Below are 230,686 nucleotides of genomic sequence, written 5' to 3' on the forward strand. Positions count from 1 at the left end.
TGCGGTAGGCATATTCCACCAGCGCCCTGACGGACAGGGCGATTTCCGTATACTCCATAGGGGTCACCTCCAACAATTACCGGGCCATTTTATTGCGCTGACCCGATATTCATCCTTTACCAGCGGTATTCCCCTGCCTGAGGGAAATAGCTGCAGCGCAGTCCGTTAATATAGTGTTTTACGCGCGCTTCATAGCGAATACGGCAGGTTCTGATTTTTGACATTCCCTGCCTGACATTGCATAATAAATTTTATTGATAATGGAATTTTTATGTCCTCTTTAGAAAGAAGGCGAAGCTGTGTCATCCGTAACATTGAAGCGATGGTTGCTTAAGCCATTTGTATTCTTTTCCATTCTGTTTCTGTTCAAGAGCCTGTTGGCCTGGGGTGTCATCTTTGATGATCTGCAATTCTGGAAATCGATTCTGACGGAGCTGCCGTTTGTCTGGGCGCTGTTCTTCCTGATTGAGCGCTTTGCATCAAGACGGAAGCTCGGATATTACATGACCGTGAACCTGCTGGTTACGGCGATCTTTTTTGCCGCGATTATGTACTTCAAGTATTACGGGGTTATTGTCACTTACCATGCCGCAGAGCAGGTGAACCAGGTCACCGCCGTCAAGAACAGCGTATTCTCCCTGATGGACCCTTATTATCTGCTGATCTTCACCGATATTATCGTCCTGGGCTTCTATTTCTTCATTAACAAGAAGGGGCGCAATTACAAAAAGGATCAGATCAACCGGCCGAACGGCCGGGGGCTGCATGTCGTGCTGTTCGCGGTATCGCTCGGGCTCTGCCTGTTCAATATTCTGCCGAATAAAGCCAGCATGAACGAGATCAAGAAGGCCCAGGAGATGGGCATCCTTAATTATGAAGCATATACGATCTTTGCTCAAGACCGGACAGAGCTGGTGCAGGCCAGCGAGATTACCCAGGACAGCATTAACCAGCTCAAAGGCATCGATCCTGCGGCAGTCTCGCCCTATGCCGGTGCCGCGAAGAACAAGAATCTGATTGTGATCCAGCTGGAGTCGTTCCAGAACTTCCTGCTCGGCCTGAAGCTTGACGGCCAGGAGGTGACCCCTAACCTGAACCGCCTGATGGAGAACAGCCTGTACTTCAATAACTTCTATCAGATGGTCGGCCAGGGCAATACCTCTGACGCGGAATTCGTAGTCAACTCGTCGTTCTATATTCCTCCGCAGGGCGCAGCGACCATGTCCTATATCGACAAGGAGCTGCCGAGCCTGCCCCGTCTCTTGCAGGCCAGCGGCTATCAGACTGCCACCTTCCATACGAATGTGGTGGAATTCTGGAACCGCGGGGAACTGTACAGCGCCCTGGGCTGGGAGAAGTATTATGACCATGAGTTCTTCGGAGACGAGGATGCCTTCTTCTTCGGCGCTTCCGATGAGGTGCTCTACCGCAAAACCGCCGGGAAGCTGAAGGAGATGGGCGCAGCCGGCCAGCCGTTCTACGCGCAGGTGATCTCCATGTCTGCACATCATCCGTTCACCATTCCTGCAGAGAAGTACAAGATGAAGCTGCCCGAGCGGTATGAAGGTACGTTCGTGGGGGATTATATCCGCTCGCAGAACTATGCGGACTATGCCTTCGGCCAATTCGTGGATGAACTGAAGGCGGATGGTCTGTGGGACAACAGCCTGATTATGGTCTATGGCGACCATATGGGGCTGCCGATCTACTCACTTGACCATGATGACAAGGAATTAATGAAGGAAATCTACGGTCATGACTACAGCTACGCCAATATGCTCAATATTCCGCTGCTGATCCATAGCGAGGGCGCACTTGCTCCGCAGAAGCTGGAGCAGGTGGGCGGAGAGGTCGATATTCTGCCGACTGCCGCCAGTCTGCTGGGTGTGCCGGTGGATCACCAGATCCATTTCGGCCAGGATCTGCTCAGCCAGACCTACAATCTGCTGCCGCAGCGGTACTACCTGCCGACCGGCTCCTTCATTGCCAGCTCGGCGCTGCTGATTCCCGGCAACAGCTTCGAGGATAATACCCAATATCCGCTGGCTGCCGGAGGGCATGCTCCTGCCGGTACCGAGGATGAATACAGCCGCGCGCTGCGGCTGCGCCAGTTGTCGGACAGCTACATCATGCAGCTGCCGGACAAAGCTCCGGCCGCAGAATAGCCGGTCGCCGGCCCGGCGCTCTGCATAATTAATACGGATATGCCAACGCCGCTGAAATAAGCCAGCCCCCGAGGGGGCTGGCTTATTGTTATTATGACAAGGCTTAGCGCTCCTGGTTCTCAAGGATCAGGAAGTAGCGCGCGAAGTTCTCCAGCTCTGCCGGCTCCAGTATCGACAGATGCTCCTGCAGCAGCAGCATGGAACGGTACTGCGCTTCCTCCAGAACATCCTGCCCCTTATCGGTTATGGTGACCAGCACCGCCCTGCGGTCATTCTCGTCCGGCACCCGGGTAATCAGCTCCAGCAGCTCCAGGCGGTCGAGCATGACGGTGACTGCACTGGATTTGACCTCCATTTTCTCAGCCAGCTGAATGACTCTCGCCTGCTTCTCCTGAGAGATCATCTGCAGCAGCCCAAACTGCGGCACAGTCAGCCCCAGCTCCTTATGCAGCGACATCTGTGACATGATTCTGCGCTGTACCCTCCACATGGACAATCCCACACGTTCGATCAGCGGATTGATTTCTTGTGACATTCCTTTCAGCTCCCGGCCTGTTCATTCTGTTTCAAGCGTACCATTATCCAAGCTGCACATTCAATAGAATTGTATTTCATTAATGCCAAAGGGCCCGTTTTTGCAATGATATTTCATACATTATTCATCTTTTTTCGACAGAAAAATTCTTTTTTCGCTCTATGCTCAAAACGCAGCGGATGCGCTATAATCGTAGCAGTGATAGCTAGAATCACTGAATATACTTAGAGTCAGGGCTGGTGATGCGTGTTATGAAATTGGCAACAAAATTAACCTGGATGATGCTGGTTGTATTGCTTCTGGTGGGCTCATCCATAGGCTTCTTCGGATATCGTGCTGCCTACAAGCAGATTGATGAAGCCGCGGGCATTGAATTGGTAGGCTGTGCGAACATTACCACCGGCCTGATCGATCCTGCCGACATTACCGCTCTGGCTGCCGGTGACACCAGCAAGCTAAGTACCGTCGAAGACCGTATAGGCTGGATTACGGACCATAAGCCGATTTTCAAAGAGGCCTTCATTCTCTCCCTGGACGGCAAGGTTCTGGCCGCAGACAAACGCTTCAAGTCAAGAGGATACAAGGCAGGGGACAGCTTCTACTTCTCTGATACAGATAAACAGATAATCACCAGCATGAAGCATTCTACCTACTCCAAGGTCTACACCTACGAAGGCACCTCGCTCAAAACCGGCTACGGCCCCATCTATCAGGATCACGACCCTACCAAACCCATCATTGCGCTCATGGCCATTAACTTCGACGGCCCGCTGATTCAGACCCGGACAATGGACATTATCACCCGCCCCTTCATCATCGGCAGCTCCATTCTGATTATTGCCATTCTCGCCGCTTATCTGCTGATCCGCCGGATGGTTCACCCGCTCTCCAAGCTGTCAGCTTCTGTTAACACGGTGGCCAAAGGCGACCTTACCCGCGAACCGCTGCTCTTCACCAGCAAGGACGAGATCGGCCAGCTGGCCCGTGACTTCAATGCCATGACCCTGAATCTGCGCAACCTGATTACCCAGGTCAATGATACCTCCATGCTGGTCGCCTCCTCCTCGCAGGAGCTCTCTGCCAGCGCCCAGGAGACCAACCGTGCCGGGGAACACAGCGTGAATGTCACTCTGGAGCTGGCTGACGGGGCACACGCCCAGCTGCAGAATCTGGAGGGAAGCTTCAAGGCTGTGCAGGATATGTCGCATTTCATTACCGAAATCGCCGGCAATGCGGACAGTGCGATGAACCAGGCGGCCGTCAACTCCCGGAAAGCGCGGATCGGCCGGGAATCTATGGATTCCACCACCGCCCAGATGGGCATTGTCGGCGCCAGCATCTCGGATCTGTCCGGCATTATTGAAGCGCTGGGCAGCCATTCCAAAGAGATAGAGAATATTGTCGGTACTATAGCCAGTATAGCCGAGGAGACCAACCTGTTATCCCTCAATGCGGCGATTGAGGCGGCGCGGGCCGGAGAAGAGGGCCGGGGCTTCGCGGTTGTAGCCGGGTCTGTGCGCAAGCTCGCTGAACGCTCCGCCGCATCGGCCCGCCAGATCGGCGAGCTGGTCAGCCTGATCGTGGACCAGATGGACAAGGCCGGAGAGACAATGCGGCGCTCCACGGAAGAGATGCTGCACGGTAAGGAGATGATTATAGCGGCTGGGCATTCCTTCTCCGAGATTGAAGTCTCCGTCTCCGATATGTCTGTCCAGAGCCAGCAGATTTCAGCCACCGTCCGCGAGCTGTCCCAGCTCTCCGAAGGGCTGGTAACAGCGATCCAGAAGATTGTCGCCGTCTCCAACCAGACCGCAGAAGGCGCAGAGACCTTATCCGCCTCCTCCCAGGAACAGCTTGCCGCCATGGAAGAGGTCGAATCCTCCGCTGCCTTTCTGTCCTCGCTCGCCGAGAAGCTGCAGGTGCTGGTGGAGAACTTCAAGGTCTAGTTTTGTGCCCATTGTGATCGGTTTTTCGATTACATTTGGCCTACATACCATCCCTGTCCCCAATGTGTCCGGCCATTCCCCGGAATGTTCAAAAAAGGCTGTACTAACGCGGAGCAACTGTTCCGCATCAGTACAGCCTTTGCCATGCCATTGTATCCTTATAGCCTCACAGACCCATCAAGCCGTATTCTCAATAAACCACTGGCCTAATTCCTTCACCGGCATGGGACGCCCGTAGTAGAAGCCCTGCATGACCCGGCAGCCCAGCGATTGCAGCAGCTCGATCTGCTCGGTCGTCTCGACACCCTCGGCAACAACCTCCATGTTCAGGTTGCTGGCAATGGCAATGATGTTGCTGATGATCGCCTTCTTGGAGTGCATCTTGCTTTTGCGGATGAACACCTGATCGATCTTCAGCGTGTTGACCGGAATCTCGTCCAGGTTGCCGAGCGAAGAGAAACCGGTTCCGAAGTCATCCAGCGAGACCCTGACCCCCAGCTCCCGCAGCTTGGAGAGCTGGGCCACCGTCTCCTCCATATTGTTCATTGCAATCGATTCGGTAATCTCCAGTTCCAGGAAATGCGGGGCCAGGCCGGAGCACGCCAGTGCTTCCTCCACCACATCACACAGGCTTCCGCCTTCGAACATCCTTGCCGACATATTGATCGAAACCGCCACATTCGCTACATTGGCCTTGTGCCAGAGCATATTCTGCCCGCAGACCTCATGCAGCATCCAATATGTAATCGGGACGATCAGGCCCGTCTCCTCGGCGATCGGAATGAACTCGGCCGGTGAGACAATGCCGTGATCCGGATGTCTCCAGCGCAGGAGCGCTTCCAGCCCCACCGTCACATTCAGGAGGGAATCCCACTTCGGCTGGTAGACCACCATGAACTCTGAACGGGCCAGCGCCTTGCGCAGATCCTTCTCCAGAGACATCCGCCGCACCTGATGGCGGTTCATCTCCAGATCGAACACGCTGAATTTGTTCTTGCCCGAATCCTTGGAGGTATAGAGCGCCGTATCGGCAGCCTTCATCAGCGCGGAGCGGTCGGTGCCGTGTGCAGGGGTCAGGCTGATGCCCACGCTCGCCGTCACATACAGCTCATTGTCTTCAATGCTATAGGACTTCTTAAGCTCCTGCAAAATATGCTGGGCCTTCGCTTCCGCCGCCCCGACACAGCAATCCGGCAGGGCGATCAGGAACTCATCCCCGCCAAGCCGGAAGACCTTGCCCTGTGTCCCGACACAGGCAGTCAGCCTGGCGGATACCTCGCACAGCAGCAGATCGCCAATATCGTGCCCAAGCGTATCATTGATCGACTTGAAGCGGTCCAGGTCCACAAAGAACACGGCCCCCGGCGTGTCACGGAAGAACTCCTCCCGGAAATAACGCTCCAGGCCGTGCCGGTTCGGCAGCTCCGTGAGCGGATCATGGTAGGCCATGCGCTCCAGGACATTCCTGTCCAGGAATACCGCGCCGCCGGAGACCGCCAGCACGAACAGGGTAACCATCGAGATGCCGGTCAGCAGAATCACATCTGTCTCCATCAGCAGCGGCGCAGCCCCCTGCGGTCCTTGCGGGTGCAGGATGCTTGTTCTCAGACTGGTATAATGCATTCCGGTAACCGCCAGAGCGATGAAGAGGGCCGAGGACAGCTTCCAGCGGCTGAAGCCGGTAATATCCTTGAATCTGCGGAGCAGGAGCAATCCGATATAGGAAGAGATCAGGGCGATTAGTACCGATACCGCCTGATCGCTCAGCCTGTAATGAACCTGCATCTCCAGCTTCATGGCGGACATCCCGGTATAGTGCATGATTGTAATGCCGCTGCCCAGAATCATACCGCCGGCGGGGAACCGCCAGCTTCTCTGGCGGGAAGCCGTCACAATCTGGAGCGATGCGTAACAAGCCGACATGATTAGGAGCAGAGACAGAACCGCTGTGCCGGGATGATAGCTGACCTTGAAGGGCAGGCGGCTGGCCATAATGCCTACGAAATGCATGGCCCATATTCCGCTGCCGAGCACGCAGGCACCCGAGAGCAGCCATAGACGCCGGACCCGGCCCGCAGAATGGGAGACCTGGGAGATCAGATTAAGCGCAGAGTACGATGCTGCCGCTACAAGCGCGAAGGATAGCAATACAATCCAGATATTATAGTGGATTCCCATTTGATCCATAGTTGACCTCTTCACCGGTTTTATTATCAGCGTCTACCTCAAGCTAAGAATCATTATACGAATAACAGATAAGTGGAAGAGTATATAAAGATTATGGCTATCCCTGAGACCTAACTTTAGCTGTATTTTACCTTTTATTTGGCAGACTGTCTAAGTAAATACTGGAACTTGGACCCTAATTTGAATGTCGGCAAAGAATGTCCATATTTGCCGTCAGCCCCCTGTCCGCGGGGTTTCCAGCCTGCCCTTCCGCAGGCCGCCGGGCAGGAAGGCCTGATGCCAGATCCAGGCATTGGCCGCTGCCAGAATTACCAGATAGATGTATATTCCCGCAGGAATTAAGGTGAAGACATAATGGATTCCGGCCAGCCCTGCCAGAATGAACAGCTGCAGAAACGCACTGCCGGTATATTCCTTCCGCTGAGCGGCCTCATATTTCTCCGAGAAGGGCAGCGCCCTGGGAAAAGTAAGCAGGCAGATGACAGAGTACAGCAGCAGAGCCAGCAGAACGACCACCAGATCCGCGATGATCCACCGGCCCAGCAGGAGGATGAAGACGGCTGCCTCTAGGGCAAACAGCGGGAGCAGCAGCTTCAGGACAATGGCCTTCAGCATTCCACGGTGCACCATGCCTGTCCCCTGCAGCGGGATAACCTGATAGATCCAGGCGCCTTTGTAACTGGAGGAATAGCGGACCATCTGTACGACAGTCATCATGAGCAGGGCGCAGTAGTAGATGAACAGGAAGGACTTCGAGCTGCGGATGCCCGCCAGATCGCCGCTCCATACCTGATTGAACATGAAGATAAACGGAAAGATCAGCGAGAAGCCGATGGTCGGATAGACCCGCAGCTTGAACTCGCGCTCATTCTTCATCATCGACCAGGTGAAGCGGAAGAACATGGCTTCCACCCTGTCCCGGCACACCGTCTCAGACAACAGGCGGGGCAGTCTGCCGCTGTCCTTCCCCGCCGCCCCCTGCTCGGCCAGCTTCTGGAGACTGCGTTCAAACAGCGGCATCAGCCGGATGTAGGCGGCGAATAATACGACAGGAACGGCCAGGGACAGCGCCGACAGGATAACGACAGCCCGCTCCTGTGTCCCGCTGACCAGCAGCTCAAACGGCGCTCCGAACCAGATGGGCGGCACCAGGTAATGCCACCACGCCGGAGTGAAATTCAGGCCCAGCTCTGAAATATTGAACAGCCGGGTAACGACCTGAGAGCCCACAGTGACCGCCAGGGACAGAATAATCTGCACATAATTGATGATGTCCTTCAGCTTTTCCCCGTCGAAGAACCTCAGGATCAGCAGATAGACCAGAGCAGTGAACACCAGAATGAAGCCGTCCATCAGCAGAATCTCCGCAGCATACAGGAAGAAGAAGCCAGGCCCGTGCCGGAAGAGAGAGAACACCAGCGAAGGACCGGTGAAGGTGAAGGTTATCGTCATCAGATAGATGAGAATATGCAGACTTTTGGCCATATTAAGCGTCCGGCGGTCCACCGGCTTGGTGAAAAGAATATTCTTGTCCCGCAGATCAAGCATCACGGACGAGAAATCAGAGATCAGCGTCGTCGTAATCATGAACATAACGATACTGAACAGCAGACTCATCATCAGGATATGATGCTCCCGCGGCGCCACCAGAGCGATCAGAATCAGCCCCAGCAGCAGGTAGAACCATTGCACCCGCAGCGGCGAGCCATCCTTGTCCACCTTGGCATCCTGCGTTCCCGAGAAAATGGTGGGGGTCCGCCTGCCGTCCATCGTCAGCTTCACCTGAAGAATACGGCGCATCACAGCATAATCGGCTCCGAGCCCCTTAAAGATCCACTGGAACCGGTCAAGCAGCTTCAGCACCCGGAAATCATTCATACGCTGCACCTTCGCCGATCACCGCAACGAACTCGCTGGCGATGTCCCTATACTTGTCGAAGCCGGTCAGCTGGTTAAAGATTTCCTCCAGCGACCCCTCCCGGCTCTGCTCCCGCAGCTCCGTGAACGTGCCGTCCGCTACAATATCGCCCCCGTCCAGCAGGATGATCCGGCTGCTGATCTTCTCGACCACATCCATAATATGCGACGAATAAAAAATCGTCTTGCCCCTGGCGGCAAGGGTGGCAAAAATCTCCTTCACCACCATCACACTGTTGGCATCCAGACCGCTGAGCGGCTCGTCCAGGAACAGAATGTCCGGGTCATGCAGCAGGCTGGCAATCAGCAGCACCTTCTGCTTCATTCCTTTGGAATAAGAGGCAATCCGCATGTCGTAGGCTTTATCCAGATTAAGCAGCCCCATCAGCTTCTGCGCCTTGGCATCGGCATCCGCGTGCTGCAAGCCGTACAGCTCACCGGTGAAGGTAAGATACTCCCTGGCTGTCAGGCTGTCATACAGCTCCGCTACTTCCGGCACGTAGCCGATTCTTCTTTTATATGCAGTATCGCCGTCCGCAATATCCCGGCCAAAGATCCGTATAGTTCCGTTATAGCCCTCCACCAGCCCGAGCATGATCTTGACGGTGGTGCTTTTGCCTGCGCCATTGGGTCCGATATATCCGATAATCTGTCCACGGTAGACCTGAAGATCAATACCCCGCAGAACCAATCGGTCGCTGTACCTCATCCATAGTCCCTCAATTGAAATAACCGGTTCCTCGGTGAAGCTCATTGCTGTCTCCCCTCTCCTATCCTGATCCTGATGCTGCACCTGCCTCTGCAGCAGGATTAATCTTGTCCCTATTCTAGCAAATTTTAACACAGAACACCTGTGATTTATCGCAGAAATAGATGAGGAAACCGGCAGAAATATAAAAGAGCAGCCCGTAGGCCGCTCCGCTCCCCGCCAAGATATTGGCTGATGACATTATGATTATTACGTCATGCTGATCCGCTCCCGCCTGCGGGCCGATTCCAGGCAGCTCTCAATCAGCCGCATATTCAGGACCGGGTCCTCAGCCGCGATCCAGGGCTTGCCCGTGAAGACCGCCGTGGCGAAATGATCCGCCTGCTGGACGTAGGGGTTGGCGCCGAAGGCTTCGACACGCCGCGGCTCGCCGCTGCCGTACACGAAGAACTCGGCATCATCGAATCTGGCATTGAACGGCATCGGCACCTCGATCCGCCCCTCCGTGCCCAGCACCTCCAGCAATTGGCGGTTGTAGGCCCACATCCCGCAGTCGAAGATAAGCCCTCTCCCGCCGGGGAACTCGACCAGCCCGGAGGCCATCATGTCGACATTGTCATGCTCCGGGGAGAACATCGCCTGAACGGTAACCGCCTCCGGCTCAGCACCGAACAGCAGCCGGGCAGCGGTGAGCGGGTAGCAGCCGATATCGTACAGCGAGCCGCCGCCCCAGGCCGACTTGAAGCGGATATTCGTAGTGTCCTCCGCATCGTTATAAGTGAATGTGCCGCGGATCGAGCGCAGCTCGCCGATCCCGCCGCTGGCGATAATCTCCTGCAGCTCGGCGATGCGCGGATGATGGCGGTACATATACGCCTCCGCCAAGTGGACGCCCGCCTTCCGGCAGGCCTCCACCATCTCGGCGGCCTCGCGGCTGTTCAGGGCTATCGGCTTCTCACACAGCACATGCTTGCCCGCCCCGGCCGCCCGGATCACCCACTCGCAGTGCAGGTGATTGGGCAGCGGGATATAGACCGCATCAACCTCCGGGTCTGCCAGCAGCTCTTCGTAGCTGCCGTAAGCCTGCTCAATGCCGAATTCGGCGGCGATGCTGCTGCTCTTCGCAAGCCCGCGGCTGGCCACCGCCCGGATCACCCCGGTCTCGGACTCCTGGATGGCCGGCATCACGGAGCCTGTAGCGATCTGCGCGCAGCCCATAATTCCCCAGCGAAGCTTCTGTGTCATAGTCCCACACCTTCCTTATTCTAATTCTTCCGCGTAGATCTCTATGCAGGCCATACGGCGGCCCATATAACAGCTATACCCAGCACGAGGATTCTTGCCGCGCTCATCAGGATGAAATTCCTGACAGACAGAATGAAAGTAGTGCCTTTATGCTGTTCCTGGCAGAACCGCGCGATGTTGCGGCGCAGCGGAATCAGGATCAGCAGAAGCAGCAGCACCAGAGCCGGGTGCACCCCGAGCAGCACCAGCACCACCATATCTGCGAAAGAGACATAATACAGCAGCCTGTACAGCAGCAGTGCGTTCTCCCGTCCGATATATACCGGCAGCGTATATCTGCGGTTCTCCATATCATCCTCGATGTCGCAGATGTTGTTCGCCAGCATAATCCCGGCGATGCCAAGAATGGCCGGCACCGAGAACCAGAACAGATACAGCACCTCCAGCAGATTGACATGCAGGCTGACCCACTCCCCCTGGAGCAGCAGGGTAACTACCGTCTGGTCCGAATGGATATAGGCAGAGATGAAAATAATGACGAACCCCATGAAGAGGCCGGAGAACAGCTCGCCGAGCGGCATCCGCGAGATGGGAATCGGCCCGAACGAATAGAGTATGCCGATCAGGAAGGACAGCCCGCCGAGCAGAAAGACCAGCAGTCCGGTCTGGGCGACCAGGGCCAGCCCCCCGCCGGCTGCAAGCCCGAGCAGAATGACGATGACCGCCACCACCGTGCTCTCCTTCAGCCGGTAATACACAATCGGATTATGGGTCTCGTAGCCGTAGCCGTGGGTTTTGGCCGCTTTTTTGAAATCATAATAGTTATTGATCGCCGTGGTTGCCATATCGAAGCTCAGCAGCGACACCAGCATCAGCGCGAAGCGCAGGGGATAGAAGTGCTCGAACCGGTAGAGGGCATAGAGCGTACCCAGCAGCAGCGGCAGCATACTGGCCACCTTGGTCGGCAGCTCTACAAACTTGAAGAACGTTCTTACATTCACATGGATTCATCCTTATCCGTCATATTCACATTTCTGATAATCATTATCATCTAATAATTATACATCAAATTTCGACACTTCGGGCAGAAAGACGCTGCAAAATATTCCCTAATCATGGTACACTATTAAAGATGGTACTTATTTCCTATTAAGTCTGACATCCTAAAGGGGAACACCATGAGACTCCGCCAAAAAATAATCATCTTCATTAGTCTGGCTGTCGGACTCGGAATGGGCACGACTTATCTGCTGCTCCATACGTTTCTGTTGAACCGCTTCGTCCAGCTGGATGAAGCAGAGCTGCGGCGCAGCCTGGAGCAGACCATGACCGCTTATAACCAGGAGCTGGATAACATGAGAACCCGGCTGCTGAATTTCAGCGTTCGGGATGAGACCTACACGTTCATGTCCTCCCCGGCGGCTCCCGGCTCCGCCGCCACCCGCCCTGCGGATACGGCCTTCATTACCCGCAGCCTTGATCCGGCTGTCTATCCCGGGAACCGCTTTGATCTGATTGCCCTGCTCGATGATAACGGCCAGCCCCGTTCCGGCGGCTCCTATGACAAGGCCGCCGGAACGGTTACGCCTCTATCCCGGGAGCAGCTGACACTGCTCCGGCTGATCCATAACCGCCTGCCCGTCCCCAAGACCGCCGGCGAGAGCAGAACCGGCCTGGTGAATCTGGACAATGGCCTTATGCTGGTTACCCTGGCGCCTGTTCTGAACAGCAGCGGGGACAAGCCGGCCCCGGGAACGGCCGTTGCCGGGCGGATGCTGAATAAGGATGAGCTTGCCAAGCTCCGGGATGATCCGGAGTCGGGCATCCAGATCGGCAGCCTGACTCCGCCGCTGCTTGAAGACAGTGGCGGCAGCCGCATCTGGACCAGCCCCCCGGCAGGCGGACGGATGTCCATTCACGCCGTGATGAACGACCTGTTCGGCAGGCCCATAGTGCTCTCTCTGCAGAAGCCCCGCGAGCTGTATGACAGCGGTGTGAAGGCGCTCAGCGCCTTCCGCCCGTACTATCTCACCTTCATTCTGCTGCTGATTGCCTCAAGCGTCCTGTTTGTCAACCGGTCTATTCTGCGCCGTATCTCTTCCCTGGTAGGGAATATCCGGGCCATCGGCAGCAGCAAGGATCTGTCGATCCGCATCCCTCCCTCCGCCCGGGATGAGTTCAGTGCGGTAGAGGAGGAATTCAACCGGATGATTGACTCGCTGGAGCAGACGCAGGATGAGCTGCGCCGTCAGTCGATGCTGGACCCGCTGACCCGGCTGCCGAACCGCTCGCTTTTTTTTGACAAGCTGAATGAAGCGATAGCTGCCCTCAAGGGCAGCGGCAGGCAACTGGTCCTCGTCTTCATTGATCTGGATCATTTCAAGACGGTGAACGATATGCTGGGGCATGATTTCGGTGATGCCATCCTGAAGGAGACTGCCTTCCGGCTCACCCGCATCGTCGGCAAGCATGATGTGGTCTCCCGGCTCGGCGGGGATGAATTCACCATTCTGCTCTATGATGTGCCCGATGCCGCCAGCATGGTCCGCCAGCTCTCCCGCATTCAGGAGACGCTCTCCATGCCGCACCGGATCAAGGGCCATTTGCTGTACAGCACCGCCAGCATCGGGACCAGCACCTATCCGAGGAACGGGGAGGATGCCGATGATCTGGTCAAGCAGGCGGACCTAGCCATGTTCCATGTCAAAGAGAGCGGGCGCAATAACATCTTCCATTATTCCGAAGAGCTGGAAGCAGGCATCCGCCGCAGGAAGGTGCTCGCCCAGCAGCTGCTCCACGCGGCGGCCGCGAACGAGTTCGAGCTGCATTATCAGCCGATCCTCGGCGCCGGCTCGCTGCAGGTCACCAAGGTAGAGGCCCTGCTGCGCTGGAACAACCCGGACCACGGCAGCATCTCGCCGGCCGAATTCATTCCGCTGGCCGAGAGCAGCGGCTCGATTATAGGCATCGGCACCTGGGTGCTGCGCCAGGTCTGCTCCGATATGCGCGAGTTCCGCAGCCGGGGCCTGGAGCTTACCGCCGCAGTGAATATCTCGGCGCTGCAGCTGATGCAGCCGGGCCTCTTGGAGCTGCTGCTGGAGCTGCTGGACACCTACGGGCTGCCTGCATCGAGCCTGGAGCTGGAGATCACCGAGAGCGTCCTCGTCTCGGGGGACGGCATCTTCCTGTCGCTGCAGCAGCTCAGGGCCCACGGCTTCCGGATCTCGCTCGATGACTTCGGCACCGGCTTCTCCTCCCTGAGCTATCTGCGCCGCTTCCCGGTGGATGTCATCAAGATCGACCGCTCCTTCGTCTCAGAGATGTCACTGGACGCCCGGGGCGACGTGCTGGTCAAGGCGATTATCGGGCTGAGCCATAATCTGGGGTTGCGGGTCGTCTCCGAAGGCATTGAGCAGAAGGAGCAGTTCGACAGGCTGCGCACACTCGGCAGCGATGAGCTTCAGGGGTACTATATCAGCCGGCCGCTGCGGGCGGACGCGCTGTATTCGTTTTTGGAAGAGGAGCAGTATTACAGCAGACCCAAATGAGTACTTATTTTATAGGCAAGCTACGGGCGATATGATATGATAGGCAAGCTGATAACAGCACCCGCTTCAGGGTGCTGTTATCCTATGCGAACACTTATGAAAATTGGAGGCTTTCTTCGTTATGTCAGCGCAACCGCAACCCGCCCAATCCGTCAAAATCATCACCGCCGATCCCAGCGCCATCGGCCTGTTCGGACTGGCTATCGTCACCCTGGTCGCTTCTTCGCAAAAGCTCGAAATCACAACAGGCCTGAGCTACTGTATCCCGTGGGCTATCTTCCTCGGTGCCTTCGCCCAGCTGTTCGCATCCATTCAGGATGCCAAGCACAACAACACCTTCGGCATGACGGCCTTCGGCGCCTACGCGTTCTTCTGGTTCGGCATGGGCGCAAGCTGGCTGATCAAGCTCGGTGTGTTCGGCACAGTGCTGGCGGAGGGCGTTGATCCCAAGCAGCTCGGCTTTGTTTTTGCCGGATATCTGGTCTTCACTCTCTTCATGACCCTGGGGGCTGTCGAGGCGAACCGCGTGCTGCTGATTATCTTCATTCTGATAGACTTCCTGTTCCTGGGCCTCTCGCTGAATGCCTTCGATGTCGCTGCAGAGTTCTTCCACAAGCTGGCCGCTGTATCGGAGCTGGCTATCGGAATCGTCTCTCTATACGGCTGCGGCGCTTCCGTGCTGAATGCCCATTTCGGACGCACCTTCCTGCCGGTTGGCGCACCGCTGCGCATCTTCAAGAAGTAGTCCCTGGCCGGCCTTATTCTCGTTACCCACACGCTAACACTCCAGCGGATAAATACACACTGCCCCGGCAGACCGTATTTATCCGTTTTTGATTCCGGGGGACTTTTGTTAGGATTTCCCTTGCGCAAACACGATAAAAATGACATGCTATAGAAACACCTGCGACATATATCGACATTTCCCCGCTATGCAGGCACGGTTTCAACCCGCTTAGACAACAACTGCTTAATTTTTCGGGTATCGGAGGCAATCCATGGCTTTCCTCAGTAAAAAGCCTTTAACGATCATCATCAGCTTCATCGTAGTGCTGCAGCTCTCTCTCTTCTACTATTATTCCGTCTCCCTTAACCGGGAATACAGGGCCGAGAAGGCGGATCTGTCCTCTCAGGCGGTCATGCTAACCTCGAATATTGAAGAGCGGGTAGCGATTGTTAAGGGTGTCAGCTCCTTTATTCAAACGGTTGGCTTCGATGCTGATCCGGAGGTCATCCGGAATTACCTCGCGACAGCCCATGCGAACAATACAAGTAATGTCACGAACATTGTGATTGCTCCTGACGGTCTGATCCGTTACCTCTATCCGCTGGAAGGCAATACCGAGCTTGTCGGCAAAAGCCTGCTGCTGGATTCCTCCCTGGCCTCTCCCGGCATGGTACAAGAGACATTGCGCTCCCGCAGCATCACGATCGACGGTCCGCGTACTCTGGCCCAGGGCGGCTATGGTATGGTGATCCGGCAAGCCATATACAAGGATAACGCCTTCGAGGGCGTTGTCTCGGTAACCGTCAAGATGGATAATATCATCAACCAGCTGGCCTTCAAGGACAGCCATATCTATGTGACCACCAAAGACCATACCTTCCTGTTCGGGGATAAATCCCGTACGCAAGACCGGAAACTGGCCGTTCCTGTGACCGCCTATAATCAGCAATGGCTGATGGGCATTTCCTTACCTTCCCACAAAAAATGGCAGGTGCTCCTGAGCGTCCTGTGGATCGACATCGCCTTCCTGCTGGTGATTGCCTTTATTCTGTATATTTTCTGGTATCAACGCCGCTTCAACCGTGAGCTGGAGCGGGTGGTCAGCATCCGTACCCGCGATCTGCGGATCTCCAAGCGTCTCTATGAGAAGCTGGCGCATTACGACAGCCTGACAGAGATTCCGAACCGGCGCTTCTTCATGGACGAGTTCAAGCGCCTTCTGCAGAGCTCCGAGCCGGGGCAGACCTACAGCCTGTTCTTTTTTGACCTCAACCGGTTCAAGGAGATTAATGATACCCTCGGCCACTCCACCGGCGATCAGGTCATCAAGGCCCTGGCCGGACGGCTGAAGGCGGGAAATCTGCCCTTCAAGCTGTTCGCCCGCACCGGCGGAGATGAGTTCGTCATGGTCTTCCCCGATCTGCCGCGCGCGGGGATTCCTGCCGTGGCTGCGCAGATCAGCGCGCTAATCTCAGAGACTCTGCTGATTGCCGGCGCCCATCTCAGCCTGTCCACGAGCATCGGCATCTCCCTGTACCCTGAGCACTCTCAGAATACGGAGGATCTGCTGAAATTCGCCGATATGTCGATGTACCGGGCCAAGTCGCTGGAGGACGCCAATTACTTCATCTTCGACTGGGGACTGCGCGAGAAGCTGGAGCAGAAGACGATGATCGCCAAGTACCTGCACTCCGCTCTGGAACGCGAGGAATTCGTGCTGCATTACCAGCCCCAGATCAACGCTGTCACCGGCCAGATGATCGGCATTGAAGCCCTCATCCGCTGGAACCACCCCGAGAAAGGGCTGATCGGCCCGGGAACGTTCATTACGGAAGTGGAAGAAGCCGGACTGATGATCCAGCTGACCGACTGGGTGCTGCGCGAGGTGTGCCGCCAGCTGTGCGAGTGGCGCAGTCTGGGAATGCCGCTGCTGCGGACCTCGATCAATATCTCCAACAGCTGGTTCTACAACCGCAATCTGATCGAGAATCTGTTCGCTGTGCTGGACCAATACGGGCTGGATACGGGCGTGCTGGAATTTGAGATTACCGAGAGCACCGCACTGCTTGAAGAGCATTATCCGCTGCTGCAGCAGATGCGCGACCACGGAATCATCGTCTCCATCGATGACTTCGGCACGAAGTATTCATCCCTGAATTACCTGAAGCATTTTCCCGTGAACAAAATCAAGATTGACCGCACCTTCATCACCGGGATCGGCGTCAGCTCGATTGATGAGACCATTATCAAATCCATAGTCTATGTCGCTTCCCAGCTCGGATACGATCTGATTGCCGAGGGGGTCGAGACGGAGGAGCAGCTCGCCTTCCTGGTGGAGCACAACTGCCCGTATATTCAAGGCTTCCTTTTCCATCCTCCGCTGCCTGCCGATGAGATCCGCAAGCTGGCTTCGTAAATCATTCATGAATCTTTCGTGACCCGGCCCCTTTCACGGGGCCTTTATTGCGTGCTTCGGCCGGGCGTCAGGCATACTTTTCCTCCGGGTATCCATACTAAGACAATTCTATGGATACCAATGGAGGGCTAAGGAATGGGCAAAAAGTTGAATCTGCTGATGTTCAGCGGAGAGTATGACAAAGCGATGGCGGGGCTGATTCTGGCCAATGCGGCCAGGGATATTGAGGTCGAGGTAACGATGTTCTTCTCGTTCTGGGGGCTGTTCCTGGTCCGCGATCCTGAAACGATGACGCTGGAAGACAAGAGCATCTACGAGAAGCTGATGGATGTCATTACACCCAAGGGGCCGGAGCAGCTGCCGCTCTCGCGTATGAACTTCAGCGGGCTTGGCAAGCTGATGCTGGAGGAGATGATGGAGGATCAGCATGCCCCCAAGCTGATTCATTTCCTGAAGGGCGCGCGCAAAAAGAACATCAAGTTCTACGCCTGCAAGCTGTCGGTGGAGATTATGGGCTTCAAGCCGGAGGAGCTGCTGCCGGAGGTGGAGATTATCGATGCCGCCGCTTATCTGAAGGACGCCCTGGAGAGCGATATTCAGCTCTTCATCTGAGGAGCTTCGCCTGGGCATTAACCTATTACCCTCCGGGGGCATATACTGGGGCAGATCAAGACTTAAGCAATACGCCTGGAGGGATTGCCCGTGCTCAGTATCCAACGCCCCGCTGCGGCAGAGGTGCCTTCTTCACTGCAAGAGCATTTCGCGCCATTCCGTGAGCATACGGTCGGCAGCCGCCATCTGATCGCCACCCCGTACGGACGGCAGCCGCTGCTCTATGCCGACTGGACGGCCAGCGGCCGCCTGTATGAGCCGATTGAGCGCAAAATGCAGGAGACCTTCGGCCCCTACGTCAGCAATCCGCATACCGACTCCAACACCACCGGACTGACAATGACCCTGGCTTACAATGAAGCGCGCAGCATCATCCGCCGGCATGTGCATGCCGGTCCCGCAGACGCCCTGCTCTTCTGCGGCAACGGCACCACCGGGGCAGTGAACAAACTGCAACGCCTGATGGGCCTGAAGCTGCCGGAATGGCTGAACCCGGAAGCCGTCTGCCCGCCGGAGGACCGGCCGGTCATCTTCGTCAGCCATATGGAGCATCACTCCAACCTCCTGCCCTGGCAGGAGGGTATCGGCGATGTGGTGACTGTTCCGTCCGGGGCGGGGGGACGGGTCGACCTGAACCGGCTGGAGGAATTGCTCCTGCGTTACCGGAGCCGCCGCTTCAAGATCGGCTCCTTCACCGCCTGCTCGAATGTCACCGGCATCCAGACCCCCTACCATCAGCTTGCGGCGCTGATGCACCGGCATGGCGGGGTCTGCTTCGTGGACTTCGCCGCCAGCGCCCCTTACACAGAGATCAACATGCATCCGGCTTCCCCGCTGGAGAAGCTGGATGCCGTCTTCTTCTCTCCGCACAAATTCCTCGGCGGACCGGGGACCGGCGGCGTGCTGCTGTTCGACACCGCCCTCTGCACCGGCCGACTGCCGGATGAGCCCGGCGGCGGGACTGTAGTCTGGGTGAACCGCTGGGGCGGCCGCCGCTATATCGATGATATCGAGGTCCGCGAGGACGGGGGAACGCCCGGATTCCTGCAGGCCATCCGCACCGCGCTGTGCATCCGGCTGAAGGAGCAGATGAACGGGCCCGGCCAATATATGGCCCTCCGGGAGCAGGAGCTGTGCCGCAGGCTGCTCTCCGGGCTTGCGCAGGTCCCCGGCTGCTCCGTTCTGGAGGAGGCACAGACTGAGCGCCACGGCATCGTCTCCTTCACCCTGAAGGAGGTTCATTACAATCTGGCCGTGCGGCTGCTGAATGACCGCTTCGGTATTCAGGCCCGCGGAGGCTGCTCCTGCGCCGGGCCTTACGGCCATCAGCTGCTCGGGCTGGGCCCCGCTGAGTCGCAGGCATTCATCCAGGCGATCCACGCCGGGGACCAGTCGCTGAAGCCGGGCTGGGTCCGCCTGTCCCTGCACCCGATCATGACCGACCGGGAGGTGGAGCATATGCTCTACGCCGTAAGGTCCATCGCAGACCATCACAGAGAATGGGCTGGCGACTACAGCTACAACGCTGCCGCGAACAGCTGGCTTCATTCCGCAGAACGGGGCGGGACTGCGGAGGAGATCAGCGGTCTATTCGTTCTGTAGCGGCTTGCTGTGCAGCTCCCTCTCCCGTGCCCGCCGGGCGAACCCGGCCTCAATCGCTTTTACCCCCCACAGTGACAATCCGATGAACAGCAGCACATAGATCAGCTCCCACGGATGGCGGATGAACCGCTCCACATCGTTGCCGATGTAAGATACGGCAAGCACCATAATCGCCTTGCCTGCGCATAGCGCAATCAGGAAGGAGCGCAGCTTCATCCCCGCGAGGCCGGCGGCCATGTTGATGACTACAAACGGCCCTACCGGAAACAGGCTGAGCAGGAACACATAGCTGAACCCGCTCTGGCGGACCCAGGTCATGGCCTTGGCCACCTTGGGCCGCCGGGCCCATTTGGCCAGATAGGGGTGGCTGGCGATGGCGCGGATGATCAGGAAGGTGACGGTACATCCGGCCACAAGGCCGATCCAGGAATACAGGAACCCCAGCCACAGCCCGTATACCGCCGCATTAAGCCCCACAATGGCAATCGTCGGCAGCGGCGGCACAAAGGACTTCATGAAGGTAAGCCCCACACCCGGCAGCGGCCCAAGCGAACGGTATTGCTCCAGCAGCATCCGCAGCCGGTCCTCAGTCAGCCATGACATTACATCTATTGCATACATTTTCTTCAGCGCTCCCTATTACAGACAGAATTCTTCGCTATTCCCTAGAGATACAGCAAGTGAGCTTCAATTATACAATACTTTCAGCTTCTCTGAGACCAAGAGTCGAGCAACGCAGAGGACTATTCCCGTTCTTTCAGGGCACGTACAGGCTGGACAAGCGCAAGCTGCCGGAGATATGATGAATTCAAAGGTTAACCGGACGGCGTGAACCCGGAAATATCTCTGTATGAACGGAAATCTTGACTGAATCTGCAGCCAGCCCGAAGTGAGGTCTTCATGAGAACATTTGATTATAGCCTGCTGGCCCAAAGAGTGCTGGCCCTGCTGTGCATCGGCCTGCTTACCGGGGCCGCTTTATTCCCGCTGTTCCGCAATGCGTCATCAGCCTGCTATACTCCCCGGTCCGGCTTTGCGGATCTGTCGTCCTGCACCTTCGATGCGGCTTCCGTCTATCCGCTGGACGGGGAATGGGAGTTCTATTGGCAGCAGCACCTGGACCCGCAGAGTACCGGCTCCCCTCCGCAGACGCCGGCTTATATGCCTGTGCCCGGACCTTGGACTCCCTGGACAGATGCCACAGGCTTCTCCCGCTACGGATATGCGACCTACCGCCTGCTGGTCCAGCTTCCGCCGGATATTCCCGCCTTCGCCCTTAAGATGACCAACATCCGGAATGCCAGTGAGGTATACGTAAACGGCGAGCGCCTGGGAGGAAGCGGGACTGCGGGCGAATCCCGGCAGGCCACGGAGCCGCGCAACCAGCCATATACCCTAACCTTCAGCAGCAAGAACCAGACCGCAGAGATTCTGATCTATGTCTCTGACTTCAACTATGCCGGCGGAGGCATTGCCGAACCGGTCCGCATCGGAACTCCCGCCGCCATCCAGGCGCTCACCGAGAGGAACAGCACCTATGATATCCTGCTGGTGGCCGGCTTTGCTTGTATCGGCGTCTACTTCTTCGGACAGGGATTCCAGCGCAAGGAGGACAAGTCCTCGCTTCACCTGGCCGTCTATTGCTTCATGATCGTCCTCTATATGCTGACACACAGCGAGAAGCTGCTGTTCGATTATGTCCCGAACATGTCTTATGAGTGGTTCAGCAAGCTGCAGGCCATCTCCGGGATGGTAGGGTTCTACTGTGTATCCAGCTATACGTATTCCCTGTTTCCCGCGCTCTATTCCCGGTTCTTCGAGCGGTTCTGTCGGCTGTATGCCCTGATCTTCTGCTGCATCGTATTGCTGACGTCAACACTGGTCTACTCCAGAATTACCGGATTTCTGCTGGCGGTCAGCTTCATCTCTGTCTGTTACACCTTCTATATCATGATAAAGGCGATCTACCTGCGGGAGACCGGCTCCTATTATCTGCTCATCGGGGTTGTTGCCGCCGTCATGTTCACCTGCTCCTTAACCAGCAATCTGTTCCTCGGCACGGAGCTTTATGTTGTCCCGCCGCTGCCGGGACCTGTGTTCATTCTGGCTGAAGGGCTGTTCCTGTCCGCGCGCCATGCCCATGCGTATCAGATGATCAAGCAATTGTCCCTGCAATTGGAGCGCAAGGACAGGGATAAGGACGAATTCCTGCTCAAAACTTCGACCCAGCTGCGCACCCCGCTGAATGCCATTATTAATATTGCCCAGTCGATGCATGAGGGAGCAGGCGGTCAGCTCAGCCTGTCCCAGCGGGAGGACATGCGGCTGATTCTCGGGACCGGAAGGCGGCTGGCCTTCCTGGTCCGGGACATTCTGGATTATGAACAGATCAAGCACCAGCGGATCACCCTGCAATGGGGCACTGTTGATGTTCAGGGGGTGGCTGCGATTGTCATTGAGGTCTTCCAGTTCCTGAACAAGAAGGGCAGCATCCGCATCAAGAATCATATTCCGCCGGGCGTCTACCTGGTCCAGGCGGACGAGCAGCGGCTGATGCAGGTTCTCTACACCTTGCTGGACAATGCACTGAAGTTCACGGACCGCGGCAGCGTGGTAATTGAGGCAGCCTGGCAGGAGGCCTTCGTGTCTGTTGCGGTGACCGATACCGGACGGGGCATTCCCGAGGATCAATTCGAGAGTATCTTCCGCGACTACGAGCAGATCAGCGAGGCCGATTCGCTGGAGACCGGAGGGCTGGGGCTGGGCCTTGCGATCAGCCGCAAGCTGGTAGAGCTGCACGGCGGAAGCATCTCCGTGTCGTCCAGAGTGGGCTACGGCAGCACCTTCACCTTCACCCTTCCCGGCACCCCGGCGGAGGCCGCCTGTGCCCGGAAATCTGAGGAGCTGCCGCTCTTCCCGCCGGAGAGGCTGCCTCCAGAGATGCTGCCGCCGGAGATGCTGGACGACAGCTGGAAATACCGCTCGGCAGCTCCGCCGCATTCAGATGAGCCGGCAGAGCGGCATGCCCCGCGCATTCTGATTGTCGATGATGACTACGCCAATCTGAAGGCGCTGACCAATCTGCTGTCGCTGGAGCATTACAGCATCTCCACCCGAAGCAGCGGCAGGGAAGCGCTCGCGCTGCTCGCCAGCGACCGCAGCTTCGATCTCTGTATTATCGATGTCATGATGCCGGAGATGTCGGGCCTTGAGCTGTGCAGGCTGATCCGCCAGACGTATACTCCGCTGGACCTGCCGGTCCTGATGGCCACGGCCGGACAGCAGCTCCACTTCAATGAGGCAGCCTTCCGTGCCGGAGCTAATGACTTTATCCATAAGCCGTACGCCTGGAGCGATCTCAAGGGCCGCGTCAATACGCTGGTCCAGCTCAGGCGGTCGGTCTCCGAGCGGCTCAGCTCAGAGATCGCCATGCTGCGTGCGCAGATCAAGCCGCATTTCCTCTACAATGCGATCAACACCATCATCTGGATGAGCACCCGCGATACCGAGAAGACCCAGCAGCTCCTCTATGATCTGAGCAACTTCCTCCGCGGCAGCTTCGACTTCAGCAACCAGGAGACGGCCATTCCGTTCGAGAAGGAGCTGGAGCTGATCGAAGCCTATCTGTCGCTGGAGCAGGCCCGCTTCGGCAAACGGCTGAAGGCCCGGTATCAGATCGGGGTCAGCGATTTCTCTCTGCCGCCGCTAATCGTGCAGCCGATTGTAGAGAATGCTGTCCGCCACGGCCTGATGGAGAAGATCGGCGGCGGAACGGTGGTGATCTCCACCCGGCAGGAAGGCGGCGATATCCTGATCACCGTCTCGGACAACGGGAAGGGCATGAGCGATGAGCAGCTCTCCTCCTGGATGAAGGAGGATTACCGTTCTCCGCATGGAAAAGGCACCGGCATCGGCCTGCGGAACATTAACCGGCGGCTGCTGACCCAGTTCGGCCGCCCGCTGGTCCTGACCCGTGGAGCCGGCGGGGGCATAGATGTACTTATAACAATCCCAATGGAAGGATGAGTTCTCCTGAGTATCTCAGTAATGGTCATTGATGATGAACAGCCGGCACTGGAGCAGATGCAGGAGCTGCTGCTCCAGTGTGAGGGCATATCCTCTGTTCTGGCTTACGATAATCCGCATGAAGCCTTCACGGCCGCCGCTGAGCTGAAGCCGGATATTCTGTTCCTGGACATCCAGATGCCGGAGCTGTCCGGGCTTGCTTTTGCCGAGAAGCTGCTGCCGTTATCACCGGACACCGACATCGTATTCGTAACCGCCTACCGGAATTATGCCGTTGAAGCCTTCGACCTGTCTGCGGTGGATTATCTGCTGAAGCCGGTGGACCCCTCGCGCCTGCTGAGGACCTGGAACAAGCTGCTCAGCAAGCGTAAGATCTCCGTAACCGACGGGACAGGGAATGGACAGACGTCCTTCCGTCTGCTCGGGAACTATGAATTGACCAGTCCTCAGGGCACCGTGAAATGGAGAACGCACAAGGCGCAGGAGCTGTTCGCTTATCTGTGGATTCACCGGCTGGGCAGTGTCAGCCTGATTCTGAACGATGTGTTCCCCCAGTGGAATTATGAGAAGGGCAAGCAGTATCTGCACACCACCGTCTATCAGATCCGCAAAACGCTGAAAAAGGCGGGACTGGAGGACAGCATTGAGCTGAGCTTCAACAGGGAGAACTACCGGCTGGAATCCCGCGGCATTGAGGGTGACACCGAGCAGTTCCATGAGGCCGCCACACTGGCGCTGCAGAGTAATCAGCCCGAAGACATGCGCAGGGCCGCTGCCCTGTATACAGGCGATCTGCTGCAATCGCTGGACAGTCTATGGGTATATGCCACACGCGATAAATACCGCCGTCTGTATCTCAAGCTGCTGGAGCAGCTGACCATCGAATTAATTCAGGCTGGCCGGCCCTATGAGGCCGAGGATTATGCGGTGCGGCTGACCGAGCTGGAGCCGCTGGAGGAGAGCTATACCCTGCGGCTGATCTCCATCTATTACGAGATCGGCAAGCCGCTGCGTGCCCAGCGCAGATACACCCAATTCCGCAATTCCTACATTGCGGAGACAGGCGATGATTTGCCGGACTGGTTCACCGAGGAATATGAACGGCTGGGCAGATAAGCGGACCGGGACAGCCAGGCTGTCCGTGTGCTGCTGTCAGGCACGCCGCCGACCGGCGGAAGCCCGAAGAGACACCCCCTCATTTGCCGGGAAGGTGTCTCTTGGCGTGCAATTTTTCGATATTTTATGGCAATGTTCGACGTTTATCAGCGTTTTATCAGTGATTTATCAGTGACAATTGTTACCATTGCTCATATACACTAGCATTTGTGCACAAGAATGCAAACAATTAGGGCAATGGGGGATGTAACATGAATAGAAGATTCCGCTTCAAACAGGCTGTCAGACGCATCAAGATACTTCCGCTGATGTTATCCATGATCCGCGAGGTAACCGTGGATAATACCTCTCCTGCAATGCGCGTTGAGGTCACCACCGACAAAGAGGCTTATTCACCCGGCGAAGAGGTCACTGTGCAGGTACATTTGCGGGATTTCGCTGCCAATGACTGCGGCTACAGCTATTTCAACTTCATTGTTCAATATGACAGCGATGTCTTCAGCAACCTAGAGTATACGCGGCATTCAATCTATAAGGAAGGCAGCTATACCGCCGGTGACGAAGTGAATAACCGGGCCGGGTTCAATTTCCAGAGCCCCGTTGACGGCAGCATCTATCTCGGAATGAATACAAGCATACGCGGAATCGATATCCAGGTCGAAGCGGACGGAGGACAACATTCCATCCCGGCAGTGAACCAGACTCTGGTTACCTTCAAGCTGCGGGTCAAAGAGCACACCCTGGCCTCCTCCTCATTGATCAGCCTGGCCAATGAATTCACCCGCATCCGCACCTCTGAGGCCGGCAACAGCTTCTACCTCTACTCCCCCGATGTGACGGTCAGCGCTCCGGCACGGGTGGATATCACTGTGTCCCCTTCCGTCTCCGTCTTCTCGGCACGAACACCTGACAACCATCTGTTGTAGCAGATATTCTACATAACCAGATCCGCTTACTTCCTCCCTCCGGTTGGCAGCCGTCTATACTTCCTGTACTATATGGCTGTATACATACTCAGAAAGCAGGTGGATGCAATGCTGCATTCAGACATTATAAAGTTACGGGCAACGGCACTGGAAGATCTCGACTTTGTCCTGTCTGCCGAAGGGAACGAGCTAAACCGCAGGTTCGTTGGACAGTGGAGCAGGGAGCAGCACGCTGCAGCCTTGGCGGACGAAGATATCAGGCATCTCATTGTCGAGGGTCCGGCGCAGGAACGGGTGGGGTACGTAATCCTCACGGGAATTCAGGACCCGAACCTCACAGTCTGCATCCAACGCCTTGTCATTCAGACCAAGGGCTGCGGCTATGGAACATTAACACTGAAGCTGCTGATCCATTGGGCATTCGCCCATACGGACACTCACCGGCTGTGGCTAGACGTTAAAGACCACAATGTCAGAGCACAACATGTCTACGCCAAAGCCGGCTTCGAGCTGGAAGGTACCCTGCGCGAATGCCTGCGGACGGAGGAGGGATTCGAGTCCATCCAGATCATGTCCATCCTGCGCCATGAATTACGTACGGATGACTCTCTCTGCCAGCCTGACAGATAGATAGGGGGATGCAGCTCGAGCCATGAGGGGCAAATGTGTTCGGTTTTCCGCATACATTGGCCCTACGCGCCGTCCCTGGTTCCATTGTGTTCGGTTTTCCGCATACATTGGCCCTACGCCCCGTCCCTGGTTCCATTGTGTTCGGTTTTCCGCATACATTTGGACCACTAGCCCACTTAGCTGTGAATGTGTTCGGTTTTTCGCACACATCTGGACCACTCGCCCACGTAGCTGCCAATGTGTTCGGTTTTTCGCACACATCTGGACCACTCGCCCACGTAGCTGCCAATGTGTTCGGTTTTTTGCATACATTTGGCCCACGCGCCGCTCCTGCCCCATTGTGTTCGGTTTTCCGCATACATTCGCCCCAGTTACCTGCCTGCCGCCCATTCGTAAGCGCACTTTTCCACGGGTAGACGTAACTCACAATTCCCTGCACACACAAAAAGACCAAGCCCACGTCAGAGCCGTTCGGGGCTTGATCTCCGTTATTCCATTTTACGTTTAAGCGTGGGCTTCAATCGGCTTCACCAGCCGGCTGCGGTCAAAAATCACTGCCGTCACATGCTTGCGCGCATCCGCTGTGAGCAGCAGCAGCTCCACCGGCTCTCCAGCCGGCTCACTGCGGATGAAGATAACTCTGGCACCGTCCAGATCCTCATATATTCCGGCAACAGTATAACCCTGCCCGAACAGACTGTCGATCTGCCGGCGCTCCTCCTCGAACTCTGCGAATGCTGACATCTCAGACCACTCCTCCGCTTATTTCTGCTGCGGCCGGCGCGGCCTGCCCCGCCCCGAAGCGCTTGCGGTGCAGATACTTGCCCCGGCCTGCGGCTCCGACGAACACCTTGTCGCGGATCACGAATTCCCCCCGGCTCAGCACAGACACCGGCTCCCCCTTAACCTTCATGCCCTCAAACGCATTGTAATCCACATTCATATGATGGGTCTCCGCCGACAGAACCCGCTCTGCCGCCGGATCGAAGATCACGATATCCGCATCGCTGCCGACAGCGATGGTCCCCTTCTGCGGGAACAGGCCGAACAGCCTGGCGCTTGAAGTAGAGATGATATCCACGAACCGGTTCAGTGTAATCCGCCCCTGCTCCACCCCCTCGGAGTAGAGCAGGCTGAACCGGTCTTCGATCGTCGGCCCTCCGTTCGGAATCTTCGAGAAATCGCCCCGCCCCAGCTCCTTCTGGCCCTTGAAGTTGAATGAGCACTGGTCGGAGCCGATGGTCTGCAGCGTGCCGCTCCAGAGCGCATCCCACAGCACCTCCTGGTTCCATGCCTCGCGCAGCGGAGGCGACCAGACATACTTGGCCCCTTCAAAGTCAGGCTGCTCAAGCGCCGTCACATCAAGCGACAGATACTGCGGGCAGGTCTCGCCGTAGACGCGCAGCCCTTTTTTGCGGGCTTCGCCAATCTTCCACACCGCCTCGGCGCAGGTGACATGCACCACATAGAGCTGCGAATCGGTCAGCCCGGTCAGATAGGCCGCCCGGCCCGTTGCTTCGCCTTCCAGCTCAGGGGGACGGGTCAGGGCATGATACACCGGATCAGTGTTCCCTGCGGCGAGCGCCTGGTCGACCAGATACTCAATCACATCGCCGTTCTCGGCGTGGACCATCACCAGCGCCCCTTCGCGCTTCGCCGCCAGCAGCGTCTTGTACAGTACGCCGTCATCGGCCTGGAATGTATTTTTGTAGGCCATAAATACCTTCAGTGAGGTGATGCCCTCCTGCTCAATAATCTGCGGCAGCTCACCCAGCACCTGGTCATTCAGCTCCGAGACCATCAGGTGGAAGCTGTAGTCGATCACCGCTTTGTCCTGCGACTTGTTATGCCAAGTGTCTACGGCCTGCTGAAGCGGCTGGCCCTTCTGGGTCAGGCAGAAGTCGATCACCGTGGTCGTCCCGCCATAGGCAGCGGCGATGGTGCCGGTCTCGAAGTCGTCTGCTGTCACCGTCCCGCCAAAGGGCATATCCAGATGGGTGTGCGGGTCAATCCCGCCAGGGAACACATAACAGCCGGAAGCATCGATTATCTCCGCCCCGGCTGTATCCAGCTGAAGACCCAGCCCCGTAATGATACCATCCTCAATCAGGACATCCCCGCTGTACGTATCGGCCGCTGTAACAATAATCCCGTTCTTGATAAGCTTCTTCATCTTATCCCACCTCCACTTCCGAATAGGAGCTGCTTAGTCCGCTGATTACCTGATTGCGCTGATTCCAGCTCATCGGGGCCGCCCCGCTGTCCACAGCAACCATATCAATGGCACCGTCTGCCGGGCAGACAATGGAACACAGGTTACAGCCTACACAATCCTCTTCGCGTACCTGCAGAATGGCCTTACCCGCTGCATCCGTCAGCATATCGATGCATTGATGTGAGGCGTCCTCACAGGCGATATGGCATTTATTGCAGTTGATGCAGTTCTCCTCGTTGATCCGTGCAACCACTTTGTAATTCAGGTCAAGATCGCCCCAGTTGGAATATCTGGGCACCGATTTGCCAATTAGCTCCGTTACCGACGCCAGCCCCTTCTCATCCAGGTAATGGTTCAGGCCGTCGATCATCTCTTCAACAATCCGGAAGCCGTGATGCATCACCGCCGTGCAGACCTGAATTCCAGTGGAGCCCATCAGCATGAACTCCACGACATCCTGCCAGGTGGAGATGCCGCCGATGCCGGAGATCGGTACGCCGACTTCACGGTCACGGGCACATTCCGCCACCATGCTGAGGGCAATCGGCTTGACCGCCGGACCGCAGTAGCCGCCGTGCGCCCCCTGTCCGCCGACATGCGGAATCGTGTTCCAGGTATGGATATCCACCCCGGCCAGACTGTTGATCGTATTGATCAGGCTGATCGCATCGGCTCCGCCCTTGACCGCATGACGGGCAACAACGGTAATGTCGGTGATATTCGGCGTCAGCTTCACGATGACCGGCGTCTCTGCCACCTCCTTGACCCAGGCTGTCTGCGCCTGCACCAGATCCGGCTGCTGGCCGGACGCCGCGCCCATCCCACGCTCAGCCATGCCATGCGGACAGCCGAAGTTCAGCTCCAGGCCGTCTACGCCGACAGCCTCGACACGTTTGACGATCTCGTGCCACTTCTCCCGCTTCGGCTCCACCATCAGGGAAGCGATGATTGTCCGGTCCGGGAATCTTTTCTTCGTCTCGGCGATTTCCTTCAGGTTGACTTCCAGCGGCCGGTCAGTGATCAGCTCAATATTATTGAAGCCTGCAACACGCTGCCCGTTAAAATGAACGGCGGCGAACCGGGAGGAGGTGTTGATTACCGGCTCGCCGAGCGTCTTCCACACCGCGCCTCCCCAGCCCGCCTCGAAGGCGCGCTGCACCTGATAGCCTGTATTCGTAGGCGGCGCCGAGGCCAGCCAGAACGGGTTCGGTGACTGAATGCCTGCAAAATCAATACGGAGATCTGCCATTGCCATTCCCTCCCTTTTCTATGAAGTCAAGTTATACAGCCGAATCAGCTACATGCCGGAGACGCCCGGACAATTGCTCTGCAATGGCATAGGCGGCAGCCTTGCCCTGCTGTGCGGCGGAGACGACCATCGCCTCCCCCGCGCCTGCGCCGAATACAATATCTCCGGCAGCATAGATCTGCGGATCAGAGGTGCGGCCGGTCTTCGCGTCAATCTCCACCACACCCCGGCGGTGGGCCAGTCCCAGCGCCTCTATCAGCTCCAGCCGCCGCTGCTGGCCGATGGCGATCACCACGGCATCCACCGGCAGCAGGAATTCCGAGCCCTCCACCGGCACCGGAGCCGGGCGTCCGTCCGGCCCGGCTGCGCCGCTCAGCCTCATCTGCACGCACTCCAGGGCTGCGACCTTGCCCTGCTCATCGCCAATAATGCGCTTCGGCAAAGTCAGCCAGCTGAATTCTACGCCCTCCTGCTTGGCGAATTCATATTCAAAATCATACGCCGTCATCTCGGCGCGGGTCCGGCGGTAAACCATCTTCACGTTCGCTGCGCCAAGCCGCACCGAGCAGGTAGCCGCATCGATCGCTGTATTACCTGCCCCGATGACTGCCACCCGCCGGCCGGACAGCTCCGGCGCTACTTGTCCCGGCTTGGTGGACCCGACCAGCTCGATCGCATCGTAGACACCGGACAGGCTCTCGCCCTCAATGCCCAGCGGAGGCACGCTCCCCATCCCCGCAGCGAGCACAATGGCATCATATTCCTCCTTCAGCTCGGCTATAGAGATATCCGTGCCGACCTTCACGCCCGTGCGGATCTCTACGCCCAGCTTCTCCACCTGCTCCACCTCCCAGAGGGAGATGGACTGCGGCAGCCGGAACGAGACAATGCCGTGTGTATTCAGCCCTCCGGCCAGCGGCTTCGCTTCATAGATTACTGTCTTGAAGCCTGCGCGCGCCAGCTCCCTTGCCGCCGACAGGCCAGCCGGACCGCCGCCGATCACCGCAACCTTCCTCCCGTTAGGCTCGCCGGCCTGGAACAGCTGAATGCCGCTGCGGACCGCCCAGTCGGTGGCATACCGCTGCAGCAGGCCGATCTGAATCGGCGCGGAAGCCTCGTTCAGGACACAGGCCCCCTCGCAGAGCTCCTCTGTCGGGCAGACCCGGGCGCAGCTCGCGCCTACAGGATTGGAGTCCATAATCGTCTGCGCCGAGCCTCTCAGATTGTCGGTAGCGATTCTTCGGATGAAGGAAGGAATATTGATGCCGGTCGGGCAGGCCTTGATGCAGGGCGCATCATAACAGTACAGGCAGCGGTTGGATTCCTCGATAGCCCCTTTGCGGGTAAGTCCCGGTTCGGCTTCGGCGAAATTGTGCAGGATCAAATCGGGTGTATCTGTCATTGCCGGTGAGGTCAGCTCCATGGGTGTACCCTCCTTCTGGATGAACGTTTTCCGCTCTCGATTAGCCATAGTGTAATATAACATAACATTATTCTTGAGATTTCCTGAATATTTCACTTACTTCCAACGATTATTGTAGTAAAATAAACACCAAAGCCAACAAAAGCGCTAATCACACTCCAGTTAAAGTTAAGTTTCCTGACATTTTATATTCAAAACTATAGTCAATTCGTCTTGGGGTTACATTAGACAGATTGTCTAATTTCAAAAGTCTATTTTTTACCCGGTGCGCCAGGAGCGTCCGGGACCGACTATAAATGGGGGGAAGCTTATGGACTGGGAGCTAGTATTAACGATCCGCGATGCGCTGAAACGGCCGCTCTTCGCAGAAGCTGAGCTGATTGGGGGCCGCAGCGGCCTGAACCGGGCGGTCCGCTGGGTACATGTGCTGGAGAGCCCGAGCCTGGAGAGTCTGATTCACGGGGAGGAGATGATTCTGACCACCGGCATGGGCGCAAGCCGGGATACAGCCGCCGCCTGCTCCTTCATGCAGAATCTGATCGACCGGAACGCCGCCTGCCTGTGCATTGAGCTGGGGACCTATTTCAGCGAGATTCCGCAGGAGATGATCAGCCTGGCCAACCGGCATGACTTTCCTCTGATCCAGTTCACCCGTACGGTGCGTTTTGTCGATATTACCCTCGATCTGCATTCCCTGATTATCAACCGCCATCACCGGATGCTGCAGGAGCTGGAGAGCATCTCCCGTGAATTCCACCGGCTGACTCTGACCTCGCAGGGAACCCTTAAGGTTCTGCAATTATTATGCAAAAGCACCCGCACCCAGATCGTCTATGTGCAGCCCCAGAGCAAGCCCCTCTTCTTCCCGGCCTTGCCGCCCGGTGAGCAGCAGCCGCTGCTGGAGGCCTTCGCAGCCTTCCGCGAAGAGATGGAAGGAGTGCAGCCTGAGGCTGCCCCCCAGCTCCGCGAATATGGCCATCGAACCATGGCGGTGAAGCCGGTGGGCGCTCTGGACCAGACCTGGGCTTATATCCTGATGGTCTGCCCGCACAAGCCGCAGGAATTCGATTGCCTGCTGCTGGATTCCGCCTCCCTGTCGATCGCGCAGGAGCTGCTGCGGACACGGTATATGGAGGAGCGGAAGCTTTTCTCGGAGAATCTGTGGGTGGAGGAGCTGGTCGGAGGGCGCAGCCAGGATGACAACCGGCTCAAGGGGCTGATCGGACCCGACTTCAATCTGGTCAATGAGCTGCCCTACCGTGTATGCCTGATCGAGATTGAGAATCCCCCTGAAGTGAAGTGGAACAGCCCGGAGAACGACTGGGAATCGATTACCTTCCACCTCTCGCTTCTGCTGCGCTCAATCTTCGAGAAGCACTCGCTCCGCCCGCTCATTACCCTGAAGAACAACCGCCTGACCGTCATTGCGCTGGACATCCAGTCACGGGTGCCCGGCAAGCTGCGCCTGCAGCAGGCGCTGGACGCCCTGCAGCATATCCGTGCCGACGAGAAGCTGAAGGATCTGCAGCTCGTTACCGGCGTCAGCAAGGCCCACCGGGGGCTGAAGCACGCCCATGCCGCATACCAGGAGGCAGTCCAGGCGCTGTCGCTCTACTCTTGTTACCAGAAGCCGATTCTCATGTATGAGGAGCTGGGCGTCTTCCAGCTGCTGCTGAGCCTGAATGACGGCCGGACGCTGGAGAGCTTCATCCGCAGCTACCTCGGCCCGCTGATTGACCACGACGAGGCGAAGGGCAGCGAGCTGCTGCTGACACTGCGCGTGTATCTGGACCATGACGGCTCCAAGCAGATTGCCGCGCGCAGCCTGTTCATCGTGCGGCAATCGCTCTACTACCGGCTGGACAAAATCACCGAGCTGCTGGGCGAGGACTTCATGCTGCCGGAGAACCGGATCTCCATCCAGGTCGCCCTGCGGGCCTACCAGCTTCTCTACCCGGAGAAGCTCACTCTGCCCAGCGCCCGTTCAGCACAGCTGTGAGGGTATCAATAATGAACTGGATATCCTCATCGGTGGAGGATAACGGCGGGGCGAGGGTGAGCACATTATTGTAGCCCGCCACCGTATCCCCGTTCTTGCCGATGATCAGCCCCTTGGCCCGGCAATCGGCAATAATGCCCTTGATGATGCTGAGCGGGGCGGGCTGCCGGGAGGCCCGGTCCGCCACCAGCTCAATGCCCAGCACCAGCCCGAAGCTGCGGATGTCGCCTACCAGCTTGTGGCTGAGGAGACCGGCGAGGGCATCTGTCAGCCGCCTGCCCAGCACAGCGGCCCGTTCAACCAGCTTCTCCTGCTCCATAATCTCCAGGTTGCAGAGGGCGAGCGCACAAGCGGCCGGGTTGCCGCCGAAGGTATTCACATGGCGGAAGTGGCCGTAGTCATCGCTGTTATCCTTGAATGCCTCGTAGATCTCCCTCCGCACGGCAGTAGCCGACAGGGGCAGATAAGCGCTGGTCAACCCTTTGGCCATCGTGACAATATCGGGCTTCACTCCGAAATTGTGGTGCCCGAAGCGGCGGCCGGACCGCCCGAAGCCGCAGATAACCTCGTCGATGATCAGCAGCACGCCGTGGGTACGGCAGATCTCCTGGACCCGGTCCATATAGACCTGATGCGGGACAATGACGCCGCCGCCGGTAATCACCGGCTCCATAATGACCGCCGCCACCGACTCGGCCCCTTCCCAGATGATCATATCCTCAATTGCCTGCGCACACTGCAGGTTGAAGGCCTCCTCCGGCATCCCCTCCGGACGGCGGTAGCTGTCGGGGGGCGCCACATGCAGGAACCCGCTGCCCAGCGGCTCATACCGGTATTTGCGCTGCGGCTGTCCGGTCGCGGACAGCGCGCCCAGCGAGCTTCCGTGATACCCCCGGTAGCGGGCAATGAACTTATGGCGGTCCGGCTGCCCGGTCTGGCGGTGGTACTGGCGGGCGATTTTGAAGGCTGCTTCATTGGCCTCCGAGCCGCTGTTGGAGAAGAAGATCACATAGTCGCCCTCCAGCCATTCATTCAGCTTCGCGGCTAGAGCAATGGCTGGCATGTGGCTCTGGGTCAGCGGGAAATACGGCAGGGTCAGGAGCTGCTGATATGCTGCCTCTGCCAGCTCCTTGCGGCCGTAGCCGACATTCACACACCACAGGCCGGACATCCCGTCCAAAAACCGGTTGCCGTCTATATCCGTTACCCATGATCCGCTGGCTGCAGCGGCAATCATCGGCGGGTTCTTCTCGCTATAAGGGGTCATGTTATGCCACAAATACTGCTGGTCCTGCTTAAGCGCCAGCTCGCTGTCTTGGCCCAGGCTCTGCACAGCCCTCGCTCCTCTCGGCACTCGCCTCATATTTAGTAACGCGCGGTAATCATTTTCTTGCGGGTATAGAACTCCACGCCGTCGCGGCCATTCGCATGAAGATCGCCATAGAACGACTTCTTGTAGCCAGAGAAAGGGAAAAACGCCATCGGGGCAGGCACGCCCAGATTCACTCCCAGCATCCCGGCATCCACCTCCTCGCGGAACTGGCGGATCGCACTGGCACTGTCGGTATAGATACAGGCTCCATTGGCAAAAGACGACCGGTTCGTCACTTCAATCGCCTCCGCCAGATTCTTCACCCGCACCACCGACAGCAGCGGTGCGAAGATCTCGTCGCGCCAGATCGCCATTCCCGTGTGTACGCGGTCGAAGATCGTAGGCCCGAGGAAGAATCCGCCGCCCGCCGCCGCTGCGGCCTTCCGGCCGTCCAGCACCAGCTCCGCGTTCTCGGCCAGTCCCGACTCAATATAGGCAATCGTCCGGTCCTTGCTCGCCTGGCGGATGACCGGCCCCAGGAAGACGCCGTCTTCCCTGCCGTCCCCGATCTTCAGCCCGCGGGCCGCCTCGGCCAGCCGGCCCACCAGCTCATCCGCCACCGCCTCATGCACCACTACGACAGCGCAGGCCATGCAGCGCTCCCCGGCCGAGCCGAAGGCGGCGGAGATAATGTTCTTCACCGCATTGTCCAGATCGGCATCCGGCAATACAATGGAATGATTCTTCGCTCCGGCCAGCGCCTGAACCCGCTTGCCGTGCGCCGTTCCCTGCTTATACACATATTCCGCCACCGGCTGCGATCCGACGAAGGAGACCGCCTTCACCGCTTCGTGGGCCAGCAGGCCGTCCACCACCTCATGCGCCCCATGGACCACATTCAACACCCCCGGGGGGAAGCCCGCCTCCGCGAACAGCCCGGCCAGCCGGTTCGCCAGCAGCGGCGTCCGCTCGGAGGGCTTCAGCACGAAGGTGTTGCCGCAGGCAATGGCCAACGGGAACATCCAGCAGGGCACCATCATCGGGAAGTTGAACGGGGCGATCCCGCCCACCACCCCCAGCGGATAGCGGTACATGCCGGACTCAACGCCTGTGGCGATATCCGGCAATTGGCTGCCCATCATCAGCGAAGGAATGCCGGCGGCGAACTCCACGCATTCGATGCCGCGCTGCACCTCGCCCAGCGCTTCCTCCAGGCTCTTGCCGTTCTCCAGCGTAATCAGCTCCGCCAGCTCCCTCCAGTGCTGCACCAGCAGCTGCTGGTACTGGAAGAAGTAGCGGGCCCGGCGGGGAACCGCCACTTTGGACCATAAGGGATAAGCCCCGGCAGCCGCCAGAGCCGCTGCATCCAGCTCCTCCCGGCTGGAGAGCGGCACATGGGCAATCACCTCACCCGTCGCCGGGTTGAACACCTCCTCCTGCCGGCCGGAGCGGGACTCCACCCAGGCCCCGTTCACATAATTCTTCACTTGCATAGCCTGCCCGGTGAGCAGTGGCATCGCCTGCACCCCTTTCCCTCGTCTGGCCGCCTCTTAACAGAGATGACCGCCTTACCCTGGCGGCCATCTCTGTCAATTATGAAGCAACGCCGTTATTTCGCCGCCATCTCCACAATCTCATTCGTATACGCCTCATCCACCTTGGCGGCGGTCTTGATCACACCGAACTTCAGCGCGATGTCCGCCGTCTGCTGGAAGGCTGCCGCATCGGTATAACCCAGCTTGGAAGCATCGAAGCCCTCCGGCTGAATCAGCTTGGCGACCTCCTTCATCATGGTCAGCTGGTGCTCTCTCGTTGTACTTCCCGCTTCGGCAAGCTTCATCACACTGTCCACCGCCGCTTCCGGGTCAGCAATCGCATCCGCCCAGCCCTTCAGGGAAGCGCGGACGAACTTGGCGGCCGTCTCCTTATTGCCCTCCAGCCACTCCTTGTTCGCGAACAGATTGTCTTCGAGCATCGCCACTCCCTCATCATTCATATCAATGACGCTCAGCTCCTCCGGCTTGACGCCCGACTCCAGCACGACCTGATATTCGTTATAGGTCATAGCCGAAGCTGCATCCAGCTCGCCGCCGAGGAACTGGTCCATCGTGAAGCCCTGCTTGGTGAAGTTCAGATCCTTGCCCGAATCCAGCTTGTATTTGTCAAACAGCGCCAGCAGCTCGAATTCATTGCCGCCCATCCAGTTGCCGACCTTCTTGCCCTTCAGGTCCGCCGGGGTAGTGATGCCCGCCTCCTTCTTGGATACCAGCACCAGCCCGCTCTTCTGGAAAATCTGGGCGATCTGCACCAGCGGCATCTCCTGCTCCTGGCTGGTCAAGAGGCTCGCCACCCAGTCTACGCCGATGTCTGCCGTTCCGCCCGCCACCTGCTGCTCAGGCACGATATCCGGCCCGCCGGGCAGAATCTCGACCTTCAGCCCTTCGTCGGCATAATATCCTTTGTCCTGCGCCAGGAAGTAGCCGGCGAATTGCGCCTGCGGCACCCATTTCAGCTGCAGCTTCACCGTCACCGGCTCAGCTGCCGGTTCACTGGTTGCCGCCGCTTCCGGCGAGGCTGTGGCCGCATTGCCCCCACCCGCCTCTGCCGCCGGGCTGCCTGCGTTATTATTGCCGCCGCAGCCTGCAAGCAGCGGGAGCAGCATCAGCACCGCCGCCACCCATAGCCTGATGCGCACCTTGCCCTGTCTACCTTGTCTCATCGCAACTCCCCCTGCCACTCTAGTTTTGGTAATCGGCCCTGCACAGCATGGTTATTGATGCTCTTCTATGCATAACTCCCGGCATTACGCACGCCGGGAAGGATGCCACTTGATAAATACCTTCTCCAGCCGTTCAACGGCCAGGTAGAAGATCACTCCCGCAATGGCCGCAAGCACGATGCAGGACCAGCCGAGCGGCATCTTCGCCACCTTGATGGAGTTCGAGAGCAGATAGCCTAGCCCCCGCGAGGAGAAGAAGAATTCCCCGACAATCGCTCCGATCATACTGGCAGTGGCGTTGATCTTCAGGGCAGTGAACACATAAGGCAGGCTGTTCTGTATCCGCAGATAGCGGAAGACCGCCGGCTTGCCTGCCGCATAGGAATGCATCAGGTCAAGCGCCAGCGGATCAACGGCAGACATGCCCTTGTAGGCATTGATCGCCATCGCCGCCATCGTGGTCGCGGTCACAATCGCGGCCCGCGAGCCGATGCCGTCCCCGAACCACAGGTTCATGATGGGGGCCAGTGCAACAATCGGCACGGCATTCAGCGCCGCCACCAGACTCAGGCTGCTTCCGCCCCAGCGGGGCCAGGCGGTAGCGGCCAGAGCGATAAGGAAGCCGCAGGCTGAGCCGATCAGCATCCCGATCACCGCTTCAGCGAGAGTATAGCCGGTGTAGGAGAGCAGCAGGCTGATGTTGTCACGCATCGCTTCAGCAATGGCAGACGGCAGAGGAAGCTGATATTTCTTCAGCCCGAAGATGCCATGGAAGACCTGCTTCTCCCACAGGAGCAGGAAGAGGATCCCCGCCAGCAGAGGCAGAGCGACTCCGCGGTTTAACCATTTCAGAGATATGCCCAAGCTACCGTTACGCTCATTTTCTGGTGCAACAATGTTGTTAGAGGATGTCTTTGACAGGGAATCCGCCTCTTTGCCGCCGGAAGCAGCATACGGAATCTCCCGGGCAGGATGGCTCTCCATCAGCGCTCGCCTCCTTGGGAGCGGAATTCCGGCTGCCATGGGGCGGCCAGCCGTTCCAGCAGACTCATCAGTCCATAGCTGGCGATCCCGAGCAGAGCGCCGACCAGAACCGTAGACCAGAACATATACGCATGGGAGGGACCGTAGTAGAGATTGCGCAGCATGATGACGCCGATCCCCCGCTGCGCGCCCATCAGCTCAACGAGGATGGCACCGGTAACCGCCAGCGGTGCAGCGATCTTCAGCCCGCTGAACAGTGCCGGAAGCGAGGCCGGAAGCCGCAGCTTCCAGTATACCGTCCACGGCCTTGCGGCGTAGGAATGCATCAGCTCCAGAGCAGAGGGGTCCACACTGCGCAGACCGCGCAGCATATTCAGTGCTACAGGGAAGAAGGTAATATAGCCGGAGATGATAATTCTCGATACCTGCTCATCGCGCACAATACCGTAAATAATCGGCGCAAGCCCCAGAATGGGAATCATCTGCGAAGCTACCGCATAAGGGAAGGCGAGCTGCTCTATCGTACGCGACAGGCTCATCAGCACCGCCAGAAGCACCCCGGCGAAGGCACCGATCAGGAAGCCGGCCCCGGCATTGCCGAAGGTTGCTCCCCCTTCCCGGAAGAGCGTGCCGCTGTACATCCAGAGCGTGGCGGCTACCTCATGGACATAAGGCAGCTTGGACTGGGCCAGCGGCGTCCGGGCCACATGCAGCAGCCACCAGGAGGCCGCCTCCCACAGGATCAGCAGACCGGAGACCCAGACGAACAGCGGCAGCGCACGCCTGAGCATCACCGCACGGTTCAGCTTCATGGCTACACCCCTTCGAAGCTGCCGCGAATCCGGGCAACCAGCTCGAAGAACTCCGGGCTGTTCCTCATCTGCGGCGTACGCGGGCGCGGCAGCGGAATATCCACGACCGCCGAGAGCCGTCCCGGGTGCGGAGACAAGACGAAGACTCTGTCCGACAGGAAGATCGATTCAGGAATGCTGTGGGTCACGAACACAATCGTGCTCTGCACCTTGCTCCAGACGGACAGCAGCTCTTCATTCAGCCGTTCGCGCGTGAATTCATCCAGCGCCGAGAACGGCTCATCCATGAGCAGGATTTCCGGCTCCATCGAGAGCGCTCTGGCAATAGCGACACGCTGCTGCATTCCCCCGCTGAGCTGCCAGGGATACTTGTCGGCGAAGCCCTGCAGACCGACCAGCTCCAGCAGCTCCAGCGCTTTATCCTCGCGGACGGACCGCTTGACGCCCAGCAGCTCCAGCGGCAGCGTGATATTATGCTTCACCTTCCGCCAGTCGTACAACACAGGACTTTGGAAGACGATACCGTATTTCTGGGCCAGCCGGGCCTCCTTGGCACTTTTGCCGGCTACTGTAATATTGCCCGCTGTTGGTGTGATAAGATCTGCCATCAGTCTCAGCAGAGTCGTCTTGCCGCAGCCCGAAGGTCCCAGCAGAGAGACGAATTCGCCCTTGGCAATATTCAGGCTTACCTGATGCAGCGCCAGCACATCCGCCGATTCGGTCCGGTAGCGCATCTCGACGCTGTCGAGTTGGATTTCAGGAATCTTTTTTGCGGCTAATGACATCCGGCACTCCTCCATTCCTGAGTCAATTTAACGTTAATTAATATAACACATTATTCCTTACAAAAGCATTTATTCGTTTTCCATGTAGGATTAATTAACATGTTACACTTTGCACTCTGCTCCCACATTAGACAAAGCGTAAAAGGGACACGATGAAATTCCGTCATTTTGTCCAGGCAGCCGTTTATATTGTTAATATCGGGAGCGTTATGCCGATAAAAATAGTAAGCATTACGCCCTCCGCCAGTCCGAACCCGTCCTCCCATGTCATCTATGCGGTTGTGTGCTATCATTGAATTCATCTCAACACCTGGAGGCACTCCCATGGAAGCCATGATTTCAAATTATATTATTATCGTCTCCATTTCCGGCGTGCTGAGCGCATTGCTGGCTTTGTTTGCTTTTTACCGTAAAACGGACTTCACCGGGCTTAACGCCTTCATCGTCAGCTCAGCCGCCTCGGCGGTGTACACCTTCGCCTTCGCACTCGAGCTCTCCGGAAGCTCCATGCAGGAGATCAAATTCTGGATCAAGCTGGAGTACCTCGGCATGCCTTATATCGCCCCTTCCAGCCTGCTGATGATTATGCACTTCGTCGGCCTGGAGCGGCTGATTACCCGCAAATTGCTGACTTTTCTATATTCGGTTCCCCTGATCTCCACCGTGCTGGTATGGACCAACGACCTCCATCACCTGTTCTATCAATCCATCTATTTCCGGGCAGGTGCGCCAACACCGCTGGTGGATATCGTCATGGGTCCCTGGTACATCGTGCAGGGCAGTATGACCTTCGGCTGCATGCTGGCCGGGATGTGTCTGATTCTGTGGCGCTGGGGCCGGATGAGACGGGCATACCTGCGGCAGATGCTGATCATTTTCGTCGGGCAGTTCCTTCCGGCGCTGGGCGCTTTTCTGTACCTGATGGATCTGACCCCTTACGGCATAGACCCCGTACCGGTGGTGATGAGCGTCACCTCCTCCCTGTATATCTGGGCCATTCTCTCGCGCGGAATGCTGACCGCTGCACCTATTGCCCGGGAGAATCTGTTCGAGAGCATGCGTGACGGCGTGCTGGTAATGGACCTCTCGGATAAGCTGGTGGATTATAACCGCGCTGCCGCAGAGATGCTGGAGGGTCTGGACGCCGCCGCCATCGGCCGCCCCCTCGCCCAGCTGTTCCTCCCGGCCGGCCCGGAGGCTGCCGATTATGTCATGAATTCCAATCCGCAGGACAGCGAAGAGCATGAGCTGGTGTGGCATTCAGGCGGAGAAGTCCGCTACTACCAGATCCGCTCCTCTCCCGTACTGAAGCATGACGGACTGCTGGCCGGACGGATGATTATGCTGATCGATGTGACCGAACGCACGCTGCTTCAGGAGAAGCTGCTGCAGCTCGCCACCATCGACAGCCTCACCGGGATATACAACCGCACCCATTACATGGAGCTGAGCCGGCAGAAGCTGGAGGAAGCCGCTGCGGCGGACAACCCCTTCTCCATCATTCTGATGGATGTGGACTTCTTCAAAAGCATCAATGACCGGTTCGGCCACCAGTACGGAGATATGGCGCTCCAGCATGTAGTCAGCATCTGCCGCCGGCATCTGCGGCCAGATGACATCTTCGGCCGGTATGGCGGCGAGGAATTCGTCCTGAGCCTGCCGGGAGCGGCACTTCCGGAAGCTGCCGGGACCGCCGAGCGTATCCGCGCGGATCTGGAGCAGAGCATCTTCTCTACGCTGTCCGGCCCCATCAGCCTGACGGCCAGCTTCGGCGCAGCAGAAGCGGCCCGCGGCCGGCACTCGCTTGAAGAGCTGCTCTCCGAGGCCGACCACGCCCTCTACTCCTCCAAGCGGAACGGCCGCAATACCGTCCATCTGTCCAGCGGCTCCTCTATTACCCGCTATATGCCCGGGTGACGAGGGCAGCCGCTGCCCTGCGGAACCGCCTCCCTGGAAGCACTTCCCGCCCCCCGTTTCGCCCATTCCTGTGTTGCGCTTGTTTGCCTTGATGGGTTTTCAGTTTAATAAGTAGGTAGCCAGTACTGCTACCGGTGAGATCAGACCGACAAGGAGGCCTCTCTATGATTAAGATCGGGCTTACCGGCTTCGGCGACCATGAGGAGCTGTACGGCAGAATCAAGCCCGCTGAGCGGCTTCCTGCCTACAGCGCTTATTTCTCCATCGTTGAGATCGACAGCTCCTTCTACGCTGTACAGCCGGTGAAGAACTATGAGAAGTGGGTGAACCAGACCCCGGAATCCTTCAAGTTCATTGTGAAGGCGTACCAGGGGATGACCGGACATCTGCGCAGCAAAAAGAATTACTACGACACCCCCGAGGAAATGTACCGGGCATTCCATACCTCTATCGCCCCTGTGCGCTCCGCCGGCAAGCTGGCCATGACCCTGTTCCAATTCCCGCCGTGGTTCGACTGCACCAGAGACAATGTGGAATTTCTGCGGGAGATTAAGGAGAGAATGCTTGATGTGCCCTCTGCGGTCGAATTCCGCAACGAGTCCTGGTACAGTGCGGAGATGCGTGAACGGACGCTCCGGTTCCTGGAGCAGGAAGGCTGGATTCATACTATAGCCGATGAGCCGCAGGCCGGTTCTGGCTCCATCCCGATTGTCCCGGTGGCGACCACGCCGGATATTACCTACGTGCGGCTGCACGGCCGCAATGCCGGAGGCTGGAACCAGAGCAGCCACCCCGACTGGCGCAAGCTGCGCTACCTGTACCGTTACAGCACGGAAGAGCTGACAGAGTGGCGGGGCCGGCTGCTTACGCTCGAGCGGACCTGCAAGGACATCTATGTAGTGTTCAATAATAACTCCGCCGGGGATGCTACCCCCAATGCGCTGGAGCTGCAGTCGCTGCTCGGAATCGACGGCGGACTCGCCCCGCGCCAGCTAGATTTATTCACCTGATGTACAGAGAGTTACATATATTACTTTCACACCCTGCTGTAGGCATAGATATATAGATCTGTTGCCCACTTGAAGTCGTCACATCAATGTAAAGGAGGCCACAAGCGTATGAAGAGAAACCATACCATGATGCAGTTTTTTGAATGGCATGTTGCGGCGGATGGAGAGCACTGGAAGCGCCTTGCCCAGATGGCCCCGGAGCTGAAGGCGGCGGGCATTGATGCCGTGTGGGTTCCCCCGGTGACCAAAGCGGTCTCCCCGGAGGATACCGGATACGGGGTCTACGACCTCTACGACCTGGGTGAATTCGATCAAAAAGGCGCCGTGCGGACGAAATACGGGACCAAGCAGGAGCTGGTGGACGCCATTGCCGAGTGCCTGAAGAACGGCATTGCCGTCTACGTGGACCTGGTGATGAACCATAAGGCCGGAGCCGATGAGACCGAGGTCTTCGAGGTGATTGAGGTTGACCCTAACGACCGCAACAAGGATATTTCCCAGCCGTTTGAGATTGAGGGATGGACGAAGTTTGATTTTCCGGGACGGGGGAATGAGTACTCCAGCTTCAAATGGAACCATACCCACTTCAACGGTACCGATTTCGATGCCCGGGAGGGCCGCACCGGCGTGTTCCGCATTGACGGGACGAACCGGAGCTGGAATCAGAATGTGGATGATGAATTCGGCAATTACGACTACCTGATGTTCGCCAACATCGATTATCTTAACGATGAAGTGAAGCAGGAGATGCTGAACTGGGGCAAATGGCTGGTCGATACGCTGCAATGCAGCGGGTACCGTCTGGATGCGATCAAGCACATCAACCATGAGTTCATCAAGGAATTTGCCATGGAGATGAAAAAGAAACGCGGCGAGGACTTCTACATTGTCGGCGAATTCTGGAACTCCAACCTGGAGGCCTGCCGCGAATTCCTGAACACCGTCGATTACCAGATCGATCTGTTCGATGTCTCGCTGCATTATAAGTTCTACTCCGCTGCGCTGGCCGGCCGGGATTTCGACTTAAGGCATATTCTGGACGATACGCTGGTCCAGACCCATCCGGCCAATGCCGTCACCTTCGTGGACAATCATGATTCCCAGCCGCATGAGGCGCTGGAATCCTGGGTCGGCGACTGGTTCAAGCAGAGTGCCTACGCTCTGATTCTGCTGCGGCGCGACGGCTACCCCGTGGTCTTCTACGGGGATTATTACGGCATCGGCGGCCCTGCCCCGATGGAGGGCAAGAAGCAGGCCATTGACCCGCTGCTCTGCGCCCGGTACACCAAAGCCTACGGGGATCAGGACGATTACTTCGACCATCCCAATACCATCGGCTGGGTGCGCCGCGGCGTGCCGGAGATCGAAGGCTCCGGCTGCGCCGTGGTGATCTCGAACGGGGACAACGGCGAGAAGCGCATGTTCGTCGGTGAACAGCGCGGCGGCGAGGTGTGGGAGGACTTCACCCGCAACCGCGGGGAGACCGTCACCATTGGGGAAGACGGCTGGGCCGTGTTCCCCGTGAACGGCGGGAGCGTCTCTGTCTGGGCGCTGCCGGAGCCGAAGCCGGCGGACGCCTGTGCGGCAGAGGAGAACTAATCTGCCGGGGAGCGGGCAATGCAGCGGGACAGCGGCTGCATTGCCCGCTTTTTGGTGCATTTGTGCTTCTGATTTCCGCCTCATAGCCACTTGCGGCAGAATCAGGTTCACTTGTGCTCCTGATTATCTCCAAACTAACTTATCACCAACTAATAACTGAATCAAGAAATTCCCATTGGAGCATTATCCGCAACCGTCCACACTTTATCCACAATTTATACACAAATCCCGTGTCTTATCCACAACACTAATATTACTTTTCCACAAGCGGAAACCTCTTACTTTAACTTTACTTGCGATAGACATAAGAAATGGGTCAGTCTCAGCAGCATTCGTCCCGCTTTCCTGTCACTATCGGACTGATGAGAGGGATTTATCCCCAGACTTATGCACATATTACCCACAATACATCCGCCGCAAAGCTAATTTTTTCAAACCCGGTTAGTTGAACAACGCAAATAAGGCGCTGCTTAGCCGCAGTGGCTAAGCAGCGCCTATTCCGGTTGCTTGAATCAGGAGTACAGGTGACAGATTATGACGCTAACCATGGGGATACAGTCAAATGGCAAACGGACAAGTTGTCCCCATATATCTGTCCATATCCCCGGCCGGCCATCCACCGCTCAATTACCGGCTTATCGTCGGCTGGTCCCCGTCCGCCCAGGTGCCGGTGTTGCTGCTGTTCAGAATGCGTTCAATCGGGTACACTCTCCAGACTGCGGTCACAACGGCCGAGCATAATACTGCTTTGAGCAGGTCACCCGGGATGAACGGCCACATACCGGCCGTTAAGGCCTTGGCAAATGAATCCATACCTGTGGAATATGCCAGCCAAGCTACACCTGCGGGATAGACGAGCAGCGCACCGCAGATAAAGTTGACGGCCAGCAGCTTCACGAAGGTATATCTGTCCTGCTTAATACGTTCAGCGAAGAAGCCGATCAGCCAGGCCACGAACGGCCAGGAGAAAATATAACCTGCAGTAGGCCCTGTCAACACCGCAAGTCCGCCGCTTCCGCCCATGACCTGGAATCCGGCAGCGGCCAGTCCGATGACGATCAGCACAGCGAGCGCACCGTAACGGGCACCCAGTATAGAACCGGCGAGCATAACCGCGAGGGTCTGCATCGTAATGGGAACCGTGGAGAAAGGCAGCGAGATTTTGAGATAGCTCAGGGCGATCATAACTGCCGCAAATAACGCGCTGAAGATCAGGCCGCGGGTGGTCCATTTCTTCATGGACGAAGCCCCCCTTTTTTTAGGATCACTATACCATCCCCCCTCGGATACATCAATCCTGGAATGTTTGTTATAATGGGTAGCAATTGTTGACTATAAGCTTGATGGAAAGCAGGCATGAGGATGATCAGGGCGCACAATCTAACCTTGTCCGTACAGGAGGGCCAGCACAGCCGTACAGTACTGCAAGGGATTACTATTCATATCGGGGCGGGAGAATGGGTGGCGCTCACCGGAGCCAACGGCTGCGGCAAAACCTCGCTCATCCGCACCTTCAACGGACTGAGCCTCCCCTCCGGCGGCAGCCTGTCCGTGGCCGGGCTTGATCTGCGCCTGCCCCGCAGCCGCACGGAGGTGAAGCAACACGTTCAACTGGTGTTTCAGAATCCTGAAGCACAGACAGTCGGCTCTACCCCGCTTGAGGATATCGCCTTCGGTCTGGAAAACAGAGGACTCAGCCGGGACCGGATGCTTGTGCGAATCGGCGAGATCCTGGAGCAGGTCGGACTGGCCCATAAAGCCGAAGCGGATGTCTCCACCCTGTCCGGCGGAGAACGCCAGCGGCTGGCCGTAGGCTGCTGCCTGGCGCTGGAAGCCAAGGTGATGATCTTCGATGAAGCCACCTCCATGCTTGACCCGGCGGGAAGACAGGACATCCTGGAGCTGGCCCGGGGACTGTGGCAGGCGGGGACAACCATCCTCTGGGTAACCCAGCGGATGGAGGAGCTGGCAGAGAGTCCGCGCATCGCCGTGCTGGGCGGAGGGCAGCTGCTCTATGACGGGAGCCCGCGCAGCCTGTTCTATGCTTCCGGGCTGCCGGATGCACTCGGCTGGGTTCCCGCTCCGGCCGTCCGGGTCGGCAGGCTGCTGCAGCAGCAGGGCTGGCCGCTGCACCTGCTGCCGCTGACCGGCCGGGAGCTGGAGGCGCTGCTATGAGCATCCGGGCAGAGCAGCTCTCCTTCCGGTACGGGGACGGCGGGCAGGCGATACAGGATGTCTCCCTGGATATCCGTCCGGGGACGCTGACCGTCCTCTGCGGTGTGAACGGGAGCGGCAAGTCCACGCTGCTCCGCCTGCTGGCGGGATTAGCAGAGCCTTCAGCCGGGCAGATTCGCTATGATGCCGGGAAGCAGGCCTTATCGATGGTCTTCCAGCAGCCGGAGACCCAGCTGTTCGCAGGCACGGTGCATAAGGACATCGAATATGGCTTGGCTGAGCGCGGTGTACCCAAGGCGCAGCGGCCGGAGATCATCGCAGATGTGCTGAAGCAGACCGGGCTGGCTTATGATGAATTCGCCTCCCGCTCGCCCTTTCTGCTGAGCGGAGGCGAGAAGCGCCGGGTCTGCATTGCCGGTGCCCTGGCCGTTCAGCCGGGTCTGCTGATTCTCGATGAGCCGACGGCCGGGCTGGACCCGCAGGCGGCACAGGCGCTGCTGGATCTGGTGCAGGAGCTGCGCGGAAGAGGCCTGACGCTCATTGTCGGCACCCATGACCTGGACAGCTTCCTGCCGGCTGCCGACAAGGTCATCGTGATGAAGCAGGGCACCATCCATTATGACGGGCCTGCATCCAGGCTGACCGCTGATCCCGGCCTGCTGGAGGACGCCGGCCTGACCCCGCCCGCGTATGCCTCCATAGGGCGAAGAGCGGTGGAACGCGGCCTGCTCGAAGCCGTGCCGCACAGCCTGGAGGAGCTGCTGGCTGAGCTTGCGCAGCACCCGCTGCCCCTGCCGCCGCAGGAGGCTGACAGCTCGCCCGCAAGCCCCGGCACCGCAGCCGCCATGGCCGGAGCCGGGGCAGACAGTCCGCCCGGCCCTTGCCCGAAGCCGGAACAGCCCCGGGCACGGGCCGGCTGGCAGCATCTGGACCCCAGGGTCAAATGGCTGGGAATGCTGCTCGGCTCGCTGGTCCTGCTCGCGGCGGATTCTCTGCTTCCGCTGCTGCTTACCGCAGGTCTGCTGGTCGGGCTGGCCCTATCGGCGCATCTCTCCCGGCGCAGAGCCGTACGCTTCTTCCGGCCGTTCATCGTGATGTTCCTGTTCCTGTGGCTGCTGTCCGCCTTAAGCTGGAGCAGCTCCCCCGACTTCGCCATCGGGCCGGTCGGGTTCAGTAATGAAGGAACGGTGCGCGGCGGAATCAGCGTGCTGCGCTTCCTGCTGCTGCTTGCCCTCGGCTTCCTGTTCACCGAGACCACAACCGGCGCACCCCTGCGGGAGGGGCTGGAATGGGCGATTGCCCCGCTGCGCGCCTTGGGCATCCGTACCCGCAACTGGTCGCTGGCCGTCTCGGTAACCCTGCAGTTTGTGCCGTGGATTCTCGGCAAGCTGGCCCAGCTTCAGCTCGCCCTGCGTTCACGCGGGCAGCGCTCCCGCGGACTCGGACGCTGGTCGCCCAGGCAGATTGTGCTGATGATCGTTCCCCTGCTGATCCTTGTGCTGGGCATGGGCGATGAGCTGGCAACCGCCGTGGAATCACGGGGGTATGATCCCGCCCGGCAGCGGACGCCGGTCTACCAGCTATCCTGGAGCAGGCGTGATACAGCGGCTGCCCTCTGCATCGTGACGGTTGCGGCCTTGTTGTGGTGGGTGGCCCGGATAAACTGACGACAGCCAAAGCAGAACTTATCCGGCAGCTCCCCCAACAACCCGGCCTGGCTCCTCCCCCGAATCACTAGCCATAGACATGAAGAGACGGCTGCATTGTCCTATTCTAAGGTCTGCAGCCGTCTTCATTTTTGCAGGATTTCTTAAAAAGAACTCACCTTGCATTCCCGCTTCCTGCTATGTCGCAGTGTTCCCGCCCTGATCCGCCAGCGTCTCCTCCGCCCGCCGTGAGACCAGCCGCACCAGATCCAGGGTCAGCAGCGGAAGGGTGACGGAAGCGGGATACGCCAGATACCGCGGCTCCCAGACCGGACTGAACTTCTCCTTGTAGCGCCGCAGGCCGGAGAAGCCGTACCAGTGGCCGCCGCGCTCGAAGACGAGCCGGGCCAGCTTCTCCTCCCGCAGCGCCCCGGGATTGCGCCCGACACTGGACAGCGGGGCATGGCCCAGATTGAACCGGCTGTAGCCGCGTGACTTCGACCACTCCAGCAGCTTCAGGAACAGGTAATCCATCGTACCGTTTGGCGTATCCTTACGGTGGCGCATCAGGTCAATGGAGACCGTCTTCTGACCGTCATATCCCGGAGCCAGCGAGGCAAAAGCCAGCAGACTGCCCTCCGGTGAACGCAGCAGCGCCACCGGGGCAAGCTGCAGGTACGGCTCGCTGAACCAGCCCAGCGAATAGCCTTTCTCCATCCGTCCGGCCAGCCATTCCTCCGACACCAGGCGCAGCTCCTGCAGCAGTTCAGCAGAGTGCTGCGGGGCGGTAATCTCAAACACATACCCTTCCCGTTCAAACCGGTTCCTTACACTGCGCAGGCTGCCGCTTCGCGGCCCGCTGGTCGTGAAGCTCTCCAGCGGCACAAGCGCCTCCTCCCCCAGCTTGAAGAACCGGTAGCCCTGCTCATGATACACCGGAAGCTGGGCCGGCGTCGCCTGATAGAACACCACAGAGAGGCCGTACAGATCAGCCGCCTGCCTGAACTCGCTGATCGCGTTGTTGAACAGGCCCGCAGGGCCCAGCGGGTCGCCGAGCACCACCAGCTTGTCGCGGACTCTGGAGAAGGCGAACAGCACCTTGCCTTCCTGCGCCCAGAAGAAGCTTTTGTCGCCCAGGAACAGCATATGGCTCAGCGCATTGCCCCAGCCTTCAGAGAGGAAGCGCTCCAGCCGGGCCATATCCTGATCCCCCAGGATGGCGTCCGCCTTGCGCTGCGGCCTCAGCGCGACCATCATCGTCAGCAGCAGCCAGGAGAAGATCAGCCCTCCGACCGCCGTAACCGCCGCATTGCCGTACCTCCGCAGCCATTCCGCCTGGACGCCCGCCGGGAGATGCTTCAGGAAGCCGTGGTGGGTATAGCTGCCCAGCCAATAATAGCAGAGGGCAATCACCGAGGTCAGAGCAAGCCACCATAGCGTGCTTCTCATGCTGAGCGGAACGCTGATGCGGTAGAACCGGGTGCGGGAGATCCAGAGGATCAGGGCGACCAGCAGCAGGAACAGCGCCTCCTCATAGTCAAACCCCTTCGTGAACGCAAACACCGCCCCGCCAAAAAGCAGCACGCTCGTCCACACATACGCCCGGTGCACCCGCAGAGAGATGCCCCGCGACAGCAGAATCAGCATGAAGCCGATCAGCACCGACAGATGATGCGAGATCTGCATCACGGGCAGGGACAGCAGCTCCTCCGTCACCTTCAGCCGGTAGAGCAGCTCGGGTGTAGCTGCGGACAGCAGCAAGAGCAGACCGCTGGCCAGCACCAGCTTACCAAGCGCCCACACACCCAGATCACTCAGAAAGGTATACTGGCCGGGCCAGCCCCATATTTTCTGCCAGAGCGTCAGCGGTGCTTCCATGCTGTCCCCGCTGCGCTCAGCCCCCTTCGTGCCCGGCAATCCGAACTCCAGCGCGGCCAGCACCAGCCCGAGCAGCCAGGGGATGATGTAATAGAACAATCTGTAGATGACCAGCACCGCCATGGCATGGTCAGTTTTGAAGCCAAGCTGGGTCAGCCCCAGCAGCGCAATGAGGTCGAAGGCCCCGATACCGCCGGGAGCCATGCTCAGAATGCCGGCGATGGCCGCAACGACATAGATGCTGAAAATAATAAGCAGCGGAGCCTCCCCGAGCAGCTTGGCGGCAATCACCCAGAAGGTCAGACCGGCGAACACCCACTCCAGCAGAGACGCTCCCACCGATGCGCCCACAGTCAGCCAGGCGGTTCTTCCCTCGCCCCGGTTGATCCATTTGGCGAAGAGCGAGGAGCGCTGCAGCAGCACGAACCCCGGCAGATACAGCGCCATCCCCCAGACTGCGAAGATCAGCCAGTGATGCGCCCCAAGCAGCGGAGCCGCCGGCAGCAGCCCGGTGAGCGTGCCCCAGGCGAGCAGCGAGAGCCCCGTAATCATCAGCGGCGACAGGAAAACAATAGCCGGCGCCAGCACGGCTGCGGGCACATGGCTTCTTTTGTAGAGCAGCGTCCGCAGGCCCGCCCCGGCGAGTCCGGCAAAGCCGATCATATTGTTGAACGTATTCGCAATCCAGGCATACCGGAACGTCCGCCAGAGGCCTGTCTGCAGGCGGAAATGCCTGCGGATCAGATAATCGTAAGCACTCATCACCGCCACCGAGAGCAGCGAAATCCCCAGCATCTGCGCAATGGCCGGCACGGGGACGGACTTCAGATCATGGATGATTTTGCCCATATGAATCTGCTTCAGCTCATGCTGCCCTTCCCAGTACACCAGCCCGATAATCAGCAGCGGAAAAAGCGCCCGCACCGCCTTAATCCGGTAAATGGAGATCAGCAGGCGGACGAGCTTGAAGCGTTGAAGTTTATTTTTGATCACATTATGCATGAATTCACCTGTCCTCACTGCCGAACACGCTTATTGCATAAGCCGTATTCCGCATTACACCTCACCATTATAACAAGATCGTCCGGGGAAGGCCCATATAATGGTCACATGTTCTATAGAGTTAGACAGTCATCCGTATGTATATCCCTGCAAAAAAAATTTAAGGATCAGGCCGCTCTGCTAGTCCTTCCGTGTCCTCCGGTTCACCAGCATGACGCTCAGCAGAATGATGACCAGTCCGGCAATGGTGTTGGCGTAGACTTGCTCGTGCAGGAACAGCACGCCCCACATCAGACCGAAGACAGGTACGAGAAAGGTGACGCTGACCGTCTTGACCGGACCGATGCTGGCGATGAGCCGGAAATAGAGCAGATAAGCTACCGAGGTGCAGAGCAGCGACAGGCCGAGTACGGAATACACGGCGGCAGAGGATGGCAGATGATCGGGGGCAAAAAGCACGGCCAGCGGCAGCAGCACCACGCTTGCTCCCAGCTGTTGCCCGGCCGCGAGCGCAAGCGGTGAGAGGCCTGAGCCTACACGCGAAGCGTACAGCCCTCCGAACGCATAACAGAGCGCAGCACCGAGCGAATAGCCTACAGATAACAGAACGGTGCCTGTCAGCGGAAGCGGGCTCCAGCCGACCAGCACCACTACACCAGCCAGGCCCATAACCAGTCCGGCTGATTTGGCCGCTCCCGGCTTCTCCTTCCGGGTCCCCCAGGCGGCCAGCGCCGCGAACATTGGAGTCGTGGCATTGAGAATCGCCGCCAGCGAGGCGCTTAAGTGCAGCTCAGCCATACAGATCAGCGTGAACGGCAGCGCCGCATTGATTCCGCCCAGCAGCAGGAACGGCTTCCAGTGCTTCAGGATACCCAGCCTGCGCCGGGTCAGCAGCGCATAGAGCACCAGAGCGGCCCCGGCAATAGTAACACGCAGCTCTGTCGTGAAGACCGGACCGAGTTCAGGTGAGGCGATCCGCATGAACAGAAAGGAGGCGCCCCAGGTACAGGCCAGCAGCAGCAGCACACCGAAGTCCTTGCGGCTCATGGCCGGGACTCCCCTCGGCAGAGCAGCACATAGGACAGCACAGACAGGAGACCGGCTCCGGCGATAACCAGCGCCATCGGCATGGCTGAGCCGCTGCCGCCAAGTCCGACCAGCGGTGCTGCGCAGCTTCCGAGCAGCAGAGGAAGCAGGCCCAGCAGCGCAGAGGCGCTGCCTGCGGTCTCGCCCTGGTCCTGCATCGCCAGCGAGAAGCTGGTGGTGCCCACCAGACCTACACTTGCGACCACGGCGAACAGACAAGGCAGAATCAGCGGCAGCCCGCCTCCGGCCAGGAGGGTAACCAGCAGCAGGATGCCGCCTGCGGTGCTGAGCAGAAGGCCGCAGATCAGCAGCTTGCGCTCGCCTACTCTTGCCGAGAGCCGTCCGGCCACCTGTCCCGTCAGGATAATGCCGAGACCATTCACCGCGAAGATCAGGCTATACATTTGCGGGGATACCCCGTAGATAATCTGCAGGACAAAAGAAGATCCCGAGATATAAGCGAACATCCCTGCGGTAACAAAGCCCTGGGAGAGCGCATAGCCCATGAACCGGGCATTGCCGAGCAGGGTGCGGAAGGTGCGCAGCGTCCCGGTTAGCCCGCTTTGGATTCGCTTATCTTTGGGCAGCGTCTCCGGCAGGCGCAGCAGAATAACCGCCGCGAAGAGCAGGCCGCAGACGAACAGGACGATAAACACACCTTGCCAGTCCGTCACCCGCAGCAGCTGCCCGCCGAGGACCGGAGCGACGATCGGGCCCAGCCCGTTGACTATCATCAGCAGCGAGAAGAACCGCGTCAGCTCTGAGCCGCTGTACATATCGCGGACCGCCGCGCGGGAGATCACGACACCTACGGAGCCGGCCAGCCCCTGGATGAACCGCAGGACCACCAGCAGGCCGATCGACGGGCTGAATGCGCATAACAGCGAGGATACGGCATAGATAATCATGCCGATCAGCAGCGGGGTGCGGCGTCCGTGCACATCGCTAAGCGGGCCGGCCACCAGCTGGCCTGAAGCCAGCCCCAACAGGAAGAAGGTTAAGCTAAGCTGAACCATCGCCGGGCTGGTGCCGAAATAAGTGCTAAGCTCAGGCAAGGCCGGCAAATACATATCAATCGACAGCGGGCCGATGGTGGCAATCGCCCCCAGAATGACTGCAAGCTGCAGCCGCTGGCTTCTGGATGGCCCGCCCTCGGCCAGGCTTGTCACCGAATTGTGCTTCATCATGAACAGGATACTTCCTTTCTTGCCGGTAACCTTCAGTAAGACGGCAGAGCCATTTATGTTCAGGTCCGTTAATATATTTCTCCATACTACCCGATGACCGCCGGATTGTTCAATGAATTTCTGGTTTGGCGCGGCAGAGGGGCTGCGGGTGAGGGCGACCTGTGCGCATATCCTGCAGAAAATGCAACAATGTTGCTCATGAGAAGCCCTCTGCGCGGAAATCCTGCACGTATTGCAACATTCTCAGCCCTAACCAGCCCCCAAGCGCCGGAATTCCTGCAAAAGATGCAACAATGTCCCATAGCGAGCAACAAATTTAGAAAATTGCTGCAAATAGTGCAATATTGCTGCCCGGGAGGAACGTATTGGGCGCATAATTTGAACAACAAACAACCGCCTGCCGTACCCGCCAATCCTCTGTGATCGGCAGGCCCGCAGGCGGTTGTTCCGAGATGCTGTTGTTACTTCGCAGAATCCGTCAGAGCAGCCAGCCAATCTCTGGCCGCCTCTGCTTCGGCCGCGCTCAGGCGGTGTCCGTGATTGCCCCAGTGGGAGGTAACCTCGGCTCCGGCTCCGCTGAGCAGAGCTTCCAGCTCCTTGGTCTCGGGAGTGGGGATAATCGGATCGTTCGTGCCTGCCCCGATGAAGACCGGGACCCCTTCAAGTGAAGGAAGCGTCAGGCCGCGCAGCGGAACCATCGGATGCAGCAGCACCGCCGCCCGGAAGATGTTCCCGTAGTGGAACAGCAGGCTGCCCGCAATGTTCGCGCCGTTGGAATAGCCGACTGCCACTAAGTTGCCGGCATCGAAGCCGTATTTTGCCGCCGCCTCATCCAGGAACTGCTTCACCTCATGGGTGCGGAAGATCAGATCCTCCTCGTCGAAGATCCCCTCCGCCAGCCGCCGGAAGAAGCGGGGCATCCCGTTCTCCAGCACGTTGCCGCGGATACCCAGCACGGAAGCGCCGGGAGCCAGCAGCTCGGCCAGCGGCAGCAGGTCACGCTCGTTGCCGCCTGTGCCGTGGAATAATATTAGTGTCGGCTGAGTTGCATCAGTACCTTGCTGGAATACATGAATCATCCTTGCTTCACTCCATTCTCGCGGATTTCAAACGGGCTCAAGTTCGCTTCAATCGCCTCACGCTGCGGCTCGAACCATGGCGGGAGCATCAGCTTCTGTCCAAGCGCCTCCGGCGCTTCATCCCGGGCGAAGCCTGGAGGATCAGTCGCAATCTCGAACAGGATGCCGCCTTCTTCCCGGAAGTAGATGGCATTGAAGTACTGGCGGTCCTGCACCGGCGTCGGCCGGTAACCATGACTCTGTACGCGGCGGCCCCATTCGAGCTGCTCGCTGTCATCCTTGGCGCGCCAAGCAATATGGTGAACCGTTCCTGTACCGCCGCCCCCCTGCGGAACCGGAGATGCTTTCAGATCAATAATATTGCCGATGTCTCCAGTCGCTCTATACCGGATATAGCCGTCCCCCTCAGCAATCCGCTCCATCCCCAGCGTACGGGAGAGGGTATCTGCGGTCCGGTCAGGGGCTGAGCTGTAGAGCACAGCTCCCCCGAAGCCTTTGATGGCGTGCTCTACAGGCACTCCAGCGAAGGACCAGGTGCTCAGCGCACCTGCTTCACGCTCCACCAGTTCGATCCGCAAGCCGTCATAATCCGCGAATGAGAGGTAAGATTCACCGATCCGGCTGACAGAGGTCACTGGAATCTGATAAGCGGCCAGCCGCTTTTCCCAGAATCCCAGGGAGCCGGACGGTACAGCATAGGTGGTCACTCCCACCTGTCCGCCGCCGATTCTGCCCTTACGTCCGTGGGCCCAGGGGAAGAAGGTGATAATGGTGCCCGGTGCGCCCTGCTCATTGCCGAAGTAGAGGTGGTAGACCTCGGGGGCGTCGAAGTTGATGGTTTTTTTGACCAGGCGCAGACCTAGAACACCGGCATAGAAATCAGCGTTACGCTGGGCGTCCTGAACAAAAGCAGTAATATGATGAATCCCGGCAGTATGCATAGTCATGAGTATACCCTCCTGATAGTTGGTGTGGAGCTATTCATTATTAGTTGAAGAAAAGAGCATCCAGCGAAACCGCACCCGGGCCCGTCAGTGCTACACCCACTGCAACCACCAGCACGATCAGCGGGAATTCGATTCCGTTCGCTGTGGACCAGAAGCCGTTAGGGGCATGGACCTTAGCAATCGCGCCGAGCATCGTTGCAGCAATCAGCACCGCAGCCACCGGAGTCAGCAGGCCAAGAGTGAACAGCAGCCCGCCCACCAGTTCCATCAGACCGGCCAGCACCGCCATGCGCACACCGGGCTTAATGCCAATCGACTCCATCCAGCCGCCCGTTCCCTTAGGCCCGTAGCCGCCGAACCAGCCGAACAGCTTCTGCGCGCCATGCCCGATAAACGCAACACCTATCACCAATCTCATCAACAATAAACCTACACTAACCATTTTAAAAACACTCCATTCTCTGAATTTTGATTATCTTAACATTAAGATATTGATTAAAAAAAATTTGCACTACTGCTCTATCTATAATAAAGGGCCTTAGCATATGGACAAAGCACACATAACCTGGCAGAATTTGCAGCTTATCTGTATACCGCTTCTACACGCCTTTGCCCAGCTTCTTCAGCAGCAGCATCGCCTGAGCCTTCTCCTCGCTGTCCAGTCCGCCCATCAGACTGTGTATGAAATCAACATGCTGCGGAAAAATATCATCAAACAGCTCACGCCCCGCCTCCGTAATCTCGGCATATGTCACACGGCGGTCGTCCTCGCAGGGAACGCGCCTCAGCAGTCCGCGCTTCTCCAGCTTGTCGATATTGTAGGTGATGCTGCCGCTGGTAACCAGAATCTTCTCGCCGATCTGCTGCAGCGGAATCCGTGTTCTATGGTACAGAACCTCCAGCACCATGAACTCTGCAGAAGCCAGCCCGTGCTTCTTCATATCCTTCACAGCCAGATCCATCAGACTCTTGTACGCCTTCGACAGGACAACGAACAGCTTCAGCGATGCCGCCTGATCCAGCTCCGTCTGTCCGTCAGCCGCTGTAGCTGCTGTCTTATTCTTGCTGCTCATGTGGGGCACCTCCTATCCGTGTATGTTTATCTTCAACTTAATTATCTTTAAGTTAAGATAAATATACGCTACTGGGAACAATCTGTCAAGCGTAAGAGGTGATTTAATTTTCAAGGATTATTTTAGACAGGAGATCCTTTCTACTCACTGATTTGCTTCTGAAGAAATATATTCAGCTTATTTCTAAACAATGTAGAGTTACTCTGCGATAACGGAAGGATATCTCCATTTGAAATATAGATATTATAGCCTTTCACATAACTGACATGGTTTAGATTGATAACAAAGCTCTTGTGTGGAACTACAAAATCATACAGGCTCATCTTTTTTGAAATATTAGATATCTTTTCTTTATGGATTATGTACTGCTTACCTTTTGTGGTCTGTAAATATATATCACGGTTCATGTATTCAAAGTATAGTATTTCCTGGCTTTGAAGAGATCTCACACCTTCTTTGAACAAAAATTTAACCTGCTGCACCTCTTTCTTGTGAGGAGGAGTATACCGAACTGTATCTACAAGCAATGAGAAAAGGATATCGCGATTGACCGGCTTTACCAGATAACCAAAAGCATGAACGGAGAACGCATAATCTTTATTTATCGAATAGTTAGATATAAATACGATTTTCACCTCTGTATCCAGCTTACGGATTTCCCGTGCCAACTCGTAGCCGTTAATGCCCGACATATCCAGATCCAGAATTAACAGATCAAAAACTTCCCTGTCCTTTAATATAGTCGTGCCAAAAACATATTCCTTAATGCTGTATTCGATTTGGTTGTTCAATGCTTCTTGAATGTAACCGCTAATTTGATTAAGGACATGGAGTTCGTCCTCACATACTCCTATCTTCAGCATTCAGGTCATCTCCATACATGTTTACTATGCGATTCACAACCTAATTGTGATCTTCAGGTGATCTTCCAGCAATTCAGCATTGATCGATCCGCCTAGCTTATCAATCAGGATTTTGACAATGGACAATCCCAGTCCGGTGCTCCCTGCACTTCGTGATAGATCCGATGTATAGAAGCGGTCGAACAGCCTTTCCAGATTCACTTCATTCGGGCTCGAGATCCTATTGGTTATGATTAATTCTGTTGTGCTGCCCTGCATCAGGGTAATCTTGATATCACCTGTGGCATACTTAGCTGCGTTATCCAGCAGGTTCTGCAAAATACGCCGCAGCATATCCTCATCAGCCCAGACAAATACGGTATCTTCCGGGAGGATAATTTCAGGATGCAGGTTCCGTTCCTCGAACATAGCAGCGCTCTCCACCACGCTATCCATAATTACATTCGAGTAATTTACATTTTTGAGGTTCGGCTGAATCTCTTCGGAATCCAGTACAGCCAGTTCATAGAATAATTTGATCAACATCTGCAGATGGGCAGCTTTGCGGAAGACTATTCCTATTTGCTCACGCTGCTCCGGATGAACTGCCCCTTTGCTCAGCAACTGAAGGTAGCCAATCATTGAGGTTAAGGGTGTGCGCAGATCATGTGAGATGTTGGCTATGGACTCTTTCAAGTGATTGCCGCTGCGTATCATCTGAATGCGGAGCTCACGCTGCTTCGTCAGATTCTTATTGATCTCTGCAGTAAGTGAATTCAAATCCTTATCGATCAAAGAAATATTCAGTTTCTTGTCAACCGTTCCCGAAGACAATTCAACCAACTGTCTTGTTATATTGCGAATTTGCCTTTTCAGTGAAAAGAGGCGGAACATAAGTGCTCCAAGTATTACCGAGAGCAGAGCAGTAATATATATCATTGATTGCAGCGCCTCTTTTCACTCTTATTTAAGTTCAGAAGTATTGAACCGTTGAAATGAAAGTACGATGAACAGCAGCAGAAATAGCCCTCCTGAAAGTATGATCTCCGACACCTGAACCGTAGAGAGCGAGTAGGCTAAGGAGACTCTGATCTGATTCATGGGCAGGAACCGCAGCCACGGCACCACTTCATACCAGCCCAGCGGCCCGGCATAGGCAATACACATTGCACTGATAAAAAGAACAACCATCGATACAGACACTGTTCTGGCTGAGTCCTTGAATAAAAAAGCCATAAAGATACAGACTGAGAATACTGCACTATTGAGCAGCACCGAAAACAGAATTACTCTGAGGATATACAAAATATCATGATTCCACGAGCTCCCCCAGCCCAATTGAAAGGACATTCTTATGCTCCCCACTACCGGCCCCAGCAGCATCAACAGGTTGAATACAGTTAAGTAGATAAAACATTTACTGAAGAATATTTCCAATCTCGAATGGCCCGCTGCGACCTCCAGATGAATCGTGCGGTTCGAAAAGTCCTGGCCCATCAGCAAAGCCACGATAGCAGAGAATAACACCAGCCAGACCGTTGAATCGTAAACCATTGCATAAAATATTCCTATAGCATCCTTGTGTGTTGTCAGATCGGCAATATAGCTCTTGCTGGCAAGAAGCCCGTAAAGGATACTAAGCAGGGCACTGCCGATAAAAAGCCGGTTGTATTTCATGCGGTACCATTCCATTTGTATAAGATTATTCATGGCTTCCCCCCCTTTAATATAATTCTGACTGATTGAAGATTCTAACTGCCGCCAGGCAGAAACACATCAAAAAAATGATTCCGACCAGCAGCGCTGCACCAGCCGATGAAGAGTCCTCAAGTAATAACCTCAGCTGCCCCAATGGAATAAAGCGTGCAATAGCCTGTGCGTTCGGACCATTAAGCAGGAAGATGTTCAGAAAATAAACCAGTGCTGGAATCGATAGGGTTCTACCGATGTCTCTACAGATAAAGGCCGTCAGCAGCGAAATTCCGCACATAGCTGCGTTTAGTATTGCTGTTGTAAGGAATAGGGCAGTTACTCTGCCAAAATCAGACCCGAAAGAATGACCACCCCATCCGTGAATTCCGGTGTTATATGCAATGCAAAGGATGGGCTGCAATAGCAGGATAACGTTTGACCCCACTATAAATACAATTGCTTTGCTAAAGAACACATGATTACGTGAATGTCCTGCGCTAATCATGTGGTACAGCGTGTGGTCTGCGAAGTCCTTACCCAGGTAGAGTGTTCCAAATACACAAGTGAGCAGCATTAATATAGGTGCGTTATACAAGGCTGCCGATACACTGTCATATCCCTTGAGCTGCCCCTGATCCAGCATAAGGAAGCTGCCAAGCATTACAGACAGGGCAGACAGGATGAAAAAACTCTTGTCATGCACCAGCTTATACAGCTCTGCCTTAATGAGACAATACATGCTTCTCTCCTCCAATACGCTCAAGAAAGTACCCTTCCAGCGTATCCCCGGCGATTGTCATTCCTGTGATCAGCACACCTTCTTTCATTAGGGTGGCCGAAATCCCCTCCATGTCATCTAAGTGATCATATAGCTTAATGGTGCCATCAGGCATAACCTGATAATCTTTGATATTCATCCGGCTCTCCAGAGCATGCAGGGCATTCTCGACATGATTCGTCTGAAGGGCAATATGGCGTTTGCATTTCTCATTTAACTGACTCTGCGTTAACTCCTCAATCAGAACACCTTGATTAATAAGGATGTATTGCGACACTGTCTGATACAGCTCGTTGAGAATATGGCTGGATATCAATATCGTTGTCCCGCGTTCCTCATTCAAGCGTTTCAGCAAGATCCGCATTTCAGCGATGCCCATCGGGTCAAGCCCGTTAATAGGTTCATCTAGAATCAGCAGCTCGGGATCATGCAGCAAAGCAATCGCAATACCCAGCCGCTGGCGCATTCCGAGCGAAAAGTTACGCACCGTCTTTCTGCCAGTGAGATGATCCTCCAGACCCACCAGCTTCAGTGTTTCCCTGATGATCTGCGGATCGGGTATCCCCCGCTGAAGCCGTTGCACCTCCAGGTTCTGTACAGCAGTCATGTTAGGGTACAAGGCAGGCGTTTCAACCATGCAGCCGATCCGTTTGCGCTGTTCCTGCAAGGCCTGCTTCCCTGTCTTTCCGAACAGGTACAGCTCACCGCTCGTGGGAAAGGACAACCCTACAATAAGACGGATCAGCGTTGTTTTTCCCGCCCCGTTCTGCCCGATGAAGCCATAGATCTTCCCCCGTTCAATGGTTAGATTAATATTATCCAAGGCCAAAGTATGATTATATTTCTTGGTGAGATTTTTGGTCATAAGGATGATGTCACTCATATCTGCCACGCTCCTTATCTACAGTTAAGCTGAATTGCATAACCTTACTGACAATATTAAGCGGTAACCTTAAAGAAATTCTTAATTCTGCCCGAGTCACTTTTAAAGAATTCGTAAAGTTATGACCCTAACGTTCTTTGTACACAACAGGAAGAGCCGCTTGCGCCATGAGCAAACGGTATCTACTAGGTGAACCTATGATATCTTAATTTATCTGATCTGGGACTAGTCAAGTTTATACAAGCGGTAGCCTATTCCCCAAACCGTTTCTATGTAATGTTTATCCGGACTTACTGCCTTCAGCTTATTGCGTATATTGCTGATATGAACATTCAGCGTGTTGTCTTCACTCATGTACTCTTCATTCCAGATACTCTGAAACAAATTGGATTTAGAGTATATTTTCTCTGGATGTCTCATAAGCAGTTCAAGAATGCCGTATTCTTTGGCCGTAAGCGCAAGCTCATGCCCCGCAACCTCCACAATATGATTCAGCTCATTAAGTTGAATATCCTGATAGGTTAAAATCCGGGGGCCTTCAGAATCCCGGTTCATTCGATTGCGCCTTACATTGCTTTCTATTCGTGCGAGGGTCTCATCAAGATCAAACGGTTTGGTGATGTAGTCATCCGCCCCGATCCGCAGAAGCTCAATCTTGGCCTGTATCGTATCCTTGGCTGAGATTATGATTACCGGAACGGCAGAATATTGCCGCAATTCATTAAGCAGCTGATCTCCGCTCTTATAGGGCAGCATCAGGTCTAGGAGGACTAGATCATAACAGTCTTTTTGAATGAGCTGCAAAGCCTCCAACCCATTATAAGCTGAAGTAGTCAAATACCCGTGTTCCGTCAAAAACTGGCGGAGCAGACTGTTTATCTCTTTCTCATCCTCAACAATAAGTATATGCTCCAACTAACCACATCCTTATATATCGCTTTCCTAATCACCATACGCTGCATCTCAGCTATTCTGCCTGACTCACAGATTCTTCCGGGTATATTTTTTCCTTTTATCCTTTATTCTAGCACTTATTCTCGAAAAAACGATGATTAACATTACCTTGCGATCATCTTAATGTGGTCCTTATTCTAAGCTTCCCATAACCCTATTGCGCATTTGACCTGCCCTCCAAAACGGCGTACACTTTCAAAAGGTGAGTATGAAATGGAGGAATAAAACTTTTTTCTATAGATAGAAGGAGGCTGATTATGGAATCGAAGGATCATCATCATTCCGGGGCCGCCGCGCACAGAGCTGCGGCGGAAAAACCCCCCGCGCCGCGCGTGCTGATCGTCACCGCCGTCGCAGCTGAGCGCGACGCGGTGCTGCGCGGCCTGGCTGGCAGCCGCCGCTTCGATGTTATCGCGGCGGGTGGCCGGCACCGCTGCGGCAGCGGCGGGTACCGCCGCTGCCCTGGCAGCCGGCTCCTACGGCTGCGCCGTCAGCGCCGGGATCGGCGGCGGCTTCGCGGGACGCGCGCCCGTAGGCTCGCTGGTCGTCGCCAGCGAGATGCGGGACGCGGCCCTCGGCGCTGAGACGCCGGAGGGCTTCCGCAGCGCTGCCGAGCTTGGCTTCGGCAGCGTGTCCGTGCCTGCCCCGGGCGCCGCGGTGCAGGCTCTTGTGGCCGCGCTGGCAGCGGCCGGCCTTACGGTAAGCACAGGCACTGTGCTTACCGTGTCTACCGCGACCGGCACCGCCGGGACGGCCGCGGCTCTGGCCGCACGCCACCCGGAGGCGGCGGCGGAGGCGATGGAAGGCCACGGGGTTGCCGTGGCCGCCCAGGCGCTGGGGATCGCGGCGCTGGAGGTGCGCGCGATCTCGAACCCGGTCGGCCCGCGCGACCGGGCTGCGTGGAAGATCAATGAAGCGCTGGACGCTCTGGCAGCGGCGGCGGCTATTTTACGGGAGGTGCTGTAATGACACAAGAGCTTCATATTGCTTATTCCCCTTGTCCGAACGATACCTTTGTCTTTCATGCCTGGGCGCATGACCTGATTCCCGGCGCACCCAAGCTGGATGTGACTTTTGCCGATATTGATATTACGAACGGGCTGGCAGCAGACGGCGCAGGACCTGAGGTGCTCAAAATCTCCTACGCCGCCCTGCCCTGGGTGCTGGACAAGTACAAGCTGCTGCCCTGCGGCGGTGCGCTGGGACGGGGCTGCGGCCCGCTGGTGCTGACCCGCAAAGGCCCCGGTGCGATCAAGCACCCGCGTGAGCTGTCCGGCCGCCGTATTGCTGTGCCAAGCGAACGCTCCACCGCCTATCTGCTCTTCCGCCTCTGGGCGGCGCAGCAGGTGCCGGGCGGACCGGCCGAAATCGTCGTCCTTCCTTTTGACGAGATCATGCCCGCTGTACAACAGGGGAAAATCGATGCCGGACTTGTCATCCATGAAGCCCGCTTCACCTATCCGTCCTATAATCTCAACCTGCTGACTGACCTGGGAAGCTGGTGGGAGAGCGACACCGGTCTGCCGATCCCGCTCGGAGCAATTATTGCCCGCCGCGATCTGGACCATGAAGCCATCAGCGGCTGGATTCGCAGCTCGCTCCAGTATGCGTGGGATCACCCGCTGGACTGTCAGGAGTACGTGCTGAGTCATGCCCAGGAGCTCTCGCCGGAAGTCGCCAAGTCGCATATTGACCTCTATGTCAACGGGTTCACGATGAACCTGGGCGAGGATGGCTATGCGGCTATCTCTGCACTGCTGACCCGAGCCGCTGCGGAGGGACTCGTTCCCGCCGTTGACCCGGTGCAGCTGCGTTAGAAAGAATACGGTGTCCGGGTAGCCGGGTGTTGACCTCCCCGGTGTTCAAGCTGAAATTCCACTCTCTCGCATAGGAGGCTGTTCTTATGATTCCTTCAGACAACAGCAAGGCGAACATCGACCGGTTCCTGGGATACCAGGATGAATATGACCGGTACCGGCCTGAAGCACCGCAGCTGGTTATCACATTGCTCAGCAATTACCTGGGCCGCCGTCCTTCCCGCGTTGCTGATATTGGCTGCGGCACCGGCCTGTCCACCTTTCTCTGGAAGGACGCTGCCGATGCCGTCACCGGCGTAGAGCCTAATCCCGATATGCTGGGCAAGGCGCAGGAGAAGCTGCGTCTTCTCGGCGGCGGAGCAGATAATCTGACCTTTGTCCCCGGTTATTCGAATCAGTTGCCCTTCGATCCGGAGAGTGTGGACATTATCACCTGCTCGCAGTCGTTCCACTGGATGGACCCGGCCAGCACGCTTCAGGAGATTGCCCGCTGCCTGCGGCCCGGCGGAGTGTTCGCCGCCTATGACTGCGACTGGCCCTTGGTGCTGGAGCCTTCCATCGAAGCCCGGTATAACCGGATGATTGCCGCTTCAGACGCCCGGCTAACCGAGCTTCAGCCTGCTGCCGACCAGGCCCGCAAGTGGGACAAGGAAGGACATCTGGGCCGCATCCAGGCCAGCGGACGGTTCACCTATGCCAGAGAAATTGTGTTCCATAACTTCGAGTCGTGCGATGCTGAGCGTTATATCGGTCTGGCTCTCAGCCAGGGCGGCATGCAGTCACTCCTGAAGCTCAGCCCGGGTGCCCTTACGCAGGACATTGCCTTATTCTCGGCAGAGGTCGAGGCGTTCTTCCAGGGCCGCACCTTGCAGGTGCCCATCAGCTACCGGATGCGGGTTGGAGTGAAGTAACTCTTTTTAAAATACACCCTGGCTCCCTCTTAGGGGCTGCCGGGGTCTTTTTTAGCCCCAAATGCGCTCTGCTCCCGGCATTCTTACAGTCTTCCCCTCCGCTTGTTCACCGTATCTACTAATCCATTCTATTGACCATTGGAATATTATCACATATTATTACATCAATGAAGCAATAATGTATTTACTGGAAAACGGTCAGGTGGTGATTCTATGAAGTCTGCAACCACGATTCGCGATCAAATAACCGCTTATTTGTCTGAACAAGGTCTGTCCATTAATCAGTTCGCCATAGCTTCAGGAATCAATTCCGGCACACTCAGCCGTGTAATCAAAGACCAGCAGCCGATTGCCATGGATCATCTGGAGCGGATCACCCGTGGAATGAACCTGCCGGAGGATTACTTCTACAGCTTATATGTGGACGAGTGCTTTCACCGTTCTCCCCCTACCTGGCGGCGTCTGCGGCCGTTCATTGAACGTTCTGCAGCGCTTGGCCGGCTTGACTGCGTGGAGCAGGTCGTTCAGAGTCTGCTGGATAATCTGGTCTATGCCCCCATGCTGTTTGAGGTTGCTGAGGGGTTATTTGAGCAGGGACTCTGGCAAGCAGCGGGACTGCTGTATAAGAATGTGAGTCTCAGTGAGAAGTATCAGAACTCCGAGCGGCTGGCCATCTGCCAGTACCGCCTGTTCAAGATTGGGCTGGGTGACGATCAGAGCGTGAATCTGCGGGAGGCCATCCTGTTCGAATGTTACATCGACCGCCTGAATGAGGCTGACCAGCTGGATGGATTGAAGGACCTGCTCGATGTCTATTACTCCCTGCAAAAGTGGGCCAAGGTGAACGAGCTTGCCGAGAAGCTGCTCCTTTTAGCGACTCTCCGTTACAATTTACACCACCGGTCGAAACGAAAAGAAGAGCATGAAAGAAATCCGCGAAGCCCGCTATATGTATATATTCTACGTTCTCATCTCTTCCTCTCCAGTGTCTGTATGGAGTACGGAGACTATAAGGCTGCAATTGAACATGTACCTCAATATACCGAAGTCAACTGGATACAAGAAAAGGATGATGAAGCGAAGAGAATTATAGCCCAGTTTAGGGAGTGGGGTACTGCCAATATCTATTTATACCGATTACTTGATGGACAATTCGAGGTTCTGGCTGATTATGTCGAATATATCTCCACCAAGCCGGACGAGATTTTCACGGCGATGTACAATATTGTAAAATCAGCGAATCGGTACGGATGGAATATTGACCCCATTCTGGAGAGGTTCTCTGACCATATTCCTTACAGAACTTATACATCCGAATTCGGTGAGTACAACCAGCAGGTGATGGTTGATAAACATACCCGGTTTCTTGCTGAATTAGCTGCCTATTATCTGCATAGTAATAGAACTGAAGGGATTACTTTTATCCTGCAATGTTTGGAATCCTCTGCTAAAATTAACAACGAGAGTGTAGTCATCACCTGTGTCGATCTGTTTGAGCAATTCAGGTATATAGCAGGAGATGACGAAATCGAGAGATACAAACTTCTAATCAGAGAGGTGCACAAATCTAATGAGAAAAAGACTTTTCAAGCTTCTAGTTCTGTGTAGTTTGGCCGCAGTAATTAGTTCCACCGCAGGAGCTTTTGAGATTATAGCAAGCAGTAATACACAATACTCACTTCAAACCATGTCTCATGGTATTGGAAGTTAAATGACCCTTTCGCCCTTAACTACATATTAGCATCCCCAATGCCTGGCCCCAATCCGGAACGCGATAAAAGGGTCAGTGACGCTATTGCCAAGTTGAAAAAGGAACGTTCGTCTGCCCGGGTTCGCCAATAAAAAGGCGGGCCTTTTTTATATAGCAATATACATTCCGGCCTACTTCCCAAGAGTTCTCTGAACTTTGTCCTTAAACTGCTGTTCATTGACTACTTGAACATCTTTGGAATTCATCTTCTTCTCATTGTCTTTCAGGAAATCGGCGGTTAATTCCTTGTCTTCGATATCTTCAAGCTGTTTATCATAGTACGATAGCTTCAGCAGCTGGCCTGTACCGGAGTCCTTATACATTCCCGTTTCTTCTCCCAGAATCCAATAGGTATTGGGTTCATCGATGCCAACCGCCTTCTTCAGGAATAGGACATAACGTTCTTTTTCTGAAAACAAATCATTGTCGTTAAACCTCCACTCGCTGTTACCTTGTTGAAGGATATGAATTTGATCCGTATTTAGCGCTGGATCGGGTTTAAGCTGCTCAAGAATTTTGGCCTGAAAAAGGGTTTTCGGTGACGGCTCAGATAATTCTCTTGCCTTATTCTCAACTTCGATCTTGACCACCAAATCAGAGTTGTCGAGAGCCTCTTCAAAATCATACACTTGAAGTGTCGATTGCATTGTTTTTTGAACAGGTTGTTCTGGTTCTGCTTTCTCTTTTTTATTTACGGCGACACTCAATATGATAGACAGAGCTACGACACACCGCACGCCAATTAATACATACTTACGCTTCATGCTAGTCGTCCTCCTTAGAAATTCCGCTTAAGCTCTCACCTAAACATAGGTTACCATAAAAATACCAAAACCCCCGCCTGCGCACACGCACATAACGGGGGTTTCACTGCCGGCCTACAACTTGCCGGTTACTTCTTATTCATCTTGAACATCAGGAACAGTTCATTATAGTGGGCGAGCATCCGCTTGCCGAGGTTATCGTAGACCTCCAGGCGGTCGGTGAGCCCGGCGGGCGGGTAGAAGCGTTCGTCGCCGGAGATGTCCTCCGGCAGGAGCTTCAGCGCGGGCACATTCGGCGTGGAGTAGCCGACGTATTCCGCGTTCTGGGCCGCGACCTCGGGGCGGAGCATGAAGTTGATGAACTTGTGCGCGCCTTCGACATTGCCGGCGGTACGCGGAATGACCATGTTATCGAACCATTTGTTCGAGCCTTCCTCCGGCACGATGTAATCGAGCTTGTCGTTATCGTCCATAATCTCCGAAGCATCGCCGGACCAGACGATACCGACTGCCGCTTCTTCGTTGGCGAGCAGCATTTTGACCTCGTCACCGACAATCGCCTTCACGTTCGGAGACAGCTTGTTCAGCTTGGCCAGCGCCTCCTGCAGATGCGCCTCATTCGTGTCGTTGACCGAGTAGTGCAGGCTGTTCAGCGCCATGCCCATGACCTCACGGGCACCGTCCACCAGGAAGATGTTATTCTTCAGCCGCTTATCCCACAGGGAATCCCAGCTGCTGAAGTCGATGCCCTTCGTCATCTCCGGGTTGAAGATGATCCCCACCGTTCCCCAGAAATAAGGGACCGAATACTTATTGCCGGGATCGAAGGACAGATCCATGAACTTGGCATCGATGTTGGCGAGATTCGGCAGCTTGCTGTGATCCAGCGGCAGCAGCAGATTCTCCTCCCGCATCTTAGCGATAGCATAATCGGAGGGGACTACGACATCGAAGATCGTACCGCCCTGCTCCACCTTGGTCAGCATCGCTTCATTGGAATCGAACGTCTGATAAATGACCGTAATTCCGGTCTCCTCCTGGAATTGCTTCAGCAGGTCGGGGTCCACGTAGTCACCCCAGTTGTAGATCGTCAGCGTATTGCCGCCTGAATAACCCTGGGCTGAGTTCAGCCGGGAGGCCAGAAACATCAGCCCGAAGGCGACGATCAGAATGGCCAGAAATGTATTCACTAACTGCTTCATCTAGGCACCCCCGCTTCGGCCACCGGCTCGGCAATTTGCATCGGCGGACGGCTCTTGCGCTGGTTCAGATAGTAATACCCGATAACCAGCAGAATGGTGAAAAGGAAGATCAGCGTGGACAGCGCATTAATTGACAGCGAGACCCCTTGCCGGGCGCGGGAATAGATCTCCACCGACAGGGTCGAATAGCCGTTGCCCGTGACAAAGAAGGTGACCGCGAAATCGTCCAGGGAATAGGTCAGAGCCATGAAAAATCCGCTGAAGATACCCGGCTTGATAATCGGCAGAATGACCTTCGTCAGCACATCGCGGCGCGTAGCGCCAAGATCGCGGGCGGCATCCGTCAGGGTCGGACTCATCTCCTGCAGATGAGGCAGGATCATAATGACGGCAATCGGGATGCTGAACGCCACATGCGAGAGCAGCACGGAGGTGAAGCCCAGCTTGATCCCGACAATGGTGAACAGAATCAGGAACGAGGCTCCGATAATGACGTCTGGACTGACGATCAGCACATTGTTCAGCGAGAGCAGCGTGTTCTTCGCCCGGCGGCTGCGGACATGATGAATCGCCAGCGCGCCGATCACCGCGATCACTGTCGCAATGGCTGAGGACAACAGCGCGATAACCAGCGTGTTAATGACGATGATCATCAGCCGGGTATCCGCCACCACCTCACGGTAATAATCCAGCGTAAAGCCCTCGAACTTATGCATCGTCCCGCCGCTGTTGAACGAGTAATACATCAGGTAGAAGATCGGCGCGTACAGCACCACGAAGACCAGCACCAGATAAAGATTGGCGATGCCGTTTTTATTTTTGACCCTACGTGTGTTCCTCATCCGCGCACCCCTTTCCGCGAGCCGCCCGTCAGAATCATGAACAGCGCCATAATAGCGATCAGGAATACCGCAACGGTAGAGCCCATGCCCCAGTCCTGCGTAACCAGGAAGTGCTGCTCAATGGCCGTACCGAGCGTAATGACCCGGTTCCCGGCAATCAGCCGCGTAATCATGAACAGCGACAGCGCCGGAATGAATACCGCCATGCAGCCGGAGCGCACACCCGAGATCGTCAGCGGGAAGACCACCCGCCGGAACGTCGTCCAGCCCGAGGCGCCCAGATCGCGCGCCGCATCGACCAGCGACAGGTTCATTTCCTCCAGTGCGCTGAAGATCGGCAGAATCATGAACGGAATGAAAATATACACCGACACGAACACAAAACTAAAGCCTGTGAACAGGATCTGCTGTTCGCCCAGCCCGAGCAGGTCCAGGAAGTTGTTGACCGGGCCGAAGGTGCCGAAGATGCCGATGAAGGCATACGTCTTCAGCAGCAGATTGATCCAGGTCGGCAAAATAATCAGCAGCAGCCAGAGCTGCTTGTGCTTGGTGCGCGTCAGCAGATAAGCGGCCGGATACGCCACCAGCAGCGAGAACAGCGTGATCAGAAAAGCATACCAGAACGAATTCAGCATCATCCGCATATACACCGGCGTGAAGAAGTTAACGTAATTGTCCAGCGTCAGCTTCCCGTCCAGATCGAACAGGGAATAATAGACCACCAGCAGCACCGGGGCAATGACAAACAGCGCGATCCACAGATAGTAGGGGATGAGGTAATACGATTTGCCCTTACTGTTCATGGCTCTCCACCTCGCCGTAGGCCTCCAGACGCTTGTCGAACTCTTCCTCCGTTTCACCGAAGCGCATGACATGAATGGCCTCCGGGTCAAAATACAGGCCGATCTCAGAGCCCACCTCCGCCTTGCGGGTAGAATGAACGAGCCATTCATGGCCCGAGCCGTCATAACAGCTGATCTCGTAATGCACGCCGCGGAACAGCTGCGAGTCCACACGGACCTTCAGCTTGCCCGCCTCAACAGTAGCAATCTCCAGATCCTCGGGACGGATGACAATCTCCACCGCTTCATTCGGCCGCAGGCCGGCATCGACACACTCGAAGCGGTGGCCGTTGAATTCAACTACGTAGTCCTCAATCATCACACCCGGCACAATGTTCGACTCTCCGATGAAGTCAGCCACGAACCGGTTGATCGGCTCATCATAGATATCGTTCGGCGTGCCGCTCTGCTCAATCCGTCCGCCGTTCATAACGAAGATCCAGTCGGACATCGCCAGCGCCTCTTCCTGGTCATGGGTGACGAAGATGAAGGTAATGCCCAGCCGCTGCTGCATCTCCCGCAAAATATACTGCATCTCGGTGCGCAGCTTCAGGTCCAGTGCAGAGAGCGGCTCATCCAGCAGCAGCACCTGCGGCTCGTTGACTATGGCGCGAGCAATAGCCACACGCTGTCTCTGCCCGCCGGACATTTCATTAATGGCCCGCTGCTCATAGCCGACCAGGTTGACGAAGCGCAGCGCTTCCTGAACCTTTTGCCGGATGACATCCTTCTTAAGCTTCTTAATGCGCAGTCCGAAGGCCACATTCTCGAATACATTCAGGTGCGGAAACAGCGCATAATCCTGAAACACCGTATTGACCTGCCGCTCGTTGGCGGGAATGTGGTTGATGATCTTGCCGTTTAGATAGATCGAACCCTCCGTTGGTTCCGCGAAGCCGGCGATCAGCCGCAGGATGGTCGTTTTACCGCAGCCCGAGGGGCCCAGCAGAGTGTAGAATTTACCGCGTTCAATTTCAAAGCTGACGCCTTTGAGTACAGGCTCTTCATCGTCATATTGCTTAATGACCTGATCAAAAGAAATAATAGTGCCTTCCGGGGTAGCTATAGCTAACAACCTCCCTTACCTTATGTAGGTACAACCTATTTTACCCGCTTCCTGCGGGAGACAATCCGGCCGGAACCAGCCCGGGTGCCACATAAGCGACATTTCCTCCCTCGGTTCGACAGACTTCCATAATATATAGCATAAAGGAATCGTGCAACATATGCGATAGCTTACATTGTGAAACCGCGCACAAAAACTTAACAAGTTCGTAAAATCTTGCCCGCCTCCAGCCTGTTTTGAGGTGCTATAATGAAAACGGATGAAAACCATAAAATTTTTCCTATTTACATGAAAGAAGATGACAAACATGAACGAGGGCCTGCAGGAGCGCCTTGAAAAGTTCGGATTATCCCTATATATGATACGGATTACGCTCGCCGCTTCGCTCTCGTGGCTGGCCGTGCACATCATCTACGGAGACCATTACCTCTACTTCGCGCCGCTGGCGGCGATTCTGATTACCCAGAGCAGTGTCAAGGCCTCCCTGGAGAAAGGTGTCTACCGCATGACCGGCGTGGTCCTTGGCGGCATCGTCAGCCTGATCGTGGGCAAGTTCTTCGATGTGGGCGCACTGTCGATCCTGCTGATGCTGCTGATCGGTATCGGTGTAGCCACCGCCTGCCGGATCAATATCCAGGCTGTCTCGCAGGTCGGCGTCACTTCAGTCCTTGCACTCACCTTCTATCATGACCAATATATCGTCTGGAGAGTCGCCGAGACGCTGATCGGCGTGCTGATTGCCTTGATTATCAATATGATTATCGTGCCGCCCAAGAGCTTCGTCAAGGTGAAGGACCTGGCGCTGAAGGGCAGCCTGACGTTATCCGATGCCTTGACCGGACTCGCCGCAAGCGGGCGGGATGCCGCACAGGCCAAGAAGGCCCTTGAAGCTTCGGGCGAGCTGCTGAAGAAGAGCGAACGGCTACAGAAGGAGATCCATTATACTTTATCTCATTACCAGTGCCGCAAGGACATCGGTAAGCTGTCACAATCAACCTCGCATCTGATCAAGGTTCATGCCTATGTCAAAGGCATTGCCGAAGAGATCGCCCTGCTGCCGGCCCATTATGCCGCAGCCGACTGGATGCTGGAGGTCCTGAGCGCAACCTCAGACTGCATCGCCCTGTACGGCACCCGGACATTGTCAGATGCTGAAACCGGCGGACGTTCACTCCCTGAGAGCCTGAGACGGGCCCGCGATCTGCAGCTGGCCTGGTATGCGGAGCTGCAGGACCAATGCCCGCTGGCCGCCTTCCGCGACCTCGGTGCAGTGTTCTCCCACCTGAACCGGATTCTTGAAGAGATTGAACGGGCAGATTACGCGGCACTCTCGGCCGCACCGCAGCCCGTCAAGGCCCATCCTGCACGGGCTATACAATTCATACAAAAGGGACTCTTCCACAAGCTTTAAGCCTGGAAGCGTCCCTTTTTTCTGCCTTATGCTATTTTACCCCATTCACAATCAGGCAGGCACATATCTCCAGCCCCCGTAACCCGTAATGTTCTCCGCTCCGGCTTCTGCCCCGGCATAGCCTTCACAGATGAAGCCGGTTACCTCCCGGCCGTCCGCCAGCAGCACCCGCCCCAGGCCCAGCGGGGCCGGAATAAGCTGCGCGAACGATCCCAGCGATTCCACCGGCATCCGCCACAGCTCCAGCTCCACCGCGCCGCCTCCTTGCGCCTGCCTCAGCAGACCCGGCTTGGCCGGCTTCGTGGGAAGCTTGACCAGTTCGTAGCAGGCGGCGGTCTGCGCCGTCTGCCAGAACCGGGCGCCATGCGCCAGCATCTGCGGCTCCAACGGGAAGCCGCGCATATGCAGCCCGCAGACGGCCAGCGTCATCATGCCGGCCTCCTCGTCCGGTGCCAGGCGCTCCACCAGAAGCTGCGCCCCGGCTCCGGCCAGCAGATGCTCGCTGTCGGCCAGCGCGAACAGAGTAAGGCCGAACGGCAGATCCTCGGCAGCATCCCCGGCCGGAACTGCCAGCGCAGACAGATCGAGCAGGTTGCAATGATTCGTATAGCGCCCCATCGCCGAGTTGGCTCCTGCCGGATCAGCAGCAACCTGCTCCCGGGTCCAGGTCCCACCGCAGGTCGGGAGCACCAGCACCGCCTCGCGCAGCAGCAGCTCCGCTGCCCGCTTGTAGCCCTGCAGCCGGTGCATCGCCCCGAACAGGCTCGCAGCGGTATGCTGCTCCGCCGCCCCGGACGACAGGATAGACGCCGTCACTGGCAGCACAGCTTCGCGGTGGCTCTCCACGAACGCGCCCAGCCCGGCCCAGCGTTCTGCAACCCACGGCCCTTCGTACAGAATGGCTGCCGCTTCGTAGAACAGCGTGCAGTCCACCCGTTCCACCGGCAGGCCCATCGCCTGGACTGCCGCTTCTGCCCGCTCCCAGGCCTGGCGGTATTCGTCCGCATGGGGGCCATAGAACCCAGGCGGGTCCGCCGGAAGCAGCAGCTTCGCGGGGAGTGCGGCGGACCGCCGCTTCACGGCACGCGACCAGGGATCAGCCGCGTCGAAGCCCCGGGCCACGCGGTCCACCGCGAGGGCCCCGTCCAGATTGTGTGCAAATACGGTCACACAATCCAGGCTGGCACAGGCCGGTACAACGCCGCGTACCGGCCAGGCGCCCAGGCTGGGCTTGTAGCCGACCAGCCCGTTCAGTGCGGCAGGCACGCGGCCCGAGCCTGCTGTATCGGTGCCCAGGCTGAATACGGCCTGGCCCCGGGCCACAGCTACAGCGGAGCCGGCACTGGAGCCGCCGCTGATGTATTCGGGACGCAGGGCATTATGCGTCTCGCCGTACGGGCTGCGCACACCGACCAGGCCGGTGGCGAACTGGTCGAGGTTGGTTTTGCCGACCGGGATGGCCCCTGCCGCAACAAGCCTCGCTACAACGGCAGCATCCGCCTCCGGCTGATAAGCATATTCAGGACAGGCCGCCGTTGTCGGCAGCCCCTGCACATCGATATTGTCCTTAACCGCGAACGGGAGGCCCCATAACGGATAGCGCTCCAGATCCATCCCGCCAAGCGCCTCAAGGTAAGGACGGATATGCGCCTCTGCCGGTGGTTCAATCCAGATATTCATCGCCTGGTCGCGCTCCGCACGGCGGATGATCTCATGGATGACCTCCTCCGGGCTTAACATACCGCTTGCATATTGCCCATGCAGCCACTCAGCGGTCAGCTTGGCGGGAAATGTATTGTTAACCGTCATAATACTCAGCTCCTTCTCTGGGAATCCGAACGTCTGCTGCGGCCCTGACCCATCTCAAACAGCTTGAGCGCCAGCTGCAGCTCCAGCATATCGTTCCCGTCATCCTGGTTCAGCCCGAGCAGCTCGCAGGCCCGGTCAATCCGGTAGGTGACGGTATTATAATGCGTGAACAGCTCGCCGGAAGTCCGCTTGATGTTGCGGTTGCACTTGAAATAGAGCTGGAGGGTATGCAGCAGCGAGGCATTATGCCTGCTGTCATACTCCAGCAGCGGAACCACGTACTGGTCCCTGTACGCATTGATCTCCTCCAGCTCAGGCAGATGATACAGCAGCCGGAACACCCCCAGCTTGCGGTAGTCCACATAGGTTCCGCTGTAGCCGCTGATCTCGCGGATACGGGCGATCTTGCGGGCCGACTCGTAGCTGAAGCGCACCTGGTCGGGACCTTCCGCGAGGTCGCCGATGCAGAAGGCGCACTCCCCCTTGGGGAATGCCCGGTTCAGCTCGGCAAGCAGGAGCGCCAGCGTCTCCTCCGGCGGCAGCTCCGGCTCCCCGGGCACCGTCAGGACCAGCTCCCCCTCCATGATGGTGATCTTCATCTGCTGAAGATCCCCCCTGGCCCGCACCCGTCTCACCACCTGTTGGAGCTGCTTCAGCTCCGGCTTCGCATCCAGCCAGCCTACGGCTACAGCGCGCAGCGGCCTCTCCGGAAGCGGACAGCCGCAGGCCTCGCCCCGCAGCTTGAGGTCTCCGGGAGCGGTAATCCGCCCGCTGATCCAGTCCTGCAGGAACTGGTCCACGTACTTCAATTCTACCTCCCGGCGTGCACCGGCATTGATCAGCTCCAGCCCGACCAGCACACCTACCCGGTCAATGGTCAGCTGGTCGACTACCGACAGCTCGCTGTTCCATTCAAGCAGCACCAGCAGGCACTGGTCCGGCCCCTTGTCATTGACGGCCGAGACATAGGCACGGATGCGCCGCTCCCCGACCGTCAGGAAGGTGATGCCGAGACTGCCCTCCTGGCGCAGCTGCATCCAGGCCGGAAGCTGCTCCTCCAGCTCCAGTGCCTCCGCCTGCGGAGAACAGAAGACCTGGTCGGTCTCATCCAGCAGCACAACCGGATTATGCAGCATCCCGTCCAGCGTCTGCAGGAAATCCTCGATGCCGTCGCCGTGGAGAAGCTGTCTGGACAGCTTTTGGAAGCGGCTCTGTAACTGCGACAGCTCCCGGGCCTCCTGGACCAGCACCCGCTCCATGATGTCGCGCACGACATCCGAGAAGGAGGTCGCAGCCGGCAGCTCGAACACCGGAAAGTCCAGCTGGTCCGCCAGCTCCAGCGCCCGGGCCGGAACCTGATCGATATAACGCTTGGTCTTGATCCCCAGTGCCGATACCCCCTTCTGATTAAGCTGGGGAATAATCGCAGTCAGAAGGTCCGGCTGGCCCTGGAAGGGGAAGCCGCTCGTAATCAGGAATTCTCCGGGCCGGACCCAGTCAATGACATCGGGAACCTCCATAACATTGACCCGGTTAATGTAACGGCCCAGCCCTCCCGCTCCCGCGAGGACCACCGCCTCCTTCAGATCGGGGATCAGCAGTAGGTCGCTGCAGGTCAATCCGTTGATGACTTGAGTACCCATGGCTCCGCCGCCTTTACTTTAGCTTGCTAGAATAGACATCCTCAATCAGTGTTGTGCCAAAAAAGCTGTTCCCCGGCACATCCGCCTCCGCCGGTACAAAAATGCTGATCTGCTCCGACGGTGTATCGCCAACATTCGCAACGGAATGGACAACGCCCGCAGGCACATGGAACGTATCTCCGGCCCGGTAGCTGTACCACTCCCCGCCTGACAGCAGCTTGACCTCGCCCGCTGTGATATGAATAATCTCAACGACATCATGATAGTGCGGCACGACCTGCCCGCCGACGCCCAGCTTCTCCCACAGAATGGAGCTCATGCGGATGCCCAGGCGGTCCGCCTGCTCGGCCGAGACGATCTCCCGGTGGTACAGTTCAATGTGGTTGGGCATAAGCTCCCATGTCATGTCCGCCGCGCTCAGCACTTCGGTAACCTGTGTCTGTGTATGCATCATTCATTCCTCCAGAATGGATAAGTTATAGTTCGTTCTGCCTGCGGAATACCGCCGCCACCGGCCCCCCGCCCTTCGGGCCCTGATGCTCGCCCCCGCCGGAGACGTAGATCATCGGATCGCCGCCGACATAGGCCAGCACCCCGCCGACCACCGCCCGGGCATGGCGGGTATGATTGATATCGGAATCATCCAGCATGATATGCCGCCGTCCGCGGATGACACCATCCGGGTCCGCTTCGGCCTTGGCCAGCACCTGGACCAGCTCATCGCCGGGATACCGGTCCAGCAGACCTTGCAGCGCCGCGCCGTCGACCGCATCCTTCATCACAGCGTGATCGATATGATACGGACCGCCCGCAGCCGCCGAATTGCCGAAGACAATGACCTCACAGCAGGACAGCTCGCTGCCCGCCGAGGTAGAGGCGACTGTGCTGTATTTGCCCCAGTTCACGCAGATGTCTTCTTCATTCAAGGAAGAGCGCTCCACTTCGCCCAGCGCAACAGCGGTCCCCAGGGCGGAAGCGCCTCTGGAATATCCCATCGATTTGTACGTATCCTCTGTCACCAGGGACGCCTGACGGCTATGCGCCTCGTAGATCTGCTCTGCGGTGAGCAGCGGGCATTTGATCTGCACGAAATGCACATCCGCAGGCGATACGATTCCGGCATCCAGAACCGCCCGGGCTACCGCATCGGCCACTTCGTCCACCTGAGTGAGCCGCCCCAGCTCCTCCGGCCGGAAGTCCCTTGTTCTGGCTACGCCTACCGCCAGCGATTTCTGCCCGCCGCCAGAGCCTGAAGGCTCCGCCTGGCCGCTGCGGCTGATCACTGTGAAGTGCGGGCTAAGCACGCCTTCGGTTCCGCCGGACATCACATAGGAGATATCAGCAGCTCCTCCCTTGGCGGATGCTGCGAAGAACCCCTTCAGCGCCATGACCGCGTAACCGCGGGTGAAGTCGTTGACACAGCCGTTCCCCTCGGTCTTGCCCAATACGGCGACCACCTCTTCCGGCCGGAGCCGTCCGTCTTCAATTAACAACTGCAGGCCGGACATATCGTGCGGCGCACCTGCAGGGATTTTGAATACTGAGCATTTCATCATAGATCATCACTCCTGGTCCAGAAAATAACCTTCTTCTCCAGCAGCCCGATACCCCAGAACAGCAGCAGGCCGCACAGCGCGGAGGCAATAATCGCCGAGAACATCACCGGGGTGTCCATATGATAGGAAGAGACCAGCACCACATAACCCAGCCCCTTGTTAGCCCCGACGAATTCACCGACAATCGCTCCGACAATGGCCAGCGAGGTCGAGATTTTCAGGGCAGAGAAGATGTAAGGCAGGCTGGTCGGCAGCCGCAGCTTCCAGAAGATCTCGCGCTTGGTGCCCTTATAGGTCGAGAACAGCTCCCAGGCTTCATATTCAATGGCCTTCAGGCCCTTGACACTGTTCACCAGGATCGGGAAAAAGCAAATCAGCATCGAAGCAATCACCTTCGAGGAATATCCGGTCCCCAGCCACACGACCAGGAGCGGCGCCAGCGCCACCAGCGGAGTCGTCTTCAGGGCGATAGCAAGCGGGAACATTCCCTTCTCAATCGGCTTGGAATGCACGAATATAATGGCGGTCACCAGGCCGAGGATGTTGGCCAGAATGAATCCGGCCAGGGCTTCGCCCAGCGTAACCAGCGTATGCGACCACAGGGAGCCGGTGAGGGCCGAGACCACTGCGGTCGGCGCCGGCAGCAGGTAGACCGGTACGGACAGGAGCCGTACAGCCAGCTCCCATAGAATCAGGAAGCCGAGAGCAAAAGTAACGGGGTACAGACTGTCTTTGATTCTGGCGGTCATAGATGCTTCACCTGCTTCCTTAGTGCTTTGACGGTCCGGTGGAATTCCGGCAGCTCCTCCATCCCGGCTTCACGCGGAGACGGGAGCGGGACCGGAATAATATCTGTGACTCCGGCCGGGCGGGGTGACATCATCACAACCCGGTCCGACAGCAGCACCGATTCCTGAATCGAATGGGTCACCATGACAATGCTACTGAGACTGGTCTCGGGACTCTCCCACAGCCGGAGCAGCTCGAAGTTCAGCTTCTCGCGGGTCAGCTCGTCGAGTGCACCGAACGGCTCATCCATCAGCAGCACGGTCGGATCGGCAGCCAGCGCGCGGGCAATCGCCGCCCGCTGCTGCATCCCGCCGCTGAGCTGATGCGGGTAATGGTTCAGGTAATCCTGCAGGCCGACCAGCCGCAGGGCGCTTTCCGCCTTCTCCCGTGCTTCGCTCTTACTAAATTTCTTCTTCTCGCCCAGCTCCAGCGGCAGCATGACATTCTGCAGCGCACTGAGCCACGGCATCAGGACCGGCTTCTGAAAAACCATGCCCAGCGACAGATCAGGCGAGGAATAAGCAACCTCCCCGCCCGCTTCCGGGCTTAACAGCCGCAGCATCAGCCGCAGTGTCGTAGATTTCCCGCAGCCGCTTGGCCCGAGAATGGAGATGAACTCATTCCGGTACACATCGAGGCTGACATTATTGAGAACCGGTACATCTCCGAAGGATAGGGAGCAATTGCGCAGAGAGAGCATGACCTCGCGGGCATCGGGATTCTGCACGGGGGCAGAATCCGTCTTACGTTGGATCGCTGTTGTCATCTTCGGTCCCTCCTTAGTTCAGATACTCGTTGGTGAATAATGCGCCCAGATCCTGTTCTTTTTTGACAAACTTCAGGTCGATCAGATTCTCCTGCAGTGTCTTCCAGGCGTCCTCATCCATCGAGCCCAGCGGCAGCTTCTCCGGCTCCAGCAGCGGAATGCTGGCCTTCATCATACTGACCTCATGCTTCAGATCGAGCTTCTCCCCGTATTTCAGGCCGAACTCTGCCGCTTCCTCCGGATGCTGCACCGCGTAGTCCCAGCCCTTCATCGAGGCCTGAACGAATCCCCGCACCATCTCAGGGTCCTTCTTGATCACCGATTCGGTGGTAAACAGCGTGTCTGCATAGAAGTTGATGCCGTAGTCGTTCGGATCAATAATATTGACTTCCTTACCTTGCTCCTCTACCGCCAGCACCTCATTAATTACATAGCCGGGCCAAGCCTTGACCTGTCCGGTCAGCAGCGGACTGAGGTCATATTTGATCGGCATCTCTTCAATCTGCGACGTTTCGATGCCTGCGCTTTTCTCCATGGCCCGGAAGGTCAGCTCTTCATTGCCGCCCAGCTTGATGCCCACCTTCTGGCCGACCAGGTCGTCCATCGTCTTAATGCCGGACTCCTTGAGCGCGAACATTACGAACGGGGTTTTGCGGTAGATGGCCGATAATGCGGTGACCGGCACGCCCTTTTCTCTGGCGATAATGATCTGGTCCGCTCCGGTCACTCCGAATTCCTCACTGCCGGAAGCGACCATCTGCACCGCCGGGAAATCCGAGCCCCCCGGGCGGATCTCGACATCAAGCCCTGCTTCCTTATAGAAACCCTTCTCTACCGCGGTATAAAAACCGGCGAACTGTGCCTGATGAATCCACTTCAGCCGGAGCACCACCTTTTTCAGCTCACCGGAGCCTTCCGCTCCCTGGCCTTCGGCCTTCTCTGTCCCTGCATTATTGCCGCAGGCTGTCAGGAGCAGCAGCAGTGAAGTTAACAGCATAAACGCTTTGGTTCTGGACTTGTTCCACATGATGATTCCCCCAATTTATGAAGTAGTTTAGTATTGCTCCAGTGCCCGAAGCACTGCCTGCGAATCGCTCACACTGCCGAAGACGCCGCCCTGCATTTGAACCATATTCAGTGCCGCCAGATGATTCGCTTCATCCGTAGCACCCGTGCAATCCGACAGAATCAGGCACTCGTACCCGCGGTCATTGGCTTCCCGCATCGTGGTGTGCACGCAGACATCGGTGGTGATTCCGGTCAGAATCAGATGGGTAATGCCTTTATTTTTCAGGATCAGGTCCAGGTCTGTGGCATAAAAGCTGCCTTTGCCCGGCTTGTCCACAATGTACTCTCCTTCGGCAGGGGCCAGCTCATCGATGATCTGCCAGCCGCGTTCGCCCCGCACCAGGATACGTCCCGCCGGTCCCTCCGAGCCGATCTCGGCGCCGATCTGTTTACTCCGCCACCGTTTGTTCGCCGGAAGATCGGACAGATCGGGCTTGTGGCCCTCCCGGGTATGAATCACGGTGAAGCCTTCAATCTCCCGGATGCGGGCCAGCAGCCGCTGAATCGGCGGGATTGCTCTTGCCGTCAGCGAGAGGTCATAGCCCATTCTGTCCACGTAACCGCCTTTGCCGCAGAAATCCGTCTGCATGTCGATAATCATCAGTGCCGTCTTCGCCGGGTCAAGCGTACCGTCATACGGCCAAGTGTAGGGTGCTGCTGCAATCTGCATGGTTCATGCTCCTCTCCTGTTGCCCTGTCTCTATTAATGTTAACTTTATTAACATTTATTTATGTTTCTTTGGTATGAGTTAGATTATATTACAAAGAATTTAGAGTGTCTTCGTTTTTATTACGAAATATTAAGATAAAAATTTGTGTTTATTAACATAGTTAACACATAAGTGACATTTAAAAGGTGTGAATCACCCCGTTTACGGTCGCTTTCTACCTTTCGCGCGCATCCGTTACCTCACACCCATATCTGCCCCTCGTATCCCGCGTCTGCCCAATGTGATCGGTTTTTCGATTACATTCCGCTCCATAGCCCCGCGTTTGCCCAATGTGATCGGTTTTTCAACTATATTCCGCCCACACACCCTCTTGCCCTCCAATGTGATCGGTTTTTCGACTACATTCCGCCCACACACCCCGCGCCAGCCAATTGTGATCGGTTTTTCGACTACATCCGGTCTGCACGCCCCCATCGCCGCCCCGCCGTCTTCCATAAGCTGTAAACGCTGGGAAACCAGTTTTTCTGAAAAATTAGTGTTGCAGATATTACGAAACTTGATAAATAGGCATAATATAGTTGAAAAATAGCTCTTTAAGTACTAGAATTAAGCTTGTTTGCAGAAGTTAATATAACGAAGGAACCAGTTTCAGCTCTTTTTGTCGATTACAGTCGATCCATAAACTCCCTCATACAGTGTGTATATCATTGATCTATTTCTAAAAGGCAAACTTCCCGAAAGGGCAGGACGCAAAGCAATGGGCCTAACAACGCAGTCGTAACCGCGTTCATGGTCGCCAGGCCGCCAATAGAGACCACGTAAGCCGGCTGTCTTACGGGAGTGTGCTCCCGCTTCCAGGCTTTATGATGTTCTTGTCTGTACGAATGCCATTGATTATACGAAAAAGTGAGGTAACTATAATGCCGCAGCAGTTCATCGAACCAAAACGATATGAATTCGTGGAGTCCCTGATGCTTGAGCGGGGCGGTCTGCTGGATTCATTCTCTGTAGAGGGCCGAGCTTCTGACGGGACTAATGGAGATAAGAATGGAATCATCCTCGTGCAGAACAACCAGATTTTCATCACTCCCCCGCTGGCTGGCGGTATACCCGCCAGAATCTCTGCTGTTCACCCTGTTGTCCTGAAAATTAACGGCAAGACCGTCACAGAACCGACCGAGGTAACCGCAGCAGATGATATTACCTGGGAGATCTGCGAGAAGCCGCAGTATCAGATCACTGCCTCCCCGGACAAGCTCAAAGTCTATTTCACCCTATACCGCGCAGAAAAGTACGCCTGGAATCTGGTCAACTCCCCCGCTGCCTGCGAGGCGGTCGTCCGCGCCCGGCCCAATCCGGCGGCACTGTTGTCCACACTTACTATAGAACAGATTATCGCTTCCCTGGATAACCGTTATATCCTGCGCAACCTGAACATCCCGGCCCTGTACGCAGAGCTTGAGAACCCTACCTATCTTCCGGTCTGCATCGCCGAAGGGCGGGCCCCGCGGCCCGGCAAGGAATCGCGGCTGGAGTTCACGCTGCCGGAGCATACGCTGGCGGGCAACGGAATGCTCCAGGCGAATCACGGGGAGGAAGCGGCAGACCCGCTGGAGTATCTCCGCTTCCCCGGAGCCCCCTTCGCCTGGGAGGGCGAGGTCTTCGCCCGCAAGCTGCCGGCCGAAGACGGCATTCCCGGCTTCGATACAGACGGAGGCGTTCTGCCTCCGCCTCCGCCGCAGGATATCACCGTTACCGCAGGAAAGGATGTCCGTCTCCTGCCCTGCGGCAGCATTATGGCACTGCATTCCGGCCGTCCCCGGATCTGCGGAACAGGCGGCAGCGTCCGGACCTGCGATTTCCCGCCGGTCCGGCTTATGGCCCCGGAGATGATTGAGGAAGCCGGGGACTTCCTGTTCGCAGGCGATATCATTGTAAATGGAGATTTGGAAGGGCCAGCATGTATTGAGGCGCTGGGGAACGTGTATATCTATGGCTGCGTAAGCAAGTCTACCATTATAGCAACCGGGAGCATCTATATAAGCGGCCACGTTACCGGCAGCAGCCTGTACGCCGGACTGGCCGGAGTGCAGCAGCACCGCCTGCACCGCCTCTCCAGTCTGCTGCTGGCCGAAGCGGAAGGGCTGCGGGAAGCTGCGGGGCAGTTGGCCCGGAATGTAGAGGCCCGTCAGCAATCCGTAAAATACGGGCTGGTGGTTATGCTGCTGCTGGAGGACAAATACTGCCACTTTGGAGGCATGATTGATGGACTTCAATCCGCACTGGCTGTGATGAAAGGGGAGTCTGCGCCGGATACGGCCCAGCTCCGGCAGATGCTGGAGATCTTCGCCCATCCGGGCCAGTTCACTGAACATATTACAGATAGCCTGCTGGGCAGTCTCACCAAGCTGCTGCGCAGACTGGCCGGAGCTGTCGAGCAGCTTCAGGAGGAGCATGCGATGATCAGTCTGGCCGGCTCGCAGGACAGCCGTCTGGAGCCGGACGGAGCGCTGCTTCTGCGCGGGTGACAGCGGGCAGTAATGATCTGAGTCTGCTACAGCCTATCTATTCTCTGAACCAAGAAACGGCTGCCCCCTTCTCCAGGGAGCAGCCGTTTCTTAGTCCTTGCCTGTTTCTGTTACCGGGGACTGCACAGCTTGCCTTGCGCTCCGGCCTATTCTGGCATTCACCAGGATAATACTGCCTACAATCAGCAACATGCCGATAACCAGATTCACCGTAATCTGCTCATGCATAAGAATTACACTTGAGCCGATCGATACCAGTGGAATCAGGAAGGTGAACGAACCCACCTTGCCCGCTTCCCCTTCATTGATGAGCTTGAAATAGACCATCCACCCAAGCGCGATCACAAACACCGCAATGAACAGTGTATTCGCTACAAAGGTTCCGCTCCAGTTAATATCACTCCAGCTCTCCGAGACGGAGCCTGCCGCCAGCAGGATAACTCCGCCGATCATGATCTGCATCGCTGTCATCCACAGCATATCGACCCGGACCGCATTGCGTTTGGTGTAGACCGTCGCCAGCGCCCAACTGACCGCACTGGCTAAGGCCAGCAGTACACCGACCGCCGAGATACTGCCAGTCAATCCCCCAATACTTAATGAACCGACCCCAAGGAATCCGATGACAAGCCCGGCAATCTTAAGCCCGTACATCCGCTCACCCAGCCAGAGCCAGGCAAAGATCCCCAGCAGCACCGGCTGCAGGAATACAATCGCCGAGAATAGCCCTGACGGCACATACTGCAGGCCAACCGTCTGAAAGCCATAGTAGAAGACTATACTTAGGAAAGCAGACGTCAGATAGACTGGCCAGAGCTGCCGGAAATGCAGCCGCCTCCAATTCGGCATGGCGGCAAGAATCAGCAGAATACCGGCAATGACCGTACGGATGCCGGCAAACAGCAAGGGCGGAGCGTAGGTTAAGGCTATTTTGGAGAGCGGCCAGTTAATTCCCCAGACCAGAACCAGGAAGATTAACAAGCCTATCGTTTGGTTTCGCTTCTGCATTCCTTCACCCCTTGCCTTGTTTTCTTATCAAATGATACAATAGTTCTAGTCATAATTGAAATGAATAATAATCATGAGGGGCATAACAAATAAGATATGAACAACACTCAGATTCGTCTGTTTGTCTTAATCGCCGAGAGCCGCAGCTTCACCAGAGCCGGCGAGGAGCTGAATATGACCCAGCCTGCGGTCAGCCGGGCCATCTCCGCCCTTGAAGCGGAGCTGGATGTGAAGCTGCTGGTGCGTGACCGGCGCAACGGGCTGATGCTGACCGGTATCGGCAAGCGGATTCTGGTCATCTGTCGCAGCATTCTCAGCGGCCTCGACAAGATTGACCAGGAGATCGCCGCCGAGAAGGGGCTGGAGAAGGGCCACATCCGCATTGGCGCTTTTCCGGTTGCCGCCGCTTATTTTGTCCCGAAGATCATACGCACCCTCTCAGCCCGGTACCCCGGCATCGGGATCAGCCTGCATGAAGGCTCGGTTGCCGAGGTGAAGGAATGGCTGGCCTCACGCTACATTGACATAGGTCTGGTGATTTCTCCAGGGGAAGAGTTCGATGCCGTGCCCCTGTTCCGGGAGAAGCTCTACGCCGTGCTTCCCCGTGAGCACAGGCTTGCGCAGCACCCGGTTATTAGTGTGAAGGAGTTGGAAGACGAGCCTATGCTGCTCTGCAGGTCAGGCTATGAGCCTCCTGTTGTAGAGGTATTCCGCAGAGCCGGCAGCACAATGAACGTGAAATTTGAAGTGAGCAGCTACCCTACCTCGTTGAATATGATTAAGGAGGGACTTGCTGTCGGCGTCATGTCCCAGCTCTCCCTCCTGTCACTGCCGCCGGATGTCGTCGTCCGGGAGCTTGCTGAGGGGGCTTACCGTGATATTCACCTGGCTGTCCCTTCCCTGCAGGAGGCCTCGATTGCCGTACAGGTTGCGATAGATACCGCAACGCAGCTATTCTCCGGTACAGAGGCTCCATTGCCGTCCCCGGCCGGAGGTGCAGGACACACTACTATGACCTGAGGAGTGATTATTATGCAATATAACCGTCTGGGACACAGCGGGCTGCAGGTATCCGCCCTGGGCCTGGGAACCAACTCGTTCGGTAAACGGGCTGACCAGGAGACCTCAATCCGCATCATCCACACCGCCATGGATCAGGGAATTAACTTCATCGATACGGCCAATATCTATGCCGGCTCCGAATCGGAGCGGATCATCGGCCTTGCGCTCGAAGGCAGGCGCCAGGAGGCCGTGCTGACGACCAAGGCCGGTCTTCCGAAGCATGACGGCCCCGGCGGCAGCGGCTCCTCCCGCCGCCATCTGATGCAGGAGCTGGAGGGCAGCCTGCGCCGCCTGAAGACCGACTATGTGGATCTGTATCAGATCCATACCTTCGATCCCTATACCCCGCTGGAGGAGACGCTCCGCACGCTCGATGATATGATCACAGCGGGCAAAGTGCGCTATATCGGCGCCTCCAACTATGCCGCCTGGGAGCTGATGAAGGCGCTCGGCATCAGCGAAGCCCGGCACTGGGCCAAGTATATATCCATCCAGTGCAGCTACTCGCTGGCTGACCGCACCCCGGAGACCGAACTGCTGCCATTGTGCCTGGATCAGGGCCTTGGGATCATCCCTTACTTCCCGCTGGCCGGAGGCATTCTCACCGGCAAATACGCTTCCGGCGGCAGCGCTCCTGCTGCTTCCAGAGCAGTCACCGATCCGAACTTCCGCCGCTTCCTGACCCCGGAGCGAATCTCGCTTGGGGAGCAGGTTCAAGCAATAGCGGAGGAGCTGGGCACAACACCTGCGGCACTGTCCCTGGCCTGGCTGATGAACCGGCCCGCCGTCTCCACGGTGATTGTCGGTGCCACCCGCGCGGAGCAGGTGCAGGAGAATCTGCTCAGCCTCTCCGTCCAGCCGGACGCAGCGGCGCTGGAGCGGCTGGAGCAGGCCAGCGCCGCCTTCCGCACCGGCGAGCCGTTCGCCTTCTACCGGCTGCCGTAACCGCCGGCCGGTATCCATCCTCTGAGTCATTAACTGCTCATGGATAACTTTTCCTCAGCCTTCTTATGCTTTATAGAAAAACAGATTGTAGTGTGCTATACTTGGCACACAGGAAATTTAATTTTGTTTTCGGTAATAATAAAAAATAGCCGTGATGTTGACGCATCACGACTATCCAGACAATTTGCCAGTGGGCGACCACGGCGAGAGTTTCATTCTTACGCGAAAAACCACCGGATCAAGGGCCCAACCTATCGCCGGTGGTTTTTCTTGTCTTTACGTGGTTTCTGTTTCCGGTTGCACAAAGTCTTTAAGCCAGCAAAAATACCGACCATCTTCAGCAACACGTCCAGAAGCTTCACGAGCAGATCAAGTGACACAGCGTCACCCCCTCTCGGGTAGCTTCGCCGTGTCATAAATCCCACCGGTTACTTGTCTATTTCCCATTATATCAGGTTTGAACTATGGTCGATAGCTGGTCCGGTTAAGAAACCCCAATAGGTTACAGCCTGTTTCAAGCAGCTTATTTCTTCAATTGGATTCATGTAACTCAGGACTTTCTAATCTACACCGCAGCAATAAACCGCTCCATATCCTCCTGCACCGTTGTTATTCCGCCGATGCCGAAGTTATCCACCAGTACCTTGGCCACATTAGGCGACAGGAACGCCGGAAGAGTCGGGCCAAGGTGAATGTTCTTCACGCCCAGATGGAGCAGCGCGAGCAGCACGATGACCGCCTTTTGCTCGTACCAGGCAATGTTGTAGGAGATCGGCAGATCGTTGATGTCTGCAAGGCCGAAGACCTCCTTCAGCTTCAGGGCAATGACGACCAGCGAGTAGGAATCATTGCACTGGCCGGCGTCAAGCACACGCGGAATCCCGCCGATGTCGCCAAGCGGCAGCTTGTTGTATTTGTATTTGGCGCAGCCGGCGGTAAGAATGACCGTATCCTGCGGCAGCTCTGACGCAAAGTCCGTATAATAGTTCCGGCTCTTCATCCGTCCGTCGCAGCCGGCCATAACGAAGAATTGCTTGATTGCGCCGCTCTCCACTGCTCCGACTACCTGATCCGCCACGTTCATTACAGCCGCATGGGCGAAGCCGCCGACAATCTCGCCTGTCTCAATCTCCACCGGAGCGTCGCAGCTCTTCGCCTGCTCAATAATGGCCGAGAAATCCTTCACGCCGTCTGCTCCTGCCGCGACATGAGGAACGCCCGGATAACCCGTGTTGCCTGTGGTGTACAGCCGGTGCTTGTAGCTGTCCTTCGGCGGTACGATGCAGTTCGTTGTCATCAGAATCGGGCCGTTGAAGCTGGCGAACTCTTCATTCTGCTTCCACCAGGCATTGCCGTAGTTGCCCACGAAGTGGCTGTACTTCTTGAAGGCCGGATAATAGTGGGCCGGCAGCATCTCGCTGTGTGTATACACGTCAACTCCGGTTCCCTCTGTCTGCTTCAGCAGCTCCTCCATATCCTTCAGATCATGTCCGCTGATTAGAATACCGGGATTCGTACCAACTCCGATATTTACTTTGGTAATCTCCGGGTTGCCGTAAGCCGCCGTATTCGCACGGTCAAGCAGCGCCATCACATCCACGCCGAACTTGCCGCATTCCAGCACAAGAGCCGTCAGCTCACCGCCGCTCAGGCTGTCATCCAGCGTTGCCGTCAAGCCTTTTTCCATAAAAGCATGTGCACCCGCTTCATAGAAGCCCAGCACCGCCGCATGCTCCATGTAGGCTGCCATGCCCTTCAGGCCATAGGTCAGCACCTCACGCAGGGAGCGGATATCCTCATGCTCTGTAGCAAGTACACCGACGGTTGCCGCCTTGTCCATCAGCTCTTCATCCGTACCCGCATTCCACTTCGCCGCGTCTTGATCAGACAGATACGCCGCCACTCCGGCATCCGCGACCCTGCTGCGCCATGTATCCCGCAGGGCCAGCCCCTCGCGGATCTTCGCGGTGAAATATTCCGGGACAAAATTGGCATTGGTAATGGTAGCGAACAAGCTCTCTATTATAAATTTCTCCGTCACCGGGTCGGTGATCCCCAGCTCGCGGCCGCTGCGCGCAAAAATGGCAATGCCTTTGAGTGTATATACCAGCAGGTCCTGCAGGTTGGCTACTTCACTGGTCTTGCCGCATACTCCCTGAATCGTACAACCCGTTCCCTTCGCCGCCTCCTGGCACTGAAAACAAAACATCTCGCTCACTACCTTCACTCCTTCTCATATATGGGTGTACTGACCGGGACTACGCTACAGCCCCGCCTTTACAGTTACCAATAATTGTAGTAGACTTTCGTCTATCAATCGGTAACGGATGTTACCGATTACCATGAATGTGGAGGAAAGTTATGAGACCGGAGCCTGCCGCACTGCAAGCCTGCCTGCTCTTCCGGGGGAAGTCCGCCGAGGAGATCAGCTTGCTGCTGGACACGCTGGCCTATTCCGTCAGCACTTACCGCAAGAATGCCATCATCCTTGCCGAAGGCGACCCGGCGGACCGGCTGGGCATTCTGCTCTCCGGCCGTGTGGAGGTGCAGAAGACGCATTCCACCGGCAGCAGCGTGACCATCGCCCATCTGAAGGAAGGGCAGACGATCTGCGAAGCCGTGTTATTCCGCAAAATAAATGTAGTACCCGCCACCGTAACTGCCACCGGCCCTTGTAGGGTCATGTTCATCAGCAAGCAGGAGCTGCTGCGGTTATTTGCGGCAGATGCGGATATCCTTACCCGCTTCATTGAGAATCTCTCCGAGCGGCTGGTGCTGGTCAACCGGAAGATTGAGAATCTGTCCGCCGGCCCGCTGCGCCGCCGGATTATCGACTTCCTGCTGGAGCAGGGTGAGCAGCAGGGCACGGACCAGCTGAAGCTGCCCTTCAGCCGGAAGGAATGGGCCGGGCATATGAATACCGCCCGCCCTTCGCTGTCCCGCGAGCTTGGATTCCTGCGCGACCAGGGCTGGATCGCCTTCAAGGGCAATGAAATCACGCTGCTGGACCGGGGGCGGATGAATGATTACATTCAGAGCCTGCCTTCTTCTTCAGGCAACCTGTAGGCCTCCTGAAGCCAGCGCCGAGACACACCCGCCCTTCCATTCCCATTGACATTACCGAGGAGGATGCAAGCATATGACGCTGCCACTCACAGACGAACAACTGATCCATTTGCTGGCTGAGCATAGAGAGTATTTCAACACCGGCATCACAAGAACGCTTCGTTTCCGGCTGGAGCAGCTGCAGAAGCTGAAGACAGCTATCAAGCGCAGCGAAGCAAGAATTATAGCTGCACTGAACCAGGACCTGCACAAGAGCGAATTCGAGGCTTACGCCACCGAGATCGGCTTCACACTGGACAGCATCGGTTATATGATGAAGCATCTGCGGCGTTGGATGAAGCCGGTGAAAGTCGGCTCACCGCTGCATCTCTTCCCGGCCAGAAGCAGAATTCTGTCCGAGCCTTACGGCACCGTACTCATTATCGGACCGTTCAACTATCCCTTCCAGCTGTTAATCGAGCCCCTGATCGGGGCCATTGCCGCAGGCAACTGTGCGGTACTGAAGCCTTCGGAGAGCACACCGGCCACCTCCGCTGTCATCAGGGAGATGATCCGGGAGACCTTCGACCCGGGTTATATCCGGGTGGTGGAGGGTGAGAAGGAGACGACAAGTCTTTTGATCCACGCTGCATTCGACTATATTTTCTTCACCGGGAGCGTACCGGTAGGGAGGCTGGTGATGGAGGCGGCCGCGAAGAAGCTGGTTCCAGTCACCCTGGAGCTGGGCGGCAAAAGCCCGGTCATCGTCGACCGGACCGCCGACCTGGAGGCAGCGGCGAAACGGATTGTATGGGGCAAGCTGATCAATGCCGGGCAGACCTGCATTGCACCGGACTATCTGCTGGTTCACAGCGGGGTGGCGGCAGAGCTGATTGAGCGGATGAAGCGCTGCATTACCCGCTTCTATGGGGCTGATGCCCGGCTCAGCGCAGATTATGGGCGGATCGTAAATGAACGCCAGCTGCGGCGGATTGAGGACATGCTGGTGCGGGACCGCGGGAAGCTGATCCTTGGCGGGGCAGTTGTAGCGGAGGAGCTGTACATTGAGCCGTCCCTGATCTATCCGGCCGACTGGAGTGACGCCTCGATGGAGGAAGAGATCTTCGGTCCGGTGCTGCCCATTATCGAATACCAGCGGCTGGAGGATGCCATCCAGAGCATCAATGCCCGCCCCAAGCCGCTCGCCTTATATCTGTTCACTGAAGACAAGCAGGTGGAGCAGCAGGTGCTGAGCCAGGTGTCCTTCGGGGGCGGCTGCATCAACGATACGATCTCCCATGTCGCCAGCACCCGCCTGCCGTTCGGCGGGGTCGGCAGCTCGGGAATCGGCAGCTATCACGGCAAGCACAGCTTCGATCTGTTCTCCCATCGCAAAAGCATTGTTAAACGAAGCACACGATTCGATACCGGGATCGTCTATCCGCCTTACGGCAGCAAGGTCAAGCTGGCGCGGAAGCTGCTGAAGTAGTTGAGGTGGGGGCAGGCCCGAAGAGGGGAAGCCCCCTCAACCTGCTCTGCGCTCCGCCACCCAGCCCGCCACCTCTTTCTCGGGAATCGGCTTACTGATATAGTACCCCTGGATTTTGTCGCAGCGGGTGCGCTCCAGAAAAGCAAGCTGCTCCGGCGTCTCCACGCCCTCCGCAGTCACATTCAGCCCCATATCGTGGCCGATGGTTACAATGGAGCTGGCCAGTGACCTGTGGTTCGGGGTGTCAATATTGTCAATGAAGGATTTGTCGATCTTCAGGGTCGTAATCGGCAGCTGCTTCAGGTAGCTGAGCGAGGAGTAGCCGGTTCCGAAGTCATCCAGGGCGATGCCAATGCCCATTCTTTTCAGCGCTTCCAGCTTGGAGCTGATCGCCTCGAAGGAGCCCATGAAGATCGATTCCGTAATCTCCAGCTCCAGATATTCCGGCGCAAGCCCGGTATCCCGCAGCACCGCAAGCACCATGTCCGTGAAGTCCTCCTGCATCAGCTGAATCACCGAGATATTGACCGAGATATGATAGCCTTCGTTCCCCTGATTGTGCAGGTCCCGGGTGAACCGGCAGGCGGCGCGCAGCACCCACTCCCCGACGGGAACAATCAGCCGGCAGTCCTCGGCAATCCGGATGAAGGATAACGGCGACACGAAGCCCAGTACTGGACTGTTCCAGCGGATCAGCGCCTCGAAGCCCCAGATTTCACCCGATCCGGTGTCCACCAGCGGCTGATAATGCAGGGACAGCTCGTTATTCGAGATGGCGCTGCGCAGATGCTTTTCAATAATCATCCGCTCGTCGAAATGCCGCTGCATCTCCTGCCCATAGATTACATAACCGCCCTTGCCCGCCTGCTTCGCCTTGTACATGGCAATGTCAGCATTCTTCAGCAGCTCCTCTGCGTTCACGCCATTCTCCGGGTACTCCGCAATTCCAATGCTGGCCGAGATATGCACCACGCTCGCGTTCAGCTGGAACGGCTCCTTGAAGCCCTGAACCAGCGCCTCCGCATAGCGGATCACCTCATCTGTCCCGCCTGCATCCTTGAACAGAATCACGAACTCGTCACCGCCGAAGCGGAAATGCCTGCTGCGTCCATCCGAGCGGCCCAGCAGCCGTTCCCCCACCTTCACCAGCAGCTCATCGCCGAACGTGTGGCCCATGGTATCGTTAATGTATTTGAAATTATCAATATCGAGAAAAAAGAGCGCCGCATGCCCGCCCGCATGCTCTTCGATGAATTGCTTCAGCGCCTCGGACAGCGACAGCCGGTTCGGCAGGCCGCTCAGCACATCATTGTACGCCAGCAGCCGGTACTTCTCCTCACTGACTTGAAGCAGCGCCTGATTCTCCACTACCTTGTTATACTGCTCCAGCAGTTCGTCCTGCAGTGCCGTCAATTCCTCATACGTGGACTCCAGCTCCTGGTAGCTCAACTGCAGCTTGCTCTCAACCCCCTTCCGGTCGGTCACATCCACCATAGACCCGGCGAACCGGATGTATCCGCCGCCGGCGCTGCGCAGCACCTTGCCGCGTGCCTGAAACCACTTGTATTCCCCCGACTTGCACCGCATCCGGTATTCAGCATAATAATAGGACGACCGGCCCTCCAGGTGCTGGGTCCGCAGCCGGTCCTCCTCCCCGGCATCCTCCGGATGGACAAGCTCCCGCCAGCCGCCGCGGCTCTCATTGATCTCCCCCCGCTCATAGCCCAGCAGCTCATACCAGCTATCCGAGAAATAGTAGAGCATCGTAGTCATGTCCACATCCCAGATGACGGCATCCGAGCCGTAGGTCGCGAGGCTGAAGCGCTCATTGCTTTTTTCCAGATTGCTTCTGATCCGCTTGACGAGCTGCACGTAGAACAATAATACGAGGATGAAGGTGACCAGCATGATAAAAGCAGCCACCACGCTAAGCACCAGTACCTTGTACGTCTGATAAAAGGAAAACGGTCTGTTGATAATCTCACTGCCCTCCGGCAGCCTGTCCGGCGCGATATTGAACCGCTTCAGCTCATTGTAATCAAATACACTACGCAAGGTGCTGTCCGTTACCACCGGAATCCTCCCAGCGTCTTCCCCCTGAAGAACACGCTGAGCCAGCGCGGCCGCAGTCTGGCCCTGGATTCTGCCGCTGATCAGACTGCCCCCGAAGGCGCCGTGATTCAGCCCGAAATCATAGATATGGTACACCGGGACACTGCTGCTCCTGCCAAGCTCGCTGGCGAACTTGTCGAATTCGACAATTCTTCCGGTGGCATCACTGTAATATGTAGTCATTAACACAATGCTGTCCGGGGTGAGGGACGATGCCGTGGCTTTGATCTGCTCAAGGGATAAGCGGTCCATGGGGATGACCTCCAGCCCTTGATGCATAGCATCAATCTGCTCCTTGACCATAGAACCGGTGGACACACCGCTCTCCGACCGGTCATAGAGCACATAGACCTTTTTAATGGAAGGATTGAGCTCCAGTGCCATACGGAGGGTCGGGGCCGCATCGATCTTCTCAATCACTCCGGTGATATGATTAAGATCCGGGAGACTGCCGAAGCCCCGTTCATTGACACCGCTGAAGATAATGGGAGCATCGTTCAGAAGCTCATGGCGGTATTTCATTGCGAAGGTTAAGGCCGCATCATCGGTTGTGAGCACAGCGCTGATCTGGACCTTCTGATACTTGAATTTGATCGTTTCGTAGAAATGTTCGAGGTTCTCCTGACTGGGATACCGTTTCCAGTCCATGTACTCCGTGTAGATCACTGGTGAATCGGGGGTGTTCTTCAGGCCTGCTTCGATTCCGGCACTCTGCTCATCCGTCCAATCGAAGCCCTTCTGATAGGAGTGCAGCACCAGCACATTGCGGACAGGCGGCTCCCCGGCAGCAGCAGCGGAATCCGCAGCACCGGTTATGTACAGCAAGATAAACAGAGGCAAGAGCAAGCTTCTTAACAACCTGAGATGAATATGATCTACACTCATTCGCACACTCCCGTTCATCTGTCCCGAAGTCAGTTTCTGAGGACTTGCTTTGATACCAATTATAGGGGGAAACTGTGTTTTTAGAAACAACAAATAGCGACAGCAGGCGGCCTGGTTCGAGGAAGCTCCGGAACATAAAAAAAGACCCAGGACAACATCCGCCCGGGTCTGTATTCACATTCACATCAGCTTCTTAATCTCATCAAGCGGCAGCTCCACAGCTTTGGATACCGCCTCGGGAGAAAATCCGTGGAGCAGCAGTTTACGGATCGTCTCCGCCTGGCCTTCTTCTTTGCCTTCCGCTTTGCCTTTCTCAATGCCTTCTGCAATACCTTTCTCAATACCTTTCTCAATGCCTTCCGCAATACCCTCTTCATAACCCCAACGCTTCCAGGCTGGCATAAGCTCCATAATTGCTTCTCCCTCCTCCGGGTAATGATTGATTAATTCTTTTAGAATCTCTTCGTCCTGTGCCCGGTCCGGCTTGAAGTACAGATCCGCTACTGACATAATCAATGCCAACCGGCCCTGATCCAGCCGCGCTCTCAGCTTCATGAACATCCGCAGGAATTCCCGGCGCACTTCTCTCGCTTCTCTTGTAGTATACCCCATCTTTGCCAATAACGCAGCAGCCACCGCATTATCCGAATCGATGAACCGCCGCCAGTTCTGCTTGCGCAGCTCCACCTTAAGAAACTGGAAGCGCAGAATGTTGTGTTCCGGGATGGACATCTCCAGCGTGTCCTGTTCCTCCCTTACCTCATCCGAGGTAAAAATCGCAATCGGGATAATCAGCTTATGGTCTTTGCGGTAGCGCTCAAACAGGCGACTGAAATAGATAAACATTCTTTCGCGAAATTCATGATCCTTGTACGATTGCGGCTCCAGGTGAATCAGAATATAGCCATCCAGCCCTTTGTAGCGGGTCTCCAGCAGCAGATCCAGCTCCCGCGCCTCTTCGCCGACAATATCCACCAGCAATTCCTGCATCAGAAACCGGGTCTCACTATAGTCCAACATAGCATCCAGCTCAGGAAAGAACAGCTCAATGAATTCCTGAAAAAACGTCTCCAGCAGCTTCTTAAAAGCTTCATCATGCGGTATAGAGATCTTTGTCGCCTCCCGATTCAAGCTAAATACAAAACGTCCGCCCTCCATATTCCATGAATTCCAAATAAAAGAGAATCTTTTAAATCATTATCCAATATTGTAATTACGCAAGTAAGTGACTAAAGTCACGTTTTTACGACATTATCTGCAAGAATCACAACCATCTAACTTTCACTTAACCCCCTCCAGACCACCTTCAATTTGCATGATGCTTACTTAAAGTGTGTAAATTATAATAATTCATGGTATAATTGCGGGTACACCTTTACACTGCTGCAAATACTGCTTACAGATAGGCAAGGCATTTTGATACAGGAGGGATTTAAGTGAAAAGACTTCAGGATATACCATTCTCCGTGCTGGACCTGGCCCCCATCCGGGAGGGCGGAACAGCGGCAGATTCTTTCCATAACACCCTTGATCTGGCGCGTCATGCCGAGGAATGGGGCTATCACCGGTACTGGCTGGCGGAGCATCATAATATGCCCGGCATCGCCAGCTCCGCCACCTCGGTGGTCATTGGTCATGTGGCTGCCGGGACCAAAAGCATCCGCGTAGGCTCAGGAGGCATCATGCTCTCCAACCACGCCCCGCTGGTGATTGCCGAGCAATTCGGCACGCTGGAATCCTTGTATCCGGGACGGATTGATCTCGGTCTGGGCCGGGCGCCCGGCTCCGACCAGGCGGCATCCAGAGCGCTGCGCCGCGGCCTCGGCAGCGACGGCAGCGAATTCCCCGAGCAGCTTGCTGAGCTGCGGGCATACTTCGATCCGGACGGGTCGGGTTCCCGTCCGGCCGGTGTACGCGCCTTCCCCGGCGAGGGGCTGAACATCCCGATCTGGCTGCTCGGCTCCAGCGGCTTCAGCGCCCAGCTTGCGGGCCAGCTTGGGCTGCCGTTTGCTTTTGCCAGCCACTTCGCACCGGATTATCTGCTGCCCGCGCTGCATCTGTACCGCACCAGCTTCCGCCCGTCTGCGGTACTCGATAAGCCGCATGTCATGGTCGGCCTGGGCGTTACAGCAGCAGATACGGCGGAGCAGGCCCGCAGGCTGGCCACCTCCCAGCAGCTTCAATTCCTGAATATTATCCGCGGCCGCACAGGCAAGCTCCAGCCGCCTATCGCCAGTCTGGACGGAATCTGGACATCCCAGGAGAAGGCACTGCTGATGAGCAAACAGCAATATTCTATTGCCGGCGATCCGCCACTAATTAAGGAACGGCTGCTGCAGATTCTCGAAGAGACGGATGCAGATGAGTTCATTGTCGCCTCGCAGGTGTATGACCACTCCGCCCGGCTTCATTCCTATGAGCTTGTTGCTGATTTGCTGAAGGAGAACTAATCCCAAAGCACCCGTATCCAATATCGCCGCACAGCCACACAGCCTATTGAACCGCCTATGGAGAAAGACCATAGCAGCCGTCCAATGGGCTGTTTGGTATGCCGCAAAATGTCCCCCGCAAGAATAAATTGTTCTTAATAAAATACAATTCGCCGACAAAAACAAGAGTAAAAACGAGATAAGCAGACTAAATTAACGATAATAATCATTTCCAACGAATAATAATTAAAATACGGCTATTTTAAACCAAATTTCATATTTCCAATTCAATCAATTATTGATTATACTGAATATTATTCGTTATAACGAACGACAAGCGTATATCCCTGCATACATTCGTCCTGCACAGTACTATCACCCTAATTCTTCGTGGTTCTTCATAGAACTACTTTATTCGACAGGTTGCGGGATAGAATTTCGAAACAACGCGGAATATGGCGGGAAACGCCGGATGGTTATGAGAAGAAAGGAGCGGTGGAGCATTGAAGAAGCGGCATACAGCCATAATAGGGGCTTACATTCTGGTTGTCCTGGCAGGTGTGATCTGGCATAGCGGAGGAGCCAGCGCAGAGGATACGATTAAGCTCACCGTGAATTCGCATAAGACCGCCGGCGCCGCGATGAACAACATGCAGCCTGGAGATACGGTATCGACCGATTATACAGTCATTAATGGCGGTAATGAGCCGTTTGATTACTCTGTAGCCGTCCGGCTGCTTGCCGGAGATGAAGAATTATTCAATATTCTGCAGCTGACCCTGCAAAAAGAGGGAGTAATCCTCTATTCCGGGGGGATGAACGGGGCGTCAGGCGCGTTAACCCTTGGCTCGCTTGCAGGTGAAGCTGAAGCTACGGTCCAGATGAAGGTGCTGTTCCCGCCGGAAGCGGGGAACGAGTTCCAGCAGAAGGCGGTAAGCATCGCCTTGGATTTCACGGCAACGGGCACCGGTCCTGAGCCGACACCCGGGCCGGGCAGCACTCCAGAGCCGACGCCGGGCCCGACAGCGGAGCCAACGGCAGGACCATCGGCCGGGGCATCGCCAGGGCCGACCGCGGGACCGTCCGCCGAGGCATCGCCGGAGCCGACCGGCAGCCCGGGGAGCACTCCGGGAGCAACAGCCGGACCGGGCAGCAGCACACCGCCTGTGCTGACACCGGCGCCTTCACCGGCTGCGCCAGCGTTACCGCAGGAGGAGGAAGTCACCGTAAGCGAGGCTCCTGTTCCGCTGGGCGGGGGCAGTGACCCAGTTAGTGGTGGTCCATCCGCCACGCCGGGCTCTGGAGCTGTCGCACCGGGCAGCACTCCGGCACCTTCACCAGGCGGGGAAGTGACACTTGCCGATGATGAGCTTCCGCTGGGCGCACCCGATGGCAGCGGCAGGCTGCCGGATACCGCCAGTCCCTGGTACAATCTGCTTGCGGCCAGCCTGGCTGCGGCCGTGATCTGCGTCCTGGCGATCCGCAGACTGGGCCAGAAGAAATAAGATTCCGCACAAGTCTGGAGGAGAGAGTATGAGGATACGTTCCGGTCTATCACTTGCCGCGAAGCTGATCCTCCTGCTCTCTTTGTGCGTTATGCTGTATTCCGCCTTCCAGATTGTCAGAGCGCCCGCCGAAGCCCGGCAGGCGCTGCACATCTGGGACAAAAAGAGGGAGGAAGCCCGGCTGTCCCAAGTCTCTGAAGAGGAAATCCCGCTGCCCGAAGGAATGATGAGCCGCCCTGCAGAGATGACAGACCTGGCGGAAGCCCGCCCGGCTTCTTACAAGGAGGGCGAGGTGATTGGCGAGCTCTATTTCCCGAAGCTGGATCAGCGGATGGCCATTCTGGAGGGAACCGGCCGCGCTGAGCTGAGACAGGGCGCAGGTCATGATGCCGCCAGCGCCGCACCGGGCAGCTCCGGCAACAGTGTGCTGGCCGGCCACCGCGATACTGTTTTCCGCAGCCTCGGCAAGCTGGAGCCCGGCGATACACTCACGCTGGAGACGGCGGACGGGGTATTTACCTATGAAGTAACAGGGAGCAGAATTGTGGACAAGGAGATAAGGGGAGCGATTAAGCCCGGCAGCGAGCCTGTTCTTACCTTAATCACCTGTTACCCTTTCGCTTACACCGGTCCGGCACCGGACCGCTACCTGCTCTCAGCCAAGCTTGTCTCCCGTGAAAAGCCCCGGCCGCACCGCCCGTAACCAGACCGCTCTCCTCCCTAAGCGGCCCGCCTCCCTTATATTACCTGCTAGAGTATGAGACCTTGTTCAGATCGTGATAATATAGACATACGCAAGCTGAAGAGGAGATGACTTGGTTTTGAGAGAAGAGCTGATTAGACGTTTTGTATCGTATGCTCAGATGGATACCCAATCGAATGAGGACAGTGAGACCTGCCCTTCCACCCCAGGCCAGATGGAGCTGGCCCGCAAGCTGGCGGGAGAGCTCCAGGAGCTGGGACTGACAGAGATCACAGTGGACGAGAATGGCTATGTTATGGCTTCGCTGCCGGCTAACACAGATAAGGATGTTCCTGTCATCGGCTTCCTGGCTCATCTGGATACTGCAACAGAACTCACCGGCGCGAATGTGAAGCCGCAGATTGTCGAGAACTATGACGGGAAGGATCTGGTGCTGAACCAGGAGCAGAATGTTGTACTCTCCACAGAGAGCTTCCCGGAGCTGAGCGGCTACAAGGGGCATACCCTGATTACAACAGACGGCACCACCCTGCTGGGGGCGGACAACAAGGCAGGAATTGCGGAGATCATGACCGCCATGGCGTATCTGCTGGAACACCCGGAGATCCGGCACGGGAAGATCCGGGTTGCTTTTACCCCCGATGAAGAAATCGGACGCGGCCCGCATAAGTTCGACGTTGCCGCCTTCGGCGCTTCCTATGCCTATACCGTGGACGGAGGTCCGCTCGGGGAGCTGGAATATGAGAGCTTCAATGCTGCCGCCGCCAAAATCACCTTCCGCGGAGTCAACGTGCATCCCGGTACAGCCAAGGGCAAGATGATCCATTCGTCCAAAATCGCCATGGCCTTCCATCTCCGGCTGCCCGCCGGTGAAGCCCCGGAATTCACAGACGGCTACGAGGGCTTCTACCACCTGCTCTCCATACAGGGCAATGCCGAAGAGAGCAAGCTGCACTATATCATCCGCGACTTCGACCGCACGGGCTTCGAGAACCGTAAATCCACCATCGCCGCCATTGTAGAGGAATTCAAGAGCACCTACGGAGCAGACAGCATCGTGCTGGACATGAAGGACCAATACTACAACATGCGCGAGAAAATCGAGCCGGTAAGCCATATCGTCGACATCGCCCGGGAAGCAATGGAGAATCTCGGCATCACGCCGCTGATCCACCCGATCCGCGGAGGCACCGACGGTTCACAGCTGTCCTATATGGGACTGCCTACCCCGAACATATTCACCGGCGGTGAGAATTACCACGGTAAATACGAATACATCTCTGTGGACGTTATGGAGAAGGCCGTACAGGTTATCGTGGAGATCGTCAGTCTGGCGGAGCAGCGCGCTTAAGCGTCTGCCGGAGCAGCACAAGAACCCCCGCAAAAAGCACAATCCGCTCATTCGGGGTTCTTCGTGTTGTCCGGAACTTCTGCCGGGGAACCCCCTGTACCTTCGCGGCTGCTAATTGTATTCGCTTTTTCGCATACATCTACCCGCAATCCTCCACACCAGCACATTGTATTCGGTTTTTCACATACATTCAGCCCACCAACTCTCACGCCTACCCATTGTGTTCGGTTTTTCGAATACATCTGCCCGCAACCTTCCACGCCAGCCCATTATATTCGCTTTTTCGCATACATTCAGTCCACGCGCCTCGCCCTCGCCCAATGTATTCGCTTTCCTACACACCCCCCCCTGCACAGTAACATTATTCCCCAATCAAAAACCCCGGACCACCCAACTACAGGCGATCCGGGGTTCCAATGGTTATTGCTTCAGCGGCAGCCAGCCCGGCGTATGAACCAATGCTCTCCAGAGCGGGTCCGGGATCACAAGCTCAGCCTGCGCTTCCGTATCCAGCTCCGTCTTAATCTCATTGGCCCGGCCCTCAGCCAATTTCTGCACCCAGTCCGGATCGATCAGGAGCGGACGGCCCAGCGCAACCAGGCTGATGCCGCTGTCCAGAGCCTTCAGGGCATCGGCAGCGGTATAGAGCGAGCCAACTCCGATCACAGGAGCCTTACCGGCCGCGCGGTCTACAATTTGATCGATCCGCGGACGGCTGTCCTCCGTTCCCCGGCGCGGCAGCGACCATAGCTCCATGAGGGAGACATGGAGATAATCCAGCCCTTCGGCGGTCAGGGCATCGACCAGCGCGAAGGTCTCTGCCATCGTAATCCCCGGCGTCTCCGGCTCTTCAGGCGAGAAGCGGTAGCCTACAATGAAGGCCTCCCGGGCATGCTCCCGCACCGCTTCCTTCACGCTGCGCAGCACGGCCAGCGGGAAGGCCAGGCGCTTCTGCAGATCTCCGCCCCAGCGGTCGTCGCGGCGGTTCGAGTGCGGCGAGAAGAACTGCTGCACCAGATAGCCGTTCGCGCCGTGAATCTCCACGCCATCGAAGCCGGCTTCGATGGCCCGGCGGGTGGCTTCCCCGAAGTCCGCGATGATTCCAGTAATCTCTTCGTCCGTCAGCGGACGGGGCACCGGACCGGTTCCTCCGCCCGGCAGCTCAGACGGCACAGCGCTTGCGCTGACCGGCTGGCCGTCCGGAAGCTGCTCCGGCGGGCATTGGCGTCCGCCGTGGAAAATCTGCAGGATGGCCTTCGCCCCCTGCCCCTTGATCGCATCCGCCAGCTCGCGCAGGCTGGGAATCAGCCCGTCATGGTCGGCTCCGAATTCACCCGGGAAGCCTTTGCCGCCGCGGTTCACATAGACACACGCGGTAATGACCATCCCCGCTCCCCCGGAGCGGCGGATGTAATAATCCAGCTCCTCGCGGGAGACCGCTCCATCCTCATGTGAGGAGAAATTCGTCATCGGTGCCATCACCAGCCGGTTCTTCAGCTCCACTCCATTCGCGAAGCGGAACGTTTCCAGCAGCGGGCTATACTCTGTTTTCAGCATGGTTATCCATCCCTTCATTAATATCATTCAGAATCACTAATTTACCCGGTATACAGGCCGGGCCTCTCCCGGCTATTATCATACTACAATGGATGGACAATCGCACATTTGTGAAATGCCGCTGCATTTTTACATAGGCTGTGCTACCATACATGTGGTCTCCGAAAATTCTGAATAACAAGAAGGTGTATGATGGACACAAGCAAGCCCGCAGAAATGAAGTTAATGAAGCTGACCTGGCCGATTTTTCTGGAGCTGTTCCTGTTCATGCTCATGGGAACCATGGATACGTTCATGATCAGCTCCGTCTCCGATGATGCCGTCTCCGGCGTCGGGGCGGCCAATCAGATTATTGCCATAGCTATCCTGGCGCTCAGCGTCATCGGGAACGGCGCGGCGATTGTCGTGTCGCAGTATCTCGGCTCCAAGCAGCCACGGGAGGCCGCAAGGGTCATCGGCAATGCCGTTACCCTCAATCTCGCGGTCGGTCTAATTCTAAGCACCGTCATGCTGCTGTTCGGAAGCCATCTGCTGCAGGCGCTTAATGTAAAAGGTGATATTCTCGCCTACGGCCGTTCCTATATCAATATTGTCGGAGGCGCCATTTTCCTGCAGGCACTGATTAATGCCCTGGCTGCCGCCATCCGCTCCCACGGCTTCACCAGGCAGTCGATGATGGTATCGCTGCTGATGAATATCATCCATGTCGGGGGCAACTATCTGCTGATCTTCGGGCATCTCGGATTGCCTGTACTTGGAGTGGAAGGAGCGGCCATCTCAACAATTACCAGCCGTTTCATCGCTCTTATTATGTTCTTCATCATGCTCTACCGGATTATGGAGGTGAAGGTGAAATGGAGCTATTACATTCATCTCTCCCGGAAGTACGTGCTGCAGATTCTGAAGATCGGGATTCCGTCCGCTTTTGAATCGGTGATTTATCAGTGCTGCCAGCTGGTCTTCACCCTGTACATTACCTATCTCGGCGCCGAAGCGATGGCTACCCGCCAGTACGCGGTGAATATCTCGAGCTACATCTTCCTGTTCAGCGTGGCGGTGGCGATGGGCACTTCAATCATTGTCGGTCATCTCGTCGGTGCCAGAAGAATGCAGGAGGCCTACTCGCGGGTATTCACCAGTGTAAAGTGGGCGCTGCTGGTTACCGTTCTTATGGATGCGCTGGTCATCCTGTTCCGCAAGCCGCTGCTGGGCCTGTTCACAGACAATGAGATGATCATCGCCATGGGGGCACAGGTAATCCTGCTCAGCTTCTTCCTGGAGACCGGACGGACCTGCAATCTGGTCATCATCAACTCGCTGCGCGCGTCCGGCGATGCCCGCTTCCCGGTCTACATGGGCCTGATCTCGATGGTGTGCATGAGCCTGCCGCTCGGCTACTTCCTCGTATTCACGCTTGACCTGGGCCTGGCCGGGGTCTGGCTGGCAACCGCCTTCGACGAATGGGTGCGGGCGGTCATTATGTACTTCCGCTGGAAGAGCAGAGCGTGGGAGAAGCATGGCCTGATCCAGCATGAGCCGGCTGAGCCGGCGGGCGCTGCACCGGCAGCCCCAGCTCATTAACCAGCAACGAACAAGGGATGCCCCAGCCGCAACGATCCGGCTGATGGCATCCCTTATATGTTCCCGGCTCAGCTTCCCTTGGCGAATGCTTCCTTGTGCCTCTCGGCGAACTGCTCCGGCGTAACCGCCTTGCCGAACAGCGCCTGGATCATGTCCAGATGAACCTGTGCTGCACTCGGCTTCATCTGGACATCGGCGAACAGCGCAATGCTGCTGGCATGGTACAATTCATTCAGCAGATCTACATAGAGCTGCGGCAGCGCCTCATCCGTGGTATCCACCCGGGTCGCCGGGATGACCCCGGCACTGGTTACCGATGTTTCCCCCCATTTGTCAACGAAGTATTCCACAAAAGCCTTGGCCTCCTCCTTCACCTTGGAGGACTCCGCCACAAACAGTCCAACCCCAGGTCCTCCCATCCAGCTGCGGATATTGCCCTTCCCGCCTTCTATAGTGGGGAACTTGAAGAACCCGACCTTGTCCTTGAACTCCTGCGTGATTTCCGGGTTCGTGGTGAAGTTCGGCAGCTCCCAGGTTCCGGTCAGGTACATAGCAGCTTGCTCATCCATGAATTCCGATTTGCCCTCATCATAAGACAGCCCGTTGAAGCCGCGGTTGAAGGCGTTCATATCCACCAGCGTCTGCACCTCAGCCGCCGCCCGGACCAGGCCGGGATCATCGAAATAGCTGGTCCCCTTCGTTGCCCGCTTCAGCGTCTCGCTGCCGGCAATGCGGTCGGCAAGATACATATACCACAGCGAACCGGTCCAGCGGTCCTTGTTCCCCAGTGCCACCGGAGCTACACCATGGCTGGAGAGCGCTCTCACAACATCTTTGAATTCCTCATAGGTAGTGGGAACCTCAAGATTATATTTGGCAAAAATGGCCTTGTTATAGAAGATCGGCGAGATATTCATCTCAATCGGCAGCGCATAGGTCTTATCATCGACCACATAGGCCTCCGTAGCGCCGTTCACGAATTTGCCCTTAAGCCGCGCACCTTGCAGAATATCATCCAGCGGCGCGAACAATCCCCCTCTGGCATAAGGCTCAATGAAGCCCGCCGCCCAGGTAATGCCCACATCAGGGAGATCGTTGGAGGCGGAGAGCACCTTCAATTTATTTTTATACTGCTCGTTCTCCAGCACGTCCTGCTTAATATTAATATTGGGATGGTCCTGCTCATATTCGCTGATAATCTGGCTAACCAGCTTGTACTGCTGGGCGGAGAGTCCGGCGGGCCACAGGTGCATCATATGAATTGTAATTTTCCTGGCCGATGCATCAGTGAATGCTGCCCCGCTGTTATCGCTTGTGAAGCTGCAGCCTGACAGGGCAAGCACCAGAGCAAGCACCACGGCAAAGACCGTGAACAAACTTCCCGCTGTGTGATTCCTTCGCATTGCTTAGCCTCCCATTTCACGTTACAAGGCCCTTTGAAATCGCTATCAATCAAATTCTAGCATCGTCCCCGGAGGCAGATAAGACTACACTTATTGGGTATAACTCCACATTTATTGGATTTCCTGCGGTCCGCCCTTCATCTGCTGCCGGTACCGGCTTGGGCTTACCGCTTCAAGTGACTTGAATACTTTGATAAAATATTTATCCGTCCGGTAGCCGACACGCTCCGCAATCTCCCCGATGGTCAGCCCGGTCTGCAGCAGCATCTCCTTGGCCCGCTGAATGCGCAGACGCGCCAGATACTCCGTGAAGGACACGCCCACCTGCTCTTTGAACAATACGCTGAAGTAACTGGCGTTCAGATGGATCAGCCCCGCTACCTCGGCCATCGTCAGCTGTTCATGCAGGTGCTGCTCCACGTATGTGATCGCCTCCTTGACCGGCTGCCCCATCCCTGCCTTGTCGGTGTCAATCTCCAGCAGCTTGTGATCCACCAGCTTCTCCAGCTTCACATGGCGCTGGCGCTCCTCCTCGCGCTTCAGCGCGTCCTCCACCACGGACAGCAGCTCGGACTTGTCCAGCGGCTTCAGAAGATAATTAACAGCCCCCAGCCGCATGGCCTGTTGTACATAATCGAATTCGGCATAACCGGAGATGACAATAATCACCGGCTTCCAGGCTGCGTCCTGAAGCGAGTTGATCAGATCCAGCCCGCTGACCTCCGGCATCCGCACATCCGTAATGAGCAGATGCACCCGCTCCTGCCGCAGCCGCTCGCGCGCCTCCACCCCGTTGTCGCAGGTCTCCACAGTATACCGCCCGGCCGCCCATACCTCCAGCGTCTGCCGGATGCCCTGCCGGGTTCTCGGTTCATCATCTACGATCAATATGGTCCTGTTGCCCAGACTCATAGGAATATCCTCCATTGCTCGGAATTTCAAACATAATTACAGTGCCTTCTGTCAGCCGGCTCTCAATGATCAGGCCCTCCGACTTGAGGCCGTCCTCCATGTAATAGAGCCTCAGCCTCCGCTGCACATTCACCAGGCCGACGCCGCTGCCCTTGGACGAGATAGACGGCCCGCCCTCCAGCGCATGACGCAGCGCCGCAAGAGTCTCCTCATCCATGCCAGGCCCGTTGTCCGACACCTTCACCAGCGTCCAGCCCTCCCGGGAGGACGGGCCGATGTCCACTTCGATTCTCCCGCACCCTACCCGGCTCTCCACGCCATGGTTGATAGCGTTCTCCACAATCGGCTGAATCAGCAGCTTGGGCACCGGCACCGCGGCCTCATGCGGGTCAAGCCGGATGTCCCAGGTCAGGCGTTCCCCCATCCGCATCTCCATAATCCGCAGATACCGCCTGATCTGCTCGACTTCTTCACTAAGCGTGACCCATTCATCCTTATTGTCAGGACTGCCCATAATATAGCGGAACAGCCTGGACATGATGACCATCAGACTGGCCAGCTCCTCCTCACCCTTCTCCTCCAGCGACCAGTTGAAGGCCTCCAGCGTGTTGAACAGGAAATGGGGATTGATCTGGGCCTGCAGAGCCTTAAGCTCGGTGCGGCTCTGCAGAACCTCCTTCTCGTAGACAACACGGATCAGATCATTGATATTGGCAACCATTCCATTGTAGGTATAATTCAGCTCCCGCAGCTCCATCGTCGATACCTTCTGCGAATTGGGGGTCAGCACCCCCAGGCGGGATTTGCGCATCGCCCGGATCAGATGGATAATCGGCCTGGTAATCATCGTGGACAGCAGGAAGGACATAATCAGGAACAGCAGGGTGCCTATCCCGCCCGACACCAGCAGCACCGTCCGCAGCACAGACAGCCCCTTGGTCACATAGCTGACCGGAGTCAGCACCAGCAGCGTCCACTGGGTCTTGTCCGACCGCAGCTTGACCTGGACATACTCCTTGTCCAGATAGGTCACCGTCTGATCCCCGCTCTCCAGAAGCGGGAGCAGATCGGCCTTCGGCGTCTCGCTGCTGCCCAGGAGCTGGCCCGCATCGTTCACCAGCAGCACCGACTCGCCGCCGTCACTGCCGGAGAGCGGATCATCCAGCTGGAAATAGCTACGCTGGATGCGGGCCATCAGATACCCGCCCCGCGAGAACCAGCGGTCCATCAGGCTGACCTGGCGGATCGCCAGCAGGCTCTGGTCATCGTCCGGGTCCACACCGATCCAGACCAGCCGCCCCTTCTGGTCATTCGCCTCAGTGATGTCCGGCTCGCTGATCCGGGCCGTCAGGCTGCCGTCCTTAATCGGGAAGAGCAGCCGGTAATCGGCGGTGTACAGCTCCAGCGAGCCCACGCTCGGCATGTACGCCTGGTAGCTGGAGACAATCTGCAGCAGCGACTGGCGCTGATTGAAGGACACTTCATTGCCGTTCAATTCCTCCAGCAGAAGCTGCTGGACTGTAGGATGATTGGCCACCTGCTCCATCAGGCTGTCAATCTGGCCGATCAGCGCATCCAGCCGCCCGTTGGCCTGAACCGCCGTCTGCTGGATATGCCGCTCGGCGTTATCTTTGAGCAGAACCGATACCCGGTCGTATACAAACACCCCGGATACCAAAATAATAATCAGCATAACGAGCAAAAAACCGATGAATATCTGATTGCGCAGTGTGTTAAGCTCTCTGAACCTCTGAAACATCGGAATTCCTTCTTTCCCTGGCAGCATTTCCACCTCTATTCTCCAATACTCCAGAGGTTTGTCAAGAGAAATCCTTGCCCGGGGTGACGCCAAAGAGCCCTTCGGGCAGCTCTTCCGGTTCAGAAGCTGTCCAAGGGCTCTCGCAGATGCTATCAAGTTAATCTATCTTTTTCCATTTATGTATTCTTAGCCCTTATCTCCAACTATCCCTTAATCGCCTGTGCTTGTCAACCCCGGCATATCATGCCGGCAGAAGCGGCAGACTACCGGATTGTAACGCCCTGCTTCTTCGCCTTCATATCTCTGTTCTTGTTCACCAGCTTGGGCAGCATCTTCATGCTTCTGGTCATCGGCGAGCCGCATTGCCAGCATGTAGGCACCTGCTGGAAGGCGAAGTCATCGCGCACCCATCCTGTGCACCCTTCCTTCGTGCAGGACCAGACCGCCGTCTCTTCCTGCGGGAGATTCAATACCGGTTTTTTACGAAAATACATATGTACCCCTCCTGTCACAGAACTGTGCCTGCGCATAAAATAACCCCACGAAGTGGAGCTTGTGTTTGGTGTTCGGTTTTTCATTTACATTCCATTTCTGCACAATAAAAAAACCGCCCTCAACTGGTGTCAAGGGCAGCTTATTGGTGTTATTACAGCTTTACAACGTTTTCAGCCTGTGGTCCGCGTGCGCCTTCTACTACATTGAACTCAACCTGTTGGCCTTCGTCCAGTGTCTTGAAGCCTTCGCCAGTGATTGCGGAGAAGTGTACGAATACGTCGCTTCCGCCTTCAACCTCGATGAAGCCGAAACCTTTGTCTGCGTTGAACCATTTAACTGTACCTGTTTGCATTGATATTACCTCCAAAATTAATTTAACACATGTCCTTTTATTACTGCGTACGAAACGAGCAAATAAAAATTCACACATTGGAAAAGGATTCATCGTACAAATGATAACCTTTTACAATATGTGAATGCATGGGTTAAATTTACGATTGACCTCATTGTAGCACACCGTTCATCCAATTGCAATGGACCCGCAGATATTTATTTAAATTTAAATAAATCAGGGTGGACGCACGATAGCCGGGCAGTTACCGCACGTCCGCCTGCTGCAGAGCCTTAGTCGATGTATCCGGCCAGACCCTTGTCCATCAGATAATCCATCTCAGCATCCAGAATGGTCTCCACGGTCAGTTCGTCCAGCTTCACATCGCGCTGTGCGGTAACATAATCGACCAGATCATCATGATCGATATCCACCTCGCCCTTGGCATTAGCCTTGGCCTTATTGATGAAGGCCTGCTCATGCTTCAGCACCAGCCGGATGGCGGCCGGAGCCACCTTCGTCTCTGCGGACAGCACCTCGACCAGCTCCCGCTCATTCACTTCATTGCTCTTGCTCATCTTCGTCATTCAACTCCTTGGCATTGATGCACCCTGATTGTATCACAAGTCCTGCAGAGGCGTGCATTCTCATTCTCTCCACCAGGGAGCAGACGGAACCGTCTCATCCTCCGCAGCTACCGTCTCCCCGATTCTCGGCATAGCCAGCCTTACCCCTCTTGCCGCCGCTGCTGCGAAGACCCGCTCCGCAGGATCGTTCCAGTCGTGCATGGCCAGGGTGAAGGCTCCCCAATGAATGGGGATCAGCAGCCCGCCCTGCACATCGATATGCGCCTGGACCGTCTGCTCCGGCAGCATATGAATATCGGCCCAGCGCGGATCATATTGGCCGCATTCCATCAGGGTCAGGGCGAAGGGGCCATACTTGCGTCCAATCTCGGCAAAATGCGGCCCGTAGCCGCTGTCCCCGCTGAAGAAGACCCTGTTCTTCCCGCCCTGGATAATCCAGGAGCACCACAGTGTGGTGTTACGGTCCAGCAGGCTCCGGCCGGAGAAGTGCCGCGCCGGGGTACAGGTAAAGGTGATCCCGGCATAGGTCAATTCGTCGCCCCAGTCCTGCTCGCGGATCTTCTCCCCGCTCACTCCCCAGCGGCGCAGGTGGGCGCCGGCGCCCAGCGGGACGATGAACAAGCCCACCCGGTCCTTGAGCTTGCGGATCGTTCCGTAATCCAAATGATCATAGTGGTCGTGAGAGAGCAGCACGGCATCGATCTGCGGCAGCTCGGAGACATCCAGCGGAAGCTGCTTGCTGTAGCGGCCGCCGCCGGCGAACGGAAACGGCGACGGGGCGCGGCCGAGCATCGGGTCCAGAAACAGCACAGCGCCATCAATCTCCAGCAGCACCGCAGAATGTCCAAACCAGGTGGCCCGGGTCTCCCGGCCCTGCCCGATCGATTCAGGCCGCAGCGGGAGCGGCTGCAGGGGAACAGCAGGCCTCGACAGCGGATTACCCCGCACAAAATCCTTCAGGATAGAGAGGCTTCCGGCAACACCTCCGCTGCTTAATGAGGTCGCCTGCGGATAAACAAATTTGCCCTCGCGGTAATTCAGCGAACGGCTGTACCGCTCCCGCTCCCGTCTACCGGCTCTGCGCCCGAAAGCCGGGTAGAGCGTCATGACGAGATAGGCGGCCGCAACCAGTGCTGCAAGTACAAACGCAATGATGATTAAGATCATATAATCCTTCTTTCTACTTCGTCCGGCCCAGCCGGCGGGCTACAATGAGGATCAGCAGGAGCGAGACGGCAAGCATCATGAGGTTGAACAGCCATGGCTCCTGGAACCAGCGGCCGCCGTCCCCAGGGCCTTCCGCAGCCTCGGCAGGAATAGCCGTCTCTGCGCCAAGCGCAGCCGCCGCCGGCTGCTCACCGTCGATCCGGTCTTTGAAGTTAATGATGTCATACTGCGGGGCAGCAGCCTGGCCGTTACCATAGACCAATGTATAAGGTGCCTTATCCCCCTGCGCCTCTCCTGCGAATACCAGCCGGTCCACCAGGTACTCCATACTGAGGCCGGTAACCGGAATCGGCGCATCATCCAGATTGTAGATAACAATCCGCAGCTTCGCTGCGGAGGACGGCATGAGCGGCTGAATCTCCGTCCGGGCAATCCGGGTATTCTTGAAATCGAGCCGGTACAGCTCCCCGCTTCCAGCTAACGGAAGCTTAACTCCGTCCGCGTCATACAGCTCAACCCGCCGCAGGAAGGTCCCGCTGCTGCTGAGATTCACCTTGGCAATTTTAAGCCGGTCTGCATTGTTAATGACGATCTCGGTGCGGTTCCCGCTCTGGGTTGTCTCTGCGTCTGCTGTCTTTTGCCGGATGAACGGCGTCATCCGCTCCTCCCTGCCGCTGTCCAGCAGCGTAAGGCCGGGGAACTTCAGCCCCTCCGCGTTATTCTTCACCACCAGCCGGTAATAACTGAACTTGTAGCTGCGCTCTAGCACGATGCTGTCGGCCTGCTGCCCGCCGGTGGTGTACAGCTCCCCATAGGCCAACCGCTCCCAGGCTGTGCCGTCATAACCGCCCCATACCTCCACATGCTTCAGGAACGGTTCGGCCGGAAGCTCGAACACAAGCTTATTGCCCTGGATATCCACATGCTCTGCCAACGGCTGTATCTGATAATCCAGCAGAGTGTCCGGCCCTTTCACCGCCTCGTGGATCAGCTCCGATGAATAGGCCTTGTTACGCTCCTCCACCGACTCCACTCCGCGCTCCAGATAATAAGGGACGGCAGCCCCGGTACCGTCCTTCACCCGCAGATCGCGCAAATCCTCCGCCGCGGAACGGTAGACCGCTTCATCCAGATACAGCTCGTAATAATCAGCGGGCTGCGGAACTGTAATGGCACGCGAGAACCTCCACGAGCCGCTGTCTGTCTTCTCCGCTGATCCGGATGCCGCTGTCCTATCCGGCACCGGACCACCCGTTAGCCCGAGCAGCGACCCGCCGATCATCACCGCAAGCAACGCAGCCGCTCTAGCTCTCTTCCCGGTCTGTTTCTGCCTGCGCATAGGCTTCCTCCATTCTGGCCGATATCCGCTGATAGAGGTAAGAGATCCCCAGCAGACAGAGCCCGAAGCTGAAATAAGCGATGATCTTGCTGCCGGTGTTCAGCAGGGTCAGATCATAGAGCAACAGCTTGCCGGTAGCCAGCAGGGACAGCCCCAGCCCGAAACGGCGGATATACAGGTACCGCTTCCAGAAGCCGTATATAATGAACAGCACGGCCAACAGCAGATAGACCAGACTGAAGGCCAGACCGCCGTCACGGACCTGCAGCTGCACGCTGAGGAACGCCGTAATCATCACCAGCAGGTAGATGCCCATGGCTACCGGATACAGCTCCATGTCCTTATATTCGCGCAGCAGCCGGTTCCGCAGCAGCCGTCCGGCGCTGATCCACACGAAGACATTGAAGAGAATCAGGACAGCCAGCGCCAGAATATCCGCAAATGAGCTTCCGGCCACGCCCTCCGGCAGGCTCGGCATCCGGAGCGTGACGCCGATGCAGATGGCATAAGTGATTCCGTATAGCAGCATGACCATGATGCCAACCACGGCATCGTACAGCACCCTGATCTTCGGCAGCGCATAGGCAAGCCCCGAAGCGAGCAGTGCCGCCACCAGCAGCTTGTAGAAGCCATTGTGCGCCATATTCTCCGGCACCGCCAGGTCGTACAGGCGAAGCGCTTCATACACAGCATAGGCATAGAAGTTAACGATCGCGGCATATTTGAACCAGACGGCGGCCTGAACCTCTGCCGGCGTACTGAGCAGCAGAATCTCCTTGTCACCATGACGGATAGCATACAGCAAGGCCACGGTAACCATCCCTGCCGTGATGAAGGTATACTTCAGATCGAAGTAGGAAGGAATGTAGTAGATTGCCCCATTATACACGGAGAGCTGCAGCAGCACATCGAAGCCGAAGAAGGCCAGCAGACAGAGCGACAGCACACCCCAGCCTGCGCGTTCCACACCCTTGAAGCGGTTCAGATGGCCGTAGACGGTTAGAGCTACACCTTCCACCAGCCAGCCGATCGACCACCAGTCTGCTCCCAGCTGGAACGGAACCATCAGGATGGCGAAGGTCAGCGAGGTGATATAGAAAAGCAGACGGCTCTCCCGTTCGCCGGGCATCCGCTTCTCCAGCAGCATTCCCAGTCCCAGATACATCAGGCAGAAGGCCAGCGCGAGCGCCCCCTTGTACGCATCCAGACCAGCATCCAGGAGGAGCAGATACAGCGTGACACAGCTGACGAGCGTATTGCAAGCCAACAGGCCGAAATCCAGCCAGTTCAGCTTCAGCTTGAACCTGAGCGGGTACCAGAGGGTAATGCCCAGATACATGGCGAAGGTCAGCACCGCACAGAGCATGGCTGCCGCGTGGCTGTCTGACAGGTAGATCAGCACTGAAATGGACGGCGTATTGAACACGAAGCTGATGTAATGGACAACCACCCAGCGCTTGCGCAGGGAGACCAGCAGAATCAGCAGATTCAGCAGGAACAGATAGCCCATCGCCACATATACGGCACTGCCCTCCAGCCCGAACGCCCCTATGTATGAGAACAGCGGCAGATAGCCTCCGATCAGGCCCATGGAACATATCGTGCGTGACTCATAGCGCAGCGACAGCAGAACAGCAGCCAGGGTCACCAGAACCGACAGCCCGAGCGCAGGCCATAACCCGATAATCTCCAGCAGAAAATAACTGTAAAAGATCGAGCCGTACAGCACCGATATCCCGCCCCCGATTAACCCGAGCGCAAAGGGCCCTCTGCCCTTGCGGAACAGCCACTCCCCGCCGCCGAGCATGACAGCCCCCAGCAGGAAAAAGGCACTGCCCTTCATATAATCATTGAACCAGGTGGAATAAGTGTACCTGAACCCGGCTCCGACCGCCAGAATCAGCAGCAGAATGCCCAGGCGGTTAATCCAGTTCAGGCCGATCTTCATTTCGATCCGGTTCTGCCTGCGGCGGCGCAGCAGCGTCTCCTCGCTGACCCCCTCGGCCTCGAAGCGGTCCAGCCCGCTGCCCACCTGCTGCTTAAGCGTACGCTCCGCCTCCCGCTGCCACTGCCGGCGCAAGAGGATGCTCTCATTCAGCTTACTCTGCACCTCATCCAGGATGTAGGTAATCTGTGTCTTGTCCTGGCCCAGCTCACGGGCGCCGATGCGGTACATCTCTTCAATCCGCCGTTTGGCCTCCTGCTCATAGGCCGTCAGCCGGTCCAGATAGGCGTTATCCTGTGAGCCGAAGTACGTCTGCAGCTTCTGCCGCGATACCCGCAGAATGCCCAGCTTCTCATCCAGGATCTGCTCCGCCAGCGCGGTCCGCAGCTCCGCATTGTCGCGCTCAAGCTGCGCAGCCTTCTGCTTCAGCTCGGCCAGCCCCTGCCGGGCGGTCTCATTCTCCTTCCTTAATGACTCATTCTCGCGGACCAGATCACTGCCCTCATACTCTTCAATCAATGCCCGGTATTCCTTAAGCAGCATATCCTGCTGCTGCTGGACCGCCTTCATCCGCTCTCTGAAATCCTCCATAGCCATCCCCCAGTGCCTGCGATCAGCGAATTTTGCTTACCATTGTATCTTATGTCTATATCCTTAATTAACCATTACATCCCCTGTAAAAATCACACTTCCTCCGCCGCGCATGATCCGTTCCGGGAACCCGGCAGCACTTTTGAATTCTGCAGCGTCATAGGTTTATTATTAGCATATAGATTCGGAATACGGGGAGACATGGACCATGGAACTAAACATCCGGAATTTGCAGAAGCGTTATATCCTCATTATTGTATTGCTGTTACTCTGTCTGCCTGTTCCCCTTATGCTTAAGCTAACGAAGCCGAAGCTTGAGATCATCGGTATTGACGGTGAACGGATTACTACCGATGCCTATACAGTTACACCAGAGCATCAGCTCCTGCTGTCCCGGAGTATTGCCGAGCAGGCACTTCATGCCCGGATCGCCATGACGCTGCCCGCTCCGCTCCCCAAAGGAATTTACTACAGGGACCAGGTTGCGGTCCTGATGTATCACCATCTTGCCGAACAGGCCCTACCGCTGTATCCCGGCGTCTTGACCGCTGCGCAATTCGATGAACAGATGCAGTTGCTGAAGCAGGACGGTTTCCATGTCATTACGATGAAGCAGTACCGGCAATTCATGCTGGAGAATGCTCCGGTTCCCGACAATGCGGTGCTGCTGACATTCGATGACGGGTATGAGAGCTTCTACAAGCTGGCTTACCCCATTTTGCAAAAATATGGCTACACCGCAGTCAACTTCGTAATTGTCTCCGACGTGGACCACCCCGGCCCGCATCAGGTGCCTAAGCTGACCTGGGCGCAGATGCGGGAGATGAAGCGCGCCGGAATGGACTTTTATAATCATACTTACAATCTTCATTATTATGGCGTTGTTGATGCAGAGGGCGATAAGCGTCCGGCAGCAAGCTCGCTGCTGTACATCCCGGATGAGAACCGCCATGAGCTGAATGAGGAATATTACCGGAGAGTGACCGGGGACCTGGCTCTGGCCGAACGCAGGCTTAAGGAGGAGCTGGGCAATACGGATTCAGCCATCGCCTTCCCCTACGGCTCCTATAATGACAGGCTGCTGGAAGCGTGCGACTCCCTCGGAATCCGGCTGAAATTCAATATCGGGCTGGGCTTAAGCTCAAGAATGACGCTGAATGCGCCGCGCATTAACGAGGGCAGCCGGACGCTCTCTCCGGTACTGGCCATCAATGAGCTGAAGCAGATGAAGGCGCAGCCCGAGCTGACCGTCAATTCTGTCAAGGTCCCTCTGGCCGGAACGAAGCCGCAGCTGGGCAAGGACCGGCTCATGGTCCCTCTGGCGGAGCTGTGCAAAGCGCTGGGAGTTAAGCTGTATTACGACAACAGCAGCAACGCTCTCAAGCTGCTCCCCGGCCGCCCCGGCGCAGCGGTCAGATCTTAACCGTCTCGCGGGCCACGGGCTGGCGGCCCAGGGTGACCCGGTTCTTCCCGGCAGCCTTGGACTGGTACAGGGCCTCGTCCGCCTCGCGGTACAAATCCTCGAAGGTGACGTCCTTCCGGTCTGTGAAAGCAATGCCGATGCTGACCGTAAGCCGGATGGCATAGCCCCCGTCCAGCTTGACGGTATGCCCGCTCATGGCGGTGCGGAAGCTCTCAGCCTCCTTCAGGGCCGCAGCCTCGCTATCGGCAAAGAAGCAGACCGCGAATTCTTCGCCGCCGACCCGGCCGGCAATCCCTTTATTATGATAAATCTGCATAATCCGCCCGGACAGGTCCATGAGTGCCTGATCCCCGGCCATATGCCCGTATGTATCGTTAATGCATTTGAAATCATCGATATCGAACAGCAGCAGGGCCATGCCTGCTCCAAGCTGGAGGGAATAATTCTGCACCAGCCGCATGAAGTGCCTGCGGTTATACAGCCCGGTCAGATCATCCACCGTTGCCTGGTACAGCAGCTCCTGCTCGTATCTTTTCTTCTCGCTAAGGTCCGTGAGTACAATCAGCATCCCCGCACTCTTCGTCCTCTCCCGTTCCATCGCGATGAGGGCCACACCGTAGCATAAGCCGTCCCTCCCGGGAGGCTCGATTTCGAACTGCCCTTCCCTCCGGTCCATGTAATGCTCCGAGAGCTGCCCGTACCGGCGGAGCAGCGGCCGGATGCTTGCGCCCATCCAGGCTTCCGGCTGCTCCTCCGCCAGCTCGCCGAGCATCTCTCCCGCCGCCCGATTAACATCAATAATGTCGTCATAGTGGTCGGTCAGCACAATGCCGTCCTTCATATTCTCGAAGATTTTATTCTTGGCCAGCGGATATAGGGAGAGTCTGGGATCACGGAACAAGGTGAGGTAGGCGGCGATGATGGGAGGCAGATAAGTGAATGCGGTGAAGCCTGTAAGGGTAATCCGCAGCAGCGGCAGCAGGAAGACGGAAACGACCGGCACCAGCAGGCTGAGCAGCAGCAGCAGATGATGGCGGAAGTGATATTTGGGCGCGTTGAGAAGGGAGATGGCCAGCAGATAGACGGCATACAGCCCGAACAGCTGGTCATAGGCAATGAAGATCATACTTAAGACCGTAGGCTCCACGGCAATTCCGGTGATTCCCGCTACGGTAGCCAGTCCAACCCCGCTGCGCATCAGATGGTGATAGGAGTCCGTGCAGATCAGCAGCACATCGGCCACAACCGGCAGACAGAACAGAAGCAGCCTCCCCGGCAGACCTTCAGAGGAGCGCGAGACATACTCTTTGATTACAGCATAAGTGAAGATGGTGCTCAGAAAAAGCGGCCCCTGCTGCGCATTCTTCCACCAGAGCTTGGCCTCGAAGGAGCGGGACAGAATCTCTCCTGCCGTGGCGGCAAACACCAGACTGACCAGCAGCATCAAGATCCATAAATAGCTTCTTCCCGGAGTGTGGCGGTGCTTGTAAGAGCCAATGCCCATATAGAGACTTAGAACACTGCCCATTACGAGATAGAACGGATAACCCTGCATCCACGGCATGTCAAATTTCCCCTATTTTCAGATCACTTGGCCTTATTATATCCTACTCTTTCGCACAAATGAATGACTCTGCCAAAAAATACAAAACGCAAAGAGGATATTCCAACGCCATGGGTATGGCCGGGAATATCCTCTATAGCAGGAGCACCATTATTTCTTCTGGGCAAGACGTTGTTTGAACTTGTCAACACGGCCGCCAGTTTCGGTATCTCTTTGTTTGCCTGTGTAGAACGGGTGGGATGCAGAGCTGGAGTCTACACGGATCACCGGGTAAGTGTTGCCGTCTTCCCATTCCATTGTTTCACCGGATGACTTGGTGGAGGAGCTAAGGAACTTGTAGCCCACGCTGGCATCGAAGAAAATAACCTGTTGGAACTTAGGGTGAATGCCTTGTTTCATTTGGAATAACCTCCTTTCGGTGCGGATACAGCTTGAAAGCAGTTATTGAAGCCATCTCTTAGTCTATTGGGTCATTCCGCTTAGACGGAGGGAGATACGTAAATCTTCCGATTTTTACACGCCATACTATCATACGTGAAACCCTGCTTGGAGTCAAGGCCTAAATCCCCGTAACGGCACTGTTTTACACATCGTATTCCAGCTGTTTTTTGGCCTGGACGATGAAGTCGAGCGGGTTCTCGATTTTCTCCGCCTCATATTCCACCGCGCCGATCTTCAGGCCCAGATTGACCTTGTATTTGCCGGAGAATTCCGTGTCATTCAGATGCTGCAGCCGCTGCTTGATCCGCTCAATGACAATTTTGGCGCCCTCGCGGTCTGTGAACAGCAGCAGCCCCCACGTGGCATCCTCCTTGTCCAGCAGATACAGCGCATCATTGGTACGGATACTGGACTGGCTGAGCTGGGACACATCGTAGATCGCCTCCGAGAGCTGCTCCTCCGGGATCAGGCGGCGGATCTCGCTCCAGTACTTCACCTTCACGACCAGCAGGGTCAGCGGAATATGGTAACGGGTCGAGATTCCGGTGAACAGGCTGGCATCCTTCTGAAAAGAAATGCTGTTGCGCAGATCCGTATTCTCATCCACAGCCGCCAGGTTGGCCGTCCGCTTCAGCAGCCGTTCATTCTCCTCCTGCAGCTCGCGGGTATGGGAGGTGAAGACCCAGAGCACTACTGTAAGCAGCGGGGTCATAATCAGCCAGAAGTACGTATCGACCCCGATGGACGCGCCTTGGGATACCGTCTGGTAGACGACGAAGAAGCCGTAGCCGAAGATGAACGCCAGATTTAGTGTAAGTCCGGCGGTGACCGTGGTGAAATACGTGACCAGGGCCAGGATGAACGATACATTAAGAATAATAATATTCTGAACGTAGCGGTCCGGAGAGCCCGCGATGTAGACGATGCAGGCGAAGATCAGGACCAGAAACGCCAGGAAGCCGAGATCCGAGGCCAGACTGCTGCGGTTACGTCTCACGCTTGATCACCCCGCTTCTTCTTATGTTTGCGGTAGAGCAGCAGCAGGGATACGATCACCAGCGCAACGATCATAACCGCCGCAGTCACGAAGCCCAGCACATCCGTACGCTCCAGCGCCTTCGAGACCAGTGAGCTGCTTGCCGCGCCGGAGATGGTCTTGAAGCGGTACGCCTGGACGGTGCCGTCCTTGTCCGCCACCACCCCGTCACCGTATACCTTCCACCGGTCCTTCTCGGTGCCGATCAGCTTGGAGACGATGAAGTTGCTCTCGGAGCTTACCGCTGTCACCGCCAGCAGGCCGCGTCCGCTCTCGTAAGGCGATTCCAGCAGCTGCAGGGTGCCTATTCCGGCGCCGTACTGCTGCTCAATCGCTAACTTTTCGTTGGACAGGAGGGTAGAACCGTCTTTGCTGAACTTGAAGAAGAGCTTGTCATTATTGTCGCGGATAACCTTGTTGTTCTTATAGGTCCCGATGGCAATGATGTTGTTGTCCTTCAGATTGTCCGCGGTTGCGTTGTCGTTATAGTAGTGGACATCCCCGGTATTTCCTTCGGCATATTGGCCCAGCATGTTCAGGAGGTTGCCCAGGCTCCGGTAGGTGTAATCATCCCGCTCCTGCGGCAGCACCACCGCGAGCCGGTTGAAGATACCGTCACGCAGGAACGGATACGGGTAATTGCCCAGCAGCAGATCGGTGCGGTCCTTCGTATTCAGGCGCATCGCCGATTCCTTGCTGATATAGGCCCATGGCATCTGCTCCCGGTTCGGTGTGCAGAGCACGCTTGCCAGCTCCAGGTCGAAGGCGACCGTCACCGTGAAGTTGCCGGAGATGTTCAGGCTCTGCGGCACATTCAGATTCAGGACATCCCCGTTCGCCAGCTCCTTCGTCAGCTTCTTGCTGCCGATCGGCGTATCGTTGATACTGACCGTTACCAGAGAGCGGTTGAAGTCCAGGTTCTGTGCATAACGGAAGTCCAGGCTGATCCGCCCGTCATCCGCAATGGAGCGGTTGGACGGCAGGGACACGAAATAGGTCTGCTCCTGATGATTCGGCCCGGTCAGCTTATCCCCTGTCTCCGTGAAGGTGATGTTCGTGCTGATCGGCGGTGCGGCCTCGGCCACATCGGTGGCATCACTCACAACCTTCCGGTCCTGGCTGAGCTGGCTTACCAGCGTTCTGCTCGCCAGCAGCCTGCCGGCCTTGATCAGCAGGCTCTCATCCTTGGAGGTCACAACCAGCGTTGGCTGTGACTCCTTGTTCACCAGCTCGATAACCGCATACTTGCTAAGATCATTCTCTGTGCTTACCAGCTTTTTGATCCGGTCCGGGAGATGATCATACATGGCAACCAGCACAACAGCCTCCTTATCTGCTGCGGTGTCCTCACGGTAAGGCAGCAGCAGGATGGTCCGGTCATTCAGCGTGTTGCCTTTGGCAAACCCTGCAAGGGCATAGGTGGCACTCTCCAGCTCCGCCCCGCTGGCCTTCTGCGGCACAGCCAGCAGGCTCTGCCCCTCTCTCACCGTATCCATTCCCGAGAATCTGGCGCTGAAATCCTCAATTCCCCCGGTAATCGGCTTTGCTGTGTATCTCACCGCAATATTGGAGGTATTGAACAGATGCAGCCAGCTGTCCTGCTCATCATCCATACTGCATAATTGATACTCGCCCGAGTCTGTTCTCAGGCTGCCCTGGATGCTCAGCGTGTTGCTGCCCTCCTTCAGGAAGCCCTTGGGGGCGGTGATGCTCAGGCTCTGCTGTCCGTTACTGTCACGGGACGGCCGGAACGAGTAGAACGGGATGCCGTTCAGCGACAGCGTAACGCTGGAGCGGGTATCCTCATTCAGCTGGGAGGACTGATAATGCAGATTAACCGTCACCTGCTCCACATCCCAATACTTCATGACCGTGAAGTATTGCTGCTGGGAGCTTGAGCCCCGCAGCGAGATTTCGCTGCCGGTGAACGAGGTTTCATAGGTCTGCCCGGCTTCACCCGGGAGAGCTGCCGCTGCCGGTGCCGGAAGCTGGACGAGGAGGATGGCAAGGCAGAGCAGCATTGTTATGATCCGTTTTGTCGTCATATTCCTATCTCCTGTTGTCTAATTTCTGGACTCCCGGCGCTCAGTACCGCTCGGTCTTATACCATTTGGCTTCCCGCTTGAAAATAACGTCCTTGAGGTAGTTGTACAGCCCGTAGGCTGCAACCACCATCCAGAGCTGGCAATACGACACATACATCAGCAATATAATCCACAGGTTCGACAGGCTCATCTCCCCCTTCTCCGTCGTCAGGGTCACGAAGATCCCGACCACGAACAGCACAATGGCAAGCAGCCACAGGAAGCTGCTGAGCCCGGCAATGGTAGTATGAACATACCCCATCGCATGGAGGACCAGCAGGGTGTCAGAGGTGAGCAGCGAGATCAGCAGCAGGAAGTAGATAGAGACATAATACAGAATATCGAAGCGGATCTTCGCCGCCTTCCGGTTGAAGAGCAGCGGAAGGTTCTTCACGATGACATAGATATTGCCCTTGGCCCAGCGGGTCCGCTGCTTGAACCACACCTTGACCGTCTGCGGCTCCTGCTCCCAGGTGACCGATTTCGGCTGGAACTTGATCCGGTAGCCCATCATATAGATGCGAAAGCTGATCTCCGTGTCCTCGGCGATTGCCTTCACATCCCAGCCGCCGATGCTCTCGACGATGGACCGGCGCATAATGAAGTTAGTTCCCGGAATCGTACAGAGCTTGAAGAGCTTCCAGCGTCCCGCCTGGGCCATCCACTGAAAGGACAGCGTCTCAATGTTGATGAACCGGGTCAGCAGGCTGGCATCGCGGTTGCGGGTTCTGAACTTGCCGATGACCGCTCCAAGCCCTGCATCCTTGATGATCTCGGCCACCAGATATTTCAGCGCCGGGCGCTCAGGTGTATTATCCGCATCATAGATCGCAATCAGCTCGCCCCTGCTGCGGGCGAAGCCGATGTTCAGCGCATTGGATTTGCCTTTGCCGCCGGTGACGGCATCGGTGTTGATAATGATCAGATTGCGCTCCGGATTCCTCCGCTGGATTCCGGCCAGCAGCTCCGCGCTGTTATCTGATGAATTATCATTGATGACGATAATCTCATACCGGTCGTGCGGGTAATCCAGCGCCAGCAGGGATTCGACGGTCTGGCCGATCACGATGCCCTCGTTATGCGCAGGAACCATAATCGTGACCATCGGATGCTCCCCAGAAATTTCCGGCGGCGGTTCGTTCTCCGTTGCAATATAATACAGATACCCCGCAATAATCAGTGTTACATTCACCAGCAGCAGGGACCAGATGCAAATGACCGCAATGACCATCAGCACGTCTGAGATCGTCATAGTATTCTCCTAATGTCGTATAAATTTTCTGCTATGGCTTATTCAAATATTTCCTGCGGTACAGCCTGTATCCTACCGCCAGCAAGCCGCCGAAGAAGAGCAGCGCTGCTAGAATGACAACGATGAAGAACTGATTCTGCACGCTGAACAGCGTATTGAAGCTGGTGGCCTGCTTCTCCTGGTACTGGTAATCACCGGCCACGGCCTGCGGCTGATAATCCACCCCCAGGGGGTTGCCGTCCACCCGGATCACCCCGTCCGAGGCTTCCACACGGTGGAGGTCGGTCGCCACACGATGCGGCTCCTGCTTATAGTCGGCGAAGGTGTACCATTCCCCGCTTAACCGCTGCAGCATCTCTTCCAGCCCCCGCTCATCCTGCGGCAGGTCCAGGGTTACCGCCGCATTCAGCGGCAGCTGCGGCATCGCCTTGCCGGTTCTGCCGATGCCCTGCAGTAATTCCGGCGGGAGGCTGTAGAGCGCAGAGCCGAACACCGCCGAGGTATCGGTCTGCTCCATATACAGGGTCTCCGCATCGGGGTAGAGCACTGCCGAGCTGAAGAACCCCATGCCAGCGGTGGAGTACTCCTTGTCATACGTCCAGTAATTCTCCGCCGCAACGCCCAGCGGCGCGACACCGCCCTCCACCAGGACATTGAGGAACAGATTCATTTTCCCGCGCAGCGACCGGTCGCTGAGGCTGATCGGCGGCCTTACGGCGGGCACATTGACCACGATGCTGCCGTTGCGGGACTGCACGGTCCTTAAGGCCTCCAGATACCGCTTCATCGCGGGGAAATCCGTATTGCCGAACACCGGCCGGACGCTGGCAATGAAGGGAATCCCGCTGTTATACAGCCGCTCGGCCATCTGCTCCAGCAGATTGAGATCAGAGAACGGATAGATCTCTTTGATTACAAGGTACAGTTGAGGATCGGCTGCGGACTTCAGCCAATCTTTCAGCACATAACCCGCTGCGATAGCGGTGAAATTCCCTTGCTTCAGATATGGCAGATATGCGGTGCTGCCGCGGCTTGCTGCGAAGGGAGCCTGCACGCTGCCGTCTGCCGAGGTCCACTCCCCATAGGTGCGTCCGCCGGTTGAGGCAGTAATATAAGGCATCCCCTCGACCGGAAGCGTGACCCCGGTGAACCCGCCGATGGACAGGGTGGCACTTGCACCATGCCAGACCCCGGTCTTCAGCCCAAGCGCCTGCTGCACGCGTGCAGGCGGCCTGTACCCGACATGCAGGACAGCCCCCTGATAGGAGGCCGCATCCTGAAGATAAGCGGCATTCGCCAGCTTCAGCTCATTCTGGTTGACGACGGTGACAACCCCGGAATAGTCCGGCAGGCTGCCCGGCTCATAATCAGACAAGTGCTTCACTGTAACCTGCACACTGTAAGCGGCCAGCAGCCGCTGCAGCTCCGCCACATTTCCCTCTCCGTCTGCGGGCTGCGCCAGGCTGTCGAACAGCAGCAGAATATGCGGTGTCTCCGCTGCCGCAGCGGCAGAGACCGGCCGGGCCGGAGGCAGCAGCACCCCGGCCAGGAACATCAGCAGCACCATGATCATGCCTGTGCGTTTCAAGCGCCCACTCCCTTGTTCAGGCTGGAATAATCGCCCGCCGGCAACACAGGCGGAGCGGCCGGCAGCGGCTTCTTCGCAGAGAGTCCGCGGCCGATCACACTGGCCACCGCCTGGAAGGTAATCAGGTCGAAGGCCAGCGTGAACAGGAATTCATGCTTGGCAATATCGGCATCCCCGGCTCCGATAATGGAGACCACAATGCCTGACAATCCGGCAAGCATGGTGGCCAGAATCACCAGCAGACGCTGCATCCCCCGGAAATCCCTGGCGCGGACCGCGCTGACGAAGGACGGCATGTAGACGCCGATAATAACCGCCATCCAGAGCAGAATGAAGGCGAAGGGACGGGGGGCCAGCTCCTCCTTGAGCGAGCTGTACAAGCTGAAGAAGTGGCTCTGGGCCCGGAACTCCTTGCCTGCGGACTTCTCATAGTTGCCCATAGCTGCCGGCTTGATCGTATAAGCACTTTCAGCAGCCGTGTCCAGAATTGAGCCCAACTGGTCCGGGTGGGTCATATAATACTTCAGTATGGAGACGAAGCCGTAGCGGCTGTAGAACTCTTTTTCCAGCAGATCGGACTTCACATCCACCGTCCCGTATTGGTCATAATAGGTATTCGATTTGAGAATCGCGAACTGCTCATTAATGCCGAAGTTCTGCAGCGCCTTCTCCGGGTTCTCCGACTCCATCAGCACGCCGCGCGTCATTGCATGATATTGGTTAATATTCACGAACTCTTTGGAGATATTAAGATAGGTGGCAATTCCGGCGAACATCATCAGACCGGCCGACAGCAGGGTAACCGTGCGGAACAGCTTGTCCCGGCGGACCCAGAACAGCGGAATGGACAGCAGCGCAATGACCATACCCACCGGAGCGTTCTGCTGCTTGGAGGTCGTAAGAATCAGCGTGCTGACCAGCAGGACCGCCAGCATGGCATAATCGTTATACCGTTTGCGGTAGATCAGCAGCCAGGAAGCGAACACCAGCATCATCGTCACCATCACCAGGCTCTCCCCGAAGAAAGAGTTGAAATAGGCAGTATACCCCGTATCCCCGAAGATGAAGACCGCCAGCGCAGCAACCGCCATCCCCCGCTTGGGCGACATTTTGAGCGTAATTGCCTCAACCAGCAGGTAGACAGCCGCGACATACAGCACCGTGTAGATGGCAGCCTGGAACCGGATATCGAACACTTCCTTGCTGAACAGCAGCTGATTGAGGTGCAGCGCCAGCTTGATGAACAGGGACTGGGACGACACCACCATCGTGCTGTTCTCGTTGAAGTACTGGAAGATTCCGAACTGCTTCACGAAGTACCCGAAGTACTGGCTGTCATAGTCCGGGAGATTGAAGTATAAGCCGTTACTATATATTATCCGGTAAAAGTCCCCGTTATCCGCCATTCCCACATAAGGAGCTGTAAACAGCGCAATCACCGTCACCAGCAGCACACCAAAAGCAGCGGCAAACGCCGGAGTAATCCGAATACCGGCAAGTCTAATACCGGGCCGGGTCTGAACTGAGGTTGCTGAGGTTGTCTCTAAGTTGTCTATCATTGCTGATTCACCCCATTATATTATTGGGCCTTATAGGAATACGCCAGCAGTGCCATCAGGTTATCAAAAGAGTACGCCTGCTCCGCCGCAGGATCGCCGAATCCGCCGTACAGCGGACTTGCTTCATCGGTCACTCTGAATTCATTCATCCGTCCGATACTGGATTGATAGAGTGAGCTGTCGCCCAGCTCCGCGCCAATCATGGCCGTCAGCGCATAAATCGCCGTAGACCGTACATCATTCATCGGCTGCCCGTCCCGTGTATACTTACCGTACAAAGTCCCCGCCTCGACTTGCTCCGTAATATAGCGGAGGCTGGCGGGCTTCTCCAGACCAAGCTCTGCCAGATGAAGAATCGTCAGCAGAGACTCTACTGTATTAATGCCCTCCGAGCTGTATTGCTTCGTGCTGTAATCATACCGGGTCTCATAGAACGGGAAAGCATCGGACAGATACCCCTCCTCCAGAATGCCAGTCATATTATGGGACAAACTCTCTTTTAATTCGCTAGATATCGACAAATTCTGCACTACACCCAGATCAATATAACACAAAGTTACGAATTCGTTGACCACTTTGTAGAAATTGTCATAGATGTCATAAATGTAGCCATTTTTCACGTTATTTTTATAGAAACGAATGCCATATTGTTCAGCTTCTTCAGTGTATTCCGGCTTACCGAAATGCTGCCCGGCTTCATACAATGCCCCGATCATCCGCAGGTCATCGACCGCTGCATTCACGGGATAGCGCTTCTCCTGCTTGGGGCTGAAGCGGTAGCTGAAGCCGCCCTCCATGTCAAAGGTTCTGCGGGCCAGCGCCCACTGCCGGTCGAACAGCTCCTGATCGCCCATCCGCACGGCCGTCTCCATCATCAGAGAGGCAGACTCGCTCAGCACCTCATGGCCTGTCGCCACCTCTGCCGACTCGCCGGTCTCCTGCAGATTCGTATATACCCCATAGGGGCCCATAAGCTGCGTCTCTATGAAATACAGTAATTGCTGCTGCTCCGGTACGGGTTCACGCTGCACCTCTTCCGGCCGGGTGCTTGCTGCCGGGGAGGCGGCCGGTGTTCCAGCCGGAGGGATGGAATTCCCCCCGCAGGAGGTGAGCAGGAGCAGCGTCATGCCGAGCGCAGCCATTGTGCGGAATCTGATTTTCAAGTGGTGTCACATCCTTATCAGGCAACCTAGCAGCGGCCCTACTAATATAACGGTAATTATTGTCACATTCTTTACTGTTTTTGCGAACAATATGTGTCTTTTGCCCAACAAAAATCACCCTGCGGTGAAGGATGCTGCTGCCTTCCCTTACGGGACGCTTATAAGGGGCAGGATTGTTGCACTTTTTGCAGGATTCTTCTATGCAATGTTACGGGCTGAAGTACAATGTTGTATTTTTTGCACAAATTTCGCTGTTTAGAGCAGGTTAGCGCTGGATTTGTTGCATTTTGTGCAGGATTTCAGCATAGACCGCTTCTATGGGGCAGGATTGTTGCACTTCTTGCAGGATTTCTCTATAACTGTTACTGGCTGTGAAGTAGGGGGCCCATTCCTCGGTACAGCAGCCCCCATTGTGTTCGGTTTTTCGATTCCTAAGCAACAACAAAAAAGCTGTCCCCGTGTCACAATGACCGGAACAGCTCCGCGTTATCGCATATTCAGCTTCTCTTACCCTCTATAATTCTCCGGTACGTCTCCTCATCGGCCACAATATAGAGTCTCGCCTCCGCCGGGATCGGCTGGTCCAGCTTACGGTTAATGCCCAGGTCGCCGCGGTCGGACAATAGAGTCGCCCCCTGGCGCAGCAGATCCTGAAAGGCATCGCCATAGGTGTTCCAGTCGCTGCTTCGGGGGATCTCATAGATATCGTCGCCGTGCTCACGGCTGAGCAGCTGATGAATGACCTCGGCGTTCCCCTCCTGGAGGGCCGACCGGACCGCCAGCCGGGAGATGGCATCATGGGAGAGCACGAACTCATTCACCTGTACATGTTTGAAGTTCTGGATGTTCTTCTCCTGCATAATTTCCACCGTAGTATGTACCTGCGGGGCAATCCGTTCAATGCTGGACGCAATCAGCAGCGTCTTGCCGTCGCTCAGCGAGGCCTCGTCGATCCGGGTGTCGCTGAACACAATAGCCGCCCGTGCGCTCCCGATATTCGCCTTCAGCAGAATCTCATCATTTGCGGCATCCCCGCTGATGAAGTGGACCTGCTCCAGCTCCTCCAGCGGATGACGCCCGTTCTCATCGATAATTACGATGCGGCAGCTCTTGTCATAACAGAGAATCTCATCGACCGCCGCCCTCGTCTTCCGGTTCCAGTTAATCAGGACCACATGATTGTGCCCGTGAAAGGTCAACGTTCCGGCTCCTCTCCTGCGCTGCATCTCTCCCATGGCATCAATAATCTTGCCAATGACCAGACTGAGCAGTCCAATGCCAAAAATGTATAGGAAAATCGTAAATACCTTGCCGGTAGAAGTGGTGGCAAAATAGTCGCCGTACCCGACCGTAGCCATCGTGGTCATTACCCAGTAGAAGGCATTGAACCAGCTATGGAACGTGTCCGGCTCCAGCAAATAGGCGGTGGTGGCGCTCAGAAGGATGAAGGCCACAATAATCAGCGCAATGGATTTCTTCTTCAAATGCAGCAGCTTGCCGGATAACCGGATCAGAAAATGCAACGCTCATCCCTGCCTTCAGCTTATTGGAACCGGTCCTGCTATATAATCAGACTGCTGACGGCAAAGGCGGTCCCGATGAAGACCATGCAGAGCACAGTACCGACAGCGACATTCGCCTGCTGCAATTGCTCCGAGATCCGGAACCCGGGCGTGAACAGCTCGAACAGCCAGTAAGAGGCGATCAGGCAGACATAGCCTACAGCAAACCACAGCATCATGAACCAGATCGAGGTGTTCGTATAAGCAGCCACCCCCAGAATGATCGCCGTAGCCAGGAATTTGCCGCCAAAAGCCAGTGCTACCGCCACATTCCCCTTCTTCAGCTCCTCCATATCCTTAAACGGAGTCATCAGCGTGAAGATCACCATACCAATCACCTGAAGCAGCACAATGGTCAGAATACTGACTATCAAATTAATTGCAATCGTCATTTAGCCCACCCCCGAAATTTCGCATAGGCCGAATCATAGTCGGCAAAATCATGTACTTCCTCCAGCACTACGGAGACAGTCTTCTGCTTCTCCATTGCGGTGTAACGCTTGTCATCAATCGGCTGCTTCACCCGGTTGCCGGAGGGCAGCTCAATGACGGCGAAATTTCTGGTCTTGTTCTGATATTGGGTCTTGTAGACGCCGACAAGATCAACATCCGTTGTGATCGAGACCTTCAGATTAGCCAGATCCTCTGCGGCCGTCTTCTGGTCGGCATAAGATTTCAGCGTAGTCCAGCCGGACAGCCGGACCTCATTCTTCTGGTCGGCATCGGTAATCAGCTCGGCATCCATGAATTGGAGCGTCCAGACGGTATCCCCGGTGGCATAGTTCCCGTCATTGGGAAGCAGCTCATTATCCGGCAGGATGGTCATGTCGCTGCCGACGAGATCCCCGACCTTGCCTTCCACCACCCGGTAGTCCCACGGAACCCGCGATACACTGTCTGTCGTATCGGTCCCGGTATGAAATACACTGTTACTGTTCCCGCATGCGCTCAGCAGCAGCACCGCCAGCAGCAGCATGGCGGTCAGCAGCCCGCTCCGGCTTCCCCGCACCGGGGCACGCCCCTTCCTACCCTTGAACATCTTCAAGCCCCCTCACTCCTAGCGCGATAAAATGGCTGGCGTTGCCTGTAATCGGCCCGCCGGCCCGGCCGAGCAGCCCGCAGGGCTCCCCGTTAATGACGAACATGCCGGTCAGCAGGTGCAGCTCCCCCTCAGGCGTCATAATCCGGGCCATCTCAGCCCGCTTCTGATAGACCACCGGGAACAGCTCGCTGCTGTCATAGCCCTCTTCATCCGCGATCTCCAGCTCCCCGCTGTCGCTATAGATCCGCACAGAGCCGCCCTCGCGGCCGAATACGGACTTGGATACAAAGCTCTCGGAGAATACCGCCTTATTATAGGTCGGCAGGATATAACGGGAGATCGCCTGGCGCTCCTCCCCGCTGAACAGCAGGCCAAGCTCATACATGCCCCAGACCGCTGCAATCAGCCCCTTGGACTGGAGAATAATGCTGTGCGGCCCGTTGAACAGCTGGAGCTTCCCGGTCTCTATGGCATACGCCAAGGCATCGCCGCCTTCATCGACCGACATCCACTCCTTCGGGTACAGCGCGAACATCCGCTCAATAACCCGGCCCTCCGCGTCCTTGACGATGCCCTCGTCAATCCACAGATCCAGACAATCGACGCAGCGGACATCAAGTCCGCTATGGGCGGCAAGCGCCTCAATCGTCCCGCTGTCCTCCTCGTGGCTGCCGTAATCAATACAGGCTACTGTATCGGGGCGTTCCACGCTCCAGGCGGCGGCAAGCTGCTGCTTCATTCCCGCATTCACGCTGGCAATCCCCGCTTCTGCGCAGACCCACGGCGTAGCGATGGAGGCTTCCACATATCCGGTCGGCGTATCTGCATTCAGCTCCAGCAGCTTAATCGTCCCGTCACCGGCTACAGCAAAATCAAACCGCGCGTACCGGCTGATCTTCCCCGGCTCCGGCAGCGGGCAGTCGTCAAGCATCTGCCACAGGACCGGAGGAATGCCCAGCAGGTCATACAGGTCTTGCCGGCGGTGGATGTAACGTGCAGCCTTATCTAAGATCATCCAGAGCTGCGCCGAGGCTTCCCTCAGCTCCTCGTAGGTCTCACGGCGCATGACCGCTACCGCATCCAGCCAGTACTCCTCATCCTCCAGATCGGCCCAGGTGAAGCCCAGCTCATACAGCTGCCGGACGCGCGGCGCCCGCTCCAGTGCAGACTGGTCGATGTATTCGAATACGCTCTCGGCCTGGCTCATCCGCCGAAACCGCTCTTGCCGGATCTGCTGGAGCTTTTGCCGGAGCTTATGCCGGAACCCGACTTGGACTTGCTGGAGCCCAGTCCGCTGGAGGTGCCGCCGATGCCGCCTGATTTGGAGGATTTGTTCCTTCTCGTAATGGAGCCGGTTGACGAAGTGGAGGTCTTCGGCTTCACCACAGACCCGGCAACAGGCTTGTTCTGGAACCGCCCGCTGTTGTAGGTTGGCGGCTTATAGGTATTGCGTGTGCCTCCATAATAAGTAGGCCGGTCATTGTACCAGCCGCGTGAAGAGTAGTAGGAGCCGTTGTTGAACAGCATGTGGTACAGCAGCACATCATCCCAGCCGAAGCCGGAGCTGTACCCGCCGTAATTATTGATGACCGTAGTGCCGCCTGAGGTTACGGCCCCCTGGCCTTCCTGGACCGTCTCCTGCTGGTTCTCATCCGGGTATGGAATATTCCAGTCTACGTTCTTGTCGAAATACTGCTTCACTTCCTCGGTAGACCAGGAGACCAGCTTCGGCTCCTCGCCGCTGCCTCCGCTGGCCCCGGCGGCGCCGGGAACAAATAACGCATTGGCCAGCAGGGCAATGCCGAGCGAGGTGGACAGCACGCGGACCGGCTTGCCGTCCGGTGTGAACAGCCGGCTTACTGCGGATTCTTTAGCATTCTCTTCGTCTTTGGCCAACTTGGGCCCTCCTTCCCTCATATTCATGCTATTCATCGGTACGCATCGGAACCAGCAGCAGCTCCAGCGTCCCTTCATCCACATTCAGCCTGCCCTCAACCGTTTCGAATTCGCGGCCGTCCACAACAATATAATTGACATGCTCCAGAGCAGTCACCATATTCATGCTCCAGACGCGCTCCTCAATCCTGTTCAGGGCGCCATCCGGCAGCTTCTCGAACAGGATGACTCTCATGCCGTTATCCATTCATCCCCATCTCCTCTTGAACACTCGTATGCCTCTGATACGCTGCTTACACGGCAACGTTTCAGACTTTCGCGGCCTGGAAGATTATCTCTTCAGATCAACTAAATTCTATGCCGGGCAGCTCAAATTAGCAATCGGAAATCACGAAATGGACAGCCCCGCTTCACAGCACCCGCTGTACCCAGCTGTCCATCACCTGATCCGGGCGGATGCCCAGGTCCCGCTCCAGCAATTCCTTGTATTTATCATAGTGTGTCCTGAATCCGATGAAATCCCCCAGGTCGGCATAGCTTCGCAATATCAGCCTGCAGATCTGGTCCGAATAAGGGTCTGCGGCCTGCAAATCCAGCAGCCGCTCCAGCGCCTGCCGCGGCCGGCCGGAAGCTAATTCATATTCAGCGGAATGCAGCGACATGCGGATATACCGCACCTGCAGCTCCTTGCGCCGGATCTCGGCCCAGTCATAATGATGCTCATCCAGATAATCCCCCCGGTACAGCTGGAGGATGCTCTCACGGCGCAGCCATTCCTCTTCCGATTCCACAGGCGTGCCGGAATAGCCCTGCTCGAATTCCTCCACATCCAGCATGACCTGCTCCTTGGTCAGCCTGTACCGTTCCTGCGAGAACTCGACCAGCACCTCCATCTCCCACGCCTTCAGCAGCTTGCGGATATGATACACGGTGGTATGCAGATTCGTAACCGCCTTCTCCGGCTTGAAATCGGGCCAGACCAGGTCGACAATCGTATCCTTCAGGATCCATTGTCCTCGGTTATGCAGCAGCAGGGCGAAGACCTCCTGCGCCTTGCTTGTCCTCCACTGCATCTTGCGTCCCGGCTGTGTGCTGTCCACGAACTCCAGCCGCTTGAAGCAGAGAATCGACAGCTGCTTCCCCGGCGGTGCAGCTTCGGGCGGGGCCGCCGGTGGCTCTGCGGCCGCGGCCGGCACCGGATGGGGCTTCAGCCGCTCCAGTGTTTTGTTCAGCCGCTGGGAGGTTACCGGCTTCAGCAGATAGTCAACCGCATTCAATTCAAACGCCTCAATCGCGTACTCGCTGTAGGCAGTAATATAGACGATCCGGGTGTTGCCGTTCAGACCGGCAATATATTCCCCGGCCTCCAGCCCGTTCATCTCCGGCATTCCGATATCCAGGAAGACGATATCCGCCTGCTCCCGCTCCAGATGCGCAAGCCCGGTCCGCGCCGAAGTGAATTTCCCGCTGATCTGAAGCCGCCCATCCTTCAGGAGCAGGCGCTCCAGATGCTGGAGCGCAGGCTTCTCATCATCGATCAGTATTGCTCTCATCGCAAGGACTCACCTCCTGTTGCCTGTTCTTGAATTCTGCTATCTGGGAATGATATACGATATGGATGTTCCCCGGCCAGGCACACTGTCAATCTTAAGACCCGTTCCGTACATTTTGTGCAGGCGGCGCTGAATATTCCGCAGGCCGATGCCCCCCTCCGTCCGTTCCTCAGACAGCACCTCGGCAATCCGCTCCGGAGTCATGCCGACCCCGTTATCCTGAACGGCGACTCTAAGGCTGCCGGGCAGCAGCTGCACAGACAGCTGCACCGTACCTCCGGATTCCTTCTGCATCAGGCCGTGGTTCACGGCATTCTCGACAATCGGCTGAATGCTGAGCGGCGGGACCATTCCCATAATATCGTCCGGCATATCATACTGGATCTGGAGCCGTTCATCGAAGCGCGCCTGCTCCAGTGCCAGATAGGATTTAACCAGCCCGAGCTCCTTATCAATCGGAACCGTCTGGCCCCGGTTCTGGAAGTCGAAGCTGCTGCGCAGATACTGGCTGAGGTCCAGCAGCAGCTCTGTCGCCTTCTCCGGGTCCTCAGGACATACCGAAATAATGGCATTAAGTGCATTATACAAGAAATGCGGCTTAATTTGAGCCTGCAGGAAGGCAATTTCCGCCTGGACAGAGACGCGGATCGACTTGCGCATATCCAGCAGGGTCTGTACACGCGCCTTGAACTCGCGCAGCTCCACCGGCTTGCTCAGATAATCATTCGCCCCCGCCTCGAAGGCGGCCAGAATATCATCGGGACGGCTGCTGGACATCAGCACCAGAATCGGCAGCTCGGACAAGGCGAACCGCTCACGGATCGATTTGCACAGCAGCAGCCCGGGCAGCTCGGGCATCACCCAGTCGGCAATGACCAGATCAAGCTCAGGATGCTGCTGGATGATATGGACGGCCTCCACCCCGCTGCTGGCGGTAATAACGGTATGGTTCTCCAGTTGCAGCACTCCGGTCAGGACGCGAAGATTGACCGGATCATTATCCACGACCAGAATCGTACAGCAATCGGCCGGCGGCGGCTCCGTCACTGCTTCGGGAAGCTGCAGCGCGGCGGCGGTCTCCCAGACGGCCGATTCCGGGAATTCCTCCTGCAGCGCATGGCTCTGCCGCAGTATAGGCTGGGTGAAGCGGAAGACGGAGCCGTGGCCGACCACCGAATGGGCCTCAATCTCCCCGCCTGTCAGCTCTACCAGCCTCTGGGTGATGCTGAGGCCAAGCCCGTTCTCCTTGTAGACCTTGTTCGCTGCGGGGCCGCTCGGATCATAGGCATCAAATATGCAGCGCAGCCGTTCAGGAGCTATGCCCTCGCCTGTGTCCGAAATAATAATGGCAACATACTCTTCTTTAACCTCGGCAGACAGGGTTATCACGCCTCTGGGGGTATAATTCACCGCGTTTGCGAGTAAATTGTGCAGGATCTGGGCAAGGCGCTGCTCGTCCGTCTCCAGCAGCGGAAGCTGCCCGGGCAGACTCAGCCGGAATTCAAGCAGGCTGTTCCCGTAGATCTGGCGGGTTACCTCCATAATGGAGGAAGCTGACGTCCGCAGATCAACGGCCTGCCGGCGCAGAGAGAGCGAGCCGTGATTCAGCTTCGCAAAGTCGGACATATCATGAATCAGAGCGGTCAGCCGCTTGCCGGTGGAGACAATCGTGAGCAGCTGCTCACTCTGGGCGCTGCTGATGGAGCCCGCTGTCCCCCGGGCCAGCACCTTGGCCAGATTGACAATGCCCTGCAGCGGCTCGCGCAGCTCCTTGGAGGTATCGGAGATGAAGTCGTCCTTCAGGCCGTCCAGCGTCAGCAGGCGGCGGGACAGCTGCTCCACCTCCAGGAAGGAGGATGAATACTTGCGGGTCATCACAATCGCCTGGATGAAGCCGAACAGGACAATCTCGTAGGAGATGATGAAATAACTTAAGGTCAGGCCCATGACGCTGACCAGATAATAAATAATGACTACGCTGAGACTCTCGATGCTGACCATCATCAGGAACATATTCCTGGCGCTCTTCCGGGTACCCTGCACCATCGTGTAGAGGACGAAGCCGATGCTCACCGAGCCCCAGGTCAGCAGCAGGAGTTCCAGGTAGGAGAACAAATAAGCGGGCACGAAGACGGCAATCAGCAGCAGCAGCGCTGTAATCAGCCTGGAGGCCTTGATGACTGCAACCGATATCGGATAATTCACAGAGTTAGCAACATAGTGGAGCAGATAGTAATAGACCAGAGTGGATGAGGCCAGCTGCAGCTTAAGAATAACCTCATAGGGGAAGCCGGGCATCGCCCAGGTGATGAGCTTCTCGCCGTGGGTTAGAACATAGACAAATGCCGCGATGCAGAACAGCCCCAGATAGAGCGTAACCCCCCGGCTCTGTCTGACCCTGGAGAACATCAGCAGGAATAAGGCGAGCACGAAGAACCCGATCAGTGAAGCTCCGTCCACGAACAGGGCAAGCTCCCTGTGCTTCAGGATCGAAGCCTGGTTGCCGATGACAATCGGCTGAACGATGCCCCCCGAGGAATAGCTGTAATTGGCCACTTGAACGATAATCTCCATCGTATCTCCGGTCACCGAGGCGAAGCCCATTAAGGGTGCGTTGTTCTGTCTCCCCTCTTCAGCAGAGGCGGCCGGGGTGCCGCTGCTCCCCAGCTCCTGCCCGTTCAAGAAGACTTTGCTGGCGCTGCGGATGTTGCTGGTGCGCAGGCCATAGACCTCGGCTTCCCCTGCGGGAATCCGGGCCTGAAGACGGTATGTAGCGTATCCTTTGGCGGCGGGAGCACCTTGCCCGGCAATGTCCTCATTCCATTTCCCGGGAACCCGGGCCATCGCAGATACAGCCGGAGCGCCCGGTTTCCCGCCCGGGAGCCGGAAGTCCTCCGGCGTCAGCAGGGCCCCGCGGTACATCTCCCATTCCCCGTTCAGCTTCACGACACCGTCGTGCCGGAAATCCCAGGTACGCAGGTCGATCAGGCCCTGGCGGGCTTGCGGCATGGTTACTTCACGGGGATGCAGCGACTGAAGTACAAGGATTAGCGGAACGATCAGCACCAGCGCCAGACTGCCGAGAATACTCAGCCAATACTTTCTCATAGATCCTCTGCCATTCCTTTCTGGTTGTCATTGTATAAATTATACATTAGGAACGGTTCCCTTACGCAAGTGAAACGGCTTTGCCGTCCTTTTATAAGGACGGCACCCGTTTCAGCGAGAAATATAAGGATAAGTTATCATGTGAAACATATAAATTCTTATATTTTAAAAAAAGCCGATTCCTATATTTCGGAATCGGCTTGGCATCTGATTAGATTTTAGGAGGATGGAATATTTTACTTGGCTTCAGGAGCCGCAGCTCCGGCAACACCGGCGGAATCAGCGGTCTGCTCCTGGCTCTTCGTCAGGCAGATATTCAGAATAATCGCGGTAAGCGAACCGGAGACGATCCCGTTCTGCAGCAGCATCCGGGCGAATTCCGGCAGCTGGTCGAACATGGACGGGAGCACAGCCGAGCCGAGACCCACGGCAATACTGCAGGCGGCAATCAGCAGATTGCCGTCCTTGCGCAGGTCCACATCGGCCAGAATCGACATCCCGGAGGCGGCGACGGAGCCGAACATGACAATCATTGCCCCGCCCAGCACCGCATTCGGCACAACCGTGGTCAGTGCGGCCAGCTTAGGCAGCAGCCCGAGCACGACCATAATCCCGCCGGCCGCAAAAATGACATTGCGCGTCTTCACCCGCGTCAGCGACAGCAAGCCCACATTCTGGGAGAAGGCGGTGTAGGGGAAGGCATTGAACAATCCGCCGAGCATGATGGCCAGCCCCTCGGAGCGCAGGCCGTTCACGATCTGCTTCTGCTCGACCTTCTGGTCCGTTGCTTTGCCTACAGCAAAGTAGACCCCTGTTGATTCGACCATGGATACAATATTAACGATGATCATCGTGAAGATGGCGGTAACGCTGAACTGCGGCCAGCCGAAGTAGAACGGCTGGGCCACGCTGACCCAAGAGGCTGTAGTCACCGTAGAGAAATGTACAATGCCCATGAAGTAACCGATGGCTGTGCCAACCACGAGGCCGACCAGCACCGAAACGGAACGCAGGAAGCCGGTGGTCAGCCGGTTCACAGCCAGGATAACCAGCAGTGTAATTAGCGCCAGCAGCAGATTGCGGGGCTGTCCGAAGTCGGCGCTGCCCTGGCCGCCGGCCACATTATTCATTGCCACCGGAATCAGTGACAGTCCGATAATGGTCACTACCGATCCGGTAACTACGGTCGGGAAGAACTTCAGCAGCTTCCCGTACACCGGGGCGGCCAGTACCACGAACAGGCCTGAGATTATAATCGCACCGTAGGCTGTTGCCAGATTAGAGCCTGAAGCAATGGCGATAATCGGGCTGACGGCGGTGAAGGTACAGCCAAGGACCACAGGCAGTCCGCTGCCGAAATACTTGCTGCCCATGACCTGCAGCAGGGTAGCGAGACCGCAGGTGAACAAATCCGCGGCAATCAGGTAAGCCATCTGCGTACCGCTTAAGTTCAAAGCCCCTCCGACCACCAGCGGTACGATCACCGCTCCGGCGTACATCGCCAGCACATGCTGCAGCCCGAGGGCAAATATCTTCTGCTTGCTTAACATTCTGCACTCTCCTTAGTCCGTTCTCCCTGATCGATGAAATGAATCTCGCCCGGCGACATCGAAGCGATCCGCGCCAGCGAATGTACAGGAATGCCGCGCTGCTCCAGCAGGCCGCGCCCTTCCTGGAAGCTTTTCTCAATGACACAGCCGACCCCCAGCAGCTCTGCGCCGGATTCGGCTACGATATCGCACAGCCCTACAAGCGCAGCACCGGTAGCCAGGAAATCATCGACGATCAGCACCTTATCTTCTGGTCCCAAGTACTTCTGTGAAATACTGATCAGGTAGTCCTCCTGGCGGGTGAATGAATGGACTGCCGCCGAGTACACTGCCTCCGAGAGCGTGACCGCCTTCTTCTTCTTGGCATAAATGAACGGTACTCCCAGCGCAATCCCCGCCGCCATGGCGAACTGGATGCCGCTGGCCTCCACCGTCAGCACCTTCGTCACCGGCAGGTTACCGAAGATTGCGGCGAATTCCTGCCCGATCTGCAGCGCCAGCTCCGTATCCACCTGATGGTTCAGAAACGAATCTACTTTCAGTACGGTGTCTGACAGAATGCTGCCCTCTTGTCTGATGCGTTCCTCCAATACCTTCATTACAGCCGTTCTTCCTCCTTTGAAATCAAAAAAGACAGATCCCCTGAGCGTTTCTCTCAAGTGAATCTGTCCTTCTGGGTTTTTGTCCCTGGGTGGTGTAACACAAGTAGATGTGTCCGCATCGCTTGGACCAGCCCTTCTTCGAGCTGCAGCTCAAGAAACGGAACCCTAGATGCGCTATTTCACTCATAGTCGGATAATTGCAGTGGTTATCCGGTAGAAACTTATGGGCCCTATTCCCAAGATTATATGAGTTATAATAATGCCTGTTTTGAAAACCTTCGTTTATCTTACACGCTCCTTTCATTGCTTACAAGCCAAATTTTAAGGATAAATGCGGCGAATTTCATAATTTTTCATGAACAAACGGCATAAGGAACCCTTGGCTAGAATATACTGGCTCAGACACGGGAGCAACTATGTAAATTTAGGATTTCGGGTGTTTTATTGATGTCTTCTATTTCGCTGTGCCTCTATTAAAAGTATAATCATATAGTTACGTATTCTAACTGAACAAAGGCGGCGAACTATGAGCATAAAACAACAAGTTTGGTTAGCAACATCAGCTTCTATACTGCTGCTTGGCAGCATGATTATTATATCAATGCTTAATATGGAAGGAGGATTGCGGTTCATCACCGCCGGGCTTGGCGCAGCCGGCATTCTGGCCGGGGCGGGACTTATATTCAGCATTCAGCGGAATATAGAACGGGGCTTAAGCCGGATCACCGACATCTCCCGCGATATTGCCGAGGGGATTCTGAACCCCGAGGCTGCTGTACGCAGCGATGAGTTCGGACAGCTCGCTGTCTCCTTCTACGGGCTTGCGGCCGATCTTCACCACCGGACCGCTGAAGAACGGGAGCTGCGGCTGAGAGCCGAAGAAGAGGCCTGGATCAATACACGGGTATCGGAGATGGCCCTGCTCCTTCAGGGCTCTGTGCAATTGCAGACAGCCTCGCGTGTATTCATAGGCAGGCTGGCTTCGGCTGTCGGAGCCAACTATGGAGCCGTATATCTGAAGCAGGAAGACCGGCTGCACTTCACAGCCGGTTATGCCTTCGATGAGTCTGCGGCGCTGCGGGAGCCGATTCAGCTGGGCAGCGGCCTGGTCGGGCAATGCGCGCTGGATGAGCAGCTGCTGGTTCTCCGGCAGCTGCCTGAGGATTACATCAAGGTCCGCTCCGGGCTGGGGGAGGCTTCCCCGTCAACACTGATCCTCGTTCCGCTCAAGCATGAACAGGAGGTTGTGGCTGTCATGGAGCTGGCTGCCCTGAATCCGTTCAGCCCGAAGGAGATGCAGTTAATCGAGCGTACCGGACAGAATATGGGCGTGCTGATCAACACCTTAACCGGCGTGGCCCGGATCGAACAGCTGCTGAACGAAACGCAGCTCCAGAAGGAAGAGCTGGAGACGCAGACGGAAGAGCTTCAGGCCCAGACCGAGGAGCTGGAGGCCCAATCCGAGGAGCTGATGGCCCAGACCGAGGAGCTTCGCCTGCAGACTGAGCAGCTGCATGACCAGAAGCTTCAGCTGGAGGTGCAGGCAGCGAGCCTGCTGACCTCCAATGAACAGCTCAAGACCCAAATGGAGCTGACAGAGGAGCAGAAGGCTGAGATCGAAGCCCAGGCCGACGAGCTGAAGCAGCAGACGCAGGAGCTGTACACCTCCAACCTGGAGCTGCAGCAGCAGATGGAGCTGACCACCCGGCAGACGGCAGAAATCAAGGCCCAGGCCGACGAGATCACGGCAGCTAACCGCGAGATGCAGGTCCAGCTGGAGATTTCAGAACGGCAAAAGACTGAGATTGCCGAGCAGGCCGGCCGGCTTCAGGCCCAGGCCAGCGAGCTGCTGGCACAGAAGGAGCAGCTGCAGAATCAAACCGAGGAGCTCAAGGCCCAGACCGAGGAGTTGCAGTCTCAGACGGAGGAATTGCAGGACCAGGCCGGTGAGCTGGAGGCCCAGAAGGAAGAGCTGGCCGCTTCCCATATTCAATTGCTGTCCCAGATTGAGCTTACCGAACAGCAGAAGGAAGAGATCCAGACCCAGGCCCAGGAGATCTTCCTGGCCGCCCAATACAAATCCGAATTTCTCGCCAACGTCTCCCATGAGCTGCGCACTCCGCTGAACAGCCTGCTGATCCTCTCGCAGATCCTTGCCGAGAATAAAGAAGGCAATCTCCAGGCGAAGCAGCTGGAATATGTGCATACCATCTTCTCGGCAGGCAAGGACCTGCTGCAGCTGATCGATGAGATTCTCGATCTGGCCAAGCTGGAGGTCGGCAAGATGACCGCAGTGATTGAACCGGTCGGGCTTCAGGATCTCAGCAACCATATCTTCCGCCGGTTTGAGCAGCAGGCCAAGAAGAAGAGCCTGCGGTTCGATGTCCATGCGGACAGCCGCCTGCCCGATCATCTGATGACTGACGGCCACCGGCTGCAGCAGATTGTCAACAACCTGCTGTCCAATGCGATCAAGTTCACACCGGAGCAAGGCTCCGTCTCCCTGTCCATCCGCACCAGCGGTGATGAAGTGATCTTCTCCGTCAGCGATACCGGTATCGGGATTGCCGCCTCCAAGCTGGACAGCATCTTCGAGGCCTTCCAGCAGGCGGACGGCACTACCAGCCGCAAATATGGCGGTACCGGACTGGGTCTGACAATCTGCCGCGAGCTGGCTGCCCTCCTCGGCGGACGGATTGAGGTCGATTCCACCGAGGGCAAGGGCAGTACCTTCTCCCTGGTGATTCCGGCGGTTGAGCCGGGAGAGGATGCCATGACCCTGGCTGCTGCTGCATACACAGCGCCGCTTCCTGCCGAGCTGCCGGCGGAGAAGCCCGCAGGGCGGGAGCAGCAGACCTTCCGTGAATCCTTTGTTCCCGATATTTCCATCTCCAATCCGAAGCTGCTGCAGCATAAGGAAATGGAGGATGACCGCGACAACCTGCAGAGCGGCGACATTACCCTCCTGATCATTGAGGAGGACGCCGAATTCGCCGCCAGACTGCTGGAGCTGGCGCGCAACCGCGGCTTCAAGGCAATCGTTGCCTTCCAGGGTGACCAGGGGCTTGCCCTGGCCCATGCCTATAAGCCGGACGCCATCCTGCTCGACCTGCATCTGCCCGTGCTGGACGGCTGGGCCATCATCAGCCGGCTGAAGAGCCGGCCGGAGTTGCGCCATATTCCGGTGCATGTCATCTCGACTGCCGAAGAGAACCAGCAGAGCCTGTCGATGGGCGCCTTGTCCTTCTGGAAGAAGCCGAATGACTATGCCGAGCTGGAAGCGGCCTTCCTCCAGATTGAGACCTATATCCGCCGCCGGGTGAAGAGTCTCCTGATCGTGGAAGACAATCAGGATCTGCGCCGCAGCCTGGTGGAATTCATCGCCCATCCCGATGTGAACATTATCGCGGTCGGAACCGGAAGAGAAGCGATGGAGCATCTGGGCAGCCATCATTTCGACTGCATGGTGCTCGATCTCGGCCTGTCGGATATTGCCGGCTTCGACCTGCTGGAGCAGATCAAAACCAACCGCAAGCTGCAGACCCTGCCCGTCATCATCTATACCGGCAAGGATCTCAGCAAGACCGACGAGCAGCGGCTCAAGCACTACGCCGAGAGTATTGTCATCAAGAATGTGCGGTCTATGGAGCGGCTCTATGACGATACAGCTCTGTACCTCCACCGCAAGCACGCGGACCTGCCTCTAGACAAGCAGCGCCTGATTGAGAATCTCCATAATCCGGAGTCGGCTTTTGCCGGCAAAAGCATTCTGCTGGTGGATGACGATATGCGTAATATTTTTGCGTTATCCAGTGTGCTGGAGGGTTATAATATGGAGATAAGTTTTGCCCAGAACGGCAAGGAAGCGCTGGAGCATCTGGAGACACACCCCGGCACGGAGCTGATCTTCATGGATATCATGATGCCGGAGATGGATGGTTACGAGACGATGAAGCACATCCGGCTCAGACCGGAATATGACCAGATTGTCATTATCGCATTGACCGCCCGCGCCCTGGAGGAAGACCGGGTCAAATGCCTGGAAGCAGGGGCCAACGATTATATCTCGAAGCCGATTAATACCACCCAACTGGTACGAGTGCTGAAATTATGGTTGATTCAATAGGAGGAGTCATGGAGTATCCGATTAATATCTTAGTTGTAGATGACCGGGCAGACGAGTTTCTGTCCGTTCAGGCATTGCTGGCCGACTCTCCCTACCGGCTGGTCAATGCCCTGTCAGGGATGGATGCCCTGAAATGCCTGCTGGAGCAGGAATTCGCCCTCATCATTATGGATGTGCTTATGCCGGGGATGAACGGGTTCGAGACGGCGAAACGGATCAAGATGCGCCAGAAATCGCGTGACATCCCCATTATTTTCCTGACCTCCCTGACCTCCGAATTAGAAAATTATATGATGGCCTACACCGCCGGGGCGATCGATTATCTGACCAAGCCGTTCCATCCGGTGGTGCTGAAGAGCAAGATTGACGGCTTCGTCCGCCTCTATCAGACGCGTAAGGAGCTGCAGCTGAAGACCCAGGAGCTGGAGACGGCGAACAGCATTCTGACCGAGCTGAAGGAGACTGCCGAGGTGGCGCTGCGCATCAAGAGCGGCTTCCTCGCCATGATGAGCCATGAGATTCGTACACCGCTGAACGGGATCATCGCCATGTCCGATGTGCTGCGCTCCTCCGAGCTCTCGGCGGACGATCAGGAGATGGCCGAGATCATTCATACCAGCGGCCATGCGCTAGTCTCTGTCATCACCCACATCCTGGACTTCACCAAGATTGAATCCGGCAAAATGGAGCTGGACTCTGAGCTCTTCAACCTCCATTCCTGCATCAAAGAAACGGTCGATCTGTTCAAAGCGCTGGCTAGAGAGCGCAATTTAACCCTTGAAACCACCATTGACCCTGATATTCCCGCCCTGCTGGTCGGCGACTCCAACCGCCTGCGGCAGGTACTCAATAATCTGATCGGCAATGCCATTAAGTTCACGATCACCGGCGGCGTCAAAGTGAAGGTCCAGCTGAAGCAGGTACTAGACAAGCTGCTTGAGCTGGAGTTCATTATTGAAGATACCGGCATAGGCATTCCGGCAGACAAAATGAAGTATCTCTTCCAGCCGTTCACCCAGATCAGCGCTACCATCAACCGCAAATTCGGCGGAACCGGGCTAGGTCTGTCCATCTGCAAAATGCTGGTCGACCTCATGGGCGGTACGATCTACGCGAAGCCGGACGTCTCTGACGGGGCAACCTTCATCTTCACCATCCAGGTGGCTGAGGGCCAGCCGGAGTGAGGCCTTGCCTCGTATTTAGCTCAGAAAGCTCCCTCTTCAATGGTGAAGGGGGAGCTTTCTTACTGTAGAATGGAATAGACAGACTGCGGAAGGGGATGAACTTTACCGGTGGGAAGCTCCAGATTACCCTTGTTCCAGCAAAACTTCGTTTTACAGGCACGAAGCAGAACGCATCATTGGGAAGGGGCCGGTCCCCTGTCCATCAAGACATTCCGTAACGGCCGGGCCTATTACCAGACAAAACTCGGTCATTATGCTGTTGAAAAAGAGGGCTACCTCCTTTTGAATGAAGGGGAGCAGTACGCTATAACCATTGAATCAGAAACAGAAGTGGACTCATTCTGTATATTTTTCAAGGCTGGCTATGCAGAAGAATTTCTCAGAGCCATTCATGCAGGGGTAGAGAAGTCCCTGGACGATCCTTTTTCCGAATCGAAGCACCCGTTGCAATTCTATACAAAGTCATACCGGCACAGCCATCTGATCACTCCGCTTATGGATAACTTCAGGAATGACCTGCCTGACCTCGGCGGCGAGAATCTCTGGCTAGATGAACAGTATCAGAAGCTAATGCAGGCACTGCTTCATGTGCATCAGAATATGTCTCACGAAATGAATACTGTCCCCGGCACGCGCCCGGCAACCAGGGAGGAATTGTTCCGGCGGTTGACCATAGCTTATGAGTACTTACATGCTTATTACAACCACAACGTAACCCTTGAAGAAGTATCCAAAGTTGCGTGCCTCTCCAAAAACCATCTGATCCGCAGCTTTCGCCACTTTTTCCAAAGGACACCTCATCAGTTCATCATCGAAAAAAGGATGCTTGAAGCACAGCGTCTTCTTGCTCAAACCGAAATCAGTGTAACTGAAATTAGTCTGCGTCTTGGCTTCGAGAATGTCTCTTCCTTCAGCAAGATTTTTAAGCAAAGAACGGGATGCTCACCCCAGATGTTTAGAAAAAAGTGATTTTGGATAAGCAAGCTGCATCCGCACATGTTACATTTACTCCGTGGAACATACAACTTTTCAAGGGAGTGATATGCACATGAGTTCAGATTTTCAAATTAAAGGCATTGGACAAATATCCATCCGTGTACATGAGTTGGAGGCTGCCACCCGGTTCTATCAGGAGACTCTTGGCCTCAACCTGTTATTCCAGATCCCGAACATGGCCTTCCTGGAGTGTAACGGTCTGCAAATCGTTCTGGGCGTTGCCGAAGACCCCCGGTTCGATCATCCCAGCTCCGTGTTCTATTTCAAAGTTGATGATATTCACTCTGCATACGAAACACTGGTAGAGCGAAACGTACAATTCCTGGATCAGCCACATAAGGTCGCCGAGATGGGTGGAACCGCCACCTGGATGACGTTCTTTCAGGACCCCGACCAGAATGTACATGCCCTGATGAGTGAAGTGCCTGTGTCCGGATAGTGGCTGATACGTTTAGTTAATTAATAATTTGGGTTCCTCATTCGGAGCCCCTACGATTGTATTTTCGCTGAAGGTGAGATACTGGCCATACTTCTCTACGATAAAGTTGTTAAACGTTCCGTCCGTATTCACTGTGGCAGTGACTGTAGGGGCTCCCTTTTTGGTAAACGTCATTTCGTCCTTATCCCATGAATTGGTCCCTCTTGCTCCCTTATAGCCCTTCAAGTCAAATTCAATCATCGTTTTCGCATCTTTCACTGCGTTCTTCGTCAGTGCATCTAATGTCAGCTGTTTGCTCTTTGCCCCCTTTGCTTTCCCTTGCTGCTGTACGCCTGCCTGAAGCAATTGCAGTGTTTGTTCTTCAATGGCGAAGCTCGCATCCACAGAATTTGCTTTATACCTGTACCGGTACACATCCGGCTTACCCTCACGGATAAATACACGATCAAGCTTAGCCCCCGTCTTAACCTTGCCATTGGTAAGCTTGGATATGACCTGGGCTGCTTTCTTCTGCACACTTGCCGGAGCCGCATCAGGAGCATAATTCACACCATACGCCTGCTCACTCTCTTTCATATACACTTGCTTGTTCTGCTTGGCATTCGCTGAGATCGTCCCCACACTATAGATGGACTCGGAGATATTCACATATTTCGGGTTTTCGCCCGGGAACAATGCTTTCCACGCTTTTTCCAGTTTCGTTTGGTACTTCCCGCCGTTTAGATCTTCATAATTGACGTTAATCCCGATATTTTCGAGCTTTCCGCTTTTCTGATAAGAAATAATATCGTACTTGAAGTTCTCCCGCTTAAAATTCACTACATCCTTCATCACCGTTCCCGGAATTAACGTATACGTATTGCCGGTCAGCTCTTTAAGCTTATCCTGGGCCTGCTGCATCAGCTTCTGATCCGTCTTAACCTCCTGTGAAGCATTCGCATTTACCTTGTTAGATGCATTTGCCTGGACGGGTGCCTGGCATCCCAGCAGACTTCCTGATAATAAGGCAGCGCCGAGGAGCGGGACAATTATTTTTCGGTTCATAGTAATGAACTCCTCTCTATTCAATTAACAATTTGGGTTCTTCATTTGGAGAGCCGACAATGGTCATTCCATAATAATCGATGCTCTGATCATATTTATCCACAGTGAAGCTGGTAAACACTCCGTCTGCATTATATCTGGCAGTTACTGAAGGAGCGCCGTCTTTGGTAAAAGTCATGTAATCCGCATCCCACGCGTTGGCTCCTTTTACTCCCTTATAGCCTTTCAGGTCAAGATTCAGCATCGTTTTGGCACCGCTTATGGCATTCTTCAGCAAAGTGTCCGGCGTCAGCTTAGTCATCTTTGCCTCGTTTGCTTTTTCTCTTTTCTGGAAAGCTTCATAGCTGTCTACACCTTGTCCATCCGTCTGATGTACATCAGTCTGGAGCAGCTCCAGCGTCTGATCTTCAATGGCGAAGCTGACTTGCACAGCTTGGGACTTATACTTATATTGATACACATCCGGCTTGCCCTCACGGACATACACACGATCAAGCTTAGCTCCCGTCTTAACCTTGCCGTTGGTAAGTTTGGCTATGGCCTGGGCAGCCGTCTTCTCCACGTTTGCCGGGGCATCGCCAGGAGCATAATTCACGCCATAAATCCCGTCGCTCTCTTTTATATACACTTGCTTGTTCTGCCGGGCATTCGCCGAGATCGTCCCCACACTATAGATGGACTCGGAGATATTCACATATTTCGGGTTTTCGCCCGGGAACAACGCTTTCCACGTTTGCTCCAGCTTCGTTTGATATTTTCCGCCGTTCAAGTCTTCATAATTGATATTGATCCCGATAGTCCCGGACGTTCCATTTTTTGAGTAAGAAATAATATCGTACTTGAAGTTCTCCCGTTTAAAACTCACTGTATCCGTCATCGCCGTTCCCGGAATTAACGTATACGTATTGCCGGTCAGCTCTTTAAGCTTATCCTGGGCCTGCTGCATCAGCTTCTGATTCTGATCCAGCTTAACCTCCTGTGAAGCATTTGCTTTCACGTTGTTAGACGCATCCGCCTGCACCAGTGTCTGGTATCCCAGCAGGCTCCCTGACAGCAGGGTTACTCCGAGAATAGGAAGAATTACTTTTTTGTTCATGGGTATAAACTCCTTTGTTTTGTATTTGGTGTTGGGTTGAATCTACAGACAATCAGTTATTACCACCTCCTCTCCATGCCATAGATCGTCCCTTTAGAGGTAAACAGCGCAGTCACGTCCGGAGAACCGGCCTTCGTGAAGGTTAATGTATCGAACCGCGATTCATCTCTGGATACGTTATAATCGGCCAAGTCCAATTTCATCCAGGCTTCAGCCTGTTTCACTGCTTCCTTTTGAAGCGTATCTATGGCGATTGCTTTGGTTTGCTTAACGATGTCATCATACTTCTGCCTGTCATCCAATTTATCCAGATGATCCGACAACGGAAAAGCCACTACCCTCGTAATCTGATTGGTCTCCTGCTGGACATCAATGAGGACCGAGCCCTTATTGGTTTCGTACACGAACTTATACACCGGTTGTTGGTTGGGTCTTAAGATCATCTGACTAACTGACCTTTTACCTTGCTTAAACTCCCCCACCTTATGAAAAGCCTGATCCGCCGCAGCTTGGGCAGCACCTGGAACCTGGCTTTCTCCAACTGTTTGCTTCGCATAAAACCAGCGGCCTTGGTCAAATTCGATGGACCGGTTCTCGTTTCGCGCCTCGATGTGATAGGTGTCCGCCTTATATTCGTACACAATCACTTCTTTGATTGCTTCCCCCTCTGGGAAAATCTCCGTCCAAGCCTTTTGCAGCTGGCTCTTAAACTCCTGATCCTCAATGTCCTCAAAGCGGATCATCCCCGTATGAAAAGACTTATTCCCATCCAACCCCCGGGCATAAATGGTATCTACCTTTTTGCTGGAATTCATTTTTACTTCTTTGGCAAAAGGATTAATGTATTCAAGCAGCGATAGCCGCTCTATAGCTTGAGCCATGACAGGAGTCATGAATACACAGAAGGCAACCATTGACGCTGCGATAACTCCCGCTCTTCTGGTGAAGACCGGCTTGTGCCGCGGCACGCTCCGGGATTCAAGCTTGTCTACAATCTGCCCACTCATGCTGTACTCTAATGTCTCCGTATCCCGGATCATTTGCTCCACTTGATGCATACTGACGGTTTTAGATGGACTTGGTGACCGACGCATTGACTGTTCCTCCTTCCTTAGCTTCCTTCGCCTGCAGTTTTTTGCGAAGGCGTTCATACTTTTTGCGCACCGTTGCCGGTTTCATATTGAGCATTTCACCAATCTCGTTGAAGTCATACCGGTGGAGCGCCCGGAGAACTAAGATATGCCGCTCTTCCGTAGTCAGTAAATCCAGAAGCTCCTTCAGTGTCGTCTGGCTGTCGATTTGCTCCATCGGAGTCTCCGGCTGATCATATTTGTAACGGTCTATGAAACGAAACCACCTTTTTTTGCTGCGGAGCTGATTCAGACTGTAATGGTAGGCAATTTTGTACAGCCACGCCGAGAAGGTCATATTGGGACGATACTTATGTATCTGCTGATACACTCTAATAAATATTTCCTGCAGCGCATCCTCGGCCTCTTCCCTGCTTTTGAGCATATGGTAGCAATAAATGTACATCGGTTTCTCAAAGATTCTTATCAGCGAAGTGAAGGCTTGCTTATCGCCAAGTTTAATCCTCTCCACCAGCTGTTCTATTTCCTCTGCACCCGCTTCATTCTCTCTGTAGTGTCTGTCCAACCATCATCCCCCCTCCCGCCTACACTCTTAAAACACCAATGCCGTTCATTTTGTGACAGCAGCATTTAAGATTTTATAAAAAATAGCACTCTTCCGGAATAAACCTTCCCGTAACTTAAATAACGAGAGGTTTAGTAAGAAGGGTGCATAGCTAAGTATTATACTTCAATCTGTCCGGTATCTGTCAGTGTCGGCATCATCACCTGCCCTGCCCCGCTACCCGCCCACCGCCGCAATCAGCACCGGCAGCACCAGGAAGGAGGCCAGTGTCGTCCAGACGATGCAGCGCGACACCAGCGCCGGCGAGCTGCCGAAGCGTTCAGCCAGCACCACCGAATTGACCGCCACCGGCATCGAGGCCAGGATCAGCAGCACCGAGAACAGGGTGCCCGTGATGTTCAGCACCGTCAGCACCAGCGCCGCCAGCAGCGGGGCAAGCAGCAGCCGGACGCTAAGCCCGGTCCAGAAGGCCAGCTGCACGTTGCGTTCAACCGGGGCAGAGCGGACCTTCACCATCTGCGCGCCGAGGATCGCCAGCACGACGGGCGAATAGGCTGCGGCAGCCATGGATACGCCCGAGGCCAGCTCATGCGGCAGATGCAGGCCTAGCGCCCGCAGCAGCAATGCCAGAATGGCCGCGTAGATGGCCGGGAGCGAGAAAACCGACTTCACGGCGCTGCGCACCGAGAACTGCGACCGGGCGGCGAAGTAGACGCCAATGGTGTTCACGATCACCATCTGGGCGATGACATAGACCGAGGCCTTGTCCAGGCCGAGCTGTCCGAAGGCCAGCAGCACCAGCGGCAGACCGTAGTTGACGCTGTTCGTGAAGGTGGCGATGAGCGTCAGACCGGCGGCTTCCGGCGCGTCCAGCCGCAGTATTTTACCGATCAGGGTGGCTAACAGCCATAACAGCAGCAGATTCAGCAGCGAGAAGGCGAGCGTCTTATAGACATCATTGAAGGAGATCTCTGCCGTAGCCAGCGTATCCAGGATGATAGCAGGACTGAGAAAATACAAATACAGCGTCAGCAGAGGCTTCGTATCCAGATTCTTAAAGCGGCCCAGCAGCGCCCCGGCGCCTACGGGGATGGATAGAGGCACAATCACCTCAACAAGTGTTGTTAGTACAGTCTGAATCACACAGCAGGACTCCTCTGTTCAATAGTTACTCCCTACTATAACCCCTTCGGGGCAGAGGCGTCTAAGACAGGGAATGAATATCTGTAATAGAAGCTGCCTATGACAAACAACCCCACAAAGTGGAGCTTTGCTTTGATGATGACTCAGATACTTTGCGGGGACCCCCAATCAAAAAAACCGCCCCCTCGAAAGGGAACGGCACTCTGCTACTCCATCTTAATCTCCAGCAGCTCGTACTGGATGATTCCCATCGGGGCATTGACGCTGATGATGTCGCCCACCTTCTTGCCGATCAGCTCCTTGCCGAGCGGGCTCTCGTAGGAAATCTTGTTGTTCAGGACATCCGCCTCTGCCGGTCCGACCACTCTATATTCGATCTTCTCCGAGTACTCCACATCATTGAGGGTCACGACGCAGCCCACGCTGACAGTGCTGAGATCCATCGTGCTCTCGTCCACAATCTGCGCTTTGGTCAGCATTTTCTCCAGAATCATGATGCGGGTCTCCATGAAGGACTGGTCTTCCTTGGCAGAGTGATATTCGCTGTTCTCCTTCAGATCGCCGTAGCTGATCGCCAGCTTAAGCCGGGCTGCAAGCTCCTTACGCCCTACTTCCTTCAGCTCCCTAAGCTCTTCCTCCAGCTTGGCCAAGCCTTCCTTCGTCAAGAACACTTCTTCATTATTGGACATGTCGACAACTCCTATTTATGCCAGCTTTTCTTGTATTCTACCCCATTTCAGGCCGGGTTGTAAAAGATTTGCCCCGCAGCAGGAAGGTCAGCGGAATCGCCAGCAGGCCAATAACCGTAGCCAGCAGGAAAATATCCTGCACGCCCATCGTCATCCCCTGCGCCTGTACCAGGGAACCGGCAGCAGAGGCAGCTCCGTCCGCCAGCTCCTTCTGGTGAACAATGGACCGCGAAGCCAGCAGAGAGCTGAATACAGCGATCGACAACGCGCCTGTAGCCTGCCGCACCCAGTTGGTGACGGAGGAGGCGTGGCCCGTTATGTCCCGGGGCACAGCAGACATCCCGGCATTCGTAACCGGCATGAAGGCCAGGGCAATCCCGGCATTGCGCACAGCCATAAGCACAGCAACGCGGGTATGGGTCACCGCCAGCGTAATATGGGCAAGCTCCCAGGTGGAGACGCTCAGCAGCACGACCCCGCCGAGAATAAGCCAGAACGGGCCCACCCGCGGGTAGAGCCTGCCGACCACCGGCGACATGATTGCCATTACAATCGAGCCGGGCAGCAGCACCAGCGCCGTCATCAGCGGGGTGGACTGCTGGATATCCTGCAGGAATACCGGAATCAGGAAGGTGCCCGAGTACAGCGCAATAGTAATGATACAGTTAATAACCAGGCTGAAGGTGAACCGTTGCTGCCGGAACACCTTCAGGTTCAGCAGCGGCTCGCGCAGCGACAGCTCTCTGCGGATGAAGTAGGCCAGCGCCGCTGCCCCAACCAGCAGCAGGGACAGGGTTCTCCATGAGGTCCAGCCCCATGAACTCCCCTTGCTCCAGGACAGGATCAGGAGAGCGCTGCTCAGAATAACCGTCACGAAGCCCGGCAGGTCGAAGCTGCCCCTGCCCGTCTTCTGCCGCTGATACGGCAGGCATTTCAGCGCCACGGCGATGGCCGTGAGGCCGATCGGCAGGTTGATGAAGAACAGTGACTGCCAGCCGAAGTATCCGGTCAGCCAGCCGCCGAGCGTCGGCCCGAAGGCCGGGGCCAGCATGGAGGACAGGCTCCACAGGCTCATCGCGAAGGCCTGCTTCTCTTTGGCGATGAACTGGTAGATCATGGTCATCGTTGTCGGGATAATCAGCCCGCCGAAGACGCCCTGGATAATGCGGAAGATAATCAGCGAATGGATGCTCCAGGCCACGGTACATAATCCCGAGAACAGCGTGAAGCCTGACAACGCAGCGATATAGAGGTATTTATAGCTCCATTTGTCGCCGAAGTAACCGACTACCGGCGCAACGACCCCAGTCGCCAGCAGGTAGCCGGTAATCATCCATTGCACCGTGTCGATGCCGGCATGGAAATCCTTCAGGAAGACCGGAAAGGCCACGTTAATCGTTGTCGTACTAAGTATAGCCATGAAATTGCCGAAAAAGATGGCCAGAATAATAAGCCAAAATGACGTTTTTGCTGCGGGTTGATGGTTCAAATCTGCTCGCTCCTCTGCACTCCCACCCTGATGAAAAATTCGCTTTACGTCCATATAGGTGTATGATACAATCAATTTTAGTATATGTGTATTATACAACTATATGTGCGGAAGTCAATATGAAATGAGCTTCTGCGCGACTCAGGAAGGATTGAACCCGGCATGGCAGATCCGCAGAACGGCAAGAACCTCGACGCACTGAATCATGAATTAATCACACTAATCCGCCACGGTTCGCTGGACAGGAAGCACGGCGGGCTGGACCGCTCCTCATATACGCTGCTCCATCATCTGGCGAATCACGGCAAGGTAGGCGTGAAGGCGCTCGCCGTAGCCCTGGGGCTGGATACCTCGACCATCAGCAGACAGACAAGCGTGCTTATGGCGAATAACTATGTCGTCCGGGTGCCTGATCCGCAGGACGGACGCTCCAGCTTTTTCGAGATCACGGCGCTGGGGTCCGAGAAGCTCGCCGAGGCCCGGCAGATCCGGCTGGAGCGCTACGGACAGATCTTCGAGGACTGGTCCGCCGCCGACTGCCAGACGTTCAGCGGCCTGCTGGCCCGGCTCAACCGCAAGCTCCAGCGCAAGGAGGAGTAAGGGGCTGCAGGAGCGCGCTTGGCGCGTTGCGGACATAATAGTCTGCGGGCGCAATGTGATCGGTTTTTCGATTACGTCCGGTCCGCGCGCCTCAGCAACGCCCAATGTGTTCGGTTTTTCACATACATTTGACTCTCGCGCCTCAGCAACGCCCAATGTGTTCGGTTTTTCGCATACATTCGGTCCGCGCGCCTCAGCCAAGCCTAATGTATTCGGTTTTTCGCATACATTCGGTCCGCTCGCCTCAGCCAAGCCTAATGTGTTCGGTTTTTCGCATACATTCGGCTCTCGCGCCTCAGCCCAGCCTAATGTGTTCGGTTTTTCGCATACATTCGGTCCGCGCGCCTCAGCCAAGCCTAATGTGTTCGGTTTTTCACATACATTTGACTCTCGCGCCTCAGCAACGCCCAATGTGTTCGGTTTTTCGCATACATTCGGCTCTCGCGCCTCAGCCCAGCCTAATGTGTTCGGTTTTTCGCATACATTTGACTCTCGCGCCTCAGCCAAGCCTAATGTGTTCGGTTTTTCGATAACGTCCGGTCCGCGCGCCTCAGCAACGCCCAATGTATTCGGTTTTTCGATTACATTCGGCCCGCGCGCCTCAGCAACGCCCAATGTGTTCGGTTTTTCGCATACATTTGACTCTCGCGCCTCAGCCAAGCCCAATGTGTTCGGTTTTTCGCATACATTCGGTTCGCACGCCTCAGCCAAGCCTAATGTGTTCGGTTTTCCGCATACATTCGGTCCACACCCCTCCCCGTCCGCACAACAGCAAAAAAAGAGACTGCTTCTCCAGCAGTCCCCTTCTTCACCCTATCCCTATTCAGGCAGATGCTCTGAACAGAACTGAAACAGCTCCGCTTCCTCATCTTCCTCCAGCTCAAAATCCAGAAGCTCGCCGGACAAGCTGTCCTGCAAATCGTAATTCACAATGCTGGTCTGCCCGTTCTCCACCTTAACGATGGCGCGGACAGAGACGCCGTTCTCGGTGTACAGCTCATCCTCCTCCGGCACATCCAGCTTGATGACGAACTCATAGCGTTGTCCGCTGAGGATGCCAAACGGATCTTTGACCTGCTCCGCGGTATAGCTTGTAACTGTCAGCACTTCACATTCCTCTTTTCTCAGATCGCTGCCACTTGCTGTTACTTATTGTACCACTTATCCCACGACTGCGCTGCCGGCACTCTCTGCCTGGCCCTTGGCCTTCTTGATCTGCTTGCTGCGCAGCTGTCCGCAGGCGGCATCAATATCAACTCCCTGCTCCAGCCGGGTGCTGACGCTGATCCCCTGCTTCTTGAGCGTGTCGAAGAAGGCGCGTACCGACTCCCGCTCACTCCGCTGATACTGGCTGTGCTCATCCACCGGGTTATACGGGATCAGGTTCACATTGGCCAGCGAACGCCGCTCCCCGATTAACTCAGCCAGCTCCAGGGCATGCTCCTCGCGGTCATTGATATCCTTCAGCAAAATATACTCCAGCGTAATTCTCCGGTTCGTCTTCTCCAGGTAATAGTCAATGGCCGGCATTAGCTTCTCTATAGGAATGGCGCGGTTAATCATCATAATCTGCGTCCGCAGCTCATTATTAGGCGCATGTAAAGAGATCGCCAGATTCACCTGCATGTTGGCATCGGCAAATTCTCTAATCTTGTCAGCCAGGCCGCTGGTGGATACGGTGATGCCTTTACCGGCGATGGCCAGACCCTTGTGATCCTTGATCGTCGTCAGGAAATTCAGCAGGTTCGCGAAATTATCGAACGGCTCGCCAATCCCCATCACCACAACGTGGCTGACCCGCTGGCCCTGACCGGCCTGATCCAGATAGAGCTGGACCTTCATAATCTGCTCCACAATCTCGCCGCTGGTGAGATCCCGGCTCTTCTTCAGCAGCCCGCTTGCGCAGAAGCTGCAGCCGATGTTACAGCCGACCTGGGTGGTGACGCATACGGACAGGCCGTACTTTTGGCGCATCAGCACCGTCTCGATCAGATTCCCGTCATATAATCGGAACAGGAATTTCACCGTACCGTCCGACGACTCCTGCCGCACATGCTCCTCCATGGTCTGGAACACGTAGTGCTCCTCCAGCAGCTGCAAGCAGCCGGGATTCATTCCTTCCATATCGGCGAAACGGGTAACCCGCTTGCGGTATAACCATTCCCAGACAGCAGAGGCGCGGGACTTCTTGTGCCCATGCTCCAGCAGCCAGGCGGTGAGCTGTTCTAAGGTCAATCCATAAATGGATGTTTTATTCATTAGATATCCTCTTTTCAATACACTATAATCCGCTTTGCAAAGTTCAACCAACAATAACTTATTGTCTCAAATTTCGTTTATTAAAACAAGAGGGAACACACGGAATACAACATTTGCTGCTACAAAAAAACGCAGTCCGCAGGGACCACGCTCTTCATGACATTATTTATAGAATACTTTGTCCACATTGTATTTCGCTCTCAGCTTGTTCACAATGTACGTCTCATAAATCTCCCGGTCCACCGGATCTTCCACGACGCAGACCTCGATCCGGGTCACCTCGTCACGGTGCGGCTTCATCACGGACACATTGTCCTCAAAATGCTTCTTGATCCGCGGTCTCAGCTTGCGCGCCTTGCCTACAAACAGCAGCTCGTCCCGGTCATTGTAGAACATGAAGATGCCGCCGGCCTCGCGGGTAATCAGGTGAAAATCGGTGAATCCGTAAATATGGCTGAGCACCGGGTCGGCCTGCTTGTGAATCGTAACATCCGGTGCCGGTATCGTAATGCTGATCATTAATTTCACTTCCTCATGGGATATAGACATAAATAGTAACACAGATTGGCATTGGTGACTATTGGTATAAGCCGGACGTTCCCCGGACAGGGCCGGGTTACCGCTGCTGCGGCGTCAGCTCCGGCAGGTCCAGCGCCAGCGCCATATTGCCGAGCATCACGTCCGCCATGAAAATACTCAGCTTCACCTCAGGACGGGCGAATCCGGCCGCCGTGAATTTGCCCTCCATCAGGCGGGTGAACTCCAGCATTCGCACCTGCACCACCTGACGGATCGCTGCTTCCCGGATACTAGCGGCCTGCATCTGCAGAATCACCTCATCCGCATGGGTCCGGGTGAATTCCTTATATAGCTGAAGGGCTTTGTCCAGCAGCTTCTTCTTCGGTGCCTTAAGGCCGGAGAAGAAGCTTAGCAGCCGGTCAAACGCAAGCATGAGCGCAGCGGTGAACAGCTCCTCCTTATTCTTGAACAGCTTGAAGATGTAGGGCTGGGATATTCCCACCCGCGCCGCCACCTGCGCCGTGGTAGCCCGGTAGTAGCCATGCTCTGCAAAAACCGCCACAGCCGCCTCCACCACCTGATCTCTTCGGCTCGCAGCGGAGTCATCCTCCCCTTGGCGGGAGATGCCGGATTTCTTGCTCATATAAGCCCTCCCTCTATATCAGGATCTTAGGGGGAGTATACCCCAATTCCTTCCAGAGAATCAATCGGGCGAATGAAAAGGACAGCCCCGCATTTGCCCGGTGTCCTCCGGCCCGGTCTGCACCGCCGTCTTCCGGTATACAAACCGCGGGCTGAGCGGCAGCTCCCGCAGCTTGTTGTCGTTCCAGATCGGGGTGGAGGAAGGCGACATCGGCGGGATCAGCCAGCCCCATTTGCCGGAGGCCTCACGTCCCTGCCGCTTCTCCTGCTGCTGGAAGCGGACGAACTGCTCGGCGGCCGTATGGTGATCCACAATGCTGACCCCGGCCTGCTTGAACGAATGCAGCACGGCCCGGTTCAGCTCCAGCAGCGCCCGGTCCTTCCACAGTGTGGTGTTGGTCGAACGGTCCAGGCCCAGCAGGTCGGCAACGGCGGGCAGGCGGTTATAACGGTCCGTATCGCCGAAATTCCGCGAGCCGATCTCCGTCTCCATGTACCAGCCGTTGAACGGGGCTGCCGGGTACGTTATGCCGCCGATCTCCAGGCACATATCCGAGACGATCGGCACCGGATACCAGCGCAGGCCCAGCTCCGGGAAGCGGCTGATCTCCGGATGGCTGAGCGGAACCTCGCGCACCAGCCCCGGCGGCAGCGGGAACCAGCGCGGTCCCTCCGCGCCAACGCTGATGACCAGCGGCAGCAGATCGAAGTCGCCGCCGCTGCCCTGCCAGCCCAGCTTCAGGCAGAGTGCGGTGAAATCATCCGAGGCCGGATCACCGGCCCGCGGATGCTCACTGTCTCCGGGATAGCCTGCATAGCGGATAAGCTGATGATTCCAGATGCGGATAGCCCGCTCAGGGTCCTCTCCGCTGCGGAATACCGTAATCACCGGGCGTATCCGTCCGCCGTTGTATGCGTGCTTCACATGATGCAGCAGCGCCTCGGCCACCTCCTCGGCGGTTCCGGCTTCACGCGCGTCGATTACCTCAAGGGAGTGCCAGAACAGCCTGCCGATACAGCGGCTGTTATGGCGCCAGGCCATCCGCGCCCCATGGGTCAGCTCCTCCGCCGTATGGACATATGTACCGGTCAGCCGGATCTCTTCACGCACTCCGGCAAGACGCTGCTCCCGCTCAGCCTCCGTCTTCTCCATCTCCTGATAACACGCTGTGATGAAGGCTTCGGCTTGGCTGGTCCGCTCCAGGGTGCGCTCACTTTGCAGTTGATGTGTTGTATTCATAGTCATCCTTCCAGTTCAGCCAGTCTGGCCATAATTCTCCGCTTGCGGTAGAGCATCCGCGCAGCCTCCGTGACCTCCGCCAGTGCCTTCCGGTTGTTGTAAGCGCCGAAGAACATTCCGGCCACGGGGACCAGCTGGAACAGCTTTTTCCAGCCCCAGTTATCGCGGTAGACGGTCACGACCTCTCTCCAGCCCTGAATCCGGGAGATTGCCTCATTCGTACCGGCTGCGATGTTGCCGTCCCCGCCGGCCTGCAGATTCAGGTCCTTCAGCACCGTGCGCTTGCCGACGATGTCGGAGGAGGCGAACTGCATGACTTTTACCGTGAAAATACGCTCCGTCTTGTCCGTGGGATCATAGCCGTAGCAGAGGCCGATCTCCTGGATCGCCTTCAGGGAGAGGCCCAGCACAGCGGGAATATCGGCGGCAAGGGTGAAGATTCCGCCGAAGCCCGTCGTCGCGCCTTGAGCGGTCGCGGCATTCCGGCTGGTCTCCGCAAGCCTGAGCGCTGCTGCATCCATTACCGCCAGCGGGTAAGGCCCGCTATCCGTGCCGCCAGCCGCCCGGCTGGTCTCCTCCATCAGCTTGCCCACCTTGCGGCCGGCCACCAGATAGTTGCCGCCATTCTGAATGTAGCTGCCCAGCTCATCAAGCAATTGGCCAATTTTCTCATGGATGAACTTCGGAGTGACCTTATCGAGCAGCTTGAACGGCAGGCGGGCGATCCGGTCCCAGATCATCAGCTTGTTCTGCTCCTTCTCCCATTTGGCTATGTCGGCCAGCGCGGCCCGCAGCAGCTCCGGTGACTCCAGCGGATTCCCTGAACCGGCGGTTTCTGTATCCTGCATATTTAATTCCCCTCCCATGAATCATCTCGCTTCAGCTTGTCTGCTTCTTAGATACCTTATAACCTGATTCCCTTCAAATGATTGCACAGGTCAACCGTAATTTTCAAGCACGCGCAAACAGGCATTCCCGGCTCCTTCCCCGGAAATGCCTAACCTTCGCTTAATGCCGTCTGATGCTTAGTCCTGCGCTGTGCCTCCAGGGACATCCAGCGACGCCAATCTGCGCTTCTCCTCCTCCAGCCTCTCTTCGGCCAAGTCTACCCCGCGCCCGCCGACAGAGCCCTCCGGGGCGTGACGGACCGCCTCTTCGGCATGAGTCAGGCTGTTCTCCGCCTGTTCGATCATGTCTTCCGTGGGGTGGCTAAGCGCCTGGGTGACGGAATTGTGCAGCCGGGTTACTGCATCCTGTGCCTGATCCACCGTGCTGTTGGTCCGCTGACTGGATTCATAGTGCTTCATAAGATCATATCCACCCTTCTTCACTCTCAATTTCCATTCCTCTCTAGGATGGATTGGGGGCTGTGTTCTTATGCATTACAGAATGGCAGGATAGCAGAACGGCGGAATGGCGGAATGGCAGAACACAGAACAGATGGCAGGACTATTGGATGCCGCCCTGCTAGATCAGGAACATGGCGGTAATGGTCATCGCCGCCAGACCGAGCAGGACCGGCTTCAGATTGCGCCGGGCCAGCTCGAACGGGCTGACGCCGCAGATGGCGGCAGCGGGAATGAGCGCCCACGGGATCAGGGTGCCGCCGCCGACCCAGATGGCGGCCACCTGCCCCAGGGCGGTCAGCGTCGCCGCGCCGGAATGGATCGCGGCGGCGAACAGCCCGGCAATCGAGCCGGCCAGCGAGATGCCGGAGAAGCCGGAGCCGTCCAGCCCGGTGATCGCACCGATCACCGTGAGCGTTATGGCGGAGGCTGCGCCGTTCAGCGGCACGTGATGCGCCAGGGCAACGCCCAGGTCGTTCACGATGCCGTGCGAGCCGTCCGGCAGCACCTGGCCGAACAGCTCGCTGAACGCCGAGTCGCCTAAGTAGAAGAAGGCGGCGATCGGGATCACGGGTCCGAAGACCTTGAAGCCGAAGGTGAAGCCTTCGATGAGATACGCCGTGATCTTCTCCAGCCCCTGGCCCTGGCCGCGGTGGGCCAGCAGCGTGATTACAATCAGGATCAGCACGGCGGTTCCTCCGACCAGTGCAGTGGCATCCCCGCCTTGCAGATGCAGCACGAACATGCCGATGACGTCCAGCAGGAAGAGCAGCGGGATGGCAACCGCCAGCCCCCGGCGGAGGCCGTCGCTCATGATCGCCTGCCCGTCATCGTCCTCCCCGGCGGCAGACTGCACCTTCTCCGCCCCCGGCGAGACCAGTCCGTCCCGCCAGGTGCCGTTCTTCTGGTCTCGGCGCATCATCCAGAAGGCGGTCACGGTGGTGACCACGCCCATCACCACCACCAGCGGGATGCTGGCCTCCATCACGCTGGACACCGGAAGACCGGCGGCATCCGCCGTCAGCTTCGGCGCGCCTTGAATAATATAATCGCCGGACAGGGCGATTCCGTGCCCGAACAGATTCATCGCCATTGCCGCACCGAGGGCAGGCAGGCCGACCCGGACCGCCACCGGCAGCAGCACCGCCCCGACCAGCGCCACGGCAGGCGAAGGCCAGAAGAAGAATGAGGTGACCATCATAATCAGTCCGATTCCCCAATAGGCCATCGCCGGTGTGCGCAGGAACCGGGTGAGCGGGGCAACCATCGTCTCATTGATGCCCGTTATAATCAGAATCCGGCTCATCGCCACGATAATGGAGATGATCATAATCGTCCCGAGCAGCTCCCGGGTGGCATATACGAAGGCATTGAAGATGCCCGACACCGACCCGCTTAGTGTAGCCGTTGCCAGCAGCCCCAGCGCCAGAATTCCGGTCACGCAGATCATCGTCGTATCCCGCCGCCGGATCAGCAATGCCAGAATGAACACAATAAACACCAGATACACCCAATGAATCGCAGTAAGCTGGATACCCATACCAATGCGCCCCCTTTCCACTTACAAATAGCAAGCAGGTGCTATATGCTATGCGGGAGGATAGGCTATTGTTCGCGGGGCAGTCTTCCATTTGCAATCACGAAGCAAAAAAAGACCCCCGTCTCCACACCACATGGATTCGGGGATCAATATTGGATTACTGCCTGTACTGCCGGCTACAGAGGCCTGCCTGATCTGCGCGCCCGCAGGAATGCGAGCTGCTGCAGCCTGTCCTGAGCGTGGCTGCGGCTCTGCATGTCCGGCGGCCCGGCCATCAGCTGCCCTCTGCCTTGTCCTGCTTCCGCTAAGGAATCAGCTGAGGGAAAGGTGCAGGTCCCGTCCCTGTGAACGACCAGACCGGGATAGCCCGTTATGTATTCCCTGCGCACATATTCATCGAGGTAACCGTAGATCCTGTGCTGCAGCACAGGATCTTTGCTCATCTGCTGCAGAATATTCGGGGCAATCACAAGCTCCCGCTGGATGCCCGGGCCTTCCGGGCCGGTCCGGGCAGTTTGTCCGCTGTTGCCTCCGTGAGGGGAGACTGCCGTAATCCGTACGGTCAAGCCGTACTTCTGTCTGATTCTCCGTGCCTGATCTTCGATTGCGGCAGCGACTGCTGCCAGCGTCTCCGGGAAGCTGAATACCGATGACTCCGCAGCGCCGGAGCTTGCCTGCTGCGGCGCGCGGGTCAACGAGGCTGCCCGGATTCGTGAAACGGGAATAACCATCGGACGTTCCTCTTCTCGCGTATAAAGTTCAGGACAACTCTTTTATCGGCGGAGAGAGGAGCATTGCTTATATTGGCCTTACATTTAACTACTTCTTGGCAAGCGCGCCCGCAGCCGCATCCTCGCCGCCCAGCCGCCCGGAGGTGAAGGAGTACCCCAGTCCGACGCCGTTGCCTACATACGTATCATTGAACAGCACACCTTCGGATTCCACGCCTACAGCATACAGTCCCTGAATCGGCACCCGCTTATCGTTCAGCACCTGGAACTTCGTATTCACCAGCAGGCCGCCCACCGAACAGAGGTTGTTGACTTCAGCAATCACTGCATAATACGGGCCGGTGCTGCCCATCGGAACCAGGTATTCCTTCGCTTTACCGAATTCTGTATCCGTACCGGTCTTCACCGCTTCCTCATAGAGCTTGAAATCAGCAGCGAATACCGCAGGGTCCATCCCTGCATTCTTCGCCAGCTCCTCGATTGTATTGCCCTTGTAGCCGTCGCCGTTCGCAACCATCGATTCGAAGACCTTATCGGCATCCTTCCAAGGCTGGTCGAGCTTGAACTTGTCTTTGTAAGAAGCATAGAACTCCGGCGGCATCCCCGGCAGCTTCGGCGCCTGCAGTCCCTTCATGCCTTTGGTCTTGAGGGCCTCAATCTGTGACTGCGAGACAATGACCAGATGATAAGCTCCGTTAAAAGCGCTGGTATTCGCCGCCGCAACCGCCGTCAACGTCGCCGCCTCATCCCGGAATCTCGCGCCCGAAGGGCCGACATTCATCAGCGTTGGCAGATAGGAGAGCATCACAGGATAGCTGGCTTCGAACGGCTCATACTGTGCCTTCAGCTTGTCGGTAGCCCGGGCCAGCGTCTGGTGAAGCATCTGTCCGCCGAAGTTGTCCGGCACCTTCGCGCCGATCTCCCAGGACATCTTCAGCCCTTCGCCGATGTTCTGCCCCAGCCCGCCGTTAACGCCTTCGAAGCCGAAGGCCTCCTTGACCATCTCTTTGTTCCCGGCATAGCCTCCGGTCGCCATTACAACGCTTTTACCGGAAATTTCGAGGGTGGTTCCGTCAGACTTCTTGGCGACCACTCCCGTAACTTCCCCATTCGTGCCTGTCATCAGCTTCTGTGCGGTCGCTTCCGTGATCACCTGTCCGCCGTTCTTCTCCACCGAGTCTGCAAGCATCTTGCGCAGCAGCTCCTGGCGGGTCTCGTAAGGAGGCAGCATATGCAGCTGTTCTCCGGCGAAGTTGAGGAAGGTGGTGGTGTAGCCTTTGCCGGTCAGCCAGTCATAGGTCTCGCCCGACTTCGTGACGTACTGGCGGATGGCCGCCGCATCGACTCTCCAGTGGTTGTTCACGATCCAGTCGGCGATCTCCTTCTCGACCTCCACTTTAAGCCCGCTGCTTACTGCGGCTGAGGAGTTGTAGAATTTGCCCGCCCAGGACAGGTTGCTCGCTCCGCCGATCGTGGCTGTTTTCTCAATCAGAATGACCTTGGCTCCTTTATCCGCTGCCGAGACCGCTGCCGACACCCCGGATGCACCCGCGCCTACCACCACTACATCGGCGGACAGCTGCTCGGTCTTGCCTTCTCCCGCCTTCACTACCGTCTTGGATTTAAAAGCCTCCACGTTGCCGCCCGCCTGCTTCAGCGCATCCTCCACCGCGGTCAGGATCGCCTTGCTGGACTCGGAAGCCCCGCTCACAGCATCAATATTCAGGGTCTGGCCGGCGATAATCTCTTCCTTCACCTTGTTGATCGCCTCCACCCCGATACCGGCCGTCTCATTCTGGCTGACCACCTGGATATCCGTGATGACCGACTTGTCGTCAAGCGTCACCTTCACCTGCACCTTACCGTCCTTGCCGTCCGCTTCCGCTGTATAGGTTCCAGCCTTGAAATCTGCCGGCACTGTACCTGTATCCGCCTGCTGCGCTGCTTCCGGCGAGGCCGAAGGCTGCTCCGTGGCTGCCGCTGTAGCCGCCGGAGCGGCGTTCTTGTTCCCGCTGCAGCCGCTGATAAGCGATAAGACCATGATCAGACATACAGTGAATATGAACATTTTTCGTGCTGCTTGCTTGTGCATGATTACTCCCCCTGTGATGTTAGTTGAACCCGTATCTCTATTGACAAAGCTGATGACTACGGCACAAGAGTAAACCTTGGTACTGGACCAAGGTCAATGAACGTAATGTGAAATTTTTCTCAAAGTGACTTAAGCCTGGCGCTCCTTCTCTACCGGAATGTGAATCTCCAGATAGGTCCGGCTGCCGTGATTCGTGTGCTCGGTGAACAGGATTTTGCCGCTGATTCTTCCGCTGATCCTGTACCCCTCTGCCTGCGCATAGTCCAGCATGAACCGGAAGGCTCCCGGTCCGAGACATTCCTCATGGCCGCTGACAATTACAGCCGAGATACAGGTCGCCGGCTCCAGGTACTCCACGTTGTCATCCAGGCCTACCTCCAGCTTCTGCTGATCCTCCGCCAGCAGGGCCAGGCCCCAGCTGTAATCCGGCTCCCCGGCTCCGCAAGCATCCCCCGCCTTCTCCATCCGGAAGGAATAGAAGGTGAACGGCAGCAGCTCCATCCAGGCCTGCACCGTGCTCCTGATGCTCTCTTTCTGCAGCAATTGGTTCCCCTGCGTCTGTTGAATCCGGTACATCGCCGGCACTTCCTTGATGCTGCACGTATAGAAGGCGCCGCTGATCTGTGCAAGCTCGGCATGAATCTCCCGGATCTTGCCCAGCAGCAGCGTGCTGCGCCGGATCTCCTCCTCCAGCTGCGCGCCCGCAGCGGCAATCGACTCCACCACCCGCCCGGACGGCGCTTCCTGAATCAATCCCGCCACATCCTGAAGCGGAATCTGCATGCTCCGGTACCATCTGCTGGATAACAGATTCCGCGCGTCCAGGTCGTTGAAATAACGGTAGTTGTTATGCTGATCCTTCATGGGCCGGACAATATCATGCTTCTCATATAAACGCAATGTATCTGCGGTCACCCCCAGAATGGACGCGAATTCCCCGATCGAATATTTCATCAGCAGCCCCCCAGCTTACTTGATCGTATTCTTGTCATGTAAGTAATGATAGATTGTTTGGCCGGGAGAGATTGTGGATTATGTCACATTGCTGCCTCGCGGGTGACTGCAGCATCGTTTATACTAATAGATACTGAAGCTTACGAACGGAGGCGGAGCCATGTCCGCGAATCTGACAGACAAGATTGCAGCGCTTCCTCTGACGCCCGGCGTGTACCTGATGAAGGACAGCCTGGGCCATATCATCTATGTCGGCAAGGCGAAGCAGCTCAGGAAGCGGGTGCAGTCTTATTTTTATAATAATAAGGGGCATTCGCCCAAGGTGAAGCAGCTTGTGAAGCATATCCGCGATCTCGACTACCGGCTGACCGATACGGAGCTGGAGGCCTTCATGCTGGAATGCCAGCTGATCAAAGAGCTGAAGCCGATGTATAACCGCAAAATGAAAAATCCGCTCGCCTACAGCTACATCTCCATCGTGGCTGCTGCGCCCTACCGGCAGATTGAGGTCGGCTATGAGCCGAATCCGGCGGCGGGCAGTCTGGTCTATGGCCCTTATACCAGCCGGAGTACGGTGGAACGGGCGGTGCTGGGCATCAAGGAATCGCAGCGGATTCTCTGCGGCAGCCCCCATTCGCGCGGCTCGCGTTGCCTGAACTACTCGCTGGGTCTATGTATGGGGATGTGCGGCGGCAGTGCGGAAGCCATAGCGCATTATGAGGCGGTCGTAGAGGAGATCATCTGTCTCTTGGAGGGCAGGGATAACAGGATTGTGCCCGGTCTGGAAGCCCGGATGGAGGAGGCTGCGCTGCGGTTCGACTTCGAGACCGCCGCCAAAATTCGCGACACCCTCGGAGCGGTCCGCTCGCTGCTGCAAAAGGAGCAGGTAATCGAATTCACCGGGGAGAACAAGAATATTATCGTACTGGAGCCGGTGGACGGGCAGTCGCACAAGCTGATCCTCATCAAGGGCAGCGTCATTCTCCACCGCACGCGGCTGGCCACGGAAGCGCTGCGTGAGGAGCAGCTCACCGGGACGATCGCTGCGGCCGCCCGGGAGGTCTTCCGCGGCAGCAGCCAGGCCGCAGCTGCGGAAGAGATCAGCCGCCACAAAATCGACGAGGCGCAGATCATCTACAGCTACCTGAAGAGCAGCTCCGGCCACTATCTGCTCGTCCCGCCGGAGTGGCTGGCGGATGAGGGCAGCGCGGAGCTGGAGGACGGGATTGGGGAATTGGTACAGTCTGCTGTGCTGGAGCTGTAGCTTCAATACACCGCCTGCGGCGCAAACTGCCCGGTGCCTTTTAACGTATAGTCGTAGAACTTAAGAATTAACTCATTCATCGTCTCAATGCAGTAATACTTATCGATATCCGCCTGCCCGTTCTGGAGGATATTCGCAAGGATCGGGGAGAACAGCGGCAGATCGGTCAGGCTTAAGTGCTTGGCTCCCTGAAAATGAACGGTATACGCATCCTTGAAGTTCGGATTTTCCGTGTTATTCGCTGCGTAAGCCGAGTTCTTTCCGAGCTGTCTCCACACATCGTCCGTATATATGTTCAGCAGCGGAACGCGGTAGGGCTGATCTTTGGCCGCCAGATCATTCATCTTCCGGTCATACACCAGCTCGGTGAAGAACGGGGCATCCAGATTCACAACAGCATCTACATCGCTGCGCTCCCGGCCAAGCGCCACACCTGCCGCACCGCCCATCGAGTGGCCGATTACGCCAATATGCTCCGTATCAATCAGCCGGTACACGGGGTTCTGGTTGCCTGCGGCTTTCTCCAGGATATGATCGATGACCAGATTCATATCGCCGGCCCGCAGCTTCATCCATTTACGCGTAAGGCCGTACAGCTCTTCCACGGTATACACCCCGTCTTTGTTGGAATCGTTAACCTCCCGCATATACTCTGCACTAATTGTAGTGATCTTCCCGTCCACGCCCTGTGTATAAAAGGAATGATAGGGATGATCGATGGATACCACAACATAGCCGTGACTGGCCAGCTCCGTGAAGGTGGAAGCGTTGCTCTCCCTGATGCCGAAGGCACCATGAGAAAAGACGATCAGCGGAAACTTGCCCTCCGCATGGCCCGGATACCAGAATTCCACATTCACCCTTCGGCGCTCCCCCGTATCTGTAAATTTCTCCACCCGGTTAGGGTCCGTATAGGTGTATACTGCCGTTCTGACCTCATACTCTCCGGTCACTTCAGGAGCGCGGTGCTGCGGGAACAGAATGGGCGGGATAAGTGCGATCAGCAGCGCCACAGCGGTTAGCATTATTTTCAATATTCGGATTGAACGCTTGGATCGTCTGCCGCCCGTCTTCTTGCGGATCAGATCCATTGAACCTTTCAGCGCAAAAATAAACAGCAATGCCGCCAGCAGCACCCAGCGGAAGCCCCACTCAATCACGGGGGACAGTGTGAATATGAGGAATAAGATAAACAGGGTGATTCTAATCCAGCTTATGAGCTTGATACGGCTATACATAGGGATTCTCCTTTTCGCGTTAATTCATGAACTCATCATAAAAAACGGCGAAAAGGCTGTATACCGATTTACGGTAAGCTGTAGCTACAGCGCAATAAGATGCAAAAATAACCCCGCTAGGCGGGGGGCTTACTCGCAGGTCTCCTGCTTCACCGCCTTCAGCCGCTCATTAATCTGCTCCGCTTCCTTCTTATCCTTCTCATAGGACAGCAGACGGACAATGGCATATACGATAGCAATCTGCAAGGCAAGCAGGAGTGCAGCGGACACACTGGCTACAACTCCGATCAGGCTGGCAAGGGCGATCAACAGAAGCTCCAGCAGGAGAAAATGAATACCGATTCTAACACGCATCGCCTGCTCGCTTACCCCGTCAGGAGCGTACAACATCAAGCCTGTCAATGCACCAAGCAGGGAGAAGCCCATAATCGTATAGATGGACATCAGATCAAAGGCGAGTTCCGGCATGTAAATCTGCCGCAGCACCGTAATGATTATGATAATGGATGCGAAGATAACCAGAAAATCGCGGATGATGTCTTTGGCAACCTCAGAACGCTTCATGCTGTAATCCCCCTTTATAATCCAAGTCTTTGTTTCAGTACGGGCACATACTGTCTTGAAATGACTACACGTTCCCCGTTATCCAGCAGTGCTGTGAACCGGCCGCTGAGGGAGGGGCGCACGCTCTCGATCTTGGCGATATTCAGAATCGTGGATTTGGAGGCGCGAAAACAGTTCTTGTCTCTGCACAGCTCCTCCAGCTCATACAGCTTCTGCTTCACTTCATACACCTGGTTCTCGCTGTAGACGAATACTTTGCCGTCCACGGCCTCGAAATAGTAGACGTTACTGAGCTTGATGCGGCTGACCTGCTCTTCCTGAACTCCCAGGAGGACAAGGGTCTCTGCCTTAAGCTTATGTACAATCTCACTGATCTCTTCAGTGGTTTCATAACATCTGATGATGATTTCCTCTTGCTGTTCCCTGCTGATGTGCTCGATGGATATTCGGATAGGATCACCTGCGATAATTCAGATTTGAAGGTCTGTACCTAGTTCATGTTCATGATAAGGGAATGGCTCTTACGCGGCAAGCAGACCGCCACGCAAAAGGCTGTCCTCCGGTTGGAGCGGTCGGACAGCCTTTTAAACAGATAGCCAGGATTATTGTGCCTGACAGTCTTTACTTGTGCTCATTTGCCTCCGCTGCGCCGAATGTGTTCGGTTTTTCAATTACATTCGGCCTACTCACCTCCCGCCGGCCCATTGTGATCGGTTTTTCGATTACATCCGGCTCACTCGCCTCCCACTGACCAATTGTGTTCGGTTTTTCGATTACATTCGGCCCACAAGCCCACGCAACGCCAAATGTATTCGGTTTTTCAATTACATCCGGCTCACTCGCCTCCCACTGACTAATTGTGTTCATTTTTTCGCACAAAAAAGGCCGCCCCCTTCCCGGTTGTCGAAACAACCGGTAAGGGACAGCCTCTCGCTCAGCCAGCAGCAATAGCCCTAGCGCATTAGCCCAGCAACGCGCGCACGCCTTCGCGGATCGGGGTCTGCGGGCGGTTCAGCAGCTTCGCCAGGTCGCCGCTCTCGATGTCCAGCGCGCCATCGCGGATGGCTCCCTGAATGGCTACGACGATCGGCAGCGCCGCTTCCGGTACGCCGGCCTCGCCCATAACCTTCGCGTAGGTGGCATCATCCACCTGCTGTACGGGTACCTCGCGGCCAAGAACCTCGCCGACTACGGCAGCCAGCTCCGCCTGAGTGAGCGGAGTGCCGGACAGCTCGTAGATGACGCTCTCACGGCTCTCGCCGGCCAGAACAGCGGCCGCCGCTTCAGCATAATCGCCGCGTGTAGCCCAGCCTACCTTACCGTCGCCCGCCGAGGTCAGCCATGGCGCGCCGGCCTTGGCAGCCTGGATGGAGCCGGCTTCGTTCTCCAGGTACCAGTTGTTGCGCAGGAAGGCATACGGAATGCCGGATTCACGGATGAACTCTTCCGTAGCGCGGTGTACCGGCGCCAGGAACAGGGAGCTGTTGTCGGCATCGCCCACACTCGTATAGACAATGAAGCCAACACCTGCGCGGACTGCGGCATCGACAGCCGCCTTATGCTGGCGGATGCGGGTCTCATTGTCGCCGTCAGCCGAGACGATCAGCAGGCGCTCCACTCCGGCAAAAGCGCTATCCAGCGTCTCCGGCTGATCGAAATCGCCATGGCGGACATCTACGCCGCGTGCTTTCAATGCTTCCGCCTTTTCCGGATTTCTGACACTGGCTACAATACTCTCAGCCGGTATTGTCTTCAGCAGAGTCTCTGCGACAATGGAACCAAATTGACCTGTTGCTCCTGTTAATCCAATCTTCATTCTTCATTCCTCCATTTGGGTTGTAGTATTTCAATTCCGGCTATCAAAGCTCACGTTGACAGCGGTAATCATCATTCATGTAACCATTGTAGTTACAAGTTGGCAGGATGTCAAATCAATTGTGCAAAATTCACCCAACCGTCTTGAAATAACGGTAGATCTGCTCCAGCTTCTTGCTCTGCTTCCCCTTCTTGCTCTCCATGCTGCCGAATTCGAAGAACTTCACCTTACGGATTCCGACGAAGTTGAACAACGCTTTGCGCATCAGTATTTTATGCGAATTACCCAGCCAGAGCAGCGGATAATGCGCCGGCCCCTTCATGCTTGAGATGCAGACGACCCGCTTCCCCTTAAGCAGTCCCTCCGGCAGCAGACCGCCCTTGTCCCGGTAGGCGAAGCCCGATGCGAACATCCGGTCAATGTAGCCCATCAGCATGGCGGGCGGTCTGCCCCACCAGATCGGATAGACCAGGACAATCTGATCTGCCCACAGCAGTTGCTCCCGGTACTCCGCCAGCTCCGGTTCACGGTACATATCGCGTCTGCGCCGATTCTCATTGAACACCAGCACCGGATCGAATCCGGCTTCGTACAAGTCCAGCACCTTGACTTCACCAATCTTGTCATTCTCCCTGCTGCCGCGCAGCACCTCCTGCAGGAAGGCATAGCTCAGGCTGTTATGGTTCGGATGAGTATAGATCACAAGTGTATTCATCAGTGGTATTCCCCTTTAGTTGTCATTTGATAACAAAAACATAGCACAGGCACAAAATACTTGTCAAATGATAATTGTTTTTTGATAATTAATCTGATATTGTGACCTCTGAGGTGATCTTGTGGACAACAACCCGCTTTTCCGGAAATTCATAGCCTTCACTGCTTCTGTCCATCAAATAACAAATGATATTACCAAAGATGTGAATTCAGACGGCTTAACGCCGCTGCAATATAAGATTATTGAATACATCGCAGTCAGCCAGCCTGTAACCCTCAGCGAGATCAGCGACTGCATGAACATCTCGATGCCGAATACGAGCCGTGAACTGAGGAAGCTCAGCGAAAAAGGTCTCTGCACCCGCATCACCGATCCCGCTGACCGCCGCAAGCAGGAGATTACCCTCTCTGCCGCAGGCGAGGCACTGATGAATGAGGCATTCTCGCAGATTGCCGTCCGGTTCGAGCAGCGCATTGCGGCCCTGAGCGCCGAGGAACGCAAAGAGACCGAGCGGGCGCTCGATCTCTTGCAGCAGAAGGTATTTTATTTGAGCTGAGGGTACGTCTTATCCCATACATGAGCGGTTATTTCACAGCAACGCCTTCCGCCGCAATCTCCGCAGGGACCTCTTCCTTCCGTCGGATGAAGAATGACAGGATCAGGGCAACCACTGCGGCTCCTGTGGTGACCATAGAAGCGACATTCATTCCATGAATTAAGCTATGGACATCGCCCGTCTGCTTCAGGCCGCCGCCGCTGTAGGTCATAATCGTCACAAGCAGCGCTGTCCCGATGGAACCGGCGACCGTCCGCAGCGTAGTGTTCACGGGAATGCCGTGGCGGATTAGAGCCGGCGGCAGGGAATTCATTCCACTGGTGACGACGGGCAGCAGGGTCAGGCTGACACCGACCATCCGCAGGGAGTAGCCTACCATCAGGAACGTATAGGACGTATGCTCCGTCAGATTGGAGAACAACAGTGCAGAGATGACCGTCAGGCTGATTCCGGTGATTACCATCGTTCTGGCACCTATTTTGTCAAAAATCTTCCCCGCGATAGGGGACATAATACAGATCAGAATCGCACCGGGAAGCAGCATCAGACCCGACTTCAGCGCGGAATAGCCAAGCATGGTCTGCATATAGAGCGGCAGCAGGAGCTGTGCGCTCAGCATGATAATCATCAGGATCATACTGATTACAGTAGCCAGGGTAAAAGAGGGACTGGTGAACACCCGCAGCTCCAGCAGCGGATTCTCCATCGTCAACTGCCGCCACACGAACAGGCAGAGCGCGATGAACCCGACCGCGAGGGAGATCAGCACCTCCGTGCTTCCCCATCCTTGGCTGCCGGAGACACTGAATCCGTACAGCACACCGCCAAAGCCGAGCGAGGATAATGTCATGGAGAGTGCGTCGGCCTTACTTTTTACCTGTGGTGTCACGTTCTTCACCAGAAATAGTCCAAGCATCGTGAGCAGCAGCGAGCAAGGAGCCAGAATATAGAACAATAAGCGCCAGGAATGATCCTCCACGAGCCAGCCGTTCAGCACAGGCCCGATCGCCGGAGCGAAGTTAATCGCCAGACCGATCAGCCCCATCGTGAACCCGCGCCGGGCAACCGGGATCAGAATGAACGTCAGGGTCTGCACCAGAGGGAGCATAATGCCCACTCCGACCGCCTGGATGATCCGTCCCGTAAGCAACAGACCGAAGCCGGGGGAAACCGCACACAGAAGCGTCCCCGCAGTCAGCATCCCCATCGCAAAGACGAATACCTGCTTCGTCGTGAAGCGCTGAATAAGATAAGCTGTAATCGGAACCACAATCCCCGTAACCAGTGCAAAAGCGGTCGTTAACCACTGCACAGTGCTCGCAGACAACCGGAACTCACCCATAATGTTCGGCAGCGCCGTATTCAGCGAGGATTGATTCAATAGCCCCGCCATCGTCCCGATAATTAGTATAGCCATGATAAGAATAGTGCCTTTAGGTGCCTTCTCCATTTCTGTTCCTCCTCTATCTGCACTTTTAAATCTAACTAGTTGTTTATATTTGTCTTTAAAAAAAACCGCCCCTACAATAAAGACGGCTCCATAACGCCATGGATAATAAACTGCACGATCTGCCGTGTAGTCTGCTCTCTAATCTGCGGAGAGTCCAGACTGCCGGACAAGTGCTCAAACCTTGAAGACGACTGCAGTGTCATAGCAATTACGTTCACGATCAGCATCGGAAAGAGCGCGGGGTCCAGATCCCGGCGGAGAATTCCGTTCCTCTGGGCGGCCAGAGCAATCTCATGCATCTGAGGGTCATCATCCGGACGATAGGGAATCTGATTCCAGATCTTCCAGCCCTCTGCAGCTTCCCAGAACAGGATTCTCAGGTAACTCCGGTGCTCCAGCAGGAAGGAGACCGTCTGACGGGTCCAGTACTCCACGAAATTTTTGAATGCGGACGGGTCCTTGAGCAGCTGCTCATCCTTCAGCAATTCGCTGATGAACGAGCCGGTGATCTGTTCGCTAATCTGGTCAGCCCGCTTGACCACTTCCGTGTACAACCCTAATTTGTCGCCGTAATATTGGTAGATCAGGCTTTTGTTATACCCGGAAGCCTTCGCAATGGCATCAATTCGTGCCGCTGAGAAGCCGGACTCGGCAAAGATCTCCTCGGCTGCATCCAGGATAACGCCCCGGGTCCGGGCGGCATCGTAGATTTTGGCGCTGCGTTTGTTCCCTGTTGTGGTTATGAGTTGCACCTCCTTTTTCTAACTAACTGGTTATATTGTAGTCTGTAACTTTGCGGACGTCAAGCAGGGCTCTTGCAACCTTGTCTGCTACACGTTACCAACAATTGGCACAAAACCAATTCACACCAATCGCGTCTAACTGGAGAGAGTTAAATCTATCCATAAGGTGATGAATCCATGACAACAAGAACGACTATGCTGCTGTCTCTGCTTGGACTGGCCCTGTTATTACCAGACCATGCCCATGCAGATGCAGCCCCTTCACCCCAGCCCATCTCCATCTACCTGGACGGGCAGCAGCTTCAGCCGGAGACCCGGCCGCTAAATATCGGCGGGACTGTACTGGTTCCCATGCGCGGGCTGTTTGAAGCCCAAGGTGCTGAGCTCTCCTGGAACAATGCCAGCAAGACGGTAACTGCCGTCAAAGGCGGCACCGCCTTAACCTATACCCTTGGCTCATCCACCGCCCGTGTGAACGGGAGAACGGTCGATCTGGCAGTTCCCGGACAACTGTCGCAGGGCTACAGCATGATTCCTCTGCGCTTCGTCAGTGAGGCGCTGGGCAGCCAGGTGGCCTGGGAGCCGTCTTCCGGCTCTGTCCTCATCTCCTCGGCAGCCGCCTATGAGACCACTGTCACCTGGGGGGTCAATCTGCGCAGCACCCCGGATGCCGGGCAGGAAGCGAACAGCCTGGCCCTGCTGCCGGCCGGCAGCAAGGTCCATGTGGTCCGCGAGGCCGGACCGCTCTGGCTGGAGGTACGGACAGCGGACAATGCCAGGGGATATGTATCGGCTAAACCGAAATTTACGGATTACAGAAGCCTTTCGCTGCTCCAGAAGCAGGGAGAGGCGCTGATTAACGAGGGCCGGAAATACCTGAATACCCCTTATGAATTCGGTGCTTCTCCAGACCAGACGGACACGTTCGACTGCTCCTCGTTCGTGAAGCGTGTGTTCGCCGATACCCTCGCGGTCGAGCTGCCCCGCGTCTCTTATGATCAGGCTAAGGAAGGCCGGAAGGTCAGCCTGGACGAGCTGCGCACCGGAGACCTGCTGTTCTTCACCGCCCGGGGCCTGGACATCGGGCATGTAGCGATCTATGCCGGCAATAACCGGATTCTGCATACCTACTCCAAGGAGCAGGGGGTACATATAGAGGAGTTCAGCAGCAAGTGGCAGAAGCGGTTTGTAACCGCGCGCCGGATTCTATAACCGGGGAATGCTGACAGACCAGAGCCTGCTGCCCGCTTGGGCAGCGGGCTTCCGGTTCTTCAGCTATGCCTTGCGCACGAACTCCGACTTCAGCTTCATTGCGCCGAACCCGTCGATTTTGCAATCGATATCATGGTCACCGTCCACCAGACGGATATTCTTCACCTTCGTGCCGATCTTCAGTACGGACGAGCTGCCTTTGACCTTAAGATCCTTGATCACCGTCACGGTGTCTCCGTCAGCCAGGACATTGCCATTGGCGTCCTTCACTACCTTCTCTTCCTCGCCGCCTGCGCTTCCTGCATCTGCCGACCACTCATGTGCGCACTCCGGGCAGACCAGCAGCATTCCATCCTCATAGGTATACACAGAACCACACTTCGGGCAATTCGGTAATTCATTCATTGATTAATAGTCTCCATTCCTGCTTATTGCACGTTGTATTGGGTAAGTCCGCTCTATTTTAGCATATATTTCCCCTTATGAGTTGATATCTCTATATTATTATATTAATATCTAATTAGATATATAATTAATTATAAGCAGGTGGTTATATGATTTGGTTGGAACCGGTGTCTGACCCATTAACGCAAGAGAGTCTGGAGATCCAGGCCCACGTCCTGAACTCTCAGCCTGAATTCAACCTGATGGTCCTGCATAAGGCTTATGTGGAACCATCGGAGCTGGAGGAGGAGAACCGTAAGAACCTCGCCATGGGGGAGAAAATGCTGTACATCAGGAGCGATGACCGGATTGCCGGTCTGATTACTTACCTGCCTGACTATAGCGCGGATCATTATCCGTGGATCGGTCTGCTGGTGATTCACCGGCAATATAGCCGTCTGGGGATCGGCATAACAGCGGTATATGAACTGGAGCAGATGTTCAGGACCCAGGGTCTTGCTGCCGTCCGGCTGGCGGTGCAGCTGGAGAACAAGGCCGGCGAAGCCTTCTGGACCCGAAACGGCTTCACCCCGGTCAGAAGAGCGACCGATAACCACAATAACGAAGTGGATGTCTACGAGAAGCAGTTTAATTGAGTGACCAATGTGGTAAGAATTAGGATGTAGAATATTCCAGTTCAACGGATTTGAAGGGAGGGGTACAAACGTGAATAAGGGCATCAATGAAGCTGAACAGGACGGACAACTGCGGACGGGGGCTCAGTCTGAAGCTGACGGGCTGGCGGCCGAGGCTGTGGATGCCATCGAGCAGCTGTCCGGCGTTCATCCCGGATACCGCCGCGCCCATGCCAAAGGCGTCTGCTGCCGCGGCTTCTTCCGGCCGAGCGGACTGGGGATGGAATTCACAGAGGCCGAGCACCTTCAGGAGCAGCAGGTGAACGCTATCGTGCGTTTCTCCGGCAGCTCAACTGATCCTGCACTGGCGGATTTGCTCTCTCCCGCCAAGGGAATGGCGGTCCAGTTCATCCTGCCGGATGGCGAGGTGACGAATCTGGTTGGCGTGACGGTTCCGGTGTTTTTTGCCCGGACGCCCGAGTCGTTCATCGACATTGTGCGTACGGTGCACCGGCTCAGGGAAGGGACCCTTGGACCGCTGAAGCTGATGAAGGAGATTGCCAGCCACTTCAGCGAGAGCAAGGGGGCCTTGCGCGCCGTGAAGCGGCTGAAGCCGCCGGCCAGCTATGCCGAGTGCCCCTATTACTGCATCCATGCTTATATACTCGTCAATGCTGAGGGCAAGCAGCAGCCGGTCCGGTTCGAGTGGATTCCCGAGGCGGGCGTTCGCACCCTGTCGCTGGAGGAAGCGGCACAGCAGCCGGAGCATTATCTGGAGGAGGAGCTGGAGCTGCGCCTGAAGGATGAACCGGCTATCTTCCAGCTTGTGGCCGTTCTGGGCGAGGAAGGCGATGCCACGGATGATCCGACCCGCGCCTGGCCTGAGGACAGGCGGAGGATCGACCTCGGGCGGCTGCATGTATCCGAGATCTATCCTGATCCGAAATATCTGCTGATGGACCCCACGATCATCACCACTGGGATGCTGCTCTCGGATGACCCGATTCTGAAGTTCCGCAGCGCAGCCTACGCCGAGTCCTATCAGCGGCGGATCGGAGAGAGCTAGGCGGCTGCCGCAGACAGCCTGTATAAGACAGCAAGCGCCGGAGGGAGCGGAGCATCCCTCCGGCGCTTGCTGATTCAAAGGCCAGCCTGAGCTGGTTAATGGATAGTAATCCGGTTACATAAGAGAGGAGTGCAGTATGAAGCAGGCTATGATCATCATGAATCCCTCCTCCGGCAAGGCAGAGGCGCGGGAGTATATCCAGGCAGCAGAAGAGGTGCTGCATGGCGCAGGGTATCAGGTTGCTGTCAATGAGACCGCAGGCGAAGGGGACGCCACGGCCTTCTGTGTCCAGGCGTGCAGCGAAGGCTGTGATCTGGTGGTCGCTATCGGAGGAGACGGGACGCTGCACGAGACGATGAACGGACTGGCCGACCAGCAGCACCGGCCTGTGCTTGGCATCGTGCCGATGGGGACGGTGAATGACTTCGCCCGGGCGCTGCAGATTCCGCTCAATCCCGAGGAGGCCATCCGTAATCTTGCCTCCCCCCGCACACGTAGGGTCGATATGGGCCGGCTGAACGAGCGGCTGTTCGTCAATGTGGTGGCCGCAGGCTCCCTGGCCGGTTCCCTCTCCTCTGTCACCTCGGAGGACAAGAACCGGCTCGGGTTCCTGGCTTATCTGCGGGAGGGGATCAAGGAGCTGACCAGCAACCAAACGCACCCGCTGACGATCATCCACGACGGAGAGACCTGGGAGGGGTCCTCCCCGCTGTTCATCGCTGCGCTCACCAATTCCGTCGGCGGCTTCGAGAAGCTCGCTCCGGCCGCTGCTGTCGATGACGGCCTGCTGCACTGCTTCATCGTCAAGGATCTCCACCTGCTGAATTCGGTGACGGTCAGCATCTCGCTGCTGCTCGGCAATCTGATGAACCACAAGGATGTCATCTATTTCACCGCCCGGGAGGTAACCCTCCGCTCCTCCAAGCCGGTCCGAACGAATGTGGACGGTGAAGCCGGGCCGCAGCTGCCGCTTACATTAAGCACCATACCGCGTCATATTCGGGTTGTTGTCCCGGAATAGTGGCGTCCGGGGTCTCAGCTGATCCCGGGCAGGTCGCGGAAATCCTCGCTCAGCGTCCATTCCAGACGGCGCGTCCATTCACGCTGCACCTCCTTGGGGGCAATCCGCAGGCGGTACAGGATATTCCATACTCTGTACAGACTTGCCGCCTTCATCTGCTGGGGGGTGAACACCAGCCGATTGCCGGCCAGATACCCCTCCAGGAAGGCGGCATTCAGCACCCGGGCCTTGGCGGGATAATGATGCTTCGTGAACCAGCAGACCCAGGCCACATCATTAAGCGGGCTGCCCCACTCGGCCCACTCCCAATCCAGCACATGCAGCACATCCTCATCTTCGCAGAGGAGATTATGCACCCCGTAATCGCCGTGGGTCAGTACCCACGGAAGCTCTCCGGCCCCGGCCGCTTCCAGCAGTTGCAGCGAGTGTCTGCCTAGAGACGCCGGGACGAATTCCAGCGATGTAATCACCTGGTTCAGCTCAGCCCTGTTGCTCAGACGGATCTCCTTGCCTGGCGGTTGATACGGCCGGGAATGAATCTGCTCTGCCAGCAGCAGGCCCATCCTGCCATAGACCCGTTCGGCCCGATCCCAGTCTCCGGCATCGAGCACAGATTGAGCGTTCACTCCCTGCATCCCGTCCATGACGATAATCCGCATACCGTCCATTTCCATTACTTTATGTACAGCCGGTGTATCGCAGCTTCCCTGCACCAGCTTCATGACCTGGATTTCATTCAGTGTGTCTTCGTTGGACAGGTTCGTGATTTTGGCTACAAGCGGAGGCTCCACCCCCGCCATCAGATAGGTAAGATTCGTATACCCTCCTGTCAGCCGTTCCAGCCGGCAGGCGTACCTTGCTTCCAGCACTCTGATGATATGATCAGTCATGATATGAAATCCCTCGCTTTTCCTTTCTGTAGGCCATATTCCAAGAATAGCACATGCTCCGGATTAATACAGGATAAGGTATTGTGCACAGCAAAAAGACCGGCAGGAATCTTCAGCCAGTCTGTACGCCCGTTCTATGCTTCTTACGTTACTTGGCCAGGGTGTACAGCTTATGCAGCAGTACGATCTGGCCGATATGATAGGCATTATGCGTCGCCGCATTGCTGATGAGCTCCCACCATGCCGCCGGCTCCGGGAACCCGTTGACCTGGTTCTCCAGCCCTTCCTCGGACAACAGGTCCTGCCAGGCCAGCAGTGTATTTACCAGTCTGCCGCGAAGCTCACCGAAGGAAGTATCCGCCGGAACCGCGAAGCTCAGGCGATTATCCCCCACCGGAGGCACAGCATCGACATGCCCCTCCCGGTAACGGGTCTGCCAGGCTTCATTCCAGTACAGCAGATGCGCGGTTAGCTCAGCTATACTGAACAGCTCCTCGCCGGGTCTCCAAAAGGCTTCTTTCTCGGTGACCTCCTCTGTTGCCTGCATATACGGCAGATACCAGCTCGGGTCGTTGGCACCCGCCAGCAATTGATCGGCCAGCACATCCTTAGCATGAACCATTTCTTCACTCTCCTTTTCCACAGAAAATACCACACTCCAGGCGGAATAAGCCAGGTAAGCTTCTTGTATAAATAAAGTTGCCCTGCGGGTGAAGGAATGTGTGTTGTTTTCCATATACATTAGGTCCGTGTGCCTGCTTGCGAGCATAATGTATGCCGGGAACGGGACTTCTCTAACTGCTGTCTATCTGCCGGAAGGCTGGTATTCGCTGAGCTTGCCGTAGTAGACCAGCTTCAGCCGGTCGCTCTGCCGGAAATCATCCGGGGTGACCAGCGCAGGCAGCTTGTTCCAGAGCTTAATGCCGGAGCGCTCCAGAATCTCGGCCACGAATTGCGAGCAGAAATAGGAGTTGCTGAATTCAACCGGCTCCTTCAGGGCGATGCCGAGGACGCCGAGAATATTGTACAGATACTTCTGGCGGCTGCGGATGAAGACCTGGAGCACCCGCTTCATTTTCTCCACCTCGCGCTCTGTAACCTGAAGCTCATAGATCACGCAGGTTGTACCCGGGTATTTGCTGTAGGTGCCGGTGCGGATATCCTCCTTCACGAAGCCGCCGTTGAGCGGATTAGCCGGATGCTTCCTGCCGAAGCTGTAGAGCTCGGACAACTCCCGGTTAAAAGAGATCGACGCATGATTATACGGGGCTTTGGTATAGCCCTGAATCAGTCTGGTGAACAGCGTTCCCGTATTGGTGAGCAGGATATATACAGATGAATCTGCTGACATTTACAAGATTTCCCCTTATCAAGTCGGTTGTTTTGCTTCATAATAAGCTGGACGCTTTGTCTATTTTAGCATAAAATCCCTGTATTGAATGCCACCCCGAGACAAGTTGGTGATTGTTAATGAGCCGTTCTTTATTCACACTTATTCTAATTTTTGCCGTGCTGTCGGTTGTACATGTGCTCTATCTGGTTGTCAGCAGACTGCAGAAGGACAAGGATTACTCCGGCATCGGCTTCCGGATCAGAACCTGGTGGGGGATGCTGTTCATCTTCTGCCTCGCCACCCTGTCCAATGCCGTAGTGTCCCTGCTGTCCCTGATGGTGCTGAGCTTCTTCGCCCTCAAGGAATATTTCTCGATGATCCGTACAAGAAAAGCGGACCGCAGGCTGTTCCTGTGGGCTTATCTGTCCATTCCGCTGCAATTCTACTGGATCTACATCGAATGGTACGGGATGTTCATCATCTTCATTCCGGTCTATGTGTTCCTGCTGCTCCCGCTTCCCCGGCTGATCAACAAGGGGACGCTCGGCTTCCTGCGCGGTGTAAGCTCTGTACAATGGGGGCTGATGCTGATGGTCTTCGGGCTTAGCCATCTGGCCTATTTCCAGTTCGCCACACCGGAATACGGCGCTGGCCTGGTCCTGTTCCTGGTGGTGCTGACCCAGCTCAATGACGCCGTGCATTATCTGGCTTCGATCTATATCGGCAAGCACCGGATCGTCCCGACCGCGAATCCGAGCCTGACCTGGGAGGGCTTCGGCTGTGCGTTCGTAATTACCACGATTGCCTCGTATCTGATGTATCCGCACCTCACCCCGCTGAACCCGGCCTTCGGCTATCTCTCCGGGATGCTGGTCAGCGTCAGCGGCTTCTTCGGCAGTCTGACGGTCTCCGTCCTGAAGCGCGATCTGCTGATCGGCGATGATGACAAATTCGCCGCCCTGAAGCAGAGCTACCTGAGCCGTGTGGATAGTCTTGCCTATACGGCGCCGGTGTTCTTCCATGTCATCCGGTATTATTTCGACTTCATGTAGCCGCGGGAGAGTCAGCGGCGTTCTATGTGCAACTGCCGTGAGGCGCTCACAAAGAGTACTACAAATGATATAATACCAGCATCAAATGCCTGAGCTGGAGGAATCCCATGTTCCGAATTATGATTGTGGAAGATGACGAGAAGATCAGAAGAATAGTTGCAGATACGCTGCGTAAGTGGAAATATGAAGTCATGGCAGTCTCCTCCTTCGAGCAGGTCCTGGAGGAGTTCACAGCAAGCCAGCCCCACTTGGTGCTGCTGGACGTAAATCTGCCGGTGTACGACGGGTATTATTGGTGCCAGCAGATCCGCTCCGTCTCCAAGGTGCCGATTATCTTCCTGTCTTCACGCAATCAGAATATGGATGTCATCATGGCCATTAATATGGGAGCGGATGACTTTGTGCAGAAGCCGTTCGATCTTGATGTACTTGTGGCCAAAGTGAGCGCGCTGTTACGGCGCAATTATACGTATCAGGATGAGAGCCTGCAGATGACTCACCGCCAGCTTGTTTTTCATCTGGCCAACTCTTCTGTCGAGTACGGCGGGCAGACCGCAGAGCTGTCGCGGAATGAATTCATTATCCTGCAGACGATGATGAGAAATATCGGCTCTATCGTATCCCGGGACGCTCTGATGCAAGTACTCTGGAGCGATGAGCAGTTCATTGATGATAACACGCTAACGGTGAATGTGAACCGCCTGCGCCGCAAAATCGCTATGCTGGGCCTGGAGGACTTCATTGTCACCCGCAAGGGAATGGGGTATACCATCGAATGAGCTTCTGGCGGTTCCTGAAATATGAGCGGCCGTATATCGGCCTCTCGGCGGCCGTATTCCTGCTTACCGTTGCCGTGTTTGCGCTTGATCCGCAGGTGTCCTGGCGCTGGCAATCCTGTGTCTATGCCCTCACGCTGGTCCTTATCGTACTTGCCGGCTTCCTGCTGCACCGTTACTTCAGGAATGTGCAGAATCTCCGCCGGATCGCCGATGAAGACACGGTACCGCTGTCCCTGGAGGCTGAGGCCTGCCGGGAGGCTATGGAGAAGCTGCAGATTCAGCATATCCGTGCCCTGAACGAGGTTCAGCTCCAGCAGAAGGAATATTATGATTTCACTGTGACCTGGTTTCATGAGGTGAAGACGCCCATTGCTGTGCTCCGGCTGATGCAACAGACAGAGATGGATCAGGGCAGCCTGGAAGAAGAGTTATCGCGGATTGAGCACTACATCGACCAGGCCTTATATTATTCCAGGCTCGACACCTTTAACCAGGACTACGAAATCTTAAACTGCAATTTAGAACAGCTGGTCAAGGAGGCCGTCAAAGCCCATTCCAAGACGTTCATCTCCAAAAAGATCCGAATTCGGCTCGAAGTACAAGCCACAATGGTGCAGAGCGACTCCAAATGGCTGTCCTTCATTCTCAACCAGCTGGTTACGAACAGCCTGAAGTATACCCGTGATCAAGGGGAGATCACCTTCTCTACCCGGGTTACGCCGCATGAGAAGCTGCTTATAGTGCGCGATAACGGCATCGGTATTGACCGCAGGGATTTGCCGCGCGTGTTCAACCGGGGATTCACCGGCTCCAATGGGCGTATGGTGGCAAAATCTACGGGAATGGGGTTGTATCTGGCCCAGGAGCTGTCCAAAAAACTCGGGCACTACATTTCCTGCGAGTCCGAAGCAGGCAGCTTCAGCGAATTCACCATCCATTTTCCGAAGAACCATGATCCTTATCTGAGGATGCTGCAACCACATAACACGTGAAATTTTAATCAGGGGTGCCCTAAGCAGCCGTTTCCATGGCTCTTGGAGCACCCCTTTCGTTCCCGGGGAAAGCGCTGTTAAGGAGCTTCCTGGACAATTTTGTAATACACTTTCGTAGAAGAAATATAGAACAGTGCGTAAATCAGGAAGTATACGCCCATAATGCCCCATACGGTTTCCGTAAGTCCAGTGAAACCCTGTACGGAATCGAGAATGTAATACTTGATAATAAACCAGCTGTGCAGCACTCCGAGCATAAGCGGCGGCAGAAAGACGAACAGCAGCTGCTTGCGGATCACGCTTTTCATCTGCCGGTCATCCACACCCATTTTGCGCAGAATACTGTATTGCAGCCGTTCATCTGTAGCCTCCCGCAGCTGCTTGAAATAAATAACGCTGGCCAGCGCGAAGATGGCGATCAGCGCCAGGAAGCCGCTGGAGAACAGCATGAGCGACGAGCCTTCAATCTGCTTGGAGTACACATCAGCGAATGAGGAATAGTAGGCACCCGGCGTCTCCGTGACAATGGCATGCACCTGCCTAGACAGCTCCTCGGCCCGGTTAGCATCAGTAATACCGTAGATTTCAAAAGACTTCCTCTCCGCATGCGCCTGCAGACGCTCGTAAGCCTCACCGGAAATGACAAGCACCGCCGGTTTGACAATCATGGATGACACCGGATCGGACGCCCATCCCAGATAGGCATAATCCAGCTTCGCGGTCACCCGGAAGGTTGTTTCCGCGTCTGTCTTCACAGTGAATCCCGGCTGACTGCTAGCGGGATATGCTTGCGGGAAATCCGATCCCTGGGCAAGGATTACCGCTTCGTCCCCCTGGAGCTTAAGAGTCTGCTCAGGGTCGCGTTCCTGCATCAGCCTGTTATAGGTTGGCTCGGATACCAGCAGAACGTCAGGCGTATAGTACTCCGGATTCTCAAATGCTGCCGTCATATCCGTCACCGGTTCAGCGACCAATACCTCCTGCGTCAGATGATAGCGGACCTCATGCCCGGAACTGCCAATCAGGCTGTCAATCCGATGGTTCCGGTCAGCGTCCTGCGATTCAAACGCTATATCATTAGGCAGATTCATGCCCACCGCCTCGAACTGTACCTTATAGTTAATTGTCATGAAGCTGAGCAGCAGCATAATTGCTGCACTGAACAAGGAGATAAAGGTTAAGTTCAGCGTATTGCCTCTAATCTGAAAACGCAGGGAAGAGGTCCACAGCATCGTATTGCCTTCGTGGTAGGTTCTGCGGCGGCTTACCGCCTGCAGCAGCCAGCCGGCAAATTGGCGGAAGAACAGGTAAGTGCCGGCAATCATCCCTATGGCTACAGCAATCATGCTTGCCGTAGCGTAATCCTGCCAGAACACCGAGCCTTTCCCGCTGCTGATTAGTGCAAAGGCCATACCCAGCAGAAGGATAGAAATCATAGCCATCACAGCGGAAATACGTACGGGCTTCTCCATCTTTTGCCCGGCATGAAAGAGCTCAGTAAGCTGCACCCGGTTCAGCATAATGTAGCTCTGTACGCTAATAATTATGGCAAGCAGCAGGAAGACGCCTATGGTTAAAGCTATTGACTGAACGGGGAAGGATAACGAGATGACGTTATCGTAGTGCATCAGGTTCATCAGCAGCATCCCAAACAGCTTCGACAGGAGGCCTCCGGCCAGAATCCCTGCGGCCAGTGAAATTGCGCTCAGGAATAACGTTTCATAGAACACCATACGGGTAATTTGCCGTTCATTCAGGCCATACAGCAGGTACATGCCGAACTCTTTTTTACGCTGCTTCATGAAGAAGGAATTGGCATAGAGAATAAAAAAGATGATAAACAAAAATACAATGGCCGAAGCGATGCCTACTCCCGTCTGAAAGTTAGCCCGGTTCTGCAGCGCATCCATAATATCCTCATTGTACATCAGGGAGGAGAAGGTGAACTGGATAATTACGCCGGTAACCATAGAGAACAGGTAGATTGAATATAGACGGAAGTTGCGTTTTACGTTCCTTATCGTCAGCTCGAGCAGGCTCATCGCAGCTTGCCCCCCATCAGGCTTTGGGTTTCCAGAATGCGTTCGTAGAATACTTTCTGCAGTTGGTCACCTGCGTAAAGCTCATTGACAATGCCTCCATCCCGCAGAAAAATCACCCTTTTGCAATAGCTGGCGGCATAAGGATCATGAGTCACCATCATAATCGTTGTGCCGAATGCCTTATTCAGCTCCACCAGCTGCTCCAGCAGCTGCGTCGCGGACCGTGAATCCAGCGCTCCCGTTGGCTCATCGGCAAAAACAACCGACGGTTTGGTGATAATGGCCCGCGCTGAAGCTGCCCGCTGCTTTTGTCCGCCGGAAAGCTCACTCGGGTATTTATGAAGGATTTCCGCAATGCCCAGCGCCTGCACAACCGGCCGGAGCAGCTCTTCCATCTCCGCCCCCTTCACTTTGCGCAAGGAGAGCGGCAGCAGAATATTCTCTTTCGCCGTCAAGGTATCCAGCAGATTATACTCCTGAAAAATAAACCCCATGCGCTCCTGGCGGAATTGTCTCAGTGACTTCTTGCCTAGATCCAGCAGCGATTGTCCCTCCAGCCATACTTCCCCGCCCGTGAACCGGTCTATGGTAGATAATACATTCATCAGCGTCGATTTCCCGGAGCCTGAAGGGCCCATGATGGCTGTAAGCTCACCGGATTGAATCACCAGATCAATATTTTTAAGTACTGTGGTTGTCCCGTAATTCTTGGATAAATTCCTGGTTTGAATGATGGTGTGCATTTCATTCCTCTCCCCTTTCTATCTCATATCATAGCTGCGGTCGGGACTGGCAACCATCGAACCAGGGTTCATTTGCGTGACGTTTTTGTCACTTAGCCGACAGGCTTGGGTTATAATTATGATACAACAGCTATTTGCATACAATATGCCAGGAAAGGTGGGACCTTATGCCTTCGACAGGACCAAATCCGAATGACCTCCATCCAAATCCGCAAATCCCCCAGGTCCGCTTCATCAAAAATACGCTGACCCGTCCTAATATCACCGCCGGAGACTTCTCCTACTTCGATGAACCCGACCTGTCGGTGACCTTCGAGAGCCGTGTCACCCATCACTATGAGTTCATCGGAGACAAGCTGGTGATCGGCAAGTTCTGCGCCATCGCCAGAGGGGCCGAATTCATCATGAACGGCGCCAACCACCGGATGGGCTCGGTGACCACCTACCCCTTCAACATTATGGGCGGCGGCTGGGAGCAGGCCACTCCTGAACTGGCAGACCTGCCTTACAAAGGCGATACCATCATCGGCAACGATGTCTGGATCGGCCAGAATACCACCATTATGCCCGGAGTGACCATTGGTGACGGGGCCATCATCGCGGCTAATGCTACCGTCACCAAGGATGTTCCCGCCTACCATATCGCCGGAGGCAATCCCGCCCGGATTCTGCGGCAGCGCTTCGATGACGAGCTCGTCGCCCTGCTGCTGGAGCTGAAGTGGTGGGACTGGACCCCCGAGAAGATTACTGCTCATCTGAAGGTGCTGTGCAGCAGTGATCCTGAGCAAATCCGGGGTCTGGCCGGGCGAAGCTGAAGCGAAAGAAGGGGATGACCCGGCAGCCATCTACGGCTGTCCGGGGCATCCCCTTAAATATGTGTATGCGTGCTAATTGATCTCCAGATAATCCAGGTAAGCATCCCAGGTCCCGTCATCGGCGGTGACCACCAGCTCAATCACCTGATTGCCCGTTCCGTGGCTGACGTTATTGATCGTATAGACCGCAGGGCTGCTTCCGCCATAGTAGAAGGTCCCCTTCGTCACCCCGCCAATCTTCAAGTCCACCCTGGCCATATTCGCGTTGTTAGAAGCCCCGCGGAGTGAGAAGCTATGGGTGCCGCTGGCGAAATACTGGGTGTATTTCACCGAATCATTGTTCGCGTACAGCGCAACTCCCGTGAACGGAGAGCTGATATTCGAGGTGTACTGCCCCGATTTGGTCATGCTCTCCGCTTCCACCTTCGTTACCGTAGGGCTCGGGCCGGTGTTGCCGCCGTCAGGCGCAACCGCCCTGCCGGTGCTTGGTGAGATCATGCCGGAGCACAGGCCGCGGTTCTGGAGATTCTGTGCAATCTGCGGAACCGCCTGGAGCGTTGTCTGATACTGGTCATGCATCAGGATGACATCGCCATTCTTCATCGTGCCGACAGCGGCCACAATCTGGGAGGTTCCCGCTCCGTTCCAGTCCTGGGAATCCACATTCCAGAGCACCTCGGTAAGACCGTTCTGGGCCTGAATCGACTTCAGGGCCGCATTGGTCGCACCATACGGCGGACGGAACAGCTTCGGCGCGGTGCCGGTAATGGATTGCAGCGTCTGCTGCGTCTGTGTAATCTCTGATGTAGCCTGGGCGGTGCTCACCTGTGTCAGATTGGCATGGGACCAGGAGTGGTTGCCAATCCACATCCCTGCGTTCTTCTGGGCCAGCACCAGGGAAGGATTACTCTGCGCCTTCTGCCCGACATTGAAGAACGTGGCGCGCAGACCGTTCTGCTGCAGCGCGTTCAGCAGATTCGTCGTGGTGCTTGCATTCGGCCCGTCATCATACGTCAAGGCCACGTAGCCGTTCGAGCAATCAGCGGCATACACCTTCTCACCGCCCGCCGCAAGGGAGCCGCCGAACAACGATACGACCAGCAGCCCGATCGCGGCCCATTGGGTAACCGATTGAATAGCTTTGACTCTAAATTTCATCCTGTCTTCCTCCTTATTCATTGTTTATTGATTCTTAGCCCGCAGTCCGTAGTCACGGTATCCGCCCACTATCCGTATGTAATTTCCCGTGATGATTTTTGGTCAAGCGCTTACATTAGTAACTATAACAATTATTTACTTTTTTGACTAGATGGAATTCTGGTAATCTGGCAGATTATATCCTTGATAAGGGGGCAAAGTTAGTTTTCGTATTCGTTCGGCCCCTGTGTCCCCGCCACTGAACATTGTGATCGGTTTTTTGATTATATTGCGCACGCACAGCGCCACCCGGCGTAATGTAGTCGGTTTTTCGATTACATTCCGCCCGCTCGCCGCCACCTGACGCAATGTGATCGGTTTTTCGATTATATTCCGCCGCTCGCCGCCACCCGGCGCAATGTAGTCGGTTTTTCGCATACGCTCGCTCTGAACAGCCAAAAAACACGGGCAGAGCAAATCCCCCTCTGTACCCGTGCTTTATCTCCAAGCCCTGCGGCTCTGCAACTCAATACTATTCTGCCTGACCTTCCAGCCTGGCCCGCATCTGCTCATAAGCCTCCGGGGTGCCAACATCCTCTATCGTCCCGTCCGTGTAATAAGCCCGTAGCTCCCGGCGGGAATGCAGCCATTCCGGGAAATAAGTCGGCGCATCCGGGTTGCCCCCCTCGGCCAGATAGCGGGAGAACAGCGGCAGCGTAGACCGCTTATAGATATAGAGTGCGAACACCCCGATGTTCGAGCGGGGCTGCGGCGGCTTCTCCTCAAGCGACACCACCCGCATCTGCGCATCCAGCTCCGCTACGCCGATCCTCCGCAGCTCTGCCGGGTCATCTACCGTGCGGACGAGAATACAGTCGGTGTTCATTTTGCGGAAATAGTCCAAATATCCCTCAAGCCCGAACCCCAGCACATTGTCCCCGGCCAGAACCAGCAGATCGTCCTCCACCCGCTCCCGCTCCAGCACGAACTGGATATCGCCAATCGCCCCCAGCCGTTCTTCAGGAGAAGTCGTGCCGTCATTCAGAATACGCACCGGCTTCCTCCGCCCGCTCTTCCGGGCCCACGCTTCAAAAGCAGGAAAGAACCGCTCATTCGTGACAATAAGAATCTCCGCGATATCCTCCAGCAACTCCAGGCGCGCCACCAGCAGATCGAGAATGGTCCGCTCCCCCTGAACCGGCAGCAGCGGCTTCGGTGTGTCTATTGTTAACGGATACAGGCGGGTCGCATACCCCGCTGCCAAGATTAGTGCAATCATTTGCTGTTCACTCCTCTGCCTGACCCCGACGACGTAAACAAGGCTTGGGACAGCAAAGCCATTGTTTGTTTGTATACGGCATGGGCAGCTAGGGCATCACCCAGGAACCCGCCCATGTACAGGTGAATTACACCGTGCAGCGATGCCCATATCGTTCCGACAAGGGTCCCGGTCTCTTCCTGATCCGAAATCTGGCCTTGCTGCTGGGCTGTACTAATTAGAACAAGCAAACGGCTTAAGGCTGTCATGGTTCCTTGCATACTCTCCGCATCCGGCTTGAACTCGGCAAAAGCCCCACCAAACATCAGTTTGTAGTAGCTGCTGTAATCCTGTCCAAACTGCCAGAAGGCTTCGCCCAGATCCAGCAGATGCTGCCGGAGGTCAGCGGACGGCGGCACTTCTTCAAACCGCCGGGCCAGCAGCTTGCAGCCCTCCAGATACAACTGCTGGGCCAGGCCCTCTTTATTGACAAACAGACTGTAGATGATTTTGGTGGAACAGCCCATCTTCTGCGATACTCTGCGCACAGTGACGGCCTCCGGCCCTTCTTCCTGCAGGATAACTGCGGCTGCATCCACCACATGCTTACGGAGATTTTCCGTATTTTGCAGACGGGCTTCCTGATAGGTTTTTATTGTACGGCCTGTAGATGGCGGGGACTTGTCTTCGTTAAATATAAGAATCACCTTCATTCAGTTATCATGTTATTGACCAGCAACAGAGTTACCGGGTTCTAACAGGAATTCTAAACATTTGCTCAAAGCTTGTCAATTCACCCACCACGCTGAAAAAAAGATTGACACATGTGCGATGTCTTAGTTACTATGGTTCACGTAGGTAACATTGTTACCAAAACAAAACATTGATTCAGAAGGAGTAGAAATGATGAATATTAAAGGGAAATGGTCATTGGTCACCGGAGCCTCTTCGGGAATCGGCGAACAGTTCGCCAGACAATTAGCTAAAGAAGGCAGTCATCTGGTGCTTGTAGCCAGAACCAAAAGCAAACTGGGTGCGCTTGCAGCCGAATTGACGCAAAGGCATGGAGTTGAGTGCCGGGTTATCCCCCTGGACCTATCCGTCGAAGACGCTGCCGGAGAGCTGTACCGGCAATGCCAGCAGCTTAGCCTGAATATCGACCTGCTGGTGAACAATGCGGGTTTTGCCACCCATGGCCTGTTCGAGCAGGTCTCCGGCGAACGCCAGCATGAAGAGGTTATGCTCAACGTAGCCGCTGTAGTCGACATGACGCATCTCTTCCTCCCCGGAATGCTCCACAGAGGAGCAGGTGCTGTGATCAATGTATCGTCTACCGCAGGCTTTCAGCCGCTGCCTTATATGGCCGTCTACGGGGCGACCAAAGCGTTTGTCCTGTCTTTTACGGACGCCTTATGGTGGGAGAACCGTAACCGTGGCGTGCAGTTCTTCGCCCTGTGTCCAGGTTCGACAGAGACTAATTTCTTCAATGTGGTCGGAACGGAGGATGCCTCTGTCGGCGGCGCAAAGGACTCGCCGGAGCGGGTAGTGGCTCTTACGCTGCGTGCTATGGCCAGAGGGAAACAGTACGTTGTTCCTGGAATCCGCAATTATTTAAGTGCCCAGATTACCCGGTTCATGACCCGCAGACAAAGTCTGAGGCTGGTCGGGGGTATGCTTCGCCCTACATCTAAGGAGGATAAATAATGTCCACAGAAACCAATCCACGTAAACGTACCGCCGGTCAACACATTTGCAGATGGGGCTTGATCCTGCTCGGGGTAATTGTGCTGGGAATAGCCGCATTCCTACTGATGCCTGCGCCGGTAGAACCTGCTGTGTGGTCTGCACCTGCCGCCCCTTCTTTGGAGAAGGAAGGCCCCTGGAAAGAGAACAACAGGCTTAGCTCCGCAGAACTTGTGACAGACCGCGCGAAGTTCCCGGAATTCATTACTTTTGATGCCGAAGGGCGGCTGTATACAGGCGACTCTGACGGCAAAATCTACAGAGTGGCCTTCGATGCGGAAGGCAAGGCGCAGCCGGCCGAAGTGTTCGCCGATACCCACGGTACGCCTAACGGGCTGAAAATGGATGCTGCCGGAAATTTGATTGTGGCGGATATTCAGAAGGGGCTGCTGTCGGTTGACCCGGATGGAAAGATTGAGGTGCTCACCACTGAAGTAGATGGAGGCCCAATCTACCTGGCGAATGAGCTGGACATCGCGCAAGACGGATCAGTTTATTTCTCCGATACCTCTAATTACGGTAAGGTCATGTTCAAAGAAATTGCCGAGAACAAACCGCATGGACGGTTGTTGAAATATGATCCGCAGACCAAACAGACGACCGTTCTGCTGAAGGATTTATATTTTGCCAATGGGGTTGTATTGTCTGCCGAAGAAGATTTCGTGCTTGTAGCCGAATCGTACCATTACCAGTTGACCCGATATTGGCTAAAGGGGCCGAAGCAAGGCACCTCGGATATCTTCGCTGAGAATCTGGCAGGGTTCCCGGACAATATCACCCGTGACGCACAGGGACATTTCTGGGTAGGAGTGTTCACAACCCGTCTGGCTTTTGCCGATTACATGCATAGTCATCCCTGGGTAGCAGCGACGATGTCAAAAGTTCCGCAGTCCTTGTTAAATGGAGCAAGTGCGCCGGTGAAGCACGGACTTGTCGCAGAATATGGGCCCGAAGGCGACCTTGTGAACAGCTGGCATGATCCTGAAGGAACCTTGTACGGCATCACCACCGCAGTAAGCCAAGGAGAGTACTTATATCTCGGAACCGCACCGGGAGGAAGCCAAGGCGTGCATCGGGTGCTTTTGAAACCGTAAGATTGTTACATTGAGGCAGCTCAAACAGCAGCTCACTCCTGCAGGAGGGGCTGCTCTTGAATACCTCTTCCATGAAGCTCAGGAAGGGGTAGTCAGCGGATTTTTGCTGGGTGGATTGATCTATCTTTTAGGGAGAAAAAACCGTTAGATCGGCACCCCCGCAGGTGGAGGTTCAGGAAGCTCTAGAACAACCTGCGCCAGACAATCTGCCAGTACCTCATCATACCTTCTGCTCTCTTCTGCCGTTACTCTCTCACGCAGCGCTTCAAATAACGCCAGACAACGCTTGAAGTTGCTATCGTGTCTGGACTGGTGGGCTAGTTGTATGGCTTGCACCGTCCAGTCCAGCGCTTCCCTTATTCTGCCCGCTTGCTTATGGTAAATCGCCAAGTGATAACAATAGCAGCAATAATACGAGATATTATCTCTATCCTCGTACGCTCCAAACCCCGCACTTTGTTCTGCGTACCGATCCAGCAAATCTTTGACATCAAGCCCATACTGAGTAGCAGCCTGAAGGATTGCACCAAGTCCGGGTAGCAGTTCTTCGGGATTATCCTCCAAAAAACAGCAATATTTCTCCAGCAGTCCAATCTTCCCTAAGAGAATATCCACCATATACAGGTTAGCACGCGCCAAGCCTCTGAACTCCTCGGCAATTGCCTCCCCTTCGACCCCTAAATCCTCCATCCAGCCAAGCTCAGCATAGCGGTATATCATCTCTCTAGCGTCGTCATACTTCTGCTGCTTCTGATAAGCGATGCCCCGCATCAGATGACTGAACCCGAAATAATAGACCAGCGGACGCTGCATGTCCATAAGAGGTACCGGAATCCCTTTGGCCTTATGATACAGCCGCTCCTCATAAATACACTGCGCATAGCTGTACAGAATACCTGCCGTATTCAGCATCTTGTCCCAATCCTCTAAGCGATTTGCCATTTCCAACATTTCAACGATAATGTCCGGATTGAGTAATTTTAGGATAGAAGGGCGCATGGGTGAGTCTCCTTGTTTTCCATTTTAAGTTAATTGTATAGCCTAATATATATTTGGTCAACATAAATAGTACTTTTAAGTACTTATAATGAAGAAATTACTTTGCCTTTAATGATCTGTAATGGTTAACATACCTCTTCTAACCTTAAGTGGAGGTGATCCCATGAATTTACCAGAAAGTGTAGGAACTCGGATACGCGAGCTTAGAAAAGCAAAAGGATGGACCCAGGAACAACTGGCGGAAGCTGCGTCACTTCACTACAGCTATATAGGTGGGGTGGAACGTGGAGACCGTAATATTTCTTTGGAGACCCTGGAGAAAATAATAGCTGCCTTCCAAATCCCTGCTGAAGAAATTTTCCGTTTCGAGGATTATACCGACCACCGGAAGGCGTTAGATGAACATATGACTTTGATAAGTAGCAGGAGTACAAAGGAAATATTGGCGCTCACTAAGATCAACCGGGAAGTGGTAACTACGCTGGATAGCTCAGAAAAAAAAGATGACAGATGAATCCAAACCCGAGCTCATAAAAAGAATCGGAGAACGCATCCGAAGATTACGTAAAGAAATGAACCTCTCGCAAGAGCAGCTTGCAGAACGGTCAGGTCTACATACTAATTATGTGGGTCAAGTTGAACGCGGAGAAAAGAACTTGACGCTTGAGACCTTAGAGAAGGTCGTTACAGGGTTAAACATATCGCTACAGGAGCTGTTCCGCTATATTGGACCCATGGAGCAAAAGGATGCTCTTAGTCAGATTATAGAGTTACTGGTTGAGCGCCCCTCGGAAGATCAGAAAATGGCGCTTAGTTTGCTAAAATCCGTTTTAGAGTGGGAAGAGAAGAAACATGACCTTTAAGAAAGCTACGCTATGACACAGCCTTCCAGAACACTGACTGAGACTTAGCTGCATTCCGTACAACTATAACAATCGTTCTTTGCTCTGAAGGTGGTTTAATTGTGTTTCATACAGTTAAAATCCTCCATTTGGTGTGAAACGGTACTTGTGGAGAATTTTAGATGCACAGAATACACTTATTCCAGTAATTCTGGCATTTTGCCATCTTTTAAATGCACGAAATACACCTATCCACCACGCTTCCCCACATTCATATCACTTGGCTGGCCGGATTGGTCAGACTTCATACCCTGATAAAAGCAAGGGACCGCCTCCGAAAGAAGGCAGTCCCATCTATTACTCCTAATCCAGCTCCGCCCGCGAGAACAGATCGCGGATCAGCTCGTCGTCCTCACAGGCACGCTTGAAGGCCGTAGCGAACTTGACCAGCGCATCGCCGTCTGAGGAGTAGGCGCAGAACATATCAGCCTCCGGGTCGAAGCGGATGAGCTGGGCCAGCTCAGGCATCCGCTCCTCCAGGAATACTGCGGCCAGAGAGGCCCAGTCATATCCGCCTCCCTCGAAGCCTTCGTCTTCCCGCTCCGCGAATACCTCCGTCTTATAGCTGCCTGCGGTCAGAATTACGGATTTGCCGCCGTTATCCTGATCCACGATGATAAAAGGCTTCACATCCGCAGCACCCGCCGGTTCCGCCTCCTTCAGCCTCTGAAGGAATTGCGCCTTTGCTTCGTCCGTGAACCGGAGCTTCCCGCCGGTGTTCACGATCATACCCTGGCGGATACGGTCATCCAGCCAGTCCGTAATGAAGCCCGGCGCATACCCGCCTGTACTGAATTCACCGCCGAAGGCAATCATTTTGCTATAGACCTCAAGATACTGATCCCGGCTGGTCTCAGGATAGACGCTGGTGTAGAGCCAGAATTGCAGATCATACATCAAGGTGGAGCGCTCGTCAGCATGAAGCGCGAAATACCCTTTGTCCTCGACAATGGAGGTGCAGATCCTGCGGATGATGCCCTCTATATCGTCCACTTCCGTAACCTTGCCGCACAGCTCCTGCAATAACGGGGAGAACACACCGGACGCTACCTTTTTCAGATCATCTTCCTTGTCCTCTTCAGAGGTATCAAACACCTCATCGTTCACCAGCCCGCGGATGAAGGTCTCGAAGTCGGGAGCCAGGAACGTAATCTCATAGTTGCCCTCCTGGTCTACATGAATGACCTCGGGTTCACCTTCCGGCCCGCAGTGGCGGTAATCCAGCATGATCACATCATGGCCTGCGGAAGGACAGTCGCCGAAGACCACGCCGATATCGGGATACCCCCACTCCTCGATCATGAAGCGGCTGCCCAAATCCCCGCAGAGGGAGTAGCTTTTGTCGCGGCCGATGCCGGCAATCCCTGAGATCGCCACATGATCCTCCGCCCAGGACGTAGCTTCACTCACCGGAAAACAGGTATTGCGCGGAATCCCCCCGTTATGCTGCTTCATCATCGCGATGTAAGAGGCCGGCAGCTTATAACCCAGCTCCTCCTCAACCGAAGCAATCAGCTCGTCGCTGGGCAGCGGAGACACATAAGATTTCAGGGCGTAGTCGCTGTCATCCCAGAAATCCGCACAGTAGTCCAGGAAAGACCCAAGGTCCCTGCTCCCGCTCTCTTTAAGCAATTTTGCATTATGTATCGCCTCTGTACGTCTGGCCTGCTCTCTCGACTCACGCTGTGCACCTTCCCGGCTATATTCCAGCATCCTCTGGAAATCTCCGTCTCCCGGCTCCAGTTCATCCGCCCGCGCAAAGGCCTGAACCGCCTGCTCATACTGCCTCAGATAATAATAGGAGTACCCTATGCGAAAATGCCACAGCGGATCATCCGCCCCCTCCTCCGCCACACTAAGCAGCAGCGCCAGTGCCTCCTCGTACTGATCCAGGTTATTGTAGGCCCGGCCTAACTGGCTGGTCAGCTCATATCCCCTCTGCTCTGCCGGAATCTCCAGAATACGGTCTACAATCTGCTGGTGCTCATCCTGTTCATGCCAACGCTTGATTTGTGCAAGCAATGTCTTATCCATACTTTTTGGCCTCCCTAGTTCTGTCACTATTACCCATTTCACCGGAAAAACAGAAAACAAAACAAGCGCCAGCGCACAGAAACCATAATTCCGCGCAAAAAAGAGGCTGCCCCAGCCCAATCCGGCACCAGGACAACCTCTCCAATCGTTCATTTCTATTTCGCCTTAAAGCTACTGAATGGCCTGAAGGTACTCCTCCAGACGGTCCCAGGTCTCGGTAATCCCCTGGATCATGCCCATGTCCATCACCGTGCGGAGCGCTTCCCCGGAATCGTACTTCGACCGGCAGACCAGCTTCGTCCGGTTCCCTTCCGCCTGTTCAAAGCGCATTTCGATTAGGGTTGAAGGCATACCCTCCGCCTCATTCCCTTCAGCGTCCGAGAAGTAGTCGGTGTAGACGAAGCGCTCTCCCTTCTGAATCTCATGGTACACACCCTTGCCCCAGGACTCCATTCCGAAGAATTCACCCTGCTGCTCATCCACACACTTCATACAATAGTGCCAGACTCCGCCCGGACGGAAATCCACGCTGCAGAAGGGAACAGTCCAGCCGCGCGGACCCCACCACTGCTTCAGATGCTCTGCCTCGGAGAATACGGTGAATACAAGCTCATGCGGTGCATCGAATACACGTTCCAGAACCAGCTCCAGACCTTCCACTCTTGAACTCATTTGGCCAGACATCTCTAATCCCTCCTGAAAATAAAGCGCTTAACGCGTAGCGTCCCACTCAGTATAACCTCCGGGCCCGTCCGGCTCAACTGAAGAATCCGCGCGGCCGTCATCCGGCGGCCCGTATTGAAGACAGGTCCGCTTCCGGATATGATAGCTATATCATACTTGATTAAGGGAGGATTCATATCCGTGGCTGTACTGATTAATGAACAGATCCGGGCCGCCGAGGTCGAGCTGACCGGACTGAAGGGCGAGAAGCTGGGCACCGTATCCCGGGACAAGGCGCTGTCCATGGCCAGAGCCGCAGGGGCCGACCTCGTCTGCACCTCGCTGATGAGCAGCCCGCCGCCCTGCAGCCTGGTGGCCAAGGGCACAGGCAAGGCTGCTGCACAGGCGGCCCGCAAAGGGACTGCCAGCCGCCCGCAAGGCGGCGGAGGCAGCAGTGAGAAGGTGAAGGAGCTGCGCTTCACCGCTTATATTGAAGAGCATGACTACGACACGAAGCTGCGTCAGGCGGACAAGCACTTACGCTCCGGCAAGCCGGTGCAGCTTGTCGTAAAGTCCTCCGGCGCGAAGGAGGCCGCCGCTGCGAAGGCTGTACTGGAGCGGCTGGTCGCCGACCTGAAGGAGGCCGGAAGCAAGGCCTCCGGGCTGCAGACCAGCGGCAAGGGCGCACAGGTGCGGATGAACCCGCTCACGAAGTAGCCGCCCGATCCGGCAGGACGAATCTGAACGGCCCGACCCAGAGGTTGAAGCGTCCCGCACTGCTTAGGCTGCCTCTGAGTAGACAGCCGTTCAGAGCTGGCGGCCATACCCTGCCGGATGTCGGCCAATTGCATTTCCTGCAATGGATCGACCTGAAATCGGCCGCATTATCGAATCTGCTGCACTCTGTACAGCAGATTTCAGCGAAGTTAGTGTTATCGGGCAAATATGCTGATTCCAATTGCACGATTTACAACAGATTGCTATATAGCAGGTGAAATCACCAATTCTGCTGTACATAATGCAATCGGCAGACGGACAGTTGCAGTGAGGTATGAAGCTGCATTCGTAGCGAATAATCAGAGATAAGTGTATTGTGTGCTACTAAAAAGCAGTGAAACAGATACCTTGCCGCTTCTAAATGTATTCTGTACAACTACATTTGTCCGGATGGAAGAAAATCCAGGTGTAGAGCCATTTTAATTGCACGGAATACAGCTAAGCAGAGATTCAGCGGCACATTCGGCGATTTAGTTGCACAGACTGCAATTAAGCCCACCCCTTACACCTTAATCGAGCATGGCAACCCTCAGCAAGCGATGAGTTAAAAGTAGCTTTCACACGTTTAAATCTCATGCAGTACTAGCAGTCTCCACCAGCAGTCATCCAGCTAGTCTCCGCCAGCAGTCCCTCACCAGGCCCGCCCCTATTCCACCTGCCCCCGCCCGTTATTCCATAAGCGGCGGAAGGGGGCGTTGTCCCGCAGCAGCGTCGCGAAATCGCCTTCCCCAACCAGCTTCCCCCGCTCCAGGACCAGAATCTGGTCCACCCGGGAGATGAAGTTCAGCCGGTGGGCAATGATGATCACCGTGCTGCCGCGGAACTCGGCGAATACGGTCTCCATCAGACGGGCCTCGGTCACATTGTCCAGCGCGGACGCCGGCTCATCCAGGATGATCAGCTTCCGCTGCTGGAGGATGGCCCGGGCGAAGGCCAGCCGCTGGCGCTCGCCGCCCGACAGCTTCAGCCCCCGCTCGCCGACCCTCGTCTCCAGCTTCTCCGGCAGATCCAGCACCTTCTCCTTCAGATGGACCTTGTCCAGCACCGCATACAGCACCTCATCCGGGACCTCCTGGTCGAATACCATGTTCCCCCGGATCGAGGTATCGAAGATCGGGCTGTCCTGCGACAGGTAGGAGATGTGGTCATAGTAGCTGTTCAGACGCAGCTCATCGATATCCGTCCCGTCCACCAGCAGCCCGCCGCCGCTTTTCTTCAGCAGGCCTGTAATCAGCTTAATGACCGTTGACTTGCCGCTGCCGCTTAAACCCACCAGCGCCACCGAGGTGCCGGGCGCGATGGAGAAGGACAGCCGGTCCAGCACCGGAAGGTCTCCGTAGCTGAAGGTGACCTCCCTGAATTCGATCCCGCCGCGCAGCGCGGTGACTTCCTTGCCCTGCTCCAGATTGCGGTCCTCCGGGGCATTCAGGAAATCCTCGAACCGCTGATAGGTGACCCGGTTCAGCTTGTATCCGACGAACAGGACGTTGAAGATGGCAATCGGCGTGTATATTTTCTCAATGAACATGAACAGCGCCACCATCACCCCGACCGAGGCCTGACCGGAGACCACCTGTTTCACCCCGTAGAGCAGAATAATCACCTTAATCACCGTGATGAACAATTCAAACAAGGCAAAAAAAGCCTCATGCACCATCTGCAGCCGGGCACTCTGACCGATGATCTGCCGGGCCGATTCGTCCAGTCTGGCGATCTCCTGCGCGTACTTCTTGTTCGTACGGAACACCACCAGCTCCATGAAGCCGCGAACGCCGTACCGGGACATCTTCTCCTGCTCCCTCAGAACGGATTCTTTGATCCGGTAGAGAGTTTTCAGCAGCACATTCGTCAGCACGAAGATCACCACGTAACCGCCCGCAATCACCAGCATGATACTGAGGTCGTAATAGCTGATGAAGATCAGACTGAAGAGAATGGCAGGCAGCAGCTCATGCAGCGTATGCAGAATAAAAGAAAACAAAATGCTGTTACCGGCAGCCGCACCGTTCTCGATCACCTTGATCATCTGGCCGGTGCCCATGTTCTGGTAAGCGGAGTAGTCCATTCGGGAGATTTTGGACAGGGCCATGATCTTCAGCCTCTCCGTGATACTGTTCGACAGGTGCGCGCTTGGATATTCATCCACATAATTCAGCACCACCGTTAACCCGAGCAATCCCCCGTAGATGATAATCCAGATCAGGATATCGCCGAAGGCCCTCCCGCCTGCCGCCTGATCCAGCACCTTCTGAAACACAACAATCCCCAGGCTGCCCGCGAGCTGAATGGAGAAACCGAGGACAATATATAGAGCAATCCACCCTTTGAGGTGTACAAGACATTTACGCAGCATCATTAACAATCTCCAATCTATTAATAGGTATGCAAAAAAGCCGGGACCGCCCGCCATTCCATACGCGTTAGCCGCCTGCATCAGCAGGTTGGTTCCCGCGCGGAATAACCAGTGTCCCGGCTACAACAAGAATAACCATCCAGACACCGTACAAGGTTCCTAGTTACTTGGCCAAAAGGGCAGACTTCCCCCTTGGCGGCTGGTACGCGTTCTACCCAGCCCGGGAACTAGTTACTTGTAACGGTACGGTATGGCATCCTGTTCACCCCGATTGTAAGATTGTGTATTATTGTAGGCTGCGGACCGCCGGACTGTCAATGCCGGCTTCCCTTCCAGCTTCTAGCGCTTGGTCTCTTCCGAAGTCCCGTCCTCTGTGCCGGAAGCCTCTTCCGCATCCTCTGCATCCTCATAATCTTCCGTATCTGCCAGCGCCGCCGCTTCATTCCGGCTCCATTCCAGGAACTCTATCGCATCCTGATCCTCCGGGTCCAGCTTATGGGCCCTCTCGAAGGCCTTGATCGCTTTATCGTATTCATTCAGATAATAGTAGGCATACCCGACGCGGAAGTGCCAGAGCGGGTCTTTCTTGCTCTTCTCCTTCGTCTTGTTGAACCATTTAAGCGCTTCCTTATACCGGCCCAGATTATTGAGCGCCCGCCCGAGATGAACCGACAGCTCATCGTCAATCAAAGGTGTCGGCACCTCTTTGATGCGTGATACGATCTCTTCAAATTCATCTGCCTCATGCCAGGCATTCAGTTGTGCAATTAATTCTTCTCTCATTGCCGCTTAGCCTCCCGGTTAATAAATCCATTCCTCTAACAGTTACTTTATCATGTTCACGGTGACTTTCCCACTGGCTCCTGGGGTTATGTAGGGATAATGATGCGGAAGGTGGTTCCCTTTCCTTTTTCACTCTGGACCCGGATATGCCCGCCTACCTTGTGGACCGCATTATAAGCCATCAGCATTCCCAGACCTGTGCCCTCCTCCTTGGTGGAGTAATAGGGCTTGCCCAGGCGTGACAGCTCCTCCTTCGTCATCCCGATGCCGTTATCCCGGATGGTTATGAGGATGTTCTGCTCACTCTCGGTAATAGCAATCGACAGAACCGCATCCTGCGTCTCTTTCATCGCTTCAATGGCATTCTTGTACAGATTAATCAGGCATTGCTGCATCTGGTTGCGGTCGTAATGGGTAAATAGTGAATTATTGAAGCTGAATTCAACGGCAACCTTATGGATCGTGGCATAGGGCAGGATGACATTCTTGGTGTACTCACACTCAGCCTGGAGATTGGAGTAGACCCGGTTCTCGGACTGCGGCTTGGCAAAAGACAGATAGTCGCTGATAATCTTCTCCGCCCGGCTCAGCTCCAGCAGCGACAGCTCGATATAGCTTTTCTCCTCAGGAGTGAGGCCCTTCGACTGATTCAGCAGCTGGAGGAAGCCGCTGGTCACGGTTAACGGGTTGCGCATCTCATGCGAGACGCTGGCCGCCAGCTCGCTGACCACGTTCAGGCGTTCCGACTGCATCATCCGCTCGCGGTTCCTGAGGTTCAACAGAATCTGCTCCAGCAGAATCATCAGGACCGCCATGACAACGGCATGGATGGTTAAGGCGTTGACGACCAGCATCCAGTACTGGATATCCAGCTTGCCCAGGATCAGGCTCAGGACAATCAGATAGCAGCCCATCGTGAGGATCACAAGGCCAGTCGCCCAGATCATCCGCCCTCTGGGCTTAGAACGGAGGAACCGCTTGCTCAGCGCAGGCACCAGAACCAGAACCGCCGTTGAGAACAGCAGCGACTGTACCACTCCTTCGCCGCCGACATAGAAACGGTACACATTCAGAATCAGATATAAGGGAAGGACGTGTTTGTACCCTCCGTACAAGGCTGTAATAATAAACGGAACGTACCGCAGGTCAAAGATGAATCCGCTCTCCAGCCGAATCGGCTTGGCGATGCACAGGATCATGGTAATAGCTGTGAGCAGCACAAGAATCTTCCGGTTATAGGCATGGGGCCTGTTCTCAAAGAAAATCAGAAAGATCAGCACGGGAAACAGCATGAACAGAAAATTGAGCAGCAACGTCTCAAACAAGGCTAACTTCCTTTCGGCTCTACTGCGGGTAGAGGCAAATGCGTTTGTGCGCAGGGCACTATACTTAGAACATTACGCTAACCTGATAATATATGTAAAGGAATTGTTATACCCGTCCTTTTTAATTCAGGGCCAAGGATACCGGCGGCCGGTGTCGAATATCTATGGCGGAAGACATGATTACACAGCTTGTGCAGAATAATTGCGACCTAAGGAGTGGATAACCATGGCTTTTACAATCAGTAATCTGAAGGACAATTCCAACGTTGTCGTCAGGCAGGAGCTCGGCGGGTTCTCGGTGCTTGAATACAAGGAGGACTTAAGCTGTACCTCTGTTGCCGAGGCTCAGGCCAACTACTTCATGAGCCAGAGCCGCATGCGCAACAAGCAGCTCATGATCGAGCTCAATAACAGCGAGGTAATGCTGAGTGCAGGCGCCCTGCAATATATGGTCGGGAATATCGAGATGACCTCCGGCATCAAGGGGGTCGGCGGCCTGATGCGCAACATGCTGGCGGGTGCGGCCACAGGAACGAGTGCAGTTAAACCGCTTTATAAAGGAACCGGAACGATTCTGCTGGAGACCACCTACAAGTATCTCTGGCTGATTGACGTAGACCATGATGATATCGTGCTGGATGACGGGCTGTTCCTGGCCTGCGAGACCACGTTGGATGTCTCGGTTACGGCCCGCAAGAACGTGTCCTCTGCCGTTCTTGGCGGAGAGGGCCTGTTCAATCTGAGCGCCCGGGGCAAAGGCATTCTGGCCCTGGAAGCGCCGATCCCGGCCGAGGAGGCCGTGGTGGTTGAATTGCAGAATGATGTGCTGAAGGTGGATGGCAACTTTGCATTGATGTGGTCGAATACGCTGGATTTCACCGTCGAGAAGTCAGGCAAGACCCGCCTGGGCTCCGCCGCCTCCGGTGAAGGTCTGGTCAATGTCTACCGGGGAACCGGCACGGTCTGGCTGGCCCCGCTGTCGAATTACAGGAACAGCCTGTTCACGGCTCCGCCTGCGCCTTAGCCCCTACATTCTCGCAGGAGACAGCAAAAAGATCCTCAATCCCGGTCAGGGAGGGGATCTCTTTGCTATGGATATAATTCTATTCAATGGATCTAATCAGTTCTATTCCTTCGCCTGATTCGCTAACTGCTCCTGGGCCAGGCGGATCATCTCACGGACCATCGACCCGCCGATTCTGCCGCCAATCTGGCCGGCCGATTCCGTGGTCAGCCCGCCGTTATTGCCCGCCTGCAGCGGGATGCCCAGCTCTTTGGCCACCTCGTATTTCACATCGTCCGGATGCTGCGGATCAACGTTGTAGCCCTCCTGCCGCATGACCTCCGCCTTGAAGGTCTGCATCCCCTGGGCCGATCCCGGCACCGCATATCTTCTGCTTCTTCTGGCCATTCGATGAATTCACTCCCTTGCTGTCTTTCATCTAAGTTGCCCAGGGAGCGGAGCCTTCATTCGTCTTCGTTCGTCTTCACCTATCAGGACTGCATTCCGTCTTCTATCCGCTTCATGAACTCCTCCGCTGCACTGTATCCGAGCTGCTTGAGATACCAGTTATTCGCAGCCGCTTCAATCAGGCCGGCCACATCGCGGCCCGGCTGAAGCTGCACCTCGATATGCGGAATCTGCACTCCAAGATATTCGGTGAACTGGGGAACCACCTCCAGCTCGTTATTGAGCGAGTTCTCCCGCCACGGTGCCAGCTCAATATCGAGCACAATCCGCGTCTCATCCTGGAATGCCCGCCGCCCGTACTGCCGCACGACATTAATCAGGCCGATGCTGCGCAGCGCCAGGAATTCACGCGTAGTCTCGTTGTGGGTCCCGAGCAGCGTTGCCGGTCCGAGCTTCTTCAGCACGACAATATCATCGGCCACGAAGCGGTGGCCCCGTCTGATGAGAGTGTGTGCGGTCTCGCTTTTGCCGATGCCGGATTTACCCCGCAGCAGCACGCCGATCCCCGATACGTTGACGCATACTCCGTGGATGGACACCTCGGGGGCCAGTGTCTTCACCAGGAAGCTGTCCAGCCTGGCGATGAATTCGTTGGTCACCTCAGGCGTCCGCAGCAGCGGAATGCCCTCCTGGTCGCAGAACAGCGTCAGATAAGGAATCTCCTGCTGGCCGCTGGTTACAATGAAGCAGGGCGGATGGTATTTGACGATGTTGCCGATGTGCAGCTTGCGTTCCTCTACACTCAGCGTAAGCAAATAGTTAATCTCCTTGCGGCCCAGCACCTGCACACGTTCCATCGGGAAGAAATCGAAATATCCGACGAATTCCAGACCCGGTCTGTGTGTCCTTGGACGGGTCACGGGACGGTCCATCCGCTCCGCTCCGGCAAGCACCTCAAGCTTGAATTTCTCCGCCAGGCTCTGCACGCTAATCGACTTCATAGGAAGCCCTCCCAACCATATTTTTCCGATTGATTTATCTAAAAATCTTGTATTCTGCACACGCTAATTATATATTAAAAGCAATATATAAGACCTTAGACCCATAAAAAACAATAAATTCTATTAAAATCAAGAAGGTGTAATATATTGGCCTTAGCGTCATGGATCGATCTGATCATGTGCTTCATTCTGTTCCTTCTGTTCGTCTATGTAGTCGCCACCGTTACCATTACCAATCTGCACAAGGTCTACCTGGGCTTCCATTTCTCCATGCTGATCTGGCCGTACTCCCAGTTTGCCATTAGGACCGTTAATGATCCTGTCTATCAGCTATTCTATGTGAAGCTCGCCTTCGTTGATGCTTCCGTGCTGGTCCTGGGCTGGATTTTCTTCACGATTCTGCTCTCCGGACAATCCCAATTTCTGCATAAAAAGGTGCTCTTGGCCCTGTTCATTCCGGCCCTGCTATCCTCAGCCGGGGTTATCCTGAATCCCAACGGATGGTTCGTCCGTCCCGTGAACGGAGGGTATGTAGAGCGAATCTACGGGCCCATCTTCTGGGTGAACATGGCCATTCTGATTGCGCACGCCATTGTGTCGCTGTACATCGTACGCACCGCCCTGGTCTCCGATCAGGCACAGCGCATCAAGAATCAGATTCTGTATATCCTGCGGGGCATTGTTGCCGTATGCGCCTTCCTCCTGATCGATGTGCTGCTCAATGTGGTGCTGGATGATTACCTCCCCGTGATTCCGGGCTTCACCTCGCTGGGGATTGTGGTATCGGCTACTTTTTTTGTGATCACCATCCATAAGGACAAAGTGTTCGATATTGTGACCATCGCCCATCAGGACATCATCAATACGATGGAGTACGGCATTCTGGTGCTTGATGACCAGGAGCGGGTGGTCGAGATTAACCGTGCGCTGCTTCCGCAGGTCAGGCTGGCGTCCGGGCAGCGGTTCGAGATGGCGCACTACCTGCCGGACGGCGAGAAGCTGAAGACTGAAGCCTTCCTGCAGACCTACCGGAATCATCCGCTGGAGGTCGCAGAGATTGAGCTGCTGTATCCCACCCTCCAGATGTATGTCAGCATCCATGCCGCACCGATTATGGTCGGCGGAAGCCGGGTCGGACGGATTGTCATCTTCCAGAATATAACCGAGCTGCGGCGCCTTATTGAAGAGACCGCCCAGCAGAACGCCATCCTCCAGGAACGGAACACCGCCCTGATTAAGATTCAGGAGGAGCTGTTCCAGACCAACGCCAAGCTGCGGAAGCTGGCGGTTACCGACAGCCTGACCGGCTGCTACAACCGGCATTATCTCATGCAGCGGCTGGAGGAGGAGCTGCTCCAGGACCGGAATTCACCGGCCTCTTCGACCATTATACTGATCGATATCGATTATTTCAAAACGGTCAATGACCGCTACGGCCATCTGGCCGGTGATGAGGTCATTTGCCGCACGGTGGAGGTGCTGCAGCGCTGTCTCCGCTCCTCCGATATTCTCGCCCGCTACGGCGGAGAGGAGTTCATCATTTATCTGCCGGATACGGATGAGGCACAGGCGCTTAGTCTGGCCGGACAGCTCAAGTTAAGCGTTGAGCACAATTCCATCCACATTGATTATCTCAATGAGCCCGTCTCCATCACCATCAGCATGGGACTGCTCAGTATATATGAATTCAAAATCCCGCCCGGCATGGATGCAACCACCTACCTGAACAACCTGTTCAAAGCTGCCGACCAAGCCCTCTATGCCGCCAAGCATCAGGGCCGGAACCAGATTGTTGCCGGGAGGGTTTGAGAAGACAGCACCAGCCCCAGTGGCAGGTGCTGTTTTTTTGAATACATGCTGTAACCTTTTGGCATGAGCCGCCGTCTAAGATCACAAATAAACCACAAACTTTCGAAGAGGTGACTGAACGTGAAGAATACATTCAAGATAATGACAGTAACCGCAGCCGCCGCTCTTACGCTAAGCCTGACAGGACAATCCTTCGCATCGGCAGCAGCCTTCAAGGATCTGAATAACGTGCCTGACAAAGATAAGATTATTGCACTGCAGAACAGCGGCTTGATCAAAGGCATCAGCGCGGATCTGTTCGGCCCGGGCCTCAGCATCACAGCGGCCCAAGGGGTGCAGATGATCGTCAATGCGCTTGATCTGAATTTGAATGCAATCCGGTTCATAAAAGAGCCGCATGCCACCGACTATTTCAAGAACGCCAATGACTCCGCCTGGTATGCACAGGCGCTGATTATCGCCGGTGTCCACGGGCTGGACCTGCCTGCCGATCTGAAGCCAGGTGAGAAGCTGACCCGCGAAGAATTCACCTACCAGCTCATCGATGCGATCGAGAATACGAACCGCCTGCCGATGATTAAGCCGGTGGTGGTGGAGTACGCCGACCAGGACCAGGTGAAGGTGGAATACTCCGGTGCCATCCAGCGCGCGCTGAATTACGGTGTACTGAAGCTGGATGCCAGCGGCAAGCTGAACCCTAAGCAGGAGATTACCCGCGCCGAAGCGGCTGTAGCCATCAGCAACGCGCTGGCCTATCTGAAGGCCCATCCGGCCCCGGAGGCTACGGATGAGGTCCTGACCGCAGAGCAAGCAGTGCAGGTGATTAAAGAGACGGTCGGCCCGGAAGCCAGCCTGCAGATCAAGATTACTCCGGCGGCCAGCATGTCCCGTGAAGCCTTCACGTATCTGTTGATCCATACGTTACAGACCAGCGGACAGCTGCCTATGATTAACGTTGTTCCTGTGGAAGTGAAGGACGGCGATCAGATCGATATCCTGAACTCCGGCGCTATCCAGACTGCCCTGGCTCTCGGCCTCGTGGAGCTGGATGCAGACGGCAATTTCAATCCAAAGGGCGCAATTACCCGTCCTGAAGCTGCTTCCATCGCCGGAAATGCCATGAATTATCTGAAAGCCCATCCGGCACCCGGTAACGTAAGCAAGACAATCACCGCAACCGAGGCCGTCCAGTTCATTAAGGATGCCGCCGGTCCAGAGGCGAACCTGCAGATCAAGATTGATCCGAACATGAGCGTTACCCGCGAATCGTTCACCTATCTGCTCATTAACACACTCCAGACCAGCGGGCAGCTGCCGATGATTAAGCTGATCCCGGTGGAGATCAAGGATAATGACCAGATTGATCTTCCGAACTCGGGAGCCATTCAAACAGCGCTTGCCCTCAAAATTGTGAAGCTGGATGAAGACGGACGCTTCCGGCCGCAGGACGGAGTCACCAGCGCTGACGCAGCAGCTATGGTCAGCCAGGTGAAGGCGATCCTGAGCAGTAAGCCTGCGAAGTAAGCAATAGGACATTAATTTTGCCCCTTCCGCGAGTATGCGGGAGGGGTTTTTGGCGCTACAGCAGCAGCACCATCAGATCCTCGTCCAGATACTCACCGTCAAGCTTCATCGCTTTCGGCTCTGTGCCGTAACGGACGAATCCCAGGGATTCGTAGAGCCTTTTAGCGGGCAGATTACTGGAGGTTACGGTCAGCATTAGCTGCTCCAGCCCCGGCGCTGCCTTCGCCCGCGCGATCAGCTCCAGCATCAGCGCGCGGCCCAGGCCATGTTTACGGGCGACCAAATCTACATATACTGCATACACATGCGCCTTGTGCTGAATCTTGGGCCGGCTCTCCCGGAAAAAGGTGGCCATGCCCGCCAGCCTCTCATCCCCATCCAAGAAGGCACCCAGGGTGAAATTCCCGTCCGAGGGTTCCAGCCTGATCCGGGTAGTCTCAATGGACAGCTTCGCTTCTGATTCATAGGAGCTGAGAAAAGCCTCCGGGTGCTGCTGCAGCGACTGCAAGCGAAGCGCACGGTAGCTTTCGGCGTCTGACGGGGTCAGTGTCCTGATGTACATTTCCTTCCTCCCTTACGATATGGATGCAATAAATTGACAAACATCAAACATTTGGGTATATTTAGGTTTGTAAAATTATATTTTGCACAATATAAATATGGAATTGTATCGATTCACATCACTTGAAAAGAGGGACTTCTTATGATGATTGTAAGCACCGTACTGGTGGCCTTGGTAGCTCTGGAGCATGTGTATATTCTGGTGCTGGAAATGTTCCTGTGGACCACATCGCGGGCACAGAAGGCGTTCGGAACCACCCCAACCTTCGCACAGGAGACAAAATCGCTGGCTGCTAACCAGGGCTTGTATAACGGCTTCCTGGCTGCCGGACTAATCTGGGGACTGCTGCATCCCAGCGCTGAATTCGGCTACCAGCTGCAATTGTTCTTCCTGATCTGTGTAGCGGTTGCAGCGATCTATGGCGGCATCACCTCCAAAAGATCCATTCTGCTGATGCAGGGCCTCCCCGCCTTCCTGGCACTGGCTGCCACGCTGATCGCACATCTGTAACGTCACATGTAACATTCGCGCGCCCAGGCAGGCCGTGACCGCTCACTCTTGCCTCACAGCTTCTGCGCGAATCCGTTCAACTGCTCGGACATCGCCCGGATCTCCTCAATGAAGCTGGAGATTTCCTGAGTGGAAGCCGCCTGCTCCTGCCCGACCGAAGCAATCTGGCTAATGGCCTGGCCGATGCCCTGCATCGCCGCCTGAATCTCCCCCAGCGTATCTCTGATCCGCTGCGCCGATTGCTCGGTCTCCTTGGAGAACTTGCGGATCTCCTTGGCGACCACGTCGAAGCCGCGGCCCCGCTCTCCGGCATGTGCGGCTTCAATAGCCGCATTGATGCCAAGCAGATTCGTCTGGTCGGCAACCTTCCTCAGCATGGCCAGCACTTCCCCGCTTTTGCGGACACTGTGGGCTGTCGACTCTGACTGGACGAGCAGCTTCTGCGAGTAATTTGCGAGCAGGCCTGAACCTTCGGCGACCTGACTGATTCTATTATTGGCCTGGTTCAGCGATAACGCAATCCGGTCGGCGATCTCCCGCAGCTCAGTCTGCCTGCGCACCTGGATACAAATCGCTCCGCATACCCTCTCATCCTCATCATGGACCGGCAGTACCGTACCGACGAATTCATACCCATAATATTCCTTGGGAACATTGGCTACCGAGTGTTCATCATGCTTAAGCGCATAATACAAAGGCTCGTCCGGCTGAATTACCTGCCCTGCCCGGATGCCCAGATCGATGGAATCGCCGGGGTAATAGGCAAGGAACTTCACGGTATCACAGACAGCAATCGAGATATCATATGGAAAAGCAGCTTTCAGAATGGGCGCCAGATTCACTATATCTTCAAGAGAGCGGACGATGTTTTTCATAGGTGTGAGTCTCCTTTTAGTCAGGTGGCTTCAGGGTACAGCGAAATCAAGAGTTAAGTTCGACATTTTGTGACAAACCTCCTTTATTCAAAAATGAATAATTAAAATTTGACCAGTGTGGCAAAAAAGCCGAAACCCGTCAGTCTATTGCTGACAGGCTTCGGCTTTCTTTCGCTCATTGCGGCCTAACTCTATTGTACACTTGCCCCTATTGCCTTCTTCAATCTGTCCAGCTGTAGCAGGTGATGGCGGTAGTGCATCTCGATCAGCAGATACCACTCGGTTGCATTGAAGGGGCCTAACCGGGGATGCGGGACGGTGCTGTGCAAGGGGGCATGTTCCAGCTTCGGCAGGGTCTCCCGCATCCGGTCAACCACAGTGTTCAGGCCCCGGATCAGCTGCTCCTTGCTCTCCGGCTGCACCGGTGTATACTGCGGTGAGGGCGGAACATGAACACGGACCGGCGGGAAGCTGCCCTCAGCAAACATCGCTTTGCCGTCCCCGGTCATCTCCGCTATAGTATCTGCCGCCTCCCCGTTACCCTCCAGACACTGGTCAACATTCCGCAGCTGCATGTACAACGCCGATTGAATCAAATGCTGAATCATCTGCCCGAGCGACCACTCCCCTTCCCCTGGCTGCCATAGCAATTCTTCAATCGTGAAGTTGTCCAATTCCTTAAGGTAGTGATGCACCGTCTTCTCAAACTGCTGTAACGCTTCTGTAGTCTTCGTATTCGTATCGATATTCATATATGTTCAGGCAGCTCCTTTAATCTTAGGTCTGACCTGAATATACAAGAACGCTACTGACAGCATTATGTCAGTAGCGTTCCAGCATTCCCGCCGCGTGCTCACGGACCAGGTTACGCAGGGCTTCCGGCTCCAGGACCACTGCGCCTGCCCCCCAGCTCAGCACCCATTGCAGCAGATCATCGGGCTGCCGTACACGGAAGGTCATATGCCTGCCGTCCGCGCGGTCCTCTGTGGCCTCCAGATAATAGTTACCGGATTCAGTCACCTTATTGGCGATAGCTGCATCCACCCGGATGCGCACGATGATATTGCGGTCATCCTCCGGCTGGTACGCCTGCAGATCGAAATCTGCCGGTACCTCGAACAGCTCGTCCAGAATCGTAAGACCGTCCATTCGCGATAACCGGAAATGGCGGATCTCCTGCCGCAGCTCGCACCAGGCGACCAGGGTCCAGGCCCCTCTGTTCAACACCAGTCCATAGGGCCTGGCGGTACGCACACTCCGGTGGCTCCCGTCCGCTTCCTGCCGGGGCTTGCTGTACCCGAAGCTGATCTTCCGCTGCTCCAGGACCGCGCGGCGGAGCTGCCCGATGTACGCCTGCTCCTCTCCCTGCAGCCTGTCTTTACTGGTGTTAAGCAGCTTGATGCTCTTGCGGACCCGGGAGGCATTCTCCCGGACCTGCTCCGGCAGGATCGCTTCAATCTTCCTGCCGGCCGCAGATGCCAGGTCACCGTATTCCGTATCAAACCGCTGCTCAATAAAGTCCGTCCCGATCAGCAGGGTTACCGCTTCCTCGGCAGTGAAGCTGACCGGGGGCAGGAAATAGCCCTTCATCAATGAATATCCCTGACCGGTCGCCCCTACCACAGGCACCCCGGCTTCACTAAGCGCCTGGATATCCCTGTATATCGTTCTTACACTCGTCTCGAAGACAGCCGCCAGATCCTCTGCCCGTACAACCTCTTTACGCTGGAGCTCCAGCACGATGGCTAACATGCGGTCTGTTTTGTTCATACGCCAGCGGCTCCTTCATCATCATGAAATCGGCTTACGTATTGATTATACCGGCTTCCGGCTCACTTTGCTCCTTGCGGCTTCTCATCGAATAGAGGATGAGCAGCAGAATGAACCAGAGCGGGGTGAACAGCAGCGCCGGACGGGTCTCCCCGGCAAACAGCATGATGATCAGAATGGCCGCGAACAGCGTCAGCACCGCATAGTTAATCAGCGGAGTGAACGGTGCCTTGAACTTTGAGGCGGCATGAAGGTCCGGGCGGTTCCTTTTATACTTGATATGACAGACCAGCACTACGCCCCAGACCCAGATGAAGCAGATCGCGCTGATAGTGGTTACGATGCCGAAGGCTTGCCCCGGAATGAGCTTGCTGAGCAGCGCCCCTGCCGAGATCACCAGTGTGGAGAGGAATAGGGAATTCGCCGGCACATGATTCCGGTTCAGCTTGCCGAGCTGTGGTGACGCCTGATTCCGTCTGCTCAGATTATAGAGAATCCGGCTGGTGGAGAACATGCCGCTGTTGCAGGCGGAAGCTGCCGAGGTCAGCACGACGAAATTGATAATGCCCGCAGCTACGGGAATACCGACCAGACTGAAGGTGCGCACGAACGGGCTCTCAGCCGCGCTAAGCTGGCTCCACGGATTAATGCACAGCAGGACAAACAGTGCGCCGACATAGAAAAAGAGAATCCGCAGCGGGATTTTGTTGATCGCGGACGGAATATTTTTCTCAGGATTCGCCGTCTCGGCTGCCGACACCCCCACCAGCTCTACCCCGACATAAGCGAACACCACCATCTGGAAGGAGAACAGGAAGCCCTTCACCCCGTTCGGGAACAGGCCGCCATGCTCCCATAGATTCCGCACACTTACCGACCCTGCATCGGTTCTGAACCCAATCACCAGCAGGACAATTCCCAGGCCGATCAGGGCCAGAATGGTAATGACCTTAATCAGGGCAAACCAGAATTCCAGCTCCCCGAAGCTTTTGACCGTCAGCAGATTCAGCCCGAGCAGAATGACCAGGCAGATCACCGCCGGCACCCACTGGGGAATATCGAACCAATACTGCACATAGACTCCCACCGCAATCACATCGGCCATCGCCGTCATAATCCAGCAGAACCAGTACGTCCAGCCCGTAATGAAGGCCGCGCGCGGCCCCAGGTAATCTTCCGCAATATCGGTAAAAGACTGATACCCCGCCTTCGAGAGCAGCAGCTCCCCGAGCGCCCGCATCACGAAGAATACCGCCAGCCCCACAATCAGATACGTCAGCATAATCGCAGGTCCGGCCTGCTGGATGGCCTTGCCTGAGCCGAGGAACAGCCCCGTTCCAATCGTACCGCCGATGGCGATGAGCTGTACATGCCGGTTCGCGAGCTCTCTTTTTAGTTCTGTCTGTGCCATGCCTGTTTCCCCCTTATGAATATAAATCTCCACTCCCGCCAAAAACAAAAAAGAGACTGGATGTCATCCAATCTCCCGGTTCATAAGAAGTGCCAAATAAGCTTCTGCAGCAGCGGCTAATCCGCACGGCAAAACGCAAATCCGGTACTCTTCTGTCCTTTTGCCTGAGATTGTGAACCCTTCGGCGCTGCGGAACTCCGCAGTCTCTCCAGAAGCTGCTCCTGCTATAGTGTGATCCATAGCCATCATAGCTTGTGAATATTTAATTATTTGATGCTGTCTTCATGTAAATATTTTTCAATTCTATTCATAGTCCGGAATTCTGTCAATAGCATTCGTCACTGTAGGGGGCACAGCCGAAGGTGAAGCTCCACTGTACATGTCCGTTATTTAACCGTGAATTTGCTTTCCAGGTCTTTATAATAAGTCTTAATCGCTTGGCCCTTGCTGTCCCGGATGAATTCCCCGCGGGCATTGAAGGAGAACGTGTAGGGCTTGATGCTAATGGACTTCGGAACGGCTGGAAAAGCGGCGTAATGCTGCACCTCTGATCCACTTGTCAGTACTTTTTTGTCTATTATGTTAAGTGAAGGAGATATGTTTCCCTTATCGTCCACAAGTTCATATAACATGTTTTGTGAACCTGCCTTGGAACGGGCTGTAGCTGGATGCACCCCCTTGAAATTCAGCTTCAGCGACATCGTTAACGGGCTCATCTGAAATCCGGTCACCGTATAGCTGAAATTACTGTTTTTCTTGGAGACACCGGGCTTCAGATCCAGCATCAGGCTAAGCTTGTCCGCCTGAGTGTTGAACTCAAACGGCTCCCGCACTCCCTTGACGTACACTCTTAATGTCAGCTTGAACGAGTCAGGGATCACCTGCTTAACCTTCCCTTCCTGCAAATAGAAGAGAGCGGAATCCTTCTCTTGGCTGGTCATTATATCGAAGGTTGCGTACTTCCCGTCAATCAATACCTCCATTTTCCTTGTGCTGTCCAGAAATGCGCCTTCCTTGGTCAGCTTAGTACCTTCCTGCTTTATACCTGCCACAATTTTGGCGCCATCTACGGCCAGATCGGTCAAAGTCAGCTTGACTCCCTGCTGCGTCACCGCCTGATTGGGAGAATTCGCAATTCCATTCTTGGCTATCGCCTTCAGCGTGGTATCGTTACTGGCGATGAATGCGCCTGCCCCCTTGCTGACTCCGGCTGCAACAGCAGCCGGGGCGGAAATTCCATAGCTCGATACTCCGCCTAATGTAACTGTTACTGCAGCAGCTACAAGCACTTTTTTGACTCCGTTGAAATGAATGTTAAACATCTATGACTCTCCTTTGCTGATTGTATTCAATAGATATAACAATGCCAAAGCCCCATTATGTGACAATCGCATTTGCAAGAGAGAATTCCGCCGGGCCGCTCTACTAGAGATTATGGAAATTTCTTAACTAAAATAAAAAAAAGGAGACTGGATGACATCCAATCTCCCGGTTCAATCCTCCAGCAGAACAAGTAGGTCCAGCCTGTAATGACGGCCGCGCGCGGCCCCAGGTAATCATCAGCAATATCTGTACAAGCGGTGAAGCTCCACTGTACATGTTCGTTACTTCACCGTAATTTTGGTCTCCAGATCTTTGTAATACGTTTCCTCTCTCCTTTGCTTATTTAAGAATATACAAGTGTAACGTCCCCCTGCTGCTGTTTTGTGACATGAGCCCAGAATAACAGCCTGCAGACAAAGTCATTTTTGAATAAACAGGGTCATTTCCAAGAAAGAATTCCGCCGGGCCGCTCTACTATAATAAATTCATCCAGATTAAGTAGAGCGAGGTTAGAACTTATGGCAAATCCTGCACCGCAAGCTTTGAAGACCAAGCCAGCGACACCCACCCAGGGCCGCTTCGGCCGGCTGATCCGCAATATCGTACGATACCGGGTGCTGCTGCTGATGCTGCTGCCCACGTCGATTATCTTTTTCATCAACTGCTATATTCCGATGTTCGGATTATTTATTGCCTTCAAGAACATCAACTACGTGGACGGCATTATGGGCAGTCCCTGGGCCGGGCTGGACAACTTCCGGTTCCTCTTCGCTACCTCCGACGCCCTGCGCGTGACCATCAACACCGTTGCCTATAATGTGGTCTTCATTATCTCAGGCCTCATTCTCTCCGTCTCGCTGGCGATTGCGATCAATGAGGTGCGTAATAAGCTGGCCTCGAAGTTCTTCCAGACCGTCATGATTATGCCGAACTTCCTGTCTATGGTCGTGGTCAGCTTCATCGTCTATGCCTTCCTGCACCCGGAGTACGGCTTCCTGGTCAAGCATATTCTGCCGATGTTCGGCTACTCCTCCGTGAACGCTTATATGCATCCTAACGCCTGGCCTTATATTCTGTGGATCACCAAGATGTGGCATTCGATCGGAATTGGCAGTGTCATCTATCTGGCGGCGATTACCGGGATCAGCGAGGAGCTGTACGAGGCTGCGGTGATGGACGGGGCCAGCAAATGGCAGCAGATCACCAAAATCACCCTGCCGCTGCTGACGCCGATCATGGTCATTCTCACGATTCTTAACATGGGCGGTATCTTCCGCTCGGACTTCGGGCTGTTCTACCATGTGACCCTGGACTCCGGTGCGCTGCGCTCAACTACGGACGTCATCGACACCTATGTCTACCGGGGCCTGATTCAGCTCAATGACCTGGGGATGTCCTCGGCGGCGAACTTCTATCAATCGGTGGTCGGCTTCTTCCTGGTCATCGGCGCGAACGCTCTGGCCCGCAAGCTGAACCGTGACACGGCTCTTTTCTAGAAACGGAGGATTCTAATGACTACTGCATCCCGAAGCAACCCATATACCAAAGGCTCCACTACCGCCCAGATTATTCTGAACGTGTTCTTCATCGCCTTCAGCCTGGCCTGTATTCTCCCGATCGTGCTCATTGTCGCCATCTCCTTAACCAACGAGAAGGCCTTGACCCTGCAGGGTTACAAATTCTGGCCTGATCATATCGACGCATCCGCGTACCAATATCTGTTCAAGCATTCGGAGACACTGGTTAAGGCGTATGGCGTCAGCCTGACGGTTACGGTGATCGGAACTGTGCTGGCCGTGCTGCTGATTGCGCTGTATGCGTATCCGCTCTACCGGAAGGACTTTCCTTTTAAAAAGACATTCAACTTCTATCTGCTCATCACGATGCTGTTCTCGGGCGGACTGGTCCCCTTCTACCTGCTGTACGTGAACTATCTTGATCTGAAGGACTCGCTGGTCGCACTGATCCTGCCCGGCTTGTCCAATGCCTTCTATATCTTCATCACCCGTACCTTCTTCCAGCAGACGATCCCGGAGGAGATGATTGAATCCGGCAAGCTCGACGGGGCTTCGGAGTGGCGGATCTTCTTCCAGCTCGTGCTGCCGATCTCCCTGCCGGTGCTGGCGACCATCGGACTGTTCACGACACTGATGTACTGGAATGACTGGTTCAACTCAATGCTGTTCATCAATGACACCAATAAGTTCTCGCTGCAGTACGTCATGATTCAGATGATCCGCCAGGCCGAGTTCTTCAAAACCCAGCTTGCCGGCACCGGCGTCGCCCTGATGGTACAAGAATCCGTTCCGACCGAAAGTCTGCGGATGGCTATGGTCGTGCTGTCGATCGGTCCGATCCTGTTCATCTATCCGTTCTTCCAGAAGTACTTCACCAAGGGCCTTACGATCGGTGCGATCAAAGGTTAAGCGGTCTAGCTCTGGCGTAAATGCCGGTTAGAATATATGATTTAATTATCATTGAGGAGGTTCATACAAATGAGAACAACCAGAAGCTCGGGCGCGGTGCTTGCTGCCCTGACCGCCGTGATACTGGGCATTACCGGATGCGGCGGAGGCAATTCAAATGCTTCTACTCCGTCCAAGGCAGAATCGACAGCAGCCACTACCGCATCAGGCACAGAAGGCAGCACGAGTCCCGATACCTCAACATTCCGCAAGCTGAAAGTGTACACAGTCGGGAATTTCCCCCAGAATGATACCAAGGCGGTTGTAGATGAGATCAATAAGTATCTCAAAGAGAAAATCAACGCCGAGATTGACTTCCAGGGACTCCCTTGGTCCTCCTGGGCCGAGAAGATGGCGCTGGCCTACCAATCCGGGGAGCAGGTCGATCTGACGTTTGCCCCGAACTGGGCCGACTTCGCCAACAACGTTGCCAAGGGCGCGTTCCTGCCGCTGGATGAGCTGCTCGATAAATATGGACAAGGCATTAAGGAGACGCTGGACCCCCGCTTCTTTGACGGCGGAAAGGTAGACGGCAAAATCTACGCCATTCCGACCAACAAGGAGATCGGCGAGAGCCACACGATTATGTTCCGCAAGGACCTTATTGATAAGTACGGCTTCGATGTGAACTCGATTGAAACGCTGGAAGACCTGGAGCCATGGCTGGAGACCATCAAGCAGAAGGAACCGGCCATCGCGCCAATCTGGCTCTCCGGCAGCGGCTCGGACACGCTGGGCTACTTCGACAAGACGAGAGAGAGCATGAAGGAGAACTTCCGTTATGAGCTGGTTGCAGGCGCTCCGGCCGGCATCGTGCTCGACACCAAGACGGACAAAATGGTGATCAGCTCCATGGAATCCGACACGGCAATCTACCGGATGAAGCTCTACGGCGACTGGTTCGCCAAGGGCTACATCAATAAGGATGCGGCAACGACGAAGACCAGCACTGAGGACGCTTTTAAGGCAGGAAAAACCTGGATGAAGTTCGGCTCAGATAAGCCGGATTCCGACAAGGAAGATTCCATCGCCACCGGCATTGAGCTGGTGAAGCTGAAGGGCAATGAGCCTGAGATCAGCACCGCCAGCGTCAGCAACTCCATGATGGCCATCGGACGCACCTCCGTTGATCCGGAGCGGACCATGATGCTCCTGAATCTGCTCCATACCGATCCGGTGCTGGTCAATCTGATTGACTTCGGCGTAGAAGGACGGCAGTATGTCAAGGTGGAAGGCAAAGAGAACTTCATCAAGCTCCCTGACGGTGTTGCGACCCGTGCGGATACCGGCTGGGCTCCGGGAATTGAATGGATGTTCGGTAACCAGACCCTGACTTATCTGTGGGAAGGTGAAAGCGCCGATAAATGGGAGAAGTTCAAGGCCTATAACGATAGCGCCCACAAGGTGAAGTCATTCGGCTTCAACTTCAATACGGACCCAGTTAAGACGCAGGTCTCCGTAGTCAGCAACATTATCAAGGAATTCCGTCCGCTGCTCGAAACGGGCAGCCTGGGAGTAGACAAGGTGCTGACGGAATACAATAATAAGCTGAAGGCTAACGGCATTGAGGATATCCGTGCCGAGGTGCAGAAGCAATATGACGCCTGGAAGGCTAATCAACCGAAATAAACAAGTGGAAACGGCCATACCGTCCTTTTAAAGGACGGTATCGTTTCAGCGAGAAATATAAGGATAAATTATCGTGTGGAACATATAAATTCTTATATTTTAAGCCAAGGGGAAGGACGGCCGCCGTCCTTCCCCTTTCCTGCCGCTCAGCGCATACATGTACCTAAGGATAAGGGGTGAGGCTATGAAACTGTCTTTGCGATTCAAGGTGAGTGCCCTGGTGCTGCTGCTGGTCACGCCGCTGTTCCTTTTTCTCTCTTACACTAATCTGTATTCCTCCAACATTGTCCGGGAAAAGGTGGCCAAGTCAGCCTCAGATACGCTGACCCTTCACTTAGGTACACTCGATGAGCTGCTGGAGCAGACCAGCCATTATCTGCTGCGAACGGCCAACGAGAATATGCTGCTGGAGCTGTATTCGGACAGCGGCCCGGACAGCGTTAATTATTATCTGTCTATCCGCAAGCTGATGGACCAGTGGTACAGCGATGTCAGCTACTATACGATCATCCGCAGCGTCTTCGTCTACCATCAGGACCGGGATGAGCTGTTCCTCAGCAGCCAGCGGGAGTACTACCAGGAGAAGGAGATGATCGCCTCCGGGCTGTCCTCCCGCTTGAAGTCGCCTAATCTCCAGGGCTCCCTGAAGTGGGAGACCGTCACGCTCGGCGGGGAGCCGGTGCTGTTCAAGGTGCTGCCGGACAAGAGCGGCCGGCTCCAGATGGGCGTTCTGGTCAGCATCGATTCCCTGGCCCAGCCCTTAACTCATCTGGAGTCCACCGGAGGCAGCGAGCAGATCGGCATGGTCAGCAGTGACGGCAAATTGCTGTGGGGGCAGTTCTCTGACGAGGATCTGGGCCTCATCCGCAGCCAGTTGGGCCAGCCTGACCGTCCGGTGGATGCAACGATCCGGCTGAGCAACGGCAATCATTATCTGCTGATCGACAAGCCCTCACAGTATTCCAATCTCAATGTGTTCATCCTGCTGGACGAGAAGTCGATTCTGGACGAGCTGCCCGTCTTCCAGCGGATCATCAAGGTGATCCCCATTGCGATTATTATTATTATGGCGATCCTCCTGGCGCTGCTCAGCCGGCTGGTGTTCAAGCCGATCCAGCATCTGACCAGCGGGATGCGGATTCTGGGGAAGGGGCAGCTGGAGTACCGGCTGAAGGAAGGTAATACCCGCGAGTTCCAGATCATTAACCGGCAATTCAACCAGATGGCGGAGCAGATCGGCAATCTGAAGATTGATGTGTATGAAGAGCAGATGAAGGTGCAGCAGGCTGAGCTGAAGCATCTTCAGGCACAGATCAATCCGCATTTTTTCATGAATTCCTTGAATATTGTCTTCCACCTGGTGGAGCTTAAGCAATATGCCCTGATCAAAAAAATGATCGGCCACCTCGTCTCCCACTTCCGCTTCATTATGAATACCAACGACACCTGGATACCGCTCCGCAGTGAGCTGAATCATATTCAGAACTATATCGAGATCCAGATGGTTATGTATCCGAACAAGCTGTCTTATGAGGTGCAGCTTCCGCCGGAGCTTGAGCATACCCTGATTCCGCCGCTGCTGATCCAGCCCTTCGTGGAGAACGCGATCAAGCACGGCTTCATCAACAATGCCAAGCCCTTCGCTGTCGGTATCTCGGTTCATGAAGAAACCTTGGAGAGCGGCGACCCCAGTATAATAATCTGCATCAGAGATTCCGGGCCGGGCTTCTCCGCCGATCAGATGGACAGGCTCAATCAGGGCCTGTATGAGCGCAAGCCGACAGACCGCCATCTGGGCATATGGAATGTCTACAGACGCATGATAATGTTCTACAACAACCGGGCAAGGCTGACCTTCCGCAACGCTCCTGACGGAGGGGCTGTAGTGGAGATCCGGCTGCCCGTTCAGAGGGAGATGTGATAAGCGATGTGCAGAGCGCTGATCGTTGATGACCAATATTTCGCCTTGCTCGGCCTCCAGCAGGGAGTGAACTGGAACGTGCTTGGCGTGTCGGATGTCTGTCTGGCGGAGAATGTGGAGCAGGCCATCGCTGTTCTGGAGCAGCAGCCCGTAGACCTGCTGATCTGCGACATCGAAATGCCGGGCAGAAGCGGCCTGGAGCTGCTGGCCTGGGTGAAGCAGTCCTCGCCCCGCACCCTGACGATTATGCTGACCTGCCATGCTGATTTCGAGTATGCGCAGCGTGCGATCTCCCTGGGCGCTTTTCATTATCTGCTCAAGCCGGTGGACTACGAGGAGCTGATGAAGGTCTCCCGCGAGGCGCTGGCCGAGATCAGCAGGCAGAAGGAGCAGCAGGAATTCGAGTCTCTGATCCGGGAATACCGGAGGAAATGGGAGCATCAGCTGCCGCTACTGGTGGAACGGTTCTGGCAGGATATCCTCAGCCAGCGCGCTGCCCCCAGCCTGGAATCGCTCACCATCCCGGCGCATACCTACAATCTGGACCTGCGGCCAGATGACCGCTACTTCCTCGTGCTGCTCGGGCTGGAGCAATGGAAGGAGAACCTCAGCGCGCGGGATGAGACGATCATGGAGTATGCACTGCGCAACCTGGCAGAGGAGCTGCTGCTCAGCGGACTGGAGGGCACCGTGCTGCAGGATCAGGCCGGCCACAACCTGGCGGTGATCTATGTGCGGGATGTCTTGCATGCGGTCCGCCGCAAGCTGGAGCAGAACGGCCACACCTTCCTGAATACCTGCGAACAGCTGCTGCACTGCTCCTTGTCCATCTATATCAGTCCGGGCGTCGTCCTGTCCGAGATTATGAGCGCCTATACCTATGTCACCGAGCGGGAGCAGCGCAACCTGACCCATTCGCGGCAGGTGTTTGGCCCGGAGGACCAGGAACACGGCCGGGAGACGCCGCTGGAGTCCCTGCCACAGGCAGCACCGATGCATATCTTCAGCGAATGGGCCACCCTGCTGGAGTCGGGGGAGCTGGAGGAGCTGGAGCGGCGCGTGAACCTGTGGTTCGCGGGTATCCAGGCGGACCGCTGGACCAGCGAGCTGCACCGCCAGCTCATTCACGGCATTCTGTTCATTCTGCACACCGTCCTGGCCAAAAAAGGCCTGTCGGCCCATGCCTCTGCGGAGCTGAAGGCGCTGATGGAGAAGGAGAATTATCCGAAGCATTCCGCCACCCTCCAGAGCTGGGCGATGGATTGTCTCCGGGCGGCCCTGCGGTTATTGCAGTCCAGCAATAACGTGTCCTCAGCCACGGTGTCCAAGATCAGGCAGTATATCCGCTCCCGCCTGAGCGAGGAGATTACCCGGGATGAGCTGGCCGCGTATGTGTACCTGAACCCGGCCTATCTCTCCCGGCTGTTCAAGAAGGAGACCGGGCTGTCGATCTCGGATGTGATCATTCAGGAGCGGCTGCAGAAGGCCAAGCAATTGCTGGAGGGCACCGAGCTGAAGATTACCGACATCGCCGAGCAGGTGGGCTACACCAGCCTGGGCAGCTTCTCGAACCTGTTCAAGCGGGTCACCGGCGCCACGCCGCAGCAATACCGCGCGCGGAATAAGAAGTGAGTGGGAGGTGGGGGCAGTAGGGAGGGGAGGGACAATTGGGACATGAACGGCTGCGCCTGCACAATCGGCAGGCACACTGCTGCGCGAGCCCATTGTAATCGGTTTTCCGATTACATTCGAGCCGATTGCCTCGCGCCTGCCCATTGTGATCGGTTTTCCGATTACATTCGAGCCGATTGCCTCGCGCCTGCCCATTGTGTTCGGTTTTCCGATTACATTCAAGCCGATTGCCTCGCGCCTGCCCATTGTGATCGGTTTTCCGATTACATTCAAGCCGATTGCCCCACGCCTGCCCATTGTGATCGGTTTTTCGCATACATTAGGCCGCGTACCCTCACAGGGGCGCATTGTGTTCGGTTTTTCGCATACATTGGCCGGGTACCCTCACAGGGGCGCATTGTGTTCAGTTTTTCGCATACATTCGGCCCACGCTTCCCGGTAGAGCAGGCAGATGCTTTTGGATCTCGCCGCCGCACTCCCCATACCTGCCAAACAAAAAGAGCGAGAGGGCTATACGCCCCCTCGCTCTTCTTAACATGTTTTACTTTAACAAGTAACTTAATTACTTAATAATTACATACTCCAGGCCAACCAGCTTCGCATAGGTAACGATCTGATCGGTGGTCAGGTTCAGCGATACGACGGTGTGGTGGCCGCCGCCGTTCTCGATCCAGGCTCTCACGCCGTCCTGGAAGTTCGGCTTCACCTGCCACAGCACGCGGGCTACCGGCAGCTTCGGAGCCGGAACCGTTGGCTCGAATGCAGTAACCTCGTTGATCAGCAGCTTGTAGTGTGTGCCGAAGTCGGCCATAGACACTACTACGCCTTCGCCAGCCTTGCCGTCGAATACGAGACGGGCCGGATCTTCACGGTCGCCGATACCCAGCGGGGAGACGATGATCTTCGGCTGGTTCGCGGCCAGGCTCGGATCAACCTCCAGCATGTGCGACTGGAGAATCGCTTCCTGTCCGGCAGCCATTTCATAGGTGTAATCTTCCATGAACCCGGTGTTCAGGTTGTGGCTCATCACCTTCATCAGGCGGTCCAGGGCCGCAGTCTTCCAGTCCCCTTCACCGGCGAAGCCGTAGCCTTGAGCCATCAGACGCTGAACAGCCAGACCCGGAAGCTGCTTCATGCCGTGCAGGTCCTCGAAGTTGGAGGTGAAGGCATTGTAGCCGCCTGCATCCAGGAAGCGCTTAAGGGCAATCTCATAGCTGGCCTGCACCTTCACGCTGGCTTCCCAATCTTCCTTGCTGTACGTGCCATAATCAACGGCATACAGCTTAGTATATTCAGCGAACAGGGCATCGATCTCTTCCTGCTTCACTTCATTCACATAAGCGACCAGATCGCCGATGCCGAAGTAGTCCACCGTCCAGCCGAACTGGATCTGGGCTTCTACCTTGTCGCCTTCAGTCACGCCCACGTTACGCATGTTGTCGCCGAAGCGGGCAACCTTGATGTTGAAGCTTTCGTTATAAGCTACAGCTACGTCCATCCACTCAGCAATCTGCTTCTGGACTTCAGGGCGTTCCCAATATCCTACAACAACCTTGTTCTGTTTCTTCAGGCGGGCATTGATGAAGCCATACTCACGGTCGCCATGGGCAGCCTGGTTCAGGTTCATGAAGTCCATGTCAATCGTTGCCCAAGGAATGCTCTCATTGTACTGGGTAGCCAGATGCAGCAGCGGCTTCTGCAGCAGCTTCGTGCCGCGAATCCACATTTTGGCCGGGGAGAAGGTGTGCATCCAGGTGATAACCCCGGCAACCTCGTCACGGTAGTTCACTTCTTTCATGATGGAGGTGATTTTGTCGGCGCTGACGGCTAAGTCCTGCAGCACCAGCGGATAAGGAAGCACCCCGCTGTTATTGAGTGCATCGGTCATTTCCTGCGCGTGAGCCTTCACTTCACCGAGCGCTTCATCTCCGTACAGATGCTGCGATCCTACTACGAACCAGAATTGCTTGCCGCTTACTGTTGACATATGATTCATCCTCTTCTCTAATGGAATGGTAAAAGTCAGTTACTTCTGTCCGTAATACGCATCCTTGCCGTGCTTACGCAGATAGTGTTTGTCCAGAATCCGCTGCGGCAGCTCCTCAGCGAAGGTGTTGAGCTGGCGGGCGAAATGGTTCATCTTGGACACTTCCTCCAGCACGACACTGTTCATCACAGCGGCATGGGCATCCTTGCCCCAGGTGAACGGCGCATGGCCCTTCAGCAGCACGCCGGGAACGGCCATCACATCCAGCCCCCGCTGCTCGAAGGTCTCGATGATCACATGTCCGGTCTCTGCTTCATAACCGCGGTCAATCTCCTCCTGGGTCAGGAACCGGGTGCACGGTACAGACCCGTAGAAGGTGTCGGCATGGGTCGTACCCATGACCGGAACGTCCAGTCCGGCTTGCGCCCAGATGGTCGCCCAGGTGGAATGCGTATGCACGATGCCGCCGATCTCCGCATAATGCTTATAGAGCACGGCATGGGTCGGTGTATCCGACGACGGCCGCATCTCTCCTTCTACCACATTGCCGTCAAAATCCACAACCACCATATCGCTCGGCTTCATCTTGTCATAGCTGACACCGCTCGGCTTGATGACGAACAGGCCGCTGGCCCGGTCCACCGCGCTCACATTACCCCAGGTGTATTTCACCAGCCCGTGCTTAGGCAGCTCCAGATTCGCCTCGAATACCTCTTCCTTCAGTTGCTCCAGCATTGCTTAATTCCTCCCGTTCTCTACCAGATGATCTACAGCGGCCTGCTCAATTGCCAGCCCCGCCGTGTAGCGTTCCATGAACAGCTCGAAGCCCTTCACATCCGCCTCAACCGGATGAATCGTCTCGCCTTCAATATCCTTGAACACCTTCTGGTCGAGGAAGTCGTCCAGACGCTCCTGCGTCTCCCGGTTCTTCATATAAGAGGCCAGAATTGCCATCCCCCATGCCCCGCCCTCGCCGGCGGTAGCCATGACCGAGACCGGAACATTCGTCGCCGCAGCCACAATCCGCTGTCCGACCACAGGCGTCTTGAACAAGCCGCCGTGGGCCAGAATGCTGTCGATCGATACCTGCTCCTTGCGGGTCAGAATATCCATCCCGATCTTCAGCGCGCCAAAAGCGGAGAACAGATGCGTCCGCATAAAGTTGCCCAGCGTGAAGCGGCTCTCCGGCGAACGGACGAACAGCGGCCGTCCCTTCTCCAGCCCGGTGATGTTCTCACCCGAGAAATAGCCGTAGCTGAGCAGCCCGCCGCCATCGGCGTCTGCCTCCAGCACCTTGCCGAACAGGACGCTGAACACATGCCCCGGATCAGCCTTGAAGCCCATCGCCTCGGAGAATTCGCGGAACAGGCCGACCCAGGCATTGATATCACTGGAGCAGTTGTTGGCATGAACCATCCCCACCGGACTGCCGTCCGGGGTAGTGACCATATCAATCTCCGGATAGACTGCGCTAAGCTCCTTCTCCAGTACGATCATCGCAAATACGGAGGTGCCTACCGAGATGTTCCCGGTCCGCTTGCGGACACTGTTCGTAGCGACCATTCCTGTTCCGGCATCTCCTTCCGGCGGACACAGCGGAATACCGGCCTGCAGATCCCCGGATTCATCCAGCAGCTTCGCCCCGGCTTCCGTCAATACGCCAGCCTGCTCGCCTGCCGGGTAGACCTTCGGAAGGAGATCGCTCAGCTTCCAAGGGTAGTTCTTGGCGGCAACCAGCTCGTCGAATTGGCGGACCATGGCCGGATGGTAATCCTGCGAAGCTTCATCTATAGGGAAGACCCCGGAGGCATCGCCGATACCGATGGCTTTGCTGCCGGTCAGCAGCCAGTGAATATATCCGCCCAGCGTCGTTACGAACGTTGCCTGCGGAACATGCTCTTCGCCGTTCAGAATCGCCTGATACAGATGGGCAATCGTCCAGCGCTCAGGAATATTGAACTGGAACAGCTCCGTTAATGCTTTGGCCGCAGCACCGGTGGTAGCATTACGCCAGGTCCGGAACGGAACCAGCAGCTCCCCTGCACTGTCAAAAGCCATATATCCATGCATCATGGCCGAGAATCCGATCGAACCGATCGAAGTCAAGGTAACCCCGTATTTCTCCAGGACCTCCTGCTTCATCTCACGGTAAGCCGCCTGCAGGCCCTTGATAATATCCGTCAAAGGATACGTCCAGTACCCGCCTTCCAGCAGGTTCTCCCACTCGTAGCTTCCCGCTGCAACCGTCCCGAATTGCCGGTCAATCAGCACCGCCTTAATGCGTGTGGACCCAAATTCGATACCCAGTGAAGTCTCTCCCTGAAGTATCGCTTGCTTGATATTCTGATCCATGCGTGACTCCTCTCTGAACCAAACTGTGTTACATATGATGAATCAAAAGAATACGCTTCCTTTATGAACAGCCTTAGTATATTTTTTGTTCGTACATTTGTCAACAACAGATATAAGATATACCTACAAATTTACCGGATAATCAGTCTTATTTTACGCAAATCAGTATATATAGTAGACATATGAGGATATAAAGCTTATATTCAAGCTATAATATGTACGTACAACTACAATAATTTCTCCACTCCACATAAGAACAACTATGAAAGAAGTGACCCGTGTGCGAACCAAGTACCAGATCATATTCGATGAACTCAAAAGCAACATCCTGTCCGGCACCTACAGTGTGGGCGAACAAATTCCGACCGAATCGGCGCTCCAGGAGATGTACGGCGTCAGCCGCCAGACCGTGCGGAAGGCGATTCTGGAGCTGTCCAACGAGGGCTTCCTGCGCAGCGAGAAAGGCTCGGGCACCTATGTCAGCCACCAGTTCCGGTCCAGAGCCGGGGGCGGCCCCAGCAAACGGACAATCGGTGTAATAACTACCTACCTCTCCGATTATATTTTCCCGTCGATTATCCGGGGCATCGAGAGCAGGCTGAATGAGGACAACTATTCGCTGCTGCTCGCCAGCACGAATAATGATGTCGCCCAGGAGAAGAAGGCGCTGGAGATGATGCTGTCCTACGGAGTAGACGGGCTGATCATCGAGCCGACCAAGAGCAACCTGTACAATCCGAACATCGCCTACTACCTGTCGTTTAAGGAGCAGGACGTCCCGTTCATCATGATTAACGCCTACTATGAGGAGCTGGAGGTGCCGTTCTTCTGTCTGGATGATGTGCAGTCCAGTTATCTGGCGACCCGGGAGCTGATCGCGAAGGGCCACACCCAGATCGGGATTATTGCCAAAATGGACGATCTCCAGGGCAAATACCGCATGAAGGGCTACATCAAGGCGCTCGGCGAAGCCAAGCTGCGCTTCCACCCGGAGCAGGTGCTCTCCTTCGATACCGAATCCAAGCAGGTGCTGTCAGCCAATCTGGAGCAATTCCTGACAGAGAACAGAGAGGTGCTGACCGCTATCGTCTGCTATAACGATGAGGTAGGGCTGGAGGTGGTCAAGGTGTGCCGCGAGCTGGGGATCTCGATTCCGGGGGAGCTGTCCATTATCGGGCAGGACAATTCTTATATTGCCAAGAATGCGGGGATCAAGCTGACGACGCTGACCCACCCGCAGGAGAGAATGGGCCGTGACGCCGCTGAATGGGTCATTAAGAAGCTCCAGGGTAAAAAAGACCTGAAGAACAGCAACTACTATCTGCCTGAGCTGATAGAGGGGGAGACGGTGCGGGTGCTGGAGCCATCGCCTGCGGAATAAAACAGCCCTGACTGCTTCATGACCGTTACAGGCCGTGAAGCGGCAGGGCTGTTCAATTATTCTGCTGAATCAGGGGACTGGTTTAGTCCAGCAGCGTGGAGATGCTTATGCTTTCAACCTTGGCGCCCTTGACGTGGAACAGCATATAATCCACATAGTTGCTTGGCGCGAACCGGAAGTCATCCTCTTCCTCAGGTGCACCGTCTCCGGTCAGCTTGCCTTCGGGATAGGCTTTTTTGAGCGTATCCAGGCTGTCTCCAACCTTAATATTGCGGACAGTAGCGTACTTCGGATCGGTAATCTTCATGCTGAAGATGTAGAACTGCTTGCCGTCACCCGAATCAATGGTCTTAATCTCAAGGCCCGGGAAGGTATACGTCTTCTCTGTTCGGCCGATCAGGGTATCCATATTCTTACCATCATCTACGGAATAAGTGTGCGATGTCTTATTTGTTGCCTTCCCCAGCATACTCTCCAGCTTGGCATCATCCACAATGTCGGAGAGGGCGATGGTCTGGTCCTTATAGACAAAAGCCAGCTCCTTCAGAATCACATTCCCTTCCTTCTCGATGGTCCCCTCCTTGATCGCCTCCGAGCTGCCTGCTGAAGCCGCAGGGGTTGCCTCGGCCGGTGTCTCCGTAGCAGCAGGGGTAGCCGAAGCTTCCGGTGCCGCTGTGGCCGCCGCTTCAGTGGTAGGCTCTGCCGAAGGGGTTGCCGCAGGAGCGGCTGAATCAGACTGGCACCCGGCCAGAAGTGTCATTAACAATACTGAGGACAGCAGCAGAGCTGCCGGTTTCTTAAATGTTCCCATAAGTATCCCTCCATGAATGTACGCGATTGGACGCGTTGTTTGTTTGGTATGAGGTTAGTATACGAAAAGCATTTATTAGTGTAATAACAGAGTTGTATCAGTCTTGTAACGTCACGTCACAGGAGCGGCAGACGGATGGAGACGGTCGTTCCCGCGCCGAGCTGGCTCTCTATATCCAGGTGCCCGCCGAATCTCCCGGCAATCTCCTTACAGATGGACAGCCCCAGCCCCGTTCCGCCTGCCCCGCCGGCATTGCTTGCCCGGTAGAACCGCTCCTGCACACGGGTAAGCTCATCCACGCTGATGCCGATGCCCTGATCGCTGATCTGCACGGCGGCTTCCTGCTGCCGGACTGATGTTTCAATAGTTATAGTAGTACGGGGACCGGAGTATTTAATCGCGTTGTCCAGCACATTGGCAATGGCGTGGGACATCAGCACCTGATTAACATTGACGAAGGCGGGCGGACCCTGCCGGACCGTAAGCTTAATCCCCTTACTCTCCGCCTTGGCCCGTATTCCGCTGGCTACCTGCGCAGCAAGCTGCGTCAGGTCTGTTGTCTCGGCATCAATTCCGTCCTGCCCTGCCTTGTCGAACCGCGACAGCATGAGCAGCTCATTGACCAGCCGGGTCAGGCGGTCCGATTCATTCACCAGATGGAAGTAGATCCGCTGCAGCTCCTCATCCTCATCCTCGCCCTCATACAGGTATTGGGAGAACCCCTTGATCGCGGCGAGCGGCGTCTTCAGCTCATGGGATACATTCGAGACGAACTGCTTCTGGTGCTCGATATATCCGCTGAGCTGAACCCCCATCCGGTTCAGGCCGGCCGCCAGCATCCCCAGCTCATCCTTCCGGTTCAGCCGAACCTCACGGAATTGCTGCTTGGAGAAGCTCTCCGTAGCACCCAGCAGATACTTGATCGGCTTCGTCGTATTCCGGGCGATGAAGATACTGGAGAGCGCAATCAGGATAATGAACCCTCCCGCACCCGCGAACAGGATCGAGCGGATCTGATCCATGATGGTATAGAAATAGGAGATATCCTCCACGAACTCGTATACATAGCTGTTCTGATAATACATGTCTTGAATCGGAACCGCGAAGTACAGCAGGTAATCCTCCGAGACCGTGTACGCATAATCGCCCTTGAGAGCGTTCTGGATATTCCCGGGAAAAATGACGGGGGTTTTGTTATTGATCACAATCCCGTCCACGGCGAGCCCCAGCAGCTTCTGGCTGCTGTCATAGATGCGCACCTCCTTGACGGAGGCTTTTAACGTCTCCAGCGCACTTCTCGCCACCTCCTCCATCTGCCCCGCCTCCACCTCCTGCTCATGTCTGGAGAGCACCTCCCGGAAGGACATCTCGCCCAGATCGGCCTTCTCCATCATCTGCTTCTCGATCGTGACGAAGCTGAAGTAATCAATCGCCTTATTAATAGAAATAATGATCACGGCGAAGGACAGCACCGAGAACAGCAGATACATTAACACCAGCCTCGTAGCGTATTTCAGGGCGGGCCACCTCCAAGCTGATACCCGAAGCCATAGACGGTCCGGATGTATTTCGGATTCTCCGCGTCATCCTCCAGCTTCTTCCTAAGACGCATAATCGTCATATCCACGCTGCGGCTGTCCCCCATGAAGTCATAGCCCCAGACAATCTCCAGCAGCTCATCCCTGGTGAAAATTTTGTCCGGGCGCTTCAGCAGCGTCTCCAGAATCCGGAATTCCTTGGCTGTCAGGGCCACCGGAGCACCGCCCTTCTGCACTACCCGGGTGTCCAGATTGAACGTCAGGTCTTCATGCGTAATCCGGGTCTCTTCCTCACCCGGCTTCGGATCATTACTCTGCGCTCTGCGGAGCACCACCTTGATCCGCGCCAGCAGCTCCCGGTTATCGAACGGCTTGGTCATATAATCCTCGGCACCCAGCTCCAGCCCCAGCACCTTATCGATAATCTCATTTTTGGCCGACAGCATGATAATAGGAACCGCTTGTCTTTTGGTGATCTCCCGGCACAGGTCGTAGCCCGAGCAATCCGGCAGCATCAGATCCAGCACCACCAGATCCGGCCGGAAGGATTCCAGCGCCAGCAGTCCCGCACTCCCGTTCTCCGCTGTCTGCACCTCATAATTCTCTCTGCGCAGCACCAGCTCAATCAGGTCCCGCAGCGCCGCCTCATCATCAATCACCAGAATTCTGCTCATCCGCTCCCTCCTCCTATACCTAATATTAACACCGGCAATGAACGTTAATCTCCCTGCGGTGCAGATCGCCTGTTATCACCGCCCGGGTCCCCGGCCCGAGCCGATTATATTCGGTTTTTCGCACACATTCCGCCCGCGTACCCGCCATCAGCATATTGTGTTCTGTTTTTCGCATACATTCGGTCAACATGCTCCCGCGGTATCACATTGTATTCACTTTTTCGCATACATTGCGCCCGCGCACCCGCTACCAGCTTATTGTGTTCGGTTTTTCGCATACATTGGTTCGCACACCCTGGTGTACCCGGAGACTTGGCCGCAAGCCTATACTTTCCAAAAATAAACCTTCCCAGGGGGTTCACCTTGCCCGTTTCTCAACATACCTTGAATAAACCAACTAGAAAGGGGACAAATCAATGTATCTGCTCTGGGTGCTCATTGTCGGCGGACTGATCGGCTGGCTGAGCGGCAATCTGATTGGCCGTGATGTTCCGGGAGGCGTGCTGGGCAATGTAATCGCAGGCTTCATCGGCTCCTGGCTGGGTACCGAGCTGCTGGGGCCAAGGGGCCCTGTAGTCGGCGGCTTCCATGTGATCCCGGCGATTGTCGGGGCAATTATCGCTTTGCTGATTTTCTTTGCTCTGGCCCGCGGCGGCGCCTTCCGGCGGCGTTAATTCCTTCAGGCTATATAGCAAAGTCCACACAGAGCCCCTCCTGTTCAACAGGCAGGGGCTCTGCCATATCATCCTTACAGAATCCTTAGAATCTCCTTGTAGAGTGAAGAGGAAGAAAGGATGATACCTAATGCAAGAACATATTCTGGAAATACAGAACCTGTGTAAAAGCTTCAAACGCCACACCGCTGTAGACAATGTATCCCTGGCGGTTGCACGCAATTCCGTCTACGGGCTGCTTGGCCCGAACGGCGCAGGCAAATCAACTTTGCTCAAAATGATTACCGGAATGCTCCGCCCCGATTCCGGATCGATTCTCTTCCAGGGCCGCGAATGGACCCGGGCGGACTTAAGCCGGATCGGAGTGTTAATTGAAGCGCCGCCGCTCTACGATAATCTGACCGCCCGGGAGAATCTGAAGGTGCGCACGCTGGCCCTCGGACTTCCGCAGTCACGTATTGACGAGGTGCTGGGGATTGTAGATTTGACGGCAACCGGGAAAAAGCGGGCCGGACAATTCTCCATGGGGATGAAGCAGCGGCTCGGCATCGCGATTGCCCTGCTGAACCAGCCGGAGCTGCTGATTCTGGACGAGCCGACCAACGGGCTGGACCCGATCGGGATTCAGGAGCTGCGGGAGCTGATCCGCTCCTTCCCGCAGCAGGGGATCACCGTCATCCTGTCGAGCCACCTGCTCTCCGAGGTGGAGCAGACAGCAGACCATATCGGCATCATCGCGGGCGGCGTGCTGGGCTATCAGGGGGAGGTCTCCCCGGATCAGGACCTGGAAGCGCTGTTCATGCAGGTCGCCGCAGCACACCGGAGGGACGGTGCCGTCCATGCTTAACATCATACGGGCCGAACACCTGAAATGGCGGCGGACCTTCATTCCCAAGCTGACCTGGCTGGCCCCGGCGATTGCGCTTCTGCTGTGTGCGGTGCTCATGGGCGGAAGCCTGTTCCAGAGCGGCGCTTACAACTGGTGGTACACTATGCTGTTGCCCGGAGCGTTGAGCCTGACTTGTTCGCTGGTATTGCAGAGGGATGCCAAGCTGAAGTACCGCAGCGTGCTGGCCCTGCCTTTTACACCGGGTACGCTCTGGACCAGCAAAATCCTTGCCTGCACCGGCTGGCTGCTCACTACTCTAGCCGTGTTCCTGATCGGCGTTACCGCCGGGGGCCTGCTGTTCGGTCAGACCATTCCACTGGGCAGCAGCCTGGCGGGCAGCGCACTGATCTTCCTAACCTTCCTGTGGCAGATCCCGCTGTGCCTGTTTCTGGCTGCCCGGCTCGGATTATTCGCAGCAATTCTGCTGAACCTGTCCGGCACCGTACTGGGTGTAGTTGCATTCGACAGGGGAGGCTTATGGGATTACAATCCTTATGCGATTACCGCCAAGCTCATGTGTCCGGTGCTGTCCATCCTGCCGAACGGCCTGCCGGTCCCGGCGGACAGCCCGCTGCGCAGCACAGATATGATTCTTCCCGGTACCCTGATCTCCCTCGGGTGGTTGGCCCTCCTGTTCCTGCTGACCACCTTATGGTTCCGTAGACAGGAGGCGAAGTAGCATGAATGCACTGCCGGGTCTGCTCAAGGCCGATCTGCTCAAAATGCGGCGCACCCCGTTTCTCCTGATCCATCTGCTGACTCCGCTGATTGGAGCTGCCCTGTTCATGGCTTACTATACCATCTCCTCTGCGGGCGAAGGGGTTAAGGTGATGGCGTTCCTGCAGTCAGTCGCCTGTGCCTTCCCCACTGTGATCGGGCTGGTCTGTGCGATGGCGGCAGAGCAGGAAGCCACCGCCGGAGGGTTCCAGGGAATGCTGGTCCTGCCTGCGGCAAGAAGTACCACCTATGCAAGCAAGCTGCTGCTCCTGCTGGGCTTCAGCCTGGGGGCTGTCCTGCTAATCTTCGTCTTGTTCAGCCTTGGCTTTGCCGGGTTGCTGGGGCAGGACCGGCACGGCATACTCTTTTATCTGACCGGGGCCGTAATCCTGTTCGCAAGCAATATCCTGCTCTATCTGGTTCACTTCGCGCTCAGCCTGCGGTTTGGCCGGGGTATCTCCATCGGCATAGGCATTACGGGAAGCCTGCTCGCTGCCCTGATGCTGACCGGCCTTGGCGATATCCTGTGGCCGTATATTCCCTTCGCCTGGGGCGGCCGCTTCCTGTCCCTGCTGGAGCTTCGGCATTCGGGAAGCTGGCAGCCTTTTGCCGACACGGGTCTGGCTGCTGGCGTATCCGTTTGTATTGCCGGGACAATAGCCGCAGGCGTTCTCAGTATGTTATGGTTCTACAAGTGGGAGGGCCGCTCGGCGGACAACTAGCCTCCTAATCTGTAAATGAGGGAATTAATGACTATGGCCAGAATACTTGTGGTAGATGATGAACCTGCTATCCTGTCCCTGATTCATAATGCGCTAAGCACAGACCGGCATCTGGTGACCACTCTCTCCGATGCGGCGGAGGTACACAACACCGACCTGGGGGCGTATGATCTGATTCTGCTGGATGTGATGATGCCGGGAGTGGATGGCTTCACGCTCTGCCGGGAGATCCGCAGCGCGGTCGATTGCCCGATCCTGTTCCTGACAGCCAAGACACAGGAGACCGATCTGATGTACGGACTCGGGCTAGGGGCGGATGATTA

The 230,686-nt window shown here is 55.9% G+C and carries 200 protein-coding genes, 1 pseudogene and 3 riboswitches (2 of these 204 only partly in view); of the genes and pseudogenes, 69 read left to right on the top strand and 132 right to left on the bottom strand.

Annotated elements, in window-relative coordinates; all coding sequences use genetic code 11:
* On the bottom strand, positions 1 to 58 hold the start of the coding sequence (locus tag MHI24_RS14340) for an ATP-dependent DNA helicase (protein WP_340026262.1). 2,255 nt of this gene lie to the left of the window's left edge; the window shows 58 of its 2,313 coding nt (coding positions 1-58); the start codon lies at positions 56 to 58; its stop codon lies beyond the left edge, outside the window.
* A 241-nt stretch (positions 59 to 299) separates the two neighbouring features.
* On the opposite strand from MHI24_RS14340, the gene MHI24_RS14345 reads away from it, so the two are divergent.
* The gene (locus MHI24_RS14345) at positions 300 to 2,165 is read left to right on the top strand and encodes an LTA synthase family protein (RefSeq protein WP_340026263.1); all 1,866 of its coding nucleotides are present in this window, start codon (positions 300 to 302) and stop codon (positions 2,163 to 2,165) included.
* A 103-nt stretch (positions 2,166 to 2,268) separates the two neighbouring features.
* On the opposite strand, the gene MHI24_RS14350 is transcribed toward MHI24_RS14345, so the two are convergent.
* On the bottom strand, positions 2,269 to 2,700 hold the full coding sequence (locus MHI24_RS14350) for a MarR family transcriptional regulator (protein ID WP_340026264.1): 432 nt from the start codon (positions 2,698 to 2,700) through the stop codon (positions 2,269 to 2,271).
* Between the two features lie 251 nt (positions 2,701 to 2,951).
* On the opposite strand from MHI24_RS14350, the gene MHI24_RS14355 reads away from it, so the two are divergent.
* A complete protein-coding gene (locus tag MHI24_RS14355; protein WP_340026265.1) occupies positions 2,952 to 4,646 on the top strand; it encodes a methyl-accepting chemotaxis protein in 1,695 nt (564 codons plus the stop codon).
* 177 nt (positions 4,647 to 4,823) lie between these two features.
* Here MHI24_RS14355 and MHI24_RS14360 read toward each other — a convergent pair whose 3' ends face one another.
* The 5 genes from MHI24_RS14360 to MHI24_RS14380 all read right to left on the bottom strand — a co-directional run bounded on the left by MHI24_RS14360 (position 4,824) and on the right by MHI24_RS14380 (position 11,705).
* Positions 4,824 to 6,833 (bottom strand): EAL domain-containing protein, encoded by a 2,010-nt coding sequence (locus MHI24_RS14360; protein ID WP_340026266.1) that lies wholly within the window; start codon positions 6,831 to 6,833, stop codon positions 4,824 to 4,826.
* A 213-nt stretch (positions 6,834 to 7,046) separates the two neighbouring features.
* On the bottom strand, positions 7,047 to 8,711 hold the full coding sequence (locus MHI24_RS14365) for a hypothetical protein (RefSeq protein WP_340026267.1): 1,665 nt from the start codon (positions 8,709 to 8,711) through the stop codon (positions 7,047 to 7,049).
* Positions 8,704 to 9,504 carry an ABC transporter ATP-binding protein gene (locus tag MHI24_RS14370; RefSeq protein ID WP_340026268.1) on the bottom strand — a complete coding sequence of 267 codons (801 nt, stop codon included), beginning with the start codon at positions 9,502 to 9,504 and terminating at the stop codon, positions 8,704 to 8,706. The genes MHI24_RS14365 and MHI24_RS14370 overlap by 8 nt, the downstream gene beginning before the upstream one ends.
* Before the next feature lie 204 nt (positions 9,505 to 9,708).
* Positions 9,709 to 10,704, bottom strand: coding sequence for a Gfo/Idh/MocA family oxidoreductase (locus MHI24_RS14375; RefSeq protein ID WP_340026269.1), 996 nt, complete (start codon positions 10,702 to 10,704; stop codon positions 9,709 to 9,711).
* 41 nt (positions 10,705 to 10,745) lie between these two features.
* Positions 10,746 to 11,705 (bottom strand): 1,4-dihydroxy-2-naphthoate polyprenyltransferase, encoded by a 960-nt coding sequence (locus MHI24_RS14380; protein WP_340026270.1) that lies wholly within the window; start codon positions 11,703 to 11,705, stop codon positions 10,746 to 10,748.
* A 177-nt stretch (positions 11,706 to 11,882) separates the two neighbouring features.
* Here MHI24_RS14380 and MHI24_RS14385 point away from each other — a divergent pair, with 177 nt between their 5' ends.
* From MHI24_RS14385 to MHI24_RS14405, 5 genes are all read left to right on the top strand, one after another.
* Entirely contained in the window at positions 11,883 to 14,252 is a 2,370-nt protein-coding gene (locus MHI24_RS14385; protein ID WP_340026271.1) for an EAL domain-containing protein, read from the top strand.
* A gap of 121 nt (positions 14,253 to 14,373) precedes the next feature.
* Positions 14,374 to 14,997, top strand: coding sequence for an acetate uptake transporter (locus tag MHI24_RS14390; protein WP_340026272.1), 624 nt, complete (start codon positions 14,374 to 14,376; stop codon positions 14,995 to 14,997).
* A 253-nt stretch (positions 14,998 to 15,250) separates the two neighbouring features.
* Positions 15,251 to 17,395: an EAL domain-containing protein gene (locus tag MHI24_RS14395; protein WP_340026273.1), complete on the top strand. Its 2,145-nt coding sequence runs from the start codon at positions 15,251 to 15,253 to the stop codon at positions 17,393 to 17,395.
* A gap of 135 nt (positions 17,396 to 17,530) precedes the next feature.
* Positions 17,531 to 18,007, top strand: a complete 477-nt coding sequence (locus MHI24_RS14400) for a DsrE/DsrF/DrsH-like family protein (RefSeq protein WP_340026274.1) — start codon at positions 17,531 to 17,533, stop codon at positions 18,005 to 18,007.
* Positions 18,008 to 18,097: 90 nt separating this feature from the next.
* Entirely contained in the window at positions 18,098 to 19,609 is a 1,512-nt protein-coding gene (locus MHI24_RS14405; RefSeq protein WP_340026275.1) for an aminotransferase class V-fold PLP-dependent enzyme, read from the top strand.
* Here MHI24_RS14405 and MHI24_RS14410 read toward each other — a convergent pair.
* Positions 19,595 to 20,230: a TVP38/TMEM64 family protein gene (locus MHI24_RS14410; protein ID WP_340026276.1), complete on the bottom strand. Its 636-nt coding sequence runs from the start codon at positions 20,228 to 20,230 to the stop codon at positions 19,595 to 19,597. The two genes, MHI24_RS14405 and MHI24_RS14410, sit on opposite strands and share 15 nt — an antisense overlap.
* A 279-nt stretch (positions 20,231 to 20,509) precedes the next feature.
* Here MHI24_RS14410 and MHI24_RS14415 point away from each other — a divergent pair, with 279 nt between their 5' ends.
* The 4 genes from MHI24_RS14415 to MHI24_RS14430 all read left to right on the top strand — a co-directional run bounded on the left by MHI24_RS14415 (position 20,510) and on the right by MHI24_RS14430 (position 26,307).
* The gene (locus MHI24_RS14415; RefSeq protein ID WP_340026277.1) at positions 20,510 to 23,635 is read left to right on the top strand and encodes an ATP-binding protein; all 3,126 of its coding nucleotides are present in this window, start codon (positions 20,510 to 20,512) and stop codon (positions 23,633 to 23,635) included.
* 21 nt (positions 23,636 to 23,656) lie between these two features.
* Positions 23,657 to 24,751 carry a response regulator gene (locus MHI24_RS14420; RefSeq protein ID WP_340026278.1) on the top strand — a complete coding sequence of 365 codons (1,095 nt, stop codon included), beginning with the start codon at positions 23,657 to 23,659 and terminating at the stop codon, positions 24,749 to 24,751.
* Between the two features lie 251 nt (positions 24,752 to 25,002).
* Positions 25,003 to 25,677, top strand: a complete 675-nt coding sequence (locus tag MHI24_RS14425) for a hypothetical protein (protein ID WP_340026279.1) — start codon at positions 25,003 to 25,005, stop codon at positions 25,675 to 25,677.
* 108 nt (positions 25,678 to 25,785) lie between these two features.
* The gene (locus MHI24_RS14430) at positions 25,786 to 26,307 is read left to right on the top strand and encodes a GNAT family N-acetyltransferase (protein WP_340026280.1); all 522 of its coding nucleotides are present in this window, start codon (positions 25,786 to 25,788) and stop codon (positions 26,305 to 26,307) included.
* Positions 26,308 to 26,811: 504 nt separating this feature from the next.
* On the opposite strand, the gene MHI24_RS14435 is transcribed toward MHI24_RS14430, so the two are convergent.
* Genes MHI24_RS14435 through MHI24_RS14450 form a run of 4 tightly spaced genes read right to left on the bottom strand, consistent with a single transcriptional unit; the run spans position 26,812 to position 31,194 of the window.
* Positions 26,812 to 27,051: a hypothetical protein gene (locus MHI24_RS14435; protein WP_340026281.1), complete on the bottom strand. Its 240-nt coding sequence runs from the start codon at positions 27,049 to 27,051 to the stop codon at positions 26,812 to 26,814.
* Position 27,052: 1 nt separating this feature from the next.
* The gene (hydA, locus tag MHI24_RS14440) at positions 27,053 to 28,480 is read right to left on the bottom strand and encodes a dihydropyrimidinase (protein ID WP_340026282.1); all 1,428 of its coding nucleotides are present in this window, start codon (positions 28,478 to 28,480) and stop codon (positions 27,053 to 27,055) included.
* 1 nt (position 28,481) lies between these two features.
* Positions 28,482 to 29,771, bottom strand: a complete 1,290-nt coding sequence (preA, locus tag MHI24_RS14445) for an NAD-dependent dihydropyrimidine dehydrogenase subunit PreA (RefSeq protein ID WP_340026283.1) — start codon at positions 29,769 to 29,771, stop codon at positions 28,482 to 28,484.
* A gap of 31 nt (positions 29,772 to 29,802) precedes the next feature.
* Positions 29,803 to 31,194 (bottom strand): NAD(P)-dependent oxidoreductase, encoded by a 1,392-nt coding sequence (locus MHI24_RS14450; RefSeq protein WP_340026284.1) that lies wholly within the window; start codon positions 31,192 to 31,194, stop codon positions 29,803 to 29,805.
* Positions 31,195 to 31,504: 310 nt separating this feature from the next.
* Between MHI24_RS14450 and MHI24_RS14455 the strand changes: the two genes are divergently transcribed.
* On the top strand, positions 31,505 to 33,193 hold the full coding sequence (locus MHI24_RS14455; RefSeq protein WP_340026285.1) for a PucR family transcriptional regulator ligand-binding domain-containing protein: 1,689 nt from the start codon (positions 31,505 to 31,507) through the stop codon (positions 33,191 to 33,193).
* On the opposite strand, the gene MHI24_RS14460 is transcribed toward MHI24_RS14455, so the two are convergent.
* The 6 genes from MHI24_RS14460 to MHI24_RS14485 form a co-directional block, all read right to left on the bottom strand.
* Positions 33,159 to 34,526 (bottom strand): aspartate aminotransferase family protein, encoded by a 1,368-nt coding sequence (locus MHI24_RS14460; protein ID WP_340026286.1) that lies wholly within the window; start codon positions 34,524 to 34,526, stop codon positions 33,159 to 33,161. The two genes, MHI24_RS14455 and MHI24_RS14460, sit on opposite strands and share 35 nt — an antisense overlap.
* A 32-nt stretch (positions 34,527 to 34,558) precedes the next feature.
* Complete coding sequence (locus MHI24_RS14465; RefSeq protein WP_340026287.1) at positions 34,559 to 36,022, bottom strand: CoA-acylating methylmalonate-semialdehyde dehydrogenase; 1,464 nt, start codon at positions 36,020 to 36,022, stop codon at positions 34,559 to 34,561.
* 92 nt (positions 36,023 to 36,114) lie between these two features.
* Positions 36,115 to 37,224, bottom strand: coding sequence for an ABC transporter substrate-binding protein (locus MHI24_RS14470; protein ID WP_340026288.1), 1,110 nt, complete (start codon positions 37,222 to 37,224; stop codon positions 36,115 to 36,117).
* A gap of 84 nt (positions 37,225 to 37,308) precedes the next feature.
* The gene (locus MHI24_RS14475; protein ID WP_340026289.1) at positions 37,309 to 38,208 is read right to left on the bottom strand and encodes an ABC transporter permease; all 900 of its coding nucleotides are present in this window, start codon (positions 38,206 to 38,208) and stop codon (positions 37,309 to 37,311) included.
* Complete coding sequence (locus MHI24_RS14480) at positions 38,208 to 39,020, bottom strand: ABC transporter permease (RefSeq protein ID WP_340026290.1); 813 nt, start codon at positions 39,018 to 39,020, stop codon at positions 38,208 to 38,210. The genes MHI24_RS14475 and MHI24_RS14480 overlap by 1 nt, the downstream gene beginning before the upstream one ends.
* A 2-nt stretch (positions 39,021 to 39,022) precedes the next feature.
* Positions 39,023 to 39,805: an ABC transporter ATP-binding protein gene (locus tag MHI24_RS14485; RefSeq protein ID WP_340026291.1), complete on the bottom strand. Its 783-nt coding sequence runs from the start codon at positions 39,803 to 39,805 to the stop codon at positions 39,023 to 39,025.
* A gap of 324 nt (positions 39,806 to 40,129) precedes the next feature.
* Here MHI24_RS14485 and MHI24_RS14490 point away from each other — a divergent pair, with 324 nt between their 5' ends.
* The 3 genes from MHI24_RS14490 (at position 40,130) to MHI24_RS14500 (ending at position 44,331) form a co-directional block, all read left to right on the top strand.
* A complete protein-coding gene (locus MHI24_RS14490) occupies positions 40,130 to 41,722 on the top strand; it encodes a histidine kinase N-terminal 7TM domain-containing protein (protein WP_340026292.1) in 1,593 nt (530 codons plus the stop codon).
* Positions 41,723 to 41,886: 164 nt separating this feature from the next.
* The gene (locus tag MHI24_RS14495) at positions 41,887 to 42,732 is read left to right on the top strand and encodes a DUF72 domain-containing protein (protein ID WP_340026293.1); all 846 of its coding nucleotides are present in this window, start codon (positions 41,887 to 41,889) and stop codon (positions 42,730 to 42,732) included.
* 108 nt (positions 42,733 to 42,840) lie between these two features.
* On the top strand, positions 42,841 to 44,331 hold the full coding sequence (locus tag MHI24_RS14500; RefSeq protein ID WP_340026294.1) for an alpha-amylase: 1,491 nt from the start codon (positions 42,841 to 42,843) through the stop codon (positions 44,329 to 44,331).
* Positions 44,332 to 44,958: 627 nt separating this feature from the next.
* Here the strand turns inward: MHI24_RS14500 and MHI24_RS14505 are convergent.
* Complete coding sequence (locus MHI24_RS14505; RefSeq protein WP_340026295.1) at positions 44,959 to 45,570, bottom strand: biotin transporter BioY; 612 nt, start codon at positions 45,568 to 45,570, stop codon at positions 44,959 to 44,961.
* A gap of 123 nt (positions 45,571 to 45,693) precedes the next feature.
* Between MHI24_RS14505 and MHI24_RS14510 the strand changes: the two genes are divergently transcribed.
* Entirely contained in the window at positions 45,694 to 46,506 is an 813-nt protein-coding gene (locus MHI24_RS14510) for an ATP-binding cassette domain-containing protein (protein ID WP_340026296.1), read from the top strand.
* A complete protein-coding gene (locus MHI24_RS14515) occupies positions 46,503 to 48,173 on the top strand; it encodes an ATP-binding cassette domain-containing protein (RefSeq protein ID WP_340026297.1) in 1,671 nt (556 codons plus the stop codon). Before MHI24_RS14510 ends, MHI24_RS14515 begins: the two co-directional genes overlap by 4 nt.
* A gap of 177 nt (positions 48,174 to 48,350) precedes the next feature.
* Here MHI24_RS14515 and mprF read toward each other — a convergent pair whose 3' ends face one another.
* The 13 genes from mprF to MHI24_RS14580 all read right to left on the bottom strand — a co-directional run bounded on the left by mprF (position 48,351) and on the right by MHI24_RS14580 (position 61,514).
* Positions 48,351 to 51,032 (bottom strand): bifunctional lysylphosphatidylglycerol flippase/synthetase MprF, encoded by a 2,682-nt coding sequence (gene mprF / locus MHI24_RS14520; protein ID WP_340026298.1) that lies wholly within the window; start codon positions 51,030 to 51,032, stop codon positions 48,351 to 48,353.
* A gap of 180 nt (positions 51,033 to 51,212) precedes the next feature.
* Positions 51,213 to 52,079, bottom strand: a complete 867-nt coding sequence (locus MHI24_RS14525) for a DMT family transporter (RefSeq protein WP_340026299.1) — start codon at positions 52,077 to 52,079, stop codon at positions 51,213 to 51,215.
* The gene (locus MHI24_RS14530) at positions 52,076 to 53,305 is read right to left on the bottom strand and encodes a multidrug effflux MFS transporter (protein WP_340026300.1); all 1,230 of its coding nucleotides are present in this window, start codon (positions 53,303 to 53,305) and stop codon (positions 52,076 to 52,078) included. The genes MHI24_RS14525 and MHI24_RS14530 overlap by 4 nt, the downstream gene beginning before the upstream one ends.
* A 461-nt stretch (positions 53,306 to 53,766) precedes the next feature.
* Entirely contained in the window at positions 53,767 to 54,384 is a 618-nt protein-coding gene (locus tag MHI24_RS14535) for an alpha/beta hydrolase (RefSeq protein ID WP_340026301.1), read from the bottom strand.
* Positions 54,381 to 55,331, bottom strand: coding sequence for a ring-cleaving dioxygenase (locus tag MHI24_RS14540; protein WP_340026302.1), 951 nt, complete (start codon positions 55,329 to 55,331; stop codon positions 54,381 to 54,383). The genes MHI24_RS14535 and MHI24_RS14540 overlap by 4 nt, the downstream gene beginning before the upstream one ends.
* A gap of 40 nt (positions 55,332 to 55,371) precedes the next feature.
* The gene (locus tag MHI24_RS14545; RefSeq protein WP_340026303.1) at positions 55,372 to 55,773 is read right to left on the bottom strand and encodes a DoxX family protein; all 402 of its coding nucleotides are present in this window, start codon (positions 55,771 to 55,773) and stop codon (positions 55,372 to 55,374) included.
* Positions 55,774 to 55,930: 157 nt separating this feature from the next.
* Positions 55,931 to 56,404, bottom strand: a complete 474-nt coding sequence (locus MHI24_RS14550; RefSeq protein ID WP_340026304.1) for a MarR family transcriptional regulator — start codon at positions 56,402 to 56,404, stop codon at positions 55,931 to 55,933.
* Between the two features lie 140 nt (positions 56,405 to 56,544).
* Positions 56,545 to 57,267: a LytTR family DNA-binding domain-containing protein gene (locus tag MHI24_RS14555; protein ID WP_340026305.1), complete on the bottom strand. Its 723-nt coding sequence runs from the start codon at positions 57,265 to 57,267 to the stop codon at positions 56,545 to 56,547.
* Positions 57,268 to 57,300: 33 nt separating this feature from the next.
* Entirely contained in the window at positions 57,301 to 58,185 is an 885-nt protein-coding gene (locus MHI24_RS14560) for a HAMP domain-containing sensor histidine kinase (RefSeq protein WP_340026306.1), read from the bottom strand.
* 24 nt (positions 58,186 to 58,209) lie between these two features.
* Positions 58,210 to 58,956: an ABC transporter permease gene (locus MHI24_RS14565; protein WP_340026307.1), complete on the bottom strand. Its 747-nt coding sequence runs from the start codon at positions 58,954 to 58,956 to the stop codon at positions 58,210 to 58,212.
* Between the two features lie 13 nt (positions 58,957 to 58,969).
* Entirely contained in the window at positions 58,970 to 59,677 is a 708-nt protein-coding gene (locus tag MHI24_RS14570) for an ABC transporter permease (RefSeq protein WP_340026308.1), read from the bottom strand.
* A complete protein-coding gene (locus tag MHI24_RS14575; RefSeq protein ID WP_340026309.1) occupies positions 59,661 to 60,599 on the bottom strand; it encodes an ATP-binding cassette domain-containing protein in 939 nt (312 codons plus the stop codon). The genes MHI24_RS14570 and MHI24_RS14575 overlap by 17 nt, the downstream gene beginning before the upstream one ends.
* A gap of 225 nt (positions 60,600 to 60,824) precedes the next feature.
* Complete coding sequence (locus tag MHI24_RS14580; protein ID WP_340026310.1) at positions 60,825 to 61,514, bottom strand: response regulator transcription factor; 690 nt, start codon at positions 61,512 to 61,514, stop codon at positions 60,825 to 60,827.
* A gap of 296 nt (positions 61,515 to 61,810) precedes the next feature.
* Here MHI24_RS14580 and MHI24_RS14585 point away from each other — a divergent pair.
* From MHI24_RS14585 to MHI24_RS14600, 4 genes and pseudogenes are all read left to right on the top strand, one after another.
* Positions 61,811 to 62,519, top strand: a pseudogene (locus tag MHI24_RS14585) (futalosine hydrolase).
* A complete protein-coding gene (locus tag MHI24_RS14590) occupies positions 62,519 to 63,370 on the top strand; it encodes a 1,4-dihydroxy-6-naphthoate synthase (protein WP_340026311.1) in 852 nt (283 codons plus the stop codon). Before MHI24_RS14585 ends, MHI24_RS14590 begins: the two are co-directional and overlap by 1 nt.
* Positions 63,371 to 63,456: 86 nt before the next feature.
* Positions 63,457 to 64,281 (top strand): class I SAM-dependent methyltransferase, encoded by an 825-nt coding sequence (locus MHI24_RS14595; RefSeq protein ID WP_340026312.1) that lies wholly within the window; start codon positions 63,457 to 63,459, stop codon positions 64,279 to 64,281.
* A 213-nt stretch (positions 64,282 to 64,494) separates the two neighbouring features.
* On the top strand, positions 64,495 to 65,889 hold the full coding sequence (locus MHI24_RS14600; RefSeq protein ID WP_340026313.1) for a helix-turn-helix transcriptional regulator: 1,395 nt from the start codon (positions 64,495 to 64,497) through the stop codon (positions 65,887 to 65,889).
* A 273-nt stretch (positions 65,890 to 66,162) separates the two neighbouring features.
* Here the strand turns inward: MHI24_RS14600 and MHI24_RS14605 are convergent, their stop codons facing one another.
* From MHI24_RS14605 to MHI24_RS14625, 5 genes are all read right to left on the bottom strand, one after another.
* The gene (locus tag MHI24_RS14605) at positions 66,163 to 66,795 is read right to left on the bottom strand and encodes a hypothetical protein (RefSeq protein ID WP_340026314.1); all 633 of its coding nucleotides are present in this window, start codon (positions 66,793 to 66,795) and stop codon (positions 66,163 to 66,165) included.
* Positions 66,796 to 66,923: 128 nt separating this feature from the next.
* Entirely contained in the window at positions 66,924 to 67,997 is a 1,074-nt protein-coding gene (locus tag MHI24_RS14610) for an ABC transporter substrate-binding protein (RefSeq protein WP_340026315.1), read from the bottom strand.
* Positions 67,994 to 68,839, bottom strand: coding sequence for an ABC transporter permease (locus MHI24_RS14615; protein WP_340026316.1), 846 nt, complete (start codon positions 68,837 to 68,839; stop codon positions 67,994 to 67,996). Before MHI24_RS14615 ends, MHI24_RS14610 begins: the two co-directional genes overlap by 4 nt.
* Complete coding sequence (locus tag MHI24_RS14620; protein ID WP_238651346.1) at positions 68,836 to 69,642, bottom strand: ABC transporter permease; 807 nt, start codon at positions 69,640 to 69,642, stop codon at positions 68,836 to 68,838. The genes MHI24_RS14615 and MHI24_RS14620 overlap by 4 nt, the downstream gene beginning before the upstream one ends.
* Positions 69,632 to 70,756 (bottom strand): ABC transporter ATP-binding protein, encoded by a 1,125-nt coding sequence (locus MHI24_RS14625; protein ID WP_340026317.1) that lies wholly within the window; start codon positions 70,754 to 70,756, stop codon positions 69,632 to 69,634. The genes MHI24_RS14620 and MHI24_RS14625 overlap by 11 nt, the downstream gene beginning before the upstream one ends.
* A 298-nt stretch (positions 70,757 to 71,054) precedes the next feature.
* Between MHI24_RS14625 and MHI24_RS14630 the strand changes: the two genes are divergently transcribed.
* Positions 71,055 to 72,158: an FUSC family protein gene (locus MHI24_RS14630; RefSeq protein WP_340026318.1), complete on the top strand. Its 1,104-nt coding sequence runs from the start codon at positions 71,055 to 71,057 to the stop codon at positions 72,156 to 72,158.
* A 51-nt stretch (positions 72,159 to 72,209) separates the two neighbouring features.
* Here MHI24_RS14630 and atzF read toward each other — a convergent pair whose 3' ends face one another.
* The 8 genes from atzF to MHI24_RS14670 are packed head-to-tail and all read right to left on the bottom strand — an operon-like array spanning position 72,210 to position 80,459.
* Complete coding sequence (gene atzF, locus MHI24_RS14635) at positions 72,210 to 73,967, bottom strand: allophanate hydrolase (protein ID WP_340026319.1); 1,758 nt, start codon at positions 73,965 to 73,967, stop codon at positions 72,210 to 72,212.
* Positions 73,968 to 73,972: 5 nt separating this feature from the next.
* Positions 73,973 to 75,610, bottom strand: a complete 1,638-nt coding sequence (locus MHI24_RS14640; protein WP_340026320.1) for a PucR family transcriptional regulator ligand-binding domain-containing protein — start codon at positions 75,608 to 75,610, stop codon at positions 73,973 to 73,975.
* Between the two features lie 13 nt (positions 75,611 to 75,623).
* On the bottom strand, positions 75,624 to 76,064 hold the full coding sequence (locus tag MHI24_RS14645; protein ID WP_340026321.1) for a cupin domain-containing protein: 441 nt from the start codon (positions 76,062 to 76,064) through the stop codon (positions 75,624 to 75,626).
* Positions 76,065 to 76,086: 22 nt separating this feature from the next.
* Positions 76,087 to 77,166 carry a ring-opening amidohydrolase gene (locus MHI24_RS14650; RefSeq protein ID WP_340026322.1) on the bottom strand — a complete coding sequence of 360 codons (1,080 nt, stop codon included), beginning with the start codon at positions 77,164 to 77,166 and terminating at the stop codon, positions 76,087 to 76,089.
* Positions 77,163 to 77,915 carry an ABC transporter permease gene (locus MHI24_RS14655; RefSeq protein WP_340026323.1) on the bottom strand — a complete coding sequence of 251 codons (753 nt, stop codon included), beginning with the start codon at positions 77,913 to 77,915 and terminating at the stop codon, positions 77,163 to 77,165. Before MHI24_RS14655 ends, MHI24_RS14650 begins: the two co-directional genes overlap by 4 nt.
* Complete coding sequence (locus tag MHI24_RS14660) at positions 77,912 to 78,721, bottom strand: ABC transporter ATP-binding protein (RefSeq protein ID WP_340026324.1); 810 nt, start codon at positions 78,719 to 78,721, stop codon at positions 77,912 to 77,914. The genes MHI24_RS14655 and MHI24_RS14660 overlap by 4 nt, the downstream gene beginning before the upstream one ends.
* Before the next feature lie 13 nt (positions 78,722 to 78,734).
* Positions 78,735 to 79,748 carry an ABC transporter substrate-binding protein gene (locus tag MHI24_RS14665; RefSeq protein WP_340026325.1) on the bottom strand — a complete coding sequence of 338 codons (1,014 nt, stop codon included), beginning with the start codon at positions 79,746 to 79,748 and terminating at the stop codon, positions 78,735 to 78,737.
* Between the two features lie 27 nt (positions 79,749 to 79,775).
* The gene (locus MHI24_RS14670) at positions 79,776 to 80,459 is read right to left on the bottom strand and encodes an isochorismatase family cysteine hydrolase (protein WP_340026326.1); all 684 of its coding nucleotides are present in this window, start codon (positions 80,457 to 80,459) and stop codon (positions 79,776 to 79,778) included.
* A 715-nt stretch (positions 80,460 to 81,174) separates the two neighbouring features.
* Positions 81,175 to 81,269, top strand: a riboswitch (cyclic di-GMP riboswitch).
* A 111-nt stretch (positions 81,270 to 81,380) separates the two neighbouring features.
* On the opposite strand from MHI24_RS14670, the gene MHI24_RS14675 reads away from it, so the two are divergent.
* The gene (locus tag MHI24_RS14675) at positions 81,381 to 82,988 is read left to right on the top strand and encodes a flagellar assembly protein A (RefSeq protein ID WP_340026327.1); all 1,608 of its coding nucleotides are present in this window, start codon (positions 81,381 to 81,383) and stop codon (positions 82,986 to 82,988) included.
* Between the two features lie 90 nt (positions 82,989 to 83,078).
* Here the strand turns inward: MHI24_RS14675 and MHI24_RS14680 are convergent, their stop codons facing one another.
* The gene (locus MHI24_RS14680; RefSeq protein ID WP_340026328.1) at positions 83,079 to 83,996 is read right to left on the bottom strand and encodes a DMT family transporter; all 918 of its coding nucleotides are present in this window, start codon (positions 83,994 to 83,996) and stop codon (positions 83,079 to 83,081) included.
* Positions 83,997 to 84,092: 96 nt separating this feature from the next.
* Between MHI24_RS14680 and MHI24_RS14685 the strand changes: the two genes are divergently transcribed.
* Together MHI24_RS14685 and MHI24_RS14690 are read left to right on the top strand one after the other, a co-directional pair.
* A complete protein-coding gene (locus tag MHI24_RS14685) occupies positions 84,093 to 85,016 on the top strand; it encodes a LysR family transcriptional regulator (RefSeq protein ID WP_340026329.1) in 924 nt (307 codons plus the stop codon).
* 12 nt (positions 85,017 to 85,028) lie between these two features.
* Positions 85,029 to 86,003 carry an aldo/keto reductase gene (locus tag MHI24_RS14690; RefSeq protein ID WP_340026330.1) on the top strand — a complete coding sequence of 325 codons (975 nt, stop codon included), beginning with the start codon at positions 85,029 to 85,031 and terminating at the stop codon, positions 86,001 to 86,003.
* A gap of 565 nt (positions 86,004 to 86,568) precedes the next feature.
* On the opposite strand, the gene hcp is transcribed toward MHI24_RS14690, so the two are convergent.
* Positions 86,569 to 88,212, bottom strand: coding sequence for a hydroxylamine reductase (gene hcp / locus MHI24_RS14695; RefSeq protein WP_340026693.1), 1,644 nt, complete (start codon positions 88,210 to 88,212; stop codon positions 86,569 to 86,571).
* A 152-nt stretch (positions 88,213 to 88,364) separates the two neighbouring features.
* On the opposite strand from hcp, the gene MHI24_RS14700 reads away from it, so the two are divergent.
* Positions 88,365 to 89,069 (top strand): Crp/Fnr family transcriptional regulator, encoded by a 705-nt coding sequence (locus tag MHI24_RS14700; protein WP_340026331.1) that lies wholly within the window; start codon positions 88,365 to 88,367, stop codon positions 89,067 to 89,069.
* Between the two features lie 73 nt (positions 89,070 to 89,142).
* Complete coding sequence (locus MHI24_RS14705; protein ID WP_340026332.1) at positions 89,143 to 90,537, top strand: aldehyde dehydrogenase; 1,395 nt, start codon at positions 89,143 to 89,145, stop codon at positions 90,535 to 90,537.
* Between the two features lie 36 nt (positions 90,538 to 90,573).
* On the opposite strand, the gene MHI24_RS14710 is transcribed toward MHI24_RS14705, so the two are convergent.
* A complete protein-coding gene (locus MHI24_RS14710; protein WP_340026333.1) occupies positions 90,574 to 93,534 on the bottom strand; it encodes an ABC transporter substrate binding protein in 2,961 nt (986 codons plus the stop codon).
* 180 nt (positions 93,535 to 93,714) lie between these two features.
* Positions 93,715 to 94,692: an Rpn family recombination-promoting nuclease/putative transposase gene (locus MHI24_RS14715; RefSeq protein ID WP_340026334.1), complete on the bottom strand. Its 978-nt coding sequence runs from the start codon at positions 94,690 to 94,692 to the stop codon at positions 93,715 to 93,717.
* 278 nt (positions 94,693 to 94,970) lie between these two features.
* Here MHI24_RS14715 and MHI24_RS14720 point away from each other — a divergent pair, with 278 nt between their 5' ends.
* The 4 genes from MHI24_RS14720 (at position 94,971) to pepT (ending at position 99,522) form a co-directional block, all read left to right on the top strand.
* Positions 94,971 to 95,984, top strand: coding sequence for an LLM class flavin-dependent oxidoreductase (locus MHI24_RS14720; RefSeq protein ID WP_340026335.1), 1,014 nt, complete (start codon positions 94,971 to 94,973; stop codon positions 95,982 to 95,984).
* Between the two features lie 482 nt (positions 95,985 to 96,466).
* On the top strand, positions 96,467 to 97,468 hold the full coding sequence (locus MHI24_RS14725; RefSeq protein ID WP_340026336.1) for a hypothetical protein: 1,002 nt from the start codon (positions 96,467 to 96,469) through the stop codon (positions 97,466 to 97,468).
* A 28-nt stretch (positions 97,469 to 97,496) separates the two neighbouring features.
* Complete coding sequence (locus MHI24_RS14730) at positions 97,497 to 98,171, top strand: sortase (RefSeq protein WP_340026337.1); 675 nt, start codon at positions 97,497 to 97,499, stop codon at positions 98,169 to 98,171.
* Positions 98,172 to 98,289: 118 nt separating this feature from the next.
* Positions 98,290 to 99,522, top strand: a complete 1,233-nt coding sequence (gene pepT / locus MHI24_RS14735; RefSeq protein WP_340026338.1) for a peptidase T — start codon at positions 98,290 to 98,292, stop codon at positions 99,520 to 99,522.
* Between the two features lie 420 nt (positions 99,523 to 99,942).
* Here the strand turns inward: pepT and MHI24_RS14740 are convergent, their stop codons facing one another.
* Entirely contained in the window at positions 99,943 to 101,079 is a 1,137-nt protein-coding gene (locus MHI24_RS14740) for an NADH-dependent flavin oxidoreductase (RefSeq protein WP_340026339.1), read from the bottom strand.
* Between the two features lie 192 nt (positions 101,080 to 101,271).
* Between MHI24_RS14740 and MHI24_RS14745 the strand changes: the two genes are divergently transcribed.
* Positions 101,272 to 102,660, top strand: coding sequence for an MATE family efflux transporter (locus MHI24_RS14745; RefSeq protein ID WP_340026340.1), 1,389 nt, complete (start codon positions 101,272 to 101,274; stop codon positions 102,658 to 102,660).
* Between the two features lie 68 nt (positions 102,661 to 102,728).
* On the opposite strand, the gene MHI24_RS14750 is transcribed toward MHI24_RS14745, so the two are convergent.
* From MHI24_RS14750 to MHI24_RS14790, 9 genes are all read right to left on the bottom strand, one after another.
* The gene (locus MHI24_RS14750; protein ID WP_340026341.1) at positions 102,729 to 104,063 is read right to left on the bottom strand and encodes an extracellular solute-binding protein; all 1,335 of its coding nucleotides are present in this window, start codon (positions 104,061 to 104,063) and stop codon (positions 102,729 to 102,731) included.
* Positions 104,064 to 104,174: 111 nt separating this feature from the next.
* The gene (locus MHI24_RS14755) at positions 104,175 to 104,975 is read right to left on the bottom strand and encodes a response regulator (RefSeq protein ID WP_340026342.1); all 801 of its coding nucleotides are present in this window, start codon (positions 104,973 to 104,975) and stop codon (positions 104,175 to 104,177) included.
* Positions 104,938 to 106,734, bottom strand: coding sequence for a sensor histidine kinase (locus MHI24_RS14760; protein WP_340026343.1), 1,797 nt, complete (start codon positions 106,732 to 106,734; stop codon positions 104,938 to 104,940). The genes MHI24_RS14755 and MHI24_RS14760 overlap by 38 nt, the downstream gene beginning before the upstream one ends.
* Positions 106,735 to 106,997: 263 nt before the next feature.
* Positions 106,998 to 107,228 (bottom strand): cold-shock protein, encoded by a 231-nt coding sequence (locus tag MHI24_RS14765; RefSeq protein ID WP_340026344.1) that lies wholly within the window; start codon positions 107,226 to 107,228, stop codon positions 106,998 to 107,000.
* Positions 107,229 to 107,380: 152 nt separating this feature from the next.
* A complete protein-coding gene (locus MHI24_RS14770; protein WP_238651382.1) occupies positions 107,381 to 107,581 on the bottom strand; it encodes a cold-shock protein in 201 nt (66 codons plus the stop codon).
* Between the two features lie 272 nt (positions 107,582 to 107,853).
* The gene (locus tag MHI24_RS14775; protein WP_340026345.1) at positions 107,854 to 108,138 is read right to left on the bottom strand and encodes a hypothetical protein; all 285 of its coding nucleotides are present in this window, start codon (positions 108,136 to 108,138) and stop codon (positions 107,854 to 107,856) included.
* Between the two features lie 69 nt (positions 108,139 to 108,207).
* Positions 108,208 to 109,314, bottom strand: coding sequence for an MBL fold metallo-hydrolase (locus MHI24_RS14780; RefSeq protein ID WP_340026346.1), 1,107 nt, complete (start codon positions 109,312 to 109,314; stop codon positions 108,208 to 108,210).
* A 13-nt stretch (positions 109,315 to 109,327) separates the two neighbouring features.
* On the bottom strand, positions 109,328 to 110,653 hold the full coding sequence (locus MHI24_RS14785) for a DUF3999 family protein (RefSeq protein ID WP_340026347.1): 1,326 nt from the start codon (positions 110,651 to 110,653) through the stop codon (positions 109,328 to 109,330).
* Complete coding sequence (locus MHI24_RS14790) at positions 110,619 to 113,189, bottom strand: DUF2339 domain-containing protein (protein ID WP_340026348.1); 2,571 nt, start codon at positions 113,187 to 113,189, stop codon at positions 110,619 to 110,621. Before MHI24_RS14790 ends, MHI24_RS14785 begins: the two co-directional genes overlap by 35 nt.
* 208 nt (positions 113,190 to 113,397) lie before the next feature.
* On the opposite strand from MHI24_RS14790, the gene MHI24_RS14795 reads away from it, so the two are divergent.
* Positions 113,398 to 114,612, top strand: a complete 1,215-nt coding sequence (locus tag MHI24_RS14795) for a polysaccharide deacetylase family protein (RefSeq protein ID WP_340026349.1) — start codon at positions 113,398 to 113,400, stop codon at positions 114,610 to 114,612.
* Here the strand turns inward: MHI24_RS14795 and MHI24_RS14800 are convergent.
* The 18 genes from MHI24_RS14800 to MHI24_RS14885 all read right to left on the bottom strand — a co-directional run bounded on the left by MHI24_RS14800 (position 114,602) and on the right by MHI24_RS14885 (position 136,609).
* Positions 114,602 to 116,176 carry a diguanylate cyclase gene (locus MHI24_RS14800; RefSeq protein WP_340026350.1) on the bottom strand — a complete coding sequence of 525 codons (1,575 nt, stop codon included), beginning with the start codon at positions 116,174 to 116,176 and terminating at the stop codon, positions 114,602 to 114,604. The two genes, MHI24_RS14795 and MHI24_RS14800, sit on opposite strands and share 11 nt — an antisense overlap.
* A gap of 150 nt (positions 116,177 to 116,326) precedes the next feature.
* Complete coding sequence (locus MHI24_RS14805) at positions 116,327 to 116,575, bottom strand: type B 50S ribosomal protein L31 (protein ID WP_340026351.1); 249 nt, start codon at positions 116,573 to 116,575, stop codon at positions 116,327 to 116,329.
* Positions 116,576 to 116,759: 184 nt separating this feature from the next.
* Positions 116,760 to 117,614: a diguanylate cyclase gene (locus tag MHI24_RS14810; protein ID WP_340026352.1), complete on the bottom strand. Its 855-nt coding sequence runs from the start codon at positions 117,612 to 117,614 to the stop codon at positions 116,760 to 116,762.
* Positions 117,611 to 119,698: a cellulose biosynthesis cyclic di-GMP-binding regulatory protein BcsB gene (locus MHI24_RS14815; RefSeq protein ID WP_340026353.1), complete on the bottom strand. Its 2,088-nt coding sequence runs from the start codon at positions 119,696 to 119,698 to the stop codon at positions 117,611 to 117,613. Before MHI24_RS14815 ends, MHI24_RS14810 begins: the two co-directional genes overlap by 4 nt.
* A gap of 40 nt (positions 119,699 to 119,738) precedes the next feature.
* Positions 119,739 to 120,989, bottom strand: coding sequence for a glycosyltransferase (locus MHI24_RS14820; RefSeq protein ID WP_340026354.1), 1,251 nt, complete (start codon positions 120,987 to 120,989; stop codon positions 119,739 to 119,741).
* A 31-nt stretch (positions 120,990 to 121,020) separates the two neighbouring features.
* On the bottom strand, positions 121,021 to 122,577 hold the full coding sequence (locus MHI24_RS14825; RefSeq protein ID WP_340026355.1) for a hypothetical protein: 1,557 nt from the start codon (positions 122,575 to 122,577) through the stop codon (positions 121,021 to 121,023).
* Positions 122,574 to 124,136 (bottom strand): hypothetical protein, encoded by a 1,563-nt coding sequence (locus MHI24_RS14830; RefSeq protein ID WP_340026356.1) that lies wholly within the window; start codon positions 124,134 to 124,136, stop codon positions 122,574 to 122,576. The genes MHI24_RS14825 and MHI24_RS14830 overlap by 4 nt, the downstream gene beginning before the upstream one ends.
* A gap of 20 nt (positions 124,137 to 124,156) precedes the next feature.
* Complete coding sequence (locus MHI24_RS14835; protein ID WP_340026357.1) at positions 124,157 to 125,299, bottom strand: glycosyl hydrolase family 8; 1,143 nt, start codon at positions 125,297 to 125,299, stop codon at positions 124,157 to 124,159.
* A 497-nt stretch (positions 125,300 to 125,796) separates the two neighbouring features.
* A complete protein-coding gene (locus tag MHI24_RS14840) occupies positions 125,797 to 126,822 on the bottom strand; it encodes an ion channel (RefSeq protein ID WP_340026358.1) in 1,026 nt (341 codons plus the stop codon).
* Between the two features lie 38 nt (positions 126,823 to 126,860).
* Positions 126,861 to 127,253: a DUF350 domain-containing protein gene (locus MHI24_RS14845; protein ID WP_340026359.1), complete on the bottom strand. Its 393-nt coding sequence runs from the start codon at positions 127,251 to 127,253 to the stop codon at positions 126,861 to 126,863.
* The gene (locus MHI24_RS14850) at positions 127,250 to 127,900 is read right to left on the bottom strand and encodes a signal peptide protein (RefSeq protein WP_340026360.1); all 651 of its coding nucleotides are present in this window, start codon (positions 127,898 to 127,900) and stop codon (positions 127,250 to 127,252) included. Before MHI24_RS14850 ends, MHI24_RS14845 begins: the two co-directional genes overlap by 4 nt.
* Positions 127,887 to 129,110 (bottom strand): glutathionylspermidine synthase family protein, encoded by a 1,224-nt coding sequence (locus tag MHI24_RS14855; protein WP_340026361.1) that lies wholly within the window; start codon positions 129,108 to 129,110, stop codon positions 127,887 to 127,889. Before MHI24_RS14855 ends, MHI24_RS14850 begins: the two co-directional genes overlap by 14 nt.
* Positions 129,107 to 129,799, bottom strand: a complete 693-nt coding sequence (locus tag MHI24_RS14860) for a hypothetical protein (RefSeq protein ID WP_340026362.1) — start codon at positions 129,797 to 129,799, stop codon at positions 129,107 to 129,109. The genes MHI24_RS14855 and MHI24_RS14860 overlap by 4 nt, the downstream gene beginning before the upstream one ends.
* Before the next feature lie 28 nt (positions 129,800 to 129,827).
* On the bottom strand, positions 129,828 to 130,046 hold the full coding sequence (locus MHI24_RS14865) for a hypothetical protein (RefSeq protein ID WP_340026363.1): 219 nt from the start codon (positions 130,044 to 130,046) through the stop codon (positions 129,828 to 129,830).
* A gap of 163 nt (positions 130,047 to 130,209) precedes the next feature.
* Positions 130,210 to 131,352, bottom strand: coding sequence for a response regulator (locus tag MHI24_RS14870; protein WP_340026364.1), 1,143 nt, complete (start codon positions 131,350 to 131,352; stop codon positions 130,210 to 130,212).
* 39 nt (positions 131,353 to 131,391) lie between these two features.
* Entirely contained in the window at positions 131,392 to 134,460 is a 3,069-nt protein-coding gene (locus tag MHI24_RS14875; protein ID WP_340026365.1) for an ATP-binding protein, read from the bottom strand.
* A 236-nt stretch (positions 134,461 to 134,696) separates the two neighbouring features.
* Positions 134,697 to 136,010, bottom strand: coding sequence for a nucleobase:cation symporter-2 family protein (locus tag MHI24_RS14880; RefSeq protein ID WP_340026366.1), 1,314 nt, complete (start codon positions 136,008 to 136,010; stop codon positions 134,697 to 134,699).
* Entirely contained in the window at positions 136,004 to 136,609 is a 606-nt protein-coding gene (locus MHI24_RS14885; protein WP_340026367.1) for a xanthine phosphoribosyltransferase, read from the bottom strand. Before MHI24_RS14885 ends, MHI24_RS14880 begins: the two co-directional genes overlap by 7 nt.
* A 169-nt stretch (positions 136,610 to 136,778) precedes the next feature.
* Positions 136,779 to 136,882, bottom strand: a riboswitch (purine riboswitch).
* A 352-nt stretch (positions 136,883 to 137,234) separates the two neighbouring features.
* Here MHI24_RS14885 and MHI24_RS14890 point away from each other — a divergent pair.
* The 4 genes from MHI24_RS14890 (at position 137,235) to MHI24_RS14905 (ending at position 143,357) form a co-directional block, all read left to right on the top strand.
* Positions 137,235 to 140,738 carry a response regulator gene (locus tag MHI24_RS14890; protein ID WP_340026368.1) on the top strand — a complete coding sequence of 1,168 codons (3,504 nt, stop codon included), beginning with the start codon at positions 137,235 to 137,237 and terminating at the stop codon, positions 140,736 to 140,738.
* 8 nt (positions 140,739 to 140,746) lie between these two features.
* Positions 140,747 to 141,922 carry an ATP-binding protein gene (locus tag MHI24_RS14895; RefSeq protein WP_340026369.1) on the top strand — a complete coding sequence of 392 codons (1,176 nt, stop codon included), beginning with the start codon at positions 140,747 to 140,749 and terminating at the stop codon, positions 141,920 to 141,922.
* Positions 141,923 to 142,051: 129 nt separating this feature from the next.
* A complete protein-coding gene (locus tag MHI24_RS14900; protein WP_340026370.1) occupies positions 142,052 to 142,891 on the top strand; it encodes an AraC family transcriptional regulator in 840 nt (279 codons plus the stop codon).
* Positions 142,892 to 142,970: 79 nt separating this feature from the next.
* Positions 142,971 to 143,357, top strand: a complete 387-nt coding sequence (locus MHI24_RS14905; protein ID WP_340026371.1) for a VOC family protein — start codon at positions 142,971 to 142,973, stop codon at positions 143,355 to 143,357.
* 12 nt (positions 143,358 to 143,369) lie between these two features.
* On the opposite strand, the gene MHI24_RS14910 is transcribed toward MHI24_RS14905, so the two are convergent.
* From MHI24_RS14910 to MHI24_RS14940, 7 genes are all read right to left on the bottom strand, one after another.
* On the bottom strand, positions 143,370 to 144,401 hold the full coding sequence (locus MHI24_RS14910; protein WP_340026372.1) for a hypothetical protein: 1,032 nt from the start codon (positions 144,399 to 144,401) through the stop codon (positions 143,370 to 143,372).
* 16 nt (positions 144,402 to 144,417) lie between these two features.
* Positions 144,418 to 145,497 carry a hypothetical protein gene (locus MHI24_RS14915; protein ID WP_340026373.1) on the bottom strand — a complete coding sequence of 360 codons (1,080 nt, stop codon included), beginning with the start codon at positions 145,495 to 145,497 and terminating at the stop codon, positions 144,418 to 144,420.
* Between the two features lie 59 nt (positions 145,498 to 145,556).
* Entirely contained in the window at positions 145,557 to 146,591 is a 1,035-nt protein-coding gene (locus MHI24_RS14920) for a hypothetical protein (RefSeq protein ID WP_340026374.1), read from the bottom strand.
* Positions 146,566 to 147,153, bottom strand: coding sequence for a sigma-70 family RNA polymerase sigma factor (locus MHI24_RS14925; protein WP_340026375.1), 588 nt, complete (start codon positions 147,151 to 147,153; stop codon positions 146,566 to 146,568). Before MHI24_RS14925 ends, MHI24_RS14920 begins: the two co-directional genes overlap by 26 nt.
* A gap of 216 nt (positions 147,154 to 147,369) precedes the next feature.
* On the bottom strand, positions 147,370 to 148,296 hold the full coding sequence (locus MHI24_RS14930) for an AEC family transporter (RefSeq protein WP_340026376.1): 927 nt from the start codon (positions 148,294 to 148,296) through the stop codon (positions 147,370 to 147,372).
* Positions 148,297 to 148,502: 206 nt separating this feature from the next.
* Positions 148,503 to 148,985, bottom strand: a complete 483-nt coding sequence (greA, locus tag MHI24_RS14935; protein WP_340026377.1) for a transcription elongation factor GreA — start codon at positions 148,983 to 148,985, stop codon at positions 148,503 to 148,505.
* Positions 148,986 to 149,022: 37 nt separating this feature from the next.
* Positions 149,023 to 150,474, bottom strand: coding sequence for an MDR family MFS transporter (locus MHI24_RS14940; RefSeq protein ID WP_340026378.1), 1,452 nt, complete (start codon positions 150,472 to 150,474; stop codon positions 149,023 to 149,025).
* A gap of 162 nt (positions 150,475 to 150,636) precedes the next feature.
* Between MHI24_RS14940 and MHI24_RS14945 the strand changes: the two genes are divergently transcribed.
* Both MHI24_RS14945 and MHI24_RS14950 read left to right on the top strand, forming a co-directional pair.
* On the top strand, positions 150,637 to 151,074 hold the full coding sequence (locus MHI24_RS14945) for a MarR family transcriptional regulator (RefSeq protein ID WP_340026379.1): 438 nt from the start codon (positions 150,637 to 150,639) through the stop codon (positions 151,072 to 151,074).
* Between the two features lie 55 nt (positions 151,075 to 151,129).
* The gene (locus MHI24_RS14950) at positions 151,130 to 151,924 is read left to right on the top strand and encodes a hypothetical protein (protein WP_340026380.1); all 795 of its coding nucleotides are present in this window, start codon (positions 151,130 to 151,132) and stop codon (positions 151,922 to 151,924) included.
* Here the strand turns inward: MHI24_RS14950 and MHI24_RS14955 are convergent.
* The 11 genes from MHI24_RS14955 to MHI24_RS15005 form a co-directional block, all read right to left on the bottom strand.
* A complete protein-coding gene (locus tag MHI24_RS14955; protein ID WP_340026381.1) occupies positions 151,894 to 152,181 on the bottom strand; it encodes a DUF6509 family protein in 288 nt (95 codons plus the stop codon). The genes MHI24_RS14950 and MHI24_RS14955 overlap by 31 nt on opposite strands.
* 54 nt (positions 152,182 to 152,235) lie before the next feature.
* The gene (gene rlmN / locus MHI24_RS14960) at positions 152,236 to 153,333 is read right to left on the bottom strand and encodes a 23S rRNA (adenine(2503)-C(2))-methyltransferase RlmN (RefSeq protein ID WP_340026382.1); all 1,098 of its coding nucleotides are present in this window, start codon (positions 153,331 to 153,333) and stop codon (positions 152,236 to 152,238) included.
* Positions 153,334 to 153,495: 162 nt separating this feature from the next.
* A complete protein-coding gene (locus tag MHI24_RS14965) occupies positions 153,496 to 153,852 on the bottom strand; it encodes a nucleotide excision repair endonuclease (protein WP_340026383.1) in 357 nt (118 codons plus the stop codon).
* Between the two features lie 97 nt (positions 153,853 to 153,949).
* On the bottom strand, positions 153,950 to 154,495 hold the full coding sequence (locus tag MHI24_RS14970) for a helix-turn-helix domain-containing protein (RefSeq protein WP_340026384.1): 546 nt from the start codon (positions 154,493 to 154,495) through the stop codon (positions 153,950 to 153,952).
* A 60-nt stretch (positions 154,496 to 154,555) separates the two neighbouring features.
* Positions 154,556 to 155,734: a nitric oxide synthase oxygenase gene (locus MHI24_RS14975; protein ID WP_340026385.1), complete on the bottom strand. Its 1,179-nt coding sequence runs from the start codon at positions 155,732 to 155,734 to the stop codon at positions 154,556 to 154,558.
* A 2-nt stretch (positions 155,735 to 155,736) separates the two neighbouring features.
* Positions 155,737 to 156,582, bottom strand: a complete 846-nt coding sequence (locus MHI24_RS14980) for an EcsC family protein (RefSeq protein ID WP_340026386.1) — start codon at positions 156,580 to 156,582, stop codon at positions 155,737 to 155,739.
* Between the two features lie 177 nt (positions 156,583 to 156,759).
* Positions 156,760 to 157,041 (bottom strand): hypothetical protein, encoded by a 282-nt coding sequence (locus MHI24_RS14985; protein ID WP_340026387.1) that lies wholly within the window; start codon positions 157,039 to 157,041, stop codon positions 156,760 to 156,762.
* A 160-nt stretch (positions 157,042 to 157,201) separates the two neighbouring features.
* Positions 157,202 to 158,620, bottom strand: coding sequence for a hypothetical protein (locus tag MHI24_RS14990; RefSeq protein ID WP_340026388.1), 1,419 nt, complete (start codon positions 158,618 to 158,620; stop codon positions 157,202 to 157,204).
* A gap of 176 nt (positions 158,621 to 158,796) precedes the next feature.
* The gene (locus MHI24_RS14995) at positions 158,797 to 159,351 is read right to left on the bottom strand and encodes a hypothetical protein (RefSeq protein WP_340026389.1); all 555 of its coding nucleotides are present in this window, start codon (positions 159,349 to 159,351) and stop codon (positions 158,797 to 158,799) included.
* An 88-nt stretch (positions 159,352 to 159,439) separates the two neighbouring features.
* Positions 159,440 to 161,443 carry an FAD-dependent oxidoreductase gene (locus MHI24_RS15000; RefSeq protein ID WP_340026390.1) on the bottom strand — a complete coding sequence of 668 codons (2,004 nt, stop codon included), beginning with the start codon at positions 161,441 to 161,443 and terminating at the stop codon, positions 159,440 to 159,442.
* Positions 161,444 to 161,572: 129 nt separating this feature from the next.
* Positions 161,573 to 162,397, bottom strand: coding sequence for a MerR family transcriptional regulator (locus MHI24_RS15005; RefSeq protein ID WP_340026391.1), 825 nt, complete (start codon positions 162,395 to 162,397; stop codon positions 161,573 to 161,575).
* A 160-nt stretch (positions 162,398 to 162,557) separates the two neighbouring features.
* On the opposite strand from MHI24_RS15005, the gene MHI24_RS15010 reads away from it, so the two are divergent.
* Positions 162,558 to 163,661, top strand: coding sequence for a GIY-YIG nuclease family protein (locus MHI24_RS15010; RefSeq protein ID WP_340026392.1), 1,104 nt, complete (start codon positions 162,558 to 162,560; stop codon positions 163,659 to 163,661).
* 2 nt (positions 163,662 to 163,663) lie between these two features.
* Here MHI24_RS15010 and MHI24_RS15015 read toward each other — a convergent pair whose 3' ends face one another.
* The 6 genes from MHI24_RS15015 to MHI24_RS15040 form a co-directional block, all read right to left on the bottom strand.
* Positions 163,664 to 164,899: an alpha/beta hydrolase gene (locus MHI24_RS15015; RefSeq protein ID WP_340026393.1), complete on the bottom strand. Its 1,236-nt coding sequence runs from the start codon at positions 164,897 to 164,899 to the stop codon at positions 163,664 to 163,666.
* Between the two features lie 129 nt (positions 164,900 to 165,028).
* The gene (locus MHI24_RS15020) at positions 165,029 to 165,463 is read right to left on the bottom strand and encodes a DUF3021 family protein (RefSeq protein ID WP_340026394.1); all 435 of its coding nucleotides are present in this window, start codon (positions 165,461 to 165,463) and stop codon (positions 165,029 to 165,031) included.
* A 14-nt stretch (positions 165,464 to 165,477) separates the two neighbouring features.
* Positions 165,478 to 165,729 carry a LytTR family DNA-binding domain-containing protein gene (locus tag MHI24_RS15025; RefSeq protein WP_340026395.1) on the bottom strand — a complete coding sequence of 84 codons (252 nt, stop codon included), beginning with the start codon at positions 165,727 to 165,729 and terminating at the stop codon, positions 165,478 to 165,480.
* A gap of 355 nt (positions 165,730 to 166,084) precedes the next feature.
* Positions 166,085 to 166,342, bottom strand: a complete 258-nt coding sequence (locus MHI24_RS15030; protein ID WP_340026396.1) for a hypothetical protein — start codon at positions 166,340 to 166,342, stop codon at positions 166,085 to 166,087.
* A gap of 82 nt (positions 166,343 to 166,424) precedes the next feature.
* Positions 166,425 to 167,279 (bottom strand): SDR family oxidoreductase, encoded by an 855-nt coding sequence (locus MHI24_RS15035; RefSeq protein ID WP_340026397.1) that lies wholly within the window; start codon positions 167,277 to 167,279, stop codon positions 166,425 to 166,427.
* A 130-nt stretch (positions 167,280 to 167,409) separates the two neighbouring features.
* Positions 167,410 to 167,994: an NAD(P)H-dependent oxidoreductase gene (locus MHI24_RS15040; protein ID WP_340026398.1), complete on the bottom strand. Its 585-nt coding sequence runs from the start codon at positions 167,992 to 167,994 to the stop codon at positions 167,410 to 167,412.
* A gap of 121 nt (positions 167,995 to 168,115) precedes the next feature.
* Here MHI24_RS15040 and MHI24_RS15045 point away from each other — a divergent pair, with 121 nt between their 5' ends.
* Positions 168,116 to 168,550, top strand: coding sequence for a MarR family transcriptional regulator (locus tag MHI24_RS15045; RefSeq protein WP_340026399.1), 435 nt, complete (start codon positions 168,116 to 168,118; stop codon positions 168,548 to 168,550).
* Between the two features lie 28 nt (positions 168,551 to 168,578).
* Here MHI24_RS15045 and MHI24_RS15050 read toward each other — a convergent pair whose 3' ends face one another.
* Together MHI24_RS15050 and MHI24_RS15055 are read right to left on the bottom strand one after the other, a co-directional pair.
* A complete protein-coding gene (locus MHI24_RS15050) occupies positions 168,579 to 170,000 on the bottom strand; it encodes a DHA2 family efflux MFS transporter permease subunit (protein ID WP_340026400.1) in 1,422 nt (473 codons plus the stop codon).
* A gap of 71 nt (positions 170,001 to 170,071) precedes the next feature.
* On the bottom strand, positions 170,072 to 170,752 hold the full coding sequence (locus tag MHI24_RS15055; RefSeq protein ID WP_340026401.1) for a TetR/AcrR family transcriptional regulator: 681 nt from the start codon (positions 170,750 to 170,752) through the stop codon (positions 170,072 to 170,074).
* Between the two features lie 168 nt (positions 170,753 to 170,920).
* Between MHI24_RS15055 and MHI24_RS15060 the strand changes: the two genes are divergently transcribed.
* A complete protein-coding gene (locus tag MHI24_RS15060; RefSeq protein ID WP_340026402.1) occupies positions 170,921 to 171,955 on the top strand; it encodes a stalk domain-containing protein in 1,035 nt (344 codons plus the stop codon).
* A 63-nt stretch (positions 171,956 to 172,018) separates the two neighbouring features.
* On the opposite strand, the gene MHI24_RS15065 is transcribed toward MHI24_RS15060, so the two are convergent.
* On the bottom strand, positions 172,019 to 172,360 hold the full coding sequence (locus tag MHI24_RS15065) for a zinc ribbon domain-containing protein YjdM (RefSeq protein WP_340026403.1): 342 nt from the start codon (positions 172,358 to 172,360) through the stop codon (positions 172,019 to 172,021).
* Positions 172,361 to 172,509: 149 nt separating this feature from the next.
* On the opposite strand from MHI24_RS15065, the gene MHI24_RS15070 reads away from it, so the two are divergent.
* The 3 genes from MHI24_RS15070 to MHI24_RS15080 all read left to right on the top strand — a co-directional run bounded on the left by MHI24_RS15070 (position 172,510) and on the right by MHI24_RS15080 (position 175,061).
* Positions 172,510 to 172,995: a GNAT family N-acetyltransferase gene (locus MHI24_RS15070; protein ID WP_340026404.1), complete on the top strand. Its 486-nt coding sequence runs from the start codon at positions 172,510 to 172,512 to the stop codon at positions 172,993 to 172,995.
* A 70-nt stretch (positions 172,996 to 173,065) separates the two neighbouring features.
* Positions 173,066 to 174,040, top strand: coding sequence for a catalase family peroxidase (locus MHI24_RS15075; RefSeq protein ID WP_340026405.1), 975 nt, complete (start codon positions 173,066 to 173,068; stop codon positions 174,038 to 174,040).
* 136 nt (positions 174,041 to 174,176) lie between these two features.
* A complete protein-coding gene (locus MHI24_RS15080; RefSeq protein ID WP_340026406.1) occupies positions 174,177 to 175,061 on the top strand; it encodes a diacylglycerol kinase family protein in 885 nt (294 codons plus the stop codon).
* A gap of 14 nt (positions 175,062 to 175,075) precedes the next feature.
* Here MHI24_RS15080 and MHI24_RS15085 read toward each other — a convergent pair whose 3' ends face one another.
* The 3 genes from MHI24_RS15085 to MHI24_RS15095 form a co-directional block, all read right to left on the bottom strand.
* Complete coding sequence (locus tag MHI24_RS15085; RefSeq protein WP_340026407.1) at positions 175,076 to 175,951, bottom strand: aminoglycoside phosphotransferase family protein; 876 nt, start codon at positions 175,949 to 175,951, stop codon at positions 175,076 to 175,078.
* A gap of 148 nt (positions 175,952 to 176,099) precedes the next feature.
* Positions 176,100 to 176,573: a DinB family protein gene (locus MHI24_RS15090; RefSeq protein WP_340026408.1), complete on the bottom strand. Its 474-nt coding sequence runs from the start codon at positions 176,571 to 176,573 to the stop codon at positions 176,100 to 176,102.
* Between the two features lie 183 nt (positions 176,574 to 176,756).
* Positions 176,757 to 177,302, bottom strand: a complete 546-nt coding sequence (locus MHI24_RS15095; RefSeq protein WP_340026409.1) for a hypothetical protein — start codon at positions 177,300 to 177,302, stop codon at positions 176,757 to 176,759.
* Positions 177,303 to 177,421: 119 nt separating this feature from the next.
* On the opposite strand from MHI24_RS15095, the gene MHI24_RS15100 reads away from it, so the two are divergent.
* The 3 genes from MHI24_RS15100 to MHI24_RS15110 all read left to right on the top strand — a co-directional run bounded on the left by MHI24_RS15100 (position 177,422) and on the right by MHI24_RS15110 (position 180,107).
* Complete coding sequence (locus tag MHI24_RS15100; protein ID WP_340026410.1) at positions 177,422 to 178,336, top strand: phosphatidate cytidylyltransferase; 915 nt, start codon at positions 177,422 to 177,424, stop codon at positions 178,334 to 178,336.
* Positions 178,337 to 178,443: 107 nt separating this feature from the next.
* Positions 178,444 to 179,115, top strand: coding sequence for a response regulator transcription factor (locus MHI24_RS15105; RefSeq protein WP_340026411.1), 672 nt, complete (start codon positions 178,444 to 178,446; stop codon positions 179,113 to 179,115).
* Complete coding sequence (locus MHI24_RS15110; protein WP_340026412.1) at positions 179,112 to 180,107, top strand: sensor histidine kinase; 996 nt, start codon at positions 179,112 to 179,114, stop codon at positions 180,105 to 180,107. The genes MHI24_RS15105 and MHI24_RS15110 overlap by 4 nt, the downstream gene beginning before the upstream one ends.
* Before the next feature lie 77 nt (positions 180,108 to 180,184).
* On the opposite strand, the gene MHI24_RS15115 is transcribed toward MHI24_RS15110, so the two are convergent.
* The gene (locus MHI24_RS15115) at positions 180,185 to 182,149 is read right to left on the bottom strand and encodes an ABC transporter permease (RefSeq protein WP_340026413.1); all 1,965 of its coding nucleotides are present in this window, start codon (positions 182,147 to 182,149) and stop codon (positions 180,185 to 180,187) included.
* Entirely contained in the window at positions 182,146 to 182,892 is a 747-nt protein-coding gene (locus MHI24_RS15120) for an ABC transporter ATP-binding protein (protein WP_340026414.1), read from the bottom strand. The genes MHI24_RS15115 and MHI24_RS15120 overlap by 4 nt, the downstream gene beginning before the upstream one ends.
* A 167-nt stretch (positions 182,893 to 183,059) precedes the next feature.
* On the opposite strand from MHI24_RS15120, the gene MHI24_RS15125 reads away from it, so the two are divergent.
* Positions 183,060 to 183,707, top strand: coding sequence for a Vat family streptogramin A O-acetyltransferase (locus MHI24_RS15125; protein ID WP_340026415.1), 648 nt, complete (start codon positions 183,060 to 183,062; stop codon positions 183,705 to 183,707).
* A gap of 72 nt (positions 183,708 to 183,779) precedes the next feature.
* Here the strand turns inward: MHI24_RS15125 and MHI24_RS15130 are convergent, their stop codons facing one another.
* The 3 genes from MHI24_RS15130 to MHI24_RS15140 form a co-directional block, all read right to left on the bottom strand.
* On the bottom strand, positions 183,780 to 184,865 hold the full coding sequence (locus MHI24_RS15130) for a polysaccharide deacetylase family protein (RefSeq protein ID WP_340026416.1): 1,086 nt from the start codon (positions 184,863 to 184,865) through the stop codon (positions 183,780 to 183,782).
* Between the two features lie 511 nt (positions 184,866 to 185,376).
* Positions 185,377 to 186,123, bottom strand: coding sequence for a nucleotidyltransferase family protein (locus MHI24_RS15135; protein ID WP_340026417.1), 747 nt, complete (start codon positions 186,121 to 186,123; stop codon positions 185,377 to 185,379).
* Entirely contained in the window at positions 186,120 to 186,815 is a 696-nt protein-coding gene (locus MHI24_RS15140) for a TetR/AcrR family transcriptional regulator (protein WP_340026418.1), read from the bottom strand. Before MHI24_RS15140 ends, MHI24_RS15135 begins: the two co-directional genes overlap by 4 nt.
* A 193-nt stretch (positions 186,816 to 187,008) precedes the next feature.
* Here MHI24_RS15140 and MHI24_RS15145 point away from each other — a divergent pair, with 193 nt between their 5' ends.
* Positions 187,009 to 187,806 (top strand): SDR family oxidoreductase, encoded by a 798-nt coding sequence (locus tag MHI24_RS15145; RefSeq protein ID WP_340026694.1) that lies wholly within the window; start codon positions 187,009 to 187,011, stop codon positions 187,804 to 187,806.
* On the top strand, positions 187,806 to 188,939 hold the full coding sequence (locus tag MHI24_RS15150) for an SMP-30/gluconolactonase/LRE family protein (RefSeq protein ID WP_340026419.1): 1,134 nt from the start codon (positions 187,806 to 187,808) through the stop codon (positions 188,937 to 188,939). Before MHI24_RS15145 ends, MHI24_RS15150 begins: the two co-directional genes overlap by 1 nt.
* A 144-nt stretch (positions 188,940 to 189,083) precedes the next feature.
* On the opposite strand, the gene MHI24_RS15155 is transcribed toward MHI24_RS15150, so the two are convergent.
* Positions 189,084 to 189,938, bottom strand: coding sequence for a DNA-binding protein (locus MHI24_RS15155; RefSeq protein ID WP_340026420.1), 855 nt, complete (start codon positions 189,936 to 189,938; stop codon positions 189,084 to 189,086).
* A gap of 163 nt (positions 189,939 to 190,101) precedes the next feature.
* On the opposite strand from MHI24_RS15155, the gene MHI24_RS15160 reads away from it, so the two are divergent.
* Together MHI24_RS15160 and MHI24_RS15165 are read left to right on the top strand one after the other, a co-directional pair.
* A complete protein-coding gene (locus tag MHI24_RS15160; protein WP_340026421.1) occupies positions 190,102 to 190,452 on the top strand; it encodes a helix-turn-helix transcriptional regulator in 351 nt (116 codons plus the stop codon).
* Positions 190,442 to 190,801, top strand: coding sequence for a helix-turn-helix transcriptional regulator (locus MHI24_RS15165; RefSeq protein ID WP_340026422.1), 360 nt, complete (start codon positions 190,442 to 190,444; stop codon positions 190,799 to 190,801). The genes MHI24_RS15160 and MHI24_RS15165 overlap by 11 nt, the downstream gene beginning before the upstream one ends.
* Positions 190,802 to 191,143: 342 nt before the next feature.
* Here MHI24_RS15165 and MHI24_RS15170 read toward each other — a convergent pair whose 3' ends face one another.
* Positions 191,144 to 192,874 (bottom strand): Imm51 family immunity protein, encoded by a 1,731-nt coding sequence (locus tag MHI24_RS15170; protein WP_340026423.1) that lies wholly within the window; start codon positions 192,872 to 192,874, stop codon positions 191,144 to 191,146.
* Between the two features lie 171 nt (positions 192,875 to 193,045).
* Positions 193,046 to 193,558: an SRPBCC domain-containing protein gene (locus MHI24_RS15175; RefSeq protein WP_340026424.1), complete on the bottom strand. Its 513-nt coding sequence runs from the start codon at positions 193,556 to 193,558 to the stop codon at positions 193,046 to 193,048.
* 180 nt (positions 193,559 to 193,738) lie between these two features.
* Here MHI24_RS15175 and infC point away from each other — a divergent pair, with 180 nt between their 5' ends.
* Positions 193,739 to 194,254 carry a translation initiation factor IF-3 gene (infC, locus tag MHI24_RS15180; RefSeq protein ID WP_340026425.1) on the top strand — a complete coding sequence of 172 codons (516 nt, stop codon included), beginning with the start codon at positions 193,739 to 193,741 and terminating at the stop codon, positions 194,252 to 194,254.
* A 706-nt stretch (positions 194,255 to 194,960) separates the two neighbouring features.
* Here the strand turns inward: infC and MHI24_RS15185 are convergent.
* From MHI24_RS15185 to MHI24_RS15195, 3 genes are all read right to left on the bottom strand, one after another.
* Positions 194,961 to 196,670, bottom strand: a complete 1,710-nt coding sequence (locus tag MHI24_RS15185) for an ABC transporter ATP-binding protein (protein ID WP_340026426.1) — start codon at positions 196,668 to 196,670, stop codon at positions 194,961 to 194,963.
* Positions 196,671 to 197,006: 336 nt separating this feature from the next.
* The gene (locus MHI24_RS15190; RefSeq protein ID WP_340026427.1) at positions 197,007 to 197,450 is read right to left on the bottom strand and encodes a tetratricopeptide repeat protein; all 444 of its coding nucleotides are present in this window, start codon (positions 197,448 to 197,450) and stop codon (positions 197,007 to 197,009) included.
* Positions 197,451 to 197,536: 86 nt separating this feature from the next.
* Complete coding sequence (locus MHI24_RS15195; RefSeq protein ID WP_340026428.1) at positions 197,537 to 198,775, bottom strand: ATP-binding protein; 1,239 nt, start codon at positions 198,773 to 198,775, stop codon at positions 197,537 to 197,539.
* A gap of 226 nt (positions 198,776 to 199,001) precedes the next feature.
* On the opposite strand from MHI24_RS15195, the gene MHI24_RS15200 reads away from it, so the two are divergent.
* The gene (locus MHI24_RS15200) at positions 199,002 to 199,799 is read left to right on the top strand and encodes an AIM24 family protein (RefSeq protein ID WP_340026429.1); all 798 of its coding nucleotides are present in this window, start codon (positions 199,002 to 199,004) and stop codon (positions 199,797 to 199,799) included.
* Positions 199,800 to 199,901: 102 nt separating this feature from the next.
* Here the strand turns inward: MHI24_RS15200 and MHI24_RS15205 are convergent, their stop codons facing one another.
* Both MHI24_RS15205 and hprK read right to left on the bottom strand, forming a co-directional pair.
* On the bottom strand, positions 199,902 to 200,186 hold the full coding sequence (locus MHI24_RS15205; protein WP_340026430.1) for an alpha/beta-type small acid-soluble spore protein: 285 nt from the start codon (positions 200,184 to 200,186) through the stop codon (positions 199,902 to 199,904).
* Positions 200,187 to 200,269: 83 nt separating this feature from the next.
* Positions 200,270 to 201,187, bottom strand: coding sequence for an HPr(Ser) kinase/phosphatase (hprK, locus tag MHI24_RS15210; RefSeq protein ID WP_340026431.1), 918 nt, complete (start codon positions 201,185 to 201,187; stop codon positions 200,270 to 200,272).
* A 147-nt stretch (positions 201,188 to 201,334) separates the two neighbouring features.
* On the opposite strand from hprK, the gene MHI24_RS15215 reads away from it, so the two are divergent.
* Positions 201,335 to 202,996 (top strand): diguanylate cyclase, encoded by a 1,662-nt coding sequence (locus MHI24_RS15215; RefSeq protein ID WP_340026432.1) that lies wholly within the window; start codon positions 201,335 to 201,337, stop codon positions 202,994 to 202,996.
* Positions 202,997 to 203,116: 120 nt separating this feature from the next.
* Positions 203,117 to 204,520 (top strand): S-layer homology domain-containing protein, encoded by a 1,404-nt coding sequence (locus tag MHI24_RS15220; RefSeq protein ID WP_340026433.1) that lies wholly within the window; start codon positions 203,117 to 203,119, stop codon positions 204,518 to 204,520.
* Between the two features lie 55 nt (positions 204,521 to 204,575).
* On the opposite strand, the gene MHI24_RS15225 is transcribed toward MHI24_RS15220, so the two are convergent.
* Complete coding sequence (locus tag MHI24_RS15225) at positions 204,576 to 205,082, bottom strand: GNAT family protein (protein ID WP_340026434.1); 507 nt, start codon at positions 205,080 to 205,082, stop codon at positions 204,576 to 204,578.
* 141 nt (positions 205,083 to 205,223) lie between these two features.
* On the opposite strand from MHI24_RS15225, the gene MHI24_RS15230 reads away from it, so the two are divergent.
* Positions 205,224 to 205,592 (top strand): DUF1304 domain-containing protein, encoded by a 369-nt coding sequence (locus MHI24_RS15230; RefSeq protein ID WP_340026435.1) that lies wholly within the window; start codon positions 205,224 to 205,226, stop codon positions 205,590 to 205,592.
* A gap of 53 nt (positions 205,593 to 205,645) precedes the next feature.
* Here the strand turns inward: MHI24_RS15230 and MHI24_RS15235 are convergent, their stop codons facing one another.
* The 5 genes from MHI24_RS15235 to MHI24_RS15255 form a co-directional block, all read right to left on the bottom strand.
* Entirely contained in the window at positions 205,646 to 206,467 is an 822-nt protein-coding gene (locus MHI24_RS15235) for a methyl-accepting chemotaxis protein (protein ID WP_340026436.1), read from the bottom strand.
* Positions 206,468 to 206,658: 191 nt separating this feature from the next.
* Positions 206,659 to 207,219 carry a DinB family protein gene (locus tag MHI24_RS15240; protein ID WP_340026437.1) on the bottom strand — a complete coding sequence of 187 codons (561 nt, stop codon included), beginning with the start codon at positions 207,217 to 207,219 and terminating at the stop codon, positions 206,659 to 206,661.
* A gap of 70 nt (positions 207,220 to 207,289) precedes the next feature.
* A complete protein-coding gene (locus tag MHI24_RS15245; RefSeq protein ID WP_340026438.1) occupies positions 207,290 to 208,237 on the bottom strand; it encodes a YafY family protein in 948 nt (315 codons plus the stop codon).
* Between the two features lie 34 nt (positions 208,238 to 208,271).
* Positions 208,272 to 209,648, bottom strand: a complete 1,377-nt coding sequence (locus MHI24_RS15250) for an amino acid permease (RefSeq protein ID WP_340026439.1) — start codon at positions 209,646 to 209,648, stop codon at positions 208,272 to 208,274.
* Between the two features lie 142 nt (positions 209,649 to 209,790).
* Positions 209,791 to 209,870: riboswitch (glycine riboswitch) on the bottom strand.
* 164 nt (positions 209,871 to 210,034) lie between these two features.
* Positions 210,035 to 210,970, bottom strand: coding sequence for a DUF4179 domain-containing protein (locus tag MHI24_RS15255; protein WP_340026440.1), 936 nt, complete (start codon positions 210,968 to 210,970; stop codon positions 210,035 to 210,037).
* A gap of 519 nt (positions 210,971 to 211,489) precedes the next feature.
* On the opposite strand from MHI24_RS15255, the gene MHI24_RS15260 reads away from it, so the two are divergent.
* The 5 genes from MHI24_RS15260 to MHI24_RS15280 all read left to right on the top strand — a co-directional run bounded on the left by MHI24_RS15260 (position 211,490) and on the right by MHI24_RS15280 (position 218,618).
* Complete coding sequence (locus tag MHI24_RS15260; protein WP_340026441.1) at positions 211,490 to 212,467, top strand: ABC transporter permease subunit; 978 nt, start codon at positions 211,490 to 211,492, stop codon at positions 212,465 to 212,467.
* 15 nt (positions 212,468 to 212,482) lie between these two features.
* The gene (locus tag MHI24_RS15265) at positions 212,483 to 213,397 is read left to right on the top strand and encodes a carbohydrate ABC transporter permease (protein WP_238651480.1); all 915 of its coding nucleotides are present in this window, start codon (positions 212,483 to 212,485) and stop codon (positions 213,395 to 213,397) included.
* Between the two features lie 69 nt (positions 213,398 to 213,466).
* Positions 213,467 to 215,065, top strand: coding sequence for an ABC transporter substrate-binding protein (locus tag MHI24_RS15270; RefSeq protein ID WP_340026442.1), 1,599 nt, complete (start codon positions 213,467 to 213,469; stop codon positions 215,063 to 215,065).
* Positions 215,066 to 215,249: 184 nt separating this feature from the next.
* Positions 215,250 to 216,986, top strand: a complete 1,737-nt coding sequence (locus MHI24_RS15275) for a histidine kinase (RefSeq protein WP_340026443.1) — start codon at positions 215,250 to 215,252, stop codon at positions 216,984 to 216,986.
* A gap of 6 nt (positions 216,987 to 216,992) precedes the next feature.
* The gene (locus tag MHI24_RS15280) at positions 216,993 to 218,618 is read left to right on the top strand and encodes a response regulator (protein WP_340026444.1); all 1,626 of its coding nucleotides are present in this window, start codon (positions 216,993 to 216,995) and stop codon (positions 218,616 to 218,618) included.
* Between the two features lie 562 nt (positions 218,619 to 219,180).
* On the opposite strand, the gene araA is transcribed toward MHI24_RS15280, so the two are convergent.
* From araA to MHI24_RS15295, 3 genes are read right to left on the bottom strand one after another with little or no spacing between them, the layout of a single operon-like run.
* Positions 219,181 to 220,605 (bottom strand): L-arabinose isomerase, encoded by a 1,425-nt coding sequence (gene araA, locus MHI24_RS15285; RefSeq protein WP_340026445.1) that lies wholly within the window; start codon positions 220,603 to 220,605, stop codon positions 219,181 to 219,183.
* Positions 220,606 to 220,644: 39 nt separating this feature from the next.
* The gene (locus MHI24_RS15290; RefSeq protein WP_340026446.1) at positions 220,645 to 221,340 is read right to left on the bottom strand and encodes an L-ribulose-5-phosphate 4-epimerase; all 696 of its coding nucleotides are present in this window, start codon (positions 221,338 to 221,340) and stop codon (positions 220,645 to 220,647) included.
* 3 nt (positions 221,341 to 221,343) lie between these two features.
* Positions 221,344 to 222,957 (bottom strand): FGGY-family carbohydrate kinase, encoded by a 1,614-nt coding sequence (locus MHI24_RS15295; protein ID WP_340026447.1) that lies wholly within the window; start codon positions 222,955 to 222,957, stop codon positions 221,344 to 221,346.
* Between the two features lie 280 nt (positions 222,958 to 223,237).
* Here MHI24_RS15295 and MHI24_RS15300 point away from each other — a divergent pair, with 280 nt between their 5' ends.
* Positions 223,238 to 224,338, top strand: coding sequence for a GntR family transcriptional regulator (locus MHI24_RS15300; protein ID WP_340026448.1), 1,101 nt, complete (start codon positions 223,238 to 223,240; stop codon positions 224,336 to 224,338).
* Positions 224,339 to 224,420: 82 nt separating this feature from the next.
* Here MHI24_RS15300 and MHI24_RS15305 read toward each other — a convergent pair whose 3' ends face one another.
* The 3 genes from MHI24_RS15305 to MHI24_RS15315 form a co-directional block, all read right to left on the bottom strand.
* Positions 224,421 to 225,149: a hypothetical protein gene (locus MHI24_RS15305; protein WP_340026449.1), complete on the bottom strand. Its 729-nt coding sequence runs from the start codon at positions 225,147 to 225,149 to the stop codon at positions 224,421 to 224,423.
* 116 nt (positions 225,150 to 225,265) lie between these two features.
* Positions 225,266 to 226,639 carry a HAMP domain-containing sensor histidine kinase gene (locus MHI24_RS15310; RefSeq protein ID WP_340026450.1) on the bottom strand — a complete coding sequence of 458 codons (1,374 nt, stop codon included), beginning with the start codon at positions 226,637 to 226,639 and terminating at the stop codon, positions 225,266 to 225,268.
* Positions 226,640 to 226,662: 23 nt separating this feature from the next.
* Positions 226,663 to 227,361 (bottom strand): response regulator transcription factor, encoded by a 699-nt coding sequence (locus MHI24_RS15315; RefSeq protein ID WP_340026451.1) that lies wholly within the window; start codon positions 227,359 to 227,361, stop codon positions 226,663 to 226,665.
* A gap of 416 nt (positions 227,362 to 227,777) precedes the next feature.
* Here MHI24_RS15315 and MHI24_RS15320 point away from each other — a divergent pair, with 416 nt between their 5' ends.
* The 5 genes from MHI24_RS15320 to MHI24_RS15340 form a co-directional block, all read left to right on the top strand.
* Entirely contained in the window at positions 227,778 to 228,035 is a 258-nt protein-coding gene (locus tag MHI24_RS15320) for a GlsB/YeaQ/YmgE family stress response membrane protein (RefSeq protein ID WP_340026452.1), read from the top strand.
* Between the two features lie 130 nt (positions 228,036 to 228,165).
* Positions 228,166 to 228,882, top strand: coding sequence for a lantibiotic protection ABC transporter ATP-binding protein (locus MHI24_RS15325; RefSeq protein WP_340026453.1), 717 nt, complete (start codon positions 228,166 to 228,168; stop codon positions 228,880 to 228,882).
* Positions 228,875 to 229,603 carry a lantibiotic immunity ABC transporter MutE/EpiE family permease subunit gene (locus tag MHI24_RS15330; RefSeq protein WP_340026454.1) on the top strand — a complete coding sequence of 243 codons (729 nt, stop codon included), beginning with the start codon at positions 228,875 to 228,877 and terminating at the stop codon, positions 229,601 to 229,603. The genes MHI24_RS15325 and MHI24_RS15330 overlap by 8 nt, the downstream gene beginning before the upstream one ends.
* Position 229,604: 1 nt before the next feature.
* The gene (locus MHI24_RS15335; RefSeq protein WP_340026455.1) at positions 229,605 to 230,363 is read left to right on the top strand and encodes a lantibiotic immunity ABC transporter MutG family permease subunit; all 759 of its coding nucleotides are present in this window, start codon (positions 229,605 to 229,607) and stop codon (positions 230,361 to 230,363) included.
* A 33-nt stretch (positions 230,364 to 230,396) separates the two neighbouring features.
* Positions 230,397 to 230,686: the beginning of a response regulator transcription factor gene (locus MHI24_RS15340; protein WP_340026456.1), read on the top strand. It continues 373 nt past the right edge of the window; the window shows 290 of its 663 coding nt (coding positions 1-290); the start codon lies at positions 230,397 to 230,399; its stop codon lies off the right edge, out of view.

It is taken from the genome of Paenibacillus sp. FSL K6-1096, from assembly GCF_037977055.1.
In the GTDB taxonomy this organism is placed as follows: domain Bacteria; phylum Bacillota; class Bacilli; order Paenibacillales; family Paenibacillaceae; genus Paenibacillus_AQ.

Excerpts from the sequence above, each read along its gene's own strand:
- MHI24_RS14350 (WP_340026264.1), bottom strand. The coding sequence starts at position 2,700 with ATGTCACAAGAAATCAATCCGCTGATCGAACGTGTGGGATTGTCCATG.
- MHI24_RS14355 (WP_340026265.1), top strand. The coding sequence starts at position 2,952 with ATGAAATTGGCAACAAAATTAACCTGGATGATGCTGGTTGTATTGCTT.
- MHI24_RS14360 (WP_340026266.1), bottom strand. The coding sequence starts at position 6,833 with ATGGATCAAATGGGAATCCACTATAATATCTGGATTGTATTGCTATCC.
- MHI24_RS14365 (WP_340026267.1), bottom strand. The coding sequence starts at position 8,711 with ATGAATGATTTCCGGGTGCTGAAGCTGCTTGACCGGTTCCAGTGGATC.
- MHI24_RS14370 (WP_340026268.1), bottom strand. The coding sequence starts at position 9,504 with ATGAGCTTCACCGAGGAACCGGTTATTTCAATTGAGGGACTATGGATG.
- MHI24_RS14375 (WP_340026269.1), bottom strand. The coding sequence starts at position 10,704 with ATGACACAGAAGCTTCGCTGGGGAATTATGGGCTGCGCGCAGATCGCT.
- MHI24_RS14385 (WP_340026271.1), top strand. The coding sequence starts at position 11,883 with ATGAGACTCCGCCAAAAAATAATCATCTTCATTAGTCTGGCTGTCGGA.
- MHI24_RS14390 (WP_340026272.1), top strand. The coding sequence starts at position 14,374 with ATGTCAGCGCAACCGCAACCCGCCCAATCCGTCAAAATCATCACCGCC.
- MHI24_RS14395 (WP_340026273.1), top strand. The coding sequence starts at position 15,251 with ATGGCTTTCCTCAGTAAAAAGCCTTTAACGATCATCATCAGCTTCATC.
- MHI24_RS14400 (WP_340026274.1), top strand. The coding sequence starts at position 17,531 with ATGGGCAAAAAGTTGAATCTGCTGATGTTCAGCGGAGAGTATGACAAA.
- MHI24_RS14410 (WP_340026276.1), bottom strand. The coding sequence starts at position 20,230 with ATGTATGCAATAGATGTAATGTCATGGCTGACTGAGGACCGGCTGCGG.
- MHI24_RS14415 (WP_340026277.1), top strand. The coding sequence starts at position 20,510 with ATGAGAACATTTGATTATAGCCTGCTGGCCCAAAGAGTGCTGGCCCTG.
- MHI24_RS14420 (WP_340026278.1), top strand. The coding sequence starts at position 23,657 with ATGGTCATTGATGATGAACAGCCGGCACTGGAGCAGATGCAGGAGCTG.
- MHI24_RS14425 (WP_340026279.1), top strand. The coding sequence starts at position 25,003 with ATGAATAGAAGATTCCGCTTCAAACAGGCTGTCAGACGCATCAAGATA.
- MHI24_RS14430 (WP_340026280.1), top strand. The coding sequence starts at position 25,786 with ATGCTGCATTCAGACATTATAAAGTTACGGGCAACGGCACTGGAAGAT.
- MHI24_RS14435 (WP_340026281.1), bottom strand. The coding sequence starts at position 27,051 with ATGTCAGCATTCGCAGAGTTCGAGGAGGAGCGCCGGCAGATCGACAGT.
- hydA (WP_340026282.1), bottom strand. The coding sequence starts at position 28,480 with ATGAAGAAGCTTATCAAGAACGGGATTATTGTTACAGCGGCCGATACG.
- preA (WP_340026283.1), bottom strand. The coding sequence starts at position 29,771 with ATGGCAGATCTCCGTATTGATTTTGCAGGCATTCAGTCACCGAACCCG.
- MHI24_RS14450 (WP_340026284.1), bottom strand. The coding sequence starts at position 31,194 with ATGGAGCTGACCTCACCGGCAATGACAGATACACCCGATTTGATCCTG.
- MHI24_RS14455 (WP_340026285.1), top strand. The coding sequence starts at position 31,505 with ATGGACTGGGAGCTAGTATTAACGATCCGCGATGCGCTGAAACGGCCG.
- MHI24_RS14465 (WP_340026287.1), bottom strand. The coding sequence starts at position 36,022 with ATGCCACTGCTCACCGGGCAGGCTATGCAAGTGAAGAATTATGTGAAC.
- MHI24_RS14470 (WP_340026288.1), bottom strand. The coding sequence starts at position 37,224 with ATGAGACAAGGTAGACAGGGCAAGGTGCGCATCAGGCTATGGGTGGCG.
- MHI24_RS14475 (WP_340026289.1), bottom strand. The coding sequence starts at position 38,208 with ATGGAGAGCCATCCTGCCCGGGAGATTCCGTATGCTGCTTCCGGCGGC.
- MHI24_RS14480 (WP_340026290.1), bottom strand. The coding sequence starts at position 39,020 with ATGAAGCTGAACCGTGCGGTGATGCTCAGGCGTGCGCTGCCGCTGTTC.
- MHI24_RS14485 (WP_340026291.1), bottom strand. The coding sequence starts at position 39,805 with ATGTCATTAGCCGCAAAAAAGATTCCTGAAATCCAACTCGACAGCGTC.
- MHI24_RS14490 (WP_340026292.1), top strand. The coding sequence starts at position 40,130 with ATGGAAGCCATGATTTCAAATTATATTATTATCGTCTCCATTTCCGGC.
- MHI24_RS14495 (WP_340026293.1), top strand. The coding sequence starts at position 41,887 with ATGATTAAGATCGGGCTTACCGGCTTCGGCGACCATGAGGAGCTGTAC.
- MHI24_RS14500 (WP_340026294.1), top strand. The coding sequence starts at position 42,841 with ATGAAGAGAAACCATACCATGATGCAGTTTTTTGAATGGCATGTTGCG.
- MHI24_RS14505 (WP_340026295.1), bottom strand. The coding sequence starts at position 45,570 with ATGAAGAAATGGACCACCCGCGGCCTGATCTTCAGCGCGTTATTTGCG.
- MHI24_RS14510 (WP_340026296.1), top strand. The coding sequence starts at position 45,694 with ATGATCAGGGCGCACAATCTAACCTTGTCCGTACAGGAGGGCCAGCAC.
- MHI24_RS14515 (WP_340026297.1), top strand. The coding sequence starts at position 46,503 with ATGAGCATCCGGGCAGAGCAGCTCTCCTTCCGGTACGGGGACGGCGGG.
- mprF (WP_340026298.1), bottom strand. The coding sequence starts at position 51,032 with ATGCATAATGTGATCAAAAATAAACTTCAACGCTTCAAGCTCGTCCGC.
- MHI24_RS14525 (WP_340026299.1), bottom strand. The coding sequence starts at position 52,079 with ATGAGCCGCAAGGACTTCGGTGTGCTGCTGCTGCTGGCCTGTACCTGG.
- MHI24_RS14530 (WP_340026300.1), bottom strand. The coding sequence starts at position 53,305 with ATGATGAAGCACAATTCGGTGACAAGCCTGGCCGAGGGCGGGCCATCC.
- MHI24_RS14535 (WP_340026301.1), bottom strand. The coding sequence starts at position 54,384 with ATGATTCATGTATTCCAGCAAGGTACTGATGCAACTCAGCCGACACTA.
- MHI24_RS14540 (WP_340026302.1), bottom strand. The coding sequence starts at position 55,331 with ATGACTATGCATACTGCCGGGATTCATCATATTACTGCTTTTGTTCAG.
- MHI24_RS14545 (WP_340026303.1), bottom strand. The coding sequence starts at position 55,773 with ATGGTTAGTGTAGGTTTATTGTTGATGAGATTGGTGATAGGTGTTGCG.
- MHI24_RS14550 (WP_340026304.1), bottom strand. The coding sequence starts at position 56,404 with ATGAGCAGCAAGAATAAGACAGCAGCTACAGCGGCTGACGGACAGACG.
- MHI24_RS14555 (WP_340026305.1), bottom strand. The coding sequence starts at position 57,267 with ATGCTGAAGATAGGAGTATGTGAGGACGAACTCCATGTCCTTAATCAA.
- MHI24_RS14560 (WP_340026306.1), bottom strand. The coding sequence starts at position 58,185 with ATGATATATATTACTGCTCTGCTCTCGGTAATACTTGGAGCACTTATG.
- MHI24_RS14565 (WP_340026307.1), bottom strand. The coding sequence starts at position 58,956 with ATGAATAATCTTATACAAATGGAATGGTACCGCATGAAATACAACCGG.
- MHI24_RS14570 (WP_340026308.1), bottom strand. The coding sequence starts at position 59,677 with ATGTATTGTCTCATTAAGGCAGAGCTGTATAAGCTGGTGCATGACAAG.
- MHI24_RS14575 (WP_340026309.1), bottom strand. The coding sequence starts at position 60,599 with ATGAGTGACATCATCCTTATGACCAAAAATCTCACCAAGAAATATAAT.
- MHI24_RS14590 (WP_340026311.1), top strand. The coding sequence starts at position 62,519 with ATGACACAAGAGCTTCATATTGCTTATTCCCCTTGTCCGAACGATACC.
- MHI24_RS14595 (WP_340026312.1), top strand. The coding sequence starts at position 63,457 with ATGATTCCTTCAGACAACAGCAAGGCGAACATCGACCGGTTCCTGGGA.
- MHI24_RS14600 (WP_340026313.1), top strand. The coding sequence starts at position 64,495 with ATGAAGTCTGCAACCACGATTCGCGATCAAATAACCGCTTATTTGTCT.
- MHI24_RS14605 (WP_340026314.1), bottom strand. The coding sequence starts at position 66,795 with ATGAAGCGTAAGTATGTATTAATTGGCGTGCGGTGTGTCGTAGCTCTG.
- MHI24_RS14610 (WP_340026315.1), bottom strand. The coding sequence starts at position 67,997 with ATGAAGCAGTTAGTGAATACATTTCTGGCCATTCTGATCGTCGCCTTC.
- MHI24_RS14615 (WP_340026316.1), bottom strand. The coding sequence starts at position 68,839 with ATGAGGAACACACGTAGGGTCAAAAATAAAAACGGCATCGCCAATCTT.
- MHI24_RS14620 (WP_238651346.1), bottom strand. The coding sequence starts at position 69,642 with ATGAACAGTAAGGGCAAATCGTATTACCTCATCCCCTACTATCTGTGG.
- MHI24_RS14630 (WP_340026318.1), top strand. The coding sequence starts at position 71,055 with ATGAACGAGGGCCTGCAGGAGCGCCTTGAAAAGTTCGGATTATCCCTA.
- atzF (WP_340026319.1), bottom strand. The coding sequence starts at position 73,967 with ATGACGGTTAACAATACATTTCCCGCCAAGCTGACCGCTGAGTGGCTG.
- MHI24_RS14640 (WP_340026320.1), bottom strand. The coding sequence starts at position 75,610 with ATGGGTACTCAAGTCATCAACGGATTGACCTGCAGCGACCTACTGCTG.
- MHI24_RS14645 (WP_340026321.1), bottom strand. The coding sequence starts at position 76,064 with ATGATGCATACACAGACACAGGTTACCGAAGTGCTGAGCGCGGCGGAC.
- MHI24_RS14650 (WP_340026322.1), bottom strand. The coding sequence starts at position 77,166 with ATGATGAAATGCTCAGTATTCAAAATCCCTGCAGGTGCGCCGCACGAT.
- MHI24_RS14655 (WP_340026323.1), bottom strand. The coding sequence starts at position 77,915 with ATGACCGCCAGAATCAAAGACAGTCTGTACCCCGTTACTTTTGCTCTC.
- MHI24_RS14660 (WP_340026324.1), bottom strand. The coding sequence starts at position 78,721 with ATGACAACAGCGATCCAACGTAAGACGGATTCTGCCCCCGTGCAGAAT.
- MHI24_RS14665 (WP_340026325.1), bottom strand. The coding sequence starts at position 79,748 with ATGTGGAACAAGTCCAGAACCAAAGCGTTTATGCTGTTAACTTCACTG.
- MHI24_RS14670 (WP_340026326.1), bottom strand. The coding sequence starts at position 80,459 with ATGCAGATTGCAGCAGCACCCTACACTTGGCCGTATGACGGTACGCTT.
- MHI24_RS14675 (WP_340026327.1), top strand. The coding sequence starts at position 81,381 with ATGCCGCAGCAGTTCATCGAACCAAAACGATATGAATTCGTGGAGTCC.
- MHI24_RS14680 (WP_340026328.1), bottom strand. The coding sequence starts at position 83,996 with ATGCAGAAGCGAAACCAAACGATAGGCTTGTTAATCTTCCTGGTTCTG.
- MHI24_RS14685 (WP_340026329.1), top strand. The coding sequence starts at position 84,093 with ATGAACAACACTCAGATTCGTCTGTTTGTCTTAATCGCCGAGAGCCGC.
- MHI24_RS14690 (WP_340026330.1), top strand. The coding sequence starts at position 85,029 with ATGCAATATAACCGTCTGGGACACAGCGGGCTGCAGGTATCCGCCCTG.
- hcp (WP_340026693.1), bottom strand. The coding sequence starts at position 88,212 with ATGTTTTGTTTTCAGTGCCAGGAGGCGGCGAAGGGAACGGGTTGTACG.
- MHI24_RS14700 (WP_340026331.1), top strand. The coding sequence starts at position 88,365 with ATGAGACCGGAGCCTGCCGCACTGCAAGCCTGCCTGCTCTTCCGGGGG.
- MHI24_RS14705 (WP_340026332.1), top strand. The coding sequence starts at position 89,143 with ATGACGCTGCCACTCACAGACGAACAACTGATCCATTTGCTGGCTGAG.
- MHI24_RS14710 (WP_340026333.1), bottom strand. The coding sequence starts at position 93,534 with ATGAGTGTAGATCATATTCATCTCAGGTTGTTAAGAAGCTTGCTCTTG.
- MHI24_RS14715 (WP_340026334.1), bottom strand. The coding sequence starts at position 94,692 with ATGGAGGGCGGACGTTTTGTATTTAGCTTGAATCGGGAGGCGACAAAG.
- MHI24_RS14730 (WP_340026337.1), top strand. The coding sequence starts at position 97,497 with ATGAGGATACGTTCCGGTCTATCACTTGCCGCGAAGCTGATCCTCCTG.
- MHI24_RS14740 (WP_340026339.1), bottom strand. The coding sequence starts at position 101,079 with ATGCTGAAAACAGAGTATAGCCCGCTGCTGGAAACGTTCCGCTTCGCG.
- MHI24_RS14745 (WP_340026340.1), top strand. The coding sequence starts at position 101,272 with ATGGACACAAGCAAGCCCGCAGAAATGAAGTTAATGAAGCTGACCTGG.
- MHI24_RS14750 (WP_340026341.1), bottom strand. The coding sequence starts at position 104,063 with ATGCGAAGGAATCACACAGCGGGAAGTTTGTTCACGGTCTTTGCCGTG.
- MHI24_RS14755 (WP_340026342.1), bottom strand. The coding sequence starts at position 104,975 with ATGAGTCTGGGCAACAGGACCATATTGATCGTAGATGATGAACCGAGA.
- MHI24_RS14760 (WP_340026343.1), bottom strand. The coding sequence starts at position 106,734 with ATGTTTCAGAGGTTCAGAGAGCTTAACACACTGCGCAATCAGATATTC.
- MHI24_RS14765 (WP_340026344.1), bottom strand. The coding sequence starts at position 107,228 with ATGTATTTTCGTAAAAAACCGGTATTGAATCTCCCGCAGGAAGAGACG.
- MHI24_RS14770 (WP_238651382.1), bottom strand. The coding sequence starts at position 107,581 with ATGCAAACAGGTACAGTTAAATGGTTCAACGCAGACAAAGGTTTCGGC.
- MHI24_RS14775 (WP_340026345.1), bottom strand. The coding sequence starts at position 108,138 with ATGAGCAAGAGCAATGAAGTGAATGAGCGGGAGCTGGTCGAGGTGCTG.
- MHI24_RS14780 (WP_340026346.1), bottom strand. The coding sequence starts at position 109,314 with ATGATCTTAATCATCATTGCGTTTGTACTTGCAGCACTGGTTGCGGCC.
- MHI24_RS14785 (WP_340026347.1), bottom strand. The coding sequence starts at position 110,653 with ATGCGCAGGCAGAAACAGACCGGGAAGAGAGCTAGAGCGGCTGCGTTG.
- MHI24_RS14790 (WP_340026348.1), bottom strand. The coding sequence starts at position 113,189 with ATGGAGGATTTCAGAGAGCGGATGAAGGCGGTCCAGCAGCAGCAGGAT.
- MHI24_RS14795 (WP_340026349.1), top strand. The coding sequence starts at position 113,398 with ATGGAACTAAACATCCGGAATTTGCAGAAGCGTTATATCCTCATTATT.
- MHI24_RS14800 (WP_340026350.1), bottom strand. The coding sequence starts at position 116,176 with ATGCCGTGGATGCAGGGTTATCCGTTCTATCTCGTAATGGGCAGTGTT.
- MHI24_RS14805 (WP_340026351.1), bottom strand. The coding sequence starts at position 116,575 with ATGAAACAAGGCATTCACCCTAAGTTCCAACAGGTTATTTTCTTCGAT.
- MHI24_RS14815 (WP_340026353.1), bottom strand. The coding sequence starts at position 119,698 with ATGACGACAAAACGGATCATAACAATGCTGCTCTGCCTTGCCATCCTC.
- MHI24_RS14820 (WP_340026354.1), bottom strand. The coding sequence starts at position 120,989 with ATGACGATCTCAGACGTGCTGATGGTCATTGCGGTCATTTGCATCTGG.
- MHI24_RS14830 (WP_340026356.1), bottom strand. The coding sequence starts at position 124,136 with ATGATAGACAACTTAGAGACAACCTCAGCAACCTCAGTTCAGACCCGG.
- MHI24_RS14845 (WP_340026359.1), bottom strand. The coding sequence starts at position 127,253 with ATGACGATTGCAATTAATTTGATAGTCAGTATTCTGACCATTGTGCTG.
- MHI24_RS14850 (WP_340026360.1), bottom strand. The coding sequence starts at position 127,900 with ATGTTCAAGGGTAGGAAGGGGCGTGCCCCGGTGCGGGGAAGCCGGAGC.
- MHI24_RS14855 (WP_340026361.1), bottom strand. The coding sequence starts at position 129,110 with ATGAGCCAGGCCGAGAGCGTATTCGAATACATCGACCAGTCTGCACTG.
- MHI24_RS14865 (WP_340026363.1), bottom strand. The coding sequence starts at position 130,046 with ATGGATAACGGCATGAGAGTCATCCTGTTCGAGAAGCTGCCGGATGGC.
- MHI24_RS14870 (WP_340026364.1), bottom strand. The coding sequence starts at position 131,352 with ATGAGAGCAATACTGATCGATGATGAGAAGCCTGCGCTCCAGCATCTG.
- MHI24_RS14875 (WP_340026365.1), bottom strand. The coding sequence starts at position 134,460 with ATGAGAAAGTATTGGCTGAGTATTCTCGGCAGTCTGGCGCTGGTGCTG.
- MHI24_RS14880 (WP_340026366.1), bottom strand. The coding sequence starts at position 136,010 with ATGTTAAGCAAGCAGAAGATATTTGCCCTCGGGCTGCAGCATGTGCTG.
- MHI24_RS14885 (WP_340026367.1), bottom strand. The coding sequence starts at position 136,609 with ATGAAGGTATTGGAGGAACGCATCAGACAAGAGGGCAGCATTCTGTCA.
- MHI24_RS14895 (WP_340026369.1), top strand. The coding sequence starts at position 140,747 with ATGGAGTATCCGATTAATATCTTAGTTGTAGATGACCGGGCAGACGAG.
- MHI24_RS14905 (WP_340026371.1), top strand. The coding sequence starts at position 142,971 with ATGAGTTCAGATTTTCAAATTAAAGGCATTGGACAAATATCCATCCGT.
- MHI24_RS14910 (WP_340026372.1), bottom strand. The coding sequence starts at position 144,401 with ATGAACCGAAAAATAATTGTCCCGCTCCTCGGCGCTGCCTTATTATCA.
- MHI24_RS14915 (WP_340026373.1), bottom strand. The coding sequence starts at position 145,497 with ATGAACAAAAAAGTAATTCTTCCTATTCTCGGAGTAACCCTGCTGTCA.
- MHI24_RS14920 (WP_340026374.1), bottom strand. The coding sequence starts at position 146,591 with ATGCGTCGGTCACCAAGTCCATCTAAAACCGTCAGTATGCATCAAGTG.
- greA (WP_340026377.1), bottom strand. The coding sequence starts at position 148,985 with ATGTCCAATAATGAAGAAGTGTTCTTGACGAAGGAAGGCTTGGCCAAG.
- MHI24_RS14945 (WP_340026379.1), top strand. The coding sequence starts at position 150,637 with ATGGCAGATCCGCAGAACGGCAAGAACCTCGACGCACTGAATCATGAA.
- rlmN (WP_340026382.1), bottom strand. The coding sequence starts at position 153,333 with ATGAATAAAACATCCATTTATGGATTGACCTTAGAACAGCTCACCGCC.
- MHI24_RS14965 (WP_340026383.1), bottom strand. The coding sequence starts at position 153,852 with ATGATCAGCATTACGATACCGGCACCGGATGTTACGATTCACAAGCAG.
- MHI24_RS14970 (WP_340026384.1), bottom strand. The coding sequence starts at position 154,495 with ATGAGCAAGAAATCCGGCATCTCCCGCCAAGGGGAGGATGACTCCGCT.
- MHI24_RS14975 (WP_340026385.1), bottom strand. The coding sequence starts at position 155,734 with ATGAATACAACACATCAACTGCAAAGTGAGCGCACCCTGGAGCGGACC.
- MHI24_RS14980 (WP_340026386.1), bottom strand. The coding sequence starts at position 156,582 with ATGCAGGATACAGAAACCGCCGGTTCAGGGAATCCGCTGGAGTCACCG.
- MHI24_RS14985 (WP_340026387.1), bottom strand. The coding sequence starts at position 157,041 with ATGAAGCACTATGAATCCAGTCAGCGGACCAACAGCACGGTGGATCAG.
- MHI24_RS14990 (WP_340026388.1), bottom strand. The coding sequence starts at position 158,620 with ATGGGTATCCAGCTTACTGCGATTCATTGGGTGTATCTGGTGTTTATT.
- MHI24_RS14995 (WP_340026389.1), bottom strand. The coding sequence starts at position 159,351 with ATGGTTATTCCCGTTTCACGAATCCGGGCAGCCTCGTTGACCCGCGCG.
- MHI24_RS15000 (WP_340026390.1), bottom strand. The coding sequence starts at position 161,443 with ATGCACAAGCAAGCAGCACGAAAAATGTTCATATTCACTGTATGTCTG.
- MHI24_RS15005 (WP_340026391.1), bottom strand. The coding sequence starts at position 162,397 with ATGAAATATTCGATCGGGGAATTCGCGTCCATTCTGGGGGTGACCGCA.
- MHI24_RS15010 (WP_340026392.1), top strand. The coding sequence starts at position 162,558 with ATGTCCGCGAATCTGACAGACAAGATTGCAGCGCTTCCTCTGACGCCC.
- MHI24_RS15015 (WP_340026393.1), bottom strand. The coding sequence starts at position 164,899 with ATGTATAGCCGTATCAAGCTCATAAGCTGGATTAGAATCACCCTGTTT.
- MHI24_RS15020 (WP_340026394.1), bottom strand. The coding sequence starts at position 165,463 with ATGAAGCGTTCTGAGGTTGCCAAAGACATCATCCGCGATTTTCTGGTT.
- MHI24_RS15035 (WP_340026397.1), bottom strand. The coding sequence starts at position 167,279 with ATGAAGATTGGATTAACAGGAGCAACAGGTCAATTTGGTTCCATTGTC.
- MHI24_RS15040 (WP_340026398.1), bottom strand. The coding sequence starts at position 167,994 with ATGAATACACTTGTGATCTATACTCATCCGAACCATAACAGCCTGAGC.
- MHI24_RS15050 (WP_340026400.1), bottom strand. The coding sequence starts at position 170,000 with ATGGAGAAGGCACCTAAAGGCACTATTCTTATCATGGCTATACTAATT.
- MHI24_RS15060 (WP_340026402.1), top strand. The coding sequence starts at position 170,921 with ATGACAACAAGAACGACTATGCTGCTGTCTCTGCTTGGACTGGCCCTG.
- MHI24_RS15065 (WP_340026403.1), bottom strand. The coding sequence starts at position 172,360 with ATGAATGAATTACCGAATTGCCCGAAGTGTGGTTCTGTGTATACCTAT.
- MHI24_RS15070 (WP_340026404.1), top strand. The coding sequence starts at position 172,510 with ATGATTTGGTTGGAACCGGTGTCTGACCCATTAACGCAAGAGAGTCTG.
- MHI24_RS15080 (WP_340026406.1), top strand. The coding sequence starts at position 174,177 with ATGAAGCAGGCTATGATCATCATGAATCCCTCCTCCGGCAAGGCAGAG.
- MHI24_RS15085 (WP_340026407.1), bottom strand. The coding sequence starts at position 175,951 with ATGACTGATCATATCATCAGAGTGCTGGAAGCAAGGTACGCCTGCCGG.
- MHI24_RS15090 (WP_340026408.1), bottom strand. The coding sequence starts at position 176,573 with ATGGTTCATGCTAAGGATGTGCTGGCCGATCAATTGCTGGCGGGTGCC.
- MHI24_RS15095 (WP_340026409.1), bottom strand. The coding sequence starts at position 177,302 with ATGTCAGCAGATTCATCTGTATATATCCTGCTCACCAATACGGGAACG.
- MHI24_RS15100 (WP_340026410.1), top strand. The coding sequence starts at position 177,422 with ATGAGCCGTTCTTTATTCACACTTATTCTAATTTTTGCCGTGCTGTCG.
- MHI24_RS15105 (WP_340026411.1), top strand. The coding sequence starts at position 178,444 with ATGTTCCGAATTATGATTGTGGAAGATGACGAGAAGATCAGAAGAATA.
- MHI24_RS15110 (WP_340026412.1), top strand. The coding sequence starts at position 179,112 with ATGAGCTTCTGGCGGTTCCTGAAATATGAGCGGCCGTATATCGGCCTC.
- MHI24_RS15115 (WP_340026413.1), bottom strand. The coding sequence starts at position 182,149 with ATGAGCCTGCTCGAGCTGACGATAAGGAACGTAAAACGCAACTTCCGT.
- MHI24_RS15120 (WP_340026414.1), bottom strand. The coding sequence starts at position 182,892 with ATGCACACCATCATTCAAACCAGGAATTTATCCAAGAATTACGGGACA.
- MHI24_RS15125 (WP_340026415.1), top strand. The coding sequence starts at position 183,060 with ATGCCTTCGACAGGACCAAATCCGAATGACCTCCATCCAAATCCGCAA.
- MHI24_RS15130 (WP_340026416.1), bottom strand. The coding sequence starts at position 184,865 with ATGAAATTTAGAGTCAAAGCTATTCAATCGGTTACCCAATGGGCCGCG.
- MHI24_RS15135 (WP_340026417.1), bottom strand. The coding sequence starts at position 186,123 with ATGATTGCACTAATCTTGGCAGCGGGGTATGCGACCCGCCTGTATCCG.
- MHI24_RS15140 (WP_340026418.1), bottom strand. The coding sequence starts at position 186,815 with ATGAAGGTGATTCTTATATTTAACGAAGACAAGTCCCCGCCATCTACA.
- MHI24_RS15145 (WP_340026694.1), top strand. The coding sequence starts at position 187,009 with ATGAATATTAAAGGGAAATGGTCATTGGTCACCGGAGCCTCTTCGGGA.
- MHI24_RS15150 (WP_340026419.1), top strand. The coding sequence starts at position 187,806 with ATGTCCACAGAAACCAATCCACGTAAACGTACCGCCGGTCAACACATT.
- MHI24_RS15155 (WP_340026420.1), bottom strand. The coding sequence starts at position 189,938 with ATGCGCCCTTCTATCCTAAAATTACTCAATCCGGACATTATCGTTGAA.
- MHI24_RS15160 (WP_340026421.1), top strand. The coding sequence starts at position 190,102 with ATGAATTTACCAGAAAGTGTAGGAACTCGGATACGCGAGCTTAGAAAA.
- MHI24_RS15165 (WP_340026422.1), top strand. The coding sequence starts at position 190,442 with ATGACAGATGAATCCAAACCCGAGCTCATAAAAAGAATCGGAGAACGC.
- MHI24_RS15170 (WP_340026423.1), bottom strand. The coding sequence starts at position 192,874 with ATGGATAAGACATTGCTTGCACAAATCAAGCGTTGGCATGAACAGGAT.
- MHI24_RS15175 (WP_340026424.1), bottom strand. The coding sequence starts at position 193,558 with ATGTCTGGCCAAATGAGTTCAAGAGTGGAAGGTCTGGAGCTGGTTCTG.
- MHI24_RS15185 (WP_340026426.1), bottom strand. The coding sequence starts at position 196,670 with ATGATGCTGCGTAAATGTCTTGTACACCTCAAAGGGTGGATTGCTCTA.
- MHI24_RS15190 (WP_340026427.1), bottom strand. The coding sequence starts at position 197,450 with ATGAGAGAAGAATTAATTGCACAACTGAATGCCTGGCATGAGGCAGAT.
- MHI24_RS15200 (WP_340026429.1), top strand. The coding sequence starts at position 199,002 with ATGGCTTTTACAATCAGTAATCTGAAGGACAATTCCAACGTTGTCGTC.
- MHI24_RS15205 (WP_340026430.1), bottom strand. The coding sequence starts at position 200,186 with ATGGCCAGAAGAAGCAGAAGATATGCGGTGCCGGGATCGGCCCAGGGG.
- hprK (WP_340026431.1), bottom strand. The coding sequence starts at position 201,187 with ATGAAGTCGATTAGCGTGCAGAGCCTGGCGGAGAAATTCAAGCTTGAG.
- MHI24_RS15225 (WP_340026434.1), bottom strand. The coding sequence starts at position 205,082 with ATGTACATCAGGACACTGACCCCGTCAGACGCCGAAAGCTACCGTGCG.
- MHI24_RS15230 (WP_340026435.1), top strand. The coding sequence starts at position 205,224 with ATGATGATTGTAAGCACCGTACTGGTGGCCTTGGTAGCTCTGGAGCAT.
- MHI24_RS15235 (WP_340026436.1), bottom strand. The coding sequence starts at position 206,467 with ATGAAAAACATCGTCCGCTCTCTTGAAGATATAGTGAATCTGGCGCCC.
- MHI24_RS15240 (WP_340026437.1), bottom strand. The coding sequence starts at position 207,219 with ATGAATATCGATACGAATACGAAGACTACAGAAGCGTTACAGCAGTTT.
- MHI24_RS15245 (WP_340026438.1), bottom strand. The coding sequence starts at position 208,237 with ATGAACAAAACAGACCGCATGTTAGCCATCGTGCTGGAGCTCCAGCGT.
- MHI24_RS15250 (WP_340026439.1), bottom strand. The coding sequence starts at position 209,648 with ATGGCACAGACAGAACTAAAAAGAGAGCTCGCGAACCGGCATGTACAG.
- MHI24_RS15255 (WP_340026440.1), bottom strand. The coding sequence starts at position 210,970 with ATGTTTAACATTCATTTCAACGGAGTCAAAAAAGTGCTTGTAGCTGCT.
- MHI24_RS15260 (WP_340026441.1), top strand. The coding sequence starts at position 211,490 with ATGGCAAATCCTGCACCGCAAGCTTTGAAGACCAAGCCAGCGACACCC.
- MHI24_RS15265 (WP_238651480.1), top strand. The coding sequence starts at position 212,483 with ATGACTACTGCATCCCGAAGCAACCCATATACCAAAGGCTCCACTACC.
- MHI24_RS15270 (WP_340026442.1), top strand. The coding sequence starts at position 213,467 with ATGAGAACAACCAGAAGCTCGGGCGCGGTGCTTGCTGCCCTGACCGCC.
- MHI24_RS15275 (WP_340026443.1), top strand. The coding sequence starts at position 215,250 with ATGAAACTGTCTTTGCGATTCAAGGTGAGTGCCCTGGTGCTGCTGCTG.
- MHI24_RS15280 (WP_340026444.1), top strand. The coding sequence starts at position 216,993 with ATGTGCAGAGCGCTGATCGTTGATGACCAATATTTCGCCTTGCTCGGC.
- araA (WP_340026445.1), bottom strand. The coding sequence starts at position 220,605 with ATGTCAACAGTAAGCGGCAAGCAATTCTGGTTCGTAGTAGGATCGCAG.
- MHI24_RS15290 (WP_340026446.1), bottom strand. The coding sequence starts at position 221,340 with ATGCTGGAGCAACTGAAGGAAGAGGTATTCGAGGCGAATCTGGAGCTG.
- MHI24_RS15295 (WP_340026447.1), bottom strand. The coding sequence starts at position 222,957 with ATGGATCAGAATATCAAGCAAGCGATACTTCAGGGAGAGACTTCACTG.
- MHI24_RS15305 (WP_340026449.1), bottom strand. The coding sequence starts at position 225,149 with ATGGGAACATTTAAGAAACCGGCAGCTCTGCTGCTGTCCTCAGTATTG.
- MHI24_RS15310 (WP_340026450.1), bottom strand. The coding sequence starts at position 226,639 with ATGTATCTGCTGTTCTCGGTGCTGTCCTTCGCCGTGATCATTATTTCT.
- MHI24_RS15315 (WP_340026451.1), bottom strand. The coding sequence starts at position 227,361 with ATGAGCAGAATTCTGGTGATTGATGATGAGGCGGCGCTGCGGGACCTG.
- MHI24_RS15320 (WP_340026452.1), top strand. The coding sequence starts at position 227,778 with ATGTATCTGCTCTGGGTGCTCATTGTCGGCGGACTGATCGGCTGGCTG.
- MHI24_RS15325 (WP_340026453.1), top strand. The coding sequence starts at position 228,166 with ATGCAAGAACATATTCTGGAAATACAGAACCTGTGTAAAAGCTTCAAA.
- MHI24_RS15330 (WP_340026454.1), top strand. The coding sequence starts at position 228,875 with ATGCTTAACATCATACGGGCCGAACACCTGAAATGGCGGCGGACCTTC.
- MHI24_RS15335 (WP_340026455.1), top strand. The coding sequence starts at position 229,605 with ATGAATGCACTGCCGGGTCTGCTCAAGGCCGATCTGCTCAAAATGCGG.